Here is a 230,686-nt window from a genome sequence, read left to right on the forward strand (position 1 = left end):
CTCGCGTCGACACCGGGGCAGTTGCTGCGCCGGCTCGTCGCGCAGGGCGGCGGTCCGGTCCGGCCCGCGCTCCGTCCCGTCCCGGAGGCCCTGCGTCCCGCCAGGATCCCGCTCTCCTACGCCCAGCGCCGGCTGTGGTTCATGAACCGCCTGGAGGGTTCCTCGGCGGCGTACAACGCGCCGGTCGTCCTCCGGCTCGCCGGGCGTCCGGTCGCCTCGGTGGTCGAGGCGGCGCTGCGGGACGTGGTGGAGCGGCACGAGGTGCTGCGGACGGTGTATCCGGCCGTGGACGGGGAGCCGTACCAGGAGATCACGGCGGATCCGGTGGTGCCGGTGGAGGTCGTCGCCCTCGCGGCGGAGGACATCGATACCCGGGTGACCGAGTTCGCGCGGATCCCGATCGACATCACCCGCGAACTCCCCTTGCGTGTACGTCTCTTCGAGAGCACGGATGAGAGCACGGATGAGAGCACCGACGGGAGCCGCGACGGGAGCCCCGACGGTAGTGCCGGCGTCGAAGGGATCGGCGGCACCGTCCTCGTGCTCTCCGTCCACCACATCGCCACCGACGGCTGGTCCATCGCCGGCCTCCTCGGCGACCTCGACACCGCGTACACCGCCCGTGCCGAGGGCCGGGCGCCGCGGTGGGAGCCGCTGCCGGTGCAGTACACCGACTACACCCTCTGGCAGCGCGAACTGCTCGACGGCGAACACGGCCTCAAGGCAGCGCAGTTGACGCACTGGCGCAAGGCGCTGGACGGCATCCCCGGCGAGACCCGGCTCCCCGCCGACCGGCCCAGGCCCACCGAGCCGAGCAACCAGGGCGCCGTCGTCACGGGCGAGCTGGACGCCACCGTCCACCGGGCTCTGGCCGGTGTCGCGAAGGAGCAGCGGGCCACCTTCTTCATGGTCGTCCGGGCCGCGCTGGCGCTCGCGCTGCGGGCCGCCGGTGCCGGATCCGACCTCGTCGTCGGCACGCCCGTCGCCGGGCGGTCGGAGGAGGCGCTCCACGACCTCGTCGGCTTCTTCGTCAACACGCTCGCCCTGCGCACCGACCTGTCCGGCGACCCCAGCCTCGCCGAGCTGGTCCGTCGGGTCCGGGACGCCGACCTCGCCGCCTTCGCCCACGACGACCTGCCCTTCGACGTCCTGGTCGAGGACCTCAACCCCGAGCGCACGCTCGGCCGTCACCCCGTCTTCCAGGTCATGGTCAGCGCCCAGGACGCCGAGGGCGACAGCGCGGTCACCCTCGGCCCGATCCAGGGCACGCTCGACGGCGCCGACCTCGGCAGTGCCAAGTTCGACCTCGCCTTCCACTGCGCCGGCACCCAGGGCGCCGACGGCGAAGCCGGACCGCTGCTCATCGGGCTCCAGTACGCCACCGACCTCTACGACGAGACCACCGCCCGGCTCCTGCTCGGGCTCTTCCACCGAGCCCTCGCCGCCCTCGCCCGGGAGGACGGTGACACGCCGCTGAGCGTGGTGCCGTGGGCGACCGACGAGGAGCACCGGGCTCTCGAAGCCCGCCACGAGGCACTCGCCCGTACGGCGGCCACCGCGCCCCCGGCGGGCGACCGGCAGCGGGGGAGCGGCGCCGGTACGGCGTCCGCCGACCCCCGGGAGGAGATCCTGCGTGGTCTGTTCGCCGAGGTCCTGGGGCGGGACGAGGTCCTGGAGGGGGACAACTTCTTCAAGCTGGGCGGACATTCGCTGCTCGCGGGGAAGCTGACCAACCGGATCCGGGGTGCCCTCGGGCTCCAGGCCGCGATCAAGGACGTGTTCCTCGCGCCGTCGCCGGGGCAGTTGCTGCGCCGGCTGGACGCGCAGGGCGGCGGTCCCGTCCGGCCCGCGCTCCGTCCCGTCCCGGACGCCCTGCGCCCCGCCAGGATCCCGCTCTCCTACGCCCAGCGCCGTCTGTGGTTCGTCAACCGGCTCGAAGGGCCCTCCGCCACCTACAACATTCCCGTCGTCACCCGCCTGCGGCGCCCCGTCGAGCCCGCCCGACTCGCCGCCGCCCTCGCCGACGTCGCCGCGCGCCACGAGGTGCTCCGCACCGTCTACCGGGCGGCCGACGGCGAGCCGTACCAGCTGGTGCTCGACGACGCCCGTCCCGTACTCGACCGGATCCTGGCCACCGGAGAAGCGGAGGTGCAGTCGGCCGTCGACACCGCCGTCGGGCACGTCTTCGACCTCGCCGCCGAACTCCCCTTCCGCGCCACGCTCGTCACCGGCGACGACGGGCAGCAGACCCTGGTGCTGCTGACCCATCACATCGCCGGGGACGGCTGGTCCACGCCCTGCCTGCTCGCCGACCTCGACACCGCCTACCACGCCCGCGCCGAGGGCCGTGCCCCCGAGTGGGAGCCGCTGCCCGTCCAGTACACCGACTACACGCTCTGGCAACGCGACCTCCTCGACGGCGCACACGGCCTCGCCGAGACCCAGCTCGCCCACTGGCGCACCGCCCTCGCCGGGCTGCCGCCGCTCATCGCGCTCCCCACCGACCGGCCCCGCCCCCTGGAGAGCGACGGCTCCGGCGCCCTCACCGGCTTCGAGGTCTCCGCCGCCACCCACCGGGCCCTGCTCCGCTGCGCCCGCGCCCAGGGCGCCACCCTCTTCATGGTGGTCCAGGCCGCCCTCGCCGCGTTCCTCGGCCGCCACGGCGCCGGGACCGACGTGGCCCTCGGCACCACCGTCGCCGGACGCGCCGACGACGCCCTCCACCCGCTCGTCGGCTTCTTCGTCAACACGCTGGTGCTGCGCACCGACACCTCCGGCGATCCCGCCTTCGCCGAGCTGGTCCGGCGGGTCCGCGAGGCCGGGCTCGCCGCGTACAGCAACCAGGACCTGCCCTTCGACCGGCTCGTCGAGGACCTGAGCCCGCAGCGGTCCGCCGCGCACGCGCCGCTGGTGCAGGTCATGCTCCAGGTCCACGCCGCCGCCCTCCCGGCGGGTCCGGCCAGTTCGTCCGGGGCGTCGGGTGCGTCCCGCCCGTCGGCCCTGGAAGGCGAGCCGGTCGGCTTCCGGGGGACCGGCGCCAAGAGCGACCTCACCTTCGCGCTGACCGAGCGCGCCGACGCCGACGGCACACCCGCCGGACTCGCCGGCGCCCTGGAGTACGCCACCGCCCTCTACGACGAGGAGACCGCCCGGCTCCTGGCCCGGCGACTCGTCGAGACGCTCGACGCCTTCGCCGCCGACCCCGGACTCGCGCTCTCCGCGCCGGAGTACGACGCGCCGGAGCACGACAGGCCGGAGCACGGCACGCCCGCCCCGCTCGGGGCCGGGACCGTCCTCGACGAGCGGGGCCGCCGGGCGCCGGTGCGGGTGCCGGGGGAGGTGTACGAGCCGAACCCCGGCGGGGGGCTGCGGGCCACCGGCCGGAGGGCGTACGCCACCGCCGACGGCTCTCTCCGTACGGTCGCGACCCTCACCGTCGCCGGCTACCCGGTCGAGCCCGGCCGCGTGGAGGACGTCCTCCTCGGCCACCCGGCCGTGGCCGGCGCCGTCGTGGAGGTCCGCGACGACCGCCTGTACGCCACCGTCACCCGGGCCGCCGGTGCGCGCGCCGCCGGGGAGGAGCTGCGCGACTGGGCCGCCGAGCGGCTGCCCGAGTACCTCGCACCGGCCCGGATCGAGATCGCCGGCCACCCGTCCGCCGGCCACCCGTCCGCCGGCCACCCGGCCTCCGAGCGCCCTGGATCCGGCGCCGGGGGCCCGGCAGCTGCCGCACCGGAGGCGGCCCCCGACGCGGATGCCGCCGCCGACGGGCGGGAGGAGACGCTGCTCGGGCTCTTCCGGGACGTGCTCGGCGGGCGGCCGCTCGGCAGGCACGACAACTTCTTCAAGAACGGAGGGCACTCGCTCCTCGCGGTCCGCCTCCTCAACCGCATCCGCGGCGAGTTCGGGCAGGACCTCACCCTCAGGGACGTCTTCCGCAACCCCACGGCCGCCTCCCTCGCCCGCCGCCTCGCCGCCACCGCGACCGACGCGACCCCGTCCCGCCCGGACCCGAAGGACCCCACGTCCCCGAAGCCCCCCGTACCGACCCCGGGCCGTCCGGTCCCGGCCGCCCCCGCCCTCAAGCGCCGCACCCGAGCCGGCAGCCGCCAGGCCCGCTGACCCCACGGCCCACAAGGCCCGTCGTCCACCCCCGGCCGCACCAGGCCACCCACCCGTCCTGGACCCACAAGGCCCGGCGACACCGGGGCCCATGAGGCCCGCCGTCCACCCCCGGCCGCACCAGGCCGCTCACCGGTCCCGGGCCCACAAGGCCCGGCGACACAGGGGCCCACAAGGCCCGCCGTCCACCCCCAGCCGTACGAGGCACTCACTGGTCCCGGACCCACAAGGCCCGCTGCCCCCCGGCCCACGAGGCCCGTCGTCCACCCCCGGCCGCACCAGGCCACCCACCCGTCCTGGACCCACAAGGCCCGGCGACACCCGGGTCCACCCACCTGTGGCATCCCCGCGCACCGGCAGCTCCGGGCGGCACTTCTGCCGCCCGGAGCTGCCGCGTCTACTGCCCCGGGGCCGCCCGGGGCGCACCTAGCGTGGACGGCACGGAGGCGAGAGGAACCGTTCGCCCCGGTCTCTCGGCCCCAGTCACCGGAGGAAGCCAGCATGGCCCCCAGCAGAGCGGAAGACCTGCTCGACGGCGGACCCTCTCCCGCCCCCGCCCCGCCCGTGATCGACCTGATCGCCCGGCAGGAGCGGACCCGCCCCGAAGCGGTCGCCCTCGTCCACGCCGACGCGCGGCTGACGTACGCCGAGCTCGGCGCCGCCGTCCGCGAGCGGGCCGCCCTGCTCGCCGCCGACGGGGCCGAGCCCGGCCGGCTCGTCGCCCTGCACCGGCCGCGCGGCATCGACGCGATCGTCGGCCTGCTCGCCGTCCTCGCCACCGGCGCCGCCTACCTGCCGCTCGACGTCCAGGCGCCCGACGCCCGCAACGCGGCCATCCTCGACGACGCCTGCGGCGCGGCCGCGCCCGCCCCGTCCGAGGTGGCCCGCCACGGCGAACTGGTCCTCGGCGGACCCGGCACCGACGCCGGCGCCGCGTACGTCATCTACACGTCCGGCTCCACCGGTGTCCCCAACGGCGTCGTCGTCGCCCATGACTCCCTCGCCCACTTCATCGCCGGCGCCACCCCCGCCTACGGCATCGACGCCGACTCGGTCGTCCTCCAGTTCAGTCCGCTGCACTTCGACGCCAGTGTCCAGGAGGTCTTCGCGACCCTCGGCGCGGGCGGCACCCTCGTCCTGCGTACCGACGACATGCTCGACGTCGCCGAGCTCCTCGCCGGATGCGCCCGGCACGGCGTCACCCTGCTCGACCTGCCCGCCGCCTACTGGCACGAGCTGGTCTACGTCCTCACCACCGGTTCCGTCCGCCTCCCGGACTGCCTGCGGACCGTGATCATCTACGGCGAGGCCGCCCTGCCCGAGCGGATCGGCCAGTGGCGCGGCATCGTCGGTGACTCCGTACGGCTGCTCAACGCGTACGGGCCGACCGAGACGACCGTCGTCGCCACCGTCGCCGACCTCACCCGGCACGAGGCAGGACCGGTGCCGATCGGGCGCCCGCTGCCCGGCGTGCGGGCCGCGATCGTCGGCGGCGAGCTGTGGCTCCTCGGCGGCGGCCTCACCCGGGGCTATCTGCACCGGCCCGAGCTGAACGCCCGCCGCTTCACCGAGCTCGACGGTGAACGCGCCTACCGCACCGGCGACCTCGTCACCCTCGGCGAGGACCGGCAGATCCTCTACCACGGGCGCCTCGACGACGAGGTGAAGATCGGCGGCCAGCGCATCGACCCCGCCGCCGTCGACTCCGTCCTCGCCGGACACCCCGCCGTCCGGGAGGCCGCGGTCGTCGCCCAGCAGGACGCCGACGGCGTCAAGCGGCTCGTCGCCTTCGTCGTCACCGACGGCGGCACCGGCGCCGAGGAACTGCGCACCCACGTGCGGGAGCGGATGCCCGCCGCGGCCGTCCCCACCGTCTCCGTCGTCGTCGCCCTGCCCCGCACCAGCTCCGGCAAGATCAACCGCAAGGTGCTGCGGACCACCGACCCCCGGCTGCCCGTCGTCCACGAGGAGCCGCTGCCCGCCGAGGACCGGGTCCCGCTCTCGCACGCCCAGCGACGCCTGTGGCTGCTCGACCAGTTCGACGGGCCGTCCGGCGCCTACAACATGCCGATCGTCCTGCATCTGGACACGGCTCCCGACCGGGCCGCGCTCGCCGCCGCCGTCGCGGACCTCACCGAACGGCACGAGGTGCTCCGTACCGTCTTCCTCGCCCCCGAGGACGAGCCGTACCAGCACATCCTCGCCCCTGCCGCCGTCAGGCTCCGCACGGTCGACGCCCCCTCGGCGGAACTCCCGGGCCTGATCGCCCGGTTCACCGCCGAGACCTTCGACCTCTCCCGCGAACTGCCGCTGCGCGTCGCTTTGTTCCTCCCCGAGGACGGAACCGGCGGGGCCGTTCTCGCGGTGCTGCTCCACCACGTGGCCGGGGACGGCTGGTCGCTCACCCCACTGATGACCGACCTCGCCCGCGCCTATACGGCCCGCGCCGAGGGCCGTGCCCCCGAGTGGGAACCGCTGCCCGTCCAGTACGCCGACTACACCCTCTGGCAGCACGACGTCCTCGGTGACGCCGACGACCCGGACTCCGTCCTCGCCCAGGGCCTCGCCCACTGGCGCGTCGCCCTCGCCGGACAGCCCGCCGTCACCGCCCTGCCGCTCGACCGGCCCCGGCCCGCCGTCCGCGACCACGCGGGCGCCATGCTGGAGACCGCCCTCGACGCGGACGTCCACGCCCGCCTCGTCCACCTCGCCGAAGAGCACGACGCCAGCCTCCTCATGGTCCTCCAGGCCGCCCTCGGACTGGCCCTGCGCGCCACCGGAGCGGGCGACGCCGTCGCCCTCGGCACCCCCGTCGCCGGCCGGGACGACGAGGCCCTCGACGAGCTCGTCGGCTTCTTCGTCAACACCCTCGTCCTGCCCACGGACACCTCGGGCGACCCCGCCTTCACCACGCTCCTCGACCGCGTCCGCGACACCGACCTGGGAGCCTTCGCCCACCAGCGGATGCCCTTCGACCTGCTCGTCGAACACCTCAACCCGCCCCGGCACCCCGGCGTCCACCCCCTCTTCCAGGTGATGCTCACCCTGCGCGCCACCGGACCCGACCAGGGCGCCTTCCCGTTCGGCCCGGTCACCGGCCGGTTCGCCGAGGAGGACGGCCCAGCCACCACCAAGTTCGACCTCACCGCCGCCTGCGTCGACACCCGCGACGCCGACGGAGCCCCCGCCGGACTCCGGCTCGGCCTGGAGTACGCCCGGGACGTCTTCGCCGACGAGCAGGTGCCCCGGATCCTGCTCACCGCCCTCGAACGCGCCCTGCGCACCGCCGCCGACGACGCCGGCACCGCGGTACGGGACGAGGCCCTCGTTCCCGCCGACGACCGCCGCGCCCTCGACGAGCGCCGCGCCCGCTCGGCCGACACCGAGACACCCGCCGAGACCGCCGAGACCGGCGAGGACGTCGACAGCGAGCTCGTCGACACCCTGTGCGCGATGTTCGCCGAGGTCCTCGGGCTCGACCAGGTCGGCCCGCGCGAGGGCTTCTTCACCATCGGCGGGCACTCCATGAGCGGCGTCCGCCTCGCCAACCGCCTCCGCGCCCGCCTCGGCGCGGACATCCAGGTCCGCGACCTGCTCCTCGCCCCCACCCCCGAGGCCCTGGCCCGCCGCATCGCCGCCGCCACCGCCGACGGCGCCCCGGCCGCCCCCGCCAGGCCCCGGCCCGCCCCGCGCGCCGACCGGCCCGACCGCGTCCCCCTCTCCTACGCCCAGCGCAGGCTCTGGTTCATCGACACCCTCGAAGGCCCCAGCGCCTCCTACAACATCCCGCTCGTCCTGCACCCCGCCGAGCCCCTCGACCCCACCGTGCTCGCCGACGCCCTCGCCGACGTGTCCGACCGGCACGAGGTGCTCCGCACCCGCTACCGCGCCGTCGACGGCGAACCCCACCAGGAGATCCTGACCGGCGTCCGACCCGCCCTCGACCACCGCACCGTCCCCGCCGACCGGCTCGCCGACGCCGTCGCCGAGGCCGCGGGACACGTCTTCGACCTCGCCGAGGAGACCCCGCTGCGGGCCGCGCTCCTCAGCCCCGGGGACGGTGCCGCCGAGGGGCACGGGCAGGTACTCGTCCTGCTCGTCCACCACATCGCCGCCGACGGCTGGTCCACCGGACCGCTCCTCGCCGACCTGGCCGGCGCCTACCGGGCCCGCGCCGAGGACCACGCCCCCGGCTGGGAGCCGCTGCCCGTCCAGTACGCCGACTACACCCTCTGGCAGCACGACCTCCTCGAAGGCCCCGGGGCCGACGCCCACCGCGACCACTGGCGCACCACCCTCGCCGGAGCCCCCTCCGCCCTCGAACTGCCCGCCGCCCGCCCCCGGCCCGCCGAGGCGAGCCACCGGGGCGACCGCGCCCCCGTCACCGTCGACGCCGCCACCCACGAGGCGCTGGAGAACCTCGCCCGCGACAGCGGCGCCACCCTCTTCATGGTTCTCCAGGCCGCCCTCGCCGCCGTCCTCACCCGGCACGGAGCGGGCACCGACCTGCCGCTCGCCACCATGACCGCCGGCCGCGACGACGAACTCCTCGGCGGACTCGTCGGCTTCTTCGTCAACACCCTCGTGCTGCGCACCGACACCTCCGGCGATCCCGCCTTCACCGAGCTGCTCGACCGCGTCCGGCGCACCGACCTGGCCGCCTACGCCCACCAGGAACTCCCCTTCGACCGGGTCGTCGAGGACCTCAACCCGGTCCGCACCACCGCCCACCACCCGCTCGCGCAGATCGTCGTCCAGCTCCACCACGACTACACGCGGGGCGTCCCCGGCGCGGACACCGCCGCGCGCCTCTTCCGCGAGGACGGGCCCGGTCTCCTCACCACCGTCACCACCAAGTTCGACCTCACCTTCGCCCTCGACGAGCGGCGCGACGCGGACGGCCGGCCCGCCGGTCTCGTCGGCGGACTGGAGTACGCCACCGACCTGTTCGACGCGTCCACCGCCGCCCTGCTCGCCGCCCACCTGGAGCGGGCCCTGCGCTCCGCCGCCGCCGACCCCGGCGTACGGATCGGGGAACTGCCCCTGCTCACCGACGCCGACCGCTTCCGGCTCGTCGCCGACTACAACGACACGGCCACCGTCCTGCCCGAAACCGGCACCGTCCACGGGCTGATCGCCCGCCGTGCCGCCCGCACCCCTGACGCGCCCGCCCTCCTCACCGACGACGAGACCCTCACCTACGCCGGTCTCGACGCCCGCGCCGACGCGCTCGCCGCCCGGCTGGGCGCCGCCGGAGTCCGGCGCGGCGACACCGTCGGCGTCCTGCTGGCCCGGGGCGTCCCGCTGGTGGTGACCGCCCTCGCGGCCCTCAAGTCCGGCGCCGCCTACCTGCCGCTCGACCCCCGGCTGCCCGAGGCGCGGATCCGGCTGATGCTGGAGGACGCCGGGGCCCGCCTCGTCGCCACCGACGGCGACCACACCCCGCCGGAGGGCACGCCCGTGCTGCGCGTCGACGCGGCGGGCGGGGAGAGCGTCCCGGAGGGTGGCGCGGACACCGCGGACACCGCGGACACCGCGGACACCGCGACCTCCGAGGCCTCCGAGGCCTCCGAGGCCTCCGAGGCCTCCGAGGACGACCTCATGTACGTGATGTTCACCTCCGGGTCCACCGGCCGGCCCAAGGGCGTCGGCGTCACCCACCGCAACGTCGTCGAACTCGCCGCCGACCGCGACCTCTCCCTCGGCCAGGACCGGCGCATGCTCGTCCACTCCGCGACCGGCTTCGACGCCTCCGTCTTCGAGATCTGGGCCCCGCTCCTCGGCGGTGGCAGCCTCGTCCTGCTGACCGGCGACGGCACCGACCTCGACGAGACCGCCCGCGCCGTCCGCCGCCACGGCGTCACCACCGCCTACTTCACCGTCGGCCTCTTCCACGTCATGGCCGACGAGGGACTCGACACCCTCCGCCTGCTGCGCGAGGTGTGGACCGGTGGCGACGTGGCCTCCCCGGCCGCCGTCCAGCGGGTCCTCACGCACTGCCCGGACACCGTCCTCGTGCACTCCTACGGCCCCACCGAGACCACCTTCGCCTCCCACAACCAGTGGTTCACCACGAAGCCCGGCGAGCGACGCGTCCTGCGCGGGGCCGGACTCCACCTCGGGCGGCCCATGGACAACACCCGCAGCCACGTCCTCGACGAGCACCTCCGCCCCGTCCCGCCCGGCGTCCCCGGCGAGCTGTACATCGCGGGCGGACACGTCGCGCGGGGCTACGTCGGCCGCTCCGGCCTCACCGCCGAACGGTTCGTCCCCGACCCCTTCGAGGGCGACGGCAGCCGCATGTACCGCACTGGCGACCGCGTGCTGTGGACCCCCGAAGGCGAACTCCGCTTCCTCGGACGGGCCGACGGACAGATCAAGCTCCGGGGCGTGCGCATCGAGCCCGGCGAGGTCGAGCGGGTGCTCGCCGCCCACCCGGCGGTCGGCCAGGTCCTCGCCGTCGTCCGCGAGGACCGGCCCGGCGACAAGAGCCTCGTCGGATACGTGGTCCCCCGCGCGGGCGACGCCGTCACCGAGGCCGAACTCCTCGCCGAGGCCCGCGCCCTGCTCCCCGAACACCTGGTGCCGTCGGCGGTCGTCGTCCTCGACTCCCTGCCGCTCACCGTCAACGGCAAGCCCGACCGGGCCGCCCTGCCCGCCCCGCACCGGCCCGCCGCCGACCCCGGCGGCCGCGCCCCGCGCAACGCCCGCGAGGAGGTCCTCTGCGCGCTCTTCGCCGAGATCCTCGACGTCCCCGAAGTCGGCATCGACGACAACTTCTTCACCCTCGGCGGGCACTCCCTGCTCGGCGTCCGCCTCGTCAACCGGATGCGCGGCGTCCTCGGCGTCGAGCGCTCGGTCCGCGACCTCTTCCGTTCGCCCACCCCTGCCGGGCTCCTCGGCTCGCACGAGGACTCGGTCGCGGGTGGCGGCGACGCCTCCGCCCTCGGGGTGCTGCTCCCGCTCAGCACCCGGGGCACCCGCCGCCCGCTCTTCTGTGTCCACCCCGGCACCGGCGTCGGCTGGGCCTACGCCGGCCTCGCCCGGCACCTCGGCGACGACCAGCCGCTCTACGCCCTCCAGGCCCGCTCGCTCAGCGACCCCGGCCACCGGCCCGGCAGCGTCGAGGAGATGGCCGACGCCTACCTGGAGCGGATCCGCCGCATCCAGCCCTGGGGCCCCTACCGCCTGCTCGGCTGGTCCTTCGGCGGGATCGTCGCGCACACCGTCGCCGTACGGCTCCGGGAGGCGGGGGAGCGGGTCGAACTCCTCGCGCTCATGGACGTCCACCAGACCGGACCCGGCAGCGTCTCCGTGCTGCCGCCCGAGGAGCGCGCCGCCGCCGAGCCGTCCGCCGGCCTCGCCGAGGCGATGGAGCGGATCCGCCGCGAGGACCCCGTCCTCGCCGGCTTCACCGCCTCCGAACTCCGCGCCGTGCTCCGCGCCTCCGAGACCCACGCCGGTCTCATGGCCCGGCACGTCCCCGGCGTCGCCGACACCGACCTCCTGTTCCTCACCGCCCGCAGGCCGGCCGAGCCGGAAGGCGCCCTCGCCGCCACCTGGATTCCCTTCACCGAAGGAATCATCGAGAACCACACCATCGAATGCGGACATCTCCAGATGGCCGAACCGGAACCACTCGCACACATCGGAAGCATTCTTGCGGAGAAGCTCTCCGCCCTCCAGAAGAAGGAAATGAGGACTCAGTCATGAGCGATTCCATCAACCCGTTCGACAACGCCGAGGGCAGCTTCCACGTCGTCGTCAACGACGAGGGCCAGCACTCCCTGTGGCCGTCCTTCGCCGCCCTTCCGGCCGGCTGGACCAGCGTCTGGGGCCCTGGCGAGCGGGGCGAAGCGCTGGAGTTCATCACGGTGAGCTGGACCGACATCCGCCCGCGCAGCCTCGTCGCCCAGTACGCCTGACCCCACCCGAGCACGCCCCGAAGGCGCCGCGCCCCGCATCCACAGCGGGGCGCGGCGCCTTTTCCATGCCTTTCCGTCGTGCCTTGCCGTTCCTTTCCGTTCCTTTCCCGAAGGGAAAGTGCCGGTCGTTGCTGCCGCTCGGACTTCCCCTTCCGGAGCTGCCGGAAAATTACTCTTCAGACATGAAGATTCTCTTGAGCGGAACCGCCTCGGATTCCCATACGTGGAATCTCGTGTACCTCCGGCTCTTCCTGGAGGAGCACGGCCACGAGGTCGTCGGTCTCGGCCCCTGCGTCGACGCCGAACTGCTCGCCGAGGCCTGCCTGCGGCACGCCCCCGACGCGGTGGTGCTCAGCAGCGTCAACGGGCACGGCTACCGCGACGGCCTGGACGCCGTCCGCGCGCTCCGCGCCGAACCCGCCCTCGTCGCACTGCCCGTGGTGCTCGGCGGCAAGCTCGGTGTCGTCGGTGGCCGCCAGGACGAGGAGGTCCGGCGCCTCCTGGACGCCGGCTGCGACGCCGTCCTCGGCGACGACCTCGACGCCCTGCGCACGTTCCTCGCCGCCAGAGCCCGCAGGGAGGTCCCGGCGTGACCGCCGCCACCGGCCCCTCCGACGCGGGCTTCGGGGCCTTCGTCGCCGCCGCTGCCTCCGCCGGCCGGCTCGTCGTCCAGCCCCGCATGGGCTTCGGCGACCCGGACCTCATGCGGACCGGCCTCGCCCGCACCCGCGCGGCCACCGCCCACACCGTCGGCACCCTCACCGTCGACAGCTACACCCGCGTCGGCGCCCTCGCGGCCGCCCGCGCCGCCGTCGCCGACGGCACCCGCCTCAACGGCTACCCCATCGCCGCCCACTCCCCGGACACCACCGGCGCCGTCCTCGCCGGACTGCGCGGACCCGACTTCCCCGTCCAGGTCCGGCACGGCTCCGCCCGCCCCGAGGCCATCGTCCGCGCCCTCACCGCCGTCGGCCTCGACGCCACCGAGGGCGGCCCCGTCTCGTACTGCCTGCCCTACGGCCGTACCCCGCTACGGGAGTCCGTCGCCGCCTGGGTCCGCGCCTGCGAACTCCTCGCCGAACGCAGCACGGCCACCCCGCACCTGGAGAGTTTCGGCGGCTGCCTCCTCGGCCAGCTCTGCCCGCCCGGCCTGCTCGTCGCCATGAGCGTCCTGGAGTGCCTCTTCTTCGTCCAGCACGGGCTGCGCAGCGTCTCCCTCAGCTACGCCCAGCAGACCGACGCCACCCAGGACGAGGAGGCGCTGCGGGCCCTGCACCGGCTCGCCGCCGAGTTCCTCCCCGCCGGCGTCGAGCACCACGTCGTCCTCTACACGTACATGGGCGTCTACCCCCGCACCGAGAGCGGAGCCCTCCGGCTCCTTGAGGCGTCCGCCCGCCTCGCCGTCCGCTCCGGAGCCGCGCGCCTCATCGTCAAGACCGCCGCCGAGGCCCACCGGATCCCCACCGTCGACGAGAACGTCCGCGCCCTGGAGATCGCGGCCGCCGCCGCCGCGCTCGCGGGCGGCCCGTCCTCGGGCATCGCGCCCGAGGACGGCGAGATCTACCAGGAGGCCCGCACCCTCGTCGAGACCGTCCTCGGCCTCCACCCCGACCTCGCCCGCGCCCTGCCCGCCGCCTTCGCCCGGGGCCTGCTCGACGTGCCCTTCTGCCTCCACCCCGACAACGCCGGACGCTCCCTCGGCTTCATCGACCCCTCGGGGCGCCTCCGCTGGGCCCGCACCGGCGCCATGCCCCTGCGCCCCGACACCGGCGCGGACGCGAGCCCGTTCACCTCGGCCGGACTGCTCACCGCGCTCCATGACGTCGCCGACCGGTACGACCACGACCCCGCCGACCGCTGCGACGGCCCGGCCGCGACCCCGCTGACCGTCTGACCCGCCTCGACTCCGCCCGATCGTCCGACTCGCCTCGACTCCGCCCGATCGTCCGACCCGCCTCGACTCCGCCCGACCGTGTGGCCCGACCGCCCGCACCCCGCCCCTCCCGTACGAGATCAGGAGCCCCGCCATGGACCAGCCCGCACCCTCCTCCGCCGCCGCCCCGGCCACCCCGCCCCCGCTCGGCGAGCACCTGCGCTCGCCCGAGCTGCGGGCCGCCATGCTCGTCCAGCAGGAGGCCCTCCAGGGCGCCCGCGACTACCTGCGCGGCCAGGGCTTCACCGAGCTGCTCCCGCCGCTCGTCGGACCCGTCACCGACCCGGGCGGCCGCGGCGCCAAGGCCCTGGACGTCGACTACTACGGGCACCCGTACAAGCTCATGACCAGCGCCATCCTCTACAAGCAGGCGTCCTTGCGCGGCTTCCCCCGGCTCTTCTACATCGCCCCCAACGTCCGCGTGGAGCCCGAGGAGACCGCCACCACCGGCCGACACCTGGTCGAGTTCCACCAGATCGACGTCGAGATCGCCGACGCGGGCCGTGAGGAGGCCCAGGAGATCGCCGCCGGGCTCCTCACCCACGTCACCGAGCACGTCTGGTCCACCGTCCCCGAGATCCTCACCGGACTCGGCCGTATGGAGGCCGACTTCGCGGACATCCGTGCCGGGAAGTACGACGTGCGCACGCACGAGGAGGCCGTGGCCCGGCTGTTGTCCCTCGGTCACCCGCAGAACCCCGACGGCGAGATCGACTGGGCCGGCGAGCGCATCCTCTCCCTGGAGAGCGACCGCCCCTTCTTCGTCGACGACTACCCCAAGGGCTCGCGCGGCTTCTACGACCGCGAGGACCCGGAACGCCCCGGCGTGCTCCGCAACTTCGACCTGATCGCCCCGCACGGTTACGGCGAGCTGGTCTCCGGCAGCGAGCGCGAGGCCGACTACGCCACCCTCGTCACCCGGATGCGGGAGAGCGGCGAGAACCCCGCCAAGTACGCCTGGTACCTGAAGGAGGCCCGCGAGGGCATCCCGTCCAGCGCCGGCTTCGGCATGGGCCTCCAGCGCCTGGTCCGCTTCCTCACCGGCTTCGACGCCCTCTGGCAGGTCAGCGCCTACCCGAAGCTCCCCGGTGTGGTGACCCCGTGACGATGACCATCCCCGCCGCCCCCGCGGAGCCGATGAACGGCTCCGCCTCGTCCGCCCCGCTCGTCCCGTCCGTCCCGCTCACGGCCTCGATCCCTTCCACCCCTTCCGCTCCTTCCGCTCCGTCCGTCCCGTCCGGGCTCTCCGCCCCCGGCTTCCCCGAGGAGCAGGTGCGGGCCCGGGCCAGGACCGGATCCGCCGCTGTCTTCCCGGACCCCGCCACCTACGGCGCCCGGCTCTTCGGCCCGGCCGCCGCCCACGGCGGGGACGCCCTGGACCGCACGCGGATCGTCCCGCCCGTCTTCATGCCGGAGCGCCTGGAGAAGCTCATCGACCTCGCCCGGGAGCCCGAGTTCGGCGACGTCGACCTCACCGCCCGAGTCGGAGGATTCACCGCCCGGCTGCCCCTCTACCTCTCCGCCTTCGGCTCCACCCGGGCCGGCAGCGGCGACCTCGCCGTCCACGCGAGCCGCCAGGCCGCCCGCCTCGGCATCCCGATGGTCATCGGCGAGAACATGGTCCCCGTCCACGGCTACCGCAAGGCCGGCGACGCGACCCGCTCCGCCCTGCGCGCCCGCGTCGAGGCCTACCTGGAGGCCGCGCCCGACGGGGCCGGCGGCATCGTCGTCCAGCAGTCCACCGAGGACGCCGACTCCGAGGTGTGGAACCTCCTCTACAGCGACCCCGCCTTCCGCCCCCTCCTGGAGACCGGCCGCCTCGCCTTCGAGCTGAAGACCGGCCAGGGCGCCAAGCCCGGCCTCGGCGGCATGACCGTCGTCGGCCGCGCCGAGGCCGAGCAGCTCGCCCGCCGCTTCACGGTCCGTGAGGTCTTCGGCGAGGACGCCCCGCAGCTGCTCCGTTGCGCGACCCCCGGCACCTTCACCGAGGAGATCCTCCGCCAGCAGCTCCGGTTCATGCGCAACAACTTCCCCAAGGCCCGCACCTGGGTGAAGTTCCACCCCGGCCGCGACATCGCGCGGGCCGCCCGCACCGCCTGGGCCGCCGGAGCCGACGCCGTCACCGTCGACGGCGCCGAGGGCGGTACCGGCTGGGCACCTGGAGTCTTCCTGGACCAGGTCGGACTGCCCCTCGCCGAGTGCCTGCGCCGGATCGGCCCCTCCGAGGGCTGCCTCCTCGCCACCGGCGGCGTCTGGGAGGGCGGCCGGGCCGTCCGGGCCCTCGCCCTCGGGGCCACCGCCGTCGGCCTCGGCCGCGCAGCCCTCGTCGCCGTCGACGAGGACCCCGAGCACGGCCTGGAGCGCCTCGTCGAGGCCCTCGCCCTCGAACTCCGGCTGCTCATCAGCGCTCTCGGCAAGTACGCGCCCGCCGCCCTGGCCCCGGACGACCTCTGGGACCCGGCCCAGGGAGGGGTCCCGTGTTGAGGCCGCCCCGGCGCGGAGCGTCCCGCACCGTGCACGCACGCTTCTCGGTGCGGGAGGCCCCCGGCGTCACCGTCGGCGCCCCCGGCCCGCTCCCGTACGGCGTCGACGACGTCGCCCGCCGCACCGCGCAGCGCGCCCTCAGCGAGGCCGGCCGCGGCTACCTCGGCGGCCACGTCGAACTCCGCGCCCCCCAGGGCCTGGCCCCCCGCGACCTGCGCAGGGCCACCGACCGCGCCGTGGCCCTCGCGGTGGCCGCCACCCTCGACGGCACGCCCCCGACCGCCCGTATCCGCGTCCGTACGTGATCCGTCCCGCGCTCGACGGCACGCCCCCGACCGCCCCGTATCGCCTCCGCACCTGACCCGCCCCGCGCTCCACGGCACGCCCCCGACCGCCCGCATCCGCGTCCGCACCTGACTGACCCGCCTCACCCGTCACGACAGCGACCCCGCCCAGCCGAAGACAGCAGCCCTCCCCGCCCACAGAAAGCCGACCCCATGGCCACGCCCCTCGCCGATCCGCCCGCCCCCACCGTCGACTGGCGCCGCATCAGCAGCCTCGTCGTCGGCCAGGCCGCCGTCCAGGCGGGCAGTTTCGCGCTCCTCATCGCCATGAGCTGGACCGCCGTCCAACTCGGCGGCCGAGGCGCCGTCACCGCGGTGACCCTCGCCGCCACCCTGCCCCGCGCACTGCTGCTCCTCTTCGGCGGCGCCCTGACCGACATCCTCGGCCCGCGCGCCCTCCTGCTGCGTGCCACCAGCGTCCGCGTCCTCGTCCTGGTCGCGGGCACCGTCGTCGTCGCCACCACCCACACCCTGTGGCCGCTGATCGTCATCGCCCTCGTCGACGGCGTCCTGCTCGGCCTCACCGGCCCGGCCTCCGGCGTCCTCCTGCCCCAGCTGGCACCCCAGGAGCACCTCGGCCGTGCCAACTCCCTCTTCTCCATGGTGCTGCGCCTCGCCCCCATCGCGGGCGCCCCGCTCGGCGCCTGGCTCGTGGTGGTCGGCGGCCTGCCCGTCGCGATGACGGCCGCGGCCATCGGCTGCGCCCTCTGGCTCGGCTGCGCCGCGCACGTCACGCACGGCATGAAGCGGCCCGAGGCCGTCACGCAGGGCGGCCCGTCGCTGCTGCGCCGCTCGGGTGACGGCTTCCGTCTGCTCGCCGTGCACCCGCGCCTGCGCTGGATGTTCGTGGCCTGCTTCGCGATGGACCTGGCCTTCCTGTGGCCGGCCGAGGTCGCACTGCCGCTGCGCGCCGCCGACCAGGGCTGGGGGGTGGGCGCGGTCGCGTTCGTCCTCGCTGCCTTCAGCGTGGGGGCGCTCGCCTCCGCCGCGCTCGGCGCCGCACTCGCCCACCGCATCCCGACCCACCTCAAGCTCGTGGTGACGGGTACCGGCCTGGCCCTCGGCATGGGCGCGATGGCCCTCGTCCCCTCGCCCGGGCTGCTGGCCGGGGCGGCCGCCGCCGTCGGCCTGCTGTCGGGCCTCAACGGCCCGGCGCTGGTCACGGCCTATCAGCAGGCGGTGCCCGAAGGCCGGATGGGCACCGCGATGTCGACCTTCGCCCTGTCCGGGATCGGCGCGGCGCCGCTCTCGCTCGCCGTCTTCACCCCGGTCTCGCTGCACCTCGGGGTGACCGGAACCTGGCTGCTGTGCGCCGGCCTCGCCCTGGTGTCCCCGATCGCCGCCGCCATCGCGCTGCGCGCCGGTGCCACGGAGAAGGCCACCGAGCGGCGCACCGAGGACCGCATCCGTACCGCACCGGAGACCACCGCCACGTCCGTGTGAGGGAGACATGACCCCGCAGACCCCAGCACCCCCGCCCACCCTGTACGCACCCGGGCCGGACCTCTACGTCCCTCCGCCCGACCTCCGTGCCCCCCGGCCCGTCCTCCCCGTCTCTCCGCCCGACCCGTCCGTTCCCTTCCCCGACCCGTCCGTCCCTGCGGCCGAGCCGCCCCTCCGGCCCGGTGCCGTCCTCCTCCGCCCGTCCCCGCTCCCGCCACTGCCCTCGGCGCCCGTGCTGCCGCCCGGCCCTCGGGAGGCCCGCCCGCAGCTCTGGCTGGTCGCCACCGAGGTGCACGAGGACAGCGCCGCCCGGTACGCCTCCCTCGTCCTCGACGCGGAGGAGCTGGCACGGGCCGGGGAGTTCCGGCGGCCGGGCGACCGCGCCACGTACCTGTGCGCGCACGTCGGCCTGCGCCGGCTGCTCGGCGCCCACCTCGGCGTCGCGCCGCGCGGCGTCACGATGGAGCGGGCGCCCTGCCCCTGCTGCGGCGAGCCGCACGGGCGGCCGGTGCTCCCGGACGGGAGGCTGCACTTCTCGCTCTCCCACTGCGAGGGGATGAGCCTGATCGCCGTCGCGACCACCCCGGTGGGCGTGGACATCGAGCGGATCCCGGCCCCGCACCTCGTCGCCGAGCTCGCCGAGGTGCTCCACCCCGCCGAGTCCGCCGAACTGGCGGCGCTCGCCCGGGACCGGCGCCCGGCGGCCTTCGCCCGGGTGTGGACGCGCAAGGAGGCGTACCTGAAGGGGACCGGGGTCGGGCTCGGCGCCGACCCCTCGGCCGAGTACGTCGGCTCGGGCCCCGTCCCGACGGCCCCGCCCGGCTGGCTCCTGGCCGACGTGGCCGTGCCGTCCGGCCACCAGGCGGCGGTGGCGGTCCGCCGCTGACGCCCCCCGCCCCGCCCACCGGCCCCGTCCCGCCCATCGGCGGGGCGGGGCCGGTCGCGGTTCCGGTCATGCGGCTACTGGAGCCGACGCGGAGGGGCCTGACGGCCCAGGGGCACGGCCGTGGCCCAACAGGCGTGCTGCACAGCGACATTCCGAGTGCAATGGCTTGCTGAAAATTGCAGAGAGAGTAGTCACGCTAGGAGGAGGGTCGGGTGCAGGTCAAGGGGCCCGACGTGTCCCGTCGCTTCCCCGCGCCCAGTTCTGTCAGATCTCTTTACGGGCGGGTCCCGCAGAGGTAACTTCCCGGCGACGCAAGAAGTTTCTGAAAGTTTCCGACGGTGTTTCCAGAGGACGTCGTGCCCAGAGCCCGGGAGCGAGGTTCACCGGTGACGCGGTCCCTCCCTGGAGATTCAGATGACACGCACCCGCAGAAGGCTGCCGGCCCGCCCGGTCGCCGCGCTGGCGGCCGCCGCCGGCATCCTCGGTCTGGTGGTCGCCACGCCGCCCGGCGAGACCTCCCCGCGCACTGCCCCGGTCGCGGCCGCCGCCGACAACACGGCCACGGTCTTCTACTGGACCAAGACCAAGAACTGGTCCGCGTACAAGCTGCATTACGCGCCCGACGGCGGTTCCTGGACCACCGTCCCCGGCGTGGCCATGGAGGCCGCCTGTACGGACTGGGTCAAGAAGACCGTCACCCTCGGCACGGCCACCGGCCTGCAGGCGACCTTCAACAACGGCACCGGTACCTGGGACAACAACGGCGGTAAGAACTACGCCCTGGGTACCGGCGCGATCACCGTCAAGGACGGGGTCGTCGCCCACTCCGACCCCTGCGCCGCGACCGAGCCGAACCCGACGCCCACGCCGTCCGGTACCTCCAAGGCCACGGTGTACTACTCCACCGAGGCGCTCGGCTGGTCCACCGCCAACATCCACTACCAGCCGGCCGGCGGCGCCTGGACGGCCGTCCCCGGCGTCGGCATGCAGGCCGCGTGCACCGGCTGGTGGAAGCGGGAGGTCGACCTCGGGACGGCCGCCTCCCTCAAGGCCGCCTTCAACAACGGCAACGGCACCTGGGACAACAACGGGGGATCGGACTACGCCCTCGGATCGGGCGTCTCCACGGTCCGGAACAACGTGGTGACGGCGAACGCGGCCGACCCGTGCGCCGCCGCGGTGCCCGACACCCAGGCCCCGACGGCCCCCGCGCGGGTCACCGCCGCCGCCGACGGCGTCTCGGTCCTGCTCACCTGGGACCCCGCCACCGACGACCGCGGTGTGACGAAGTACCAGGTCACCCGTACCGGCGGCACCGCCGGCACGGTCGTGACCGACGTCGGCTCCACCGTGTTCTCCGACACGAACCTGGCCGAGCGGACCGCGTACAGCTACACGGTGAAGGCCGTGGACGCCGCCGGGAACGTCTCCGCCGCCTCGGCCGCCGCGACCGCCACCACCGGCGACAAGCCGGCGACCCCGGCGACCGGGAAGCCGCTGGGCACCGACCCGCGCAAGGACCCGATCTACTTCGTCCTGACCGCCCGCTTCAACGACGGCGACCCCTCGAACAACCGCGGCGGCAGCCAGCACACCAAGTCCGGCAACGCGGCCAACGACGACCCCATGTTCCGGGGCGACTTCAAGGGCCTCGTCCAGAAGCTGGACTACGTCAAGGGCCTCGGGTTCTCGGCGATATGGGTCACCCCGGTGGTCCTCAACCGCTCGGACTACGACTACCACGGCTACCACGGCTACGACTTCTACAAGGTCGACCCGCGCCTGGAGTCCGCCGGCGCCTCCTACCAGGACCTCATCGACGCCGCCCACGCCAAGGGCATGAAGATCTACCAGGACGTCGTCTACAACCACTCCTCCCGCTGGGGCGCCAAGGGCCTGTTCACGCCCACCGTGTACGGCGTGCGGGACACCCAGTGGAGCTGGTACTACGACGAGAAGCAGCCCGGCTTCGAGTACGACGGCCTGACCATCGACTCCAAGACCGGCAAGTCGTACTACAACGGCGACCTGTGGTCGACGGCCGAGCCGGTCGGCAACACCTGCGTCAACTGGGGCAAGCCGACCCAGTACACCTCTCCCGAGGGCTACCGCATCTACAACTGCCAGTGGCCGAGCCCCACCTCGGGCATGTTCCCCAAGGAGCTCTTCCACCAGTGCTGGATCGGCAACTGGGAGGGTGAGGACTCGCGTTCCTGCTGGCTGCACGACGACCTCGCCGACCTCAACACCGAGAACCCCACTGTTCAGAACCACCTGATCGGCGCCTACAACAAGTACATCGACATGGGAGTCGACGGCTTCCGCGTCGACACCGCCGTGCACATCCCCCGCACCACCTGGAACCGCCGCTTCCTCCCCGCCATCCAGGAGCGCGTGACGCAGCGCCACGGCGCCGAGGCCGCGAAGAACTTCTTCGTCTTCGGCGAGGTCGCCGCCTTCGTCAACGACAAGTGGAACCGCGGCTCGGTCAACCACTCCGCGCAGTTCTACACCTGGAAGGAGCGCAAGGAGTACGACATCGACGACACCAAGGCCGCTCTGGAGATGTACGACTACGAGCAGCAGCAGGGCACCGGCAGCCAGCCCACCTCCACCAACGCCTTCCTGAACGGCAACAGCTACCACACGCCCGACCACAGCCGCTTCTCCGGCATGAACGTCATCGACATGCGCATGCACATGAACTTCGGTGACGCCCCCAACGCCTTCCACAACGGCAAGGACTCGGACGACAGTTACAACGACGCCACCTACAACGTCGTCTACGTCGACAGCCACGACTACGGTCCCAACAAGTCCAGCGAGCGGTACGCGGGCGGCACCGACGCCTGGGCCGAGAACATGTCCCTGATGTGGACCTTCCGCGGCATCCCGACGCTGTACTACGGCTCCGAGATCGAGTTCCAGAAGGGCAAGAAGATCGACTGCGGGCCCACCTGCCCGCTCGCCACCACCGGCCGCGCGTACTTCGGCGACCACGTCGCCGGCTCCGTGACGGCCTCCGACTTCTCCCAGGTCTCCGCCGCCTCCGGCGCCGTCGCCACCACCCTCCAGCAGCCCCTGGTCAAGCACGTCCAGCGGCTCAACCAGATCCGCCGCGCCATCCCGGCGCTCCAGATGGGCCAGTACTCCACCGAGGGCATCTCGGGCGACATGGCCTTCAAGCGCCGCTACACCAGCGGTACGACGGACAGCTTCGCCCTCGTCGCCGTCTCGGGCGGCGCCACCTACACGGGCATCCCGAACGGCACGTACACGGACGCCGTCACGGGTGACGTGAAGACCGTCACCAACGGCACCCTCACGGTCGCCGCGCCCGGCAAGGGCAACCTGCGGGTGTACGTCCTCAACGGCACCGGCAGGATCGGCGCCGCGGGCCCGTACCTGAAGTAGGCGGGCAGCCCCTCGTGTGCGGGGTGCGGGGACGGTTCACCGTCCCGGCACCCCGCACTCCTGTGTCACCGGATGGCAGCCGTCGCGTGTCAATCAAGGTTGACAGGCGTCCGGTGTCAACGTAGGTTGACGGTATGACCGATGCAACCGATCTCGCCGCGCGAGCGGGCGACCGTGATCCCCGGGTCGGGCTGCGGGCCGTCTCCGCCCTGCGGCGGCTGCTGGAACAGCTGGAAGCCGTCCAGGTGCGCAGTGCGCGAAACCAGGGCTGGTCGTGGCAGGAGATCGCGACCGAACTGGGAGTCAGCCGGCAGGCCGTCCACAAGAAGTACGGGAGGCAGTGATGTTCGAACGGTTCACGAAGGCCGCACGTGCCGTGGTGAGAGGGGCGGTCGAGCACGCGGAGAGAGGCGGCGCGACGGTCGTCACCGAGGAGCATCTGCTGCTCGGGCTGCTCGACCGGGAGGACACCCGGGCGGCTGCCGCCCTGCGGACGCTGTGCCCGCCGGACAGCCGCCCGTCCCTGATGGCCGCTCTGGCGGACGCCCGCCGCCGGGCGGGGCTTTCCCGGGCCGACGCGAAGGCTCTGGCGGATCTCGGTATCGACGTCGGTGCGATCGTGGCGCGGGTGGAGGAGACCCACGGCGCAGGCGCGCTGGCCGTCGACCGCAAGGACTCCGGATGGCGGTCGGGCCGCCCGTCCTTCTCGCGTGAGGCCAAGACCGTCCTGGAGAAGTCCCTCCGGGTGACCTTGGCCCGCAAGGACCGGGAGATAGGCGACGAGCACATCCTCCTCGCGCTGACCCTGACCGGCGGGGTCGTCGCGGAGGCCCTGGCCGACCACGGAGTCACCTACGACTCCGTCGACACCGCCGTCTCCCACCCGGCAGCCCCCTGAGCCCCGCGGGGCACCGAGGGGTTACGGCGTGGCAAGGGCGCCGGCCTGTGACTCGTCGGGGCCCGAACCCTGGACCGGGACGGACTCCTGGACCGGGTCCGACTCCTGGACCGGGCCCGACTCCTGGACCGGGCCCGACTCCTGGACCGGGCCCGGTTCCTGGTCGGGGTCCGTGAGCTGCTCGCGCAGGTAGTTCCAGATCACCGCGATCAGCGCGGCCACCGGGACGGCGAGCAGGCTGCCCACGATGCCGGCCATGCTGCCGCCGAGTGTCACCGCCAGCAGGATGACCGCCGCGTGAAGGCCCAGGCCGCGGCTCTGGAGCATGGGCTGGAAGACGTTGCCTTCCAACTGCTGGACCACCACGATGATCGCCAGCACGATCAGCGCGTCCGTCGGGCCGTTCGACACCAGGGCGATGAGGACCGCGACCAGGCCCGCGAACAGGGCGCCGATGATCGGCACGAACGCGGAGACGAACGTCAGGATGGCCAGCGGAAGCACCAGGGGAACGTCGAGGATCCACAGGCCCAGGCCGATGAGCACGCCGTCGATCAGGCCCACGAACGCCTGGGAGCGTACGAACGAGCCCAGCGTCTCCCAGGAGCGCGCGGCCACGACCGGGATGTCGGTGGCGAGCCGGCCGGGGAGCTGCCGGGTGAGCCACGGCAGGAAACGCGGCCCGTCCTTGAGGAAGAAGAACATCAGGAAGAGCGCGAGGAAGGCGGTGACCACACCGTTGAAGACGGTGCCGACCCCCGACGCGACCGCGGTGACCATGCTGCCGATGCTCTCCTGGAGGCGGGCGACGGCGCTGTCGAGGGCGCCGGTGATCTCACTGTCGCCGATGTTCAGGGGCGGTCCGGCCGCCCACTCGCGCAGCCACTGGATCCCGTCGACCACGCCGTCGGCGAGTTCGCCGGACTGGGACGTCATCGGTACGGCGATCAGCGCGACGATGCCCGTGACGAGCAGGAGGAAGAGGACGGTCACGGTCGCCGCGGCCAGGGCGGGGGGCCAGCCGTGCCGCCGCAGGAACCGGGTCGGCGGCCAGGTCAGGGTAGTGAGGAGCAGGGCCGCGATCAGCGGCCACACAATGGACCACATGCGGCCCACGAGCCACAGGGTCACCGCGGCCATCAGCAGCACCAGCAGTGATTCGGCCGAGACACGTGCGGCTGTCCTGAGCGCGGCTGCGGATTTCGTGGAACTCACCATGGGGGACATCCAAGCATTCCGGGGAAACGGCACGGCACTCCCCCCGGAGGAGACCGTGGGGGAGTGCCGTGCCGGCACGCACGTGTGGTGGGCGGTCGGCTCACCGCCCACCACCGCCCGCCGCCGGGTTACCGGACGGCGGCCGGGACGTCGACGTCCGCATGCGACTCCTCCGCGGACTTCGCCACCGGGTGCGCCTTGGTGAGGGTGCAGACGCCGTCCGCGCACCGGCGCTCCAGGCGGCCGCGCGAGACGGTCTGCGCGAGGCCGACCATCCAGCAGGTGGGGCACCCGCGGAAGGCGATCAGGGCCAACGGGGCCGCCAGCAGCGTGGCCGGGCCGGCGACGGGCACCAGGGCGATCGAGCCGACGATCAGCCCGAAGCCGACGGCGCCGCGCGCCAGGTGGCGCGGGACGGACTTACTGGCGAAGTTCATCGCGGGTGCCTCGGACCCGGCGGTGGCCGGGGCCTTCGCGCCCTGCGCGGGCTTCACGGTGTTCATGATCGTGACTCTCCTCCGACTGGTCGGTCGATGGCTTGATCAGGCTGCTTCGGACGTTCGGCCAGTCGTCTCCAGCGCGTCCCGCAATGCCGCCCGCGCCCTGTGCAGCCGCGACTTCATCGCGGCGGTGCTGAGACCGAGCGCATGCGCGACGGTCCTGCCGGGCAGGCCCTGAACGTCCCGCATGATCAGGACCTGCCGCTGGTCACGGGGAAGGGCGCCGACCGCGGCAGCGATCCGCTCCACCTCCAGCCGGTGCAGCACCGCCTCCTCGGCGGACGGTTCCGCGGACGCCCCGGGCTCGGCCGTCGCCTCGTCGCTCCGCGAGACGAGCAGCCGTACCTGCCGGAGGCATTCGTTGCGCACGATCCGGAACATCCATGAGGCAAGCGCGCCGGTGGCCCGCAAGGTGCCGATCTTCCGGTAGAGGATGATCAGCGCCTCCTGTGCCGCGTCCTCCGCGTCCTGCGGTGAGGCGCACAGCGACAGGGCGAACTTGCGCACGTGAGGCTGCGATTCCATGACGACGGTGGTGAGCGACGTGACGTCGCCGTCCTGAGCGGCCCTGATGAGCCGTTCGTCAGGCCACGGGAAACGTTGGTTCATGTGTGACTCATACCTGGCAGGTGCCCCGCTCGCGGCCCCGGTCAGCCTCGGCTCCTGTAGCGCCGCGTCAGGTGCCAGCTGCACGCGCCCACGAGCAGGGCTCCGATCACTACGAGGCTCGTGACCATCATCGGTGTTTCCTCCCGGTTCCGCCGGCCCGTTCGGCCGGTACACACATAAGAGACGGGGAGGTCCGGAAAGGATTCACCTCCGGCGGAGATTTTCCCGGAACCGCGCACCGCGCCCTCGAAGGGGCCTGGGGGGGGTGTCAGCCGAGGGTGTGGGGTGGGGAGATGCCGGTCAGGCCGTCCCGGGCCATGGCGTACTCCCGGGGGTGGTCGCCGGCTCCCGGGAGGGAGAGCGCGGTACGGAACTCCTGCCGCGCCTCGGTGTGCCGGCCCGCCGCCGCGTACGTGCTTCCGAGGCGGATACGGACGCCCATCTCCAGCCACGTGCTCGTGTGCCGGGTCAGCGTGGACAGCGCCTCGTGGTGCGTGTCGACGGCCGAACGCAGATCTCCTCGTTCGTGCTCCACCGACGCGAGCCGCGACAGACCGGCCGCCCGCAGCGGGAGGTCCTCGGCCTCGCGGGCCAGTTCCGCCGCCCGCCGCAGCAGGCTCGTGGCCTCCACGTGGCGCCCGAGGGCCAGTTGGGCGTCGGCGGCGAAACACAGGGTGCTGCTGATCGTCCGGGGACGGCCGTTCTTCTCGGCGAGGGCGAGGGCCGTCGCGTAATGGTCCAGCGCCTGCTCGTGCCGTCCCTGCCCCGAGTGGATCGCGCCGAGGTTGCAGTTCGCCATCCCGGTCAGCCAGTCGTCGCCGAGACCGTCCGCCAGCTCCAGGGCCTCCGTCAGGTGGGTCAGCGCCTCCTTGGTACCGCCCAGTGGCCACGTCGCCGCGCCCAGTCCCGCGATCGCCCGGGCCTGGTCCCGCGGATCGCCCTGGCAGCGGGCGTACCGCAGCGCTTCCGTGAACCAGGTCCGCGCCTGGCGGAACCGCCCCTGGTAGACGTCGACGATGCCCATGCAGACACGGAGCGAGGAGGGCATCCGCCGGTCGGTGGCCGTGTCCGCGCAGGCCAGCGCATGGTCCAGCGCGGTACGGCACTCGTGGAAGTGGCCCTGGCGGACCAGGTGGTCCACCAGGGCCTCGGCGATCCAGCAGGCGTGGTCGAACTCGCCCGCGGCGGCCGCGTAGGCCACCACGTCCACCAGGTCACCGCCCGCCGCGTCCAGCCACGCAGAGGCCTCCGCCCAGCCCGCGAAGGGCGAGCCGGTCACGTCCTCGCCGGTCGGGAAGGCCTCGGGCCCCCAGTCGCCGGCGATACGGCCGGCCGCCGCGTAGAGGCGCAGCACCGCGGCACGGTCCGCGCCGGCCTGCTCGGGCGTCTCCGCCGCCAGACGCCGCGCGTGTGCCCGTACGAGATCGTGCAGCCGGTAGCGACCGGGGTGCGGCTCCGCCAACAGGCTCGCGTCGACCAGGTCCTCCAGGACGTCCTCGGCCTCCTCCCGTGACCGGCCCAGCATGGCGGCGAGGGCCAGCCCGTCGAAACGGGCGGTCGGAGCCATACCCAACGCGCGGAACCCGCGCCGCAGTTCCGGGGCGAGTTGGTCGTACGACATCCTGAACGCGGCCTCCACGCTGCGGTCCTCGGCCCGCAGCTCGCCGAGGCTGCGCACGTCGTCGGACATCCGGTCGGCCAGGAACGCCAGGGTCCAGGAAGGGCGGTTCTGCAGTCGCGCGCTCGCGATGCGCAGGGCGAGCGGGAGGCCGCCGCAGCGCCGGGCGAGCTCCCGGGCGGCCTCGGGCTCACGGTCCGCCCGCGACTCCCCGAGGAGCTCGCGGAACAAGCCGACCGCGTCGCCGGGACCCAGCGGCTCCACGGTCAGCCGGAGATCGGCGTCGAGGCCCGAAAGCCGCTGCCGGCCCGCCACCAGGACCCGGCTTCCCGGTCCGGCGGGCAGCAGCGGACGCACCTGCTCGGCGCTCCGGGCGTTGTCCACGACCAGGAGCAGCCGCAGCCCGCTCGTGGCCGCCCGCCAGGCCGTGACGAGGTCCCCGACGTCGTCCGGGTCGTCCGGGTCGTCCACGTCGGATACGGCACCGAGGGGCTCGTCGCCGCCCGGACCGCGGACCGCGCGCAGCATCCGGCGGAGCGCCCGCTGCGGGCCGACGCTCTCGTGGGCGGCGCCGTACGCGTGGAGGTCCACGAACAGGCAACCGTCCGGGTAGGCATCGCCCAACGCCCAGGCGGCACGCACCACCAGGGCCGTCTTGCCGACGCCCGCCGTTCCGTCGATCGTCAGCACGGACACCGCGCCCGGCGGTACGGGGGCGGTGAGCAGGGCGAGTTCCGCCTCACGACCGACCAGGCAGGCGGTGTCGCCGGGGAGTTCGTTCCGGCGCAGTCCGCTTCCGCCCGACCCGTCGCCACGGCGCTGGACGGGGAGCGAGTCCCGGCGCCGCGTTCCCCCGCCCGCGGAGGCGGTGTCCTCGCGCGGCCCCGCCGCACGGCCGAGCAGCAGCCTGCCGTCCCGGCGGAGGACGGCCTGGTGGACGCGGCGCAGGTCCTCGCCGGGCTCCACCCCCAGCTCGTCGAGGAGCCGGTGCCGTGTCTCCCGGTAGACGGTCAATGCTTCGGCCTGCCTCCCGATGCCGTACAGGGCGCGCATCCGCAGGGCCGCCAGCGGCTCGTCGTGCGGGTGGGCGAGCGAGGTCACCACGAGGTCGTCCAGCGCGTCCCCGTACCGCCCGAGCAGCACCAGGCACTCGGCCCGGTCCTGGCGCACCACGCGGTGCTGCGCGGCGAGGCGGTGCCGCTCGGAGTCGGCGAGCGGCCCCGGCAGTCCCGTCAGGGGCTCGCCGTGGAACAACTCCAGGGCGCGGTCCCCATGGTCGAGTGCGGCGTCGAGGTCACCGGCGGCCTTCGCCCGCTGGGCGAGGGCGGCCTGCTCGGCGAGGTCGGCGAGATCGGTCCTGACGTCACCGGACAGGATGCGGTAGCCGCCGGGCCCGCCCTGGAGCACCGAACGCGCCGGCCCGGCGTCCGCCGCGTCCAGCGTCTTCCGCAGCGCGTACACGTAACTCGGCAGTACCCGGTGGCCGGTTCCGGGGGGTTCGGTTCCCCACACGTCGTCGAGGAGCTGTCCGTACGTCACGAGGGCCGGTGCGCGCAGGACCAGCGCGGCGAGCACCGCCTGCCGCCGGACGGGGCCGAGGGCGAGCGGTACGTCGCCGCGACGGGCCCGGACGGGGCCGAGCAGCTCGATCCGCAGGGATCGCCCCCTCGTCCCGCCCGCCGAACCCGCGCCCGAACGCGAACCGGAACCGGAACCGGATCCCGAACCGGATCCCGAACCGGATCCCGAACCGGATCCCGAACCTGATCCCGAACCTGGACCTGATCCCGAACCTGGACCTGATCCCGAGCCCGGACCTGATCCCGAACCCTCCGCATCCACTCCCACTTCGAAGCCCCATGTCCCCGTGTTCCCCGTGCCCGCGCAGTATCCCAAGTCTCCTGCATCAGCGGGATTTCATCGGTACTGCAGAGCGTCACGCGAGTGTGGGACTCGTCATGTGGCAGTCGGCCCATCGTCGAGAGAGGACACATCGCCATGTCTCACGCCAGTGGCACGCCCGGCGCGCGGCCCACCCGCCGCGCCGGCCGATGGGAGCGCTACCGGGTCACCCACCCGTTCTCCGTCCAGGACCAGGCGGGCCTGTGGGGAGCGATCGTGGGTGTCGTGGCCCTGGCCGTCCTCCTCGGCTGGGCGCTCGACATGAAGGGCGGTGTCGTCATCGTGGCGGCGCTCCCCTTCATCGTGTCCTGGTTCGAGAACCGCCGTACGGCCTTCCAGTTCGACGCGTCGGGCGCCCGGTTCGGGACCGTGCCGGTGCCGTGGGCCGACGTCACCCAGTTCGTCGTGGCCACACCCGCGGACGGTTCGCAGACGCTGATCGGCGCACGGCTGCGCCCCGGCGCGAACCTGCCGGCGGGCGCCGTCGCCCCGCCGCCGCACCCAGCCATGCCCGCACCCGTCCACGTCGCCGTTCCCACGAACAGGTTCGATCTCGCCAAGATGGTCCACAAGGCGCGCGCATACGCCCCCTCGCACGTTCAGATCGTGATCGCCGAGCCGTCCGGCGAACGCGTCGCCTCCTGAACGACCGCGGGCAGGAGAGGTAACAACGATGCAGCACCCGCCACAGCCCTGGTACCGGCCGCACACGCCGCAGCAGCCGGTCCCGGTCAATCCCTACGCCCCGGAGGGCTACACCCCGCAGGGCCCGCCGCCCCGCCACGGACGGCGCTTCGGCAAGGGCCCGGTGATCGCCACGGTCGTCGTGCTGCTGCTCCTCGTGGCGGGCGGCGGGGTGTACGCCGTCACCGACGGCCGCTGGGGCCGGGCGGCCGCTCCCGTTGCCTCCGGGACGCCCCACCCCTCGGGGACGCCCGACCCTTCCGGGACGCCGGCCCCGTCCCGTACCCCTGCCGTCCGCACGCCGGAGCCGAAGCGGATCCCGACGACGGATGAGCTCAACGCCGGGCGCGGGGCGGGAGACGCCACCGCGTGGATCGTCGACGACCGGACCGATCTGCCCCGGCGCACCATCAAGCTCTACGACCCGTGGATCGTCGGCGACACGGTCGTCCAGGCCGCGTACAGGAAGGTCACCGCCCGCCGCCTGTCGGACGGCGAGGAGGTGTGGAGCGTGCAGCTGCCCGCCTCCGTCTGCGAGGCGCCGGCCAACCCGGCCCCCGACGGCAGGATCGTCGTGGTCTACAAGAGCAGCCTGGCCGCGAACGGGAACCGCTGCAACCAGCTCCAGATGATCGACCTCCGTACCGGGAAAGCGGGTTGGCGCAAGAAGCTCACCGAGACCGGTTCCATGGACGACACGATCATGGTGAACAGCGCCGTCAGCGGCGGCACCCTCGCGATCGTCCAGAGCATGAGGGCCGCCGCGTACCGGATCGCCGACGGCGCCAAGCTGTACGACATCCCCATGGAGAACCCGGGGAAGTGCTACCCCGACAACCTCGCGGGCGGCCCCCGGCTCGTGGTGAGCTCCCTCTGCGCGATCGGCGTCGACCGGATGAAGACCTACAGCCAGCTCCGCGAGATCGACCCGCGCACCGGCAAGGTGCTCTGGCGCTACCGCACCCAGCCGGGCTGGAAGGCCGGGAAGATGCTGTCCGTCGCCCCGGTCGTCTTCACCACGTTCCACGCCGAGGAGTACACCGACAACTGGCGCGTCATGGCCCTGGGGCCCGGCGGGAAGCTCCGTGCCACCATCGACGCCCGGCCGAAGGGGTTCACGTACTGCGCCGGCGCGGGGGACTCGGGCGGGAACATGCAGCGGTGCCCGGGCACGGCCGTCGGCGGTGACACCGTCTTCCTCGGCGGCATCGACCGGGTCGGCGGCTACAGCCTCGCCACCGGGAAGTTCCTCTGGGGCGTGAAGTCCTCGGACAGCACCCTGCATCCGCTGCGATCGGACGGCGGCTCGTTCGCGCTCGTCTACGAGGCGGCCTCGGTGAAACGGCCGGGCGGGATCATCCGGTTCGGTCCGGGCGGCGTGGACACGAAGAAGGAGGTGCTCCGGCATCCCGCGACGGCGCGGTCCACGGAGTTCGCCATGCACGCCGGACACCTGGCCTACGTGAAGGGCCGGATCGTCATCACGCCGTCGGGCGTGTACGGCAACGACGACCAGCACGAGGCCCGCATGCTGTCCTTCGCACCCGAGGCGCCGTGAGGGTGGCCGGTCCGGGTGCCGGGCCGGCCACCGGACAGAGGGCGTAGGGCTCCGCTCGCTCGCTAGGGGCGCGGCCCACGCTCGGAATCCGACGGATCCGCCGGGTCGGCCGGGTCGGCCGGGTCGGCATCGGCGAGAGGCCGGGCCAGGACGGGGTGGGACGGTTCCTGGTGGCCGCCCGTGGCGAGGACGCGGATCTCGCCCCGGTCGCTGATCTCCGCCCGGATGATGCCGGTCGGATCGGCGTAGACCGGGTGACCCCCGGGGCCCTTGGAGGCGGTGCGCTCCACCGTCACGACGTCCCGCGCCGAGCCGGCGCCGTCGGAGAACACGAGCTCGTATCTGCGTGTGTCCACCCCACCCACTTTACGCCGCGTCCGCCGAGGCCACCGGGTCGCCCCCGCCCGCTCCGCCACGAACCCGCTGGTTAGAGTGGTGATCGGTTGCGCCGCCGCACCAGGCTCAGGCGCACGACCGGGCCGACTGTCGACCACAGAGTCCCGTACGACCGTCACCCGACTCCTGCCCCCGGAAACGCCGCATCACATGAGCACCGACGCCGCCCTGCGTCCCGAAGCCGACCCGACCGCCGCCACCGGCACCACGGCGGCGCCCGCCCCTCCGGGCCCCCGCCGGCCGAGGATGACCGGCCGGGCTCCGGCGCGGCCCGCGCCCGCGGCCGCATTCCACAACGTCACCGCCGCGACGGCGGCCCTGATGGGACTCGTCGCGATCGGCGCGGTCCTCCACGAGCCGGTCCTGATACCGCCCCTGGCCGCCAGCGCCGCGCTGGTGCACTGCGCCCCCGGGCTTCCCCTGTCCCAGCCGCGCAGTGTCGTCGTCGGCCACCTGCTCGGGGCGGCCGCCGGATACGCGGTGGCGGCCGCGGCGGGCGGCAGCGCCTGGGCCGCGGCCGTCGCCGCCGGTGCCGCGCTGGCGCTGACGACCCTGGCCCGGACCCCGCACTCCCCGGCCTGCGCGACCGCCGTCGTCATCGTGCTCCAGGGCCCCGCACCCGGCCGGTTCGTGCCCCTGCTGTTCGGGGCCACGATCCTGCTCGTCCTGACCGCGTTCACCGCGTCCCGCATCCGCCGCGGCGCACCGAGGTACCCCGCCTACTGGTGGTGAGCCGGGCCTCGGCTCGCAGGGCGCCGCCACCGTCCCGGCTCGTTGTCAGTGGGCGCCGATAGGTTCGTTCCTGTCGCGCCGCACTGGCGTGGACATCCCCTTTGACGTGCATGGGAGTGGTGTCTTGACGGTCCGGGAGACGTCGAGCCTGACGCGGGTGGTTCCGCCCGCACGGCCGCGGAAGCTTGCCAAGGTGCCGTTCGTCGAGCTGGCCGACGGGCGGTTGCAGGGTGTCGTGTCCAGCGGGTCCGACATAGGGCGCGTGTACGTGTCGTCGATCGCGACCGGGACGTACGCGTTCGCGTGCAGCACCAACAACAACCGCCCCTGCGGCGGCGCGCGCGGCGGGTTCTGCAACCACATCCGGGCGCTCGTCGGCGAGGCCGTCCTGCAGTACGGCGCCGAGCGCGTCGCCCGGTACCTGAAGGCCGACGTGCCCGGCGAGGAGCCGGACGCCCACGCGTTGGTCTCGGTGATGACGGCGGTGCGCCCCGAACAGGGCGACAGCTCGGCAGCCGCCCCGGTGTTCAGCCGGTTCCTGCGGCACCTGGCCTACCTCGAACGGGAGCCGGTGACCGTGCCGTTGCCCGAGATGCAGTGGTTCCCGCCGACGAGGGCGGTGGCCTGATGCGTACGGATCTCCTCTCCGACCCCGTCGACGGACTCGACGAGGCCCTCGCGGCCGTCGACGCCTTCGACCGGGTGCTCGTCGCCGGACTGCTCCGCCCCCAGCCCGCCCAGACCGAGGGCCTGGCCGCGATCACCGACGCCGTCGCCGGGACCCCGCTGGCGTCGCGGGTCGCCGAGGCCGCCGAGAAGACGGCGGCCGGCGCCGCGGGCGAGGACCACTTCGTCGCCCTCGCCGCCGCCCGCACCGCCCTCATGGGGTCCGTGCACGACGCCCTCACGGCCCGCGTCGGTGAGGTCACCGGACGGCCGCCCGGGGACGGGACCGCCCCGGCCGCCGCGGGGGAGGCGGGTCCCGCGGCGAACGTGCTCGCCGCGGCCCGCGCCTGGCTGTGCGACCTCGCCCGGGCCGGCTGGCAGGGCATCGACCACGAACTGGTCGCGGGGGCCGCGCCCGTGGTGTCCGCGATGCTGCCGGACCCGCTGCTGCGCCGACAGGCCACCCTGCTCGACGGCTTCGCGGCCGAACTCGCCGCCTCCTGCCCGGGAGCCGCCCTGGAGCACGTCCCGGTCCGCCGCTGGGCCGACCTCTGGTCGCGCGCGCTGCTGCTGACGCTGCCGGGTGCCACCCGCACCCCCGCGGCGGCCACCGCGACGGGCCGCCTGCTGCCGCTCGGCGTCGACGTCCAGGAGCACGCGACCGCCGTACAGGCCCAGATCCACGCGGTGTTCGAGCCCGCCGACGGTACGGCACCGCGCCTGGTGCGGGCCGCGGTCTCCGCACCGAAGCCGGATACGGTCGTCGGCGCCGGACTCTGGCAGCTGCTGCGGCCGCGGATGGCGCTGCTCGCCGCCGTGAGCGAGGGCCGCTCCATGGAGCTCGAGGCCATGCCCGTCACCGGCGAGGGCGACCTCGTCTGGGACGACGAGCGGGCCCGTACGGGCGAGCCCGCCGACCCCTTCGCCACGGCCCGGGTGATCCTGTCCACCGCTTCCGACCCGGTGACCGCCCCGCTGGACCGCCACCCGGTCCGGATCGCCGTACCCGTCCTCCTCGAGGGGTACGCGGTGGAGAGCGAGGCCGACGGGCCGACGGCCTTCACGGTCGCCGGGCACCGGTTGGCCGTCGACACCGACCGCGTACCGGCGGCGGGTCCGCTCACCCCGGAGACGGTCGCCGCGTCCGGCGCGTGCATCGGTCTGCTCCGCTGGGACGCCGGGGAGTTCGTCCTCCAGCCGCTCGCCGTCGAGACGACCGTCCGGAAGAAGACCGTCGCCGTGCACGCGGGCGCGTGGGCCGGAGGCACGACGGACAAGACCGGTGTCCGGGCGGAGAAGGCGGCCACGGACTCCGTCGCCGTCCTGCGCGAACGAGCGGGAAGGCTGCTGCGGAAATGACCGAGGCCACTCCCTCTTCCGACGCCACGCCCGCATCCGACCTCACGCCCGCATCCGACGTCACTCCCTCAGCCGACCCCACTCCGTCAACCGATCTCACTCCCTCAGCCGACCCGGCACCCCCCTCCGCCGATCCCGACGACAACCGTCGGCAGGTCCTGTACTGGCGTCTCCTCGCCCGCCTCTTCGACTCCGAAGAGCAGGCCGCGCTGGAGTCCGCGAGCCTCGCCGTCGTCGAGGACATCGGTCTGCCGTCGGCGCTGCTCGACCCGGGCGCGTCCGTCGACTCCGTCGTCCAACGCCATCCCGAGCTGGCCGACGAGTTCGAGGGTCTGATGACCCCGGAACCCGAGCCGGACGGCGTCCGCGACCGGGCCGCCGAGGTGCGGCGCGCCGCGCTCACGTCGAAGGTGCTCCTCAACGTCTTCTCCACCGGTTCCGGCACGGTCTCCGCAGGTCAGCTGGCACGGTGGCAGACGGACGCCGGCTGGCTGGAGCGCGCGCTCGGCTGCCCGCCCGGCGGGCTGCGCGGCGGGCGGGCAGCCGGCGCGGGCCTCACCGGCGGCGGCCTCGGAGCCGGCCTCGGAGCCGAACTCGGCGCCGTCGAGGCCGACCTCGTCCGGCGCATGCACCTGCGCGAGGTGCTGGCCGACCCCGTGCTCGCCGCCAAGCTCACCCCGAGCATGTCCCTGATCGAGCAGCTCCTGCGCGACAAGGGCCATCTCTCCGGCGTCGCCCTGGCCAACGCCAAGGCCCTCATCCGGCGTTACGTCGACGAGGTCGCCGAGGTGCTCCGTACCCAGGTGGAGAAGGCCACCGTCGGCGAGCTGGACCGCTCGGTCCCGCCCAAGCGGATCTTCCGCAACCTCGACATCGACCGCACCATCTGGAAGAACCTCACCAACTGGAGCCCGGAGGAGGAGCGTCTCTACGTCGACCGCCTCTACTACCGGCACACCGTCCGCAGGACCACGCCCCAGCGCCTGATCGTCGTCGTCGACCAGTCCGGCTCCATGGTCGACTCGATGGTCAACTGCACCATCCTGGCCTCGATCTTCGCCGGGCTGCCGAAGGTGGACGTCCACCTCATCGCGTACGACACCCGGGCGATCGACCTCACGCCCTGGGTGCGGGACCCGTTCGACGTACTGCTGCGCACCAACCTCGGCGGCGGGAACGACGGCCCGGTCGCGATGGCCATGGCCAGACCGAAGATCGCCGAGCCCAAGAGCACGGCCATGGTGTGGATCTCCGACTTCTACGAGTTCGACCGCTCGCAGCCGCTCTTCGAGGGCATCGAGGCGGTCCACCGGTCCGGCGTGCGGTTCATCCCCGTCGGCTCGGTGACCAGCTCGGGTCGCCAGGAGGTCAATCCCTGGTTCCGCGAGCGGTTCAAGGCGCTCGGAACGCCGGTGATCTCCGGCCACATCGACAAGCTCGTGCACGAACTCAAGACCTTCCTCACCTGAGCCGCAGCGCTCACGACCCGACCGGAAAGGCCCTTCGCATGTCCGACCTGCTCCGCGCTCCCGCCGAGATCAAGTACGCCGAGGAACTCGACTGGCTGGAGTCGATCGACGACGGCCCCAAGCCGTTCTCCTGGCGACTCTCCCCGAAGATGGTCCGCCTGTTCGTCCTCGGCTCCGAGCGCGCCGACGGCCTGGACCGGGAGGTGGCGCAGAAGTGGTTCGGCGACCGCAGCCTGGTCGAGCGTTCCATCGTCACCCTCGCCTCCGACCGCGGCCTGCTGCTCATCGGCGACCCCGGCACCGGCAAGAGCTGGCTCGCCGAGCTCCTGGCGGCCGCGATCAGCCGGAACTCCACCCTCGTGGTGCAGGGCACCGCGGGCACGACCGAGGACCACATCAAGTACTCCTGGAACGTGTCCATGGTCATCGCCAAGGGCCAGTCGCGGGAGTCGATGATCCCTTCGCCGATCATGACCGCGATGGAGACCGGTGCCATCGGCCGCTTCGAGGAGCTGACCCGCTCCACCAGCGACGTCCAGGACGCCCTGATCTCGATCCTCTCCGAGAAGTACGTCTCCGTCCCCGAGCTGGAGAGCGACGGCGGCGGCGACAACATCGTCTTCGCCAAGCCCGGTTTCTCGATCATCGCCACCGCCAACAGCCGCGACCGGGGCGTCAACGACCTCTCCTCCGCGCTCAAGCGCCGCTTCAACTTCGTCCGTATCCCGGTCGTGACGAACAAGAAGAGCGAGGCCGAGATCGTCCGGTTCCGCACCGAGGAACTGCTGCGCCGCCACCAGATCGAACTGGACGTGCCGCCCACCCTCCTCGACGTGCTCCTCCAGAGCTTCGCCGACCTCCGCGCGTCCTCCGCCGCGGCCGGCAGCGACGACGAGAAGCTGGAGTCCGCGCTGTCCACCGCCGAGCAGATCGGTGTCCTGGAGGACGCCGTCCTGCACAGCAACTTCTTCGGCGAGCGCGCCCTCACCGCCCGTACCCTCGCCGCCTCGCTGGTCGGCTCCCTCGCCCGCCGCGAGCCCGAGGACCTGGCCATCCTCAACAAGTACCTGCACGGCGTCGTCGAGCCGCGCGGCAAGGAGGAGGGCGGCTCCTGGCCCGAGTTCCTGGAGGGCGGCCGCGACGCGATCGCCAAGCTGGCATGAGCGGGCCCACCGAGATCCGGAGGACCGCCGGAGCCCCCGCGGCCCCCGAGACTCCCTTCGCCGCCCTGCGAGGCCAACTGCACGAGGCCGCAGTCGAGTTCGCCGGAGGGGCGGACGCCCTGGAGGGCATCCTCCTCGGCATGGTCGACGACGTCGACCGGGCGGCGGCCGAACAGCTGGAGATCTTCCCCGTCTGCCACCACTCGCCCGCCTCGGCGCTCGCCATGGCCCGCAGGCTGCGCGAGAAGCAGCCGAAGGTCGTGTATCTGGAACTCTGCGAGGACATGGCGCCGCTCCTGACCGAGCTGCGCAACTGTCGACTCCCGGTCGCGGTCCAGGCGTTCGCGGGCGACATCGACGGCTTCCCGCTCGACTGGGCGCCGCTGTCCGTCGTCGCGCCGATCACCGAGGCCTCCGCCGAGTACCAGGCCATCGCCTACGCCCTCGACACCCCCGGCGTGGAACTGGTCCTGGTCGACCGCTCCTCCGACCACGTCTTCCAGTGGGACGCCCGGCACGAGCGGACCGACGCGGACACCGACCCCGGGACCGGGAAAGGCACCGGAACCGGGACCGGCTCCGGCACCGAGCCCGAGGCCGCGCTCCACGGTGAGGCCGTCGGCGTCGAGATCGGCGACCTGCGGCCCCGCTTCGCCGAACTGGAGGAGCACCTGCTCCGCCACGGCAGGGTCCGCCACTGGTCGGAGTGGTGGCACCAGTACGTCGAGGTACCGCTCGGCGACAGCGACCACGACACGTACCGCCAGGTCATGTTCCTCATCGGCAGCCTCTTCCGGCGGCTCGCCCCCGGCGACGGGGACCGCGTACGCGTCGACGAGGACCGCGAGCGGTACATGTGGACCCGGATGCGCGAGCACCTGGCCGCGACCGGCACCGACCCGGCGGACTGCCTGTACGTCTGCGGCGCCTTCCACGCGGCCAGCCGCGTCGACGAGTTCGGCGTGGACGGCACCACCGGCACCACCGGCACCACGGGCACCGGCGGCTTCACGATCTCCCCGCGTACCGCGACGACCTGGCAGTACGGTCTGATCCCCTCCAGCCACACGGCGATCGAGGCGCAGTTCGGCCTCGCCTCCGGCTCGGTGTCGATCGCGGCGACGCAGTGGGCGAAGAACCTCAAGCGCACCGGGGTGAAGCCGTACCGCCTGGAAGGCCAGGCCGGCACGAAGAAGCCGAAACAGGCGAAGAAGGCCGCGAAGGCCGCCGCCGCCCCCACCGTGCCCGTGGCCGCGGAGGACCGGCTCTCGGGCTTCCTGCGGCAACCGCCGGTCGTCGACACCCTGGACGAGGCCGAACTGCTCGGCTGGTCCGTGGACATCGTCCGCGCCGCCCGCCGCAGCGGCTACCTCTCCTCCACCGCCGACGCGATCGCCGTCTTCGAGACGTCGATCCTGCTGGCCGGTATGCGGGACCGGGCCAAGCCGACGCCGTACGATTTCCAGGACGCGGCCGTCACCTGCATCGAGAAGGACGCCGTGCCCGGGCGCCGGGACGTCCGCCGCCTCGTCGAGATCATGATGGGGGGCGACCGGATCGGCCAGGTCGGGTACGAGGCGCTGCCGCCCCTCGCACGCGACGTGTACGACCGGCTGGCACCGCTGGAGCTGAACCTCCAGCAGCGCGGGGTACGACGGGCCCTCCTCGACCTGGCGACCGAACCGGACCTGCGGGCCTGCTCCGACGTGCTGTGGATGCTGCGCCGCCTGATGCCGTCCGGCGCCGCCCGCCCCATCATGGGAGAGCGGCGGCTCGGCGAGCGGTCCATCCAGGAGTCGTGGGACCTGTCGCTCGGCACCCACCAGCGGTCGCTCATCGAGCTCGGATACGAGGGCGTGAGCCTCGAACAGGTCCTGGAGCAGCGACTGCGGCGCACCGCGTACGGGCCGAGGGCGACGGCAGCGGAGGTACTGGAGGCGGTCGAGGACGCGACGCTGTACCTCGGCGGCCGGCGCCTCGCCGCCGAGCTGGGCACCCGCGCCCTGGAGGTCCTGTCCGCCGAGCGCACGGTGGACGGGGCACCCGAGGTGCTCCGCCGGGTGCGCGGCCTCCTCGCGTACTACCGGACGAGCGAAGCGGTGCTGCCGCCGTGGATCGAGTCCTTCGTCAGAACCGGGTACGCGCACTACTGCACCCTGCTGCCGACCGCGTTCCGGGACGAGGAGGCGACGGTGGGGCAGGTGGCCGCGATGCTGGGCTTCCTGTTCAGCATGGAGAACCTGGCCCTTTCCCTGGGCTGCGACCGGACGCAGCTCGAACTGGCGGTCGCGCAGGCCCACCCGCAGGACCCGGCGAAGACCGCCCTGCTGTGGGCCGCGCAGGTACAGCTCGGCACCCTCTCGCGGGGCGAGCTGCGGGCACGCTGCGACGAACTCCTCGGCAACCCGCTGGTGGTGCCCTCCTACCCGCGCTACCTCAGCGGGTTCGTCCACGCGCTCGAACCGGTACCCGGCCTCGCGGACGTGGTCGTGGAGGCCGTGTCGAACGCCTTCGGACGCCTGCCGGACACCGTCCTGCTGCCGTGGCTGCCGGTGCTCATCACCACCCTGCGGAAGGACGCGGCGGAACTGGCCCCGCTCCTCGTCCGCGAGGCGGGACGCGTCTTCCCCGCCCGGCTCCCGGCGCTCGACGCCTGGATCCCGCCCTGGCGGCAGCAACCGGCCGGCCCCCCGGCCGCCCGCACCCGTCGGCACGGCGCGGCGCTGCTCCCCGCACACCCGGCGACCTGCGACGCGCTCGCGGAGCTCCTGGGCTGCGACGCCGCGTGGACGGCGCCCGCCGACCAGGGCCCGCAGGCCCTGACCCTGATGTCCCGGCATCCGGACACGGCCCAGGCGGTGGAGCTCCTCCTCGCGGGTTCATGACCCGCCCTCATCCGGACTCCCCAGGAGCTTCGTCATCCGCATGAGGGCGGGAGGGGTGGGGTACGGGGCGCAGCCGGTCCACCTGGGGGTCGTACGCACCTCCGGCCCCGTGGAGCCGTCGCGGCGCAGGAGCAGATGAACGTCGAGTGGTTCGGCGTGCCGGGGGGCGTCGGTCACGCTCCACCGCCGTGGGTGTCCCAGCCGAGTTCGGTGTACGAACGTCCGGCGCGGATGCCCTCGATCGCGGCCCGTGTGTAGCCGACCGTCGGCTCGGGGAGGTCCGTGGCGTCCCACCACTCCCAGGAGAGGCACTTGTCCGGCTCCCTGACCTCCGGCTCGCCCTCCCACCGCCGGGCGCGGAAGACCATCTGCATGCGTGGGTTCCTTCCGGGCCCGTCGACGAGGTGGACCGCGTGGACGAACTCGACGTCCCGCGGGTCGATCACCAGCCCCGCCTCCTCCATGGCCTCGCGCACGAGGCAGGTGATCGCGGACTCCTGCTCGCAGTGGCCGGCCAGGAAGTGGTGTTCCAGGGGCGCGTACGCCGAGTCCGGATGGCGCAGGCCGAGCAGCACCCGGCCGTCGCGCTCGAGATACAGGTGGGCGCCGATGATCACCTTGACGGCACCCGCACCGGAGACGGGCTTGCCGGCGGCGGGTTCTCGGGGGGTGGGAGAAGGGTGCACGGTGTCCTCCGTTGCTGGGGCGTCCGGGTTGTCGTCGGGTCCCATACGACTTCCCCGTACGAGGACGTCGTACGACCTTCTCCTACCGTCCTCCTGACGTACGTCAGCGGCCGGCGTCCCCGCCGCTGCCCGGGTCCTCGGCCCCGCCCCCTCCGGTCGCGCCCTCAGGCGCCCTGCCCAGGGCGCGGATCGCGGGGACGGAGAGCATCACCGCGATGCACACGACGCCCGTCACGGACGAGAACAGCAGCACGCGGTCGGCTCCGAAGGACTCGGCCGCCGGGCCGGCCAGGGCCCGGCCCACGGGGATCACCATGATGGAGCCGGCGATGTCGTAGGCCGAGACGCGGCTCAGGACGGCCAGCGGGATGTGGGACTGCACGCTCGTCGCCCACATGACGCCCCAGAAGGCGAAGCCGCAGCCCGCCACGACACCGGTGACCGCCGTGAGCGTGAAGGACCAGCCGAGGGCGGGCGCCAGGGGGTTGAGGGAGAAGAAGAACATCGCGAGGGCCCCCGCGACGAGCGGACGACGGGGCCGTACGCGCATGCCGAGCAGACCGCCGACGATCGTGCCGGCGCCGTCGGCGGAGGCGATCCAGCCGTAGCCGCTGGCCCCGTGCTGCTCGGTGAGCAGCGCCGCGCCGAGCGGCAGCGCCGGGCCGAAGACGAACAGGCCGTACACGGCCCAGACCGCGATGACGCCCCACAGCCAGGACCGGGACCGGAACTCGTGCCACCCCGTGGCCAGTCGCTCCCACAGCGGGGCGGCGCCGTCGTCGCCCGCGGTGCTCAGTTTCCGCAGCGGCGCCAGGCCCAGCGCACTGAGCGCGTACGCCGCCGCGATGACCAGGAAGGACCCGGCCACGTCCCAGTAGGCGACGAGGAGTCCGGCGAGGCCGGGGCCGAGGAGGGTGCAGATCGCCTCGGAGATCCGCAGCAGCGCGTTGGCCCGCTGGATGTCCTCGGCGACCTGGGGGACCATGCTCGCCAGCCCGGGCTGGAACATCGCGGTCGCGGCGCCGCTGACCGCGAGCAACGCCATGACGTGCCAGAGCCGTACGCCGTCGGTGGCCAGCAGCGCCGCGAGCGCGAGCATGGCGACCATGCGCACCACGTCGGCGCCGACCATCATCACCTGCGGGGTGAACCGGTCGGCGAGCACGCCGCCGACGAGCACCAGCAGGACGATCGGCGCCATCCACGCGGCCAGCGCGTACCCCACGCCGCCGGCCCCGTAGCCGGCACCGAGGACGGCGGTCGTGAGCGACACCATCAGCATGCCGTCGGCCAGCAGCGACGTGCTGCGGGCCGTGAAGAACAGCCGGAAGCGGTTCGACCGCCACGGGCTGGGAAGCGAGTCCGGCTTCGGCCGGACCGTCACGTCATCCATCGTCATGTCACATCCGCCGGTCCCGGCCGGTCCCTTCGAGGAGAATCTGCTGCCTGCCCCAGGCGCTGCTCCGGTCGGCCTCGGCCGGCGGGTCCTGGACGATCACGTACCGACGGGGCGCCAGCACGCCGGGCCGCCCGGGGAGGGCGTCCATCAGCGCGGCGTGCGCCCCCTCCGGGGTCAGCGGGGAGCCCCCGGAGGCGATGAACGCGGTGAGCCCGTGCTCGGCGTCCCCTTCCGCCGAACCCCCGGTACGCGGGGGATCCGACGTGACATGCACGGGAAGGCCGTCGAGGACCCGGCTCAGGGTCGCCGCGACGGCGGGCGGCGAGACCCAGCAGCCGTCCACCCGCTCCCAGTCCGCTCCGCGCTCGACCGGGCGGACCCCCGTCACCTCCGTGAGCGCGGCGAGCGGCACGTCCGCGACGGCGGCCGCCTCCAGAAGGCGGACGAGACCGGCGAGGAAGCCCTCCGCCTCGTCGCGGGGGAACAGCGCGGGATCGACCCATATACCGAGCCGGAGCAGGGGGTCGATCTCGTGGACGAAGGTCAGGACCCGGGCCGGCAGTACCTGGCCCGGTCCCCGGCTGATCTCCAGATCCGGCCGGGGGGCGTTCTCCCCCTGGGCCGCGGCGTCGAGCGTGGAAGGGAGGGAGGGCGGCAGCGAGCTGACGTCGTTGAAGACGACGTCGCGGGCGAAGTGGCTGCCGCGCTCGAAGGTGGCCCGGCCGATCATCTCCCACAGGGCCACCGCGTCGAACTGGCTGTGCCGGTACGAGTTGAGCGCCGCGCCCCATGCCGTGCGGAGCAGCGCGTCGAAGGTGGGGACCCGTACGTCGAGGGAGAGCAGAGCGTCCTGGGAGAGGGTGTTCACGGAGCGGACCAGCCGTGGCGTGTACCGGTTGGAGGTCGGTACGGCGGCGACGCAGGCGTCCTGGCCCGTGCGGTGGGCGAGCAGCGCGCACCAGGCCGTGAGGAGCACGGTGGCCGGGAGGCCGCCGGTACGTTCCGTCACCAGGGCCAGCGCCCGGGCGCCCCGCCGCGACCGGAGCGTGAGCTGCGGCGCGTGGACCTCGGCGCCCTCGGCACCGGGCTCGGCGAACATGGCCTGCGGTCCGGTGCGGATGATCCGCTCCCAATACCTCAACGAGGCACCGGACTTGCGGAGCCCGGCCGGGGTCGACTCCTCCGCGGCGAGGTCGAGCGGCGTGAGCGCCGACTGAGGGGGGAGCGTCTCGCCGGTCAGCAGCGCGAGCCATTCCTCCTTGAGGACGGCGAGCGCGCTGATGTCCGCGACGGCGTGGCTGGCCGCCAGGGCGACGAAGACCGGGGCACCGTCGACGGTGACGAGGGAGATGCGCAGGGGGAAGTCGCGGTCCAGGTGGAAGCGCTCGTCCCGGGCCCGGAGCGCCAACGACTCGGCGTACCGGGCGGGTTCCTCGGGGAGTTCGGTGTGGTCGAGGACGGTGACCATGAACTCGCCGGAAGCCGCGACGACTTGCTCGCCGGGCGCCGTCCCGGGGGCGTACGGGAAGGTGGTGCGCAGGCCCTCGTGCCGTACCGCGAGAGCGCGCAGGGCGTCGACCGCCGCGTCCAGCCGGATCCCGGGGGGCGCCGGCCACACGTCGTGGATGTTGATGTGGGCGGGCTCGTCGCGCAGGACGCAGCGGATCATGTTGGCCTGCCCCATGGTGACGGGGCCCCGGCGCTCCTGACCGCCCGCGTAGGCGACGGTGAGGGTGCGGGTGTCCACTTCCTTCGGCTGCGAGGAGTCTCGCTCGCTCACCATGTGATGCCTTTCGGGGACGTCGTGGAGCGGGTCAGCGGCGCCCAGGCGTCGATCAGGAGGGCGAAGTCCTCCATGTCGAGCCGGGCCTCGTCGAGGAGTTGCTCGCGTTCGGCCGCGAGGACGTCCGCGGCCTCGGCGTAGCGGCCGCCGAGCTTGCGGTAGGAGCGGTCGAGGACGTCGAACCGTTCGGCGTTCTCGACGGGGTCGAGGCGGGTGCTGTCGCGCACGAACCCGGCCACGGCGGACGCGCGGACGAGTCCCTCCGCGTCGAGCAGCTCGTCGCCGGCCGCGGCCATGCGGGCGTACACGGCGTTGAGGTGCGGCATCGACAGGAGGAACTTCGCGAGCCGCCGCTGGTAGGAGAGGAAGCCGCTGTCGGAACGGCGCTCGCCCGTGTGGAAGTTGACGATGTGACGGTTGTGCAGGACACCGGGCAGCCGGGCGTCGTGGACCACGTGGATGAGGAAGTAGTCGCTGCCGATGGTGTCGGTGGCGGGCGGCAGCGGCACCTGCCCGTACACCTCGCGGGCGAAGCCGATGTTGCACATGTCCACCCGCATGGGGCTGACGCTGGTGAGCGTGGTGCGGTCGCCGGTGAACGGGGCCGTCCCGGCGCCGCGGAACGATTCCTGGATCAGGTTCCGCCGCCAGATCTCCGGATAACCGTCGGGGACCGACAGGCCGATGACGTCCTCGTAGACGGCGGGGTCGAGCCGGTGGATCTCCTCGACGTCCACGGACATCTCGCCGACGAAGGACCCGCCGACCATGGCCACCGGCCGGTCCGCGCACGCGGGGTCGAGCCTGCGCCGGGACATCAGCCCCGCCACGTCGGCGGCCCGCCGCCCCAGGGACGTCAGCTCGTGGTGGAGCGGGAACACCGGCTCGCCGTCCAGGTACTGGTACCGGCTGTCGGAGTCCCGGCGGTGCACCGAAGCGCAGCCCAGGGCCTCCGCGAACAGGAAGGCGCGGTTGGTGCAGGCGCCGTAGGACACCCGGGACGGCAGCATCAGGTCGAGCATCCGGTCGGGCGAGGCGAGGCCGGCCCGGGCGATCGTCTCCCGCAGGAAGGTCCGCTGCTCGGCCTCGTCGAGGTGGTGGACGACGACACCGGGGGCCGGGGGCAGCGCGCGCACCGCCGCACGGTGCTCGGCGAGCACCGGGGCGTCGGAGGAGTCCAGGACGAGGAGGTGCACCTCGACGTCGAAACGGCGCGCTCCGTAGGCGGCTTCCTCGGCGACCGCCCTGATGGTGTCGGCGCAGGCCCGGTTGGTCGGGAGGGTCAGACAGACGCGGCGCACGACGGTTCTCCGCTCAGGCCCTCGGCGGCGGCGGTGTCGTGCCACGAGGTGAGGCCGAGGAGCCGGCTGCCCAGCTCGGTCAGCTCGGCCGTGGGGTAGCGCTTGGACTCGTGGAGCACCGGGTCGCCGACGAGGGTGCGGTTCCAGCGCGGGGTGCGCAGGTGCCGCCAGGACTCGACCCGGGACCGCCGCAGTCTCTCGTGCTCCTCAAGGGCCGGCATCATCGACAGGTACTGGACCGCCCGCACGCCGTTCTCCGAGACGTTGCGCGCCACGCCGTGGGCGAGGAGGCCGTTCCAGATCAGCAGGTCACCGGGGTGGAGTTCGGGGCGTACGACGGGGAACTCCGTCCGGTCCACGGCGGGGCGCAGCGGGTCCCGGTCGGCCGGCTGGCCGATCTTCCACTCCTCGAACTGCCGGAACAGCTCGGGGTCGCACTGGAAACCGCCGGTCTCCGGGCGGGTGTCGTTGAGCGCGATGATCCCCTGCACGCGCTGCGGCGGTACGCCGATCGTCGTGTCGATGTCCCAGTGCAGCTCGATGTCGAAGCCCCGGTCCGTGGGCTCGATCAGGGCGCGGTCGCGGTTCCCGACGTTGGGCGGGTTGAGGTTGAGCCGGTCCAGGGTGACCCACAGCTCCTCGCAGTCCCATACGTCGACGAAGGCGTCGTACACGCGCTGGGCCTGGCGGCTGTTCCAGAGGAGCTGGTGGTGGTACGCCTCGACGAATCCGTAGACGTGCAGCTGCTGGTCCAGCTCGGAGCGGAACGGCCGCTCCTCGTACCAGCTTTCCGGCCTGTCCGGGTCGAGCCCCTGGAAGTCCCAGGTGAAGTCGAGGAGCCGACGGGCCTCTTCGGCCGGGATCGCCTCGCGGACGATGACGTACCCGTACGTCTGCCAGTGCGCGAAGTCCTCCTCGGACAGCACCCGCAGGGGGCGTGACTTCTTCAACTCCCGCAGCGTGGTCTGCGCCAGATAGGCCTCGCCGTCGGCGCTGAAGTACGGCAGGTCCGACGCCGCTCGGTGCAGGTAGGGGCGGCGCGGGCGGCCGTGGGGAGCGGGGGTCGTCATGGGGTCCCTCCGAAGCGGGAGTCAGGGCCTGCCGGTTACCCAGCAGCAGCATTGGTTTAGACCATAGCCCCTGTCAAGTGACGCATCGATATGCCCAGTTGTTTCGCCTTCGTGGGTGAAAGGGCTTCCCATGACCCCTCGTCGGACCTCCCCGCACCCGGCGGCTTTGGTCTAGACAAGCTGTGAGCGACTGACCTAGGGTCCATGGGGCAGCCCCGGTCCCCATGGGCCCCGGCGGGCCCCGTGCGACCCCGTGGCCCCGATGGGTCGGCGGCCGGATTCGCCGCTGCGTCCGGTCAACGGCGACCGTTTTCCCGGGCGTTCGCACCTGTGTCATCACGCCGCGGCGACGCGTCCCGCCGACCCGGCCGACGCCCCCGACTGTTAGCCCACGCTGAGAGGGAGCGGTTTCCATGAGTACGTCACGTGTCACGGCCTTGCCGGACGGCGGTCTGAAGAACCCCGGTCCGGGTCTGCTCACCCTCGACCCGGTCCACACGGCCCTGCTGCACGGCCTGGACGACCTGCTGACCGGTCTCGCCGCCCGCCTCTCCGCCCCCGAGGTCGTCGGACCGCCGCTGCTGGCCGTGGAAGGCCTGGAGCGGCTGGACTACTTCCGCAACTTCCCCCATCTCGGCGTCTCCGCAGGGCGGTTCACCCCCGAGGCCCTCGACGGCCTGGCCGCCGGTGAACAGCCGGGCGAGCTGCCGCTGCGGCCGACCGGCCATCTCCTGCCCTCCGCCACCTGCTACGGCCTGCTGCTCTCCCTGGAAGGGCGGGACGTCGGCGAGGACGGGCTGCGGCTCTCCGCGACCGGCCGCTGCTTCCGTAACGAGACCCACTACGACGGACTGCGGCGCCTCTGGGGCTTCCACATGCGCGAGGTCCTCTATCTCGGCACCAAGGACGGCGCGGTCGAACACCTGCAGAGAGGCGGCGAGTTCGTCCAGGAGATCGCCGGACGCCTGGGCCTCGACCTCACCCGGGCCACGGCCGACGACCCGTTCTACGACCGGGGCGGCTCCCGGGCCCGCCTCATGGCGCTCGACCCCGTCAAGCACGAGTTCAGCGCCCCGGACGGCACCGCCATCGCCTCCGTGAACCGGCACCGCAACTTCTTCGGCGAGCGGCTGGACATCCGCGCGGGCTCCCAGGGACCCGCGTACAGCGCCTGCGTCGCCTTCGGCGTCGAGCGCTGGGTGCACGCGATGATCCTCGCCCACGGCACCCCCGAGCAGGCACTCGAACACCTCCGCGCCGCCTCCGCGGCCTGACGCCCGCGGCCCGAACCGCTCGATCCTCAGGACCACCCGTACCAGCAAGGAGTGACCCCGCACCATGGAACGTATCGCCGCGTGGCTCCACGAGAAGAACCCCGGCCTCGACGGCCCGATCGAGACCGACGAGGACCTCATCGAGGCCCGGCTCATCGACTCGATGGACTTCCTGGAGTTCATCGACCTCCTGGAGGAGATCTCCGGCGACAGCATCGACCTCCAGGACGTCACCATCGACGACTTCCGCACGCTCGACCGCGTACGGCAGCGCTTCCTGACGCCGCCCGGAACGGCGACGGCCTCCGGAACGGCCGTCCCGGCGGCCGCCGGATGACCCCTCGCCCGTGACCGGCGGCCCGCCGTCGGACGGAGACGGCCGTACGGCGCTGGCCGCCGCGGCGACCACCGGGGAGGTCCTCGCCCACCCGGAGCTCCACGAGGGACTGCTCGCACCGTGGGAGCTGCGACGGCTGGACGCGGTACGGGTGCCGAGCCGCCGCGACGACGTCCTGGCCGCGCGGCTGCTGCTGCGGCTGTGCGTCGCCCGGTACACCGGGCGGTCCCCGGCCGCGTCGGCCCCGGCCCAGTTCTGCGCCGCGTGCCGGCGCCCCGGCCACGGCCGCCCGTACCTCCCCGGCCGTCCCGGCGTGGGCATCAGCCTGAGCCACGCCGACGGGCTCGTCGCGGCGGCCGTCGGCCCCGGCGCGGTCGGCGTCGACGTGGAGCCCTCGACCCGCCGCCCCGGCCCCCTGGCGGTACTGCGGCGCGTCCTCCCCGAGGCCGAGGTACGGAAGGCCGCCGCGGAACCGGACCCCGGCGCCGCCCTGCTCCGCCTCTGGGTGCGGAGGGAAGCCCTGCTGAAAGCGGGTGAGGACGACGTCCGGCTGCTGGAGTGGACGGACCGGCACCGCTCCGCCGTGGTGGCGGTGGCCGCCACCGCCCCCGCCACGACCTTCTCCGTCGGACCGGGAAGCGCGGACCCCGGCCCCTTACGGGCGGCGTGCGGTCAGGCCGCCGAACCCCACGCGGTGGTCAGCCCGTCCAGCCACGCCGGCGGCAGTTCGGCGGCGTCCCACTCCTCGTGCAGCGCCGTCGGCGCGGCGATGAGCCGTTCCAGCACGGCGACGCTGGTGGCGGAGTGGACGAGGGAGTAGCGGCCGTGGATCGCGATGGCGCTGCCCGGCCCGTACTCCGCGTACAGCCGCTCCAGGCGGGCGTGATGGACCGAGGAGAACTCCGTCAGCCGCCCCGGGTACCCCGCCCGCTGCCGGGGGCTCATCGTCCCCAGGACCGCGGTGAGCACCTGTTCGGTGGCATCCGGGTCGAGGTCGGAGACGGCGGTGTACGAGAGGTAGAGCGGCGTGACCGCCACCTTCGCCCGCTCCATCTCGGCCCGCCCGACGGGCGAGCGGTCGTCGGCGGAGGTCACCGTCGGATCGAGCGTGATCGCCTCGCGGAGCGTGCGCTCGGCGATGTCGCCGAGCTCGTCGGCGACGGCCCGGGTGCCGGCGAGCCAGCCGGCCGCGTAGAGCTCGCCCTTCTCCTCCGGAGCGCTCCGCCCACGGCCGACCTCCGTCTGCGCGAGGGCCAGTGCGCCGGCCTCGACGAGCCCGATCAGCTCCTCGGCGTCGCCGGACCAGACCCCCGCACGCGCCAGGAGCTGGAGGAGCGTCCTCTTGGCGTTGAGGACGCTGTCCGCGTCCAGCGTCTGCCGTCCCTCGTCGGCGGCGCTCATGGGCTCCTCCTCGTGTCTTCCGCGTCTCGTCCGTGTCTCTCGAACGGCGCGGTTCCGGGGTGCCCCTCGTGCTTCGCCGTCTCCGGACACGCACCCCGCCACGGACACTAGCAGCGGCCGATCATCCCGATCGTGACGCCTGATCACCCGGAACGGCCCGCTGTGCTGGTCGGGCGAATGTCGGGCCGGCGGCGTGGGCCCGAGAGGCCCCGGTGGTACGTCGTCGGCATGCAGCCAGGCACAGCACCGCCGGTGACCCCGTTCCTCCGCACGGCCGCCGCCTACGCGTGGCGGCTCCTGATCGTGGGCCTGCTCGTCTACAGCCTGTTCGCCGTCCTCGGCCGCTTCCACGAGATCGGGGTGGCCGTCTTCCTCGGCCTGGTGATCACCGCGCTGCTGCGCCCCGTCGCCGACATCGTCGCCCGGGGCCTGCCGCGGCCGCTGGCGGTCACGCTCACCCTGCTCGGCGGCGTCGCGCTCGTCCTCGGCGTGCTCGCGCTGGTCGGCGAGGCCGTGGCGGGGGAGCGGACGACGCTGGTCCGCGAGTTCAGGGAGGGCGTCGGCCGGATCGAGGACTGGCTCGGCCGGCCGCCGTTCCGCCTGCACCAGGAGGCCCTGTCCGACCTCCAGGCCAGGATCGGCCAGTTCCTGTCCAGCCATCGATCGGCCCTGGTGAGCACGGCGCTGAGCGGCGCGGGGCACGTCGTGGCCGTCCTGACGACACTGGCGCTCGCGCTGTTCTCCGCGGTCTTCTTCATCAACGCGGGAGACCGGCAGTGGGCCTGGTTCCAGAACCAGCTGCCCGGATCCGTACAGGGCAGGGTGGGGATCGCGGGCCGCGCTGCCTGGCGCACCTTCACCGGCTACACGCGCGGGATCGTCCTGGTGGCCGCCGTCAACGCCGTGCTCGTCGGACTCGCGCTCTGGCTCCTCGGGGTCCCGCTGGCCGTCCCGCTCGCCCTGCTGGAGTTCGGCGCGGCCTTCGTCCCGCTGATCGGCTCGCCGATCGCCCTCGGGGTGGCCGCCGTGGTGGCGCTGGCGTCACAGGGCCCGCTGGTGGCGGCGATCGTGATCGCCCTGATCGTGGTCATGGGCCAGATCGAGGGACACCTGCTGCACCCGCTCGTCATGAGCCGGGCGGTCCGGCTGCACCCCCTGGTGGTGGCCGTCTCGGTCATCGCGGGCTCCATCGCGGCCGGCGTCGTGGGCGCCGTGGTGGCCGTGCCGCTGGTGTCGGTGGTGTGGTCGGTCCACACGGCACTGCGGAAGGCGCGGGCGGCAGAGGAGGCAGGGGAGGCGCGGGAGGCAGGGGGTGCGACGGGGGCGGAGGGTTAGGGTCGACCCGGGCCACCGGGACGCGGGCGGGCCGCCATCGATCCGACGGGGGACGACACGATGACGCACGACGCCAACGCGGACGACGCACCGGAGCACGCCCCTGACGCGGGCGACGTACCGGCGCACGCTCGGAACGCGGACGACGTACCGGCGCATGCCCCTGACGCGGACGGCGCGAAGCCCTTCGCCGCCGGGGTCCGGCAGCCGCTCCACCGGCGCGTGCTGCGGTTGGCGGCGCTGATCCCCTTCGCCGTCGGCGTCCTGCTGCTGTTCTCACACCTCCTCGGGTGGACCGCCGTCGTGGAGGTCACCCCCGGTCGGGCCGCCTTCTGGGTGGGTATCGCGGCGGCCACGGCCGTGCTGGAGCGGCGTCGGGGCGCGCCCGGTCTCGGCAAGGGGTGGCTCCTCGGGTTCGTCGTCGGCGTGCCGGCGTGGGCCGTCGCCGAGTGGCTGGCCGGCTCCGAGCCACTGTTCCGGATCCCCCTCTGGGGCTCGGTCCTGCTGACCCTGCCGGGGCTCGTCTGCCTCGTCGCCGAGCACCGGAGGGGCCCGTCCGACCCGGAAATCACCGGGGTCCCGCCCCAAAGAGACCTCCCGGCCATTCCGTGATACAGTAGTTATCAGTTGCAGTTGTGGTTCCCATAGACTTCAAGTGCTTAGGTGGGTTCATTCTCGCCAGAGCACTTTTTGTATTTTCGGTGCTTTTTCCGGACGGGGCAATCATCGCGGCGACGCCGGGATTCACGCAGTGTGAATTCCGGGTAATGCCTCGAAGGAGATATCGCATGGCTACCGGCACCGTTAAGTGGTTCAACTCGGAAAAGGGCTTCGGCTTCATCGAGCAGGAGGGTGGCGGCCCCGACGTCTTCGCCCACTACTCGAACATCGCGTCCTCCGGCTTCCGTGAGCTGCAGGAGGGCCAGAAGGTGAACTTCGACGTCACGCAGGGCCAGAAGGGCCCGCAGGCGGAGAACATCACCCCCGCCTAAGCTTGACGCGTTCGACGCAGCCGGTGCCCCCCACCCCCAGGGTGGGGGGCACCGGCCGTCGCCGTTTTACCGGGCCTGCAACCCGCCGCAGGCCGCTGCCCGGCGGGTCCCCCGGCATCCCGCGACACCGGATGCCCTCGCGTATCGCATCGCACCGCACGAATACGCCCGGATTCGTACAGGTGCAGTTCTCGGCCCGTTCCTGCATGTCCGACGGCTTGTTTCCGCCGTGGATTCCTTGATACGCGCCGCATCGCTCCCACGCAGATCGCCGTATCGAGGAAGGCCCCCCATGAACCGCTCGGACCGTAAGAACGAGACCCGCCGCCCCATCCCGGCCAAGGGCGAGTTCGCCCTGCCGGTCACCGTCACCCCTGGCCTGCCGCCGGCGGAGACCTTCGACGCGATGGAGCTGCCCGCCGAGGTGCTGCGGACGCTGACCGAGCTCGGCGTCACCACCCCGTTCCCGATCCAGTCCGCGACCCTGCCGAACGCCCTCGCGGGCCGTGACGTCCTGGGCCGCGGACGCACCGGCTCCGGTAAGACGCTCGCGTTCGGTCTCGCGCTCCTCACGCGCACGGCCGGCCGGCGCGCCGACGCCAAGAAGCCGCTGGCCATGATCCTCGTCCCCACGCGCGAGCTGGCCCAGCAGGTCACCGCCGCGCTGGAGCCGTACGCCGGCGCCCTCAAGCTGCGGATCGCCACCGTCTTCGGCGGCGTGTCGATCAACCGGCAGGTCGCCACGCTGCGGGAGGGCGTCGAGATCGTCGTCGCCACTCCCGGCCGCCTCATGGACCTCGTCGAGCGCCGCGACTGCCGCCTCGACCAGGTGCGGATCACCGTCCTCGACGAGGCCGACCAGATGACCGACCTGGGCTTCATGCCCCAGGTCACCGAGCTGCTCGACCAGGTGCCGCCCGGCGGACAGCACCTGCTCTTCTCGGCCACCCTCGACCACAACGTCGACCAGCTGGTCCGTTCCCACCTCAGCGACCCGGTGGTCCACTCGGTCGACCCGTCGGCCGGCGCCGTCACGACGATGGACCACCACGTGCTCCAGGTCCACGGCCCCGACAAGTACGCCACCGCCACGGAGATCGCCGCCCGCGACGGGCGGGTGCTGATGTTCCTCGACACCAAGCAGGCCGTCGACCGGTTCACCCGGCACCTCCTCGGCAGCGGCGTCCACGCGGCGGCGCTGCACGGCGGCAAGTCGCAGCCCCAGCGGATCCACACCCTGGAGCGCTTCAGGACCGGCGCCGTCAGCGTCCTCGTCGCGACGAACGTCGCGGCCCGCGGCATCCACATCGAGGACCTCGACCTCGTCGTCAACGTCGACCCGCCCGCCGACCACAAGGACTACCTGCACCGCGGTGGCCGTACGGCCCGCGCCGGCGAGTCCGGCAGTGTCGTCACCCTGGTCACGCAGGACCAGCGCAAGGACATGGCGCGGGTGATGACGGACGCCGGCATCCGGCCGCGGATCACCCAGGTCCGCTCGGGCGAGGCCGAGCTCAGCCGTATCACCGGAGCGAAGACCCCGTCGGGCGTTGCCATCGGGGGCAACGCACCCGTCGGCGCGGACCGCCCCCAGCGCGGCGGCGCGGCCTTCCGGGGCATGGGCACCGTTCCCGGGAAGCCCGGCCGGGCGAAGAACGAGTCGCGGCGCTCCGCCGAGGCCCGCAAGCAGGCCGAGGCCCGCCAGGCCGCCCGCATCCGGCGCGGAGCCTGATCGGGTCGCGCCGAGGAGGTGCGCCGGCGGAGCCCGTACGGGCCGGTCTTGCGTCCCTGCCGGTGCCGTGGTCGGATGGCACGTCTGTTTTATGATCATGACCACGGGGGGCGGCGCATGACCGGGACAAGGGACCGGTGATCCGTCACACGGGGGGAGGCGACGGTCGACGCCGTCGCGGCGCTCCCTTGATGTCCCGCCCCGTGACCACCCCGAACGCGGAGGGAACAGCATGATCGGCGAGCTCGTGCCCGGCTCGGTCGCCACGGCCTGGCGCCTCGACGACTCCGAACCCGTCACCCTCTTCCCCGAGGAAGCGGCGATCGTCGCGAGGTCCGTCGACCGGCGACGGCGGGAGTTCGCCACCGCCCGGCTCTGCGCGCGCCTGGCCCTGGGCCGGTTCGGGGTGCCCGAGGGCCCCCTGACACCCGGTCCGCGCGGCGAGCCCCGGTGGCCGGAGGGCATGGCCGGAAGCATGACCCACTGCGACGGCTACCGGGCCGCCGCGGTGGCCAGGACGACGGACGTCGTCTCGCTCGGCATAGACGCCGAGCCGGCCCTGCCCCTGCCGGAGGGGGTACTCGACGTGGTGTCGCTGCCCGAGGAGCGCCGTCACCTGGGCGACCTGGCGGCGCGGGCGCCGGAGGTCTCCTGGGAGCGGCTCCTGTTCAGCGCCAAGGAGAGCGTCTTCAAGACCTGGTACCCGCTGACCCGGCGCGAGCTGGGCTTCGACGAGGCGGTGCTCGATTTCGCCGTCGACGGCGATGCCGCCGCAGGCGTGAAGGCGGAGGGGGAAACACGCACCGGCACCTTCTCCGCCCGGCTTCTCGTGCCCGGGCCGGTCGTCGAGGGGACCCGCCACGAACACTTCACCGGACGCTGGCTGATCCGTGACGGGTTGCTGCTCACGGCGATCGTGCTGACGCGGTAGCACGCGAACCCGGGCCGCCGGGCCGGCTCTTCATCCGGAATTCACCGGCTTCGGGGATCGTCGTCCTTCGGATCCTTGCGGACGAGGGGGAGAGCGATGGCGCACGAGGAGACGTCGGGCACGGACAAGGGCACGGGAACGGCCGAGGCCGAGCGGGCCGTCGCCGCGCTGCGGCGCGCGGCAGCCGCCCGCCCCGCCCGCTACCTTCCCGAACTCGCCTACGCACTGCTGGAGTTCGGCTCGCTCCTGGCCGGTGACCCGGACCGCCACGAGGAGTCGATCGGAGTCCTGGGAGAGGCGGCCGGAATCTACCGGGGGCCGACCGGGGCGGACACCGATCTTCATCTCGTGGGCCTGGCCGTCGCGTTGCACCGGCAGGCCCTCAGCCTCGGCGTCGTGGGGCGACGTGAGGAGGCCCGGTCGGTGGCGCGCGAAGCCGTCGACCTCTGGCGGAGGATCGTGGAACGGGGCCTTGACGGCAGCCGGGGCGAACTCGCCGCCGCCCTGGTCAACTTCGGCAATCAGCTCGCCGAGACCGGTCACCACCACGAGGCCCTCGACCGGATCACCGAGGCAGTGGAGATACGGCGCTCCCTCGTCGACCCGGTGAGCGGAGCCGGCCGGGGCGAACTCGCCTCCGCCCTCGGGGATCTCGGCGTCAAGCTGGCGGAGATGGGCCGCCAGGTGGAGGCCCTCGACGCACTGCGCGCGGCGGTCGGCACGTACCGCGCGAGTGAGGCGGCCGGGGAGCGGGAAGTGGGGGAGCTGGGCGAGCACGCGGCGGTCGCCTTCGCCGCCGCCCGTACCCTCACCGGCCTCGGGCGGACCGAGGAGGCCGGCCCCTACTTCGCGGAAGTGGCGGCGCTCCGCGCGGAGATGCACGCACGCGAGCCGATGGCCATCGCGTTCCTGGACCGGATTCTCGACGGCCACGGCTACGGGGTCACCCGGGAGGGCCGGATCGCACGGGAAGAAGCCGATCCCGTCGACCGCGTCGAGCAGGTGAACGCGCGCGCTCTGGCCCTGGCGGATTCCGGCCGGGTGGAGCTCGCCGTCGAGACCCTGGACGAGGCCCTCGCCCTCGGCCGCGCGGCAGCCGCCGACCGCACCAGGAGAAGCGTCGTCGCTCTGGCGCGTACCCTGCACCACCTCGGTCTCGTACGGGCCTGGGCCGGCCGCCGCGCGGAGGCCCTCGACGCCGCCGACGAAGCCGTCCACCTCTGCCGCCGTCATCTCGTCGACGCGCCCGACACCTTCCGGCCCCTCCTCGCCGAGGCGGCGGACAGCCTCGGCAGCCGGCTCGCGGTCCTCGGGCGCCACCGCGACGCCGTCGCGCCGGCGACGGAGGCCGTGGCGCTCTACCGGCAGCTCGCGCACGCCGACCCGGCGACGTACGACGGCGAACTCGCCCGGGCGCTGAACAACCTCGGCATCCGGCTCACCGACAGCGACCGGCACGTCGAGGCGCTCGCCGTCACCGAGCAGGCCGTCGACCTCCACCGGAGCCTGCACCGGCGCGACCCCGCCCCCCAACTCTCCGGCCTCGTCCACGCCCTGGCCAACCTCGGCCTGCGGCTGGCCCGCCTCGACCGCCCCGACGAGGCCGTGCGCCCCACCGCGGAGGCCGTCCGGCTGCTGCGCTCCCCGGACCGGATCCATCCGAGCCACGACGTCGCCGCGCTCGCCGAGTCCCTGGCCTGGCTGGCCTGGTACCTGGGGAAGCAGGGTCACCGCTCAGCGGCCCGTGACACCGCGCGGGCGGCGGAGGACCTGCGGCGGCGCGCCCCGAAACCGGGAAGGTGACCGGGTTCGCCGGGTTCTGGCACCCGCAACAGACCCCTGACCCGGGGTACGGGCCGGGCATCTGACGGTCACTCGTCCGGGCCGTCGGCGACGGGGGTACGGTCGTGATCACGTACGGGCGCAGGCCGCCCCGCAGACGAGAAATGAGGAACCGCATGGCACAGGAACAGCGCACCCCGGTGACCGTCGTCGCGCACCCGGTGGGTCATGTCGTCGGCGGACGTGACGAGGTACGGGACGACGAGTGGGGCGACGTGGTGTCGGTCGTCCGGCTCGACGCGGAGGCCTTTGGCCCCGAGGCGCTGGCCGGTCTCGACGCCTTCTCGCACCTGGAGGTCGTCTACCACTTCGACCGGGTGCGGCCGGACGCCGTCGAGACCGGGGCCCGCCACCCGCGCGGCAACGCGGAGTGGCCGCTGGTGGGGATCTTCGCCCAGCGCGGCAAGAACCGTCCCAACCGCATCGGCGTCTCGCGCTGCAGGCTGCTCCGCACGGACGGCCTGGACCTCCATGTACAGGGCCTGGACGCGGTCGACGGCACACCGGTGCTCGACATCAAGCCGTACATGGCCGAGTTCGGTCCCCAGGGGCCGACCACCCAGCCCGCCTGGGCGGACGAGATCATGCGCCGCTACTACTGAGCGAGGGGGCGGCCCCCCACCGGCGGTGAACCGGCGTACGGAAGTCGAACTAGGGTTTCCTCCGTGCGTGTACTGCTGGTGGAAGACGACGAACCGATCGCCGAGTCCCTGCGGCGCGGCCTGCTGCGCTACGGGTTCGAGGTGGAGTGGGTGACCACGGGGGCCGCGGGGCTCGCCGTCACCACTCCGTACGACCTCGTCCTGCTCGATCTGGGCCTGCCCGACACCGACGGGCTCGACGTCTGCCGGGCGCTGCGGCGCCGCGGGGACGTGCCGATCATCGTGATCAGCGCGCGCAGCGACGAGACCGACCGGGTGGTCGGGCTCGAGATCGGGGCGGACGACTACGTCTCCAAGCCCTTCGGGGTGCGCGAGGTGATCGCCCGCATCCGGGCCGTGCTGCGGCGGGTCCGGCCCGAGGACCGGCCGTCGGGGCCGCAGCGTTACGGCGCGCGGCTGAGCGTGGACCGCAAGGCCGCGCGGGTGTGGTCGGACGGCGCGGAGGTGCCGCTGACGCCCAAGGAGTACGACCTGCTGGCCTTCCTCACGGAGGAGCCGGGCGCGTTGATGTCCCGCGAGCAGATCATGGAGGCCGTCTGGGACGCCAACTGGTTCGGGCCGACCAAGACGCTGGACGTCCACGTGGCCTCGCTGCGGCGGAAGTTGGCCGGGGCGGTGGTGATCGAGGCGGTGCGCGGGGTGGGGTTCAGGCTGGTCGTCGACCCGCAGGCGGACGCCGGAGGTCCGGATTCCGCGGCAGGTCCGGTGCCCACGGCAGGCCCGGCGGCCGCGGCAGGTCCGGTGTCCACGGCAGGTCCGGTGTCCACGGCAGGTCCGGTGTCCACGGCAGGTCCGGTGTCCACGGCAGGTCCGGCGACCGCGCCGGGTCCGGCGGACAGCGCGTGATCAAGCGGCTGATCGTCAGCTACGTGGCGCTCGTCGCCGTCGCGCTCGCCGCCTTCACCGTCCCGGTCGCCTTCACGCTCACCGCCCAACTGCGTGCGGACACCGAGGAGTCCGTACGTCGCGAGGCGACCACGATGGCGCTGCTGCTCGGGGACGGCGACGAGCCCGCCCGGCAGGCGCTCTCCCGGATGGCCGGGGCGTACGCGGACGAGACGCCCGGCACCGTGGAGGTGGTGGCCGCCGACGGCAGGGGCGCGGTGCCCCCGCTGCCGCTTCCGGAGCACCCGGGGGACGCGGCGTTCGCGGAGGCCCTGCGGCGGGGGGTGACCACCGTCGACTGGGGCTCCCGCCTCGTCTGGGGACCGGAGCTGGTGATCACCGTGCCCGTGTACGAGGGCCGGGACGCGGTCCGGGGGGCGGTGGGCGAGGAGCGGATCGTGGGCGCCGTACGCATCCGGTACGCGACCGCCGACCTGACGGACCGGCTCTGGCGGATCTGGGGGTTCCGGGCGATCCTCGCGGTCGGGGTGCTCGCCATCGCGGCCGGCCTCGGCGCCGTCGTGGCCCGGCTCCTGACGAAGCCGCTGCGCCAACTCAACGACATGGCGAGCAAGTTCGGGGACGGTGACCTGACGGCCCGGTCCCCCGTCACAGGACCCCAGGAGACGCGGACCCTGGCCCGGACGCTCAACCAGGGAGCCGAGCGCCTCGACACCCTCGTCGCCTCGCAGCGCATCTTCGTCGCCGACGCCTCGCACCAGTTGCGTACCCCGCTGACCGCGCTGCGGCTCGCGCTCGACAACATCGCGGACGGCGTCGACGACGCGTTCGTACGGGAGGACGTGGACCAGGCGACCGCCGAGGTGGTCCGCATGAGCCGGCTGGTCAGCGGGCTGCTGGTGCTCGCCCGTGCCGAGGCCAAGGTGTCCGCGCCCGAACCGCTGGCCCTGCGCGAGCTCGTCGAGGAGCGGCTGAACGTCTGGCGGCCCGCCGCCGACGAACGCGGGGTCACGATCGTCCTCACCGGGAACGCCGACGACGGGCCCCGGGTGCTCGCGGGCCCCGGCAGTCTCGACCAGGTCCTCGACAACGTCCTCTCCAACGCCCTGGAGGTCTCGCCGGACCGCGGGACGATCACCGTACGGGTCGAGACGGACGGCCCGGACGAGGCGGTCCTGGAGATCCTCGACCAGGGGCCCGGCATGTCCGCCGCCGAACAGGCCCGCGCCTTCGACCGGTTCTGGCGCGGCCAGGGCCTGACCGGCCGCACGGGCTCGGGCCTGGGCCTCGCCATCGTCAAGCAGCTGGTGACGGACGACGGCGGCGGGGTGGCCCTGCGGGACGCGCCCGGCGGCGGTCTGTGCGTGCGGATCGGCCTGCGGACGGCGGCCGACGTCCCGCGCCGGATCAGCCCTCGGCCGGCACCACCGAGGAGTGGTGGTTGACGATCAGCCACGTGCCGTCGCGCTTCTCGTACTCGTAGGTGTAGCGGGCGTCGACCGCCTTGGTGACACCGGTCTTCGGGTCGGTGAGGTGGAAGCGGTAGAGGCCGGCGTCGATCGCGGAGTTCCGGTCCAGGACGTGGATCACGGAGCGGACCTTCTCGCCCCTCGGCTTCTTCTGCAGGAAGTGCGCGAAGTAGTCCGCTATCTCGGCGTGGTTGGTACGGATCCGGGGCGAGGCGGTCGGCAGCAGGACGGCGTCCTCGGCGTACCGGTCGGTGACCTTCTCCGGGTCGCCGGTCAGCAGGGCCGCGTTCCACTGGTCGAAGAGCGCGGCGATCTCCCGCTCGGCGGCCTTGCCACGTTGTGCGCTCTTCTCTCCGTTCCTCTCCCCGCCCTTCTCGTCGGCGACGCCGACCCCTGCGGCGAAGGTGCCGAGTGCGGCCACGGCGAGCGAGGCGGCGAGGGCGGCGCGGACACGGGACTTACGCATCATCGGTGCTCCTGCTTCGAGTGAACGTCCCTCGAACGACGAGTGGTTCGAGTGCTGTCACTCTTGCGGCGGACGGTTTAACCGCCGTACAGCGGACGGCAAGAGCATGGACAAGACTCGGGAAAGACCGCCCCGCCGACGGCGTTCGGGCCGGGGGAGAGGTCGGCCGCAGGCCCGCGCCGAGGCGATGGGCCCGTGTCGGCTGCGGCGGTGCCGAGGACGTACGCGGCCGCCCGCGGGCCGGTTTCGCACCGGCGCGCGGGCGGTAGCCGGCAGGTCAGGCGTGGACCACCGGTTCTCCGCTGAGCGCGACGCCCGCCGCGCGCAGTTCGTCGAGGGCGACGCCGGTGGTGTCCGCGGCGACGCCGGCCGTGTAGTCGAGCAGGACGTGGACGTCGAAGCCCGCCCGGACGCCGTCCAGCGCGGTGGCCTTCACGCAGTGGTCCGTCGCGATGCCGACGACGTCGACGCCGCCGACCTCGCGGGCGCGGAGCCACTCCCCGAGCGGCGTTCCGTTCTCGGTCGCGCCCTCGAAGCCGCTCTTCGACGCGGAGTGCGCCCTTGAAGAAGACCTCGTCCACCGCGCCGGAGGTGACGACGGGCTCGAAGTCCGGGTGGAAGTCGCCCCCTTCGGTACCGACGACGCAGTGCACCGGGAACGAGTTCTCGAAGTCCGGCACGCGCCCGCCGTTCACCCGATAGGGATCATGAAACGGGACGGACGGGTGGGAAGGGGATCTCCGAGAGGAGCGGCAGCAGGGACTCCTCCTCGTACTCCAGGTGCGCCGTGAGCTCCGCCGACATCCGGGCCAGGTCGGAGCGGAACCGCTCGGGGTCGGCGCCCGCGATGTCGGCGAGCAGCGCGCCGAGTTCGCCCTGGAGGCGCGCTACCGTGCGGTGTTCCGTACGGAGCCGCTCGAAGACGTCGGCGAGGTGCGGATGACGGGCTTCGAGGCCGGGGAACAGGTGGGTGTCCTCGGCGACGTGGTGGAACTCCAGCGACTGGCAGAACGCCAGGCAGCGTTGCCGGATCCGGAACCCGAGCCCCGGCGCCGGCGGGGCGCCCGGTCCTCGGTGGGCCGCCCGCGCGGCGAAGTGGGCGTCGACCTCGTCGCGTACGTGTCCCAACTGGCCGCGGAGCCAGACGTGGACCTCCATGAGCTTGTCGGCGAGGTTCCGGACCTCGGCGGGGCTGTCCTCGGAGACCGCGGCGGGCTCCAGGACCACGACGGGCAGGGCGCGTGCGGTGTTCTCCTGGTACGTGCCGTAGCCGGGCTCGGCGCGCACCACGTGCGCGAACAGCCGATCCCGGCGCTCCCCTTCGGCGGGGACCGCGATCGCCTCGAACTCCTCGGCACCGAGCTCGACCCGGACCAGGGGGTGGGCCAGCAGGTTGTGGTACCAGTCGGGGTGCCGTTCGGACCCGAGGTTCGAGCCGACGACCATCAGCAGGCCGTCGTGGCGCACGTATCCGAGGGGCACGGTGCGCTCGGCGCCGGATCGCGCGCCGGTGGTGGTGAGCAGCAGCAGATCGCCGCCCTCGAAGGAGCCGCCGACCTGTCCCTGGTTGGCTCGGAACTCGTCGATGACGGACTGGTTGAACGATGTGGGCATGATGCTTCGTATCTCCGTGAAGGCCGCCGGGTCCGGCCGCGGGGGCGTGACGACGGCGGGGGGCGCCCGCGCGTGCGGGCAGAGCGGGACGGGGGCCCGTGAGGACGCGCCGCAGGCGGGCGGTCACGGGACGGGAACGCCCAGGTGCCTCACGCGGGAACGCCGCGCGCGAGTGCACCTGGAGCGTCGGATCAGGCGTGACCTGTACGGAACGGACTCATCCGAGGTCCTCCAGCGAACTGGTGGTCGCCCGACCGCCGGCCGGCCCACTGCTCTGTGGCCGGCGCCACGCGCCACAGATCCGATTAAACCACGGGCCCGACGAGCACCGGACGGAGACGGAGCCCCGAGCCGGCGGGGTGTCGTGAGGCTTGCGCCGGCTCGGGGGTGGCGTTATCGCACCAGCCTGGCGGCGGCCCAGTCGGCGTGGTCGCTGTTGATGCCGTCGCCGGCGTCCGTGACCTTGAGGGTCAGGGAGGTCACGCCGGTGATGTCGATGTCGAGGGTCCGGGTCGCGGTGGCCGGGATCATCGGGGTGGGGCTTTGGTAGAGCCTGGTTCCGTCGCCCCAGACCTCGAAGATGACCGTGGCGTTGGCGTTGACCTCGTCGTCGACGCCGATGTCGGACTGGAAGCGTGTGTACGTGCCGTTGAGGGCGTAGGTGATGGTGCCGTTGGCGTGGGTGCCGATGCCCTTGGCGTACGTGGTGCCGTTCAGTCTGAGGGGGTTGGCATCGACGCTCCTGTCCTTGCGGACGGTGCCGAAGTCGCTCCTTGCCTCGCTCCAGGCGAGATCGCTGAGGTCGGCCGTCTGTCCGCTTCCGCCGGCGGCGGTGGTGACGGCGACGCTGTCGCCGGCCGCGGAGACGTTGTCGGCGGCGTCCACCGCCTTCACCGTGAACGTGTACGGCGTCGAGGCCGACAAGCCCGTCGCGGTGAAGCGCGTACCCGTCGACGTACCGACGAGCGTGGTGCCGTTGTAGATCCGGTAGCCGGTCACGCCGACGTCGTCGGTCGATGCCGTCCACGTCAGGTCCACGCTGTTCGACGTCACGTTGCTCGACGTGAGGGCGGTCGGCGCGGTGGGGGGCGTGGTGTCGCCACCCGCGGCCCCGGTGGTCGCGGTCACGGATGTCCCCGCGGTCACCGGGACGGTCACGTAGGACACGGTCTTCCCGTACAGCGACTTGGTCTGCGGCGTCCGCGCCGTGCCGTTCACGGTGATCGTGGCGGGGGTTCCGTAGAACTGGGCTTCCCAGGTGACGGTGGAGCCCGAGTTGTTCGTCAACGTGGAACCCGTCGTACCGGTGTGCTTGAGCTTCAGATCGCTGGCGCCGACCTTGAGGTGGTCGATCTCCACCCACGGCGTCTCGGAGGTCAACCGCGAGACGGTGGCCACCTTGTCGTGCGGGGCGTCCGGCTGAACCCCCATCATGCCGTCGATCACGCTGCTGACCGCGAGGAACGAGACCTCCGGATAGGCGTTCTTGCCGGTCATGAGCTTCTTGAGCCAGGACCAGCCCTCCGAGGACCGGTTGTACTGGTAGTACATCTCCGGCAGATAGGAGGTCGCCTCGACGTTCAGGTCGTCGTCGTTGGCGGCGATGAAGTCCAGGTAGCCGCTGGTCCTGGGGCCGTGGTCGCCCAAGCCCGTGAGCATCATCAGGAAGCTGGCCTCGTGTCCCCAGCTGCTGTAACCCGTGCCGGCGGCGTCCTTGCCGCGGAGGTACCGGTTGTTCGTCGCGTCCCACCAGTTCGCCTCGAAGTGGTCGCGCACCCGCTGCGCGCGGCCCGCCCACTTCGCACTGGCGGTGTTGTCGCCCTTCGCCTTGAGGATCTCCGCGTAGGCCAGCATCGACTGGTACTGGTACCCGAGCGAATCGGCGGCGGAGACGAGGTTCTCGTTGGGGAACTCGAAGAACGTCGCCGTGTACTCCCCGGGCTGCTTCCTCGAAACCGGCTGTTCGCCGGACGGGTCGGCGTCGTTCCACCTCACCTCGTGGCTGTCCAGGAACGAACCCATCGTCGAGTCGTAATACGCGGAAAGGGTCGGATCGTTGATCCAGTCCGCGTTGCCCGTCCACTGGTACTGCTTGTACGCCTTGGTCATCAGGTTGAACGGCGACGGCAGTTCACGGAATCCGGTGCCGTCGATGTAGTACATGGCTCCGTAGGAGCTGTGCGCCCACAACGGCCAGCCGTTCTGGCCCGGATCGTCGGCATCCCCGGCGAACGTCCTCATCATGTTGTACGTCTCGGCGTCCAGGCCGAGCGCGTGCGCGCCGTCCGACTGGTGGGAGATGTCCCGGTTGTAGAAGGCCTCACGGTTCGTGTAGCTGCCCCAGTAGCCGGGAACCACCGTCGTGTGCGTGGAGTTCTTGAGGCGCCACCACTCGGGTTCGTGTCCCATCATGGGGTTCCCCGGGTGGAACGTCATGGCCAGGGCCCGGTTCTTGCCCCAGGTGAAGCCGTCGTTCAGCGTCGCGTTCGGCGAGTCGAGGGTCAGCGAGCTGGTCGGAGGCCCGACGTGTGCCTGGATCGTGATCCTGTCGACGCGCGGCACCTCGCCGGCGGACGTGGCGGTCAGCTCCAGGGTGTCACCGGCCTTGAGCGCGACCTTGCTCGACGTACGGGTGTCGATGTTCACCGGGTCGGTGTAGTCGCGGCCGTACCGCTGAGAGGTCGCCCAGGAATCCACGGGCGTGGAGTTCACGGAGATCTTGTACGTCACGCCGCTCGCGGTCTTGCCGTTGTAGCGCGTGATGATGTCGTACGTGCCGGCGATGCCGTCGAAGGTCGTGCGGGCGGTGCTGGTCTGTCCGGACGCACCGCGTGCGTAGGTCACGTGGTCGACCGACGTGCCGTTCCAGGTGTGGTTCACGGTGTCTGTCGCGAAGTTGGTCAGCGACATGTTCTCGACTTCGATCACATAGGGATCCGCCGTCGACTCCGCCGCCGCGGGTGCGACGGGTAAGGACATCGCGGTGCCGGTCGAGACGAGTACGGCGGAGAGTGCGCAGGCGAAGCGGCGCATGGGCGATCGATCCTTTCGCGTGGGGGTGTTCCTCGTGCCGAGGGCGGCCGGCCCGGAGAGCGGCCGGCCCGGAGAGCGGCCGGGCCGGAGAACGGCCGGGCCGGAGAACGGCCGGGCCGGAGAGCGGCCGGGCGGTGCGGGGCGACGTCGGAGCGCTGTCATCCGAGCCGTACCCGCCGTCGCCCAGGTCCGCCTGCCGCTGCGGTTTCGGCGCAGGCGTGAGGAGAGCCTGGGGGAGAGGTGCGCGGGCTCCTTCCCTCGCACAACGTGTTGGAAGTAGTTGAACTGTGTCGCCTATTGAGTGCTTCGCGGAGTGGGGGTGTCAAGAGGTGCGCGCGGTTCGGCCGCGTCGGCCGCGCCCGTGTGCGGGCTCGAGTGTCGCGGTCCCGGCGGACTGTTTCGAGGCAAGGGGCTCGGCGACGCCGGCCCGCACGACGCCGCGTATCTGCAGCTCAGCGCTGCGAAGCGGTCGGATGGCCGCTGCTGCGGCGAGGAGGCCGGGGCGGGGTGGCCGCTCGTGGAACGGCACGATCCGCGCGGGATTAACTGGCAGCTTGCAGCAGCAAATTGACGCAGGGTCGGAAAGTTTTCATTGATGTGTTGCATGTGGCGGCAGGCGTGAGTAGCGTCCTGGCCCGCAAGGCCATGTGCGGACTCGTCGGGAGAAGCCCGCTCAGGGGCGGACCGGGCCCCGGACGATGCCGCGGATGACGTTCAGGTCGAGGAGGTCCTGGGGGCGTAGGCGGAGTTGGTCGGCGGTGGTGGCGGATTCCTCCGGAGTGCGTTTGAGGATGGCCGCCGCGAGTTCGGGGGCGATGACGGAGAAGTAGCTGTCCGGGGTCGCCCAGGTGTTGTCGGGGGCGGCGAGCGCGAGCGCGCCGCCCGAGCCGCCTTCGCCGATGAGGAGCGACGTGAGCGGGGTGCGAGCGGTGGCGACGGCCTCGAAGAGGGCGGCGATGGCGGGGCCTGCTCCGTCCCGCTCGGCCTCCGGGTCGTTGGCGGCTCCCGGGGTGTCGACGAGGGTGAGCACCGGGATGCCGAGGCGGTCGGCGAGCCGGATCAGGCGAGCTGCCGTACGGAATCCGGCGGGGCGGGTGGCGGTACCGCACTGGGCGGCGTACGCGACGGTGCGGCCGTCGGGCCGTCGGCCGAAGCCGCAGGTCATGCCGGGGTCGGTGCCCCCGCAGCGGTCGCCGGAGATCTCGGCTCGGAGCGAGAAGAAGGCGTCGAGGTAGGCGGGTGCCCTGGGCCTGTCGGGGTGCCGGGCGCGCGTCACGGCCTCCTGCCCGGACAGGTGGGGCGACGTGTCCGTCGCGCCGAGCGCGGTCGGGGGCGGGACCGGGCCCTCGGCCGGACGTGTGAGGAGCGTGAGCCAGCGGCCGAGCGTGGCGCGCAGCTCTCCCGCTGTCAGGACGGCGTCGATGTGGCCGTGGGCGAGCTGTGCCTCCGCGGTGTACGCGGCGGGGTCGGCGTCCGGCGGGCGCACCCGGGAGCCCGCGAAGCCGACCTGCGCGCCGGTCAGCGCGAGTACGACGTCGGAGCCGGCTCCGAGCGTGGCCCAGCCGCCGCCGGTCGTCGGGTCCCGCAGCACCGCGATCTGTGCCAGACCGGCGGCCCGTGTGAGCGCCGACTCGCGTGCCAGGTACTGGAGTTGCAGGAGTGCCCGCATCCCCTCGTGCATCCGGCTCCCGCCGGTGGCCGGCAGCACGACCACGGGCAGCCGGCGGGCGCGGGCCAGCCGGTGGGCGGCGACGGCCCGCGCGCCGGTCCGCTCGCCGATCGAGCCGCCGAGGAAGCCGAACTCGAAGGAGAGCACCACCGTCGGTACCCCGCCGATCGTTCCGGTGCCGCAGACCACCGACTCGTCCTCGCCGGTCCGGGTCGCGGCGCGGCCGTGGGCTGCGGCGTAACCCGGCCACCCGATCGGTCCGTCACCGCTCAAAGGGGCTTCGGTGAAAGGGAGTTCGGTGAAGTCGTCGGCGACGAGGGCGATCGCCTCGCGTGCCGTCATCGTGTCGGTCATGCCCGCCTCGCCGCTCGTCGCCTGGGCCGCCCGTACGGGTGGTGGGGCGGTGGTGGTGCGTCGTGTCCACCGTACGTCGGGAGTGAGGTGGGGGAGCGGGCGAGTGGGCGAGTAAGGGGGGCGTGTGCGAGCTCAGGGGGTGCCGGGCCCCGGGGTGCGTGGTCCAGGGGCCCGGCAACAGTGCGTGTACGGGTGTGTCAGACGCCCGGCCGCGGTGCCGACGTGGCGCCGGCCGTCGCCGCCGTCCCGCTCCCGGCTTCCGTCCCCTGCCGTCGGCGCCGGAGCCAGGACCGGCGTCGGGGTCGGTCGGGCAGCCAGCCGAAGGCGAGCGAGCTGCCGACCAGTCCCAGCATCATGCCGATGACGAACCCGCCCAGGTTGGAGGTGACCCAGCTCCCCAGGGACGCCAGGACGCCGACGACCGAGTAGAAGAGCCGCTGGCGCGGGTTGAGGACGACGAGCAGCCCGCAGATCACCATGAGGACGGGCAGCACGTATCCCACCAGGCTGTCCGCCCCCGCCGTGAGGATCACGGTGATGCTCGCCCGCTGGGTCACCAGGATCTCGGCGCCGCCCAGGGCGAGCGTGAGGCCGGCGCCGAACGGACGGTGGTACCGCCAGAGCCGGAAGGTCCGCCGGAGGCGGCGGGGGTGGCCGGGCGCCATGCTCAGCAGCCCTTCGAGCTGAAGCGCATGTGCAGGTCGGGCAGGGTGAAGCGGACGGCGGTCGTGGCGTAGTTGGTCTGCCGCAGGTCGTTGATCCTGACGGTGTCGGCCTGCTGGCCGAACACGCCCAACGGGCCCTTGACCGGGGGTTTCTCGAAGGTGCTGGCGTCGCCGCCGATCTCGATGTTGTCGAAGTCGGCGACCTTGCCGGAGATCTCCGTGGAGTCGGTGGTGAGCCCGGAGGCCTTGACGGGAGTGCCCTTGCCGCCCGCCGTGATGTGCAGGAAGGTGCCGCCGAGCTCCACGCTCTGGCAGAGGTTGGTGAGCTCGGCCTCGCGGATCGCGGTGACGATGACCAGGATCTGACCGCCGGTGTCGCCCGCGTTGGGGCTCCCCTCGGCCATGTTGTCGAGGCCGCCGAACTGCCCGAAGCCCCTGCCCTCCAGGGAGTCGGCGGTCACCGTGAACGGCATGCCGGAGATGGCGAACTGGGCGGCGAGGGCTCCCTGCGCGGTCAGGACGACCAAGGTGGCTGCCGCGGCCAGGGCGGGCCCGCCCATCAGCGCGGCGCGTCGGAAGCGGACCCGGCCGCGTCTGTCGGAGCCGTCGTCGGGTAAGGGGGAGTGCGCGTTGTCCTGGGTGGTGTCGGACTGTGCCATGAGGTGCTCCTGACATGAGTGAGGAAACAGACCTGCGCGGCGGCGTCCTGGCGCGGACCGTTCCCCGAGCTGCCCGGGTCTTCCTCGCGTGGTGCGGAGGCAGACGTGCCGCAGGGAACCTTTCGGACCGTAAGGCTTGCGGTTACCCGGGGTCAACTAGCGTGCGGAGACGGCCTGTCGGCAGCCCGACGATCGATCATTCGCGGGTGAAGGGAGCCACGACGACATGCACCAGACTGTCGAGCAGGAGAGGGAGATCGGTGATCCGTCCCTCGTCGACCGCGCGATGAACCGCCGCGTGGACGGCTCCCACCACGATGTCCACCAGCTCGCCCCGCGCCACCCATGGTGGCCCCGGCGGCGCGTCCGCGAAGAACCGTCGAAAACTGGCCAGAAGTTCGGCACGGGCGCGGCGCCCCGCGGGCCCCACCGACTCGATCTCGACCACCATGGTGGCGAAGGCGGGGGTCTGCGTGAGCTGGGTCAGGAGCACCCTTAGCCCGGCCCGTACGGAGGCCGGCCAGTCCGCCGCGCCGCCCCCCTCGTCGTACGCCCGCTGCATGGCGCGCACCACGATCTGGGTGCCGCCCCGGTAGGCGGCGATGACGGCGTCCTCCTTGCCGGAGAACAGCTCGTAGAACACCGGGCGGGTCACTCCGGCCGCCCGGCAGATGTCGCTGATGCGCGCGCCGGCGTAGCCGTTCTCCGCGACCGTCCGGGCCACTCCGTCGAGCAGCCGTTCCCGCTGTCGGGAGGCCACTTGTTCGGGGGTCAGCCGGCGCGGCCCGGGGCGCAGGGAGCGCTCCGGTTCGCGGCCCGAACGGGCCCCCGGCAGGACGAGCCCCTCCTCGGCCTCGCGAGCACTCGTCATCGGCCACATCCTTCCGGGCTTGTTGACGTCGCATACTCGGCAGGATTACAACCCTCGTGGGTTTTCCTCTCGGTGCGCCGAGTGTCATCGGGTGTTCTCACGTGTTCGGTGGAGCCGCTCCCCGAGGGACGGGACGCGTCCCCACCGTGCACCGCACCGAGTATCACGCTCGCGCACCTCTCACGAACACCGCTGCCGGAGATCCGTGGCGCCGGATCGCTCCGGCGGCGGTCGTACGCCGCTCATGCCCATGCCCATCCTCATGCCCGTGCGGCACCCCCCACCCCCTGGGCTCCCCACGCCCATGGGCGCCGCAGAGCACCGCCGGCACCGCAGAGCACCGCCAGCACCGCCGATCTCCGCACCCCCACCTCCGTACGGAAGGAAGCACCCCCATGCGCAAGCGCGCTCTCCTCGCGACCACCCTCCTCGCCGTCTCCGCCACACTGGCCGCGACCACGCAGGCCGGGGCCACCGGCTCCACCGCCGGCGAGGTCCTGACCACCGGCAGCGCCGGCGGCACCGCCGTCGCGATCGGCGACGTCCTCTCCGCCTCGCTCCCCACCGGGACCAAGGCCAGGATCGCCACCACGCAGGGCGGCTCCACCGGCATCACCTGCAGCACCTCGGCGTTCACCGCCACCGTCACCGGCAACCCGGCCGCACCCGGCACCGCCACCGAGTCCGTCACGGCCCACACGCTCAGCAGCTGCACGACCAACATCATCGGCGCGACGGGCGTGCAGAGCATCACGGTGAACAACCTGCCGTTCAGCACCGCCGTCGTCTCCGGCGGGGCGCTCACCGTCACCGCGGGCGCCGCGGGCCCGATCCAGACCACCCTGAAGATCAACAGCATCCTCGGCCTGATGACCTGCGTCTACCGGGCCGGCAGCCTGACCGCCACGCCCTCCAACACCGACAACTCGCTCACCTTCACCGACCAGCTGTTCACCAAGGTCAGCGGCCCCGGCATGTGTCCGGCCAACGGCTACTTCTCGGCGAAGTACGGACCCGTCCTGGACACCAGCCAGGCCGGCAGCCCCGCCGTCTTCGTGAACTGAACCCCGTCGTGGCCCCGCCCTCCCCGTGCGTACGGGGGAGGTCGGGGTTCACGCGAAGATCCCGCTCCCGTGGGGGGCGTACAGGTCGAGGAGCCGGACCCGGGTCACGTTCAGGCGGTGGGCCAGGATCGACCCCACCCAGAACGTGACCGAGGCGCCGAACTCCGCGTCCGTGTGGCACATCGACCGGACGGCCGGGGCGTCGAACTCGTACGCCCTCACCGGCGTCATCGCCTCGGCCCCCGACTGGCACAGATACGGGGGGAACAGCCAGGAGAGACCGACCAGCTCGCCGTGGCGCAGGGTCTCGATCACCGGCGACCCGCGGCCCGGCACCCTGGCGTCGAGCGTCACCGCACCCGTCTTCACGATCCAGAACCGGTCGGCGTGCTGCTGCTCCTCGAACAGCCGGTGACCGGAATCGAAGTGCACGTCCTCGGCGAACGCCATCAGCCGCTCCCGGTGCTCCGGCGGCAACGTGCTGACCTTGGGCGCGGCATTGGTCATGGCGGACCCTCCTCGGACGCTCGGCTCCCACCCCCAGTGTCCGCCCGCCCGTCCCCGCGCGCAGGGACGGGCGGGCGGACAGGCGCGAAGGAGGTCGGGCGAACGGCGGTCGGGCGAACGGCGGAGACGGACATGCGGGGCGAGCGCCGCGCACGTAGCGTGGCCGCGGGGAGACGGGGCGGGAGCAGGGGCGGGATCCATCCCTCACGCAGATCGGTTCGGAAACCCATGGCAGACAAGCCCACGATCGTCCTCGTGCACGGATTCTGGGGCGGCGCCGCCCACTGGTCGAAAGTCATCGTCGAGCTCCACCGGCGGGGCTACGACAAGCTGCACGCCGTCGAGAACCCGCTCACCGCGCTCGCCGACGACGCCGAGCGCACCCGGAAGATGATCAAGCAGGTCGACGGGCCCGTGGTCCTCGTCGGGCACTCCTACGGCGGCGCCGTCATCACCGAGGCCGGTGACCTGCCGAACGTGAAGGGTCTGGTCTACGTCGCGGCGTTCGCCCCGGACGCGGGGGAGAGCCCGGGACAGATCACCCAGGAGATGCCGCCGGCCGCCTTCGACAACATCGTCCCCGACTCGGACGGCTACCTCTGGATCAAGCAGGAGGCCTTCCACGACAGCTTCGCCCAGGACCTGACCCAGGAGGAAGCGCTGGTCATGGCCGTCACCCAGAAGGCACCGCTGGCCTCCACCTTCGGCGACACGGTCACCGCCCCGGCCTGGCGGGTCAAGCCGTGCTGGTACCAGGTCTCGACCCAGGACCGCATGATCCACCCCGACAACGAGCGCCGCATGGCGCAGCGCATGGAGCCGCGCAAGACCATCGAGCTGGACGCGAGCCACGCCTCGCTCGCCTCCCGGCCGGTCGAGGTCTGCGACCTCATCGAGCTCGCCGTACGGGAGACCGCCGGCTGACGTGCCCGAGCGGCACGGCCGCTCACCCGCGGCCCTTCACCTCGGGCCCCCGGCCCCCGGCCGTCGGCCCGCGGCTCTCCGCCCTCTCCCCGCCACCCCCCGCCCTCCGCCCGGCCCGGCGTGCGCGCGCCGGGTGGAGGGCGGAGCATGAACGTGAGGAGGGAGCGGCAAACGGGGGCGTGACCCTTGGAGGGTGCCATGCCCGTCCCGGCAGGCGGCGACGCGCTCGTCGTGCTGAGCGGCGTCGACAAGCACTTCGGCACCCTGCACGTCCTCCAGTCCATCGACCTGACGGTGCACCGCGGTGAGGTGGTCGTCGTCATCGGGCCGTCCGGCGGGGGAAAGTCGACGCTCTGCCGGGCGATCAACCGCCTGGAGACCGTCGACTCGGGTGAGATCGTCATCGACGGGCGTCCCCTCCCGGCCGAGGGCCGCGAACTCGCGGCCCTGCGGGCCGACGTCGGCATGGTCTTCCAGTCCTTCAACCTCTTCGCGCACAAGACCGTGCTCGACAACGTCACCCTGGGCCAGATCAAGGTCCGCAAGAAGGACAAGAAGGCCGCCGAGCAGCGCGCCCGCGCCCTGCTCGACCGGGTCGGGGTCGCCGAACAGGCGGACAAGTACCCGGCCCAGCTCTCCGGCGGCCAGCAGCAGCGCGTGGCGATCGCCCGCGCCCTCGCCATGGATCCGAAGGTGATGCTCTTCGACGAGCCGACCTCCGCGCTCGACCCCGAGATGATCAACGAGGTCCTGGAGGTCATGCAGCAACTCGCCCGGGACGGCATGACGATGGTGGTCGTCACCCATGAGATGGGCTTCGCCCGCTCCGCCGCCAACCGCGTGGTCTTCATGGCCGACGGACGCATCGTCGAGGAGACGACCCCGGACGAGTTCTTCAACAATCCGCGCAGCGACCGGGCCAAGGACTTCCTGTCCAAGATCCTTCACCACTGAGCCGCGGCCGTCGCCCGATCCCCGATCAGCAGCCCCCAGGGGTGATCCATATGAACCCGCTCAGGACCGGCAGGGCCACCGTCGCCGTCGCCGCGGCAGTCGTCCTCTCCTTCACCTCCGCAGGATTCGCCTCCGGCGCGTCCGGCGCGGCCGGGGACGTACCCCGCGACCACGGTGGCGACGAGATCACCGTCGGCATCAAGTACGACCAGCCCGGCATCGGCCTGAAGACCCCCGACGGCACGTACACGGGCTTCGACGTCGACGTGGCGACGTACATCGCCAAGGAGCTCGGCCACGACCCGTCCGACATCGTGTGGAAGGAGGCCAAGAGCGCCGACCGGGAGACGCTGCTCCAGCGCGGTGACGTGGACTTCATCGCGGCCTCGTACTCGATCAACGACAAGCGGTTGGAGAAGGTCGACTTCGCGGGTCCGTACCTCCTGGCCCACCAGGACGTCTTGATCCGGGCCGACGACGACTCGATCAAGCAGCCGTCCGACCTGAACAACAAGAAGCTCTGCTCGGTCACCGGCTCGACGTCCGCGCAGAACGTCAAGGACAAGATCGCCCCGGACGCCCAGCTCCAGGAGTACGGCGGCTACTCCGAGTGCCTGACCGGCCTGGAGAACGGTGTCATCGACGCCGTCACCACCGACGACTCGATCCTCGCGGGCTACGCCTCGCAGGCCGAGTTCAAGGACAAGTTCAAGCTCGGCGGCTTCAAGATGAGCAACGAGAACTACGGCATCGGCGTCCAGAAGGGCAGCGACCTCAAGGCCAAGATCAACACCGCCCTGGAGAAGATGGTCGCCGACGGCTCCTGGGACGCGGCGGTGGAGAAGAACTTCGGCCCCGCCGGCTACCAGAACGAACCCGCCCCGCAGATCGGCGTCATCGTGAAGTGAGCGGGCCGTCGTGTTCGACTTCCTCCAGGGGTACGACCTGCTCGGAGCCTTCTGGGTGACGGTGCAGCTCACCGTCTACTCCGCGATCGGCTCCCTCGTCTGGGGGACGCTGCTGGCCGCCATGCGCGTCAGCCCCGTCCCCCTCATGCGGGGCTTCGGCACCGCCTACGTCAACATCGTCCGCAACATCCCCCTCACCGTCATCATCGTCTTCACCTCCCTCGGGCTCTTCCAGACGCTCGGAGTCAGCCTCGGCGCCGACAGGTTCACCACGATCAACTTCCGGCTCGCCGTCCTCGGCCTCACGGCCTACACGAGCGCCTTCGTCTGCGAGGCGGTCCGCTCGGGCATCAACACCGTCCCCCTCGGACAGGTCGAGGCGGCCCGCGCCATCGGACTGAGCTTCCCGCAGGTGCTGCGCCTGATCGTGCTCCCCCAGGCCTTCCGCTCCGTCGTCGGCCCGCTCGCCAACGTCCTGATCGCCCTCACCAAGAACACCACCGTGGCCGCCGCGATCGGCGTCGCCGAAGCGGCCCTGCTGATGCGCGAGATGATCGAGAACGAGGCCCAACTCATCCTCATCTCCGCGATCTTCGCCGTCGGCTTCCTCTGCCTCACCCTGCCCACCGGGCTGTTCCTCGGCTGGGTGGCCAAGAAGGTGGCGGTGAAACGGTGAAGGACAGACCGACGGTCCTCTACGACGTCCCCGGGCCGCGCGCCCGGCGGCGCAACCTCCTCTGGACCCTGCTGTTCCTGGTCGCCCTCGCCGCCGTGGTGTGGTGGGTCGTCTCGAGCCTCGCCGAGAAGGGCCAGCTCGAATGGTCCAAATGGGCGCCCTTCTTCACCGACGCCCGCGTCTGGGAGACGTACCTCCTGCCCGCCCTCAAGAACACCGTGATCGCCGCCGCGCTCGCCATGGTGATCGCCCTGCCCCTCGGCGCCTTCCTCGGCATCTCCCGCCTCTCCGAACACCGCTGGCTGCGCGGCGCGGCCGGCAGCGTCGTCGAGTTCTTCCGGGCCATCCCCGTCCTGATCCTCATGCTCTTCGCCGACGCCGCGTACTCCGAGTTCACCGACATCAGCCCGGACGTCCGCCCCCTGTACGCGGTGGTCACCGGCCTCGTCCTCTACAACGCCTCCGTACTCGCCGAGGTCGTCCGCGCCGGAATCCTCTCCCTGCCCAGCGGCCAGACCGACGCGGCGAAGGCCATCGGCATGCGCAAGGGCCAGACCATGACGTACGTCCTGCTCCCGCAGGCGGTCACCGCCATGCTGCCGGCCCTCGTCAGCCAGCTCGTCGTCATCGTCAAGGACACCGCCCTCGGCGGCGCGATGCTGGGCTTCTCCGAACTCCTCGCCTCCGTCCGTCCGATGAGCGCCAACTACGGCGCGAACACGATCGCCTGCTTCACCGTCGTCGCCGTCATCTTCGTCGCCCTCAACTTCGCGCTCACCACCTTCGCCTCCTGGCTCGAAGGCCGGCTGCGGCGCGGCAAGAAGTCCACGGGCGCGGTCGTCGGTGCCGGGGCCGTCGAGGAGCTCGCGACCCCGGGCGAGCACCTGGAAGGCCCAGCGCCGCCGCCGGACACGCGGTAGGGCCTGTCCGGCCGATCACGGCGGCGCACCCCGGGTTCCGCCGCGCGGGTGAAGGCACCCATCCGAGGGGCCGGGCGTGCCGAAGTACTCACCATGAACGCCACCAGGACCGCGCGCGAACCCGCCTACGCGCCCACCCGCACCGACCGGCTGCTCGCCGCGGTCGGCGGTCTCGTCGCCGCGTACGTCTCCCTCGCCGTCGCCGACCTCGTCGCCTCCCGGGTACGGCCCGAGGCCGCCCCCGTCCCGGCCGTCGGCGGCGCCGTCGTCGACCGGACCCCGGCCGGCCTCAAGGAGTGGGCGATCCGCGCCTTCGGCGAGAGCGACAAGGCGGTCCTCCAGCTCGGCATCCTGCTCCTCCTCGGCCTGCCGGCCGCCGGGATCGGGCTGCTCGCGCTCCGCCACCGGGCGGCCGGCTCGGCGGCGGTCGGCGCCTTCGGCCTCCTCGGCGCGCTCGCCGCCGTCACCCGCCCCGACTCGGACTCGGCCCTGGACGCCGTCCCCTCCCTCGTCGGCGCCGCCGTCGGCGCGGCCCTGCTGTACGTCCTCATCGGGCGGCTCCTCGCCCCGAGGCCCGGTGCCGCCCAGGCCGACCGGCGCGGCTTCCTGATCGTCGCCGCGTCCGCCGGGCTCGCCGCGACCGGCGCCGCCGCTCTCGGCCGGGCCGTCGGCTCACCCGTGGAGGAGAACGCGACCGCCTCCCGGGCGGCACTCCGACTGCCCCGGCCGGTGTCCCCCGCCCCGCCCGTACCCGCCGGAGCCCAGCTCCGCGTTCCCGGCATCAGCCCCTTCCTCACCCCCAACCGCGACTTCTACCGCGTCGACACCGCGCTCGTGGTCCCCAAGGTCGACGCCGGCCGCTGGCGGCTGCGCCTCCACGGCAGCGGCGTGCGCGAGGAACGCACCTTCACCCTGCCGGAGTTGACGGCACGCAGGATCGTGGAGCGGGACATCACGCTCGCGTGCGTCTCCAACGAGGTCGGCGGCCCCTACGTCGGCAACGCCCGCTGGCTCGGCGTCCACCTCGCCGACCTGCTCCGCGAGGCCGGCGTCCGCCCGCCCTCCGAGGGCGGGCCCGCCGACCAGCTCGTCGCCCGCTCCGTCGACGGCATGACCATCGGCACCCCCGTCGAGGAGGTCATGGACGGCCGCGACGCCCTCCTCGCCTTCGGGATGAACGGGGAACCCCTGCCCTTCACCCACGGCTTCCCCGTCCGCATGATCGTTCCCGGTCTGTACGGATACGTCTCCGCCTGCAAGTGGATCGCCTCGATCGAGCTCACCACCTTCGACGCGTACGACGCCTACTGGGTCCCGCGCGGCTGGGCCGCCGAGGCCCCCGTCAAGACCCAGTCCCGCATCGACACCCCCCGCCCCCTCGCCCGGCCCGCCGCCGGCACCGTCATGATCGCCGGGGTGGCCTGGGCCCAGCACCGGGGCATCACCCGGGTCGAGGTACGGATCGACGACGGGACCTGGCGGGACGCCCGGCTCGCCGCCGAGGACAGCCGCGACACCTGGCGCCAGTGGACGTACCCCTGGGAGGCGACCCCGGGTCGGCACACCCTCACCGTCCGCGCCACCGACGGCACCGGCGCCACCCAGCCCGAACGGCGCACCGGCACGATGCCCGACGGGGCCCAGGGATGGCACTCGGTCGTCGTCACGGTGGCGTGACGAGAGGGCGACGGGAAGTGACGAAGCGTAACGAAGCGGCTCCGCAGGTCCGTTCGAGCCCTCTATGAGGGAGACTGCTCCCGTGCGTGGACATCTGCCGGACGAGAACCCCGGGTTCGTAGGGCGCCGCACGGAACTGGAGCGAATATCCGCCGCGTTGGCGGAGCACCGCCTCGTCACCGTGACCGGCGTCGGCGGCGTCGGCAAGACGCGGCTCGCGCTGCGCGCGGCGCACCGCGCCGCCGGCCGGTTCCCGGACGGCGCCTGGTGGACCGACCTGACCCCCCTCGACGGCGACCGGCTCCTCATCGCCCTCGTCGCCGACTCCGTCGACCTCGCCGACCACACCCCCGGCATGGCGAGCACCGCGCTCTGCCGCAGGCTCGCCGAGGACCGGCTGCTGCTCGTCCTCGACTCCTGCGAGCACCTCGCCGACCCCTGCGCCCGGCTCGTCGCCGAACTCCTCGCCGCCGCCCCCGGACTCACCGTCCTCGCCACCAGCCGCCGCCCCCTCGGCGTCGACGGGGAACGGACCATCGCCCTCGACCCGCTGCCACCCGCCGGCCGGGACGCCCTGGAGCTGCTCCGCAGGGCCGCCGGGGAGGACTTCCCCGCCGCAGGGCCCGCCGGAGAGGTCTGCGTACGCCTCGAAGGCATCCCGCTCGCCCTGGAACTGGCCGCCGCGCAGATCCGCATCCAGGGCGTCGAGGCCGTCCGCGACCAGCTCGGGACCCGCCTCGACACCCCGCCGGATGCCCGCTTCGCCCTGCTCGCCCACACCGAGCGGGTATGGCCGAGCCGCCACCAGACCCTCCGCGCGGCCATCGGCTGGAGCCACGAGCTGTGCACCCCGCTCGAACGGCTCCTCTGGGCCCGGCTCTCCGTCTTCCGCGGCCCCTTCGACCTCGCGTCGGCGACCGCCGTGTGCGCCGGCGGCCCGCTGACCCGCACGACCCTGCCGGAGGCCCTCGACGGACTCGTCCGGTCCTCGGTGGTCCGCCCGCCCGACGCCGCCGGCCGCCACCGGATGCTCGACACGATCCGCGCGTACGGAGCGACCTGGCTGGAGCGGACCGGCGAGACCGGGACGGTCGCCGACCGGCACGCCGGCCACTTCCGGAGCCTCGCCCGCCGGGCGGACACCGCATGGCTCGGCGCCCGCCAGCTGCGCTGGTACCGGAGCGTCGACGCCCACCACACCGACCTCCGCACCGCTCTCGACCGGCTGCTCCGCACCGACCCCGACGCGGCCCTCGACCTCGTCGGCTCCGTCGCCTTCGCCTGGTCCTGCCGCGGCCGGCTCCGCGAGGCCCGCGACGGCCTCGAACAGGCCCTCCTCCTCAGCGGCGCCCGGGGCCGCGCCCGGGCCCGCGCCCTGTGGGCGCTGGGCGTCACCCTCGTCCTCCAGGGCGAGTCCGGCCCGGCCCAGGAGGTCAGCGAGCGCTGCGCCCGCGAGGCCCGGTACACCGAGTACGAGGAAGCGCTGGAGGAGGGCTGCGCGGACGCCCCCGCGCCGGGGCCGTACCCCCGCACCGGGCGGCCCCGGCCCGGTGACCTCACCCTGGACGCGGCCGCCCTCGCGGGGCTCCTCGCGCTGACCACCGGTCGGCCCATGGCCGCGTACGTCGTCGTGGACCACGTCCTCGACGCCGTACCCGGTGGACCGGCCGACTCCGCCGCCCGTCTCCGCTGCGGACTCGTCCGTGTCTTCGCCCTCACCGGCCTCGGCCGGCTCGCCGAGGCCCGTGAGCGGGCGCTCGCCCTCCGCGCCCTGTGCGAGGAGCTCGACGAACACTGGACCCGCACCGCCCTGGAGTACCAGCTCGCCCTCACCGGACTCCTGGAGGGCGAACCGGCGGCCGCCGCGGGACACGCCCGCGCCATGCTCGAAGGCACCCGGCGGCTCGGCGCGAGCCTGGGCGTCGCCCTCGGCCTCGACGTCCTCGCCACGGCCCTCGCGGCCGCCGGGGACGGCGAGCGCGCGGCGGACGTCTCCGGCACCGGGGAGGCGTACTGGCGCTCCACGGGCCAGCCCCGGCGCGGCCTGCCCGGCCTGCGGGCGCTGCGCGAGAAGTACACCGACACGGCCCGGGCGACCATCGGCGAACCCGCGTACGAGGAGATCTTCCTGCGCGCCCTCACGGGCCTCCCGCAAGACGGCCTCGACCGCGCACTGCGCGGCTCCGTGCAGGCCTGAGGGGGCCGGCCGCTCGGCGGGGCGGGCGCGTGGCCCCGCTCCCCGCAGGCCCCAAGACCGGGCGCCGGGGGCCCCCACCCCGCCGACAGGACACCCCCGGCCGCCCGGCGCACCATGAGGACATGGACGGATCCCTGACCGGACTGGGGGACATCAGCGCACCGGGACGGCTCGCCGACCCGGACGAGGGCATCAGCGCGTACGAGCTCGCCCTCGCGGCCCGTAACCACGGGCTGCCGCTGGAGGCGCTGCGGTACGACGTCACACCACCCGGCCTCCACTACGTCCTCGTCCACTACGACATCCCCGCCACGGACGCCGCCGACTGGCGGCTCACCCTCGGCGGCCGGGTCCTCCGGCCGCTCGCCCTGGACCTCGACGGGCTGCGCGCCAGGCCCTCCGTCACCCGCCGCGTGACCCTGGAGTGCGCCGGGAACGGCCGCGCCCACCTCACGCCCCGCCCCGTCAGCCAGCCCTGGCTCGTCGAGGCCGTCGGCACCGCCGACTGGACGGGCGTCCCGCTCGCCGCGCTCCTGGCGGAGGCCGGGACCGCCGAGGACGCGGTCGAGGCTGTGTTCACCGGCGCCGACCACGGCCTGGAGCGAGGCGTCGAGCAGGACTACCGTCGAAGCCTGCCCCTGTCGGTCGCCGCGGACCCGGCCCGGGAGGTCCTCGTCGCGTACGAGATGAACGGGGCGCCCCTGCCCCCGCAGCACGGCTCCCCGCTCCGGCTCGTCGTCCCCGGCTGGTACGGCATGGCGCACGTGAAGTGGCTGCGTGACATCACGCTCACCGCCACCCCGTACACCGGATTCCAGCAGAGCGTGGCGTACCGCCTTCGAGGCCCGGCACCGGACGCCGCGGACGCGCCCGACGACCCCGGGGAGCCCGTCACCCTCATCGCGCCCCGGGCCCTGATGATCCCGCCCGGCTTCCCCGACTTCATGTCCCGCACGCGCGTCGTCCGCCCCGGTCCCGTCCCGCTCGCCGGCCGGGCCTGGTCCGGCCACGGACCCGTCACCCGCGTCGAGGTCAGCGAGGACGGCGGCGCGGCCTGGACCGACGCCGAGGTGGACCACGACCCCGCGCACCCCTGGGCCTGGGCCTCCTGGCACACCACCTGGACGGCGACCCCGGGGCTGCGGCGGCTCACCGTGCGGGCCACCGACGCCGAGGGTCACGTCCAGCCGCTCGCCGCCCCGTGGAACCGCGGCGGCTTCGCCAACAACCTCGTCCAACGGGTCGAGGTGCTCTGCACCCCGGAGCCGGCCACGCGCTAGGGGGCGTCTTGTCGATCAGGCCGGGCTCGCGGCCCTGATCCGGCCTGATCGACAAGACACCCCCTAGGGCGGCCGGGGCCGGGCGACACCCCGAGGCACCGGTGCGTAGAGTCGACCCCGGTACGCCGCTGCCCGACACGTCGAGCGGCGCGGCCCGCACACCGCAGCCCGACCCCGACGAGGAGACCCCCGTGACCGACCCGGCGTCCACCGCCCTCCAGCAGCAGATCGCCCGGGATCTCGAGGTGTCCGACACCTTCGACCCGGCCGTGGAGATCGAGCGCCGAGTGGCCTTCCTCGCCGAGCGCCTCACCTCCACCGGGCTGCGCTCCCTCGTCCTCGGCATCAGCGGCGGCGTCGACTCGACGACCGCCGGCCGGCTCTGCCAGCTCGCCGTCGAGCGGGTCCGCGCCGCGGGCCACGACGCCACCTTCCACGCCATGCGCCTGCCGTACGGCGTCCAGGCCGACGAGAGCGACGCGCAGACCGCCCTCGGCTTCATCCGCGCCGACCAGGTCCTCACCGTCGACGTGAAGGCGGCCAGCGACGCGGCCCTGGAGGCCTGCCTCGCGGGCGGTGTGACCTTCCGTGACGCCCACCACCAGGACTTCGTGCAGGGCAACATCAAGGCCCGCCAGCGGATGATCGCCCAGTACGCCGTCGCCGGCGCCCACGACGGTCTCGTCGTCGGCACCGACCACGCCGCCGAGGCGGTCTCCGGCTTCTTCACCAAGTTCGGCGACGGCGCCGCCGACGTCGTCCCGCTCACCGGTCTCACCAAGCGGCGCGTCCGCGCGGTCGCCGCCGAGCTCGGCGCCCCGGCCGAGCTGGTGTGGAAGACCCCGACGGCCGACCTGGAGACCCTGGACCCGGGCAAGCCCGACGAGGACGCGCTCGGTGTCACGTACGACGACATCGACGACTTCCTGGAGGGCAAGCCGGTCGCGGAGGCCGCCTTCGCCTCCATCGTCCGCCGCTACGAGCTCACCGAGCACAAGCGGCAGCTCCCGATCGCCCCCTGAGCGGTACGCGGCCCGTCGGCGGATCCTGGAAGGGGGCCTCGGAAGAGTCCCCCGGAAGGGAGTACGCCATGTTCGGCGAGACCACGGCGTTCAGCGGCTTCTCGGTCGACGACCTCGACGCCGCCCGGCGCTTCTACGGCGAGACCCTGGGCCTGAAGGTGGAGGAGAGCGGCGAGGGCGACATGCGCATGCTCTTCCTCACCCTGGCCGGCGGGAACCGGATCTTCGTCTACCCCAAGGAGAACCACACCCCCGCCACGTACACGATCCTCAACTTCCAGGTCGACGACGTCGACCGGGCCGTGGACGAGCTGGCGGCGCGCGGGGTGACCCTGGAGCGCTACCCGGGCTTCGACGCGGACGAGAAGGGCATCGTGCGGGGCGCCGGGGGAGACGGAGGCGCCGGAGGACCGTCCATCGCCTGGTTCACGGACCCGGCGGGGAACGTCCTCTCCGTCCTCCAGGACATGTGAGCCACGGGGCTTCCGCACCCGAACGGCCCGGCCCGGGTGCGGAGGGACCCCCGTACCGCCTGCAATGGGAGCGTGACCGCGCCGCCCGACGACTGCCTCGCCCGCAACGAGTGGATCTGTGGCGCCTACGTGTCCACACGGAGCGAGATCCTCACCGACGCCGTCGTCCAGCACCTCCAGCTGACCGCCGTCTCCGTCGCCCTCGGTCTCCTCCTGGCCCTTCCGCTCGCCGTCGTCGCCCGCCGCTGGCGCTGGTCGGCCGGCCCCGTCCTCGGGATCACCACGGTCCTGTACACGATCCCCTCGCTCGCGATGTTCTCGCTGCTCCTGCCCGTGTACGGACTCTCCGCCGCCCTGGTCGTGGCCGGCCTCGTCCTGTACTCGCTCACCCTCCTCGTACGGAACATCCTCGCCGGACTCCGGGCCGTCCCCGAGGAGACCCGCCAGGCCGCGCGCGGCCTCGGATACGGCCCCGTACGCCTGCTCCTCACCGTCGAACTGCCCCTCGCGCTGCCCGCCGCCATGGCCGGGCTGCGCATCGCCACCGTGTCCGCGGTCTCCCTCGTCACCATCGGCGCGATCGTCGGCCACGGCGGCCTCGGCAACCTCATCTACGCGGGCATGAACAGCTACTTCAAGGCCCAGGTCCTCACCGCCTCCGTCCTCTGCGTCCTCATCGCCGTCACCGCCGACCTGCTCCTCCTCGGTGCCGAACGGCTGCTCACCCCCTGGACCCGGAGGCAGGGCGCGTGACCACGCTGACCGACGCCTGGTCCTGGCTCACCACCGCCGCGCACTGGTCCGGAGAGAACGGCGTCGGGAACCGGCTCGGCGAGCACCTGTTCCTCACCGTCGTCTGCCTCGCCCTCAGCTGCCTCGTCGCCCTCCCCGTCGCCCTCGTCCTCGGCCACCTCGGCAAGGGCGGCGCGCTCGCCGTGAACCTCGCCAACGCCGGACGGGCCGTCCCGACCTTCGCCGTCCTCGTCCTGCTCCTCCTCAGCCCCGTCGGCCCGTACGGCGAGTGGCCGACGATCATCGCTCTCGTCCTCTTCGCCGTGCCCCCGCTGCTCACCAACGCGTACGTCGGGATGCGCGGCGTCGACGCCGACGTCGTACGGGCCGCCCGGGGCATGGGCATGACGGGCGGTCAGACGCTGGCCCGGGTCGAGCTGCCGCTCGCGCTGCCGATGGTCCTCACCGGCGTACGGATCGCCGCCGTCCAGCTCGTCGCCACCGCGACCGTGGCCGCGCTCGCGGGCGGGGGCGGACTCGGCCGGATCATCACCGCGGGGTTCAACCTCGCCTCGACTCCCCAGGTGGTCGCCGGGGCCGTCCTCGTCGCCGCCCTCGCGCTCGTCGTGGAGGCGGTCTTCGAGGGCGTCCAGCGTCTCGCGCCCGCCGGGGCGCGGGGGAGCGGCGCGTGACATCGCCCCGCGTATCCGCGGCCGCCCTCGTGCTGCTGCTCGCGGCCTCCGTCTCCGTCGCCGCCTGCGCCGAGGGCCCGAGCCTGGAGGAGCGCGGCGAGGTCACGGCCGCGCCCGGCGGCAGCCGCGACCTGACCGTCGGCTCGGCCGGATTCACCGAGAGCGACCTGCTGGCACAGATGTACGCGCTGCTGCTCCAGGAGGCCGGATACCGCACGAAGATCCTCTCCGTCACCAACCGCGAGCTGTACGAGCCCGCTCTGGAGAGCGGGCAGATCGACGTCGTCCCGGAGTACGCCGCCACCTTCGCCGACTGGCTGAACGCCAAGGTCAACGGGCCGGACGCGCCGACCGTCGGCTCGCCCGACCTGACCGCCACCATGACCGCCCTGCGCGCGCTCGCCACCCCGCGCGGGCTCACCGTGCTCGACCCCGGCCGGGCCGTCGACCAGAACGCCTTCGCCGTGACCGCCGCCTTCGCCGCCGAGCACCGCTTGAGGACCCTCAGCGACCTCGGGGCCACCGGGCTCCCCGTCCGGCTCGCGGCCGGCGACGAATGCGTCCAGCGGCCGTACTGCGCCCCCGGCCTGAAGAAGGTCTACGGGATCGACGTGACCGCCGTCGACCCCCAGGGCGTCGGCACGACCCAGGCGAAGCAGGCCGTCCAGAGCGGCCGGGACCAGCTGGTGCTCACGACCACGACCGACGCCACCCTCGACGACTTCGGGCTCGTCCTGCTCGACGACGACAGGCAGCTGCAGAACGCCGACCACATCGTCCCCGTCGTCAACCGCGCCCGCGCCGGGAGCGCGGCCGTCACCGAGACCCTCGGCCTGCTCAACACCGTTCTGACCACCGCCGATCTGGCCGAGCTCAACGAACAGGTGGACAGCTGGCGCCGTCTCCCCGAGGACGTGGCGAGGAACTACCTCACCGGGAAGGGCCTCCTTCCGGACTGACCCCCCGGCATGTGATCCACTGTCCTGGCGGGGGCGTACCGAACAGGAGCAGGAGCAGCGTGACCACCTACCGCCAGCCGGGCCTCGTCCTCACCGACCACCGCTTCCCCGTCCCCCTCGACCACTCCCGCCCCGACGGCGAGCGGATCGAGGTCTACGGCCGTGAGCTCGTCGCGAGCGGCCGGGCAGGCAAGGACCGGGAACAGCTCCCCTGGCTGGTCTACCTGGAGGGCGGGCCGGGCTTCGGCGCCCGCCGTTTCGTCGGGCCGCAGGCCTGGCTGGGACGGGCCGTACGGGAGTACCGCGTCCTCCTCCTCGACCAGCGCGGCACCGGCCGCTCCACCCCCGCCAACCGCCAGACCCTGCCGCTGCGCGGCACCCCGCGCGAGCAGGCCGACTACCTCGCCCACTTCCGCGCCGACTCCATCGTCAAGGACTGCGAGACCATCCGGCGGCGGCTCACCGGCGGTGCCCCGTGGACCGTCCTCGGCCAGAGCTTCGGCGGCTTCTGCGCCACCCACTACCTCTCCACCGCCCCCGAGGGCCTGGAGACCGTCCTCGTGACCGGCGGCCTGCCCTCCCTGGACGCCACGGCCGACGAGGTCTACCGCGCCGCCTACCCCCGCATCCGGCGCAAGAACGAGGCCCACTTCGCCCGCTACCCGCAGGACGCCGAACGGGCCCGGGCGATCGCCGCCCACCTCCTCGACCGCGAGGTCACCCTCCCCGGCGGCGGGCTCCTCACCGTCGAGGCCTTCCAGTCCCTCGGCATCCTCCTCGGCTCCGGCGACGGCACCCACCAGCTCCATCTGCTCCTGGAGCACGCGTTCGTGCCGACCCCGGGCGGCCCCGCGCTCGCCGACGCCTTCCTCGAGCAGGTCCAGGCCCACCTGTCGTACGCGGGACACCCGCTCTACGCCGTGCTCCACGAGGCGATCTACGCCCAGGGGGAAGGGCCCACGGACTGGGCCGCCGAGCGTGTCCGCGGCGAGTTCCCCGAGTTCGACGCGGCCTCGGCGCTCGCCGGAGGCGGGCCGTTCCTCTTCACCGGCGAGACCGTCCACCCCTGGCACTTCACCACCGACCCGGCCCTGCGGCCGCTTCGCGAGACCGCCTCGATCCTCGCCGAGCGAGAGGACTGGGACCGGCTCTACGACCCCGAGCGGCTCGCCGCCAACGAGGTCCCGGTCGCCGCCGCCGTCTACCACGACGACATGTACGTGGACACCGACCACTCCCTCGAAACGGCGAGCGCGGTACGCGGCCTGCGGACCTGGGTGACCGACGAGTTCGAGCACGACGGGGTACGGGCAGGGGGCCCGCGCGTCCTGGACCGGCTGCTCTCCCTCGCCAGGGACGAGGCCTGACGGTTCGCTGCCGCTGCCGCTGCCGCTGCCGCTGCCGCTGCCGCTGCCGCTGCCGCTGCCGCTGCCGCTGCCGCTGCCGCTGCCGCTGCCGACCGCCCGCTGCCGGTGCCGACCGCCGGGCATAGGATTCGGCGCGCAATCGACCAGCAATGGCACCGCGCTCGGCGCGGCGGCGAGCGTGAGGGGGCCCGGGATGGCGGGACGTGAGACTCCGGCGTCCGGCCGGGAGCTGAAGTTCCGGGCCCTCATGGCCGAGCTGCGGCGCGGCATCCTGGACGGCACGTGGCCGCCCGGCAGCAAACTCCCCACCGAACGGGCCCTCGCCACCGAGACGGGCCTGTCCGTGACCACCGTCCGCCGGGCGTACGAGGACCTCGTCGCCCTCGGTCTCGTCGAGCGCCGCCAGGGCGCGGGCACCTTCGCCGCCCACCGCCCCGAGCGGGACCGGACCGGCCGGCGGATCGTCGGCGTCCTCGTCCCCGACACCACGTTCTACTACCCGCGCGTCCTCCAGGGGATCGAGAAGGAGCTCGCGGCGGACGGTGCCCGGCTCGTCCTCGCCTGCTCGCACTACGACCCCGACGAGGAGGACGCCGCCGTCGAACGCCTCCTCTCCGCGGGCGTCCACGGACTCCTCCTCGTCCCGAGCCTGCACACCGCCACCGATCCCGGCCGGCGCGCCGAGGAACTCCTCGCCCTGCCCGTGCCCGCCGTCCTCGTCGAGCGCCGGCTCGCCGCCCAAGGCCCCGGCGACGCCACCGAGCACGTCTGCACCGACCACGAGGGCGGCGCCTACGACGCCGTACGCCATCTCCACGCCCTCGGCCACGAGCGCCTCGGTCTCGTCATCCGCACCGACGCGCCCACCACCGCGCCCATCGAGTCCGGCTTCACCCGGGCGCTCCACGACCTCGGACTGCCCGAAGCCCCGCCGTACGAGCGTGACGTGATGGCCCGCTGGGACCCGGACCGCGCGGACCTGGCCCTCGCCGCCCTGCGCGCCGCCGGCGTCACGGCCGCGCTCTGCTTCGGCGACCGGGAGGCGGCCCTGATGCTCGGGGCGGCCCGCCGCGCCGGGCTCCGGGTGCCCGAGGACCTCGCCCTGATCAGCTACGACAACGAGTTCGCCGACGTCGCGGAGACCCCGCTGACGGCCGTGTCGCCGCCCAAGTACCAGCTCGGCCGGCTCGCCGCGCAGATCCTCCTCCGACGCCTCGCCGAGGGGGACGCGGCCCCGCTCCACCAGGTGCAGCTGCGGCCCCGGCTCGTGGTCCGCGCCTCCTGCGGGGGAGTACGGGGAGCGGGAGGCGAGCAAAAGTCCAAGCGGTGAGTTCCCATTGCTCATGGTGTGCTCTTGACCGCTGCCGGTAGAACTCGATCCGGACCCCACGGGGGAGTCCGCGAGGAGAGGACCCGGACCATGAGCACCCATGTCATCGCGGAGATCGCCAGCCAGCCCGACTGCTGGCGCCGAGCCGCCGAGACCGCCGACCGTCACGCCGCCCGGCTGCCCCGCCGGGGCGAACGCGTCGCGGTCGTCGGCTGCGGCACCTCGTACTTCATCGCCCGCGCCTACGCGGCGCTGCGCGAGTCCCTCGGCGCGGGCGAGACCGACGCCTTCCCCGCCTCCGACCGGACCCCGCTCGGCCGCGGCTACGACCGGATCGTGGCCCTCACCCGCTCCGGTACGACCACGGAGGTCGTGGACCTGCTCACGGGCGCCGCCGGCCGCATCCCGACGCTCGTGCTCACCGGTGTGCCCGACAGCCCCGCCGGACAGCTCGCCGACGAGACCGTCGACCTCGGCTTCGCCGACGAACGCTCCGTGGTCCAGACCCGGTTCGCGACCACCGCTCTCCAACTCCTGCGCGCGGGGCTCGGGGTGGACCTCGGGCCCGCGATCGCCGACGCGGAGCTCGTGCTCTACGAGCGGTTCCCCGCCGTCTGGGAGCGGCGCGCCCAGTTCACCTTCCTCGGCACCGGCTGGACCGTGGGGCTTGCCGACGAGGCGGCGCTCAAGCTCCGTGAGGTGGCCCGCGCCTGGACGGAGTCGTACGCGGCGATGGAGTACCGGCACGGCCCGATCAGCATCAGTGACCGGACCAGCCTGGTCTGCTGCCTCGGCCCCGCGCCCTCGGGTCTCCGGGACGAAGTGGAGTCCACGGGAGCCCTGTTCGCCGCCGACGCGATCGACCCGGTCGCCGCGCTCGTCCGCGCGCAGCGGCTCGCGGTCGCCCTCGCGGACCGCCGCGGCCTCAACCCCGACCGTCCGCGCCACGTTTCGCGCTCGGTGATCCTCGCCGGAGCGTTCCGCCCCACCGCCGCGGACGCGGCCCGTATCCTGCGTTCATGATCGAGAACGACGTCAAGGACCTCCTGGACATGCCCGGCGACTGGCAGCGAGCCCTCGCCGTCGTCGCCCACCCCGACGATCTGGAGTACGGCTGCGCCGCCGCCGTCGCCGACTGGACGGACGCCGGGAAGGAGGTCGTCTACGTCCTGGCCAGCCGTGGCGAGGCCGGCATCGACACCCTCGCCCCGGACGTCTGCGGCCCGCTGCGCGAGCAGGAGCAGCGGGACAGCGCCGCCGTCGTCGGCGTCGACACCGTCGAGTTCCTCGACCACCGCGACGGCGTGATCGAGTACGGGCTCGGGCTGCGCCGCGACATCGCGGCGGCGATCCGGCGCCACCGCCCCGAACTCGTCGTCACCCTCAACCATCGCGACACCTGGGGCGGCGGCCCCGGCGCCCCCTGGAACACCCCGGACCACCTGGCCGTCGGCCGCGCCACGCTCGACGCGGCGGCCGACGCGGGGAACCGCTGGATCTTCCCCGAGCTCACCGAGCAGGGCCTGGAGCCCTGGAACGGCGTGCGCTGGGTGGCGGTCGCGGCCTCCAGCACCCCGACGCACGCGGTCGACGCGGCCCCGGGCCTGGACCGCGCGATCCGCTCGCTGCTCTGTCACCGCGCCTACATCGAGGCCCTGACGGACGAGGACCCGGAGGAGTACGTCCGGTCCTTCCTCACCGCGACGACGGCCCGCGCGGCCGACCGCTTCGGCGGCCGCCAGGCGGTGACCTTCGAACTCTTCGCCCGCTGACACCCGGCTCCGGCCCGGACTCATGCCTTCGGCGCCGCCCTCGACTCAGGGTCCGGCGCCGACCTTGGCTCACGGTTCAGCCGACCCCGGCTCACGGTTCCGCCGCCGCCCCCGGGTCACGGGTCCGGAGCCGCCCCCGGGTCACGCGTCCGGAGCCGGCTCACCCCATCGGCGCGGGCTTCAGTACCGCGAAGGGGGCGCCGAAGGGGTCGGCGAGCCAGGCGATCCGGCCGACGTCCGGGATGTCGGCCGCCGGCATGAGGACCGAGCCGCCGTTGCCCTGTGCCGAGCGGGCGATCGCGTCGGCGTCCTCGACCGCGAAGTACGGGATCCAGTGGGGCGTCTCCCCCTGGAGCTCGGCGACTCCGCCGAACGAGGCGTCCTCCTGATCGCCCTCGGCGGTCGAGATCACCCGGTACGTCATGCCGGGCGCGTCCATCGACGCCCACCGCCAGCCGAACAGCGTCCGGTAGAAGGCGAGGACGGACTCCGGGTCGGCGACGTGGAGCTCCGCCCAGACGAGGGTGTTGGTCGAGGAGGTCCGCTCCAGCCCCTGGACGCTCCCCGGCTGCCAGACGGCGAACTCCGCGCCGCCCGGGTCCGTGAGGGCGGCCATGCGGCCCGCGTCCATGACGTCGAACGCCGGGAGGCGCACGGTGCCGCCCGCCGACTCGGCGGCCTTCTGCGTGGCGTCCGCGTCCGGCGTCCGGAAGTACACCGTCCAGGCGCTGCTCGCGCCCTCCTCGGTCAGCGGGCCGAGCGCGGCGACCGTGCGGCCGTCCTGCTGGAAGAAGCCGTAGCCGCCGGCGTCCGGTCCCGCCGAGCGGAACTCCCAGCCGAAGACGGCGCCGTAGAACGCGGCGGCGGCCTCGGTGTCGGGGCTGCCGAGGTCGATCCAGCTGGGGGAACCCGTGGTGAACTGCGTACCGAGCATGGGAGGTGTCCCGTCCTTCCGTCGTCCGTGAGTGCCGGGGCCGTGCCGCCGGTCCCACCGGCTTCCGGCCACCATGACCGATCCTCACCCCTGCGTCGCGGCGGCGCAGCCGCAGCACCACCGGTTCATCCGCGCGGCCGACCGGCCACCACGTCCTCCAGGTCGCCGAGCAGCAGCTCGCTGTTGATCGCCACTCCGGCCCGGTAGCCCTGGCCGACCGCGTTGACGACCTGCTCCTGCGGGCCCGTCACGTTCCCGGCGGCCCAGACGCCGGGAACGCTCGTCCGGCCCGTCTCGTCCACCGTCACGAACTCGCCGAACGGCGTCTCCCGCAGCGCGGCCCCCAGCTGCCGCAGGACACCGTCCCGGGCCGCGAGGCGGTCGGCGCCGACGAAGACCACCGAGCGGGCGACCACCCGGCCGTCGGCGAGCCGGACCCCGGTCAGCCGGTCGTCCTCGACCACGAGCCCCGTCACCTCGCCCGTCACGACCTCGACCCCGGCCGCGTCGAGCAGCGCCGCGTCGTGGGCGGTGAGCTCGTCGGCCGTGTGCACGAAGAGGGTCACGTCCTCGGACCAGTTCGAGACCATCAGCGCCTGGTGCGCCGGCATCCTCGGGTGCGCGATCACACCGAAGGCCCGGTCGCGGACCTCCCAGCCGTGGCAGTACGGGCAGTGCAGCACGTCCCGCCCCCACCGCTCGGCCACGCCGTCGACCTCCGGGAGCTCGTCGACGAGCCCGGTCGTGACGACGAGCCGCCGCGCCCCGACGGCCGTACCGTCCGCGAGGGACACGGTGAACCCGCCGCGCCCGTCCGGCTCCGCGCCGGCCACCCGTCCGGCCCGCCGCTCCACCCCGTACGCGGCGATCTCGCGCCGTCCTGCCTCCAGGTACGCGGCGGGGCTCATCCCGTCCCTGGACAGCACGCCGTGCATGTGGGCGGCGGGTGCGTTGCGGGGCTCGCCCGCGTCGACCACCAGGGTGCGCCGCCGCGACCGGCCCAGGATCAGCGCGGCGCTGAGCCCCGCCGCACCGCCGCCGACCACCACGACGTCGTACCGCTCCTTCGTCAGGGTCATGTCCGTACTCCTCAGCTTCGTGCTCATGACGCGAGCGTCGCCCGCGACCCGATCGAACGGCAACTGTTCTTGCTGTTTCTGCAACACTGGAGGCATGACCGAAGACGACCGCATCGACGCCGTGCTGAACGAGGTGGGACCCCGGCTCCGCCGGGTCCGCCGTGACCGAGGGGTGACCCTGGCCGAGCTCTCCGCCGCCACCGGCATCTCCGTCAGCACCCTCTCCCGGCTGGAGTCCGGACAGCGCAAGCCCAGTCTGGAGCTGCTCCTGCCGCTCGCCCGCGCCCATCAGGTGCCCCTCGACGAGCTGGTCGGCGCCCCCGCCGTCGGCGACCCCCGGGTCAAGGCGCGGCCGATCGTCCGCCACGGCCGCACGATGTACCCGCTGACCCGGCAGCCCGGCGGGCTCCAGGCGTACAAGGTGATCCAGGAGAAGTCGAACGAGGCCCCGGAGCCGCGCGTCCACGAGGGGTACGAGTGGCTGTACGTGCTCTCCGGGAAGCTGCGCCTGGTCCTCGGTGAGCACGACGTCGTCCTCGCCGCCGGGGAGGCGGCCGAGTTCGACACGCGCGTCCCGCACTGGTTCGGGCCCGCCGGGGACGGCCCGGTGGAGTTCCTCAGCCTCTTCGGCCCGCAGGGGGAGCGCATGCACGTCAGGGCGCGACCGAAGAAGGAGGGCTGACCGTTCGAAGAGGGACGGCCGGCCTGACCGAAGAAGTCCGGCCGACCCGGTCGAAGAAGTCCGGCCGACCCGTTCCCCATCAGGCAAGCGACCGCTTAGTATGCCACCGACCACCCGGTACGGAGGAGGCTCGCGGATGCAGGCATGGCGTGTGTACGAGAACGGCGAACCCGGTGCGGTGATGCGCCGCGAGGAGGTGGAGCCGCCCACGCCCGCCGACGGGCAGGTCCTCCTCAGGGTCCGCGCCGCGAACGTCAACTTCCCGGACGCGCTGCTCTGCCGCGGCCACTACCAGGTGCGGCCCCCGCTGCCCTTCACACCCGGTGTGGAGCTCTGCGGCGAGACCGAGGACGGGCGCCGGGTCATCACCACGGCCGCCCTCCCGCACGGCGGCTTCGCCACGTACGCCCTCGCCGACGCCGCCGGGCTGCTCCCCGCCCCGGACAGCCTCGACGACGCCGAGGCCGCGGCCCTGCACATCGGCTACCAGACCGGCTGGTTCGGCCTGCACCGACGGGCCGCCCTCCAGGAGGGCGAGACCCTCCTCGTCCATGCCGCGGCCGGTGGCGTCGGCAGCGCCGCCGTCCAGCTCGGCAAGGCGGCCGGCGCCACCGTGATCGGCGTCGTCGGCGGCCCCGAGAAGGCGGCCGTCGCCCGCGCGCTCGGCTGCGACCTCGTCGTCGACCGCCGCTCCGAGGACGTCGTCGCCGCCGTCAAGGCCGCGACCGGCGGCCGGGGCGCCGACGTGATCTACGACCCCGTCGGCGGCGAGGCCTACCAGCAGTCCGCCAAGTGCGTCGCCTTCGAGGGCCGGATCGTGATCGTCGGCTTCGCGAGCGGCACCGTCCCCGCCCCCGCCCTCAACCACGCCCTCGTGAAGAACTACGCGGTCCTCGGGCTCCACTGGGGCCTGTACGCGGCGAAGGACCCGGCCTCCATCGCCCGCTGCCACGAGACCCTCACCGCCTACGCCGCCAAGGGCCTCATCAAGCCCCTCATCGGCGACCGCGTCCCCTTCGCCGGCGCGGCGGACGCCGTCCAGCGCGTCGCCGACGGCACCACCACCGGCCGCCTGGTCGTCCTCCCGGAAGGAGCCCGCGCGTGACCGACGCACAAGAACTCATCGCCCTCACTCGGCAGTTGCTCGCCGACCACCCGCCCGCCACCACCGACCGCACCGACTTCCTGCGCGCCCGCTTCGACGCCGGACTCGCCTGGGTGCACTACCCCGTGGGCCTCGGTGGACTCGACGCGCCCCGCGCCCTCCAGGCCGTCGTCGACACCGAACTCGCCGCCGCGGGAGCCCCCGACAACGACCCGCGCCGCATCGGCATCGGCCTCGGCATGGCGGCCCCCACCCTCCTCGCGTACGGCTCCGACGAGGTCAAGCGCCGCTTCCTCCGCCCGCTGTGGGTGGGGGAGGAGGTCTGGTGCCAGCTCTTCAGCGAGCCCGGCGCCGGCTCCGACCTCGCCGCGCTCGGCACCCGGGCCGTCCGGGACGGTGGGGGAGACTGGGTGATCGACGGGCAGAAGGTGTGGACGTCCAGCGCCCACGTCGCCCGCTGGGCCATCCTCATCGCCCGTACCGACCCGGACGTCCCCAAGCACCGGGGCATCACCTACTTCGTCTGCGACATGACCGACCCCGGCGTGGAGGTCCGGCCGCTGCGCCAGATCACCGGCGAGGCCGAGTTCAACGAGGTCTTCCTCACCGGCGTACGGATCCCCGACGCGCACCGCCTCGGCGGGATCGGCGACGGCTGGCGGGTCGCGCAGACCACCCTCATGAACGAGCGGGTCTCCATCGGTGGCGCCCGCATCCCGCGTGAGGGCGGCATGATCGGCAAGGCCGCCACGACCTGGCGCGAGCGCCCGGAGCTCCGCACCCACGACCTGCACCGGCGCCTCCTCGACCTCTGGGTCGACGCCGAGGTGGCCAGGCTCACCGGCGAACGGCTCCGCCAGCAGCTCGTCGCGGGCCAGCCCGGCCCCGAGGGCAGCGCGATGAAGCTCGGCTTCGCCCGGCTCAACCAGGCCATCAGCGGCCTGGAGGTGGAACTCCTCGGTGAGGAAGGGCTGCTGTACGGCGAGTGGGAGATGCGCCGGCCCGATCTCGTCGACTTCACCGGCCGCGACGCCGGCTACCGCTACCTGCGCTCCAAGGGCAACTCGATCGAGGGCGGCACGACCGAGGTGCTGCTCAACATCGTCGCCGAACGGGTCCTCGGCCTTCCCTCCGAGCCCCGCAACGACAAGGACGTCGCCTGGAAGGACCTGAGCCGATGAGCGACCTGCTCTACTCCGAGACCGAGGACGACCTGCGGGCCGCCGTCCGCTCCCTGCTCACCGACCGGGCCGGCCACCAGGAGCTGCTCGGCCGGGTCGAGACGGACAGCCCGTACGTCCCCGGCCTCTGGAAGGCGCTCGCGGGGGACATGGGCGCCGCCGGGCTCTTCGTACCCGAGAAGCTCGGAGGCCAGGGCGCGAGCCACCGCGAGGCCGCCGTCGTCCTGGAGGAACTGGGCCGCGCGGTGACCCCGGCGCCGTACCTGACGAGCGCGGTCGTGGCCACCGAGACGCTGCTCGCCCTCGCGGGGGAGAGCGCGCCGGCTGCCGAGCTCCTCGTGGGCCTGGCGGGTGGCCGCACGGTCGCGGTACTCGCCGTCCCCCTCACCGCGACCCCGTACGCGGAGCCGTCCGTCGCCTCCACCGTCACCGGCGTCGCGGACGCCGTCGCCGCCGACGTCCTCCTCGTCCCCCGCGCCGACGGGCTGTACGCCGTGCCGGCCACCGAGGCGACCGTCGAGCCGCAGACCCCGCTCGACCTCACCCGCCCGCTCGCCACGGTGACCACGGAGGCCGCGAGCGGCACCCGGATCGCGGGGCCGGAGGAGGCCGCCGCCGCGGTCCGCCGCGGGCTGCTCGCGGGCGCCGGCCTTCTCGCCTCCGAGCAGCTCGGGCTCGCCGAGTGGTGTCTGGAGGAGACCGTCCGCCACACGCGCGAGCGCCACCAGTTCAACCGGCCGGTCGGCTCCTTCCAGGCGCTCAAGCACCGCATGGCCCAGCTCTGGCTGGACGTCGTCGGGGCCAGGGCGGCGGCTCGCGCCGCCGCCGACGCCCTCGCCACCGGCAGCCCGGACGCCCCGCTCACGGTGGCGGTCGCCCAGGCCTACTGCTCCAAGGTCGCCGTCCGCGCCGCCGAGGAGTGCGTCCAGCTCCACGGCGGGATCGGGATGACCTGGGAGCACCCCGCGCACCTGGCGCTGAAGCGGGCCAAGTCCGATCAGCTCGCGCTGGGTTCGGCGGGCCGCCATCAGGACGCGATCGCCGGACTGGTGGGCCTGCCCGCTCCCGCGTAAGGCCTCATCGGGTTCCCGGTAAGGGGCCACTGTGTCAGCACCCCTTTACATACTGTTTAATTGCGAGTCGTTCGCAATAACAGTTGATCTCCAAAAGGGGTGTGGACACGATGACCGCCCGATCCATCCGCGGCACGGCCGCCGCGATCCTCGCGGGGGCCCTGGCCCTCGCGGCGGCGGCCTGCACGAACCCCGGCTCCACGGCCGGGGCCTCCGGCGGCCCCAAGGATTCCGCGGTCGTCGGCATCGCCTACGAGCCCGAGACGCTCAGCCCGCTCCTCGGCTACGGCAAGGACGGCAACTCCAAGATCTTCGACGGGCTCCTCGCCTTCGACGCCGACATGAAGCTGAAGCCGGCCCTCGCCGTGAAGCTCCCGCACGTCAGCGCCGACGGGCTCACCTACACGTACACGCTCCGCGAGGACGTGACCTTCAGCGACGGAGCCCCCTTCACCGCGAAGGACGTCGTCTACACCTACAGGACGATCCTCGACCCGAAGACGAACAACGCCTCCCGCACCGAGCTCGACGCGGTGAAGAAGGTCGAGGCCGTCGGAGACGACACCGTCGTCTTCACCCTGAAGTACCCCTACGCGCCCTTCGCCGAGCGCACCGTCCACGCGATAGCCCCCGAGCACGTCGCCGCGAAGCAGGACGTCAACACCGGCGCCTTCACCACGAAGCCGATCGGCACCGGCCCGTACGTCCTCACCGGCTGGTCCAAGGGCGAGAAGCTCAGCTTCAAGGCCAACCCCACCTACTGGGACGGCGCGCCCGCGGTGAAGAAGTTCACCATGGCCGTCGTCAAGGACGACGACGTCCGCGCGACCCGCCTGCGCGCGGGCGACCTCGACGGCGCCATCCTGCCGCCCAACCTCGCCGCCGGCTTCAAGGACGACAAGGGCAGGAAGACGTACGCGGCGAAGACCTACGACTACCGCACCGTCACCCTCCCCACCCACCACCCGGTCACCGGCGACACCGCCGTCCGCCGCGCCCTCGACATCGCCGTCGACCGGCAGGCCATGGTCGACAAGATCCTCGAAGGCGCCGGAAAGCCCGCCTACGGGCCGGTCCCCACCGACAGCCCCTGGTTCGCCAAGGGCACCGAGCGCCGCCACGACCTCGCCGGCGCGCAGAAGATCCTCGACGAGGCCGGCTGGAAGCCCGGCCCCGACGGCATCCGCGTCAAGAACGGCGTCCGCGCCGAGTTCCCGCTCTGGTACCTCTCCGGCGACAAGCTCCGCCAGGACCACGCCCTCGCCTACGCCTCCGACGCCAAGAAGGCCGGCGTCGACATCAGGACCCAGGCCGGCACCTGGGAGGTCATCGAGCCCCGCATGAAGACCGACGCCGTCCTCGCCGGCGGCGGCTCGCCCGGCGACCCCGACTTCGACCAGTACCTGCTCCTGAAGTCCACCCTCGCGGGCGACGGCTTCAACAACATGGCCTGGTACGACAACACGACCGTCGACCGCGCCCTGGAGGACGGCCGCCGGACGAACGAACCCGCCGAGCGCCGCGCCGCGTACGACACCGTCCAGCGCGAACTGGCCAAGAACCCCGGCTACACCTTCCTCACCCACATCGACCACCTGTACGTCGTCGACGACAGCTGGGGCGGACTGAGCACCCAGACCGAGCCGCACGACCACGGCCTCGCCTCCGGCCCCTGGTGGAACGTCGAGGCCTGGAAGCCGACGAGCACCGGAGCGGCGCAGAAGTGAAGCGCCGCCTCCCCTGGGGGGCCATGGCGCGGATGACGGGACGGCGCGCCCTGGCCGCCGTCCCCGTCCTCCTCGCCGTCACCTTCGCGGTGTTCGCCGTCGCCGCGGCCTCCCCCTTCGACCCCGTCAAGGCCTACGCCGGCACCGCCGGACTCACCGCCTCGCAGGAGAACCTCGACCAGCTCCGCGCCAACCTCGGCGCCGACCAGCCCCTCCTCACCCGCTGGTGGGAGTGGCTCACCTCAGCCGTCACCGGCGACCTCGGCGACTCCTCGGTCATGCGCCGCCCCGTCGCCGAGGTCATCACCGAACGCCTCGGCTGGTCCGTCCTCCTCGCCGTCACCGCCTTCCTGATCGCCATCGTCCTCGGCACCCTCCTCGGGGTCCTCGCCGGCCGCCGCCGCGGCGGCCTCCTCGACCGGGCCGTCAGCTCCGCCGCGTACACCCTGGAAGCCGCCCCCGCCTTCTGGCTCGGCCTCCTCGCGATCTGGTTCTTCGCCCTGGAACTCGGCGTCCTGCCGGCCGGTGGACTCACCGACACCGCCAGCGACACCGTCACCGCCGGCCAGGTCGCCCGCCACCTCGTCCTGCCCGCGTTCGTCCTCGGGATCTCCCAGCTGCCCTGGTTCTTCCTGTACGTCCGCCAGGGCGTCGGCGACGCACTCGACGAGGACCCGGTGCGCGGCGCCCGCGCCCGCGGCCTGCGCGAACGCACCGTCCTCACCGGCCACGCCCTGCGCTCCGGGATGCTGCCGATGCTCACCCTCGTGGGCTCCCGCGTCCCCGAGCTCATCACCGGCGCCCTCCTCGTGGAGACCGTCTTCAGCTGGCCCGGCATCGCCGCCGCGACCGTGCAGGCGGCGACCTCCGTCGACTTCCCGCTGCTCGCCGCGCTCACCGTGCTCGCCACCGCCGCGGTACTCCTCGGCAACCTCGTCTCCGACCTGCTGTACGGACTCGCCGACCCGAGGGTGGGCTTCGATGGCTGACCCGCGCACCCACCGCCTGCGGCTGTGGAGCTCCGCCGTGACCGTCGGCGTCATCCTCCTCGCCGTCCTCCTCGTGCCCCCGCTCGTCCAGCTCGACGAACAGGCCGTCGACCTCTCGCGGAAGCTCCTCCCGCCGTCCTGGGACCACCCCTTCGGCACCGACGACCTCGGCCGCGACCTGCTCCTGCGGTGCATCTACGGGCTGCGGATCTCGCTCCTCGTCGGGCTCGTCGCCGCACTCGTCGCCACCGTCGTCGGCACGGCCGTGGGAGCCGCCGCCGGAGCGCTCGGCGGCTGGACCGACCGCTGCCTCATGCGGATCGTCGACACCTTCTCCTCCGTGCCGCACCTGCTCCTCGGCATCTTCGTCGTCGCGCTCTTCCGGCCCGGTGTGTGGCCCGTCATCGCCTCCGTCGCCGTCACCCACTGGCTCTCCACCGCCCGGATCGTCCGCTCCGAGGTCCTCTCGCTGCGGACCCGGCCCTTCGTGGACGCCGCCGTGTCCGGCGGCGCCTCCCGATGGCGCGTCGCCGCCCGGCACCTGCTCCCCGCCGTCCTGCCGCAGGCCGGACTCGCCGCCGTCCTCATGGTCCCGCACGCCATGTGGCACGAGTCGGCGCTCTCCTTCCTCGGCCTCGGCCTCCCCAGCCACCAGGCGAGCCTCGGCAACCTCGTGCAGAACGCCCGCTCCTCGCTCCTCGCCGGGGACTGGTGGCCGACCCTCTTCCCCGGCCTCCTCCTGATCCTGCCGACCCTGGCCATCGCCGGACTCGCGGGCGTCTGGCGGGACCGGCTCAACCCGCGCCGCCGATCGGAGCTGATGCTGTGAACGCCGCCGACCGCACGGTCCTGCGCGCCCTGGAGGCCGTCACCGCCGAGCGGGCCGAGGACGCCGTCCTCAGCGTCCGCGACCTCACCGTCCGCTTCCGGCTCCGTGGCGGCCGGACCGTCGCCGCCGTCAGCGACGCCGCCTTCGACCTCGCGGCGGGGGAGTGCCTCGCCCTCGTCGGCGAGAGCGGCTGCGGCAAGTCCGTCCTCGCCTCCGCCCTCCTCGGCCTGCTCCCCGGCAACGCCGAGACCTCCGGCACGGCCCTGCTGGAGGGCGCCGGCGGCGCCGGGCCCACGGACCTCCTGGCCGCCGACGAGAAGACCCTGGCCCGCACGGTACGAGGCCGGCGCGTCGGACTCGTACCCCAGAGCCCCGCCGCCCACCTCACCCCCGTCCGCACCGTACGGTCCCAGCTGGAGGAGACCGTCCGGGCGCTCACCGGCACCGCCCGCCGCGCCCGGCGGAAGACCGCCGAGGACGCCGCCGCACGGGCCGCCTTCCCGGCCGACCACCTCGACCGCTACCCCCACGAACTCTCCGGCGGCCTCGCCCAGCGTGCCGCCACGGCCCTCGCCCTCATCGGCGACGCCCGCCTCCTCCTCGCCGACGAACCGACCACGGGCCTCGACCGGGACCTCGTCGACCGCACCGTCGACGAACTGCGCCGGCACGTCGACGAGGGCCGCGGCCTGCTCCTCATCACCCACGACCTCGCCGCCGCCGCGCGCATCGCCGACCGCGTCGCCGTCATGTACGCCGGCCGGATCGTCGAACTCGCCCCCGCACACCGCTTCTTCGGCTCCACCGGACCCCGCCACCCCTATGCCCGCGGGCTCCTCGACGCCCTCCCCGACCGGGCGTTCACCCCCATCCCCGGTATGCCCCCGGAGCTCTCCGCGTTGCCCGACGGCTGCGCCTTCGCCCCCCGATGCCCCCGGGCCACCGACCTCTGCGCCACCCGGCCCGAGCCGCGCGCCGGGCTGGCCTGCCACCACCCGGAGCCGTCCCGTGCTTGAACTCGACTCCATCACCGCCGGATACGAGCGCCGCGCCCCCGTCTTCCGGGGCGCCTCGCTCACCGTCGCCCCCGGCGAGTCCGTCGGCCTCCTCGGCCCCAGCGGCTGCGGCAAGTCCACCCTCGCCAGGGTCGCCGCCCTCCTCCACCGCCCCGACGCGGGCCGCCTCGTCCTCGACGGCGTCGAGGTCCGCGCCTGGCGCCACCGTGCCCCGCGCGAACTGCGCACCGCCGTCGGCGTCGTCTTCCAGCAGCCCCGCACCGCCGCCGACCCCCGGCTCACCCTCGCCGAGATCATCGCCGAGCCCCTCCGCGCCACCGGCCGCCGTGCCGAGGCCGAGAGCCGGGTCGCCGCACTCGCCCCGGCCGTCGGCCTCACCCCCGACCTGCTCACCCGCCGCCCCCACGAGGTCAGCGACGGCCAGCTCCAACGCGCCTGCCTGGCCCGCGCCCTGACCCTGCGCCCCCGCTGGCTGATCTGCGACGAGATGACCGCCATGCTCGACGCCTCCACCACGGCCGCGCTCGTCGCCGCCGTCGAGAGCTACCGCGCGGACACCGGCGCCGGCCTCCTCGCCGTGGGCCACGACCGCGTCCTGCTGAACCGCTGGTGCGACCGTACGGTGGAGTGGAAGGACTGCCTGCCGCCCGAGGAGAGCCCGTGACCGGTCCCTGGACGCCGCTGCCCGCCGAGGACCCGCTCGGCGGGATGCGCGCCCTCCTGGCGGAGGAGAGCGCGCTCCTCGGGTACGAGCCGCAGGACGGCTACGAGGACCGCTGCTGGGTGCTGCACACGCTGTACGAGGACGGGCGGCCGGTCCGCTGGAGCGAGCTGTTCGCCCGGTCGGGCCACCGGATCGAGGAGTGGCGGTGGACCCTGTCGTACCTGATGTTCGAGGACGTCGACCTGCCGGACGAGTGGGACGGCCCCTCCGGCGGGGAGATCGACCGGGACTGCCTGGCCCGGCTCGTCGAGCTCCTCGCCCGGCACAGCAGCCGCGGCGCGGACGAGCCCGTCCGCGCCGCGCACGCGCCCATCGAGTCCCCGTCCCACCCGCTGCGGGCGTGGCGGGGCCGGCTCGGTGACGCCGTGGCCCACTTCGACGCCCGCCGGGAGACCGATACCGGTGAGAACTTTCCCGCCAACTGGTGGGCGGAGGAAGGTTCCTGGTTCGTCCTCACCGACTGGGACCTCAGCGCCACCGAGGTCTTCGGCGGTGCCGCACTCGTCGCCGCGCTCCTCGCCGACCCCGGCCTCGAAGCCGTACGGCATCCGCCCGTCTCCGCGCTGCCGTCGGGCACCCCGCGGTGGCCGCGGAGCTGACCCGGGGCGGCGACCGGGGCCCGACCGGGGGGAATCTCACCCGTATGGCCGCCCCGCCATACGCCCGGACGGACCGGGCGTTCCGCCACACTGTCCGCCGAACGCCGCAATTCCGGTGCGGCGACGGAGGGACGTGAAGGCGATGGCCGTTTCCATTTCTGTCGTGGTGCTCCTGCTGGTACTGGCCGTGATCTTCCTGCGCAGCGGCGGGCTCAAGGTCACCCACGCGCTCGTCTGCGCCCTGCTCGGCTTCTTCCTCGCCGGCACCAGCGTGGCGCCCACGATCCACAACGGTGTCGCCGCCACCGCCAACGTGGTCTCCAGCCTCAAGCCGTGATCATTGCTCGATCGTGAACTGCCCGTGAAGCGAGGGGCAGTTGCATGTACTTCTCCCGGGCCCGGGCCTAGCGTCGGCCGTCGGCGCGACAGCCGTTCAGGAACCCGAGGAGCCGCATTGACCACCCACCCGCCCCGAAGACGAGCGCGCGCGCTCGCGCTGATCGCCGCGCTGAGCGCGACCCTCCTCGCGGGTGCCGCCCCCGTCGCGCACGCCGAGGAGATCCCCCTCGCCATCGGCCACCGCCTCGTCGACCACTACGACGGCGCACCCGCGACCGCCCGGCCCGTGCCCGGCACCGCCCCCGCCCAGCACCCCTACCTCGCGCCCAACGGGCGCAGCGGTATGCACGCCGACGGCGCCGGCAGCGGCACCCACCCGTACTCCGGGCCGCTCGGACGCGACCCGAAGGTCGACAGCGAGCAGATCGCCCCCGTCGGCGGCGAGTGCGCCACCGTCACCTTCGACTCCGGCGGCCGCCTCGTCACCGTCTGCGGCACCTTCAACGGCTTCCTGCTGAAGCTCCTCGACCCGCGGACCCTGGACACCCTCGCCGAGTACAAGCTGCCGCAGCGCTCCTCCACCGTCGAGGCCATCACCCGCCTCGACTTCGAGAAGATCTTCAAGGACACCTCGGGCGGCGCCTACTTCTACCTCGACGACCGGGACCGGGTCGTCCTCGCCGACTCCCGCCAGCACGTCCTGCGCATCGCCCACCGCCAGAAGGCCGACGGTGCCTGGGAGTTCGTCGTCGAGAACGACTGGGACCTCACCTCCCTCGTCCCGCACGACTGCGTCTCCTGGACCAACCTCTTCCCCAGCGGCGTCTGCGACCCCGTCACCTCCGTCATGCCCGACTGGGACGGCCGCATCTGGTGGGTGACCCGGCTCGGCCGGGTCGGCACCGTCGACCCCGCGACGGGCGCGCTCCGTGTGATCAGGCTCGACGGGGAGGAGATCCAGAACTCCTTCTCCGTCGCCGAGGACGGTGTCTCCATCGTCACCGACCACGCCCTGTACGGCTTCCGCGCCGATGCCGACGGCACCCCGCGCGTGCAGTGGCGCGAAGTCTACGACCGGGGGACCGGGACCAAGCCCGGCTCGGTGAACCAGGGTTCGGGCACCACGCCCGACCTCTTCGGCGCCGGGGGCGAGTACGTCGCCATCACCGACAACGCCGACGACCGGATGAACGTCCTCGTCTACCGGCGCGGCGCCGACGTCCCCGCCGCCGACCGACTCGTCTGCAAGGTGCCGGTCTTCCGGTCCGGGGCCTCCACCACCGACAACTCCCTGATCAGCTGGGGCAACAGCCTCGTCGTCGAGAACAACTACGGCTACGAGAACCCCAGTACGCTCTCCCTCGGCCGCAGCGTCGTCGGCGGCGCCACCCGGATCGACGTCCGCGCCGACGGCAGCGGCTGCGACACCGTGTGGGAGAGCGACGTCCGTTCGCCCTCCACCGTCCCGAAGCTCTCCACCGCCAACGGGCTGCTCTACTTCTACGAGAAGCGGCCCAACGCCCTCGGCATCGACGCCTGGTACCTCACGGCCGTCGACTTCCGCACCGGACAGCGGGTGTTCTCACGCTTCACCGGCACCGGCCTCGCCTACGACAACAACTGGGCGCCGATCACCATCGGACCCGACGGCACCGCGTACGTGGGCGTCTTCAACGGCATCGTCGCCGTCCGCGACAGCGTCTGACCGGACGCACGGGACCGCCCCGCGACCACACGGGTCGCGGGGCGGTCCCCGTACCGGTCAGACCATCTCGGGCATGTCGCCCACGGTCGTCCTCGTGTCGATCACCGCGAACGTGGCACCCTGCGGATCCAGGATCGCCGCGAACCGGCCGAACGGGCTGTCCATCGGGCCGAAGAGCTTCCGTCCGCCGAGCCGCTCGGCCGCCTCGACGGCCTTGTCGCAGTTGTCGACGGCGAAGTAGACCTGGATGTAGGGCGGGAACTCCGGCGGGAAGTCCTCCGCCGTCATCACCATCCGCCCCAGGACGGGCATCTCTCCTCCCAGGTCGAAGACCCGGTAGTCCATGTGCTCGTCCTTCACCTTCTTCGAGTGGTAGCCGAAGACGGCGGTGAAGAAGGCGTCGGCCTTGGCCGGCGCCCGCGTGAAGACCTCGGCCCAGACGTACGAGCCGGCCTCGCCCTCGAGCTCGAAGCCCTCGTGGGCGCCGGGCTGCCAGATGCCGAAGGTCACGCCCGTCGGGTCCTGCGCGATGCACATCGACCCGAAGTCGCCGACCTGCATCGGCTCCATGAGGACGGTGCCGCCCGCCGACCGGATCTTCTCCGCCGTGGCGCCGACGTCCGGCGAGGAGAAGTACAGACACCAGGCCGACTGTGGCGAGGTGTCCTGCCCGGGCATCGGCGGGACGACGGCGGCGACCGCCTTCCCGTTCTTGTACGCCTGCGTGTAGTTGCCGAATTCCGTAGAGGCCTCGCCGAAGGTCCAGCCGAGCACGTCGCCGTAGAACGTCTTGGCGACCTCGGCATCGGTGAACATCGCGTCGGTCCAGACCGGCGTGCCTTCAGGTCGTGCGGCCATGTCGGTGACTCTCTTCCGATCGATGACGTCTTCCTGTGGCCACGCTAGTCAGGCCCGCCGCACCCCGCTCGGTGACGCACCGTGACGACGCCCGGCGGTGGGCGTCAGCCGGGCAGACGGCCCATCGCGTAACGGTGGAACGGGCCGTCGGGTACGGGGAGTCCGGGGCGCCACACCTTCAGGACCTGGGCGGACGGCAGGAAGAGTGCCGCCGGCAGGCGGTCCGGATCCGTCCACTCCCAGCGTTCGATCTTGTCCGGCTCCGCGACGGCGGGCTCACCCCGGAAGACGCGCACCACCGTGGCCACGGTCATTCGGGTGAGCTCCGTGGACGTGACCGAGTCCAGGATCAGGCCCAGGACCTCCACGTCGGCGGCGTCCGCGACGAGCGTGGTCTCCTCGGCCAGCTCGCGCACCGCGGCGCTCTCGACGGACTCGCCCGGCTCCACCCCGCCGCCCGGCAGCTCCCACACCCCGGACCGGTCGAGCCCGAGGAGGATCCGGCCGGACTCGTCGATCACCACGATCCCGGCGCCGAGGGCGGCCTGGGGGGAGGGCGGCCGGACGTTTCGCCGCGCTGTCGCGGCCTGCTCTGTTGTGGACACGATCACCCTTCCTACCAGCGCCTTTGCGGCATGACAACGGCCGGCCAAGAAAAAGCCCATAACCTCTTGAATCGGCTGAAAAAAGGAGGAAACTCTTGTCTTACACCGGACAACCGGAAAGAGCCGCACCCGCCGACGGAGACGTCCGAAGGCCCGCGTGACCCTTGACTCGGCTCTGGCCAGGCCCCCGGCGGGGCCGGTCGGGCACGGAGCCGTCGGCGACGGCCGACGACCGCGCGAACCGACCCGGACCGCCGGGGACTGTCATGTCTCCCCGGCGACGGCACCGGGCCCCTCGGACGACGGCCCTGGGACGGCCTCGAAGGTGGCCCTCAGACGGCGTCAGCCGTGGGCGGGACCACCGCGACCGGGCAGTGGGCGTGGTGCAGCACCGCGTGGGCGACCGAACCGATCAGCAGCGAACCGAGCCGGTGCCGGTGGTGCCGTCCCACGACCACCAGACCGGCATCCCGCGAGCCCTCCACCAGCCGGCCCGCCGCGTCCCCCGGCGCCACCGACGGGACCACCTCGACATCCGGCCACCGCGCGGCGAAGGGCCGCAGCCGCTCCTCCTGCTCCTGCTCGGCCCCTCGTACGAGCTCCACGGAGTCGTCGGCCTCCGGGAGCGGCGGCGGCACCTGGAGCGCCGGCGACGGGGCCGCGAGCAGCGCGCCGGGCTGCGGAGGCAGCCGGAACGCGGTCACGGCCTCCAGCGGGACGCCCCGGTGGTGCGCCGCCTCGAAGGCGAAGGCCACCACCTCGTCCGGGGTCTCCTCGGGGTGCAGGCCCAGGAGGATCCGCCCCTTGCCCTCGCCCGCGCCGCCCTCGGCCTGCTCGGACGCCCGTGCCTCGTGCGGGACGACCACCAGCGGGCACGGCGCCGTCATCGCGAGCGTGCGGCTGGTCGAGCCGAGCAGCAGCGTCACGAATCCGCCGTGCCCCCGGGAGCCCGTCACCAGGAGCCGCCCGCCCCGCGCGGCCGCCGGCAGCGCGTCGGCGACGGTCCCGTCGAGCGAGACGTACCGCACCGGAACACGGTGCCCGCGCTCCTCGACGACCGTCCGTACGGCGCCCAGAACGGTGTCGGGCAGCTCCGGCGCCTTGCCGAGGGAGGCGATCCGCGCGGCGCCCAGCTGGAGCGCGTCGGAGCGGACGTGTGCCACCACGACGGGCGAGCCGAGGCTCTCGGCGGCGCCCAGGGCCCATTCCAGGGCCCGCAGGCTGTGCGCGGATCCGTCCACGCCCACGACGACCGGCGGCTCGGAGGCGGTGCTCGTGTCACTCATGAGGGAATGACTCCCGCACCCGCCCGGACGCCACACCGGCCCGTACCGAGATGAATCGGTACGGGCCGGTGTGGAGGGAAGAGGTGTCAGGCGCTCTGGTCGCGGCGCGCCGCGTCGCGCTCCTTGATGCGGACGGTCTCCGCGCGGACCTCCGACTGGGTGGCGCGCTCCTTCCGCAGCCAGGCGGGGAGCTCCTGCTTGATCGCTTCGATCTGCTCCGTGGTGAGCGGCTCGGTGATCCCGCCGCGCGCGAGGCCGGCGATGGAGATGCCGAGCTTGTTGGCGACGACCGGGCGGGGGTGCGGGCCGTTCGTGCGCAGCTCCTGGAGCCAGGCCGGCGGGTTGGCCTGGAGCTCGGTCAGCTCGGCGCGCGAGACGACCCCCTCCTGGAACTCGGCGGGGGTGGCTTCGAGGTACACACCCAGCTTCTTCGCCGCGGTCGCGGGCTTCATCGTCTGGGAGTTCTGGTGCGACGTCATGGTGCCAAGGGTATCGAGCATGCGGGCGACCTCCGACCACGTTCGCCAGCCGGTAGCCTTGCGGGGTGACAGGCTCGGACGTTTCCCCCGCGGGTTCCCCTTCGGATTCCCCCACCGCTTCCTCCGCTTCCCCCTCCTTCCGGCTGGCGTACGTCCCCGGAGTGACGCCCTCGAAGTGGGTGCGGATCTGGAACGAGCGCCTGCCCGACGTCCCCTTGGCGCTGCTCGCCGTGGACCCGGCGGAGGCCTTCGGCGCACTCCGGGAGGGCGCCGCCGACGCGGGTCTCGTCCGGCTGCCCGTCGACCGGGACGACCTCAGCGCCATTCCGCTCTACACGGAGACCACGGTCGTCGTCGTCCCCAAGGACCACGTGTTCGCGGCGGTCGAGGAGGTGTCGGCGTCGGACCTCGCCGACGAGCTGGTGCTGCACCCGCTCGACGACACCCTCGGCTGGGAGCAGCCGCCGGGCCGCCCGGCGATGGAGCGCCCCGCGACGACCGCCGACGCGATCGAGCTCGTCGCCGCCGGTGTCGGCCTGCTGGCCCTTCCGCAGTCCCTCGCCCGGCTCCACCACCGCAAGGACCTCACGTACCGGACGCTCAACGACGTCCCGCAGTCGCGCGTGGGCCTGTCGTGGCCGGCCGCCGACGAGGCCCCCGACCTGGTGGAGGAGTTCATCGGGATCGTGCGCGGCCGGACGGTCAACAGCACCCGCGGCCGCCGCGCCGAGGAGCTCAAGGGCCAGAAGCAGCCGCGGAAGGACCAGAAGTCCGGCAAGCCCGCCCGGTCCGCGAAGCCGGGAGCCGGCTCCCGTACCGGCGGCAGGCCGGCGGCGGGCCGCAAGGGCGGCGCGTCCGGCGGCGCCGGGGGCTCCGGCCGCGGCAAGAGCGGAAAGCCCCGCCGCAGGTCCTGACCGGGCCCTTCGGGGCGCCCGTGTCCGCACGGCGGACGGCCCCCACCGGGGCGGGGGCGCCTCGGCATACTGACCCCTCCTGATCATCGAGATCACACAGGAGGAGCTTTGGCCGCCAGTTTCAGGACCGTCGTCGAGGTCGGACCGGACCATCTCGACCAGGCCCGGTCCATCGACCGGGTGTTCCAGGAGGCGATCGCGCCCGCGACCGTCAACTTCGATTTCGAGGCGATACGGGAGGCGGCCGCGGCCGTTCCCGACAGCACCGTCGTGCGGATGGTCCGGGGCTGGGGCCTGCAGGAGCACGCCCCCGTCCTGGTCATGGTGCTCTCGCTCAAGGAGGCCGTCCGCCAGGCCCTGCCCCCGGAGTACACGGACGCGGGCTTCTGGGAGACCGTCGAACGGGAGCTCGTCCAGGCCTTCACCGGCCTCGCCGCGCAGGAGGGGCAGCCCGGACTCTCCTTCTACGAGGAGTCCGAGCACCGCACCCGCTTCTACCGGGACCTGTTCTTCGCCCTCCAGGACGAGGGGACCGGGGACGACATCTACGCCCTGGCCTTCTGCGTCGACGTGACCATCGAGCTGCCGAAGGCCCAGGCCACCGCACTGGAGCTGACGGACGTCGTCCCGTTCGGCGTCCGGCTCAACGCGATCGTGCTCCGCCAGGCCGTGGGTGTCGCCACCGGCGCCTGACTCCGCGCCTGTTTCCGCACCTGATTCCGCGTCCTGATCGGGTTCCCGAGTCCGGCCCCTGAGTCGGAGGCCGACCCCGGGTCCTGGATCCGGGCCCGCGCCCGCGTCGCACCGGCCCGCCGTCCCGGGCCGGAGACCTCACACGTCACGCCTGCCTGAACCACCGCCCGCCCCGTGCCGCCGCGACGAGTTCCGGAACCGTCGCCAGCTTGACCCGGGGGCGGCCCGCGTCCCGGCCCCGTGCCCGTTCGGCACGGTCGATGGCGGCGAGGCCGCGCGCGTCGACGAGGCCCCGGCTGTGCCTCCGTACCAGCTTCTGGAAGGCCTGCGGCGTCCCCGTGGGCGGGGGCAGCGTCCCCGCGACCGCGTCCGCGAGCAGGGTCCCGACCGTCTCCTCCGCGCAGGCACGGTTGGCCCCGATGCCCCCGGAGGGTCCCCTCTTGACCCAGCCGACGACATAGCCGCCGGGCAGCCCCTTCACGCGTCCGCCCTCGTGGGGGACGGTGCCGGTGGCCTCGTCGAAGGGCAGCCCCGTGAGCCGCACGCCCCGGTAGCCGATCGCCCGGACGAGCAGCCCCGCCGCGATCTCCGGCCCGCTTTCCGCCACGGTCTCCGGCCCGTTCTCCGTACCTGTGGCCGAGCTTCCCTCCGTCACCCGGACCGCCTCGACCCGCTCCGTACCGCGTGCCTCGACCGGGGCGGAGTGGAAGCGCAGCACGATCCGGCGCCGGTCCCGCGCGGGATCCGCCGTCCAGTCCACCGGCTCGCGGGTCACGTCCCGCAGCAGCGCGGCCTTGTCGCCGGGCGCCGCCGCGTCGATGGCCTCGCCGGTGCGCGGGTCCCGGTCGTCGACGACGAGGTCGACCCCCGGGAGGTGCTTCAGGGCGAGCAGTTCGGACGCCGTGTACGCGGCGTGCTCGGGGCCCCGGCGGCCGAGGAGCACCACCTCGCGCACCCGGGCGCCGCGCAGGGCGGCGAGGGCGTGGTCGGCGATGTCGGTGGCGGCGAGGGTGTCGGGGTCCGTGACGAGGATCCGGGCGACGTCGAGGGCGACGTTGCCGTTGCCGACGACCACGACCCGCCCGGCGGACAGGTCGACCGCGTCCGCGCCGGTCTCCGGGTGCGCGTTGTACCAGGACACGACGGTCGTCGCGGGGACACTGCCGGGCAGCTCCTCGCCCGGGATGCCGAGCCGCCGGTCGGCGGGCGCGCCCACCGCGTAGATCACCGCGTCGTGGTGGGCGGCGAGCTCCTCGGCGGTGACGTCCCTGCCGACCTCCACGCCCAGCCGCAGCCGGACGCGCGGGTGGGCGTGGAAGCGGGCGAAGGTCTCGCCTGCGCCCTTGGTGGCCGGGTGGTCCGGTGCCACGCCGTACCGTACGAGCCCGCCGGCGACCGGCAGCCGGTCGATGAGGGTCACCTCGGCGTTGGTGTGCAGGAGGAGGTCCTCGGCGGCGTACATGCCCGCGGGGCCGGTGCCGACGACCGCGATCCTCAACGGGGCGAAGTCGGCGGGCAGCGAGCGGGAGAAGGCGGGCTCGCCCCAGGGATGGAACATGGGCGAGGCGAGGGCCGGTTCGGGCGCGCGGTCCGCGTAGTACGCGGCGTTGATCGCCTCGTACTCCCGCAGACGGCCGGTGAGACGGTCCGCCGGGAAGATCGCGTCGACCGGGCAGGCGTCGGCGCAGGCGCCGCAGTCGATGCAGCTCTTCGGGTCAATGTAGAGCATGTCCGTCGTGCCGAAGTCCGGCTCGTCCGGCGTCGGGTGGATGCAGTTGACCGGGCAGACGGCGATGCAGGTCGCGTCGTTGCAGCAGGTCTGGGTGATGGCGTAGGTCATGGCGTCGACTCGACTCTGGTCCGGGAGACGGGGCGGGGGTCAGATGAGGTGCGCGCGCTGGTAGAAGAAGAGCGCGGGCCGGGTCAGCATCCCGACGTCGGCCAGGAACTCCATGAGCCCGGAGCAACTGGCGCGCAGCCGTGCCTTGTAGTGCTCGTTGGCGGCCGCCTCACGGCGGGCTCGCGCGGGGTCGAGTCCGGCCCGTACGTACACCTCGGGGTTCACCAGGCTGGTGATGATGTAGTACGCGGCGATGGCGACCACGAGGGCCTGGAAGTGACGGCGCGGCCTGCTCGCGCGTGCGAGGTGGCGGCGCGTCTCGTCCCGGGCGAACTTCATGTGCCGGGATTCCTCGACGACATGGATGTTGTTGATGGTGCGGACGAAGGGGACGACCCGCTCGTCGCGCATCCAGTCGCGCTGCATGACGTCGAGGACCTCCTCGGCGACGAGGATGCCGGCGTACGCGGCTTCGCCGAAGCCGACGGTCTTCATGAAGCGTCCGAGCTCCAGCACGGCCCGCTTGGGGCGGTACGCGGGCGCGCCGAGCTTCTGGGAGCCCCGGGCGAACATGATCGAGTGCCGGCACTCGTCGGCGATCTCGGTGAGGGCCCACTGGAACCGGGGATCGGTGTGGTCCATGAGGTAGATGTCGCGGAGCACCATCTGCTGGAGGATCATCTCGAACCAGATGCCGGTGCTGGCGACCGAGGCGGACTCCTGCCGGGTCAGCTCCTTGCGCTGCTCCTCGGTCATCTCGTTCCAGTACGCGGTGCCGTAGAGGGAGTTCCACTCGGGGCTCTGCCCGTGGAAGTCCTTGTCGAGGGGGGTGTCCCAGTCCACCTCGACGGCGGGGTCGTACGACAGCTTCGCAGCCGACCGGAGCAACCGCTCGGCGACGTCCGAGTCGGTGACGTCCGATGCGGTGGCGGCCTGGTCGTCCGGGCGAACGGTGCTGCTTGCCATGGTGCGGCTCCTTGGATCGCGCGATCGGCTCGGGAGCTTGTTAGACGCAGTGTCTAGCAAGCTTGTTAGACGGAACGTATAGCAAGGGGGCCGTACGGGCCTACCCCTCGGTACGGACTTTCTTTCCCGGCACGCGCGAACGGGGCCGGAGCCGTGGCGGCTCCGGCCCCGTCATGGGGTCGCGTGGTGCGAACGGTGGTCCTAGAAGGTCAGGTTCCAGGCGTCGATCTTGCCCGTGTCCTGGTTCGCGTTGTCGTTCACGCGGAGCTTCCAGACGCCGTTGGCGACCTCGGCCGAGGCGTTGACCGTGAACGTCTGGGCGATGTTGTCCGTGCCGCTGCCGGTCCGGTTGTGCACCGTGTAGACGGTGCCGTCCGGGGCCACCAGGTCGACCTTGAGGTCACCGATGTACGTGTGCTTGATGTCCACGCCCACCTTGAGGGTCGCCGGGGCGTTGCCCGTCACCCCGCTGACGGTGATCGAGCTCTCGACCGTCGCGTTGTCGGCGATGGCGACGTCCGTCAGGTTCTCGAAGTACGCGCCGGGCGGCGGGGTCGTGCCACCGACGGCCTTCAGGGCGTCGACGGCGCCTTCGCCGAAGAAGCCGTTCTTGGTCGTGGTGCCCGTGCAGCGGGTGTCCGAGGGGCACGCCCGGTCCGTGGCCTGGACGCCGAGCTGGTCCCGGATCTGCGCCGGGGTGAACGTCGGGTTGACGCTCGCGATCAGCGCCGCGACGCCCGCTACGTGCGGGGAGGCCATCGAGGTGCCGTTCATGTTGCCGTACTTGCCGCCCGGGAGCGTCGAGTAGACACCGGAGGAGCCGTCGCCGCCGGGGGCGGCGATGTCGATGACGCCGTTGCCGAAGTTCGAGTACGAGGCCTTGGCGCCGCCGTTGCCCTGCGCGGCGACGGTCACGACGCCCGGGAGCTCCGTCGGGATGTCGATGCAGGCGTTGGTGAGGGTGCGGGTGACCGGCGTCGAGTCGTTGGGGGACTCGGAGTCGGTCGTCTTGTTCGCCAGGTCGTAGTTGGAGTTGCCGGCGGCGGCGACCTGGAGCGAACCCTTGCCCTCGGCGTACGCCTGGGCACGGCGGACACCCTCGATGATGGCGGCCTGGTCCACGTTGTCCGGGCAGTTGAACGCCCACGGGTCCGTGTAGTAGCTGTTGTTGGTGACCTTGAAACCGTGGTCACCGGCCCACACGAAGCCGCAGATCGTGTTCTCCGCGAAGAACAGGCTGCTGGTCGGCTCCGCGATGCGGACCGAGGAGATCTTCACGCCCGGCGCGACGCCGATGACGCCCTTGCCGTTCTTCGACGCCGCGATGGTGCCCGCGACGTGCGTGCCGTGGGTGCCGACGTCACGCCAGGCACCGGCGCGGGTGTCCGCCTTGCCGTACGCGCAGGACGCCGAGTCGGCGGCGTTGAAGTTGGGCGCGATGTCCTGGTGCTGGTCGTCCACGCCGGTGTCGAGGACGCCGACCTTCACCGTCGCCGAGCCGGTGGTGACGGCCCAGGCCTGGTCGGCCTTGATCTGCGTCATGTCCCAGCGGTTGGACTCCGTCAGCGTCGTCGCGGACTGCGCCGGGTTCGCCGGGAGCGCCGGGCTGTAGGCGTCGGCGGGGACGTCGGACGTCCGGGTCGCGCCGACCTGCTGGACGCCGCCGACCGTACGCATCGCCGAGGCGAAGGAGGTGGACGTCGAGTGCGCGACGATCACGCCGATCGCGTCGTATGTGGCGAAGACCGAACCGCCGTTGGTCGCCACGGCGCCGCTGACGGCCGAGGTGCCGCCCGGGGCGGTGATCACCAGGTACGCGCGGGTGCCGGCGGCCCAGGCCGCGGGTGCGGCGACGGTCGTGGTGGCGGTCGTGCCGGCGTCGCGGGTCGCCCCCGCCGAACCGACCGCGACGGGCGCGGTGTCCGACGGTGCTGCATGGGCGAATCCTGCGGGAGCGGCGAGCGCCGCGGTCGTGCCGAGGGCCGCGACGGCGATGGCCGACATTCTCAACCGGCTGGATATCTGGGAAAACAATGCGTCCTCCGATGACCCGGTGGCGCGGGTGGCGCCTGCCGGGCCCTGTGATGTGTGGGGTGGACGCAAGATCCCAGACTCGTGGAACGGAAGGAAGCATTCCGTCCGAGAAGCCTGTTCGTGTTACGCACTGTTGACCTATCAGCGCCGGGAAGGTGTACGAATCCGCCCTTCTATCCCCTTCGTTCCCGGAGGACGCACGGGCCGCCGGGAACGTGCGACGGAGGTCACCCCGGGCGATAATCGGCAACTGTGAGCGACGAAGGTGTGGACGCCGAGGCCGTCCGGGCCTGGGTGGCCTTTCACCCGCCGGCCGACGGGTGGCCGGACGACGACCGAGGGCCGGACGATGTGCGGGGGCCCGACGGCGTACGCGGGCCGGAGCGGACCCTCGAACTGCTGCGACGGGCAGGGCTCGACGCCCGCCCGCCCCGCCGCGAGCCCGCCGAAGGGCCCGGAGTGCTCTTCTTCGCGGCCGTCGACGACACCCTCGCGGCCCGCCTCGCGCGGCTCGGCGCCGAAGGCCGGAACCGGGTCCTCGCCGTCGCCCTCACCCGCTCGGCCCTCGACCGGGCCGGCCCCTGGCCCCTGCTGCGCGCCGGAGCCTCGGACGTCCTCGCCTGGGACGCCTCCGCGACCCCCGCCGACGACGTCGTACGGCGGCTGCGCCGCTGGGCGGCCGTCGACCGGGTCGTGGCCTCGCCGCTGGTCGCCGACAACCTCGTCGGCGCCGGTGCGGCCTGGCAGCTGCTGCTCCGGGAGATCATCGAGATGGCCGTGTTCAGCGACGCCTCCGTGCTGGTCACGGGGGAGAGCGGCACCGGAAAGGAGCTCGTCGCCCGGCTCGTGCACGCCCTCGACCCCCGGCGCGGCGGCGAACAGCTGGTCCTCCTCGACTGCACCACCATCGTGCCCTCGCTCGCGGGCAGCGAGTTCTTCGGGCACGAGAAGGGGGCGTTCACCGGCGCCCTCGCGTCCCGGGACGGCGCCTTCGCCCTCGCCGACCGGGGCACCCTCTTCCTCGACGAGGTCGGCGAACTCCCCCCGGACCTCCAGGCCGAGCTGCTCCGGGTCGTGCAGGAGGGCACGTACAAGAGGGTCGGCGGCAACACCTGGCGCGCCACAGGCTTCCGGCTGGTCTGCGCGACCAACCGCGACCTGCTCACCGAGGAGGGCGCCCGCCGGTTCCGGCCCGACCTCTACCACCGCATCGCCGCCTGGACCTGCCGGCTGCCGAGCCTGCGAGAGCGCCCCGAGGACGTCCTGCCCCTCGCCCGCCACTTCCTGCGCGAGACGCGGCAGGACGACGGGTCGGCCACGGCCGAGGACTTCGACCCCGCCGTGGAGCAGCTGCTGATCTCACGTCACTATCCAGGCAACGTACGGGAGTTGCGTCAGCTCGTCGGGCGGATGGCGCGCCGGCACGTCGGCTCGGGGCCGATCAGTGCCGGAGACGTACCACCGGAGGAACGCCCCGTCGAGGACGCCCTGAGCACGGACGCGCCGGCGGACGGTGCGGCGCCGGCCGATGGCTGGCCCGACGCCGGGTTCGAGCGGTCGATCCGCCGGGCCCTCGCCTCGGGGGTCTGCCTCAAGGAGATCGGCGTACGCGCCCGCGAGACCGCCGTCGACCTCGCCGTACAGGAGGCGGACGGCAACCTCCAGGACGCCGCCCGCGCCCTCGGCGTCACGGACCGGGCGCTGCAACTCCGCCGCCGCGCCTCCGGGACGGGGCCGGTGAACGGCGTCGTACGGGACGACTAGAGCCTGTCGGCGCGCCTGTGGCACGGCTCCGTAGCCCCTTCGCCCGGGGAGCCCCTCAGCGGACGCCCTCCCAGAGGAGCCGTTCCCGTGCGCGCGGGTCGGGGACGGCGGTGGGGGTGGTGGTGAAGGTCATCGTCGTGCGGGTCGTCTTGTCGTACGCCTCCCAGCCGGGGTCGCCCGTCGTGGCGAAGGAGATCCAGGCGCCGTGCATGGCGTCCGCGAGGGCCTGGGGTGGGCGGTCGCCGAGCAGGGGCGCGTACGACGGGTCGTGGAGGCGGTCGAAGACGAAGGGCAGTTCGAGGGCGTGGCAGGCGCCGAGGGTGCCGTCGAACAAGGGGGAGCGCCAGGCGAATTCGTAGAGGTGGGAGCCGGGTACGGCCTCGGCCAGGCGGATGGCGGGGATCCGGTAGAACCAGTCGGTCGCGACCGCGTCGAGGAGTTCGCCCGGGGTGGCATCGGGGCGTGCGTCCCGGTAGACGGGGAGGGCCTCGCCGGGGTCGAGGCCGTAGGCCGCGGTCATGGCGCGGAGCGAGGATTCCGGGAAGGCCTGGAGGCGCCGCGTCGGGACGAGGAAGAGGCGGTACTCCTCGCGGTTGCTGCCGATGAGGAGGTCGACGTCGCCATCCGGGCCGGGGAGGGTGAGGCCCGGCCGGACAGGCTCGAAGGGCATCATGTTGAGCACCGCTTCGCCCCACCGCGCCGGGTCGGGGTCGGCACTCACTTCGGTCCGCAACTCTGCCTGGACGTAGAGGAGTTCCGGCAGCGGAACGGCCTCGAATGCCGCCGGGGTCGGCTCGATCCCCAGTCTCTCCGCCAGGCGGGCCGCGATCAGCCGGGCCGATGCCGGACGCAGGTAGTGGTGGCAGGCTCCGCTCTGCAGGACGGCCCGCCGGAACAGGCCGCGGGCCGCTTCCGTGGTCAGCAGCGTGCCGATGCTCATCGCGCCCGCCGACTCGCCGAAGACGGTCACGCGGTCCGGGTCGCCGCCGAAGGAGGCGATGTTCTCGCGGATCCACCGGAGTGCGGCGATCTGGTCGAGCAGGCCCCGGTTGTCGGGGCGGCCGGGCAGGTGCAGGAAACCGTCGGAGCCCAGGCGGTAGTTGAGGTTGACGCAGACGACGCCGTCGCGTGCGAAGGCGCTCCCGTCGTACCCGGACGCCGAGCCGGAACCGTTGGTGAACGCGCCTCCGTGCATCCAGACCATCACGGGGAGGGCGGCGCCCGGCCCCGGGGCCGGGGTCCGGATGTCGAGGTTCAGGCAGTCCTCGCCCGGGATGTGGTTCTCCGGGATGAGGGCGTCGAAGGGCGGGGCGTAGGGGGCGTGCGGCGCCGTCGGCCCGTGGGCCGTGGCGTCGCGTACGCCGGTCCAGGGCTCGGGCGGGGCGGGCGCCCGGAACCGCAGGGCGCCGAAGGGCGGAGCGGCGTACGGGATGCCGAGGAAGGAGGTCACCCCGTAGGGGGAGGTCCGGCCGCGGACCTCCCCCTGCCGCGTACGGCAGACCGTCATGCCGACAGGACCTCCAGGAGTGCCGTGCCGAACTCCTCGGGACGTTCGAGGTGGACCGTGTGTCCGGCGTCGGCCACGGCGACCTCCCGCACCGCGCCGCCCGCCGCCGCGTAGCGGTCGAGGGCGTGACGCGTCTGCGCCACCATCGGCTGGGCCGGGGTGCCGTCCCAGCCGGGCACGGCGCCGACCGCGCCCAGGTGCGCCAGGTCGAACATCGAGGTGTCCGAGACGATGACGTCGTCCTCGCCCCGGATCCAGAGGACCGGCGGCTTCGGGTCGATCAGGTGCAGGTCGTCGACGCGGAAGTGGGTCGGGGCGAGGCAGTTGAGCACGCCTCGGGTGCCGGGCGCGATCCCGGGCCAGGCCGCGGACGTCGTGCTGTCACCCGGGTAGTGGTCGTCGCCGAGGCGGGTGGTGAGCATGGACTCGACGTACGCGTCCTCGTGCGCGAAGCGGAGCGGCGGCTTGACGTAGCAGGCCGCCAGGACGGAGCGCGGCGAGAGCGGCGAGTCCTCGCCGCGGTCTCCCTCGGCGAGCAGCCGGACGAAGTCCGGGTTGGCCGTGCCGCCGCCCGATCCCGCCCCGTCCTCGGAGTTGAGGGCGCCGTCCACTCCGTGCGTGCCGCCGAAGCCGTACGGGGAGACCGGGTTGACCAGGGTCAGGGAGCGCACCGCGGCCGGGTGGTCGCGCAGGAACTGCGTGACCACCCCGCCGCCCATGGACCAGCCGACCAGGTGGGCGCGGTCGATGCCGAGGGCGGTGAGCAGCTCGGCCAGGTCGTCGGCGTAGTCCCGCAGGCCGCGCGTGGCGTCGACGGGGAGCGGGTCGGTGCCGCCGAAGCCGCGCAGGTCGACGGCGATGGCGCGGTAGGAGTCCGGTAGCGCGGCCAGGGTGGGGTGCCAGAACGGGGAGGACGAGACGTTGCCGTGGACGAAGGCGACCGGCTCGCCCTCGGCCCGGGTCTCGGTGATCTGCTGGGTCAGTCTGCCGGTGGAGACACGGCGGGTGTGGAGCGTGGTCATGTGCGGGTCCTTCTCGCGGGTTCCGGTCGCCGGTCGTTCAGGAGAGCCAGGTGGCGACCTGGGCGGCGGCCGAGCTGTGCCAGCCGAGTTCGAGGTGGTTGGCGGTGGCGACGGTGGCCTTGCCGCCGACGGTGGGGATGCCCGTGGTGTCGAGCGCGCTGGAGATGAAGACGACGCCGTCGCTGGGTCCGCGGTTCTCGTTGAAGATGCCGACGATGTCGGCGGATCCGCCGGCCAGCAGGTAGGTGGTGACGGAGGCGGGCACCCCGGCGGCGTGCAGCGGGGCGATCAGGGATCCGGCGTCGATGGCGGCCTGGATGCCGCTGCCCGCGGTGGAGAAGCCCTGGCCGCCGTAGTAGGTCGTGTACCAGTCCTGGGCGGCGCCGTCGACTCCGTACGTCCCGTCCCAGCGGGCCAGCATCTGGCGCTGGCCGGGGTAGTTGTCCTGTCCGCCGGAGGGGGTCATCGAGAACTCGGGGTGTGCGGTGTACAGGCCGTAGCAGGTCATGTGGGAGTGCGGCGAGGGCGCGTTGACCTTGCCTCCGCATTCGGGCCAGATGGAGAAGTCGTGGGCCCAGCCGTGGGCGTACGGGTAGTCGTAGCCGCCGTTCGGGCCGCCGATGGTGACGAGCCGGCGCACGTCACCGGCGTACGCCCGTCCCCAGCTCGGCTTCAGCGACGACACGTACGCGCGGGTCGACATCTCGCCCTTGCTCCAGCCGACGAGGTCCACCTTGGCGACGCCCAGCTTCGCCTTGATGGCGGCGATCGCGTCGCCGACGATCTGCGCCTGCATCAGGTTGTCGCCCTGCTTGTGCGCGAAGCCGACGGCGAACACGCGGTGGCCGCGCTGGGAGAGGTACTGCATGAGTCCGGTGGACGGGCAGGAGGCAGCGCCGCAGCCGTACCCGCCCGATTCCCCGGGGTTGGCCCAGGCGCGGTCCGCGGTGTCGTTGGCGCCGTGCACGAGGAGCACGGGTGTGGTGACACTTCCGGTGTTCCAGCCGGGGGCCGAGTAGAGCAGGAACCGTCCCGAGGACGGCCGGGAGACTCCGCCGAAGTACGTGACGCGCTTGCCGTCCTGGTCGCCGCGGCCGTCCGCCGGGAAGCCCTCGGTGCGGAATCCGGTGGTCGTGTCGAGGTAGCGCTCGACGCGTTCCCAGCCGTTGGTGACGGTCCCTGTCCCGTAGCTCGCCTCGAGCGTGAGGTACGGGGGCGGAGTGGCGGCCGTCGCGCCGCTCGCGGCGGGTGGCGCCACCACGGCCGCCGCGACGACTCCCACCACAGTGATCACGCGGGCGGCGCGCAGCCGCCACCGGCTCCCAGTACTCCGTCTGTCGGCCATGTTCCGGCCTTTCCCGCTCGTGCGCTCATGGCGCGTCCACCTGATGGCCGTCCCGGCATCGGGTCCGCACACGGTAGGTGGACCCGCACCCACGAGAGCATGTGGTCGAGCCACACAAAGGGAACCGTCCAGGTGGTGCCAGGGACTCAGCAGTCGGGGATCGCGTTGCCGACGGCCGCGACCGCCTGGGACGCGGCGCCGCCGGAGAGCACCCAGCAGGAGGGTGCGGCCTGGGCCGGCGCGGCGGCCCCCGGAGCGAACAGGACGAGCGAGGCCGCCGCGCCCATCAGTGCGGCCACCCGCAGGATCGCGTGGGCCCCTCTCGGGAGCTGGCTTACGCGCGCGGGCACAAGACCCCGGAGCGGATCCTTTCCTTGCCGGATCCGCGGACGGGCGACGACGCCTATCGGCCGGCGCCGACAGGGCGCCTCCGCCGCTCGCCCCGTACCAGCGCGAGCAGGTTGCCCGAGAGCACCAACTCCTCCTCCGCCGCGCGGAGACCGAGGGCCCTGACCTTGGCCAGCTCAAGGCCCGGGTGCAGCCAGGGGCCGTCCGAGCCGAACAGGACCTTCTCCGCGCCCGCCCGCCGCACCGCCTCGGCCAGCAGGTCGAAACGGCGCACCCCCGAGGTGTCCGTGTGGATGTTGGGGTGCCGCGCGAGATGGTCGACGAGGGCGAGCTGCGCGTGCCAGTCGTCGGCGAAGCTCCCCAGATGCGGAAGGACGAACGACACGTCCGGGTAGTGCTCCGCGAGCAGCTCCGCCACCGCCACGTCGCCCATCGGGTCGTACACCACCGGCAGGCCGAAATGCCGAGCCACATCGCAGACTTCACGGGTGATCGGGGCATCGTGCCGATGCACCTTGATTCCGGTGAAGCCGTACTCCCGCACCGCCGTCCCGACGAGCCCGGCGATCCGCCCGGCGTCACGGTCGGCGTGCACGAACGCGAAGCCGAGGAAGCGGTCGGGGCGTGCCGCCACGATCCGTGCCACGGCCCGGTTGGCGGTGGCGTAGTCGCGGTGGAACGCCGGGAAGAGCACGGTCCGGTCGATGCCCGCGCGCTCCGCCCTCGCCAGGTAGCGCCCGAGTCCCGCGTCGTCCCACGGACCGGTCAGCCGGTCCCCGCGACCCGCGTGGCAGTGACAGTCGACGATCATCCGCCCTCCGCCTCCCGGTACCTCCGCACCGAGCTTCCTAGCGTCCCGCCGCCACCCGCGTGAACAGCGCCCGCAGCACCCGCTGGAGCTCGGCGCCCTTCAGCGAGGCCACCGGGACCCCGGAGAACGCGGCGAGTGCCCGGAGCGCGTCGGCGTCCGGATGCCCCGTGGGGGTGACCGGATGGCCGACGGCCCGCAACGCCTCCCGGGTGAAGCCGAGCCGCACCGTCGTCAGCGGGTTGCTGGCCTGACCTCGGTTGGTGTCGCAATGGAAGTGGTCGCGGTGGTCGTCGCGGTAGTAGTCGATCACCGTCGCGAAGGAGAGCCGCAGACAGGCGTCGATCCGGCGCAGCAGCACCCGCTGCCCCGGGTCGGTCCAGTTGTCCACGATGGTGTCGCGCACCGCGCTCGGCGGCCCGCCGACCTCCGGCCACCGCACCCCGGCGATGTCCAGCGCGTCCCCGTAGGAGTGGTTGCTCAGGATGTCCGGCTTCGCGGGATCGTCGCGCTCCACGCAGCGGCAGTAGTGCGAGCCCACCGTGAGGATGGCCTCGACGGGCATACCGAAGCCCCGCATGTTCCGCAGGAACGTGCTCAGCGTGTCCTGGAAGGGACCCGTGAAGCGCTGCTCGCGCCGCCACTGACGACGGGCGACGACGAGGAGCGGCCCGCTGCCGGGGACGGTCCGGACACACTCGGGGTAGTGGAACGGGACCCCGTCCACGGCCTCCGCGCACAGCAGCCCGGTGACGGCCGGGCACGCCATCGTCCCGGGCCGCTTGCAGTTCACCCGTGCCACCCCGCCCGGCGCCGCGCACGACCTCGTGGGGCGCGGGGTGAGGGGGGTGGCGGGCGGTGCGCCGGGAGCGCAGGGCTTGCGGCGGGACGGGCGGCCGGCGGGCGCCGGAGCCCGCCCGCCCCCGAGCAGGGGCCGCACCACCGTGTCCCGGATCGCCAGCCACTCCGCCGCGGCCCCGCGTTCGTCCCGCCGGATCACCGCCCCGGCGCGCTCCGGATGCCGCTGGTGGAAGAGGAGGCTCGTGAGCGCGTTCTCGTCCCGCGTGCCCTGGGCGACCGCGCTCACCACCCGGACCAGCTCCCAGGGGCTGAACCCGGTGCCGCGCTCGAACTCCCCGACGAGAGGACCGGCGGAGGAGCCGGCGGAGGAGAGCGTCTCGTACGACATGACGCACCCCGGCCGTTCAGTACGGCCGGCCCGAAGGCGGCGCCTGCCGCAGCCGGCGGCCCGCCATCCCGGCGACGGCACCGCTTCCGGCCCCGGCCCCGGCGCTTCGGCCGAGCGCCGCGCGCCCGCGCCCGGCCCGCGTGGCCTGCTGCGCGGTGCGCCGCCGCAGATGGACGGCCGGCATCGTGACGTCCAGCCGGTCCGAGGTGAGGTCGACGCCCGTCGCGGCGCGGTAGGCGTGGATGTAGCCCTGGATCTCCGCCCGCCAGTATCGGGCCCAGTTCGCGGCCTCGTCCCGCTCGATGACCGAGTTCCAGTCACCGAACCGGATGGAGAGCAGGATGCGTTCGCCGAAGGACGCGAGGTTGTGGAAGTGCAGCGTGGGCGTGTCCGTCCAGCCCTGCAGCCTCTTCATCACGTCCACCGTGCCCATCCACGGCTCCGGGTACGCCACCATCGCGCGCGCCGGCAGGAAGCTCCGCATCTCCGGCCTGGCCAGCAGCCACTGCTGCATGAGCATCTCCTGGCGGGCCGTCCACGGCAGATCGCCGTACTGGTTGTGCTGGCCCTCGGTGAGCAGCAGATGGACCTCCTTGAGCCCGTTCAGGACCGGGAATCCGTCGGGCGTGACGGTCATGTCGTCGGCCTGCGTGAAGAAGGTCGTGCACAGCTTCAGCAGGCTGTGGAACGCCTCCAGGAACTTGGACCGGCTGTCGGCCCCGCGCAGCCGCGGCACGGCCCTGCCGATCAGGGTGATCCCGTAGTGGTGGTCGTACTCGTACGCCCGGCGCGCGACCGACAGTCGGTGCTGGTCGTCCTGGATGTACCCCCACAGCAGGTTGGCGAGCGGCAGCAGCGGGGCGATCTCCAGATGGGCGAGCGGGTCGGGCTCCACCGCGCGCCGCATGTTCTGGAAGCGGCGGCTGATCTCGATCATCGACTGGACGAGGAGGCTCTCCTCCTCCCAGTAGTTCCACAGGAGTTCGATGAGGCAGGGGTGGGTGAGCTTGTACCGGAGGATCGCGTCGCACGGGAAGCCCAGCCTGTTCGCCCCGCGCACCTGCACGTCCCGCAGCCCGTCCAGGATCCGGGCGAAGTACGGCAGGGCGTAGAAGTTGGGGTCCTGCGGGATCGGCTCGATGAAGGCCTTCCACATGGCCTCGATCTCGTCCTGCGTCACCGGCCCGTCCTGGTAGCGGTGTTGCTCCTGCAGGAGGTCGAGGCCCTCGAAGGGCTCACCGGGCTGCCCCGGGTCGACGAGGATGCCGCAGCGCAGCCGCATGAAGGCCTCGGTCGCGGTCTTCAGGAGCCAGTACGCGTCCACGTCCGGGTACGGCAGGGCGCTGCCCTTGCGTACGGCCTTGAGCTCGGCGCGCCCCTCGGCCCGCAGCTGCCGGGTCTCCCGGTCGAGTCCCCGGGAGGACCGGCACAGCACCAGGTCGATGAAGTCCTGGTACTCGCCGAAGCCCAGGGAGTCGCTGCTGTTGCGGATCGCGGTCCACAGCGCCTGGCTGTTGGTCCTGGTCACCCCGGCGGGCTCCAGGTGCACGGAGAGCGAGGTGCGCTGCCCGTCGATCACGGGGATCCGGACGCGGACGTCGGCGATCTGCGTGCTGGTGCGTCCGTGGCGGTCGGTGACCGTCACCGTGGCGCTCTCCACGCCCGGTTCGGCTCCGCTCGTGTCCCAGACGACCACGGCGTCCTTGGCCGACCAGCGGGCGAGGGAGCCGCCCGAGACGTTCCAGGCGTAGGTCGCTCCCTTCTCCGTGGTGTCGGCCCGCAGCCGCACGCTCTCGCCCCGCGTCACCTCGTTCGGTGTGGCGGTGAGCGTGACCTGGAGCGGCGAGCGCGGTGTCAGCGGTGTGCCCATGACTCCTCCTCGGGCATGGTGCGAAGAAGACCGCCGCCCGCGGGGGCGGACTTCCAGGGGATGGCCGGCCGGACGGCCGGCGAGAACGGACGGGCGCAGGCCGCCGTCGTGGCGAGCGTGCTGCGCAGGGCCCAGCCCCGCAGCAGCCCCTCCATGCGGCGGCTCTCCGCCTCGGGGGAGACGAGCCCGGCCGCCCGGGCCTGGCCCAGGGCCGCGAGCGCGACGGTCGGAGCGGCCCGGTCGAGCAGCTCGGGCCGCCGCCGCGCGGCCTCGTACAGCGAGACGAGCCGGAGCGGCGAGCGCTCGGCCGGCCGGAAGAGCCGATCCGGCGTCAGGTCCCGCCGCCCGTAGGGACGATGGGTGACGAGCAGCTCGGCCAGGTCGGGCGCCGTCGACGTCAGCGAGCCGAGCAGCGCACGCCCCGCCGGGTCCAGCCCCTCGGTGGGGTACAGCGCGGACCACAGCGCGCCGAGCCGCCGCCACTGCGGGTCAGGATGGAGCAACTCGCCGATCGCGACGCCGAGATGGACCCTGATCCACGGGAACGGGTGAGTGTCGAAGGGGTCGACGCGGAAGACGAAGCGCCGGGGGAGGCTGATCACACCGATCAGTCCCAGCGTGGCCGTCACACCGAGCCTCCCGATCGCCCAGAGGTCGGCGACGATCTCCGGCATCCACCGGTGGAACAGCGCCCAGGGCAGCGGGAGTCGGCCGCCGGAGCCCGCCGCCCGCGCGCGGAGAGCGGCCTGCAGCGCGGGGACGAGCCCGAGGAGGGCCGCCCCCTGGTGGCCCACCTCGTGGCAGAGGGAGGCGCTGAGTCCGTACCCGCCGACCATCCGCTCACGCGGTACGCGCACGATCGCGACCGGGCTCGAACCGCCGCCCGGGAGACGGGTCTTGGCGCGGCGGATCGCCGCGCCGGGGCCCCGGTCCAGGTAGCAGACGACGGGCGGCGGGTCGAAGGGGCGGGCCGGTACGGCGAGCGCGTCGGCCGCCGCCACGTCCATCCCGGAGAGCCACAGTCCGATCTCGTGCTCGCTGCGCTGGGTGATCGTCTGCTGGAAGAGGTCGAACTGACCGAGGACGTCGTTGAACCGCCACCGCAGCGCGGTGAACCTGCGCTGCATCTCCGCCGGTGTCGCCTCCGCCCCCTCGCCGCCGAGCCAGGCGAGGTACGCGTGGATCCGGCCCCTGAGCTCACGCCGGCCGGCCACCAGGGTCCGCTCGATCCCGATCTGGGCGGCCGGGGAGAGCGCCGCGGCGGGCAGCATCGTCTCGCGCACGGCGAAGGGCTGGACCCGGTCGAGCCGGGTGAGCAGCGCCCGCGCCTCGCCGACGAGCAGCCGACGGGCGGTCGACGACGTCCCGTGCATGGTCAGGCCTCCAGGATCATGACCCGGTTGCCCCGGCGCACCCAGGTGCCGGTGCTCCGCCCGTGGGCGGTGGCCACCTCGGCGCCGGACGGCCCGCCGGACAGGGCCGCGGACGGTCCTCCGGACGGGGCTGCGGACGGTCCTCCGGACGGGGCTGCGGACGGGGTGGTGGAGGGGCCGGCGGACGGTTCGGTCGGGGGCGTGTCGGTCGGGGCGCCGGCCGTCGGCTCGTCGGCCGCCGGTTCCGCCGCGGTCGACGGCGACGAGGACGGTTCGGCCGGGTCACCGGCTGCCGGTTCCGGGGCGTACGGGGTGGGTTCGTACGGCGCGGGCGGGGTCGACGCCGGTGCGTACGGGTCCGGCTCCGGCTCCTGGAACGGCGGCCGGTACGCGGGGTACCGCTCGGGGGCGTACGGCGCCGGCGCGTACGGCGGGGGCGTGGGCCAGGCGTTGCTCGGGCGGCCGCGCCAGGGCCGTCGGACGGCCCTCACCGGCCGCGGCCAGTACCACGGTGCCGGGCGCGCGTACCGCGGGAACGAGCGGTACAGCCCGGGCGCGTGGCGCCGCGCGGCGGCGAAGACGGCGGCCCGGCCGACCGCGCGGTCACCCGCCCTGCCCCGGTACGGCCGGTAGTGGCGGTACCGGTCGCGCGGCGCCATCGCCGCGTTCCGCGCGGCCGCCGCCGAGAGCCGGACGAACCGGCGCGCGATCTCGAACTCGCCCTCCTGCGGGCCCAGGAGCTCGGTGTCCACCCCGAACAGCTCGCCCGCGGCCGGGTTCTCCAGGTACGGGCGCGGCCGGGGTTCCGTCCGGCCAGGGGAGCCCGAGGAGACCGAGGGGGCGGCGCCGGACCCCCGGTAGATCCAGTGCCAGGGCTCCTTGGCGTACGGCACGAAGCCGAACCGGTGCGCGTGGGTCGTCAACCAGCCGAAGAACCAGGTCGCGCGCCAGCGGGCCACCGCTCGCGCCCCGGTGCTGTTGGCGATCGCCTGGCCGCGCCCGCGCATCTGGAGGAAGTCGATGGCGATGCCGTTCTGGTGGTTGCTGTAGCCGGGGGCGGCGATCCGCGAGGGGATACCGAAGACGTCCAGCATGTACCGGACGGCCGCGTCGCCGTGCGGACCGCCCGGCAGCCCGGCGCGGGCATCGGCGCTCTGGCTGTAGTACCGCCTGAAGTAGCCGAGCCACAGGCGCTGTTGGTGGGCACGGCCCCGGTAGCCGCTGCCTCCCGTGAGCCGCACGGTCCGGGCGGCGTCCTCCTGCCCGGTGGTCTGGGCGGCGGCGAGCGCCCGGCGGGCCGCGGCGAGCAGCCGGCCGGCCGCCTCGGCGGCGTCGGACCGCATGGCGATCGAGGTGCCGGGGACGCTGGTCAGTTCTTCCGGCGCCAGGTCCCGGCCGGGCTTGCCCTTCCGAGCCCGCGTACGGGCCAGATGCGCGTCGAGGACCCGCTGCCGGAAGGCGAGTTGATCGGGCGTCCCGCTCCACCCGCCACCGCCACCGCCACCGCTGCCGGTCTCGGACTCCGGCTCGTCGGCCCCTTCCTCCGCCAGCTCCCGTACGGCGGGGGAGCGGCGCTTCCTCAGGGGGCGCGGGGGAGCCGGGGCCAGGGCCGCGCCCGGCAGGTCGGCGGCCACGTCGGTGAGCAGCGGCGGCCCGTACAGCCGGGGGATGTCCATGTGCGGTGCGGTCGTCCACTCCACACGGAAGCGGGGAGAGGCCGTGGACGCCAGGGCGGCGGCCACCTGCTCGCTGTGGCGCGCGGTCGGCTCGTACGGCCGGTAGAGCACGCGGAGCGCGCCCGTTCCCCGGGCGATCCGCTGTCGTGCCCAGGCGATGAGCGGCCCGGGGTCCCCGTACAACGCGTCGAAGGTGTGCACCTCGTCCGGGTCGGTCTCCTGTACGAGACGCATCAGCGAGGCGCCGCCGCCGGAGTGAGCCGTGAGGACGAGCCGGCCGAGCGGGGCGCGTACGCCCGTCGTGGCCGCGAACAGTGCCAGGGCCTGGTTCGCCAGCCGCCGTACGGCTCCGGGGCGCTCCAGCGCGGGGTGGGTGTAGCCGCGGCCCGACCGGCCGCCGAACCAGTGCCCGCGGGGCAGCACGAGGAGGGTGGGGGTGGTGCGGCCGGGCCGGCCGGTGGACGGGGGCCCGCCGAGGTCGAGCCCGCTGACCTTCGCCGTGTTCCCCGGCAGCCTCATGTGCCGTCCGCTCGGCGAGAATCCGTGGAGATGGACCACGACGTCGATCCGGGACGGCCGGTCCATCGCGTTCCAGCGGAGGAACAGATCGGGCGGGGTCCCCGCGTGGCGCCGGAGCATCGCCACCCGCTGCACGGTCCTCTCTCCCGGACCGGTCGCGCCGGTTCCCGTCCCCGGCCCCGCCCCCGGCGGAAGGAGCGGGAGCGCGGTCCTGGCGACGTTCTTGAGGACGCCGCCGAGGGTCTCACCGGCCGCGGAGCTGAGGAAGCCGCCGTCACGCCGTGCGATCGGGGCGAGGAATGAGCCGAGGAAGGCCTCCAGCTCCCGTTCGTCGGTGACGCCGAGCAGTTCCGTCGCGAGCGCGCGCTCCTCCGCCTCGCTCAGCGGGCTGCCGTACTCGTCGCCGAGCAGTCCCGTCTCCGCCGTGAACTCTCCCAGTTCGGCACCCGCACCGCCGGCGCGTCCCGGTTCCGCGGCGGGCCGGTGGTGTCCGCCGCCGCACTCGCACTCGTACGTGCTCATGGCCGCTCTCCCTTCGGGTGCCGGTTCAGAGGCCGATCAGGACGATCGTCCGGCCGCGCCTGACCCACCGGCCGCTGGCCCGGCGCCCGCCGTGGGCCGGGGGACCCGCCAGGCCGGGTACGGATCCGGCGGCGCCGGAGACGAGCGGGACGAGCCCGGGGGCGTACCGCTGGGCGGCACTCAGCACGGCGGCCCGCGCCGCACCGGCGTCCAGCTCGGCCTCGCCCTCGTACGCCTCCTCGCCCTCGCCCTCGTACTCGTACGCGTCCTCGTACTCGTCCGTGGAGGAGCCCTCGAAATCGCCCTCGAAATCGCCCTCGAAGTCGCCTTCGAAGTCGCCCTCCAAGGCGAACTCGGCGGCCCCGTCCCCGAACTCGCCCGCGAGCTCCGTCTCCGCCTCGTACGCGCCGCCGGGACCGGCCTCGAAGCCGCCTTCGTACGCGGCGCCGAACTCCGTCTCGTACGCGGCACCGGCCTCCCCCTCACCCTCGGACCCGGCGGCGCTCCGCGCGGCGTCGGCGGCGAAGCGGACGAACTGGCGGGCCGCCTCGAACTCCTGGTCCTCCCGGCTGAGCCCCTCGACCTCCAGACCGAGGAGGCTCCCCGCCTTGGAGGCCAGCTGCGCCCCGACCACGCCGCCGAGGCCGGGGACGAGGAGGTTGCCGGCGGCCGAGCCGAGCACCGGCAGGAACTGCCGGGCGGCTCCGCGCAGCAGGCCCTGGAGGGCCTTTCCGGGACCGCCCCGCAGGAGCGGCGCCGCGGCGCGGACGAGCTTGCCGAGGAACTGCTCCATCTCGGCCTCGTCGGTGACCTCCAGGAGTTCGCCGGCGAGCTCCATCTCCTGGATCTCGTCGAGGGAGCCCTCGGCCTCCGCACCGCCCCAGCCGACCTCCTCGCCGATCCCCTCGCCGGCGTACGCGGCCGCGTCCTCGAACTCCGGTGCGTACCCGCCGTACGCCTCGCCGGCCGTAACGCCGTCGGCCCCGTGGCCGAACTCGAGCTGTGTGCGATCCATGTCGTGCATAGCGGCCTCCTCGGTTCACTCCTCTCTCCTGCAAGTCGCGTGCCAGGGGGCGGAGGCCGCGGACACCGGGGAACCGGTACGGATGCCGAAGCTCCCTTCGTCGCGCGGGGCGGACGGCGACGAAGGGAGCTTCGGTGGGTGGTCCGCCGGGGCGGACGGGTATCAGGCGGCGCCCCGCGCGGCGGTCGCGTCGACGGCGGCTGCCCTGCGGGCGCGGGGGGCGATGCCCAGCCCCGTGCGGTACTTGGCGACGGTGCGCCGGGCGACGGGGAAGCCCCGTTCGGCGAGGAGGCCGGCGAGTTCGGCGTCGGAGAGCGGCAGCGACTCGTGCTCGACGAGGTCGCGCAGGACCGTCCGGACGCCGGTCGCCGGGGCGAAGAACCCGGCGAGCGGCATCGTCCGGCGGCAGGGCAGCAGCGCGACGCGTCCCGCGACCGCCCGGGAGACGGTCGACTCGTGCAGGCCGAGCGCCTCGGCGACCTCGCGCCGGCACAGCGGCCGCAGCTGCGCGGGGCCCTGGTCGAGGAAGGGCCGCTGCGTGTCGACGACGTACTCCGCGACCCGGTGCAGCGTGCTCCAGCGCCGGTCGAGCCGGGAGAGGAACTCGCGTGCGCGGGCTACCTGGAGCCGTGCCTGCCGCTCGCCGTCCCGGCCGTCACCGTGGGCCGGCGGAGGGGGGTCGGAGAGGCAGGCGAGGTAGGCGGGGCTGACGGTGAGCCGCAGTCGCAGGGGTTCGAGGAGGGTGACGGCGTAGCGGTCCGGGTCCTGCGGGTGCCGGGTGATCACCAGGTCGGGGGGCGTGCAGGCACCGGCCGGTGGTGGTGCCTGATCGAGGGCTGCGGAGGGGCGCAGCTCCGACCGTACGAACGTCCCCACCCGGCGGATCGCGTCCTCCGGCACCCCGAGCGCCGCCGCGGCCCCGGCGGAGTGCTCCTCGTCGGCCAGCGCGTCCAGGTGGTGGGCGAGCACGGCCCGGACGAGCGGCTCCCGGGTCCCGTGCACCTCCTCCCACCGGTCCAGTTGGAGCAGGAGGCACTCGCGCAGGTCCCGGGCGCCGGTACCGGGCGGCGCGGCCGCGCGCAGGGCGTCCAGGACCCGTCGGACCCGGCCGGGCTCGACGCCGAGGTCGGCGGCGATCTCCTCGACGGTCCCGTCCAGCCGTCCGCGCGGGCCGAGGCTGCCGACGAGATACCCGGCCAGGGGGGCGTCCGCGGCGGGCAGCGCGGCCCTGACGTCGGCGAGGAGCCAGGCGGCCCGGTCCTCGGCGCGCGGTTCGGGAGCCGGCCCGGTGCGGGGGCGCTCCGGTGCGGGGCCGCCCCACGTGAGACAGGGACAGGGGGCCGGGGCCGCGCCGCACAGGGGGCAGGGTGCCGGGTCCGGGTCCTCTTCGAGCGCGGGGTTCTCCGCGAGCTCCTGCGCGACCCGGGCGTCCAGGTCGAGGGACGGGAGCTGGAGGAAGGCGGCGAAGGCCACCAGTGCCGGGGAGGCGTGCAGAGCCATGGCCGGTGTCGGTGCGAACTCCATCCCGGCAGCCATCCGGCTCTCATCTCCCTCGCCCCGGGAGTACGACCACCCCTCAGTTCCCCGAGCCCCCTCCCGCATCCCACCGTCCGCCCGTGCCCAGGAGGTGTCAAACGGGCGTACGGCGTGCGTCCGTGTCAGGGACGGGGCCAGGGGCGGCCCTCCAGGCGCTCGATGTCCCGGTTGAAGCGTTCGAGCAGACCGGCGAAGCGGGTCACGTCCTCCGGTGCCCAGTGCTCCATGACCCGTTCCAGGCCCTCGATGTTCGAGGCGCGGTCGGCGTCGAGGCGGTGCTCGCCCTCCGCCGTGATGCGGAACTTGCGGGCGATGCCGCCGTCGGGGTCGGGGATGCGCTCGACGACCCCGGCGCGGAGCATCGCGGCGGTCTGCCGGTTGAGCGTGGAGGCGTCGAGGCCGAAGGCCTCGCTGAGCTGGCCGATGGACATCGGCCCGTGCATGCGGATGCGGCTCAGCAGGACGTACGCGCTGCGGTCGAGCTGGCCGCCGGCGGCCCGGGAGCGGGGCGCGTACAGGTGGGCGTGCCGGCCGAGCAGCATGGTCTCGAACTCGACCAGATGAGTGGGCTTGTCCACGGGCTTGTCCATGGGGGCATTCTCTCTCGCGGCATCGCTCCATGCATCATACACGGCTTGTGTATGGCGCAAGAGATGTGCATGATGCACAAGAATCACGGAACGACCGGAACCACCGGAACGACCGGAAAGACCTAGGAGAACTCGTGGACGGCTCCAAGCCCGACGCCCGCACCGGAGGCGTCGTCGGCGTCCTCGCCCTCGCGGGCATCGTGGCCGCACTCATGCAGACCCTGGTGGTGCCGCTCATCGGCGACCTGCCGAAGCTCCTCGACACCGCCCCGTCCAACGCCTCCTGGGTGATCACGGCCACCCTGCTCGCCGCCGCCGTCGCCACCCCCGTCGCCGGCCGCCTCGGCGACACCCTGGGCAAGCGCCGGGTCCTCCTCGCCTCCTTCGTTCCGCTGATCGCCGGATCCGTCGTCTGCGCGCTCGCCCCCTCCGTCGTTCCGATGATCGTCGGCCGCGGCCTCCAGGGCCTCGGCATGGGCGTCGTCCCCGTCGGCATCAGCCTCCTCCGGGACGTCCTGCCGCCCGAGAAGCTGGGCGCCTCCATCGCCCTGATGAGCGCCTCCATGGGCGTCGGCGGCGCCCTCGGCCTGCCCTTCTCCGCCGCCGTCGCCGAGAACGCGAGCTGGCGCGTGCTCTTCTGGGTCGCCGCCGCCCTCAGCGCCGTGGTCGGCCTCCTGATCTGGCGCGTCGTGCCCGCCGGAGCCCGCAACCCCGCCCCCGGCCGCTTCGACGTGCCGGGCGCCCTCGGCCTCGGCGTCGGCCTCGTCGCCCTGCTGCTCGCCGTGTCCAAGGGCGCGACCTGGGGCTGGGGCAGCGGCACCACCCTCGGGCTCCTCGCCGGCTCCGCCGTCGTCCTGCTCGGCTGGGGTGCCTGGGAACTGCGGACCCGCGACCCGCTCGTCGACCTGAGGGTCACCGCCCGCCCCGTCGTCCTCATGACGAACGCGGCCTCGATCCTCGTCGGCTTCGCCATGTACGCCCCGGCCCTGGTCATTCCGCAGCTGCTCCAGCTGCCCGAGGCCACCGGCTACGGCCTCGGCCAGTCGATGATGGCCATGGGCCTCTGGATGGCCCCCGCGGGCCTGATGATGATGGTCCTGGCCCCGCTCGGCGCCAAGCTGTCCGCCGCCCGCGGCCCCAAGGTCACGCTCTCCGTCGGCGCCCTCGTCATCGCCGCGGGACACGCCTCCTCCCTCGCGCTGATGGGCTCCACCTGGGGCCTGTTCGTCGTCACCCTCATCTGCAACACCGGCGTCGGGCTCGCCTACGGGGCGATGCCCTCGCTCATCATGGGCGCGGTGCCGCAGGAGGAGACCGCCTCCGCCAACAGCTTCAACACCTTGATGCGGTCCATCGGCACCTCCGTCTCGGCCGCCGTCATCGGCGTCGTCCTCGCCCAGATGACCACGACGCTCGGCGGGTACGTCCTGCCCTCCGAGGACGGCTTCCGTGCCGCGATGACGATCGGTGCCGGAGTCGGCCTCCTGGCCGCGGTCGTCGCCGCGCTCATCCCCGCGAAGGCCGCCGCGAGCGGCGCGGACGACACGTCCCGCACCGCGGCGGCGACCACCGCCGACGCCGACGACCAGGCCCGGGCCGCCTCCGCCTCCGAAGCCGCCTCCGACGTCGACGCCGGCCCGCGCGCCGCCCTGCGGTAGCCCGTACCGAAGCCGCGCGGCGAATCCACAGCAGTGGCGGCGACCTCCCGGTCGACACCGACTCCCGGTCTCGACACCGACCGGTCCGCCGTCCGAACCCGCCGTCCGACCCCGTCGCCAGGGCCCGACCGTCTCTCAGCCGAGACCGTCGGGCCCCTGGAGCGTGTCCTCGTCCGTCACCGTCTCCAGCGTGAACAGCGCGCCGTCCGGATCCCGTACGACCGTGCGATGCCGGTCGGCGCCGCCGGGAGCGCGCACCCCGCCCCACTCGCCGCCCGGCACGACCGAACCGCCGTGCTTCTCGACCGCCGCCGTCGCCTCCTGCAGATCCGGCACCCGGAACCGTACGAGCCAGCGCGGACGCAGCTGAGGCCGGGTCGAGGCGGACTCGACCGGGCCGCTGTTCAGGCGGGCGACGGCCTCGCCGTTCCAGCGCAGCACCACCTGCTCCTCCTCGTACGAGACCTCGCAGCACCCCGGGCTCCCGTCCGCCCAGCCGAGCACCCCGCCGTAGAACACGGCCGCGTCGAACGCGTCCCGCGTGTGCAGCTCCAGCCAGGCCGGCGCCGTCCGCTCGTCCATGCGCCAACGCGAGATCAACCGCCCCTCCCACACGGCGAACGCCGCGCCCTCCCGGTCCGTCGCGAGCGCCGCCCGCCCCCGGGGCGGGAAGGAGACCGGCCCCACGCCGACCGTGCCGCCACGCTCCCGGATCCGCGCCACCGCCGCGTCGGCGTCGTCCACGGCGAAGAACGGCGTCCAGGCCACCGGCACCGCCAACTCGGCGGCCACCGCCGCGATCCCGGCCACCGGCACCCCGTCCCGCTCACCCACCGCGTACTCGTCACCGAGGGCGCCCCGGCGGAACGTCCAGCCCAGCACCGCCCCGTAGAAACGCTCCGCCGCGTCGAGATCCCGCGCGGCCAGACTCAGCCAGCACGGCGCGCCCACTGCCTCCGCGCTCACCGCCACCCTCACCATCTCCTCGGTCCTCGATCCTGCGGCGGTTCGCCCGATGCCGCCACGCGCCCCTTCCCCGCCCGGCCGCCCACCATGCGCGCGTTCACCCATGTGCCGCCGATCACCACGCACCCGAGTGTGCGACCCGCCGATCGGCCGGTGCACAGGACGCCGACCGCTCCGCCCCTGACGCGGGGCGTTCCTCGGCTCAGTCGGTCCGCCCCGTGACCTGGGCCTGCAGGGCGACGGAGAGATGATGGTGGAGGGCGCCCAGGACCGGCTCGTCCGGGGCGAAGAGGCCGCCGGCGAGCTTCCAGTAGCGCTGGATCACGGGACCGCCGCTCCGGGCGAGCAGCCCGACCAGCCGCTGCCGGAAGGCGGGCGTGTCGGGTACCCCGCTCGCCTGGGCGTAGGCGGAGACGAAACAGTCCAGAGCCTCGCCGTCCCCGGGGGCCAGACCGGCCCGCTGCGCCGATGAGGCCGACGCGTAGGCCACTGCCAGCTCCTCGTACAGCACCTCGGGCCGGTACGTGCCTGCCGGCAGCGGCGGCGCCGACCGGAACTCCACGCGGTCGAGGCGCGGATCCGTGACCAGCGCGTGCAACCGGGCGAAGGCCAGTACCTGCCCGGGGCTCGGCTCCCGGGGAAGCCCCGGCACCACGGAGTCGAGGACCGTCGACACCACCCGGCCCGGCAGCCGCGCCGGCAGGATCCGCCGCCAGAACCGGACCAGGGCGGCCGTGTCGGGTGGCGCCGGCACGGCGCCGACGAGCCGCAGCCGCTCGGCGCGCTCCTCGGCGGAACAGTCCCGGAGCAGCGTCAGGGAGGCCTCGCGCCAGCGCAGCGCGGCCAGTTGGGAGCCCACCTTCCGCAACTGGCCGGTGACGACCTCCTCCAGGGCGTCGTCACGGTCGAGGGCCCGCTCCACCTCGGGTACGGGGAGGCCGAGCGTCCGCAGGGAGCGGATGAGACGCAGCCGGTCGAGCGCCTCGGGGCCGTACCGGCGGTGTCCGCCGGAGCTGCGACCGGCCTCGGGCAGCAGGCCCCGGTCGGAGTAGTGGCGCACGGTCTTCACGGTGGTGCCGGCGCGCTCGGCGAGCTCTCCGATGCTCAACAGTCCGTCGGACGACACGAGTCGAACCTCCCTCGGCGGATCCGCTCACCCTCGCACACGCCTTCGGGATCCCCGGTCGGTGCGGCCCGCGCGGCGGCCGACTTGAACCTCCCTCAGGGGGAGTTCCTAGCGTGGCCGCGGGACAACGCCCGGGCCATCGCCCGGGAAGCCGCCCGGGCCATCGCCCGGGAAGTCGCGAGGAGACGATCATGACGGCGTTCGTGCTGGTGTCGGGCCCCTTCACCGGGGGCTGGGTGTGGGAGGAGACGGCCACCCGGCTCCGGGCGGCGGGGGCGCAGGCGTACCCCGTGACGCTCACGGGGATGGGCGAGCGCCGCGACGGCAGCGGCGCGGAGGCCGGGGACGGCATCGACCTGGACACGCACATCGAGGACCTGGTGCGGCTGGTCGACGGGATCGCCGCGACCGAGGTCGTGCTCGTGGGCCATGGGTACGGCCTCCACCCGGTCCTCGGCGCGGCCGACCGGCGTCCGGGACGGACCGCCCGGATCGTCGCTCTGGACACGGCCCTCCCGGAAGACGGCGCGGCGGCCGTACGCGCCGTACCGGACCCGGAGGTCCGGGCCCGGCTGGAACCCGTGACCGGTCCGCCCGGCGCGGCCGAGGCGCCGATCCCGCCGCCGACGCGGGGGACCTGGCCGCGCTGGGGCAGTACCGAAGGCGTCCCCGCCGAGGCGCTGGCACGCCTGGAGCGGCTCTCCGCACCCCAGCCCCCGGGCACGCTCACCCAGCCGCTCCGCCTCACCGGCGCGGCCTCCGCACTGCCCGTCACCGGCGTCCTGTGCACCGCCGACGGATCGAGCGTCGACCTGGTCGAGATGCTGGTGGAATCGGGCCCGCCGCAGTTCCGGGCGCTCGCCGACGCGGGGGTGCGCTTCCTCGAACTGGCCACCGGGCACTGGCCGATGCTCTCCGACTCCGGGGAGCTGGCCGAGGTACTGCTCCGGGCTGCGGCCGGGGAGGGACACCGGGTGGCCCTGCCCGAGCGGGGGAGCGGGCGGGAGCGGGGGAGCGGACACGAGCAGGGGAGTGGACACGATCAGGGGAGCGGGCAAGAGCAGGGGAGCGGGCAAGAGCAGGGGAGCGAGGGGGCGCAGGGCAGCGGACGCGAGCAGGGCGGTCGGCACGAGCCGCCTCCGCACCTGCTGCCGTTCCTCCTGGACGTACCCGAGGTCACGCGCGAGCGGCACGGACGGATCGACCTCCACCTGCCGGAGGCCGACGGTCCGGCGGACCGGCCCCGGCCGGCCGTGGTCTTCGTCCACGGCGGCCCGATCGTCCCCGACCAGCGGCCCACTCCGCGGGACACGCCGTTCTTCCTCGGATACGGGCGGTACGTGGCGGGCCTCGGCGCGGTCGGGGTGACCCTGGACCACCGGCTGCACGGTCTCGCCGACTACCCGCGGGCGGCGGAGGACCTGGCCGAGGCCGTCGCGGCCGTACGGGCCGATCCGCGCGTGGACGGGGACCGGATCGCGCTCTGGTTCTTCTCCACGGGCGGGCTGCTGGCGGCGGACTGGCTCGCCGCGCCCCCGCCGTGGCTGCGGTGCGTGGCGGCGAACTACCCGGCCCTCGCGCCGCTGCCCGGCTGGGGCGCGGTGGAGTCCCGCTTCCGACCGGTGGACGCGGTGAGGGCGGCGGCCTCGACCTCGGCGGGCCGACCGCCGATCGTCCTCACCCGCGCCGGGCTCGAACATCCCGCCTTCACCGCGACGGTCCGGGAGTTCCTCGACGCCGCAGCGGAGAGCGGCGCCGAGGTGGAGATCGTCGACGTGCCGCTGGGCCACCACGCCTTCGAACTCGTCGACCCGACGGACGCGTCCCGCGCGGCGGTCGAACGGGCCGCGCGGTCGGTCCTCGGGCATCTCGGGGGCTGACCCGCACTGCCCCCGAGATCGTCAGTGTGCCGCCGGGAACCCCCCGCGCCGGGGCACCGAGTCCAGGAGGAGCCGGGTGTACGGGTGTTCCGGGGCGTCCAGGACCCGTGAGGTCGTGCCCGCTTCCACGACCTGGCCCGACTTGAGGACCATCACCTCGTCCGCGATGTGCCGGACGACGGCCAGGTCGTGGGTGACGAACAGGTAGCCGATGCCCGAGTCGCGGCGGATCGCGGCGAGGAGTTCGAGGATCTGTGCCTGGATCGACACGTCGAGCGCGGCGACGGCCTCGTCGAGGACGAGGACCCGGGGCTCCACGGCGAGGGCGCGGGCGATTGCCACGCGCTGCCGCTGTCCGCCGGAGAGACCGCGGGGGAGGGCCGAGGCCTCGCGGGTGCCGAGTCCGACCTGGTCGAGCAGTTCGGAGACCCGGGTGGCACGGGCGGTCGCGTCGAGACCGGTGTGGAGGCGGAGCACTTCGTCGAGGCAGCCCGACACGCTGATCCGGGGGTCGAGCGACAGGTACGGATCCTGGAAGACCATCTGGATCTCCCGGGCCCGCTCCAGCCGCTCCGCCCGGCCGCGGGGCCGCGTGGAGCGGTCCCGGCCGTTCAGGCGGACGGTGCCGCCGTCCGGGCGCTCCAGGCCGACGAGCATCCGGACCGTGGTGGTCTTGCCGCTGCCGGACTCCCCGACGATCGCGAGGGAGGCCCCGGGTGCCAGGGTGAAGGACACGCCGTCGACGGCCGTGTGGTCGCCGTACTGCTTCCGCAGACCCTCGACGACCAGGCCGTTCTCGACGACCAGGCCGTCCTTTGTCGACACGGTCACAGCATGATCCCTTCGTCGGCGCGGTGGCAGGCGGCGAGTCCGTCGCCGTACCGGGCGAGGGCCGGCTTCTCCTGGGAGCAGCGCGCCACCGCGTGGGCGCAGCGCGGGGCGAAGGCGCAGCCCGGCGGGGTCTCGGCCAGGGAGACGGGCCGTCCCGGGATGGGCCGGGGCGCGGGCGAGCCGGGCTCGATGCCCGGCGTGCAGGCGAGCAGCCCTGCCGTGTACGGGTGACGCGGACGGTCGAACAGCTCGTCGGTGCCGTGCGTCTCCACGATCCGGCCCGCGTACATCACGTACACCCGGTCGCAGACGGCGGCGGCCAGTTCGAGGTCGTGGGTCACGAAGAGCATGCCCGTGCCGCGCTCGGCCCGGAGGCGGGTGAGGATCCCGATGATCTCCGCCTGGGTCGTGACGTCCAGCGCGGTGGTCGGCTCGTCGGCGACGAGCAGCGCGGGTTCGGAGGCGAGCGCCGCGGCGATGACCACGCGCTGGAGCATGCCGCCGGAGAACTCGTGCGGACGGCGCCGCAGGGCGCCCTTCGGGTCGCGGATGCCGACCGCTTCGAGCAGTTCCAGGGCCCGCGCGGTGGCCGCGGCGGCCGGGGTCCCGCCCGCGCGCAGCCCCTCCGTGAGGAAGTCGCCGACGCGGCGCAGCGGGTTCACGGAGGCACGCGGGTCCTGGAAGACCATCGAGACCTGGCGGGCGCGCAGCGCGGCCAGCTCCGTGCGGTTCATGGTGAGCACGTCCCGGCCGGCGACCCGGACCTCACCGGTGGTGCGGGCGCCCCCGGGCAGCAGCCCGAGGACGCTGCGGCAGGCCACCGACTTGCCGGAGCCGGACTCGCCGACCAGGCCGACGCTCTCCCCGGGCCGCACCCGGATGCTGACCCCGTCGAGGATCGGCCGGCCGGCGCGGCCCTCGGGGAGCCGGACGTCGAGCCCGTCGATCTCCAGGACGGGAGTCGTGTCCCTCTGTTCCTTCATGCCGTTCACCGCTCACGCTTCGCGATCCGGTCGGCGAGTCCCTCGCCGACGATGCCGAACGCCACCACGGCGAGCACGATGCACGCGGAGGGCGCGAGGGCGGGCAGCATCGCCCCCTGCTGCACGGCCGACTGGCCTTCGTTGATCATGGCGCCCCAGTCGGCGGTCGGCGGCTGCACGCCGAAGCCGAGGAAGGAGAGCGCGGCCAGGTCCATGAGGGCGTACCCGAAGTTCATCGCGGACTGGGCGAAGACCGTCGGGGCGATGTTCGGCAGGAGGTGGCGCACGGAGACGGTCCAGCCGGACCAGCCCTGCACGCGGTACGCCTCGATGTACGGGCGGGCCTTCTCCTGGCGGGCGATGCCGCGGACGAGACGACCGACGTACGGGGTGTACGCCACCGCCATGGCGATCACCGGCGCGGTCATCCCGGAGCCGACGACGGTCACGAGCAGGATCGCGAGGAGCAGACCGGGGATCGCGAAGACCATGTCCATCGAGCGGGACAGGAGCGTGTCGGCCCAGCCGCCGCGCCAGGCCGCCACGACACCGATCAGGGTGCCGAGGAGGGTGGAGACGGCGACGACGAGCAGCGGTCCCAGGAGTCCGGTGCGGGCGCCGTAGAGGAGCCGGGACAGGATGTCCCGCCCGGACTGGTCCGTGCCGAGGAGGTGGTCGGCGCTGGTGCCGACCAGGCTCGCCGAGAGGTCGACGGCCTCGGGGTCGTACGGCGCGAGGAGCGGCGCGAAGACGGCGACCAGGACGAGGGCGACGAGCACCCCGACCGAGACGGTGAAGAGGGGGCCCTGGCCGAGGACGCGCAGCCGGCGGAGGCCGGGCCTGCGGTACGGCACCGGGGTTGTGGTGGTGGTCATGAGGAGCCTTCCCCGTGGAGCGAGAGCCGGGGGTCGATGAGGGGCGCGAGCAGGTCGACCGCGAGGTTCACGAGGACGAAGGCGGCCACGCTGAGCAGGGTGATCGCCTGGACGACGGCGAAGTCCTGGGCCGTCACCGACGACACGAGCAGGGAGCCGAGCCCGGGCACGTCGAAGGCGGTCTCGACGATCGAGGTGCTGATGAGGAGGCCGGCGAGCATCGTGCCGCCGACGGTGACGACGGGACCGAGAGCGTTGCGCAGGACGTGCCGGCGGACCACGGTCCGTCCGGCGACGCCACGGGCGCGGGCCACCTCGACGTGCTCGCGACCGAGCTCGTCGAGCATCGCCGAGCGGGTGACCCGGGCGAGGAGTCCCGCGAAGGTCAGCGCCAGGGCGAAGGCCGGCAGGGTCAGGTGGTAGATCTGCTGGGAGAAGCCCACCGGGGTGCCGCCGGGGCCGGGGAACCAGCCCAGCTGCACCGAGAAGAGCGACACGAGCGCGATGGCGGTCACGAAGGACGGGGTCGCCGTGGCGACGCCGGTGCCGATGAGCACCGTCCGGTCCAGCGGACCGGGACGCAGCGCGGCGAGGATGCCGGACCCGACACCGATCAGGGTGACGAGCAGCGCCGCGTACGCGACGAGCAGCGCCGTGCTGGGCAGCCGGGAGGCGATGAGGTCGGTCACGTCCTGGTGGTACTGCGCGGAGGTCCCGAAGTCGCCTTGGAGGACGCCGCCGAGCCACTTCGCGTACTGGACGACCAGCGGGTCGTCCAGGTGGTACTGGGAGCGCAGGGCCGCCACGGCCTCGGGCGTCGCGGGGCGGCCGTGGAGCAGGAAGGTCACCGGGTCGCCGGGGGCCAGGTGGATGGCGCCGAAGACCACGAGAGAGGTCACGAACAGCACCGCCACCAGCCCGAGGAGCCGGCCGACGAGGTATCGGGTCATTACTTCGCGGCCCCGATCGTCGCGGCCCACGGGTAGTACAGCTGGGCGATGCCGGTGGGGGCACCGGTGATGCGCTTGCCGAGGAAGACCGAGTAGGGCGCCTCGTACACGGGGATGATCGGGAGCTCGCGCACCGCGATCTTCTGCAGCTCGGCGGTCTTCTCGGCGCGCTTGGCCGGGTCGGGCTCCGAGTTGGCGCGGTCGAAGGCGACGTCGTACTCGGCGTTCGACCAGTTGCCGTAGTTCCCGAAGTCCCCGGTGCGGAGGTACTGGTAGAACTCCAGCGGGTCGGGCGTGTTGTCGTACCCGTTGGTGATGACCAGGTCGAGTCCGGTGCGCGCGTTCGGGTCGACGAAGATGTTGCTGTACGCCTCGGGGGCGACCGACTTCAGCTCGATGGTGAGGCCGATCTGCCGTCCCGCGGCCTGGACGGCGTTGGCGACGACGCTGATCTCGGGTGCGAGGGTGCTGGTGACCAGGGTGATCGTGCGCCCGGAGACGCCGGCCTCCTGGACGAGCTTCTTGGCGGCCGCGATGTCGTACGCGGGCTCGGGCAGCGTGTCGTAGAGCGAGGCGGTCTTCTCGGGGGCCAGCGCCCAGGCACCGCGGGCGGCGGGGGCCTTCGCGGGGACGCCGACGCCACCGGCAGCGGCCTTGATGATGTTCTTCCGGTCCAGGGCCATGGAGAGGGCCTGGCGGACCTTGATGTTGCCGAGCGGGCCGTGGAAGTCGAGGACGGCGAGGTCCGCGGCGGCGGTGTTCGGGCCGAAGAGGAGCGTGCCCTTGCCGCTGGCCTTCAGCTGCTCGAACGAGGACGAGGGCACCAGGTAGCCGCCGTCGGCGGTACCGGACAGGAACGCGCTGGTGCGGGCCGCCGGGTCCTCGATGAAGGTGAACTTGACGGACTCGGACTTCGGGGCGAGCTTCGGGTCCCAGTAGGCCGCGTGCTTCTTGAGCGTGATGCCGGAGCCCTGGTCCCACTTGTCGAGGGAGAACGGGCCGGTGCAGTTCACGCCGCCCTTGGCGGTGCCGTAGTCCTTGCCGGCCTTGGCCAGGTAGGCGGCGCTCTCGATGGTGCCGGGGGAGGCGGCCATCAGCTCGTGCAGCAGGACGTCGGCCTTGCCGAGGCGGAGGGTCACCTCCAGCGGGCCGGTCTTCTCGATGGTGTCGACGTTCTTGAAGACCGAGCCCCAGGGGGAGCCGGTCTCCGGGTTCATCTGGCGCTTGAGGGAGGCCACGACGTCGTCGGCGGTCATGGTCGTGCCGTCGTGGAACTTCACCCCGGAGCGCAGGGTGTAGACCAGCGTGCGCGGATCGGGCTGCTTGTACGAGACGGCCAGACCGGGCTCGATCTTCATGTCGGGCGTGACGCGGAAGAGCTGCTCGCACACGTTGGCCAGCACCGTGTTCGGCGGGTAGTCGTACGCCAGGGCGTAGTCGAGCGTGTACGGCTCGGCGTACAGCGACCAGGTGAACGAGTCGAGGGTGCCCTTCGCCGGCGGTGAGGTCGGGGTGACCTGGTAGCCGGTGCCGCCGCTGGGCGTGGCGCCCGGCTTCGTGGCGCCGGAGCAGGCGGCGGTCGTGGCCGCGAGAGCGGCGGTACAGGTGAGGAGCGCGATGGTTCTCGACATGCGCATGCAGACCCACCCCTTTACGGGTGTAGTGACGGGCGCTGGGGGGATGGAGCGAGTATTGATGCGGGAACGTTCCCGCACAAGGTCTTGCGGGAACGGTTTTGCAAAGGTCAGGAGGGTGGCACCATCGCTCCATGACCTCTGGATCAAGGCACCGCGGGCAGCCCGCGTCGCCCACCCCGCGCGTCCGCCTCGTCGACGTCGCCCGCGAGGCGGGCCTGTCGAAGACGACCGTCTCGGCGGCTCTCAACGACACCGGAAGGCTCTCTCCCGCCGTACGGGAGAAGGCCCGCGAGACAGCTCGCAGAATGGGCTATCGGCCCAATGCCACCGCGCGCCAACTACGCGCGGGGCGAGCCAAGTTGATCGGATACGTGGTCGGGGAACTGTCCGACGCCCCCTGGGTCTTCCTGGAGTCGCCGTACTTCGCCAGGCTGACCGGGGCCACGGCGTCGACCGCGCTGCGACGCGGCTACGCCATGGTCCTGCTGCCCACCGGATCCCTGCAGAGCGAGTGGGCCGACCTGCCGCTCGACGCCGTGGTCGTCACCGACCCCGCCGCGGACGACCGGATCGTCGACGACCTGCTCGCCGCGGGGATCCCCGTGTTCAGCGACCGCTCCGTGGAGGGGCGGCCCGGGGCGTACTGGGTGGACGTCGACACGGACGCCGCCGTGCGCTCGGTCCTGGACCACTTCCTGGAGCAGGGGGCCCGGAGGCCCGTCCTCGTCGTGCCCGACAGCACCACCCTCTTCCACGCCGAGGTCTTCGCCGCCCACCGGGAGTGGTGCGCGGAGCACGGCCTTCCGGAGCGGGCCGTACGGGTCGGGGAACACGGCAACGGAGCGGTGATCCGCGCCGTCGAGACCGCCCTGGTGGAGGATCCGGCCGGTGGGGGCCGGCCGGACGCGCTCCTCGTCGTCGCCGAGGCGAGCCCGCCCCTCGTCCTGGAGGCGGCGCGCCGCCACGGCTACGACGTACCCGGCGATCTGCTCCTCGTCTGCGTGAGCGAGGACGCCACCGCCGAGCACACCGTGCCGCCCGTGACCACCCTGAGCCTGCGGCCCGAGGCGATCGCGGAGGCGGGCATCGACCACCTGGTGAACGTCCTGGAGCGCGGCAGTCGCGAACCGGCCGGGACGCTCGTCCCGACCCGCCTCGACGTCCGCGCGTCCTCGGTGAGGTCGCACGGCTAGGGCGTGTCCGGGGCCCCTGTCCGGTCAGACCGTGTGGACGAGCTTGCCGCCGACGTAGGTCCGCTCCACCTTCGCCTGGCCGATCTCCTCCGGCGGGGCCGTGAGGATGTCGCGGTCCAGGACCACGAGGTCGGCCAGGTTCCCGACGCGCAGGCTGCCCGCGTCGTCGAGCCCGTTCACATGGGCGGTGCCGGCGGTGTAGGCGGCCAGCGCGGTCGGGAGGTCGATGCACTGCTCGGGGAAGAAGGCCGGCGCGCCGGTGGACTCCGGGTCCCTGCGGTTCACGGCCACGTGGATGCCCGCGATCGGGTCGGGGCTGCTGACGGGCCAGTCGCTGCCGGCGACGAGCGTGGCGCCGGCGCGGACGAGGTCCCCGAAGGGGTACTGCCAGGCCGCGCGCTCCGCACCGAGGAACGGGATGGTCAGCTCGTCCATCTGCGGCTCGTGGGCCGCCCACAGCGGCTGGATGTTGGCGAGCGCGCCGAGCGCGGCGAAGCGGCCCAGGTCGTCGGGGTGGACCACCTGGAGGTGGGCGAGGTGGTGGCGGTTGCCGCGGCGTCCGTTGGCGGCGATCGCGGCCTCGATCGCGTCGAGCGCCTCCCGGACGGCCCGGTCGCCCAGGGCGTGGAAGTGGACCTGGAAGTCGAGGGCGTCGAGCTCGGTCACGTAGCCGCGCAGCGCGTCGGGGTCGACGAAGCTCAGGCCGGAGTTGGCGGTGGCGCAGCCACAGCCGTCCAGGTACGGGGTGGTCATCGCGGCGGTGAAGTTCTCCGCGACGCCGTCCTGCATGATCTTCACCGAGGTCGCCCGGAACCGGCCGGCCCTCAGCTTCTCGCGCCGCGCCACCAGCTCGGGGATCTGCTCGGCGCCCCGCTCGCGGTCCCACCAGAGCGCGCCGGTCACCCGGGCGGTGAGCGTGCCGTCGAGCGCGGCCGTCAGGTAGGCGTCGGAGGGGTCGGGCTGCCCGTGGAACTCACCGAGCATCGCGTCCTGCCAGCCGGTGATCCCGACGGAGTGCAGCAGCGCCTGGGCGCGGTAGAGCCCGGCGAGACGGTCGGCGAAGGTGCTCGGGGGCACCAGGTGGCCGACGAGGCCGGCGGCACCCTCCTGCAGCATGCCGCTGGGGGTGCCGTCCGGCTCCCGCTCGATGCGGCCGTCGGCGGGGTCCGGGGTGTCGGCGGTGAGGCCGGCCAGTTCGAGCGCCCGCGTGTTGGCCCAGGAGCCGTGGTGGTCACGGTTCGACAACAGGACCGGGCGGTCCGGGACGACCGAGTCCAGCAGCTGCCGGGTCGGCAGTCCGCCGTCGAAGCTCTCCATCGACCAGCCGCCGCCGGTGATCCACTCGCGGTCCGGGTTCGCGTCGGCGTAGGCGCGGACCAGACGCAGGTACTCGGCGACGTCGACCGTCTCCGACAGATCGCACTGGGCCAGCTCCCCCCCGGCGAACACCGGGTGGATGTGGGAGTCCTGGAAGCCCGGGACCAGCAGCTTCCCCGTGAGGTCGACGACCTCGGTGTCCGGGCCGATGAGCTCGCGCACCTCGTCGTGGCCGACGGCCGCGATCCGGTCGCCGACGACGGCGAGCGAGGTCGCCCGGGTACGGGCCGGGTCCACCGTGAAGACGGGACCGCGGGTGAAGACCAGATCGGCCTTGGCCATGCGAATGCTCCAGAACGAGAGGCGGCAGGTGGTTGGGCGCTATGGAAGCGGCAAGGCCGTTTACACGTCAATAGCGTTGACGTAAGGTCCCGGTCATGTCCGAACGTGTGGTTCCCGAAGGAAGCCGACAGCGCCGCCGCCCCACCAAGCAGGGCGCCATGCTCTCGGAGCAGCTGATCGTCGACACGGCGCTCCGTCTGGTCGCCCAGCACGGCGCCGAAGCGCTGTCGGTACGGCGCCTGGGCGCGGCCCTCGGCGCCGACCCCAGCGCCCTCTACCGCTACTTCCGCAACACCGACGCCCTCGTCCTCGCGCTCGCCGACGAGCTGATCGGCCGGGCCCAGGAGGGGTGGACGGCGACGGGGGACTGGCAGACGGACCTCCGCTCGATGGGCCTGCGGGTCCACTCCTGTTACCTTGCGTACCCACAGGCCGCCGTCCTCGCGGCGCACCGGACCACAGGGCGTCCGCACGAGACCCGCGCCGTGGAGCGGATCCTCGGCATCCTCCGCTCCGGAGGCTTCCCCGACCCCCTCGCCGTGCGGATCTACCACGCCTTCGTCGACCAGGCCCTCGCCTTCGCCGCCCAGGACGCCGCCGCGAAGGCCCTGCCGCCTGCCGCCCGGGACGGGGACGAGGAGGTCTGGCAGTCGGTCTACAGCCGACTGTCGGCGGACACCCATCCGAACATCGCCGCCACCTACCCCCTCCTCGCCGCCGACATGCGGGACAGCGGCTACCCCTTCGCCCTGGAGCTGATGCTCGTCGCGGTGGCGGCGCTCCGGCCTCGGGACACCCCCTGAGGGGGCGTCCCGAGGGATCGGGTACGTGCTCCGAGGCGGGAAGCCCGCCTTCTCGGTGGCCGGCCTCAGTAGCCGACGCGGACCCCCGTGACCACGTGACGGTCCGTCAGTCCGCCGGTGGCGCCGCCGAATCCGACCAGCACGTTCTGCGGCAGCGTCACCGCCACGTCGATGACCTGGACACCGTCGACGAGGACGAGGAGCCGCCCGGTGGCCGTCACGTTCACGTCGACCACATGGCTGCCCGTACGCAGCGCGGGGACGGCGGTCGAGGTCGCCACGTACCGCAGGGTGGACGCCGAACCGCTGGTGGCCACCCCCACGAAGTTCGACGACGGCTCCCCGGGATTGCGGTACGTGTCCAGGGTGACGGCCACCCCGGGCAGCCCGCTGTAGCCGAGGCCACCGCCCCCGAACCCCAGCGACTTCGGGGTGGCCCGGGCCGCGTCGAGGAGCATCAGGGCGAGCCCGTCGGCGCCCGTCCCTCCCGAGAGGGTCGCCGTGAACCGCGCCCGCAGCCGCGCCGAGGGCACCGCCGTGGCCTGGATCGCCGAGCCCTTGACGTACGTCTGCGCGGGATTGAGGACGAGACTCGTACCGGACGGGACGGCCGTGCCGTTGTACGTCCAGCCGTTCGGCCCGGGCGGCGGCAGCGCGTACGACGGGGAGGTGATCGCCGCGCCCCGCACGGCGTGGATGTCGGTCAGGCCCCCCGTCCCTCCGGTGAAGGCGAGGAGCGCGGCCGGGGGCAGCGAGGCCACCGTGGTCCGCAGCCGCTGGATGCCGTCCACGGAGACCGTGACCGTCTTGCCGGTGACCGCCACGGAGACCGTGTGCGTGCCCGCGCGCAGGTTCGGGACGCTCGACGTCGTCGCCGCGTACGTGAGGACCGAGCCGCTGCCGCCGGTGGCCACACCGACGAAGTTGGCCGACGGGTCCCCGGTGTTGCGGTACGTGTCGAAGGCGACGGCCACGCCCGGGAGACCGGCGTAGCCGAGGCCGCCGCCGACACCGCCGAGCGCGGTGGGAGTCGCCCTGGCCGGGTCGAGGAGGGCGAAGGTGAGCCCGTCGGCCCCGCTGCCGCCGCCGATCACCGTGGTGAACGAGGCCTTGAGACCGTCGGTGAGCACGGGCACGGGCCAGACCGCCGAACCCCGCTGGGACGCGCTCGCCTGGGTGAGCTGGAGGTCGTCGCCGGAGATCCCGGCCGAGCCGTTGAGCCGCCAGCCGCCCGCGCCGGGGGAGGGCACGGTGACCCCCGTGCCGGCCACCCCGGAACCGGTCAGCGTCTCGTTGCGCGGACCGCGCCCGTCGTCCGAGGTCAGCTCGTACGCGGCGGTGACCGCCCCGATCGAGGTGGGCGAGAACGTCACCGCCTGGTGGACCACGTCCTCCGGGCCGAGGACCTGGCCCTCGCTGATCGGGTTCGTCACGTGGAAGGGAGCCGCCGGCGGCTTCGCCTTGGTGATGGTGAGCGGGATGTTTCCGGTGTTGCTGATGTCGAAGGTCCTGGTCACCGACTGACCGACCTTCACCTGACCGAAGGCCGTCGAGGTGGGCGTGATCGTGAGCTCCGCGCGCCCGGTCACCGCCGTACCGGTCACGGCGACGGACGCCGTGCCGTTCGGGCCGGTGACGGAGACCGTCCCCGTGTGCTCCCCGGCGGCCGTCGGGGCGTACGCCACCTGCACGGTGACGGACTGCCGGGGCCGCACGACCGTGCCGACGGCCGGCGGATCCGAGGCGCCGAAGGGGGCGCCGGGGACGGAGACCGCCGAGATCGTCTCGTCGGCCGTGCCCGTGTTCGTGAACGTCACGCCCAGCGCCTTGCTGGTCGTGGTCGCCACCGTGCCGAAGTCGAGCGCGCCCGGCGAGGCGAGGAACCCGGGCCGGGTGCCGTAGCCGGTCAGTCCGAGCGCGCTGTCGCCGAGGTCGGTGGCGAAGGTCAGCGCCGAGGTGTCGGGGCCGGGCGCGGTGGGCGAGAACGTCACCTGGGCGGTGTGGGACTCGCCGGCCCGCAGCGTGCGCGGCAGCCCGGCGGAGGTCGCGGTGAACGGTCCGCCCGCCGGAGTGCTCACCCCGGTGAGCGTCACGTCCCGGGTCGCCGTGACCGTGGCCGTGACGGTCCCGGCCGCCCCGACCGCCACCTCGCCCGCGTCCACCGGCTCACCCGTCAGGGCGGTGTTCGCCGGACGCCCGAAGGCCAGCACGTGACCGTCCCTGGTGCCCACGTAGACACGCCCGCCGTCGGTGGCCGGCACGGCGAACTTCGACGCCACCCCGATCGGCGCCGACCAGCGCAGCCGCAGCGCCCCGTTCACCGGCACGGCGTCGTACGCGCGCAGCTGCCCGTTGGCGCCGCTCGCCCCGTCCGAGGCGATCGCCCACACGAGCGCCGACCCCGCGTTCGTACCCGTCGAGGTGACCACCGGGGAACCCGAGGTATAGCCGAACCGCTGGGCGCTGCTCCCCGTGTTGGTCAGGCCCGGCAGGCCCGAGCCGGTCAGCCCGTACGCGAAGGCCCGCAGCGGGCCGCCGCTGCCGATCGTGTAGACGTAGCCGCCCTGCCCGCCGTACACGGCGGGATGCCCCCAGACGCCCTCGTACGGGCCGAAGGCGCCGAGCACCTTGTCGGTGCCGCCCGGCCCCTGACTCCGGCCGCCGAGGTCGTCCCGGTCGAGCAGGAACAGCCGCCCGTCCTTGCCGATCTGGACGAGGAGCCGTGGATACCGGCTGGTGCCGAAGACCGGGCCGGGCAGGGCGACCGGACCGCCCGAGCCCAGGTCGGTGTCGTTCAGGTCGAGCTGGGAGGCGTTGGCGGGGCTGAAGAAGTCCTGTGCCGACATCGTGCCGTCGCTGTTCACGCCGAGCCGGACCACCGACTCCGCCAGCTGGCCGGGCGGCAGCCGGCCGGGACCGGGCGCGGGGGAGACCCCGTTGCCCGTCGAGAAGAGGATCCGGCCCGGGCCGTCGGAGACGAGACCGCCGCCGCTCATCCAGATCCCGGCCATGCCGTTGGCGGAGGAGTCCTCGGTGGCCCAGAGCGTGGTCCGGCGCGTCGCGGTGTCGACGCCCATGACGTACCCGACGTACGGGCCGCGGTCGCAGTGCGAGGCGAAGGCGGCGTAGACGGAGCCGCCCATCAGGAGCAGCCCCGGCCGCTGACCCGCCGTGTACGGGTTGAACGCCCGGCCCGGATCGTTCACCGGGGCGCCCGCCACCTTCACCGGCCAGCCCGCGCGCTCGGCGCCGGTCACCGGGTCGAGGGCGTGCAGGTACCAGTTGGGATGCTGGACGTCGGGCCCGTCGTTCACCTTGGACGTGAGGTACACGGCGTTCGTCGCCGGGTCGTAGACCGGCGTGGCGGTCACCCCGACGTTCGGTACCAGGTCCCCGCAGCTGATCGCCGAGGCGGGCCACGGGGCGCCGAGGTTCTTGGACCAGGTGATCCCCCCGCCGGCCGCGTCGATCCCGTACACCTTGTTGTTCTCGGTGGCCGCGACGAGCGTCCGCCCCACGACCAGCGGCTGCGCGTAGACCTGGCCGTCGACCGTGGTCGAGAACTGCAGGCCGAAGTCCGAGCTCGACACCTGGTCCGGCGCGAGTCCGGGCTCGTCCCGGTCCCAGCCGGTCCGCAGGTCGTCGTGGGAGATCGTGGTCTGGTCGGCGGGGAGCGTGCTCCGCACCACCGGAGGCCGTGGCGCCGCGGTGGAAGCCGGCGCGGCGGCGGCGCCCGCGCCCGCCACCAGGCACATCGTCAGCAGTCGGGCGATCGCCCTGCGTCGGCCGGCCATCTCTCCCCCTTCACCTGGTCGCGCGGGCGCGGAACCCGAAGCGCTCCGCCGAGGTCATCGTGAACCGGGCCCCAAGGGGAAGGAGGCCGCCGACCGGCCCCTCCCGCCGAGGTCCACCCGATCGGCCTCGGAAAGCGGTGCGTCGGCGGAACGGCGGCGATGTCGACGCACGTGGCCTCGTCGCTCGTGGCGAGTACCGAGCTCCCTCACTCTCCCGACAGTTCGCCGAGCAGCTTCCACGTACGGCGGCGGTCGGCCTCGCCGCCCAGGTCCGTCGCCGTGAACACCACCTCCGTCGCCCCCGCCTCGCGGTAGCGCCGCACCTCGGCGGCGACGGTCTCCTCGTCGCCGATCACCGCCAGGTCGGCGGCCCGCGTGCCGCCGGAGCGCTCGATGACACGCTGGTAGGACGGGATCCGTTCGTAGAGCGCGAGGGCCTCGGTCGCCTTCTCCCGTACGGCCCCGGCGTCCGCCGTGACCACACCGGGGACGAGGGCCACGATCCGCGGCGCGGGCCTGCCCGCCGCCTTCGCCGCGGCGGTGACGGTGGGGACGATGTCCTCGGCGAGCGCGCGCGGACCGGCCAGGAACGGCAGGATGCCGTCGGCGAGCCGGCCGCTGACCCGCAGGGCCTGCGGTCCCATGGCGGCGACGAGGAGCGGCACCGGCGGCTGGGCCCCGGGAACCGCCGCCGGCCACGGCGTCGTGGCCGTGAGGAGCTCGCCGTGGAAGTCCGCGGCGCCCGTCTCCACCAGCTGGCGCAGGGCCGTGAGGAACTCCCGGAGCAGCCCGACGGGCCGCTCGTACGGGATGCCGAACCCTTCCTCGGTGAGGTGCTTGGTGCCGAGGGCCAGCCCGAGGTGGTAGCGGCCGCCGGTGGCGGCCTGGGCGGTCTGGGCCTGGCTGGAGACGATCAGCGGATGGCGGCCGAAGACGGGTATCGCGGCGGTTCCGACCTGCAGTCCCGGCACCTCGCGCCCGACGATAGCGGCGAGCGACGGCGAGTCGTACGCGAAGGACTGGCCGAACCACGCGGAGTGCAGTCCGGCGTCGCGGGCCTCCCGCGCGAGTCGCACCGTGTCGTCGATCGGGAGCTGCCGGGAGGTCGAGCTGAGGATTACTCCGAGAGTCATGTCAGGGCCAACGGGCCTGTTCGCGAACGGCATTCCCGCTCCCGTACGACAGTCGTGTGTCGGCTCCGTGAACGTCGTGGGGGAGCGGGAGGCCGTGGCGGGCCGGGCCGGCTACAGGGTGACCGGCTTGCCGCCGAGGGTCACGGCGAGACGGCCGTCCGTGGCGTACGACCAGCTCAGCGCGCCGGAGTACGCGGCGCAGCGGGAGCCGTTCGTGCCGGACCAGAACTGGTTGGAGCCGTCGACGTCACCGATGGTGCGGTCGTTCGTGCCGCTGCCACTCCGGCACGAGGTGTTGTTCCGGAACACCGAAGTGCCCGCGTCGAACGAGTAGTTGCGCTGGGCGTTGTCGATGCTGAGGTTGTTCGACACGGCCATCGAGCCCGGGTTGCTGTTGTACGTGAAGCCGTGCTTGCCGTTGTGGTAGGCGATGCTGCGCCGGACCACGTGATCGACCGCGATGTCCTCGCCGCCCAGCTTGTAGCCGTTGCGGTCGCCGCTCGCGTTCTGGGTGCCGTCGGAGAGGGTGCCGTTGTCGTAGGCGAGGGAGTCCTCGATGGTGACCGTGCCGATGGGGCCGGTGTCGGTCTTCGTGTAGAGGTCCCAGCCGTCGTCGATGTTGTGGTGGGCCACGGCGTAGCGGAAGACGTTCCCCGGACCGACCGTGAGCTTGGCGGCGAAGCCGTCGGCGTCCTCGCCGTCGGAGTCGGCGTTGTCGTGCGACTCCGCGCTCAGGACGAGGTTGTTCGACGGCCACTGGCTCTGGGGCGTGGTGGAGGCGATACGGGAGAGCTGAAGGCCCGAGTCGCGGTTGAAGCGCGTCACCGTGCGCTCGATGACGTTGTTGCTGCCGCCGACGAAGATGCCGTTGTCACCGGCGCGTTCGACGACGATGCCGCTCACGTGCCAGTAGGAGCCGTTCACGGCGAGCCCGCGGTTCGCCGGGTCCTCGGTCATGGCCGAGAAGTTCAGTACCGGGTTCTCGCCGGGGTAGGCGGAGAGCTTCGTGCGGGCGGAGGCCGTGCCGTTGGTGCCGGCGGGGATGGTGATCGTCTGGGAGTGGTTGTACGTGCCGCCGCGGAGGTAGATCGTCCCTCCGGAGGTGACGCGGGCGATGGCCGAACTCAGCGTGGTGGGAGCCGAGACGGTTCCCGCGGCGGCGTCCGTTCCGTTCGGCGCCACGTACAGCGCGCCGCCCGTCGGCGGGGTGGTGGTGCCGGATGTCTCGACGTCGATCCGGTCGATGTTGGGCAGCCCGGCGGCGCTGGTGGGGTTGAACCGGACGGTGTTGGTGCCCGCGTTGACCGGCACGGTGTACGTCTTCGTCGCCCAGGTCGTCCAGGCGCCCGTCGCCTCGTAGGAGGACGACGCGACCGCCGATCCGTTGACGGTGAGGGCCGCGGGCCGCGCGGTGGTGGTGCCGTTGGCGAAGCGGACCGTGAGCGTGGCGGTGCCGGCGGCCGGGGCGTTCACGGTGAACTGCGCGTAGGCGCCCACCGCGTTGGTGCCGTTGCAGAATCCGGTGCCGGAGAAGCCGGCCCAGTCGGAGTCGATGGTGCCGGTGCAGACCGCGGGGGAGGTCTCGGCCTCGTAGGTGGTGGTCGCGGCCTGCGCCGTCGTGCCGGTCAGGGCGACGAGCGTGCCGGCCAGCAGGCTGACGCACGCGATGACGGGTCCCGTTCGCATCGTTGCTCTCCAAGGTGAGGGGCCATGGGGGCCCATGGGGGCTCATGGGGGATCAGAAAGCGCTTTCCGTGGGACGCTAGAGGCCTGCCGTGGACGCGTCAATAGACGTGTACGTGATTTCCGTTCGCGTATATGAACACCTGGCGAGGTCTCGGCGGTGCGGCTTCCGCCGACGCGTACGGTGAACGGATGATCAGGACACCCGAGGCGTTCGCGCGGACCACCATCGAGCGGGAGGGGGAGCCGGGGGTGGCGTGGCTCGCCGAACTGCCAGGAATCGTCGACGAGTTGCTCGACAGGTGGGGGTGCGTTCCGGACGGGGACGTCCTGCACGGCGGAGTCGGCGTCATCGTCCCCGTCCGGCGGAGCATCGGCGGGACCGCCGCGCTGAAGGTGTCCTTTCCGCACCCCGGCAACGTCCATGAGCCGGACGCCTTCGAGGCGTGGGACGGGCGCGGCGCCGTCCTGCTCCACGAGCGGGACGACGAACGCTTCGCGATGCTCCTCGAACGGGCCCGGACCGCGACCCTGGCCGACATCGCGGACGGCGACGAGGTCCTGGCCGTCGCCGGACGGCTCGGCCGCCGCCTGGCGATCCCTGCCCCGCCCGGCCTGCCCCGGCTGCGCGACCGGGCCGGGGAATGGGAGGAGCGGCTGCGCGAGGACGCCGCGGAGCTGCCTCACCCCCTGGCGCCCTCCGTCGTGGACGCCGCCGTGGCGACCGTCCGTGAACTCGGCGCCACGCAGCCGGACATCCTCATCCACGGCGATCTCCACCCCGGCAACATCCTGCGCGCCGAACGCGAGCCGTGGCTCGCCGTCGACCCCAAGGGGTACGTGGGCGACCCCGCCTACGACGGCGGCACGCTGCTCAAGTCCCGCGCGCTCGCGTTCCTCGAGGCGGACGACCTGCCCGCGGCCGTCCGTCGCGCGCTGGACGTCTTCGTCGACGCCGCCGAACTCGATCGCGAGCGCGTCCGACGCTGGGCACAACTCCACGCGGTCCAGGCCGCGTTCTGGGGGCGTCGGCACGGCTTCCGGCGTGCCCGTGGCGGATCGGGACTCGGTGGTCTCGTCGCCTTCGCCGACCATCTGGCGACCCTGCTCGCGGAGGGGAGCCGCTGATCCTCTCCCGGGCGCGTCCGGTGACATGTCGTTCCTGCCCGCCGCTGGTCTGGACCTATTGGCGGTGGGGCGGCAAGCTCTCGGTATGGACTTGGAGTTGAGGCACCTCAAGGCGATCCGGGCCATCGCGGACGCGGGCAGTCTCACGCGCGCCGCAACCGCGCTCGGTCTCGCGCAGCCCGCGCTCAGCGCCCAGCTCAAGCGGATCGAACGGGCCCTGGGTGGCACGCTGTTCGAGCGGGGGAGAGAGGGGGTGCGGACGACGGCCCTCGGCGACCTGGTCCTCGACCGCGCCCGGGTCGTGCTGCCCGCCGTGTGCGAACTGCAGGAGGAGGCGGTGCGGTTCGCCCGGGAGGGTGCGGGGGGCTACCGGCTCGGCGGCACGCACGGCCCGCTGCTCGGCGGCCTCGTCGACCGGCTCGCCAGGACCGAGCCGGGGTCGCCGGTGACCACGTACACCTCCTGGTCGGAGCGGGAGATCGCCCGTGGGGTCGCCGCCGGCCGGCTGGGCTTCGCCCTCGTCGGCGTCTGCGGCGAGAGCGCGCCGCCCGAGGCGGGGCGGCTCGCCTGGACGGAGATCGCCCGCGACCCGGTGTACGTGATGCTGGCCGCCGACCATCCCCTGGCCACCCGTACCGAACTCGACCTGGCCGAACTGGCGGTGGAGGCCTGGACCGACGTACCCGGCGACGGCTGCTTCGGCGACTGCTTCGCCGCCGCCTGCGTGCGCGCGGGCTTCACTCCGGCCTGCGTCTACGAGACGGACACCGCCTCCTGCGTGCACCTGGTCCAGGTGGGCCGGGCCGTCGGCCTCTGCCGGGCCACCTTCCCCGTGACACCGGGCATCGTGACCCGCCCCCTGGCCGGCGCCCCGCTGGTCTGGCGGCACCTCCTGGGTTGGCACCCCGAGGGGCGCGCGGCCGGACGGGCCGCCACGGTGCTGCACCACACCAGAGCGGCCCACGCGGAGGCGCTGGTGCAGAGCGCGGGGCGGATGCCGGGGGCGGGAGTGGCGCCGGGGGCGATGCCGATGCCGACATCCACGCCGGTGCCGGTGCCGGTGTCAACGGAGGCCGGTCTGGTCACGGTGGCCGTCCCGGTGCCGGGCGCCGACCCGGAGCCGTACCCGCGGCCCTCCCCGTACCCCGGGGCATAACGCCGTGGCAGGGGCCGGCTGACAACTCCCGCCGTCCCGTGCGGGATCCCTACGGTCTCGGTAGATCCCCCACCGAGAACCGAGGAGAATCTCAATGACGAAGTCAAGCCGCCTGCGTGACCGGTGGGGCGGAGGTGAACAGCCTCTTGTCGCGCAGCATGGCCCACAGGACGTCGACCCGGCGGCGGGCGAGTGCGAGAAGTGCCTGGGTGTGGATCAGCCCCTCGGCTCGCTTCTTGAGGTAGTAGTCCCGCGATGGGCCCGGCCGCATCATGGCGGACTGGGCGGACATGTAGAACAGCCAGCGCAGACGTCGGTTGTAGCGTTTGGGTCGGTGGTAGTTGCCGGTCCTGCGGCCGGAGTCTCGCGGAACCGGGGCGAGCCCGGCGTGCGAGGCCAGGCGGCCGGCGTCCCGGTAGCCGGACAGGTCGCCGACGATGGCGACGAACTCGGCGCCCAGGATGGGGCCCATGCCGGGCAGGGACTCGATGATCTCGGCGCGTTCGTCGGTGCGGAAGGTGTCGCGGATCTCCCGGTCGTTGTCCTTGATCCGCTCGTCCAGGGCCAGCAGCTGGTGGGCCAAGTCGCGTACCAGCTTCGCGGCCCGGTCCTCGCCGGGCAGGGCGGTCATCTGGGACTGGGCGGCCTCTACGGCCTTGGCCGCGATCTCGCCCGCCCCACGGGCCTTGCGGCGTTCCAGCCAGGTGGTCAGCCGTTTGACGCCGATCCGCCGCAGGGCGGAGGGGGTCTGGTACTCGGTCAGCATGAGGACCGGTCCCTTGGCCGCGGAGTAGTCGAAGGCTCGCTCCAGGGCGGGGCAGATGCCGACCAGCAGGTCGCGCAGCCTGTTGATCAGACGGACCCGGTCGGCGATCAGGTCGCGCCGGTAGCCGGTCAGCAGCTGGAGGGTGGAGACCAGCTCGGGCGGGGTCTCGATCGGGGTGAAGTCCCGGCGCATGCGGGCCTGGTCGGCGATGACCAGGGCGTCCTTGGCGTCGGTCTTGCCTTCACCGCGGTAGGCGCCGGTCATCCGGTTGACGGTCCTGCCGGGCACGTAGACGACCCGCTGGCCGCGGGCGATCAGAAGCGCCAGCAGCAAGGCGGAGGAACGGCCGGAGATGTCCACCGCCCACCGCACTTCGCCGGCCTTCTCCAGGGCCGTGTCGATGAGCGTGAGGATCTGCGACTCGTCGTTGATCACCTTCGTCGAGAACACCATCGTGCCGTCGGCGTCGACCGCCACGGCCCAGTGATGCCCCTTGCCGGCGTCGATACCGACCCATAACTGCTTGCCAGACGTACTCATCGTCGCTCCGTGTCCCTCGTGACCAGCACTTTCACGGCCCGAGGAACACTCCGCCGACAGGTCCTTAACCAGCGATGCCCGCAGTTCTCAATCAGCAGTCGGAGCGTCCCGGAGGATCGGGCGGCCATTCTCCTAGAGCCATTTGAGGCAAACACCCCATCAGCCACACCCGATCCTCCCGGACCGGGACCAATTCTTAAGGACACCCCATGCTCCGACGACACGCCCGTGCGGCGTGTACCGCGCTGGCCGCCGCCGGGATGGCGCTGGCCGGTATCCAGGCCGGTACCGCCACCGCGGCACCGGACCGGGCCCCGGTCCCGAAGACCGCCGCTCGGACCCTCGCCACCGCCGCCGCCCAGCCCGCACTCCTCGCCGCCATGGAGCGCGATCTGGGACTCACCCGCCCCCAGGCCCTGACCAGGCTCGCCAACGAGGCCGAGGCCGGTGCCACCGCCGCCCGGCTCCGCCAGGGTCTCGGCGGCGCCTTCGCCGGTGCCTGGGTGGACGGCTCCGAGTCCGGCACGCTGACCGTGGCTACCACCCGCGCCGCCGACGCGGCCGCGATACGCGCCACCGGCGCGGACGTCCGGCTCGTGTCCCACGGCCTGACCGTCCTGGAGCGGGCCAAGGAGGCCCTGGACCGGGCCGCCACCGCCGAGGCCCCCGTCCGCTACGTCGACGTCCGCGCCAACGTCCTGGTCGTGGAGGAGACCCGGCCCGGCGCGGGCGCCCGGCTCGTCGAGGTCACCGGCGTCCCGCGGGACCTGGTCCGTGTCGTGACGACCGCACAGGCCCCGCGCCCGCTCTACGACATCCGGGGCGGCGACGCGTACTACATGGGCGGCGGCGGCCGTTGTTCCGTCGGCTTCGCGGTGACCCGCGGCACCACCCAGGGCTTCGCCACCGCCGGACACTGCGGCCGCGCGGGCACCACGACGAGCGGCTTCAACCAGGTGGCCCAGGGCAGTTTCCAGGGCTCGATCTTCCCCGGCAACGACATGGCCTGGGTGGCCGCCAACACCAACTGGACGTCCACCCCGTACGTCAAGGGCTCCGGCGGCGCGAACGTGCAGGTGACCGGGTCGGTCCTGCAGCCCGTCGGCGCGTCCGTGTGCCGCTCCGGCTCGACCACCGGCTGGCACTGCGGCACGATCCAGCAGCACAACACCAGCGTCACCTACCCCGAGGGCACCATCTCCGGCGTGACCCGGACGACGGTCTGCGCCGAACCCGGCGACTCCGGAGGCTCGTACATCTCCGGCAGCCAGGCGCAGGGCGTGACCTCGGGCGGCTCGGGCAACTGCTCCAGCGGCGGCACGACCTTCTTCCAGCCGCTGAACCCGCTGCTGCAGAACTACGGCCTCACCCTGAAGACCACCGGCGTCGACCCGGGCCCCGGGCCCGGCGAACCGCAGCCGGGCGGCACGTGGGCGGCCGGCAAGGTCTACGCGGCCGGTGACACGGTCACGTACGGCGGAGCGAGCTACCGCTGCCTCCAGGGCCACCAGGCCCAGACCGGCTGGGAGCCGCCGAACGTCCCCGCCCTGTGGCAGCGACTGTGACGTGTCTCCGGCGGTGACCGACTGCCGGATCTGACCACCTGCCGGCGGTGACCGGGGGTGCCGCGGCTCCGAGGGGGTGCCACGGCACCCCCTCGGAGGTGTCTTGCCGATCAGTTTCCCGCGTCAGCCGTCGAGGCCGCCCCGGGCGATCACCTCCGCGTACCAGCGGGCGCTGTCCTTGAGCGTCCGGCGCTGCGTCGCGAAGTCCACGTGCACGATGCCGAACCGCTTGCTGTAGCCGTACGCCCACTCGAAGTTGTCCAGGAGCGACCACAGGAAGTAGCCCCGCACGTCCGCCCCGTCGGCGAGGGCCCGGTGCACCGCCGAAAGGTGGGCGTGCAGATACGCCACCCGCTCCGGGTCCTTCACGTTCCCCGACGGGTCGGCGTAGTCGTCGTACGCCGCCCCGTTCTCGGTCACCACCAGGGGTACGCCCGGCAGTTCGTCCCGCAACCGGATCAGGAGCTCGTGGAGGCCGCTCGCGTCCACCGGCCAGTCCATCGCGGTACGCGGCCCGGGGGCCGGCTCGAACCGTACGTGCCGCTCCGCGCCCGCCCACGGCGACGGCGACTCGGAACTGCCCGCCGCGACGACCGAGGGGCTGTAGTAGTTGATGCCCAGCGAGTCGATCGGCGCGGCCGCCGTGGCGAGATCGCCGTCCCCGACGAAGGACCAGTCCGTGATCCCGGCCGTGTCCCGGACGAGATCCTCGGGGAGCCGGCCGTGGAAGACCGGTTCGAGGAAGATCCGGTTGGCGACGGCGTCGATCCGGCGGGCCGCCTCCTTGTCCTCGGGCGCCTCCGAAAGAGGGCGTACCGCATGGAGGTTGAGGGTCAGGGACACCTCCGCCGACGCGGGCAGCGCCCCGCGCAGCTCGCGCGCGGCCAGTCCGTGGGCCAGGTTGAGGTGGTGCGCGGCGCGCAGGGAGGCGAGGGCGTCGGTCCTGCCGGGGGCGTGCACGCCGTTGCCGTAGCCGAGGAAGGCGGCGCACCAGGGCTCGTTGAGCGTGGTCCAGGTCGCGACCCGGTCGCCGAGCGCGTCCGCCATGACGCCCGCGTACTCCGCGAAACGGTACGCGGTCTCCCGCTGGGTCCAGCCTCCCTCGTCCTCCAACTCCTGGGGAAGGTCCCAGTGGTAGAGCGTCGCCACGGGGCGGATGCCGGCCGCGAGGAGGCCGTCGACGAGTCGCCGGTAGAAGTCGAGCCCCTTGGCGTTGACCGGGCCCCGGCCCGCGGGCAGCACTCGGGGCCAGGCGATCGAGAAGCGGTAGTCGGTGACGCCGAGCCGCCGCATCAGGGCGATGTCCTCGTCGAGCCGGTGGTAATGGTCGGCGGCGATGTCACCGGTGTCGCCGTTGCGCACCTTGCCCGGGGTGCGGCTGAAGGTGTCCCAGATGGACGGCGTGCGGCCGTCCTCCGTCGCCGCACCTTCGATCTGGTACGCCGCCGTGGCGGTGCCCCAGCGGAAGCCCTGCGGGAACCGGAGGAGGGCCGGGGCGTCGAGGCGAGCGTCGAGCGCAGTCATGAGGTGGTAACTCCCATAAGTGAGAGGACTGTTGGGGAGGTCTGTTGGGGGGTCTGACGGGGATCTGCTCGGGGGAGGTCCGTGGTCAGCCCTTGACGGCGCCCTGCATGATCCCGCCGACGATCTGCCGGCCGAGCAGGCCGAAGACCAGCAGCACCGGCAGGGTGCCGAGCAGGGTGCCGGCCATGATCACGGACTGGTCGTGGACGTAGCCGCCGCCGAGCTGGCGCAGGGCGACCTGGACGGTCGGCTCCGAGGAGGTCAGGGCGACGACGGGCCAGAAGAAGTCGTTCCACGCGGCCATGAAGGTCAGCAGCCCGAGCACCGCCATGCCGGGGCGGGCGATGGGCACGACGATCGACCAGAAGATCCGGGCGGTGGACGCGCCGTCGACCCGCGCCGCCTCGATCAGCTCGTCCGGCAGGGTCTGCACCAGGTACTGCCGCATGAAGAACACGCCGAACGCGGAGACCAGGCCGGGCAGGATCACCGACTGGAGCTGGTTCACCCACCCCAGCTCGGCGATCATCATGAACAGCGGGATCACGCCGAGCTGGGGCGGGATCATCATGGTGCCCACGGTGAGCGCGAGCAGTGCGCCCCGGCCCCGGAAGCGGAGCTTGGCGAAGGCGAAGCCGGCGAGCGTGCAGCACAGCACGGTGCCGAGGGTGATCGAGCCCGAGACGATCAGGGAGTTGAGCAACGCCTTCCCGATGTCCGCCTCTTCGAGCACGGCCTCGAAGTTGCGGATGAGGTGCGGTCCGGGGACCAGGGTCGGCGGGACCTGCGCCAGGTCGGCGTTGGAGCGGCTCGCCGCGACGAGGGTCCAGTAGAACGGGAAGGCGGAGACCAGCACGGCGATGATCAGGATCGCGTACGCGACGGGGCCCGCGTGCAGGGTGCGGCCCGCCCGGGAGGGGCGGCGGCCCCGGGGCGGGGCGGCCGGGGACGGCCGGTCGGGGCGCGGTGGACGGGGCGGTGCCTCGATGGTGCCCGGCGCGGTCATCGGCCGGCCTCCTTGCGGGAACGGCGGTGCGCGATCAGGGCGTTGACCCCGACGAGCACCACGATGAGCAGGAACATCACCCAGGCGATGGCGGCGGCCCGGCCCAGGTGGAAGAAGCCCCAGCCCTGCTCGTACATGTAGAGGCCGAGCGTCTGGTACTGGTGCGAGATGCCGCCCGAGATCTTGCCTTCGAGGAGCAGAGGCTCCCCGAACAACTGGGTCGCGCCGATCGTGGAGACGATGACGGTGAAGACGATGGTGGGCCGCAGCCCGGGCAGGGTGACGTGGAAGAACTGGCGCCAGCGCGAGGCGCCGTCCATCGCGGCCGCCTCGTACAGCTCGTCGGGGATCGACTGCATGCCGGCGAGGTAGATCAGCGCGTTGTAGCCGGTCCAGCGCCAGACGACGACGGCCGAGACCGCGATCTGCGAGGCGACCGTGCCGGTCTGCCAGTCGACGGGCTCGATACCGACCGTCCCGAGCAGGTAGTTGATCAGTCCGAAGTCCCGTCCGAAGAGCTGGGCGAAGACGAGGGTGGCGGCGGCGACGGAGGTCGCGTACGGCAGCAGCACGGCGGTCCGCAGGAACGTGCGGCCGCGCATCCGGTAGTTGAGCAGGTGCGCGAGACCGAGGGCCATGACCAGCTGCGGCACGGTGGAGAGCACGCCGATGGTGAACGTGTTGCGGAGCGAGATCCAGAAGAACTCGTCTTCGAGCAGGGCGGTGTAGTTGCCGAGCCCTCGCCACTCCATGTCGCCGGGCGTCTGGAGCTCCACGCGGTACAGCGAGACATAGGCCGTGTAGAGCAGCGGGAAGGCGCCGAAGGCGGCGAACAAGGTGAAGAACGGGGCGATGTAGGCGTACGGCGAGGCCTTCTGCCAGGTCCGCCGGACGGACGACCCCCGCCGGGACGCGGGGACGGACTTCGGCGGTGTCACGGGTGCGGTGAGGGTCACGGTGCGGCCCTTCGAGAGGAGGCGAGACGGGTGTGCGGCGGGGCGGGGCGGTGCCGGACGGGCGTACGCGGGGGAGCGGGCCGCCCGTCCGGCACCGGGATCAGCCGAGGGTGTTCGCGACGCCCTTCCTGGCGTTCTCCCAGGCCTTCTCCGGCGCGGTGCCCTTCCGCTCGACCTCGCTCAGCGCGTTCGTGATCTGCTGCGCGATGTTCTGGTCGTGCACGCCGAGGACCTGCACCGGGGCCGCCTTCGCCGCGTCGCCGAAGATCCTGCCGATCGGCGCGTTCGAGAAGTACGGGTCCTTGGCGGCGGCGACCTTCTCGATCGCGCCGGTGGAGGAGGGGAAGTTGCCCTGCTTCTCGAAGAGCCTCACCTGCTGCTCGGGCGCGGTGAGCCACGCGACCAGCTCGTACGCCTCCTTCTTGTGCTGCGCCGCCCTCGGTACGGCGAGGTAGGAGCCGCCCCAGTTGCCCGCGCCACCCGGGAGCGCGGCGACGTCCCACTTGCCCTTGCCGCTCTCGCCGGCCTGGCCCTTGATGTAGCCGAGCATCCAGGCGGGGCAGGGGATCGTGGCGAAGGAACCGGCGGCGAACGCCTGGTTCCACTGCGGCGACCACTGGTCGAGCTCGGCGCTCAGCCCGCTGTCGGACGCCGCGACGGAGTGGTCCCAGGCGGCGCGCAGGGCGGGGTTGTCCTCCCAGATCAGCTTCCCCGAGGCGTCGTAGTACCGCTCCTCCTCCTGCCCGATCATGATCGAGTAGAGGCTGCCGATGCTGTCGAGCCAGGCGCTCTTGGCGGGGGCCTTCGCCTTGTACTGCTTGCCCAGCTCCAGGTAGCCGTCCCAGGTGGCCCACCGCTTGGACAGCTCCTCGCGGTCCGTCGGCAGCCCCGCCTTCTCGAAGAGGTCCTTGCGGTAGCACATCGCCTCGGGGCCGACGTCCGTGCCGAGGCCGAGGACCTCGCCGTTCTTCCCGGTGGCGGCGGCCCACTTCGCCTCGGCGAACTGCCCCTTCAGGGTGTCCGCGCCGTACTTCTTCAGGTCCTCGAACTTGTCGGCCTGCAGCTGTGTGACGGAGGCGATCCGGCCCACCTCGATGCCCTGGACGTCGGCGAGGCCGCCGCCGCCGGCGAGCCGGGTCTGGAGGGACTTCCAGTAGTCGGCCTCGTCCTCGGTGTCCGTCTGCTTGATCGTGACGCCCGGGTGGAGCTTCTCGTACTCGGCGTAGAGCCCGGCCTCCTTGTACCCGAACGAGCCGAAGAGGTCCACGGTGATCGTGACCTCGCCGCCCGCGCCGTCCGTGGCGGCCCCGTCCGACGAGCTTCCGCAGGCGGCGAGCAGCGCCCCGCTCAGGACGACCGCCCCGAGGCGGACGGCGACGGTGGTGGGTCTGGCGGCTCGGGCGATGGGCATGGGGGCCTCCCTTGGCTTCGGGGCGAGCGAGAGAACTGCTTGAGAGCGCTCTCAAGAATGCGGTTGGAGCGTGCCCGCGCTCCGGGTGTCCCGTCAAGACTTGAAGGCGTAACGGCTTGGACTCGGGTCCGAACTCCCCTCCGTGTCCCCTCTCTTGACACCCAGGTTTCGAGAGTTTTACGTTTTCGGCCATCCGAAGCGCTTGAGAGCGCTCTCGAAACTCTCGGGAGCCTCGAAGGCCCTCGGAGGTCTCGAAGACCCTCGGAGCCCTCCGGGGCTCCCCACGCATGCCGCACCACCCCCATTCCCCGTCCGTGCTCGATCCGTCGTGACGACATGAGGTGCCGTTCATGCCAGCCCCCCGCACCCGACCAGCCCGCCACACCGGGCCCGCCCTCCGCACCCGGACCGCACCCCGCACCCGGCCCGCCGCCGTGCTGGCCCTGGTCTCCGCCCTCGCCGCCCTGGGACTCGGTCCCGCCGCCGCCCCCGCGGCGGCCGCCACCGTCCCCGTGGGCGCCGGAAGCTACTCCGACACCCGCCCCGCCGGTACCTCCGGCCCCACCACCAACACCGGCGCACCGGTCACCCCCAAGGTCACCGCCGCGGCCCAGGGCAAGCCGGTGCCCACCAACGACTGGTGGTCCTCCCTCGCCTTCCAGCGCTACGGGGACAACCCCTACTCCACCCCCATGTACGGCCACCCGCTCACCTACCAGGCCGTCGCCGGCGGCCTGGAGATCGGCTACCCGACCAGCCCCGCCGTCGTCGGCGAAGGCCGCCAGTACGAGTACGCCCACAAGCGCGACCTCACCCTCGGGCTGACCGGGCTCAACTCGCCCGACACCAAGGCCGACGCCTGGTCCGACTGGACCGTCACCCCGTACTGGTCCGACGGCGCGCGCACCCTGCGCACCACCATCGGCCACGGGATGCCCTTCGTGTACGCCAAGGGCACGGGCGGCGACGCCCGGATCACCACCGCCACCGCGCCCACCGTCTTCGCCGACCAGGGCAACGTCCTCGGCATCACCGTCGCGGGCCACCACTACGCCCTCTTCGCGCCCGGCGGCACCGACTGGAACATCTCGGGCTCGACCCTCACCGCCGGCCTCGGCGGCAAGGACTACTTCTCCGTCGCCGTCCTGCCCTCCACCGACGCGCTCGCGACCTACCGGAAGTACGCCTACAGCTTCGTCACCGGATCCACGGTGAACTGGAGCTACGACGCCGGCACGGTCCGCGCCACCTACGCCCTCACCACCGAGGCGAAGGAGGGCACCGAGCGCGGCACCCTCCAGGCGCTCTACCGGCACCAGTGGCTGCACACCACCGACCCGCTCACCCCGTACACGTACGTCTCGCCCCGCGGCACCATGAAGGTGCGGGAGGCGGCCTCCTTCACCACGACCCAGCGGGCCGCCGCCACCCTGCCCGGACTCCCGGGCGGCAGCGGCGTCGACGCGGCCCGGCTGCGCGGCTACCTGAACGAGGTCGCGAACTCCTCCGACCCGTTCTCCGGAGCCGTCGACACGTACTGGACCGGCAAGGCGCTCGGCAAGCTCGCCCAACTGGTGCCGCTCGCCGACCAGATCGGTGAGGGCGCGATCCGCGACAAGCTCCTCGGGCTCATCAAGGGCCGCCTCCAGGACTGGTTCACGGCGGGCGGAGCGAGCGAGTTCTCCTACGACCAGGCGTGGAAGACCCTCACGGGCTACCCGGCCTCGTACGGCAGCGACACCGAGCTCAACGACCACCACTTCCACTACGGCTACTACGTCTACGCGGCCGCGATCGTCGCCCAGTACGACCCGGCCTGGGCCGCCGACTCGGCCTGGGGCTCGATGGTGAAGACCCTGGTCCGCGACACCGCCAACCCCAGCCGCACCGACGGCGCCTATCCCTTCCTGCGCGGCTTCGACGTCTACGCCGGACACAGCTGGGCCAGCGGCCACCAGGGCTTCGCCGCCGGCAACAACCAGGAGTCGTCCTCGGAGTCGACCAACCTCAGTGCCGCGCTCGTCCTGTGGGGCTCGGCGACCGGCGACACCACACTGCGCGACCTCGGCACGTACCTCCTCACCACGGAGGGCGAGGCCATCGCCCAGTACTGGTTCGACGCCGACCAGCAGGTCTTCCCCGGAGGCTTCCAGCACGACACCGCCGGCATGGTGTGGGGCAGCGGCGCCGCCTACTCCACCTGGTGGACCGCCAACCCCGAGGAGATCCACGGCATCAACGTCCTTCCCGTGACCGGCGGTTCACTCCACCTCGGCGGACACAAGGACGCCGTCCGGCGCAACATCGCCGAACTGGAACGGGAGAACGGCGGACCCGCCGTCGAATGGCGGGACATCCTCTGGGAGTTCCAGTCCTTCGCCGACCCTGCCGCCGCGAAGGCGAAGTGGGACGCGGGCCACGCCGGTTACACCCCGGAGGCGGGGGAGTCGAAGGCCCACACCTACCACTGGCTCACCACCCTCGACGCACTCGGCGCCCCCGACGCCTCCGTCACCGGCTCCGTCCCCACCTCGGCGGTCTTCACCAAGGGCACCGCGCGGACGTACGTGGCCCACAACCACGGCGCGACCGCCCGTACCGTCACCTTCTCCGACGGCAAGTCCCTGACGGTTCCCGCGCGTTCCACGGCCACGGGCAACGGGACGGGCACCCCCGACCCGGACCCGGATCCGGAGCCGTCCACGGGGAACACCTTCCAGCTGCGCTCCGGCGGCACGCTCACCACGGCCGCCGGTGCCGCCGAGGTCACCGACACCATCCTCTCGGCGCAGGGCACCAACCACGACGGCACGCCCAGCAGGCCCCTGACGTACGAGATCAAGGGCGTCAACGGCACGCTCAGGCCGGGCGGGCTCACCGCCTTCCGCCTCCACGTCGACGCCGGCACCGCGGTCGGACTGGGCCAGCAGGCCCGGATCAGCTACGACCTCACCGGTGACGGCACCTTCGACCGGACGGAGACGTACCACTACTTCGCGACGGACCCGGTGACCGGCTGGGAGGAGTACGCCCAGACCCGCGGCCTGAAGTCGGCCACCGGCACCCTCGGCGACCTGCGCGGCGGCACGCTCCGCCTGGAGGTCTGGAGCGCGATCGGGAACGCGGACGCGCGCCTCCGGACGGGCACGGCCACGTCCGTGGTCGTCATCCCGTACGACTGACCGACACCCCCGACACAGGAGCGGCGGGCCCGGAGACACCTCCGGACCCGCCGCTCCGCCGTCCCCGTCAGGCCGAGTCGCGGCGTACCAGCGACGTCGGGGTGATCACGGAGGCCGGAGCCGCACCGCCGGGCCCGTCGAGCAGCCGCATCAGGAGCTTGACCATCAGCCGGCCCATGCCCTCGATGTCCTGGCGCACGGTCGTCAGCGCGGGGGAGGTCCGGTCGACCACCGAGGCCATGTCGTCGAAGCCGACGACCGCGACGTCCTCCGGGACCCGGATCCCGCGCTCCCGCAGGGTACGCAACGCACCCGTCGCCATCAGGTCGTTGGCGACGAACACGGCGTCCACGTCCGGCCTGCGGTCGAGGAGCTCGGCCATGGCGCGGGCGCCGCTCTCCTCGGTGAAGGCGCCCCGGCAGAGCAGAGCCGGATCGGCGTCGGGCAGGACGTCGTGGTAGCCGTGGAGCCGGTCGACGGCGGAGGTCTGGTCGTGCGGCCCGGCGATGTGGGCGACGGCCCGACGGCCCAGACCGACCAGATGGCCCACGGCCTCCCGGGCGCCGCCGCGGTTGTCGCAGTCGACGTACGGCACCGCGGGGTCGATGCCCGGCGCGGGGCGCCCGCCGAACACCACCGGGATGCGGGCCCGGTCGATCAGGGCGGGCAGCGCGTCGTCGCTGTGCAGGGAGAAGGCGAGCGCCCCGTCGACGTGGCCGCCGCCCAGATAGCGGGCGATCCGCTCGTGGTCACCGGGACCCTCCACCCACAGCAGCACCAGCTGGGAGTCGTGCGCCGTCAACTCCCGGCTGATACCGCGCACCTGCTGCTCGAAGAACGGGTCGGAGAAGATCCGGAACTCGGGCTCCTCGATGATCACGGCCACCGCGCCGTTGCGCCGGGTGACCAGGGTGCGCGCCGCGTGGTTGGGGACGTACCCGAGCTCCTCGACGGCCCGGTTCACCTTCTCGACCAGCGGAGCGCGTACCCCCGCACCGCCGTTGACGACCCGCGACGCCGTGGCACGGGACACACCGGCGCGTGCGGCGACGGCTTCCAGCGTGGGGCGCGAGCCCGTGGTCTGATCCGGCACGTCGGGCGCTCCTCGGCTGCGTCGACTGGGTGGGCGTACGGTCCTGCGCGGACCAGGATATCTGCACCCCGCACGCTCTGAGAGCGCTCCCAAGAAGGAGATGTCCGGCCCCGACGTCACCATGACCCGGCGCGCACCACGTCTCAGGCGAGGAACTCGCCGTCGCGGGCCACCACGACCCCGCCGTGCACGACCAGGTCCCGCTGGGGCATGTCCACGACGACCTGCGGCAGGCATTCGCCGCGTACGAGGACGAAGTCGGCCGGGGCACCGGGCGTGAGGTCGGCGTGCGCGAGGCCCATGACGTCCGCGCCGCCGTGGGCCGCGACGCGGTAGCAGTCCGTCAGCTCCTCGTCGAGGCGCACGTCCGTCACCCAGCCGAGGAGCTGCGCGCGGTGCAGCATGTCCGCGTTGCCGAACGGGCTCCACGAGTCGCGCACACCGTCGGAGCCGAGCCCGACCCGCACCCCGTGCTCGCGCAGCCGGGCGATCGGCAGCACCAGCGAGTCGGAGGGCGCCACCGTGGTGAGGGCGATGTCCTGGGCGCCCAGGTCGGCGGCGATCGCGCCGAGCTCGCGGTCCGACAGGCCCGGCAGGCAGAAGACGTGGCTGACGGTGACCTTGCCGGCGAGGGACAGGGCGCGCGTGCGGTCGATGATGCCGCGCATGGCCGTGATCCCCTTCTCGCCGCGGTCGTGCAGATGGATGTCCACACCGACGCCGTGCCGGTCCGCGATGCCGAAGACGAGGTCGAGCTGTGCGTCGAGGGCCTGGTCGAAGCCGATCGGGTCGATGCCGCCGATCATGTCGATCGTGCCCTCGCGCGCCGCCTCCTCGAGGAGCGCCGCCGTGCCCGGCGTACGGATGACGCCGTGCTGCGGGAAGGCCACGATCTGGACGTCGAGGGCGTGCCGCAACCGCTCGCGGGCCTCCGCGACGCCCTCCACCCCGGCGAGGCCGTAGGCGGGGGCCACGTCGGCGTGGGCGCGCATCGCCCGCGTACCCCGGGCGACGGCGTGGGACATCAGCCCGTACGCGCGCTCGGCGACGGGCCGGCTCTGGGCCCGGAACAGTTCGACGTCCTGGGCGACGTAGTCGGCGATGCCGTTCGCCGGGCGCCGCGACACCCAGGGGCCGCCCCAGGTCGTCTTGTCGGGGTGGATGTGGGCGTCCACGAGGGACGGGAGCGCGATCCGGCCGCCGCCCTCGACGACCTTCGCGCCCCGCGGCGCGGGGCCGTCCGCGACGCGGCCGTCGACGACCACGAGGTCGGTGGGCCGCGCCGCCCCGAACGGGCGGACGTTCCGGAAGACCACGGCCCTGTCGCGGCGCCCGCCGGCGGCGGACGCGCCGGGCGCGGAGACGGCTGCCTGGGTGTGGGCAGTGGCCTGAGTGTGGGCCGCGGCCTGGGCGGCAGGGGTCAGTGCCTGGGCCTGGGCAGGGGTCGCGATCGCGGCCGTCGTACCGGCCAGGGCGGCGGCGCCGGCCAGCATCGTGCGGCGGGAGAGGCTGCCGGGGGAGGGCGTGGTGGACGACTGCATGGGAGCTCCTTGAGGGGGAGGCCGACGGGCTCCTTCATTTTGTATACCAAGCGGAAGGCGCGGAACAAGGAGGTGATCACGAACCCATGAAATCCGCACGTCGAGACCTCGGAATCCACCGAAGGGGGATGCTGGAGGTGTGTCTGGTATACAAATATCCTCAGGCGTCGCCGAAGAGCGACCGCAGGGCGACGGCCCTGCTGTCCCGCACGTGCAGCAGCGTGCAGGCCGCCGCCGCCTCCGCGTCCCCGGCCGCGATGTGCCGGAACATCTCGGCGTGCTGCGCCCGCATGTGCGCGGGCTCCTCACGCAGCCCGAACAGCAGCCGGAGCTGCCAGCTCAGCTGTTCCATCGTGCGGGCGAGCAGGGGGTTGCCCGTCATGGCGACGACGCCCTCGTGGAACGCCGTGTGAGCGGCCACCTCACGCGTCCCCTCACCCGCCGCGGCCGCCGACTCGGCCTGCCGGAGGGTCGCCTCCAGCGCGGCGAGGCCCTCGGCGTCGCCCACTGCCAGGGCCCGCGCCGCGAGCCGCGACGCCTGGACCGCGAGCGGCTCCCACACCTCGTACAGATGCTCCACGTCGGCGCGTTCGAGCCGGCGCACGCGGACGCCGCTGTGCGGGAGCAGTTCCAGGAGTCCTTCGGTGACCAGCGCGCGCAGCGCCTCGCGCACGGGGACGCGGGACATGCCGAGCTCCTCGGCGACCTCCCGCTCGACGAGCCGGGCGCCCTGCGCGTACCGCCGGTCGACGATGCGCTGGAGGACGGCCTCGCGCGCGCGTGCGCTGAGCGAGGCCTCTCCGGTCCTGCCCGTCTCCGCCACCTGTCGTGTCCCTTCCCGTTCCGTGCGCGACGGCCCTACGGGGCCGCAGGGCCCGTCGACGCGCGGATGACCAGCTCCGGGTCGAAGAGGAGCTCGCCCGCGGGGACCTCACGGTTGCTGACCAGGGCCAGGACGCTCCGGCCCACCTCCAGGGCCAGCCGGTCCGCGGGCTGGCGGACCGTGGTGAGGGCCGGGTCGGTGAACTCCGTGACCGTGGAACCGTCGTAGCCCACCACCGAGACGTCGTCCGGGACGGACAGTCCCTGGCGGCGGATCCCGCGGATGGCCCCCAGGGCCATGAAGTCGCTGGCCGCGACGATCCCGGTGGCGCCGAGACCGATCAGGGAGGAGGCCGCGGCCTGACCGCCCTCCACGCTGTACGACTGGCGGACGACCCGGCGCTCCGCGTCGTCGATGCCGCGCCGGGCCATGGCGTCGACGAAGCCCCGCACCCGCCGGTCGGCGGGGCGGTTCCCCGCCGGGCCCGAGGCCATGCCGATGCGCCGGTGGCCGAGGCGGTGGAGGTGGTCCACGGCCAGTTCGGCGGCGAGCGCGTCGTCGGTGGAGAAGACCGGGGCCGGCACGCCGTCCGCGAACTCGCCGTTGATCCCCACGTACGGGACGCGGCGCTGGCGCAGCAGTTCGTAGCCGTCCGTGTCCGCGCCCTCGACCGTGTTGGACGCGGAGAGGAAGACGACGGCCGCGATCCCCTTGTCGACCAGCGAGGTGAGGAAGTCCAACTCCTGGACGCCGCCGGGGAAGACGGGACAGAGGACCGTCTTCAGACCGTGCGGGGCGAGCGCCGACTCGATCCGCTCGGCCACATCGGCGAAGAACGGGTTGGAGACGAACTCGGTGACGACGGCGACGAGTTGCCCCTGTGTGGGCCGCTCGTAGCCGAGCTCGGCCATCGCCTGCTCGACCGCCTCGCGGGTCTTCTTCGAGACGCCCTGCCGCCGGTTGATCACCCGGCTGACGGTGGCCTCGCTGACCTGTGCGTGGGCTGCGACGTCGGTGATCCCGACCTTCATCGCGGTCCTTCCGTGAGTACGAGCGACACCAGACCGCCACGCGGGACGGCCAGGGAACGGGGTCCCTCCGGCAGGAGCGTCAGCGGATCATTCATCATACGGCCGTCCGGCCCGTGGACCCGGGCGGCCACCGGACCGCCGCCGGTGACCTCCACCATCACCCGGTCCCGGTCCGAGCCGTTGACGAGATGGAAGCGGCGGTACGCGGCGAAGTCGAGCTCCACCACCCGGTCGCCGTGCACGCTCACCAGGCATTCGTCGCCACGGGCGGCCACCACCAGCGGATACAGCTCGTCCGGCCGCCCCGGCTCCGTCCGGCCGTCGAGCAGCAGCTCCCGGTGCAGGTGCCAGCGCCCGAGCCAGAACCGTACGGCCGCCAGGTGCTCCGGCGGCAGCTCGTCCAGGCGTACGGAGATCTGCGGGACCGCGTGGAGCGCCCCGATCAGCTGGCGGGCCACCGTCTCCACCGGCGCGGAGCGGGACCACATCACCATGTCGGAGTGGACGGCCCCGCCCACGGCGAGGAGCGTGGTGTCGAGGATCCGCACCCGGTTGGCGGTCGCGTCCGCCGGGCAGTCGAAGGAGCGCAGCATGTTCCCGAACGGCGCCATGCCGGGACCGACGTACGGCTGGCGCAGTTCGAGCAGCAGCCCGGGCCGTACGGCCTCCAGGGCCCCGCGGACCTCCGTGAGCAGCTCCGTCATCGCCCGCCCGACGTCCCCGGCGCCGTCGCCCGAGTACACCGCCGCCTCGTCGAGGAAGTCCAGCTTGAGGCCGTCGACGCCGTACTCGCGGACGAGCGAGACGCACAGCTCGACGACGTGCCGGCGTACGTCGGGGAGGCGCGGGTCCAGCACCCGTCCGCCGGGCACCGTGGCCGGGGCGGGCGCCGACGCCGCCCAGCGGTCGTGGCAGTCGGCCTCGGGGCCGAGCAGCAGCGGCGCCACCCAGAGCAGGTAGTGCAGCCCCAGGGCGCGGACCCGGGCCACGTGTCCGGCGAGGTCGGGGAACTTGGCGGGGTCCGGCTGCCAGTCGCCGCAGCCGGCGTAGCCCCGGCCGTTGCCGAACCGCTGCCAGCCGTCGTCCAGGATGAGGACCCCGCAGCCCAGTTCGGCGGCGGGACCCGCCTGCGCCTCGACGGCGTCGGCGGTGACGTCCTGGTTGAAGGCGTACCAGGTGGAGTACGCGGGGAGCCGGGCCGCGTCGGGCACCGGCATCGGCGGGTGGGCCGCGGCGAACCACGTGCGGAGCGGTCGTACGGCGGTGGCGACGGAGGGCGCGCGCGGCACGAGGAGCAGCCGGTGCGGCTCCGCGGAGGCCGGCAGGCTCAGGTGGACGACGTGGGTGTCGTTCTCCTCCGAGACCCCGAAGCGGACGGTGGCCTCGGGGACCGGGTCGGCGGCGGCGAAGGTGAGGAGGGTGGCGCCGGAGTGCTCGTACAGACAGCCGGCGGCGGGCCCGTCGACCAGACAGACCTGGCTGAGGCCCTCCCAGTCGGCCACCAGCGTGCGCCGCCAGCCGCCCTTCGGATGCCAGTAGCCGGCGGCGTCGGCGAGCGGCACGGAGAAGCGGATCTCCACGGGAACCCCTTCGGCCCGTACGGAGAGCATCCGCAGCCCGTCCGTGAGGGGGGCGAGCTCCCAGTGGGGGCGTACGCCGGGGTGACCGGGGGCGAGGACGGCGATCGACACGTCGTCGAGCAGCGGCTCGGCGGCGGCGGGTGCCGCGTGCGCGGTGGTCACCACCGCGGGCGCGTGGTCGGTCTTCTGCTCTTTCATCGGACTGCTCATTCCTTCACCGCGCCCGCGAGGAGGCCGGAGACGAAGTGGCGCTGGAGCGCGAGGAACACGACCGCCATGGGTACGGCGGCGATGGCGGTGCCGGCCAGGATGGCGCCGTAGTCGGTCTCGTCCAGGCCCTGGAGGGAGGCGAGCGCCACCGGGATGGTGAACGTGGCGGAGTCGCGCAGCACGATCAGAGGCCAGATGAAGTCGTTCCACTGGTACAGGAAGAGGAACAGGGCGAGGGCCGCGAGGGCCGGGCGCATCGGGGGCAGCGCGACCCGCAGGAACAGCCGGAACTCCCCGCAGCCGTCCATCCGGCCCGAGTCGAGGAGCTCCTGCGGGAGCGCCGCCATCGACTGGCGCATCAGGAAGATGCCGAAGGGCAGGGCCAGGTTGGGGGCGATGACGGCCTGGTAGGTGTTGAGCCAGTGCAGCTCGGCCATCAGCTTGAACAACGGGACCAGGGTGATCTGCGCGGGCACGACCAGGCCGAGCATGAGGAGCCCGAACAGGGCCTCGCGGCCACGGAACCGGTAGGTCGCGAAGCCGTACCCGGCGAGCGTGCACACCGCGCCCGCGAGCAGCGTGTAGACGGTGGCGATGCCCAGGGAGTTGAGCACCACCCGGCCGAAGTCGGCGGTCTCCCGCAGGCTGGCGAGGTTCTCCGCGAGGTGCCCGCCGGGCAGCAGGGGCGGCGGGCTGTCGAAGATCTCCTGCGAGCTGTGGGTGGCGCCGACGGCCAGCCAGTAGAAGGGGACCGCGACGGCGGCCAGGGCGATGGCGAGCCCGGAGGTGAGCATGATGCTCCGGCCGGGGTGGCGGGTGGTCACGACTTCTCCCCGAGGAGGCGGAACTGGATCAGGCCGAGCACGCCGACGAGGACGGTGAGCGCGTACGCGATGGCGGAGGCGTAGCCGAAGTCGAAGTACGTGAAGGCGTTCCGGTAGAGGTACACGCCGATGGTCAGGGTCGCGTTGTCCGGCCCGCCGCCGGTGAGGACGTACGGCTCGTCGAAGAGCTGGAGCGTACCGATGGTGGACAGGACCGTCGTGAGCAGCAGCGCGGGACGGAGCCCGGGCAGCGTGACGTGGCGGAAGGCGTTCAGTGCCCCCGCGCCGTCCACGGCGGCCGCGTCGTACAGCTCGGCCGGGATCGTCTGGAGCCTGGCGAGCAGGATCACGGCGTTGTAGCCGGTGTAGTGCCAGGTCAGGGCCAGGCCCAGGGAGATCCGTGCCCACATGCCCTCGGTCAGCCAGGGCACCGGGTCCACACCGACGAGGCCGAACAGCCAGTTGACGAGTCCGTACTCCTCGTTGAGGAGGACGGAGAAGACGATGCCGTACGCGACGAGGCCCGTGACCATCGGCAGGAAGAAGCCGAGCCGGAAGACGGGCCGGCCGCGCAGCAGGGTCGAGTCGAGGGCGACCGCGAGACCGGTGGCGAGCGCCAGCATCAGCGGCACCTGGACGGCGAGGATCACCCCCGTATTGCGCAGCGCGGTCCAGAACAGCGGGTCGTCGGCGAGGCGTACGTAGTTGTCGGCGCCCACGAAGGTCTCGGTGCCGCCCACCGTGCGGTGCAGGCCGAGCAGGAACGACCAGGCGATGGGGTAGAGCTTGAACGCGGCGAAGAGCAGCAGCGCGGGCAGCACGAAGAGGTACGGGGCCGACCGGCCCGCCCGCCGCCGGGGACGGGCGGGGGCGGGGGCCGGAGCGGGTGACGGGGCCGGGGTGGCGGCCGCACGGGAGCCGCCTCCGCCCCGGCCGTCCGTCGTGGTGGCGCCGGGTGTCATCGCACGTTCTTCCTGCCGGTCTGGCGGGCCAGCTCGCTCGCCGCCTCGGCGAGCACCTTCGCCGGGTCGGCGCCCTTGAGCAGCACCTTGGACTGGGCGTCGGTGACGAGCTTCAGGGCGCGCGCGTAGTCGGCGGTGTAGTTCACGGCGGGGCTGGGCGCCTTGAGGGCGTCGAGGAAGATCTCGCCCTTGCGCTGACCGCTGAAGAACGCGGACGGCTCGTGGAAGACGGAGTCGTCGTACGCCTTGAGGAGGGCGGGTGCGATGCCCTTGCCCCGGTAGATCCGCACCTGGGAGGCGGGGCGGGTCAGCGCGAACTCGACGAAGGACCAGGCGGCCGCCTGGTGCTTGCTGCTGCCGGCGACGGCGAGGTGGGTGGAGTTCACCGTGGCCGCGGTGGGGCCGCCGCGACGGACGGCCGGGGGAAGCCGGACCTTCCACTTGCCGGCCTCGCCGGGCACCTGCTCCTCGATGATCCCGCCGAACCAGGTGGGCCAGGGCAGCACGGCCGCGGTGCCCCGCTTCAGGGAGCTCATCAGGGCGTTCCAGCCGCCGGCCAGATTGCTGACCAGACCGGCGTCGTTCATGGTCTTGATGAGCGTCATGGCCCGGACGGCCTCGGGGGAGTCCAGGGTGATGCGGCCCTCCAGGTCGAAGTAGAAGGCGCCCTGGAGCTGGAGGAGCATCTGGAAGAAGTTGGCGGCGTCGGGCTGCGAGGCCGGCTTGTCGATGCCGAGGAGGTGGGCGCCCGTACGCGCCTTGAGCTGCTTGCCCGCCTCGATCGTCTCGTCCCAGGTCTGGAGCGCCCCGACGTCGACGCCCGCCTTCTCGAAGAGGTCGGCCCGGTAGTAGAACCCCGCCGAGTTCGCCTCCCAGGGAAGGGCGTTGACGCGCTTGCCGTCGGGGGAGACGGTCTGCCACAGACCGGCGGCGAAGGCGTCCTTGTGGGCGGTGGCGCCCAGCGGGGCGAGGTCGGCGAGACCGCCGGGGAAGCGCTCGACGTACCCCGGCAGGTAGTCGACGCCGATGTGCAGGACGTCGGCGAGGCCCTGGCCGCCGGCGGCGAGACCGGCTGTGATCTTGTCCCAGATCGCCGGGTTGCCGATGTCCTCGACGGTCACCTGGATGTCGGGGTACGTCTTGTTGAACTCCGGTATCAGAGCCTTCAGTTCGGTCGCCGGACCCTGCCAGGACCAGACCGTGATCCTCCCCTTGCGGGGATCCCCGGCGCTGCCGCCGGCGCCTGTGCCGCCGCTGCCGGAGCAGCCGGTGAGGGTGGCCAGGCCGGTGAGGCCGAGTCCGCCGAGTCCGGCCGCCGCGAGGGCGCCTCCTCCGCGCAGCACCTGCCGGCGCCCCGGCTGTCTTCCGCTCTGCTGGTCCGTCATGTCGGATCCCTTTCGCTCGCACCGTCGCGGACGTTGACGGGGCCGGACATTACAAGGGTGATCCGCAAACTTGCAATCGTTCGTTGAAAACTTTCAGTTCGATCAGTCATGAATCTCTGACGAGATCATTGCCATCCTTCCGGAGCTGTTGCTAGCGTGCCGCGCGCCCCGACCTGATCCGCTCCGACCCGATCCGCTCCGACCCGATCCGCTCCGACCTGACCCGCCCCGACCTGATCCGGGAGAGACCCCTCATGACGCGTTCCCGCTTGTCGCTGCTGTCCGCCGTCGCGCTGCTCGCCGCCGTCGCCCCGCTCGCCACGGGCGGTGCCCCGGCGGCGGCCTCCCCGGCACCCCCTGCCTCCCCGGCACCCCCTGCCTCCCCGGCAGCCCCGTCCGCCCCCGCCGTGCTGACCGTGACCGACCCCGGCTTCGAACAGGGCGGTTCCGGATGGGAGTTCACCTCCGGAACCGGCGTCGCGAGCAACTACCCGCACGCCGGGAGCCGGCTGGCCTACCTGGACGCCGGCAGCGGCATGAAGGTCTCCCAGACCGTCACGGCCACCGGTCACGGCGGCTACCTCGTCTCGGCGTGGATCGCCACCGGCGGCCCGGGCGGCCGTTACGTACTGCGGATCAACGGCGCCACCGTCGCCGAGCGGACGCTGCCGGCCGCCGCCAACTACCGACGCCACACGCTCGGCAGGATCGCGCTCGCTCCCGGGGACCGGCTGGAGATCGCCTTCGAGTCGGGGCAGGGTTGGGTCAACGTCGACGACGTGATGGTCTCCCCGGCCGCCCCCGCCGACCCGCGCGTCACGTCCAGCGACCCCGAGATCGTCGAGATGTTCGACTGGGCCAAGGGCAAGGCCAACAGCTGGGTCCACCTGCCCGGCACCGAGGGCCCGCTCGACGCCGACGAACGCCAGACCGGCGGCACGGGCACCGGCGTCTACGCCCCCTCCTACTGGGCCGGATACGCCAACCGCAGCGGCTACTACTCCCGCGACATGGCCCATCAGCTCGCCGGCGCCGGGGTGTTGGGCCTGCACGCAGAGAACAGGGAGATGCTCCGCTCCTTCGCGGCCTCCGCGACCGCCGAGCACGCCTACTACCCGGTGTGGGCCCTCAACTTCGACAACCGCTCCTACCTCTCCATCGACTACCGGAGCCCGAGCCTCTTCGTCCGGGAGGTGCCCGCCCCCTTCGAGCTGGTGCAGAAGGCGGAGGAGGCGTACCGGTGGAGCGGCGACGCCGCCTACCTCGACGACCCGGCGCTGTGGGAGTTCTACCGGCACGCCACCGACGAGTTCGTCACCCTTCACGACGGGCAGAAGGACAACGGCGACGTGAGCGTCGCCGAGGGGACCGGGCGGGGCATCTTCCGGGGCGTCGCGAGCTACAACGAGCAGAGCGACGAGCCGCTCGCCGAGGCCGGCGACGCCATCGGCTCCCAGTACCAGGCCTACCGGGCGATGGCCTCCCTCGCCCGCGACAAGGGCGAGCACGAGCTCGCGGCCCGCTTCGAGCGCAAGGCCCGCGACCTCAAGACGTACTTCAACGCGACCTGGAGCGGCACCGGTTCCGGCGCCGACATGGTGCGCGGCTACACCACCGACGGGCGCGCCCTGACCGGCTGGGGCAAGGAGAACAGCTGGTTCATGCCGATGAAGCAGATCGTCGCCCCCGGAGCCCGGCGCGAGGCGTACCTCGACTACATCGACGCCCAGGCCGAGGGTGAGGGCCGCCCCGACAACATCGAGGCCCTGACCTACCTCCCCGACACCTTCCTCACCAACAACCGCCCCGACACCGCCTGGAAGTGGATGCGTCACATCTACGCCCAGAAGGACGTCCAGCACGTCAACTCCCGCCAGGGGACGAACGGCGACTACCCGGAGGTCTCCTTCACCCTGGTCGGCCAGACCGTCCAGGGCCTGATGGGTGTCACCCCGAACGCCCCCGCCCGCACCCTCGCCACCCAGTCGCGGCTGCCCTCCGGCATGGAGTGGCTGAGCATCGAGGACCTGCGCGTCGGCGACTCCGCCTTCACCCTGCGGCACGACACGGACCGCCGCTCGACCCTCACCCATACCTCGGGCAGCGCCCCGTACACCTGGGAGGCGCGTTTCCCGGGCGCCCACGCCACGGTCGCCGTGGACGGGGTGGTCCGCCCCGGCCGTACTCAGGTGATCGACGGGGCGACCTACACCGTCGTCCGCGCGCGCGTGACCCCCGGTCGGACCGTCACCGTCGAGGTCCGGTGACCGTACGGGCCTGCGCTCCCTGCTGAGCCGCGGCTGAAGCGGCCCATGGAGGGCGCCGTGCTACGGCGGGCCGGGTGGATGTTCAGCGCCTGGCTCGCCGTCGGGCGGCCCGCCGCCGGTTGGAGATGATCAGCCCGAGGACGATGCCCACGAGGAGCGTGCCCGTGAGCACGACCCAGAGTGGCAGGGTGACGGTGGGAATCCACAACCGGATGCTGACCGAGCCGGTGTTGGCCGCGATGAACCAGATCGCGAGGCCCGCGAGCACGATGAATCCGAGGGTGCGGATCCGCATGTCCCGGCCCTTGACGGTCAGCGTCGAGGGGCCGGGTGGTGGAGGTGCGTTCTGTGCCATGCCTCCTATTCTCTGCCGATATGGACCGATACTCGACCGGAGGCCCGTCACGCGCGGTACACGCGCAACTCCGCCACCTCGTAGGACATCTCCGACGTCCCGGCGTCCGGTGCCGGGTGGTAGCGGCCGGCGCAGACCGAGAGGTTCACGATGAGGTGCGCCTGCCAGGAGCGGCCCACTCCGCGCCGGTCGTCGAAGACGCGCGCGCCGTTGACCCACCAGACCACGGAACGGGAGCCGAACTCGACCCGGAGGTCGACCCAGGCTCCGGGCCGGACGGCCGGATCCCGGAAGTAGTGGTGGCGCCCCCGGATGCGGTTGGAGAGCTCCAACAGGTCCGGATTGTCGGGGTGGTACTCGAAGACGTCGATCTCCTGCCCGCCGTCGAGCCAGGTCCAGATCGCCGGCCAGGCGCCCGTCTCCTCGGGCAGGCGGACCCGGGCCTCCAGGACGTCGCCGGCCCGTACCAGGAAGCCCTCGGGGCTGCCCTCCGTCGTGAGCAGGCCGGCATCCCAGTAGGCGTCCGGGCGCCGGGTCGCCCGGAAGACCCCCGTGCGGCTGTACGCGGGATCGTCCACCAGGTAATCGAGTTTGTTGTCGCCGGGATTGGTCGGTCCGCCGTTCGGATAGGCCCAGGAGCGGCCCGCGGTCCACTGCTCGGCGGAGGAGAAGTCCGCGTCCAGGACGAGGGTCCCCGGCGCGCGCGGTGGCCCGTGCGCACCCGCTCCCGCGCCGGAACCGGTGCGTCGGCGTAGCAGGCGGTCGAAGAGGTCGGACAGCACGCGGACTCCTTTCGCGCCGGCGTTCACCGGCCCATGGGCGATCTGCCCCACCTTGCGCCGATCATTCGCGGAAAGTGCCTGATTGGCGACAATCCGTCACCGGTGGAGCCCTCGGTCATGATTTCGGATACGCTGTATCCGTTAATGCTTGCGGGGTCGACGAGGGGCAAGGCGACGGATATGAACGAGGCACACGACAGCGCGGTCGACACGGCCGTCATCGTCGTCGGCGCGGGCCCGGTAGGGCTCGCCCTCACCCTCGACCTGGCCCGCCGCGGAGTCGCGGTACGGCTCCTGGAGCGCGCCGGGAACGCCTTCGAAGGCTCGCGCGCCAAGGGCATCCAGCCGCGCACCCTCGAAGTGCTCGACGACTTCGGCCTGGCCGGTGCGGCGCTCGCGGCGGGGAGCGCCTACCCTCCGATGGGCCTGCACCTCGGCCCGCTCACCAAGGCGTGGAGGATGCACGCCACCGCCCCGGCCGACGCGGGCACTCCGTACCCCGACGTCCTCCTGCTCCCTCAGTACGCCACCACCGCCCTCCTCCGCGAGGCCGTCGAACGCCTCGGCGTGCACGTCGACTTCGGCGTCAGCGCAACGGACATCACCCAGGACGCGGAGGGCTGCGCGGTACGTCTGGACGACGGCCGGCTCCTCTCCGCCCGGTACGTCGTCGGCGCCGACGGCGGTGCCAGTACCGTGCGGAAGGCCGCGGGCATCGCCTTCGAGGGCACCACCGACGAGGCCGACCGCATGATCCTCGTCGACGGCACCGTCGACGGCCTCTCCCGCGACCACTGGCACGTCTGGCCCCGTGCCCGGGGCCGCAGCGTCGCCGCCTGCCCGCTCCCCGGCGGCGGGAACCGCTTCCAGATCATGATCAGGACGCGCCCCGGCGACCCCGTGGACGCTCCCGAGGACCTCACCGAGACCGCCCTCGCCGCCCTCCTGCGCCGCCGGGCCGACCGCTCCCTCACCCTGCGCGACATCACCTGGACCTCGGTCTTCCGCCCCAACGTCCGGCTCGCCGAGCGCTACCGCAACGGCCGGCTCCTGCTCTGCGGGGACGCCGCCCACATCCACACACCGGCCGGCGCGCAGGGCCTCAACACCGGCGTCCAGGACGCCCACAACCTCGGCTGGAAGCTCCAGCAGGTCCTCGCGGGCGCCGAGGACGCGCTCCTCGACAGCTACGAGGCCGAGCGGCGGCCGGTCGCCGCCCAGGTCCTGGGCCGCTCCACCGAACTGTACGAAGGGCTGCGCGGCACCCGCCCCGGGAAGCTGACACGCGGCCAGGCCGAGCACCAGCTGGGCATCTCGTACGCCGGAGGCCCGCTCGCCCCCGCCGACGCGCCCCGCACCACGACCCTGCGCAGCGGCGACCGCGCCCCCGACGCGCCACTGCCCCACCCCGTCGGCGCGGCGGCGAGCCTCTTCGACCTGTACCGGGGCCCGCACTTCACGGCCCTCGCCTTCGGCGCCCGGGCCGCGGCCGCCGTGGACCGACTCGCGGGGCCGTCCGACGGAGCCCCGTTGCACCGACACGCCGTACTGGCGCACACCACACCTCGTACGGCACGAGAGGATGCCCTGCTCACCGCGTACGGCATCACCGGGGACACCCTCCTGCTCGTCCGCCCCGACGGCTACATCGGCCACATCGAGCACCTGGGCCGGAGTGGCGACGCGCCGGACGACGGCACCTTCGGGCCCCTCCCCGCGATCTACACGCCTCCGCGGCGCGGGCAGCGCACGACCGACGGGTACGGTGTTCCCCGCACTCCCCAGGAAGTGCACCGCACTCCCGAGGAAGTGCACCGCACTCCCGAGGAAGTGCACCGCACCCCCGAGGAAGTGCACCGCACCCCCTAGGAAGTGCACTGCACTCTGGGAAGCGCACCGCATCCCAGGAAGTGCACCGCACCCCAGGAAGTGCGTCACGCTCCCTAGGGAGTGCACCGCACCGCGCGAGAGAGAGCCCGGACCGCCATGGCCGCCACCCCGTCACTCCCCGGCAGCCCCGCCTGGTGGGCCTCGCGTCACGTCCCCGCTCCCGGCGTGGAACCCCGGCGCGGCCGCCCCTCGCTCGATACCGCGCGCATCGTCGGCACGGCCCTGCGCCTCGTCGACGAGCACGGCATCCAGGCGTTCTCCCTGCGGATGCTCGCCGACGCCCTGAACTCCGGCACGGCCACGCTCTACCGCCACTTCGACGGCAAGGACGAGATCCTCGCGTACGTCGTCGACCGCGTCCTGGGAGAGGCCGTCCTCGACGACCTCGCGGCCCGCGCCGACTGGCGGGAGGCGCTCACGGTCACCGCCCACCGGCTCCACGACATCCTGCGGGCCCACCCCCACACCCTGCCGCTCCTGACGGCCCAGGTGCCCGTCGGCCCCCACGGACTCGTCCAGCGCGAGCGCGTGCTGAGCGCCCTGCTGACGCACGGCCTGCCGGTGGACCTCGCCGCCCGCGCCTTCACCGCCGTCACTCACTACGTCATCGGCTTCGCCGCCCAGCAGTTCGGCCCGGCGGCCGCCCCCGACGACGGCCCCGGGCTCGCCGCCTTCTACCGGGCGCTCGACCCGGCCGCGTACCCCACCGTCCTCCGGGCCGCCGAGAGCCTCACCTCCGTCCCCGTCGACGAGGAGTTCGACTTCGGACTCGGCCTCCTCGTCCACGGCCTCGCGCACCACCATCCCGGCCCCTGACCCCGCCCCTGCCCCCGAGCAGGGCGGGGGTGGCGAAACGCCCGCCTCCCCGCCTCGTTGATCACGCCATGACGCAGCACACCATCCAGCGGAAGTTCCGTGTCCTGACCACCGCCGTCGCCACCCTGATGCTGGGGATCGCGGGGACCCAGAGCACGTACGCCGGCCCCGCCGGCGAACAGGACTGCCCGACGGCGGAGATCTTCGCCACCGACAACACCTCGATCATCACGGATCCCGAAGACCCGCGGCTCGACACCCGCCTGACCCGGTTCGGGCGCGAGGTCCGCGAGATCATCCGGGCCCACGGAGCCCGGCCCGGCGCCTCGCAGCTCCTCGACGGCGTCTTCTGGTCCGGCGACCTCCGGCAGGCCACCTACGAGCGCTCGCGCGAGTTCGACGTGAACCGGGTCGGACGCGACGGGCTCCACCACATCGCGGGCGTCATCGCCAAGGAGTACCACCAGGAGGCCGTGCTCACCTTCCGCTGCCTGCCGCGGACGTCGCCGGAGACCGACGCCGTGGAGATCGAGGTCCCGGGAGTCACCCCGAGCGGACTGCGCGACGCGCTGCTCGCGGACGCCGAGGCCCGCGAGAAGCTCGGCGGCGGCTCGGTCACCCTCGAAGGTCGGCTTCTCCTCATCGCCCCCGTCGCCGATCTGCCGCTGGCCCGGAGGTTCACGGCCGTGCTCGGAGCCGACTGGGACGAGGCCGAAGTGCGGTACGGCGACCGGGAGTTCGTGAGCTGATCCGGCACACGCCACCGCCCGCCGGGACCGGAGGCACCGGTCCCGGCGGGCGGCCGTGGACGGCGCCGCTATCCGGCGTACGTCTCGAACTCGGCGACCTGCGGCGTGGCCGTCGAGCCGGTGATCTCGAAGGTGACCTTGCTCAGGGTCGTCCGGGCGAAGGAGATGACGCCCGCGCCGCTGCCGGTGGAGAGGACGGCCCCGGTGTCGGCGTCGAGGACCCGCCAGGATCCGATCCGGCCCGCCGCACCGGCCGTCTCCTTGACGGCGATCCTGGACACGGTGGTGGGGGAGCCCCACTTGATCGAGACGGAGCCGGTCGAGCCGGCGGGCGACCAGTAGGTGCCCAGGTCACCGTCCCGTACGTTGCCGTAGCTCGTCCCGTCGGCCTTGCTCGAACCGTCGGAACCGGCGCCGATGCTGAGGTTGGTCCCGGTGGGCTGGGACGACGTCGCAGTCGGGGTCGGGGTCGGGGTCGGGGTCGCAGTCGGGGTCGTCGGCGCCGGTGTCGTCGGTGTCGGCGTCGTCGGTGTCGGCGTCTGCGGCGAGCAGGCGCCGTTCGACACCTGGAGGCCCTTGCCCGCGCCCGCCGTCTGGCTCACGACGGCCGGCACGCAGCTCGCCGCGTCCAGGCTGTAGGCGTACGGGACGGTGACCGTGGTGGTGGACTGCGGGTCCGGTCCCGCCGGGTTGTTCTCGGTTCCGGGGCTCGACCAGGTCACGTTGTCGAAGATGTTGCCGCTGACCTGCCAGTAGCCGGCGGCGTCGGTGTAGAAGGTGCCGAGGACGTCCTTGGAGTCCTCGAAGTAGTTGCTGTCGACCTTGGCGCGGGCCCCGGCACGGGAGTTGATGCCGGACTCGTTGAGGCTCACGTAGTGGTTGTTGTAGATGTGGGCCGTGCCGCCGCGCAGGAGGGGCGCGCGGGAGTCGATGTTCTCGTACAGGTTGTGGTGGTAGGTGATGAAGCTGTTGCCGAGGTCGCTCTCGCTGGACCCGACGAGTCCGCCGCGGCCGGAGTTGCGCAGGATGCTGTAGGACAGGGTCACGTACTGCGTGTTGTCCTTCATGTCGAAGAGGCCGTCGTACCCCTCCGATTCACCGCCCGACGCCTCCAGGGTCACGTGGTCGACCCAGACGTTGCGGACGTCGGTCTCCATGCCGATGGCGTCTCCGCCGTTGGACGTCGGCGAGCCGGACTTCTTGACGTTCCGTACGGTCACGTTCTGGATGACGATGTTGCTCGCCGAGCGGATGTGGATGCCCAGCTGGTCGAAGACCGCGCCCGCGCCGACCCCGACGATCGTGACGTTGCTGATCTGCTTGAGCTCGATCACGCCGGCGGCGGTGCTGCAACTGCCGCCCGACACCTGGCTGGTGTTGGCGTGGTTGATGGTCCCCTCCACCTGGATGGTGATCGGGGTGGAGCTGGTGGCCCGGCCGCACAGGGCCGCGTGGATCGCGGTGCCCGTGGTGGCACGCACCGTCTGTCCGCCGGCGCCGCCGGTGGTCCCGCCGTTCTGCGTCGCGTAGCCGGTGGTACCGCCGGTCGCCGCCGATGCCTCGGGTGCCGCCAGCACCGCACCGGTCGCGGCCGCGAGGGCCAATGTGGCCAGTGCCGCCTGGAGTCGCCGTGCGACTGGTCGCCTCATGATCGCCTTCCTCGTTCGTCGTCGAAGGACGGGAGCAGCGCGTCGGGGACGCCCTGCTCCCGTGATGCATGGAAAGCGCTTTCTGTCGGCGAGGATAGGGTCGCGTCACAGGGCTGGCAAGGCTTCACGCAGACGGAGGACGAACGGGTGACGAGACGTCAGTAGACGTCCCGGACATAGCGCTTGTCGGCGGCGAGCTGCTTGACGTACACGGCGGCCGACCCCTCGTCGTGGCCGCCGTGGGCGACGGCGATGTCGCGCAGCGCCCGGTCGACGTCCTTCGCCATGCGGGCGGCGTCGCCGCAGACGTAGAAGTGCGCACCGGCCTGGAGCCAGGACCACAGTTGCGGGCCGTGCTCCCGCATCCGGTCCTGGACGTAGACCTTGGCGCGCTGGTCGCGGGAGAAGGCGGTGTCGAGCCGGTCGAGGGTGCCGTCGGCGAGGAGGGCGGTGAGTTCGTCCTCGTAGGAGAAGTCGGTCGCGCGGTGCTGTTCGCCGAAGAAGAGCCAGTTCGGGGCCCGGTGGCCGAGCGCCCGGCGCTCGTCGAGGAAGCCGACGAAGGGGGCGACGCCCGTGCCGGGGCCGACCATGACCATCGGGACCGTGGGGTCGGCGGGGGGCCGGAAGTGCGGCGCGCGCTGGACGAAGACCGGGACGGGGGAGCCGGGTTCGGCGTCGGCGAGGAACGGCGAGCAGACACCCTTGCGGGGGCGGCCGCGCAGGCTCTCGTAGCGGACGACGGAGACGGTCAGCGAGACCCGGTGGGGGTCGGTGAGCGGGCTGGAGGAGATCGAGTACAGCCGGGGCCTCAGCCGGCCCAGGACGTCGGCCCACTCCTGCGCGGCGGCGCGGACGGGGTGCTCGGCGATGACGTCGACGGCCTGCCGGCCCCACGTCCACTGGGCGAGCCCGTCCTTGTTGTCGGGGCGGAGCAGCCTCTTCAGGTCCCGGTCACCGGTCCGCTCCGTGACGAAGCCGAGGAAGCCGGAGGTGGTGCGGGTGATGTCGAGGTGACGGTGGAGGGCCTCGCCGAAGGGGACGGCGCCGGGCCCGGGGAGCTCCACCGGGGTGTCGGCGTCGAGGCCGGTGACGGCCAGCCATTCGGCCACGAGGTCGGGACAGTTGACGGGCTGGACGCCGAGCGCGTCCCCCGTCTCGTACCCGAGGGGAGTGCCGTGCTCGCTCGTGTCGAAGGTGAAGCGCCGGACCTCCTTGCCGGCGCCCGGCAGGCTCAGGAGGCGGTTGCCGACGAGCCGCGCGGGCGACGTGGCGGGTCCCGGCCGGCGCGCGGGCGTCATCGCCGCCGCCGGACCCGGAGCCGGTGCGGCGGCGGGTGCCGCGACCGGTGCCTGCGGCCCGTCGGAGAGTCCGGCGAGGACCTGGTCCAGCCAGGCGTGGGCGGACGGTTCGAAGTCGGGCTCGCAGTCGGTACGCGGGGCGAGCCGGACGGCCCCGAGCTCGTCGAGGCGCTGGTCCAGGCGCCGCCCGTGCCCGCAGAAGTCACCGTACGAGGAGTCGCCGAAGGCGAGGACGGCGTAGCGGCGCCCGTCGAGGCGCGGGGAGTCGGGTGCGGCGAGCGCGTCCCAGAAGCCGGAGCCGTTGTCGGGCGCGTCGCCGTCCCCGAACGTGCTGGTGATCAGGAGCAGATCGGCGGCGGGCGGCAGCGCCCCGGGGTCGGTCGCGTCCATGCCCGTGAGCGCGGGACGGTGTCCGGCGGCGAGGAGCCGCTCGGCGGTCGCGGCCGCGAACTCCTCGGCGTTGCCGGTCTGCGAGGCCCACAGCACGACGACCTCGCGACCCGGCGCGCTCTCCGGAGCCCGGGAGTCCGATGGCGCCCCCGAGTCCTGCGGTGTACGGGAGTACAGGCCGGCGAGCACGCCGTTCACCCAGCGGGCGTGGTCCTCGCGGAAGGGCGCACCGGGCGGCAGGACCGGCACTCCCGGCGCACCGGTTTCCAGGCCCGCGAGGAAGCCGACGAGGTACTGCCGCTCCTCGGCGCTCAGGACGGGCGGCGGGGACGGCGCGAGCCCGAAGGCGGCGGCGGGCCCGGGCGACAGGACCCCGCTCGGGATCACCACGCGCGGGCCGACGGTCGACGACGGCGTTTCCGCGGCCGCGGCCGCGGCGGACGTCGACGGTGACGGTGACAGCGACGCCGACAGTGACAGCGACGCCGATTCCGCGGCCGACGGCGACGTCGTTCCGGCCGACGGCACCGTCAGCACGTCCACCCTCGTCAGCGCCACCGCGCACACCTTCAGCTCGGGCTGGAAGGAGAGCGGATCGACGGCGTCGTTGGTGACGGCGTTGACGCAGAGGTCCTCACCGAACAGGTCGTTCCAGTGGAACGGGGCGAAGCAGCAGCCCGGCCTGACCCGGTCGGTGACGACCGCCGGGAGCACGACCTTCCCGCGCCGCGAGGCGACCTCCACGGCGTCGCCCTCCGCGATGCCGAGCTCCCGGGCGTCCTCGGGGTGCACCTCCACGAAGGGGGCCGGGTTGAGCTTGTTGAGCTTGGCGACCTTCCCCGTCTTGGTGAGGGTGTGCCACTGGTGCTGGAGACGGCCGGTGTTGAGGACGAACGGGTGCGCGTCGTCGGGCATCTCGGCGGCGTCGATGTGCGGCCGCGCGTGGAAGACGGCCCGTCCGCTCGCCGTGGGGAAGACGGGCCCGGCGCCGTCGCCCGTCACGTAGCGGATCGGGTTGCGGTCCGGACCGCCGGCCGCGGCCGGCCACTGGACGGGTGTCTCACGCAGCCGCTCGTACGTCACGCCGCTCACGTCGTAGCCGGTCTTCGGGTTCGCGGCGCGCCGGATCTCCTCGAAGACCTCCTCGGCACTGTCATAGGCGAACGCCTTCTCGTACCCCATCGCCTGGGCCACACGGGCGATGATCCGCCAGTCGGCGAGGGCCTCGCCGGGCGGGTCGGCCGCCGGACGGGCGAGGGTGAGGGTCCGCTCGCTGTTGATCAGCACGCCCTCGGTCTCGGTCCACAGCGCGGCGGGCAGCACCACGTCGGCGTACGCGTTGGTCTCGGTGGCCGCGAACGCGTCCTGCGTGATGACGAGTTCGGCGGCCCGCAGCCCGGCGACGACGGTGGAGCGGTTGGCGACGGAGGCGACCGGGTTGGTGCAGATGATCCAGCACGCCTTGACCTCGCCCTCCGCCATCCGCCGGAAGAGGTCGACCGTGCCGGTCCCGGAGCCGTCCTCGCGGAGCGTGTCGGGCGGGAGCTCCCAGAGCTCCTCGGTGAAGGCCCGGTCCTCGGCGACCAGGACCGAGCGCTGCCCGGGGAGGCCGGGGCCCATGTAGCCCATCTCGCGTCCGCCCATGGCGTTGGGCTGGCCGGTCAGGGAGAAGGGGCCCGAGCCGGGGCGGCAGATCGCCCCGGTGGCCAGGTGCAGGTTGATCAGGGCGTTGGTGTTCCAGGTGCCGTGCGTGGACTGGTTGAGGCCCATGGTCCAGCAGCTGGTCCACTCCGCCGCCGTGCCGATCCACTCGGCGGCGGTACGGATGTCCTGCTCGGGTATGCCGGTGAGGTCGGCGACGGCGGCGGGCGGGTAGTCGGCGAGGAACGGGGTCATCGCCTCCCAGCCCTCGGTGTGCGCGGCGACGAAGGCGGTGTCGGTGTGGCCGTTCTCGTGGAGCAGGTGCAGCAGGCCGTTGAGGAGCGCCAGGTCCGTACCGGGTCTGATCTGCAGGAAGAGGTCGGCCTTGTCGGCGGTGGCGGTGCGCCGGGGGTCGACGACGATCAGCTTCGCCCCGGCCTTGACCCGGTCCATCATGCGGAGGAAGAGGATGGGGTGGCAGTCGGCCATGTTGGAGCCGATGACGAGGAAGACGTCGGCCTTCTCGAAGTCGTCGTAGGAGCCGGGCGGCCCGTCCGCGCCGAGGGAGAGCTTGTAGCCGGTGCCGGCGCTCGCCATGCAGAGCCGGGAGTTCGACTCGATCTGGTTCGTACCGATGAAGCCCTTGGTGAGCTTGTTGGCGAGGTACTGCGCCTCCAGGCTCATCTGGCCGGAGACGTAGAGCGCGACGGCGTCGGGCCCGTGCTCGTCGACGACGGCCCGCAGCCGGCGGGCCGTCTCGGCGATGGCGAGATCGGTGCCGGTGGGGACGGGGGCGGCGGACCGGTCCTCCCTGACGAGGGCGGTGGTCAGGCGGCCGGGTGCGGCGAGCATGTCGGCGGTGGTGGCGCCCTTGGTGCAGAGCCGGCCGCGGTTGGCGGGGTGCTCCTTGTCGCCCGACGCCTTGAGGACCGTACGGCGGCCGTCGGCCCCCAGGCCGATGTCGAGGAGCATGCCGCAGCCCACACCGCAGTACGAGCAGACGGTCCTCACCGGGGAGGCGCCGTCGGCCCGGGGGTCCTGCGTGTCGTGTGGGGTCACGGGGCGCCTCTCTGTGGAACCGTTCGAGCCCCGACCGTACGGAATGCCCGTTACGCCTGTGTCAACCGAGCCGATCATGGTCCGTAACACCGGTCACACAGCGGCGCGGGGAGCGGTGTGAGGACCCCGGGCGCCCGAGTCCTTCCCGGGCCCGTCCCCGGTCCCTTCCGGGTTCCTCCCCGGCGCCTTCCGGGTCCCTCCCGGTCCCTCCCGCGCCGTCGCTGGCGGGGCGGCACCGCCCGTGGGACGATTTTCGTAGGAAGCGACAACGAGTCCGCGTCGGGGCTCGGATTCCTCGGATGGGTCGGATGTCCCGGATTCCCCGGCTCCCGGCGAGCTCTCCCGTCGGACGAAGAGGGCATCATGCCTGCCATCAAGGAATCCATCGACATCTCCCGCAGCCCCGCGGAGGTCTTCTCCTACGTGACCGACCCGACCCATCTGCCCGAGTGGCAGGAGAGCGCGGTCTCGGTCCGCAAGCTGAACGACGCTCCCCTCGCGATCGGCTCGAAGGTCGCCGTCACGCGGCGGCTCGGGCGCCGGGAGTTCACTTCGACGATGCAGGTCATCGAGCTGGAGCCGCCGAGGCACTGGCACGTGCACGGCATCGACGGACCCGTACGCGGGGACGTCCAGGGCACCATCGAACCGCTGGACGACGGCGCCAGGTCGCGCCTGACGCTCTCCCTCGACTTCGAAGGGCACGGCATCGGCAAGGCCCTCGTCCCGCTCGTCGTCCGCCCGCACGTACGGAAGGAGATGCCGAGGGACGAGCGGACCCTCAAGGGCATCCTGGAGAGCCGCGCCGCCACCTGAGCAGACGTCACCTGACCGGCCGCCATCCGAACCAGGCGCCACCTGATCCGCCGCCACCTGTTCCGGCGACCCGGTACTCCCGGCCATCGGGTGGGCCGTGAAGGCCTGTTGGTCCACCGAGTCCGGCCTCGCCTGTGGTACTGCCTTACGGATACATCATCATGTTTTTCCGTAATGCCGTGAAAGGTGCCATCTGTGTCACAGGGAGACAAGAGGCCGGACGGCCGCCGAACGGGTGCCGAACGGGGAGGTCGGGGCGGGCTGCCGGTGACGGCGGACCTCCCCGGCCGCCCCGACCACCACCATCACGCCCGCACCGACCGGATCGTGTTCGGTGTCACCGCCGCCCTCACCCTGGCCTTCGTCGTCTGGGGAGCCACGGCCACGGACAGTCTGGAGAGCGTCTCCAGCTCGCTGCTCGACGGACTGATCCGCAACGGCGGCTGGGCGTTCATGCTGGCCGCGTCCGGCTTCGTCGTCTTCGCGCTGTGGCTCGCCATCAGCCGCTACGGCCGGATCACCCTCGGTCAGGAGGGCGAGCGCCCCGAGTTCCGGACCGTGTCGTGGGTCGCGATGATGTTCAGCGCGGGCATGGGCATCGGCCTGATGTTCTACGGCGTGAGCGAGCCGCTCGCCCACTACGGCACCCCGCCGCCCGGCACCCACCCCGTCGACTCGGCGGAGCGGATGCAGACCGCGATGGCCACCACGCTCTTCCACTGGACGCTCCACCCGTGGGCGATCTACGCCGTCGTCGGACTCGCGATCGCGTACTCCACCTTCCGCCGCAGGCGCCGCCAGACCATCAGCGCCGTCTTCGTCCCGCTGATGGGCGAACGGCGGGCGTACGGAGGGCCCGGCCGTTTCATCGACATCCTGGCCATCTTCGCCACCCTCTTCGGCTCCGCCGCCTCGCTCGGCCTCGGTGCGCTCCAGATCGGCAGCGGCATCGAGGAGCTGGGCTGGATGGAGAAGGCCGGCACCGGGCTGCTCGTCGGCATCATCGCCGTCCTCACCGTGGCCTTCGTCTTCTCCGCCGTCTCCGGCGTGGAGAAGGGCATCCAGTGGCTCTCCAACATCAACATGGTGCTCGCGGCGCTGCTCGTCGTCTTCGTCTTCGTGGCCGGTCCCACGATCATCGTGCTCGACCTGCTGCCCACCTCCGTCGCCGCCTACATCGACCAGCTGCCGCAGCTGGCCGGCCGCACCGAGGCGACCAGCGGGGCGAACATCCACGACTGGCTGGGCAGCTGGACCGTCTTCTACTGGGCCTGGTGGATCTCCTGGACGCCCTTCGTCGGCATGTTCATCGCCCGCATCAGCCGGGGCCGGACCATCCGCCAGTTCGTCGGCGGGGTCATCCTGGTGCCCAGCACCGTCAGCCTCGTCTGGTTCGCCGTCTTCGGCGGCACGGCCATGAAGCTCGCCGAGCAGGGCGAACTGGCGGGGGAGACCACGCCCGAGGGGCAGCTCTTCGGTGTGCTCCAGGAGTTCCCGATGGCCGGCGCGATGAGCCTGCTGGTGATGATCCTCGTCGGGATCTTCTTCGTGTCGGGCGCGGACGCCGCCTCGATCGTCATGGGCACGCTCTCCCAGCGCGGTGCCTTCGAACCCACCCGCCCCGTGGTGGTCTTCTGGGGCGTGGTCACCGGAGCGGTCGCGGCCGTCATGCTCCTCATCGGGGACGGCCAGGGCGACGCGCTGGCCGGCCTCCAGAACCTCACCATCCTGGTGGCGGCACCGTTCGTCCTCGTCATGATCGGCATGTGTGTGGCGCTCATGCGGGACCTGCGCGAGGACCCGCTCATCGTCCGGGGCGAGATGGGGGAGGAGGCCGTCGAGCTCGCCGTGATCGCGGGCCACGAGCAGTACGACGGCGACTTCGAACTGAGGATCGGCCCCGGTACGTCGGACCCGGGCGGACCCTGACCGGCGGGCGGACCCTGACCGGCAGGCGGGGCGCCCGGCGGTCGGGCGCTCAGTCGCCGCTGGTGTAGCGGAGGCGCACCCAGAGGGGCAGGGCGAACCAGCAGAGCAGGTACCAGACGAGGACCCCGGCGACGAGCCATGGCACGTACGAGTCGTCCATGGCCACGCGCAGGACCAGGAGCAGCGCCGAGGTGAGGGTCGCCAGGAGGAGCAGGATGCCCGTGAAGGTGAGCCGGGAGGCCCAGATCACGGCCCGGGGTTTGATCCGCCGCCCCGACACGATCCGGTGGAGGGCCACCGGGCCGATGAGCGCGCCGGTCGCGAGCGAGCCGAGGACGACCGTGACGACGTAGATCGTCTTGTCGGTCTGGCTCAGCCTCTGGAAGTGCGGGGTGAAGACCACGGTGAGGAGGAAGCCGAGAAGGATCTGGACGCCGGTCTGGACGACGCGGATCTCCTGGATGACCTCCTGCCAGCGCCGGTCGGCCCGCTCCGCCTCCGTCTCGTCCCGGCCGTCGTCGCGGCCCTTCCTCTGATCGGTGTCCATGATGGGCCGGCCCTCCGGGGTCAGGCCCGCCCCGCGGCCTTCTGGCTCCTGCGGGACAGGGAGTCGACGACCACCGCGGCCAGCAGCACCGAACCGGTGATCATGAACTGGACGGCGTTGCTGACGCCCATGATGTTCATGCCGGACTGGATGGACCCGATCACCAGCGCGCCCAGCAGGGCGGACCACACCGAGCCGCGCCCGCCGAACAGGCTGGTCCCGCCGATGACCGCCGCGGCGATGACGTTCATCAGCAGGTTGCCGCCGCCGGAGGTCTGGCTCGCGGACTGGATCTGCCCCGCCAGGAAGATGCCGCCGACGGCGGCCATGGTCCCGGAGATCGAGAACACGGACATCCGGACGAACGGCACGCTGATGCCGGCCCGGCGCGCGCCCTCGATGTTGCCGCCCACCGCGAAGATCCGCCGCCCGTACGTCGTACGCCGCAGGACGAAGTCCAGGATCACCAGCAGGATCAGGAAGACCAGCAGCGCCAGGGGGAGCCCTTGGTACTGGTTGAGGATGTACGCGGTGACGAACGCGATCGCGGCGAGCACGGCCGTACGCAGGACGATCTCGGCGATCGGCCGGGAGGGCACCCGAGCCGCCCGTCGGCGCCGCGCGTCCAGGAGCTGGGCCGCCAGGAACAACCCGACCCCCACCGCCGCGGTCAGATAGGCGGCGGCGGGGCTGTGGTAGATCGTCGAGTAGAGCTTGGAGACGACGCTCTCGCTGGGGATGTTGACCGTGCCGCTGGTGCCGAGCACCTGGAGCATCAGTCCGTTCCAGGCGAGGTTTCCGGCCAGCGTGACGACGAAGGCCGGGACGCCGACCTCGGCGAAGAAGAACCCCTGGATGAGCCCCACGGCCGCGCCGCCCACGATGGCGATCAGCAGCGCGAGCCACTCGTTCATGCCGTTCAGGACGTTGAGCACGGCGAAGATCGCGGCACACAGGCCGCTCACCGAGCCGACGGAGAGGTCGATCTCGCCGAGCAGCAGGACGAAGACGATGCCGACGGCGATCATGCCGGTGCCGACGATCTGCTGGCTGAGGTCGGACAGGTTCTGGGCCGAGAGGAACGTGCTGTCGAGACTGCCGAAGACCGTCCAGATGATGATCACGGCCAGAATGACGGGCAGGGACCCCAGCTCACCGCTGCGGAGCTTGCGCCGGAACTCCCCGACGTACCCCTTGATCCCCTCCTCGCGGACCAGCAGCCGGGTGTCCACGGCCGGCAGGGCGCCCTTCGCGGGTCCCTGGGTGCCGACGTCGTCGGGGCCGGGGGCTCCGGCACCGGCGCCTCCGGGGCCGTCGGTGCGGTCTCGGTCGGGGCTCATCGCTCCTCCTCCCGCTTCCGGGCCTGGCGGCGGGTGACGGCGCTGTCGGTGGCTCCGGTGATGGCGGAGATGATCTCCTCGGTGGTCGTGGACCGCTTGTCGAAGAAACCGTTGTTCCGGCCGAGCCGCATCACGGCGATCCGGTCCGCGACCGCCATCACGTCCACCATGTTGTGGCTGATCAGGATGGTCCCGAGGCCGCGCTCGCGGAGCCGCTCCACGAGGTCGAGGACCTCCGCGGTCTGCTCCACGCCCAGCGCGGCCGTGGGCTCGTCCAGGATGACGACCTTCGGCTCGCCGATCAGCGACCGGGCGATCGCCACCGTCTGCCGCTGCCCGCCGGAGAGGGAGGCGACGGGGATGCGGACGCTCGGGATGCGGATGGACAGGGTGTCCAGCAGTTCGCGCGAGCGCTGGTCCATACGGACCTCGTCGAGCACGCCGAACCGGCGCAGCTCGCGGCCGAGGAAGAGGTTGGCGACGACGTCGAGGTTGTCGCACAGTGCCAGGTCCTGGTAGACGGTGGCGATGCCGAGGTTCTGGGCGTCATGGGGCCGGTTGATCGAGACCGGGCGGCCCTCCCACTCGATGACGCCCTCGTCGGGCGGGTTCACCCCGGCGATCGCCTTCACGGCGGTGGACTTGCCGGCGCCGTTGTCGCCGACGAGGGCGACGACCTCACCGGAGTGGACTTCCAGGTCGAACCCCTTCAGCGCCTGGACCGCACCGAACCGTTTGGAGATCCCCCGCAGTGTGAGCACGGCTGATTCCGGCAAAGAAACCGCCTCCTCCGCTCGCCCGCTCGCACGGGCCGCTCCGCCCCGTCGGGATGCAACGCCTCGCGACTGCCGGAGGCGCTACTGGAGACCGGCCTCCTTGCAGGCCGCGGCGTAGGTCGGGGTGCAGATCTCCTCGACCGTGTACAGGCCGTCCTTGACGACGGTGTCCTTGATGTTGCTCTTGTCGACGACGACCGGGGTCAGCAGGTTGGCCGGGACCTTCTGGCCGCTTCCGCTGGTGACGGTCGTGGGGGTCAGCGAGTCCGGGAGTTCCTTGCCCTCGGCGAGGTCGACGGCCATCGTGGCGGCGATGTCGGCCTCCGGCTTGTACGGCTTCTCGACCGTGATGGTCTGGGTGCCGATGAGGATCCGCTGGATCGCGTCGAGCTGGGCGTCCTGACCGGTCAGCGGCACGTTGATGCCCGCTGCCTTGAGGGCGGTGGCGATGCCCGCGGCCAGTCCGTCGTTGGCCGAGTAGACGCCGACGATGTTGTCCTTGCCGAGGGCGCTGATGGCGCCGGACATCTGCTGGTTGGCGTTGTTCGGGTCCCAGTTCGGTGTGTCGTACTCCTTGCCGATCTTCACCTTGCCGTCGAGGACGGAGTGCGCACCGGCCTTGAACTCGGCCGCGTTCGGGTCGGTCGGCGACCCGTTGTGCATGACGATCTCGCCCGTCCCGGCCTTGTCGCCGAGCGCGTCGAGGAGTGCCTTGCCCTGGAGCTCGCCCACCTTGCGGTTGTCGTACGAGACGTAGGCGTCGACGGGACCCTGTGCCAGGCGGTCGTACGCCACGACCTTGACGCCCGCGTCACGGGCCTTCTGCACGGAGGACTGGATCGACTTGGCGTCCACGGCGTCCAGGATCAGCACCTTGTCGCCCTTGGCGAGCGCCGTGTTGACCTGCTGTTGCTGGGTGGTCGCGCTCTCGGCGGCGTTGTAGTAGTCGATCTGCGCATCGGGCGCCAGTTCCTTGATCTTGGCCTCGATGTAGGGGCGGTCGAACTTCTCGTACCGCGTGGTCTTGCTCTCCGGCAGCAGCAGGCCGATCTTCACGTCGCCCTGCGCCGCGCTCCCCGCGGCCGGCTGGGCCGCCCCACTCACGGACACCGCCCCCAGGGCAAGCGCCGCGGCTCCGGCGAGGGCTATCGCACTCCGCAATGTACGGGTCATGGAAGGCTCCTCTCGTACGTCCCCTCCCACGCCCAACCGGTGAGCGCGGGGATCGAGGATGCACTTTTGGCCTATATATCGACATTAGCGTCAAGCGGGGGACCGGCAAGCGGGTGAACCGACCGGCCGGTAACCTGGCCGCCGAGTGTCCGGCTCCCGTGCGAAGCGCGATTCAGCAGAAAGAGGTCGACGATGACCAACCTGGCCCTCAACCTGGTCCGTACCGCGGCGGAACAGCCGGACGGTGTCGTGATCCAGCTGGACGACCAGGCGCTGGACTACCGGTCCCTCGACGACCGCAGCGCCCGCGTCGCGGCCTGGCTGGCCGCCCAGGGGGTCGGGCCGGGCGACCGGGTCGCGATCCTGCTGCCGAACATCCCCCACTTCGCGGTCGCCTACTACGGCGTCCTGCGCGCCGGCGCCGTCGCGGTGCCGATGAACCCGCTGCTCAAGTCCGGCGAGATCGGGTACGGCGCCGGCGACTGCGAGGCCCGGCTGATCCTGGCCTGGGGCGCCGCGATGGCCGAGGCCGGGGCAGCGGCGGCGGAGCTGGGCATCGCGTGCGTCGACGTGACCGACCCGGCGTTCGGCGCCGCGCTGGCCGCCGTCGAGCCGGTCCACGAGGTCGTGGACCGGGACGTCGACGACCTGGCGGTACTGCTCTACACCTCCGGCACCACCGGCCGCCCCAAGGGGGCCAGGCTCACCCACGGGAACCTGGGCTCCAACACCGCCGCGGTGGCCCGCGTCCTCGGCCTGTCGGCGGCGGACACGGTCTTCGGCGGACTGCCCTTCTTCCACGTCTTCGGTCAGACCTGCGGCCTGAACGCGGCGGTCCTCACCGGCGCCCGGATCACCCTGCTGCCGCGCTTCGACGCCGCGAAGGCGCTGGAGATCCTCTCCCGGGACGGCGTCACGGTGATGGAGGGCGTGCCCACCATGTTCCTGGGCCTGCTCGCCGCCGCCGACGCGGCCGGGGCGACCGGACTGGCGGACGGCGCCGGTCTGCGGCTGTGCGTGACCGGCGGCTCGGCGATGCCGGTGGAGGTGCTGCACCGCTTCGAGGCCGTGTTCGGCTGCGCCGTCGTCGAGGGCTACGGCCTGTCCGAGACCTCCCCGGTCGTCACGTTCGGCTCGCTCGACGGTCCGCGCAAGCCCGGCTCGATCGGCACCCCCATCGAGGGCGTGCAGGTCCGGCTGATCGACGACGAGGGCAAGGACGTCCAGGACGGCGCCATCGGCGAGATCGCCGTGCAGGGACCCAACGTCATGCCCGGCTACTGGAACCGCCCCGAGGCCGACGCGGCCGCCTTCACCGAGGGCTGGTTCCGCACCGGCGACCTCGCGCGGCGCGACGAGGACGGCTTCTACTTCATCGTGGACCGCAAGAAGGACATGGTGATCCGCGGCGGCTACAACGTCTACCCGCGCGAGATCGAGGAGGTCCTCTACGAGCACCCGGCCGTGGCCGAGGCCGCCGTGGTCGGCGTCCCGCACGAGGTGCACGGCGAGGAGGTCGCGGCCGTCGTCACCCTGCGGCCCGGCGCCGAGGCCACGGCGGACGAACTCCGCGAGTTCGTGAAGGCCCGCGTGGCACCGTACAAGTACCCGCGGATCGTCCAGCTGGTGCCGGGCCTGCCCAAGGGACCCACGGGCAAGATCCTCAAGCGCGAGATCGCGATCGAGGACTGACACCGGCGCACGGGCACCGGGCGGTGAGGGCGCGGCGACGACGCCCTCCTCGCCCGGAGCTCACCGGCTGCCGCCGAGCCAGCCCCGCAGCAGCCGGCTGACCGCGGGCATCGCCGCGTACGTCATCAGGACGTTGAAGACGCACGCGATGACGGCGCTGCTGAGCACCAGGGGCAGCTCGGTGAGACGGGGCGTCAGGAAGTAGCCGCCCAGCAGGGAGATGGGATAGATGGCCAGCGTCGCGCTGATCGCCATCTTCCACCGGGGAGGCGCGGGCCGCGTCGAGCCCGGCTTGGCGAACCAGGTCTCCATCCCGGTCAGCCGGCGGCGCGCGACCTCGGTGTGGTGGTGGCCCCGGCAGTCGGCGAACCACGCGGCCCGCTCCGGGGACTCCTGCCAGGCCTGACACGCGGCCGCGTCCCGGAAGCGATGGACCAGGAACCAGGGGGCGTCGCCCCCGGAGGAGCGGAAGAACCCGTAGCCCAGGTGGCCGGGGAAACGGGCGGCGCTCTCCAGGATGCCCTTCGCCCACCGCTCGAAAGCGGCCTCGTGACCGGGCTCGACCCTCCGCGCTATCAGCAGGGTCACCTCGCCGGAGTCGGCGGGGACGTGCGTGTGCTCAAGGCTCACCGCGGTCATCGTTCTCCTCATGATCACAGCGCGCCCGCGCACACTCTACGCGGCGACTCCGGCGACTCCGGGGGCAGCGGGACCGCGGGTTCCCGCCGCCCGGGTCGTCACCAGCCGAAGCGGCGGTCGACCACGGCCGCGAACTCGTCGAACGTCAGGACCCTGTCGCCGTTCTGGTCGGCCGCGTCGAACAGGGCCGCCGACTCGTCGTCGCCTCCCACCCCCCAGACGGGGATGACCCCCTGGGCGGCGAGCGTCGGCCCCTTGGAACGGAGGGCGCTGATGACCTCGGCACGGGTGAGGGTGCCGTCGTGGTCGAGGTCGAGCGCGTCGAAGAGTATGCGGGCCTTGTCGCTCATCGCGTGTCCTGATTCCTGGTGCCGTGGCAGTGGGTGTCTTCGTACGGTGGGACGCGGGGCCCGCGCACCTGGTTGCCCCGCGCCCTGCGATACGGTGGCCTTCCATGGCAACAAGTACCGCGCTGTGGTCCTTCGCCCTCGTCGTAGGGCTTCTCACCCTCACTCCCGGTCTCGACACGGCCGTCATCCTCCGCACCGCCGCCCTCGGCCGGCGCACCCGTGCGTGGGGGGTCGTCCTCGGCATCCAGACCGGCACCCTCGTCTGGGGCACCCTCACCTCCCTCGGCGTCACCGCCCTCCTCGCAGCCTCCCACCTTGCGTACGAGATCCTGCGCTGGGCCGGTGCGGCGTACCTGCTGTGGATGGCGGTCCGCATGATCCACGACACCTTCCGGGGACGGGGCACGACCCCCGAGGGGGTGGAGCTCGGCGCCGCCGCCGACACGCTGTCCGGCGGCTGGCGCCAGGGAACCCTCACCAACCTCCTCAACCCCAAGGTGGGCGTCTTCTACGTCGCCGTCCTGCCCCAGTTCATCCCGGCCGACGCGCCCCACCTCGCCGCCGGCCTGTTGCTGACGAGCGTCCACATCACCTTCGGCGTGATCTGGTCCACGGTCCTCATCGTCTGCGCCACCGCGATGGGCAGCCGGCTGCGCGAGCCCCGCTCCCGCCGCGTCCTCGACCGGATCACCGGCACGGTCATCGGTGCCTTCGCCGTCCGCCTGGCGGTCAGCGACTGAGTCATCGGCCCCTGGAGGGTGAGGCGTTCGGCACGGTTCAGGACACGGTTCAGGACATGCTTCAGGACACGCGCACGGGTGACCAGCGGCTCACCGCGGCGAGGTCGGCGCTGATCCCGGCAGCCGTCGCCAGGAGGTGGGGGAGGAGCGTCTCCAGGCTCTCCTCCGCCGAGCGGCGCCCCGCGTGGAGCGCCACGTTCACGGCGGCGACCACCCGTCCGCCGCCGTCCGTGACCGGCGCCGCGAGCGAGCGCAGGCCCTCCTCCAGCTCCTGCTCCACCCACCCGTACCCGCGCCGCGTCGTGTCGGCCACGGCCTCGGCGAGCGCCTCGGGCGTCGTCACGGTGTGCGGCGTGAGCGCTTCGGGTGTCACCCCGGCGAAGACCGCCGCGCGTTCGCCCTCGGGCAGGGCGGCGAGCAGGACCCGGCCCATCGAGGTGGCGTAGGCGGGCAGGCGGGTACCCACCCTGATGTCGATGTGCATGATCCGGGAGCTCGCCACCCGGGCGACGTAGCGGATGTCCTGCCCGTCGAGCACCGCGAGGGACGCCGACTCGTGGACCCGGAGCACCAGGTCGGCCAGGTGCGGGGTGGCGATCTCGACGAGCGTGAGCCCCGAGACACGGGCATGGCCGAGCTCCAGGACGCGGGGGAGTACGCGGAAGCCGTCCTCGTCCTCCCGTACGTACCCGAGGTGGCGCAGGGTGATGAGCGACCGCCGTGCGGTGGCGCGGGGGAGTCCGGTCAGCCGGGCGAGCTCCGCGAGCCGGACCGGGCCGCGGACCGCCCCGAACGCGCACAGCACGTCCAGGCCCCGCGCGAGCGACTGCAGGAACCCGGCGCCCAACTCCTCCTTGAGCGCCGCCACGCCCGGACCGGTGGGCTCCGCCGTGACCTGGGCCGTCGTCGTCTCCACCGCCTCCACCGTCTTCGCGGCCGCGGGTGCCGCGAGGGCCGCCTCCATGGCGGCGACGGCCGCGCGGAGCGGCGGCAGCGCGAACCCGGCCAGGGAGCCGATGTCGTGACGGCTCGTGTGGCTGACCACGCTGACCGCGCAGACGACGGCGCCCGCCGGGTCGTGGACCGGCAGGGCGACGGCGATCAGGCCCGACTCGATGAGCTGGTCGTCCGCAGCCCACCCGTCCTCACGGCCCCGGCGCGTCCGTTCGCGGAAGTCGGCCTCCACGGCCTCCACGGCCTCCACGGCCTCCACGGCCTCCACGGCCTCCACGGCCTCCATGGCTTCCGATGGCGATGCGGATGCCGATGCCGAGAGAGATGCCGAAGGCGAGGACGTCCGCGGCGGTACCGAGGGGAAGCCGGTGTCCAGCGGGTCCTTCAGGTGCCGTGCCCGCCAGGCCTCCCACTCCGTGTCGCCCCAGTCCGCGGCGAACAGCGCGCCGGGCGCGCAGCGTTCGGCCGGCAGGACGTCCCCGGCGCGGAACGAGATCGCCATGGCCCGCCGTCGCGCGGCCTGCGCCACGAAGCGGACGCCGTCCCCGTCCGGGACCGCCACGGACACGGACTCGTCCAGCTCGTCGGCGAGCGCGACGGCGTGCGGACCGACGGCCTCGGGCAGCCCGGTCGAGGACAGGTAGGCGTTGCCCAGTTCCGCCGCGCGCGGGGCGAGCAGCAGGTCGCGCTCCTCGGCGCGTACGTACCCGAGACGCACGAGCGTCGTGGCGACCCGGTCGACCGTCGACCGCGCGAGCCCCGTGGTCCTGGCCAGGTCTCCGGGGCGGTGGCGGCCGCCATGTCCGGTGGCCATGGCGCGGAGTACGGCGAGTCCACGCTCCAGCGGCCCGACGAGCTCCTCGGGGGGCGCGCCCGGCTCGGTCTCATCGGTGCGCTGCGCCATCGTCTGGCCTCCTCCGGCTGGTCGCGGACCGCGGTCGCGGGTCGATCACGATGCGGAAACCGTACCCGGCGCCGTTGACACGGCCCGAAGCGCGGCGGACACTCACCCCGCGTTCATTGATGAACATAAGTTCACCAGGCGAACACATGCGCCGTCAATCCTCAGCGAAACGGGTCGGGACATGGACAAAGTGGTGACATCCGCCGCCGAAGCGGTGGCGGACATAGGAGACGGCGCCTCGCTCGCCGTCGGTGGCTTCGGCCTGAGCGGGGTGCCGGACGTACTGATCCGGGCCCTCCACGCCCAGGGCGCCGGCCGGCTGAGCGTCGTGTCGAACAACTGCGGCGTCGACGGCGGAGGCCTCGGCATCCTGCTCGCCGACGGCCGCATCGTCCGCGTGACGGGCTCCTACATCGGCGACAACAAGGAGTTCGCCCGCCGCTACCTCGGCGGCGAACTGGAGCTGGAGCTCACCCCGCAGGGCACCCTCGCCGAACGGCTCCGGGCCGGAGGCTGCGGCATCCCCGCCTTCTTCACCCCGGCCGGCGTCGGCACCCAGGCCGCCGACGGCGGACTGCCCTGGCGGTACGCCCCCGACGGCAGCGTGCTGGTCGCGTCCCCGCCCAAGGAGGTCCGTACGTACGACGGCCGTCCCCACGTCCTCGAACACGGCATCACCACGGACTTCGCCCTGGTCCGCGCCGCCCGCGGCGACCGCCACGGCAATCTCGTCTTCCGCCGCTCCGCCCGGAACTTCAACCCGCTCGCCGCCATGGCGGGGCGCGTCACGATCGCCGAGGTCGAGGAGCTCGTGGAGCCGGGCGAGCTCGACCCCGACGCGATCCACCTGCCCGGCGTGTTCGTGCAGCGGGTCGTGGCACTGACCCCCGAAGAGGCCGCCGCCAAGGGCATCGAGCGAAGGACGGTACGCACGCGATGAGCTGGACCAGGGACGAGATGGCGGCCCGCGCCGCCCGTGAGTTGACCGACGGTTCGTACGTCAACCTCGGGATCGGACTGCCGACCCGGGTGCCGGGCTTCCTCCCCGAGGACGTCGACGTCGTCCTCCAGTCGGAGAACGGCCTCCTCGGCGTCGGACCGTATCCGTACGAGGACGAGGTCGACCCCGACCTGATCAACGCCGGCAAGGAGACCGTCACGGTCCTTCCGGGCTCCGCCTTCTTCGACTCCGCGCTCTCCTTCGGCATGATCCGCGGCGGCCACATCGACACGGCGATCCTCGGCGCCATGCAGGTCTCCGCCGGCGGCGACCTCGCCAACTGGGCCGTACCCGGCCGCATGGTCAAGGGCATGGGCGGCGCGATGGACCTCGTCCACGGCGTCCGGCGGGTCGTCGTCCTCACCGAGCACACCGCCAAGGACGGCTCGCCGAAGATCGTGGACACCTGCACGCTGCCGCTCACCGGCCGCGCCTGCGTCCACCGGATCATCACCGACCTCGGCGTCCTCGACGTCACCGAGGACGGCCTCGTCCTCGTGGAGACCGCGCCCGGCGTGAGCGTGGACGAGCTCACGCGCCGGACCGGCGCCCCCGTCTCCGTACCCCCGGCCCTGAGCGCGGCCGCCACTCCTGCCGACCCCGCTGCCGACCCCGCGGCCGTCACTCCGGCCCTCACCGCGGCCGTCACCGTGGAGGAGACCCCGTGACCAAGGACGTCTACATCGTCGACGCCGTACGGACCCCGGTCGGCCGTTACGGCGGCGCGCTCGCGGGCGTCCGCCCGGACGACCTCGCCGCCCATGTCCTGCGCGCCCTGCTCGACCGTACGCCCGCGCTCGACCCCGCCCGGATCGACGACGTGTTCCTCGGCAACGCCAACGGCGCGGGCGAGGAGAACAGGGACGTCGCCAGGATGGCCGCGCTGCTCGCCGGAGTCCCGGTGACCGTCCCCGGCGTCACCGTGAACCGCCTCTGCGGCTCCGGAATGGAGGCCGTGATCCAGGCGTACCGCGCCGTCGCCGTCGGCGACGCCTCGGTCGTCCTCGCCGGTGGCGTCGAGTCGATGAGCCGCGCCCCCTGGGTGCTGCCCAAGCCCGACCGCGCCTACCCCGCCGGCCACCAGGAACTCCACTCCACCACCCTCGGCTGGCGCATGGTCAACCCGCGCATGCCCGCCGAGTGGACCGTGTCCCTCGGCGAGGGCGCCGAACTCGTCGCCGAGAAGCACGCCATCGGCCGCGAGGCACAGGACGCCTACGCCCTCGCCAGCCACGCCAAGGCCGCCGAGGCCTGGGCGACCGGAGCCTTCGACGCCGAGGTCGTCCCCGTCGCCGGCACCGGCCTCGACCGTGACGAGTCCGTCCGCGCGGACACCTCCCCCGCGGCCCTCGCCCGCCTCAAGCCGGTCTTCCGCGAGGACGGCACCGTCACCGCCGGCAACGCCTCCCCCCTCAACGACGGAGCCTCCGCCCTCCTGATCACCGACGAGGCCGGCCTGCGTGCCACCGGTCGCGAACCCCTGGCCCGGATCACCGCCTCGGCCGTCAGCGGCATCGAGCCGCAGTACTTCGGCCTCGGCCCCGTCGAGGCAGCGCGGCGCGCGCTGACCCGCGCGGACCGCACCTTCGCCGACCTCGCCGTCCTGGAGCTCAACGAGGCCTTCGCCGCGCAGGCCCTCGGCTGCCTCGCCGAGTGGCCGGAGCTCGACCCCGCCGTCGTCAACCCGCACGGCGGAGCCATCGCGCTCGGACACCCCCTCGGCTCCTCGGGGTCCCGGCTCGCCGGAACCGTGGCCCACCAGCTCGCCGCCCTCGGCTCCGGCACCGGCCTCGCCACGCTCTGCATCGGCGTCGGCCAGGGACTCGCCCTCGTACTGGAAAGGTGACAGGACGTCATGACACTGACGCAGCAGGACATCTCGCGCGAGATCGAAGGCGAGCGGAAGGACTACCTCGCCGCCGGAGAGACACGCCACCACCCCGCCCGGGACTACGCCCCCTACCGCAGCAGCGCACTGCGCCACCCCCTCCACCCGCCGGTCACCGTCCACGACCCCGAGGCCGTCGAGCTCTCCGGACCGGTCTTCGGCGTCACCGACGTCACCGAGACCGACGCCGACCTGACCCTGGCCCACGCGGGGGAGCCGCTCGGCGAGCGGATCACCGTCACCGGCCGCGTCCTCGACCGCGCCGGCCGCCCCGTACGGGGCCAGCTCGTCGAGCTGTGGCAGGCCAACGCCGCCGGGCGGTACGCCCACCTCCGCGACCAGCACCCCGCGCCGCTCGACCCGAACTTCACCGGCTTCGGCCGCTGCCTCACGGACGACCGGGGCGCGTACACGTTCACCACGATCAAGCCCGGGGCCTACCCCTGGCGCAACCACGACAACGCGTGGCGCCCCGCGCACATCCACTTCTCGCTCTTCGGCACCGCGTTCACCCAGCGGCTCGTCACCCAGATGTACTTCCCCGGCGACCCGCTCTTCGCGTACGACCCGATCCTCCAGTCCGTCACCGACGACGCCGCGCGCGAGCGGCTCGTCGCCGCCTACGACCACGACCTGTCCACCCCCGAGCGGTCGCTCGGCTACCGCTGGGACATCGTCCTCGACGGCCCCGCCGCGACCTGGATCGAGGAAGGCCGATGAGCCGCGAACCCCTGCCCCTCCTCCCCACGCCCTCGCAGACCGTGGGCCCCTTCTACGGGTACGCCCTGCCCTTCCCCGGCGGCCCCGACATCGCGCCGGCCGGGCACCCCGACGCCCTCACCGTCCACGGGTACGTCCACGACGGCGACGGCGCCCCGATCCCCGACGCGATCCTGGAGATCTGGCAGCCCGGCCCGGACGGCGACCGCTCCGGTGCCCCCGGCTCCCTGCGGCGCGACCCCGTCACCGGCGGCTACCTGGGTCGCGACGGCGTCACGTTCACCGGCTTCGGCCGGATCGCCACGGACGCCGACGGCCACTGGGCGGTGCGGACCCTGCGGCCCGGGGGTGTCCCGTACCTCTCCGTCTGCGTCTTCGCCCGCGGGCTGCTCCACCACCTCTACACCCGGATCTACCTGCCGGGCCCGGCGACCGACGCCGACCCGTTGCTCGCGGGGCTCGCGTCCGACCGGCGCGCGACCCTCCTCGCCACGGAGGAGAGGCCGGGCGTCCACCGCTTCGACGTCCGCCTCCAGGGGCCCGGAGAGACGGTGTTCCTTGACTTCCGCTGAGACCGTGGGGGGTGAGGCGTACGACACCGAGGCGTACGACACCGGGCTCCTCGCCCCCGTCAGCGCGGGCACCGCGGCCGAACGCGCCACCGGCGACCGGGCCTTCCTCCAGGCCATGCTCGACGCCGAGGCTGCCCTGACCAGGGCGCAGGCCGCCCTCGGTCACGCCCCGGAGCGGGCGGCCGAGGCCGTGACCGAGGCGGCCCGTGCCGACCGGTTCGACACGCGCGACCTCGCGCTGCGCGCCCGCGCGGGCGGCAACCCGGTCATCCCGCTCGTCGCCGCCCTCGCCGCCGCCGTCCCGGAGGACGACGCCCCGTACGTCCACCGGGGCGCGACGAGCCAGGACGTCCTGGACACCGCCACGATGCTCGTCGCGACCCGTACCGTCCCGCTGATCACCGCCGAACTGCACCGGGCCGCTGCGGCGTTCGGGCGGCTCGCCGCCGCCCACCGGGACACCCCCATGGCCGGCCGCACCCTCGGACAGCACGCCGTGCCCACCACCTTCGGGCTCAAGGCGGCCGGCTGGCGCCACCTCCTCCTCGACGCGGCCGACCGGCTCGCCGCGCTACGCCTCCCCGCCCAACTGGGCGGCGCGGCAGGTACGTTGGCGGCCTTCGAGTACCTGGCCGAGGCGCCCGGCAGCGGCCCGGCGCTGACCGAGCGGTACGCGGCCGAGCTCGGGCTCGCCGCGCCGCTCCTGCCCTGGCACACCCTCCGCACCCCGGTCGCGGACCTCGCGACGGCGCTCGCGTTCGCCACCGCGGCCCTCGGCAAGCCCGCCGCGGACGTCCTCCAGCTCGCCCGCACCGAGACCGCGGAACTCGCCGAGGGCAGCGGCGGCGGCTCCTCCGCCATGCCCCACAAGAGCAACCCCGTCCGCGCCACCCTCGTCGCCGCGGCCGCCCGCCGGGCCCCCGCGCTCGCCGCCGTACTCCTCGGCTCGCTCGCCGCCGAGGACGAGCGGCCCGCCGGCGCCTGGCACGCCGAATGGCAGCCGCTGCGCGAGCTGCTCCGGCTGGCCGGAGCGGCCGCCCACCACACCGCCGAACTCGCCGAAGGGCTCCGCGTCCGCCCCGACCGGATGCTGGAGAACCTGCACCGCACCCGCGGTCTCGTGGCGAGCGAACGCCTCGCCGCCGCCCTGGCGGGAGTCCTCGGCCGGGCCCAGGCCCGCGCCCTCCTCGACCGGGTGTCCCGACGGGCGGCGGAGGAGGACACGGAGCTCGTGGAGCTGCTCCTCGCCGCCCCCGAGCCGGCCGGCCGGATCACCCCCGAGCGGCTCCGCGCCCTCGCCGACCCGGCCGGCGCCACCGGCGCCGCCGCCCAGCTCGTCGACCACGCCCTGCGGAGGCAGCCCTCCGCCGACCCGGAAGGCCGCTCATGACCGGCGCTCTCCACCACCGGACCGACGGCCCCGCCGACGCGCCCGTCCTGATCCTCGGCCCGTCCCTCGGCACCTCGCTCGCCGTCTGGGACGCGCAGGTCCCCGCCCTCGCCCGCCGCCACCGGGTGATCCGCTTCGACCTGCCCGGCCACGGCGACACCCCCACCGGGACGCTCGGCGACGCGGCGCCCGGCGCCACCGCCATGGCCGACCTAGCGGGACTCGTCCTCGACCTCGCCGACGAGCTCGGCGTCGGGCAGTTCGGCTACGCCGGCATCTCCCTCGGCGGAGCCATCGGCGCCCACCTCGCCGTCCACCACCCCGAGCGGGTCACGAGCCTCGCCCTCGTCTGCTCCTCGGCGCGCTTCGGCGAGCCCGCCGGCTGGCGGGACCGGGCCGCCCTCGTCCGCGAGAAGGGCACGGACGCCGTCGCGCCGGCGGCCCTCGGACGCTGGTTCACCCCCGACTTCGCCGGTACGCACACCGCCGACCGACTCGTGGACGACCTGTGCGCCGCCGACGCCGCCGGATACGCGGCCTGCTGCGACGCCCTCGCCACGTACGACCTCCGCGGCGCACTGTCCCGGATCGCCGCGCCCACGCTGGTCATCGCCGGGCGCGCCGACACGGCCACACCCCCCGCCCACGCCCGCGAGCTCGCCGACGGCATCCCGGACGCGAGCCTGCTCGAACTCGCCGGCGCCGCCCACCTCGCCCCCGCCGAACGGCCCGAAGCGGTCCTCACCGCGCTCCTCGGCCACTTCGGCACCCCCGACTCCGACGACAACCGGTACGCCGAGGGGATGGCGGTCCGGCGGGCCGTCCTCGGCGACGCCCACGTCGACCGGGCCGTCGCCCGCACCACCGACTTCACCGCCGACTTCCAGGACTACATCACCCGCTGCGCCTGGGGTGAGATCTGGACCCGCCCCGGCCTCGACCGGCGCACCCGGAGCTTCCTCACCCTCACCGCCCTGATCGCCCACGGGCACCAGGAGGAGCTGGCGATGCACGTGCGGGCGGCGATCCGCAACGGGCTCAGCCCCGAGGACATCAAGGAGGTGCTGCTGCACTCCGCCGTCTACTGCGGGGTGCCCGCGGCCAACTCCGCCTTCGCCACCGCGCAGAGCGTCCTCGCCGAGGACGGCATCCCGCTCGCCCTCTGATCCCGTCGCCCCCCTTCCCACTCCACCACGCTCACGGAGACCACCCATGCCCCGCACCACCGTCGGCATCATCGGAGCCGGACCGGCCGGACTCCTCCTCTCGCACCTGCTGCACCGGCAGGGCATCGACAACGTCGTCCTCGAACTCCGCGACCAGGCGTACGTCGAGCGGCGCCAGCGCGCCGGGATCCTGGAACAGGACACCGTCGACGTCCTGCGCGCCTCCGGCGCCGGCGCCCGCATGGACCGGCAGGGCCTGGAGCACCACGGCATCGAGCTCCGCTTCGACCGGCGCTCCCACCGCGTCGACTTCCCGTCCCTCACCGGCGGACGGTCGGTCATGGTCTACGCGCAGACCGAGGTGGTCAAGGACCTCATCGCCCTGCGCAAAGAGGCCGGCGGCACGATCCTCTTCGAGGCGGAGGCCCTCTCCGTCGACGGCATCGACACCGACCGGCCCACCGTCCGCTACCGCCACGAGGGCGCCGAGCACACCCTCGACTGCGACTACGTCGTCGCCTGCGACGGCTTCCACGGCATAGGGCGCCGCTCCCTGCCCGAGGACGTCGTCCGCGTCACCGAGCGCACCTACCCCTTCTCCTGGCTCGGCATCCTCGCCGACGTCGAACCCTCCTGCGACGAGCTGATCTACGCCCACCACGAGCGCGGCTTCGCCCTGCACAGCATGCGCTCGCCGCAGGTCAGCCGGCTCTACCTCCAGGTCGACCCGGACGACTCCACGGACAACTGGCCGGACGAGCGGATCTGGGACGAGCTGGAGACCCGCTTCGCCGTCGACGGCGACTGGCAGCTCAAGCGCGGCCCCATCACCGAGAAGAGCATCACCCCGATGCGCAGCTTCGTCGCCGAGCCGCTGCGCCAGGGACGACTCTTCCTCGCGGGCGACGCGGCCCACATCGTCCCGCCCACCGGTGCCAAGGGCCTCAACCTCGCCGTCGCCGACGTCACCCTGCTCGCCAAGGCCCTCACCCGCCACCACGCCGAGCGGGACGAGACGCTGCTCGACGCCTACTCGGAGACGGCGCTGCGCCGCATCTGGCGCGCCGAGCACTTCTCGTACACGATGACGACCCTCCTCCACAGCAGCCCGGACGAGACCGCGTTCGACCGCGGGCTGCGCCTCTCCCATCTGCGCTACCTCGCGAACTCCGGCGCGGCCTCGGCCTCGCTCGCGGAGAACTACGTCGGCTTCAGCGACAACTGACACCTGCCGGGGAGACCGGAGAGGGGGCCGTCCGGGAGGGACGGCCCCCTCTCCGGCCTGCCGGTGGCCGTGCCGACGACGCCCCTGCCGGTGGCCGTGCCGACGACGCCCCTGCCGGTGGCCGGGCCGTCGACACCCCTGGTGGTGGCCGGGCCGACGGCACCGCTAGTGGTGGCCGGGCTGTCGACACTCCTGCCGATCGCCGGGCCGTCGACCCGGGGCTTATGTCAACACCCTTGACCTTGATGTCGTCGGAAGGTTCTCATGGCGGCACCTCGGAGGCCCGCACCTCACCTCCGCGAATACCAAGGAGCCCTCCGCCATGGACCCCCTCGCCTCGCTCCGGGACGCCGCCCCGACCCCGTTCTGGCTCGACAGTCCCGAGAAGCCGCAGCCCACCCCCGCGCTCGTCGGCGCGACCACCTGTGACCTCCTCGTGGTCGGCGGTGGCTACACCGGCCTCTGGACCGCCCTCGTCGCCAAGGAACGGGACCCCTCGCTCGACGTGGTCCTCGTCGAGGCCGACGAGGCGGGCGGCGCCGCCTCCGGACGCAACGGCGGATTCGTCGAGGCCAGCCTCACCCACGGCCTGCACAACGGCCTCTCCCGATGGCCCGAGGAGATCGGGCTCCTGGAACGACTGGGCCGGGAGAACCTCCAGGAGATGGAGGACACCCTCGTACGCCACGGCATCGACTGCGACTGGGAACGTACGGGCTCCATCACCGTGGCCACCGAGGCCTACCAGGTCGCGGACCTCCAGGAGGGGGCCGAGGCCGTCGCCCACCACGGCGGCAAGGCCGACTTCCTCGACGCCGACGCCGTACGCGCCGAGATCGACTCGCCGACCTTCCTCGCCGGCCTGTGGGACAAGGACGGGGTGGCGATGGTCAACCCGGCCCGTCTCGCCTGGGGCCTCAAGCGGGTCTGCCTCAAGCTCGGCGTCCGCGTCCACGAGCACACCCCCGCCCTGTCGCTCGACGAGCAGGGGCACACGATGGCCGTCCGCACCCCCTACGGGCGGATCACCGCCCACAAGGTCGCCCTCGCCACCAACGCGTACCCGTCACTGCTGCGCCGCCACCGCCCGTACACCGTCCCCGTCTACGACTACGCGCTCATGACGGAGCCGCTGAACGAGGAGCAGCTCGCCGCCGTCGGCTGGCGGAACCGGCAGGGCTTCGCGGACATGAACAACCAGTTCCACTACGTCCGGCTCTCCGCCGACAACCGCATCCTGTGGGGCGGTTACGACGCGATCTACCACTACAACGGGCGCGTGCGCCCCGAGCACGACCAGCGGCACGAGACCTTCGCGACGCTCGCCCGTCACTTCTTCACGACCTTCCCCCAGCTGGACGGGGTGCGCTTCAGTCACACGTGGGGCGGAGCCATCGACATGAGCACCCGGTTCTGCGTCTTCTTCGACACCAGCCACCGGGGCAAGGTCGCCTACGCCGCCGGCTTCACCGGGCTCGGCGTGGGAGCGACCCGCTTCGGCGCGGAGGTCATGCTCGACCTCCTCGACGGCGCCCGCACCGAACGCACCTCGCTCGAACTGGTCCGCCGCAAGCCGCTGCCGTTCCCGCCCGAGCCGATCCGCTCGGTGGGCGTCGGCATCACCAAGTGGTCGATGGCCCGCGCGGACCTCAACGAGGGCCGCCGCAATCTCTGGCTGCGGACGCTCGACCGCTTCGGCCTCGGCTTCGACAGCTGAACCTCTGACGCCGTACGGGCCCCGGGTGTGCCCGGGGCCCGCATCGCCATGCCCTGACCCGGTACGTACGGGGAGGGCCAGGGCGGGCGCCGCCGCGGACCTCAGGCCCGGGCGGGCGCCGCCGCGGACCTCGGGCCCGGGCGGGCGCCGCCCAGGAACTCAAGCCCCGGCGCGCGCCCGCTCCCGTACCGCGCGCGGCGACAGGCCGAACTCCGCCCGGAACACCCGGCTGAAGTGGCTCGCCTCGCCCAGCCCCGTGCGGGCCGCCAGGACGTACGCGGGCAGGTGGGCGAGCGCCGGATCCACCAGGTCGCGGCGGATCCGCTCCAGGCGCCGGCGCCGCACATGATCGCCCACCGTCACCCCCGACTCCCGGAACAGCGCGTGCAGATGGCGTACGGAGATGTGGTGCGCCGCCGCGATCGACCCGGGTGACAGCTCCTCCGCGAGACACTCGTCGATGTACGCGAGGATCCGGTCCAGGACCCCCGAGGCCGCCGGGCCGGACGCCGACTCCGAGCCGCCCGCCTCGCGCAGCAGCGTCCGCAGGATCGCCGACACGTGCTCGCCCATCTCCCGGCGCGCCAGCGGGCCGAAGCCGTGCGCCCGCTCGGCCAGTTCGCCGACCATCGCCGCGAGCACCCGCCCGCTCGGCGAGCGCGGCAGCGCGGCGTTGGCGGTCAACGCGCCGGCCGCCGTCGCCAGCTGCCCCGTCGACCCGGTGTCCAGGGACAGGACGAAGTACCGGTGACCGGACTCGAGTTCCAGCCGGAAGGGGCGCGCGCCCGTATAGAGGACGAAGTCCCCGGGCGAGAGCTCCGCCCGCCGCCCGTCCTGCTCCAGCTCGCCCCGCCCCGACACCAGCAGGCCGAGCAGATGGCCGGGCCGGGGCGCCTCGGGTGAGGGCCGGGGCATCACCCGGATCGCCTGGTCCCCGCTGATGTCGCAGCCGCTCAGCGCACCGAACCGGCTCGGCCGCATCTCCGCGGCGTACCCCTCGTCGCCCGTACGCGCCCGGACCAGCACCGTGTCCGAGGCCCCCGACAGATCCGCCGAAGCGGTGTCGAGATAGCCGAACACCAGGTTGCCGTCGTCGCGTCGCTCCACCGGCACGTCGTACTCCTCCCATCCCGCCCGCACCGGACGCACCCTTCGCGCCGTCCGGTCCGCGCACTGCGGGCACAGAACTCTGCGCTGCCGGACCAGTGCCCACCACGGGATTGCCAGATGCTCGCAGAGTCCCCGCTGCACCCGGAAGCACACAGGCGGTAACAGATGGATGTACTTCTGGCCATCGTTGGCCAGTTCGGCCTCTACGGCCTGCTCACGGTCGGCATCGCGGTGATCTTCGCGGCGACCCGGGTCGTCAACCTCGCCCAGGGAGACCTGGCCATGGTCGGCGCCTACGTCGCCGCGACCGCGACAACCGCCCCCTTCGGCGTCCGCACCCTGCTCGCCCTCGCCGTCGGCGCACCGCTGCTCCTGATCATCGAGCGGCTGCTGCTGCGCCGGCCCGGCTCCGACGGGCTGGCCGCGATGCTGGTCACCTGGGGCCTGGGCATGGCCCTGCGACAGGGCGCGGAACTCCTCTACACCGGGACCTCCCGCACCGTCGCCGTCCCCGTGGACGGCACGCTCGATGTCCTCGGCACGCCCTACCCGGCCTACCGGCTGGTCTGCGCGCTCACCGCGATCACCGTCATCGGTCTCGTCCTGCTCGCCGCCCACCGCACCGACTGGGGCCTGCGGTTGCGCGCCGTGGCCGACAACCCGGCCATGGCGGCGCTGCTCGGCACCGACCCGCGCCGGATGCGCGCCACCGCCTTCACGATCGGCGGCCTGCTCGCCGTCCTCGCCGGTGCCCTCTACAGCCCCGTCCTCGCCGTGAACCCCAGCATGGGGTTCGGCCTGCTGGTTCCCGTCTTCTTCGGCCTGCTGCTCAGCCGCCCCGGCGCCCTCGCCACCGCCGCCGGTGCCGCGCTGCTGATCTCCGCGCTGTCGGTCCTGCTGCGTACGTGGCTCTCCGACACCCTCGCCGAAGCCCTCTTCTACGCCGTCGTCGTCGCGATCGCCGCACTGCGCTCGCGCCCCTGGATCGGAAGGTTCTCCGCATGGTTCCGTCGTACCCCCGCGCCCGCGACCGCCGCGTGACGCCCGCAGCCCGCACCACCGCCCTCACGCTGGCGGCCACCCTCGCCGTCACCCTCACCGGCTGCCAGGGCGCGGCGCTCTCCGACGACGACGGCCCGGCCGCCGCCGGCGGACCGGTGAGGATCGGCGTGGTCGTCCCGCTCACCGGACCCGTCTCCCAGGTCGGCACCGCCCTGCGCAACGGCCTCGAACTGGCCGTCAAGAAGGTCAACGCCGAAGGCGGCGTCCACGGCCGCCCCGTGGAGTACGTCGTGGTGGACGACGCCGGGGACCCGGCCAACTCCACCCAGCTCGCCCGCCGCCTGGTCCGTCAGGACAAGGTGACCATGCTGTTCGGCACCATCACCGGCGACACCGCCGAAGCGGTCGGCAGGGTCGCCGACGAGGCCCACGTGCCCTTCGGCACCGCCATCCTCGGCGACACCGAGCACTGCTTCGCGTACCAGTGGGGCTTCGGCGAGTCGACCCGGCAGATGCTGACCCCGACCGTCCCCGGGCTCGTCGCGAAGTACGGCAAGAAGGTCGCCCTCGTCGGCTCCGACTACAACTACCCGCGCTTCTACGCCGGTGTCGCCAAGGAACTGGTGAAGCAGGCGGGCGGCACGGTGGTCGCCGAGGAGTACAGCCCCCTCGGCCAGACCGACTGGCAGCCCGTCATCGGCCGCCTCAAGTCCGCCGGACCCGACTCCGTCCTGTCCATGGTCGTCGGCGCGGACGCGGTCACCTTCAGCAAGCAGGCGCAGCAGTTCGGCCTCCTCACCCCGGAGCTCGGCTACGAGGGCGCCCCCCTCGACGCCGACTTCCAGCCGGCACTGGGCGCGCTCGTGGCGGGCCGCACGCACACCGTCCGCTGGAGCGACCAGGTGGACGACGCCGAGAGCCGCGCCTTCGCGAAGGACTACCGGGACGCCCACCAGTGGAAGGCCCCGATCCCCGAGGTCGCCGGAAACGCCTACTTCGGCGTCAAGTTCTTCCTGGCCGCCGCGGAGAAGGCCGGCTCCGGCGACCCCCAGGCCGTCAACAAGGCGATCGGCGGACTGACCCTGGACAGCCCGCTCGGCAAGGGCACCCGCTTCGAGCCGTCCAACCACGTGTTCCAGGCCGACATGAGGGAGGTCACCATCGGCCGCGACGGCGCCTACACCGTCACCCGCACCCACCCGATGGTCGCCGACACGACCCCGAAGAAGGGCTGCGCGTGACCGTCCCCGCCGCCTCGGACGCTCCCGTGGCACCCGGGGCTCCCCAGGCCCCCGGGGCCGCCGTCCCCGCAGCCACGGCCCCGCCCGCCGGCGGTCTCCGCCGGGCGCTGCGCATCGCCCTCCCCACGGTCACGGGCGTGGCCCTGCTCGCCGCGCCCTTCGGCCTCGACGCCTTCGCCGTCGCCACCCTCACCCTGGGTCTCTGCTACGGCCTGTTCGCCTACGGCCTCGACCTGAGCTGGGGCAGGGCCGGACTCCTGAGCGTCGGACACGCCGCGTTCTTCGGCCTCGGCGCCTACGCCGTCGCTCTCGGCCAGGAGCACGGCCTCCCCTGGACGCTGACGGTGGGCGCGGCCGTCGTCGCCGCCGTGGCGATCGCCCTGCCCGTCGTCCGCATCGGACTGGCCGCCCCGGTCCCCGACGCGCCGCTGATCCTCCTCACCATCGGCGTCGGACTGCTCCTGCAGCGCGCCGCCACCACCCTGACCCCCGTCACCGGCGGAACGAACGGCCTGTCCGTCTCCGGGCCCGACGTGGTGACCTCCTACTACGTCACCCTCGCCGCCGTCGCGGCCGTGGTCGCGGTCTGCGGAGTACTGGTCGTCCGGGGCCGCTTCGGCGCCCGCCTGGTCGCCGCGGCCCGCAACCCCGACCGGGCCGCCCAGAGCGGCATCGACGGCATTCGGGTGCGGTCCACCGCCTTCGCCGTGAGCGCGGCCGTCGCCGCCCTCGCCGGAGCGCTGTACGCCCCCGTGGCGGGGCTCGTGTCGCCGACGGTGTTCGGTCTCGGCCTGTCGACGTCCGTGCTGATCTGGCTGGCCCTCGGCGGACGCGAGTCCACCGTGGGGCCGTTCGTCGGAGCCGTCGCCGTCACCGTGGGCCAGCAGTTCCTCGGCTCGACCTGGCAGGGCTGGTACGTGCTCGCCCTCGCCGCCCTGTTCCTCCTGGTCGTCCAGGTGGCCCCGGCCGGACTGACCGCCGCCCCTCGCCGCTGGCTGGCCGGACCGGGACCCGCCGTACGGCTCCCGGCCATGGCCCGCCGCGCCCCGCGCCGTAAGGCCGAGGAGGTCCCCCGAGGAGAGGACGACTCCGTTCCGCTCGCCGTGACCGGCGTCCGGAAGGCCTTCGGCCCCGTCGAGGTGCTCGCCGGAGTGGACCTCACCGTCGAGGCCGGCCGCTGCGTCTGCCTCATCGGACCCAACGGCGCCGGGAAGAGCACCTTCCTGAACGTCGTCGCCGGACAGCTCGCCCCGGACGCCGGCACCCTGCGCCTCTTCGGCACCGACGCGACCGGCCTGCCGGTCCACCGCCGGGTCGGACTCGGCGTCGGCCGGATGTTCCAGATCCCCAGCGTCATCGCGGAACTCTCCCCGGCCGACAACCTCCGACTCGCCCGCGTCGAGGCGTCCGAACCCACCGATCCACCCGCCGAGTTCCGCGACCTCGTCGACGACGAACTCCGGCCGGCCGGCACCCTGCCGCTCGCCGACCGCCGCCGTCTGGAGCTGGCGATGGTGCTCGCCGCCGCACCCCGGCTGCTGCTCCTCGACGAACCGGCCGCCGGACTCGGTCCCGACGACGCCCGCCGCCTCACCCGCGAACTCCGCGAGGTCAACCGGCGCACCGGCTGCGCCCTGCTCGTGGTCGAGCACGACATGGACATCGTGCGGGAACTCGCCGACGAGGTCGTGGTCCTGGCCGAGGGCCGGGTCCTCGCCCGCGGCCCGCTCGACGCGGTGGCCGCCGACCCGGCCGTCCGCGCCGCCTACCTGGGAGTGCGCTGATGCTCGAACTGACGGGCCTCGCCGGCGGATACGGTCAGGCCGCCGTCGTCCGGCCGACCGACCTGACCGTGCGCGGCGGCGAGATCACCGCCCTCATCGGCCGCAACGGCGCCGGCAAGACGACCCTGCTGCGGACCGTCTTCGGTCTCGCCGACCGGCACGCCGGCGCCGTCGCCCTCGACGGCCGGACCCTGCCCCCGGGCCGACCCGAGCTCCTGGCCCGGGCCGGAGCCACGCTGATGCCCGAGGACCGGGGCGTCTTCCCCGCGCTCTCGGTCGCCGAGAACCTCCGCCTCGCCCGCCGCCGCGACGTCGTCCCCGCCGTCGACCCGTACACCGTCTTCCCGCTGCTCACGGACCGCGCCCGGCAGCAGGCCGGGACGCTCTCCGGCGGGCAGAAGCAGCAACTGGGCATCGCCCGCGCCATGCTGGCGGGCCGGACCCTGATCGCGGTCGACGAACTGACCCAGGGCCTCCAGCCCTCGGTGGTCGCCGACGTCCTGGAGGCCCTCGGCGCGATCGCCGCCGCCGGGGTGGCCGTCCTCCTCGTCGACCAGCACGCCGGCGCACTCCTCGACCACAGCCGGCACGTCGTGGTGATGGAGGCCGGACGCGTCGTCCTCGACGCGCCGAACGAACCCGGTCTGCGCGACCGCCTCGACGACATCCTCGCGGTCCGCTGACCGCCCCCTCCCTTCCCCTGGAGCCGTTCACCATGGACCCGTTCGCCTCAGCCACCGACCTCGCGGCGGCGATCCGCCGGCGCGACCTCAGCCCCGTCGAGGTCGCCGAGACCTACCTCCGGCGGATCGCGGAGCACGACGGCGAACTCGCCGCCTTCACCTGGCTCGACGAGGACGCCGTCCTCGCCGCCGCCCGCCGCGCCGAACAGGCCGTCGTCGACGGCGGCCCCCTCGCGCCCTTCCACGGAGTGCCCGTCCCCGTGAAGGAGTTGACCCAGGTCGAGGGCCAGCCCGCGACCTACGGCTCGTACGGGGTCGACGACCGCCCCCGTACCCTCACCGAGCCGGTGATCAGCCGACTGCTCGACGCCGGGTTCCTCCTCATGGGCCGCACCAACTCACCCGAGATGGGCCTCCTGTCGACCACCGACAACAGCCGCTTCGGCAGCACCCGCAACCCCTGGAGCCACGAGCACTCCTCCGGCGGCTCCAGCGGTGGCGCCGCCGCGGCCGTCGCCGCCGGCCTCGCGCCCGTCGCCCACGCCAACGACGGCGGCGGCTCGATCCGTATGCCGTCCTCCTCCTGCGGCCTGCTCGGCCTGAAGCCCAGCCGTGGCCGCGTCCCCCAGCAGGTGCCGGGCTGGGAGCACGCCACCGTCGAGGGCGCCATCACCCGTACGACCCGGGACGCCGCCGCGCTGCTCGACGCGATGTCCGTACCCGACCGGCTCGCCATGTACCAGGCACCCGCCCCCGAGCGCCCCTACCTCGACGAGGCCGGCCGCGACGGCGGACGCCTCAGGATCGGCCTCCTCACCGAGGCGCCCACCGGGCTCCCCGTCGACCCGCAGTGCGTCGAGGCGGTCGAGCACACCGCCCGGCTGCTCGTCTCCCTCGGCCACGACGTCGCCCCCGCCTCCCCCCGCTTCTTCAGCGAGAAGGCGATCGTCGGCTACGCGCAGACCGTCCTGGACGCAGCGCTCTGGGCCGCCCCCTACCAACAGCCGGAACTCGCGGAACCGCACCTTCGGTTCCGGATGGACCGGGCCGCCGGCCGGCATTCGGGCGAGTACACCCGGGCCGCGACCCTGCTCGCCGAGGAGGCCCGCGCGGTCCGCGCGCAGTGGGGCCAGGAGTTCGACCTCCTGCTCACTCCCACCATGGCCTGCCTGCCGCCGCCGGTGGACGCCCTGCTCAAGGAGGCCAACGCGGACCCCGGCGGCCCGCGCACCACCGAGACGCAGATGATCTCCTTCACCTCGATCTGCAACATCACCGGGCAGCCCGCCGTCAGCCTGCCCACCTTCACGTCGGCCGAGGGACTCCCCGTCGGCAGCCAGCTGATCGCCGGGCCCTGGGACGAGGCCGCCCTCCTCCGGGTCGCCGCCGAACTGGAGGAGCTCGACCGCTGGCAGCTCCGCCGCCCCGCGCGCTACCAGGGCTGATCCCCGAGCCCTCCGCGCGAGGCCCCTCCCCTCGTCGGCGGTGACACCGCGCCACCGCCGCAACCGGTTCCCCTCCCCAGGGAACCGGCCCCCCTTTGGAAGGAGCCGTACATGGCACGCACCGCACCGGCCCGTATGCTGCGCCGGATCGTCGCCGAACACGCCACCGCCGCCGAGATCGCCGCCGCCGGTCAGGCCGGGGCGCTCTCCCGCCGCTCCGTCCTCGGCGGACTCGCCGCCGGCGTGGGCCTGGCCGCCACCACCGGCGTCGCCACGGCCTCCACCGCCCATGCCTCCGCCGCCACCGCCACCCCGCCGGTGGTCGCGATCATCGGCGCCGGCATCGCCGGACTCTCCGCCGCCCTCCAACTGGCCGACCACGGCATCGCCTGCGCGGTGTACGAGGCCGACACCCGGGTCGGCGGCCGGATGTACTCCAACCCCGCCGGCGCCTACTGGGCCGACGGGCAGACCTCCGAGTGGGGCGGGGAGATGATCGACACCCCGCACGTCGTGATGCAGTCGCTCGCCTCCCGCTTCGGCCTGCCCCTCGACGACCTGCGCGCCGCCGAGCCCGCCGGTTCCACCGAGGTCTACCGCTTCGACGGCGCGTACTACACCTACGCCCAGGCGAGCGCCGACTTCAAGAAGCTGAAGCCGGTCCTCCAGCAGGACGAGGCCACCTTCAACTGGCCCGTCGCCTGGAACTCCGTCAACGGCCCCGGCGCGGTGACCCTGTCGAACATGACCATCCATGAATGGATCGCGACCCGCGTCCCGGGCGGGCACAGCTCTCCGTTCGGACAGCTCCTCGACGTCGCCTACACCACCGAGTTCGGCGTGGACACCAACGCCTCGTCGGCGCTCGGCATCGTCGGCCTGCTCGCCTACCAGCCCGTCCCCAACAGCTTCGCGCTGTTCGGGGAGAGCGACACCCGCTACCGCGTCCGCGGCGGCAACCAGCGCATCCCGCAGGCCATCGCCGCCGCCCTGCCCCCGGGGACCGTACGCCACGGCTGGCGGCTCACGAAGGTGGCGGCCGCGGCGGGCGGCCGCCAGTCGCTCACCTTCACCGTCGACGGCTGTCCGCAGACGGTGCTCGCCGACCACACGGTGCTGGCCCTGCCGGTCGGCGTGCTCCAGCAGCTGAACCTGTCCACCGCCGGCTTCGACAGCCGCAAGCGGGCCGGCATCGCCGCGATGACGATGGGCCAGAACTGCAAGCTGTCGATGCAGTTCGACACCCGCCACTGGAACGGCTCGGGCCCGTGGGGCATCGCCTCCGGCAGCACGATGAGCGACACCGGCTACCAGACCTCCTGGGACTCCAGCAGGGCCCAGCCCGGCGGAAAGGGCATCCTCACGGTCTACTCGGGCGGCAGCCACGCGGCGGACTTCACCCCGTCCACGCCGTTCCGCACGGCGGCCGACCCGCAGATCGCCGCCTACGCCCAGCAGGCCCTCGCCCAGCTCGAACCGGTCTTCCCGGGCCTGACCGCCCACTGGACCGGCAAGGCCACGCTCGCCGCCTGGCCGCTCAACCCGAACGCGGGCGGCTCGTACTCCGCCTGGCCCCCCGGGTACGCGCACCAGTACGCGGGCTACGAGGGCGTCCGCCAGGGCAACACCCACTTCGCGGGCGAGCACACCTCCGAAGTGGCCCAGGGCTACATGGAGGGCGGCGCCGAGTCGGGCCGCCGCGCGGCCGACGAGATCCTCACGGACCTCGGCGTGCTGTAGGCACGGCGCGCGGGCCCGCCGGAACGAATCCGGTGGGCCCCCGCGCGGGTCCGTGTACGGGTCCGTCGCCGCTCCGTCGCGGGCCCCGCCCTTGCCGTCGCGGGCACCCCCGACCGTCCCGTCGCGGGCACCCGCGCGGGCGGTCGCGGGCCCCGCACCCGCCGCGCACCTGCCCTGGCCCCGCCGGGCTCCGCCCCTGCGCCGGGGTAGAGTGGCCCGCGTGTGAGCGGTGCGCACCCGTCCTGCCGCACAGCCGGCCGGACGAGCTCCACGCCCGTCGCGCGCCGGTCCTCCCGCCCCGCATGCCGACCCGCGTGTCGCGGGGCCGTGCGCGGGGTGCCGACCCGGTTCCTCCGCGTCGTCCCGCACGCCCCGGCCTGTCGTACCGGGTGTGCCCGAGCACGACAGGTTCCCGTCTCCCGTGTCCTCCTCTGCCACCGCCCCGTCCCCGGTCGCGCGCCTGCGCGGCCTGAAGCCGGACTGGCTGCGTGATCCGAAGGTCTGGCGTACCGAGGTGCTCGGCGGCCTGGTGGTCGCGCTCGCGCTGATCCCCGAGGCGATCTCGTTCTCCGTCATCGCGGGAGTGGACCCGGCGATCGGCCTGTTCGCCTCCTTCACCATGGCCGTGGTGATCTCCGTCGTCGGAGGCCGGCGGGCCATGATCTCCGCGGCCACCGGCGCCGTCGCCCTCGTCATCGCGCCGCTCAACCGTGAGCACGGGCTCGGCTACCTCGTCGCCGCCGTCATCCTCGCCGGCGGCTTCCAGATCGTCCTCGGGGCGCTGGGGGTGGCGAAGCTCATGCGGTTCATCCCACGGTCGGTGATGGTCGGTTTCGTCAACTCCCTCGCGATCCTGGTCTTCATGGGCCAGATCCGGGAGATTCGGGACGTCCCCTGGGCCGTCTACCCGCTGGTCGTGGCGGGGCTCGCGCTGATGGTGTTCTTCCCGAAGGTCACCACGGTCGTCCCGGCCCCGCTGGTCTCGATCGTCATCCTCACCGTCATCACCGTGGCGGCCGGAATCGCGGTCCCGACCGTCGGCGACAAGGGCGCCCTGCCGTCCTCGCTGCCCGTGCCCGGCCTGCCGGACGTGCCCTTCACGCTCGACACCCTGACGCTGATCGCCCCGTACGCGCTCGCGATGGCACTGGTCGGCCTGATGGAGTCGCTGATGACGGCCAAGCTGGTCGACGAGATCACCGACACCCGCTCCAGCAAGACCCGGGAATCGATCGGTCAGGGCATCGCCAACATCGTGACCGGCCTCTTCGGCGGCATGGGCGGCTGCGCCATGATCGGCCAGACGATGATCAACGTGAAGGTCTCCGGCGCCCGCACGCGCCTGTCGACCTTCCTGTCCGGCGTGTTCCTCATGGTGCTGTGCATCGTCTTCGGCCCGGTCGTCTCCGAGATCCCGATGGCCGCCCTCGTCGCCGTCATGGTGATGGTCTGCTTCGCCACCTTCGACTGGCACTCCGTCGCCCCGAAGACCCTGCGGCGGATGCCCGCCGGGGAGATCGCCGTCATGACGATCACCGTCGTGGCCGTGGTGGCCACCCACAACCTCGCCGTCGGTGTCGTCGGCGGGTCGGTCACCGCCATGGTGATCTTCGCCCGGCGGGTCGCCCGCGTCGCCGACGTCACGGCCGTCACCGACCCCGACGGGTCCACGGCCGTCTACCGGGTCACCGGCGAGCTGTTCTTCGCCTCCGCCAACGACCTCGTCGGCCGCTTCGCGTACGCCACCGACCCCGACAGGGTCGTCGTCGACCTGTCCTCCGCCCATGTCTGGGACGCGTCCTCCGTCGCCGCCCTCGACGCCGTCACGGCGAGGTACGCCCAGCGCGGCAAGACCGTGGAGATCACCGGCCTCAACGCCCCCAGCGCCGCGCTCCACGACCGGCTCAGCGGCGAGCTCACCCCCGGGTGACGGCGCCGGACCACCGACCCGGTCCGACGCCGTCCCCCGTACCCGTCGGCGCCGTCAGCCCGTGTGGACCTTCAGCGCCGTCCGGACGGCGGATTCGAGGGCGCCCTCGATCCAGGCGGGCTTGATGGAGGTGTGGCACCCGGCGAAGTGGAGCGGCCCCTCGGAGGTGGGGACGTCGGGGAACAGCTCCGTGTGCTGGCCCGGGAAGAGCACGGACGCCTCCCCGTACGCGTAGTGGTCACGCATCCACGACTGTGTCTTGCACTTGTTGGTGAAGAACACCTCGCAGCGGCGGCCGAAGACGGCCTGCACTCCGGCGAGCGCCCGCAGGTACCGCTCCTCGTCGGCGAACGCGTCCCACTTGAGGGCGTCGTCGGCCCAGCTGTAGGAGGCGAGCATGACGCCGCCGTCGCTGCCCTCCATCGGGTGCGCGTGCTCGAAGTACATGAAGCGGTTGGCGTTGTCGCTGACCGTGCCGCCGCCCCGGACGTGAGAGGCCTCGGGATCGCGGCGCGCGGCCGGGCGGAAGACGGAGAAGTACTCCTTGAGGCCGTCGGGGATCGACACCCCCAGGTCCTTCACGGACCGGTGCGCGCCCAGGTAGGCGCCGTGCTCGACCGTACCCGCCCGGTACCGCTCGTAGAGCCGGTCGTCGATGGAGTTCAGCGCCTCCTTCCACTGCGCCTCGGTGAACTCCCACCAGCGACGGGAGAACTCCAGCAGCACCTTGGTCGCGGCGTCGTAGTGCAGCTCCGTGATCGCCCGGCGCTTGCCGTACCCGAGCGGAGGGTTGAAGGTCACGTGGCGCAGTCCGGAGAAGGGGACGGTGATGACGGCCTCGTCGCCCTCGAAGACCTCCGTGACCCCCTCCTCGCCTGCCTGGTGGTCCTCGGCGACGGTGTGCACCCTGACCTTGCCGCCGAGGCGGTCGATGCGTACGGCGCGCCTGTCGAGCCGCACCTTGCCCTTCACCGGCGCGTACAGCGCGTCGGCGAGCACGCCGGTGCCGCCCTTGAGCTCCCAGAACCTGGTCCTGGGGTCGATGAGCGCGGCGGACAGGAAGCTGTGCATGAACGAGAGGTGCAGCCGCGAGGTCAGGTTCTGGATGGTGCCGATGAGGTCGATGGTCCTCGTGTCGAGTCCGGCGACCTCGGTGAGGTACCGGTACATGGACCAGTGGCCGTACTCCCGGAGGATCTCGACCCAGCCGTCGACGAGAGCCGTCCCCTCCTTGTCGCGGATGAGCCGGCGCGCCGGTTCGAGGGCGTCCGCGAGGATGGCGGCGGCGGTCCGGGTGCGGTCGGCACCGGTGACCCCGAAGGTGTCGTTGATCTTCGCGGGGTTCTTCTCGTAGTCGGCCCGGCGCATGTGGACGCCATTGACGTGGATCCAGGTGCGGTTGGCCTGCTTCGTCGGGTTCTCGACCTCGACGTCCACCAGGTAGAACTCCTGGCGTGCGAGCGCGAACTTCTCGATCAGCGCCATGAGGAGAGGGTGGCTCTCGGGCAGCCGCATGGCCCCGGCCTCGGCGTACTGCAGGGGGTCGGCGAAGGGCTGCTCGCCGTTCTCGTGGCCGCCCTTGCGGAACGTCTTGATGCGGCCGCCGACGCGGTTGCCGTTGGCCTCGATCACGACGACGTCGTGGCCGGCCCGGTTGAGCAGGTCGGCGGCGAGCAGGCCGGCCGGTCCGGCGCCGATGACGAGGACCCGCTTCGTCGCCCTGGCGCGGCCGGCGGGCAGGCCGTTCTCGATGATCTTCAGGTAGCCGGGGACGAGGGGTCGGTCCCGCTCGTCGTAGACGGCGATGGCGCGGGCGACCGTGCGGTACGACCGGGGGTCGGTGCCGGGCGGCGCGGCGGCGGGCGCTAACGCGGTCGCGGGGGCGCCGGAGGCCGCCGAGAGCCCGGCGGCGAGCGCCGAGGCGCCGGTCGCGGTGACCACGGAACGCCGTGAGGGGGTACGGGTGCTCGGAATGCCGAGGTCCGGAGGGTTGATGTCCGGAGTGGGCGTGTCGTGTGTACTCATCGCGGCCCACACTCGGCGTCCCGGCGTCGCCGATCCAGCCCGTTCACACGGACGGGGACGCAAACCACTCGAACCGTTACTTGTCGTGCCCGGCGGCCTTGGTGAGGAGCGCGCCCATGGCGGCGAGCACGGACGGTTCGACGCGGTAGTACACCCAGGTGCCGCGCCGCTCGGAGGAGAGCAGCCCGGCCTCCCTGAGCTTCTTCAGGTGGTGGGAGACGGTCGGCTGGGAGACGCCGACGTCGGAGATGTCGCAGACGCAGGCCTCGCCGCCCTCGTGGGAGGCGACGGCGGAGAAGAGCCGGAGGCGGACCGGGTCGCCGAGCGCCTTGAACATCCTCGCGGTCCGCTCGGCCTCGTCCGCGGTGAGCGGCCGCTCCGTGAGGGGCGGACAGCAGGGGGTGACGTCGGGCTCGATCACCGACAGCGCGATGTTGTTCGACATGTGTCTATGTTGACACATGTCGAACCATCGGCGGCCGGTGCTGCGGCACAGGCCGGGAAGGCCTCGCCCTCGCCCTCGCCCTCGTCGGTGTCGGTGCCGGTGCCGGTGCCGGTGCCGGTGCCGGTGTCCGTGTCGCCGCCGACCGCCGACGTCAGGAACTCGTGAGGACGACGAGCTGCCGGGTCGCCCGGGTCATGGCGACGTACCGGGCGACCGCCCCTTCGATGCCCTCCCCGAACGTCTCCGGGGCGACGAGCACGACCAGGTCGAACTCGAGCCCCTTCGACAGCTGCGGGGTCAGCGAGCGGACGCGGGACGTCGCCGGGAACGTCGGATCGCCGATGACGCACGCGATGCCGTCGGCGTGCTCGGCGAGCCAGGTGTCGAGGACCGCGTCCAGCTCCGCGACGGATCCGTGGACCACGGGAACACCGCTGCTGCGGACCGAGGTCGGCACGTTGGCGTCGGGGAGCGCGGCGCGGATCACCGGCTCGGCCTCCGCCATGACCTCCTCCGGCGTCCGGTAGTTGACACTCAGCGAGGCCACCTCGACCCGGTCGAGTCCGACCCGCTCCAGCCGCTCCCGCCACGACTCGGTGAACCCCTGCCCGGCCTGGGCGCGGTCCCCGACGATGGTGAAGCTCCGCGACGGGCAGCGCAGCAGCAGCATCTGCCACTCCGCGTCGGTCAGCTCCTGCGCCTCGTCCACGACGATGTGCGCGAACGGGCCGGCCAGCGGGTCCACGTCGGCGCCGGGCAGCGCGGACTCGTCGATCAGGCTGTCCTGCAGGTCCCGCCCGCGCAGCATCGTCACCGCGCCCTCGCCGTCGGCGTCGGCCTCGACGATGTCGCTGATGACCCCCGCCATGCGCTCGCGCTCGGCGGCGACGGAGGCGTCGTGCCGACGCCTGCGTGCCGACGCCTTCGGGTCGCCGAGCCGCTGCCGGGCGGCGTCCAGGAGCGGCAGGTCGGACACCGTCCAGGCCTGCGGGTTCGCGCGCTGCAGCATCCGGACCTCGTCCCGGCCGAGCCAGGGGGCGCACATCCGGAGATAGGCGGGGACCGACCACAGGTCTCCGACGAGATCGGTCGGTTCGAGCAGCGGCCAGGCGCCGTGCAGGGTGTCGACGAGCTCCTTGTCGTGCAGCAGCGCCTGCCGGAACTGCTCGGGCGACACGGCGTCCTCCATGCCCTCGCCCTCGTACTTGTCCCACAGGATCGTGACCAGCTCGTCCCAGATCAGGTCCCGTGCCTCGTTGTGCGGGGTGCTCGGACCCGGCGCCTCGAACGCCTCGACCCACTCCTCGGCGCTCAGCCGGATGTCGCACCAGGGAGTGCTGACGGTCATGCCCTCGGTGGGCGGGTCCTCGTAGAACCGGACGCCCTTCTCGATGGCCCGGACCATGTCGGCGGACGACTTCAGCCGGGCCACCTCCGGGTCCGTCTCGCTCGGTGCGCCCGCTCCCTCGGGGACGAGGTGGCGCAGGGTGCACGTCTGCACGCCCTCCTCGCCGAGGCTGGGCAGGACGTCGGCCACGTAGGCCAGGTACGGGTCGTGCGGGCCGACGAAGAGGACTCCGCCGCGACGGTGACCCAGGCGGGGGTCGGAGTAGAGGAGGTACGCGGAGCGGTGCAGCGCGACGACGGTCTTGCCCGTACCGGGACCGCCGTCGACGACGAGCGCGCCGCGGGACCCGGCACGGATGATGGCGTCCTGGTCGGCCTGGATGGTGCCCAGGACGTCACGCATCCGGGCCGACCGGTTGGTGCCCAGGCTGGCGATGAAGGCGGACTGGTCGTCGAGCGCGGCGTGCCCGGCGAACCCGTCCGAGGCGAAGACCTCGTCCCAGTAGTCGCTGATCCGGCCGCGCGTCCAGCGGTACCGACGGCGGCTCGCCAGCCCCATCGGGTTGGCGTGGGTGGCGCCGAAGAACGGCTCGGCAGCGGGGGAGCGCCAGTCGACGAGCAGCCGGCGGCCCGAGCTGTCGGTGAGCCCGAGCCGTCCGACGTACAGGGGCTCGGAGCTGTCGGCGGTGACCATGTGCCCGAGGCACAGGTCGAGACCGAAGCGGCGCAGCGCGCGCAGGCGCGCGGTCAGCCGATGGACTTCCACGTCGCGCTCCATCGCCTCGCGGCCGATGCCGCCGGGAGCCCTGCGGACCGTGTCGAGTCGGTCGGACAGTTCGGCGATCACCTGCTCCAGGCTCTCCGCGATGTCCGCGAAGTGCTTCTCGTCGCCGGCGACGAGCGCCGGGTCGGCCTTGGCGGAGAGGCGGTCGGGAAGGTCGAACGTGCTGGTGGTCAACTTCGTGGTTCTCCCGTTGAGGCAGGTTCCTGGGTCAGGAGGGAGATTCTGCGGGACGACCGGGGCCTTGCCGCAAGCCCCCCAGTGCGCTATAAGGTAAAAGTGGCAAGGGGTGCGTACTCCCCCTTCGATGTCTCCACCCCCTCCCGTTCGCCTCGGACGGTCGAGATCAGTTTCCCGTCACCGCGCCCCTCGGGCATTCCGGCAGCACAGGCCGGTCCTTGGTGCGTACGGCCGGCAGCCAGGCCGCGGGAAGAGCGGAGCCATGCGGGAGACGGACGCGGAACCACTGCGTGGACTGCAGGTCCGCCTCGTCGACGATGGGCTGACCGTCCGTCACCCGGCAGTCGGCGGCGAGGACGTCGCCGTGCCACACCCGGGTCGGTACGACGTTGTCCGCGGTGTACGGACGCCGCGGATCGACCGCCAGGCCCAGACTGCACTGCGGATCCCGGTCGACCCGGTCCTGGCAGCCCCGCTCCGCGTTGAAGACCCGGACCGTGCCCCCCGTCGCGCCCGCGCGTCCGTACGCCACCGTCGAGCCCTCCCGTACCGCGTCCGACCACAACGTCGCCCCGGCCGTCCCGCAGAGCGCGGCGGCGAGGAGGACGGCGCGCGCCCGGGCCCGCAGCCGTCCCGGGCCCTTCCCCGGCGCCCCTTGGCCGGCGGTGATGCGGATCAGCAGGCTCTCGGCGGTGTGCGGGGCGCGCGCCGTGTGCGTCGGGGCGAGGCAGTCGGCGGCCAGCGCGCGCCAGAACGGCGGCACCGCATGGTCCATGCGCAGCGGTGCACGCCCCTCGCCGTACTCCTGGACGGCGGCGCCCCTCGCCATGGGCGTGGCGCCGGGGAACGGCGAGGCACCGGACGCGAACACCTCGTGGATGACGATGCCCAGCGCCCAGACGTCGACGCTCGGCCTGACCTGGACGCCGAGTTCCCCGAGGGGTGCCCGCCAGCGTTCGGGCGGGAGGTAGTCCAGGGTGCCCAGCGGAGGCGCGTACCCGTGCGTCCCCGTCAGCTCGGTGGCGATGCCGAAGTCCGAGAGCTTCACGGAACCGTCCGCGCCCAGCAGGATGTTCTCCGGCTTGAGATCGGCGTGGACCCAGCCCGACCGGTGGAGATGGGCGAGCCCCTCGCAGATTCCCGCGATCAGCCGGCCCCGGTCGGCCTCCGGCACCCCCGCGTCGAGGAGCTCCCGCAGACTGCCCGCGGCCCGCTCCATGACGAGCACGATCGCGCCGTCGAGGGCGGGCCGGTCCGGTGCGGAGAGGACGAAGGACTCCAGGAGACCGATCAGCCGGGGATGTCCGGCCCGGCGCCCGAGCTCGACCTCACGACGGGCGGAGTCCACGATCCTGCGCGCCTGGCGCGGCGCGAGTCCGGCGGTCGGCATGACCTTGAGCGCGACGTCGAGGGGGCCCGGCGAGCCTCCGGCGCGGTCGGGTCCGCCCTCGGCACGGCCGGGTCCGTCTCCGGCGCGGTCCGGGACGCCTTCGGCGAGGTCCGCCCCGTCGTCGGCGCGGCGCGCCGCGTAGACCGTGGACCAGCCGCCGGCCCCGATCAGCTCGGTGACCACCCAGCCCGCCACCCGGTATCCGGGCGGGAGCAACTCCGTACGATCGTCGGCTTCCCGGGCGTCGTCCAGGCCACCCGCCCCGCCCACACCGTGCGGCGCGGTCATCGCGCGGTCGGCCGCTCCCGCCCGCCCGCCCCCGTCAGGGGCGGCAGCAGCGCGAGGTGCTCCTCCCGCACGAGGCCGAACCGCAGCGCGAGCCCGACGATCTCCTCCCGCTTGCCGTTGCGGCGGTCGCCCTTCCCCGGTTCGTGGGAGCCCGGGAGGCACATGCGCAGCTTCTCCTCGGCGAGGTAGTCGATGTGCGAGCTGATCGCCCGCGCGGTCGGCGTACCGCCGGCGAGGTGTCCCGCCAGCCGCTCGACGATCTGCGGTGTCGTCGGGACCGCCACACGGGACTGGTCGCGCAGGCGGGGCTCGCAGAGCGCGACGAGGACGAGGAAGTACGTGGCCGTCTCGTCCAGGGAGTACGCGGTGACGGTACGGCTGCCCCAGGGGACGCCCATCGCGTCCGGGTCCAGATAGAGGTGGTCGGGCGCGAACACCTGGAAGGAGACGGGGACGTCGCCACGGGTGGGCAGCACGACGCGCGCGAACTCGAAGGGGACGGGCGCCCCCACCCGGCGCGGCGGAACCCGCAGGTACTCGCCGGCTCCCTCCGGGTTCTCCACCAGATAGCTGTGGGTGGAGCTGTGGTTCGTCAGCTGCCAGTGGTCGTCGGTCACGCGGATCTCCCCGGCGAGCCGGGAGATCGCCGCGTCCGCGAGCCGGAGCTCGACCGGGGTCGTCGCGGAGCCCCGTCCGAAACGGGCCACCTCGCCGGGGCCGAGCCGCAACGTCACCGCGTCACCGCACGGTTCACCGCCGTCGGCGCCACCGCTCCCCGGCGGCAGATGGACGACCACGCCGCTCATCGATCCCCCCGTCCACACGTTCCACCCGTCACCGTTGTCGGACGTGCGGAACGATACTCATCTCGTAGGGGAGTTCACCGGCGTACTTCGGCCACATCGGCGCCCGCGACGCGTGGACGCTCGGTGTCGCTCCCCGCGAGGGCGCTTCCCGGGAGCGGATCCTCAAGGATGACGTACTGGGGAGTAGGGGCGACGGCTCCGATGTCGCGGGCGGACGACACGTTCCGCGCCTCGGGCACGGTGGGCAAGGTGGGGAAGGTCACCGCATCCGGAGGGGGGTTGGGGACGGTCCGGGTGGTTCGTGGCGGGACCGGGCGTCCCGTTTCCCCCTCTCACGTGGCGAGATTCGCACCCCGCGCGCCTGAAAGCGGTACGCGCTACGCGGCACTCGACTCCTCGACTCCTCGTCCCTTCACTCCTCCGTTCCTCCACTCCTCCACTCCTCGGCCCCTCGGCCTCAGAGGGCGGGACTGCCCGACACGACCGGCGCGATCGTGCGAGCGCCGAACGAGGCCCATGGTCGCCAGCCGCCGCTCGGCTGGGCCTGGACCCGGGTCCGTATCCGCCCCTCGGCGGTGACGGCGAAGACGTGGTTCCGGCCGGTGGCGTCCAGCGCGACCGCCGGCGTGGCGGCCAGCCTGATGCCCGGCTCGCCGAACTCCCCACCGGCATCCCAGCTCCCGCCCGCGGCGACCTGCCAGCGGTGGCTGAGGCGGCCACCGCCCGGCGCGAGGGAGAAGGCCTCCAGTCGGCCGTCGGCGTTGGCGGTGAGCGACGGGGCGGCGGCGCTCCAGCCGAACAGGGGCCCCCACGCGTCCCAGCCGCCGCTCGCCACGGACTGCCGCCGGAGGAAGGTGCCCGCGCCGGACGGACCGATCGCGGTGACGGTGAGCCGGCCACTGCCGTCCCCGGCGACCCGCGGCGCGGCGCCGGCCGCCGTACCGAAGGGGTGCCACGCGGCGGTCCAGGCGCCGTTGGGGGCCTCCTGCCACCGGTGGCGGATCCCGGCACCGCCGGGCGAGAGGACGAACACCTCGAGACGGCCGTCCGCGTTGGCCGCGACCACCGGGGGCGCGCCCGAGGCCCCGCCGAAGCCGGGGTCCCAGGGGTCCCAGGCCGCCGAGCCGCGGGCCGTCTGCCGTCGCCGTGCGACGGAGGCGCCGCCGGGGCTCAGGGCGAAGACCTCAAGACGGCCGTCGGCGTTGCGCGCGACGGCGGGGGCGGCTCCGGCCGGGCCGCCGAACTCCTCCCAGTCGCCCCATCCGCCGTCCGGACGCTGCACCCGGTGGTGCAGGTTGACGCCGCCCGGCGCGAGCGAGAAGACCTCCAGCCTGCCGTCGGTGCCACGGCCCAGCGTGGGCACCGCACCCGCGGGCCCTCCGAAGGTCTCCCACTCCGACCAGGAGTCGGTGTACGGGTCGACCTGGACGCGCCGCAGCATCGAGCGGTCGGCGGCGTCGAGCGCGAACACCGTCAGCCGGCCGGCGACGTCGAGCCCGGCCACCGGGTTGTCCGGGCTCTGCCACGGCGGGGGAGTGTCCCGCCACTGCAGGGGGGCCACGTACAGCCCTTGCCGGAACCAGCCGGCGGCCGTGGCGTACCACGCCTCCCCGTCGGTGACCACCTCGACGGCGTGCCCGGCGACATGGCCCGCGTACCCGGAGAGCTCGAAGCGGAACGGGTCCCGCGACGCGAGGACGTCCGTGCCCTCGTAGCCGTTGCGCGGCCCGATGAACAGGTAGTACCAGCCGTCGCGTTCGACGACGAACGGCGACTCGGTGACCGAGACGGTGGTGTCCGTACTCGCGTCGGTGAAGGCGACGCCCGGCTCGCTCCAGTGCACGAGGTCGGCGGACCGCCGGTGGGCGACGACGTGGTGGCCGCCCGGGCCCGACAACTCGGTGTAGTACATGACCCATTCGCCGCCGACCCGCAGCACCATCGGGTCGCGCGCCGCGATCCCCCGGAAGAGCGGCCCGGACGGCTCGCGCGTCCAGGTGAACAGATCGGTCGACGTGGCGAGGCTGATCGCGGCGCCGTCCGCTCCGCCGCCGGCGTAGAACATCCAGAACCTGCCGCCCGCCTCGACGACGTGCGGCGCCCACAGGTGTTCCTCGCCGAAGTACGAGGGGTCGACGGTGAGCGCGTCGGCGTGGGCGGTCCACGGCCCGTGCGGGGTCGGAGCGGAGGCATGGGCGAAGGAGATCTCCGCCGCGCTGTCCGGGGCTTCGCCGCGCGGCGCGCTGTCCCCGACGATGCCGAACAGGTGCCAGCGGCCCTGGGACCTGATCAGCGTGTGGTCGTTGAGATAGCGCGGGCCGGAGAAGGTGGACGGGTCGTGGACGTACGCGAAGGATCCCGCGCCGACCCACCGAGGAGGCGGTACGGCCTCGGCCGATGCGGCCCGCGCCTCGGCCGGAGCCGCCCCCAGGAACGGGAGCGCGGTCGCCCCGGCGGCGCCCCGCAAGAGGTTCCGCCTGCTGATCGGAAGCATGATTCACTCCAGAAGGACCGCGCGGCCGGCCGTGCCCGCTGGGGACGACGGCCGACCGCGCGTCGGGTTCGGGCCGGACCGGTCAGTTGAGGGCGGGGCCCGCGGTGTTGTTGACCCAGCCCCAGTCGGACCAGCTGGTGAAACCGGTCTGCCATCGGTGGAAGGTGCCGGCCGGGTTGGTGCCGAAGACCTCGATGCGGCCGTCGGCGTTGGCGGCGGCGGTGACCTCGGTGCCGCCGGTGCCGAAGCCGGCCCATTCGCCGAAGGGGGCGTTGGCACCGGTCTGCCAGGTGTGCATCGCGGTGGTGCCGTTGATGGCGAAGACCTCGACGCGCCCGTCCGGTGTGCGCTCACTGGTGAGCTGCGAGTCCGCCGGGCCGCCGGTCGGCTCCCACGCCGACCAACTCGTCGGACCCGTCTGGTACTTGTGGAACACCCCCACCGGACCGGAGGCGAAGACCTCGAGGCGTCCGTCGGCGTTGTGGTCGGCGGTCAGGTCACGGCCGCCGCCACCGAAGGTGCCCCATGGCGACCAGCTCCCGTTCGGGGAAGTCTGGTACTGGTGCTGGAAACTGTCGCCGTTCAGGGCGAACACCTCCAGGCGGCCGTCGGGTGACTTCTCCATCTCGATACGGCCGTCGGCCGGGCCGCCGCCCGTGGGCTCCCAGTCCGACCAGCCGCCGTTCGGGGCGAGTTGGTACCGGTGGAAGAGCCCGACGGGTCCGGACGCGAAGACCTCGATGCGCCCGTCGGCGTTGACGCCGGCCGCGGTGTCGCGTCCACCGCCGCCGAAGGCCTCCCAGTTCGACCAGCCACCGGACGGGGAGAGCTGGTAGCGGTGCTGGAGGGTGCTGCCGTTGACGGCGAACACCTCGAGCCGGCCGTCGGCGTTGGGCGCGACGGCGAGTTCGGCGTTGCCGGGTCCGCCGAGGGACTCCCAGGGCGACCAGTCGCCGTTCGCCCGCTGCTGCCAGGCGTGATGGACACCGTCCGCCCCGGCGGCGAACACCTCGAGGCGTCCGTCCGCCGACCGTGCCGCCACCACCCGGCCCGACTCCGCGGGATACACCAACGGCCGGGGACGAGGACCGCTGCCCGGGGTGCAGGGCAGGACCACGCCTCCCTCCGCGAGGTACGGCTCGGGATCGATGCCGTACGAGGCGGAGGGATCGCCCCAGATCCGCAGGTGCAGGTGCGGACCGGTCGAGTTGCCCTCGGAGCCCATCAGGGCGATCTGCTGGCCGGCCACGACGTGGTCGCCGGCGGAGACGTCCCGCCGGTACATGTGCCCGTACTCGGAGATCCTCCCGTCCGGGTGCTGGATGCGGATCCACTGGCCGTAGTCGCCGGAGTACCCGGAGATGGTCACCTCGCCGTCGCCCACCGCGTGGATCGGCGTCCCGACGTCGGCGGCGATGTCGACGCCGTTGTGGCCGCTGTGGAAGTGCTGGGTCACGATGCCGGTGGCCGGGCACGCCGTCGCGGAACCGGCGGTCCCGGCCGCGGCGGGGGTGGTCGCCAGCAGTGCGGGAACGAGCGCAGCCGCCGCGAGGACACAGGTCAGTGCGCGTCTGGAGAGTCCGAGAAGCACGAGGCTCCTCCCCTTGGTCGTCTCGGGTCGAGCGGGACGGAGGTGCAGCCGGGCGCGGGGCGTGTCACGCCTTGCGCAGCCGGCCGATGATGCCGTCGATGTCGCGCTGCATCATGTCGTGCCGGATGAAGTGACCGCCGGGCATCTCGTGCCACTCGTGCGGGATCCCCGCGTTGCCGAGGAGACCGCGGAACTCCCGCTGACCCGCGAGGACCTGGTTCTCGTTGACCGTGTCGAACCAGCTGATCGGATCGGGACTGGTGCCGGCGACCAGGAAGACCCGCTTGTTGCGGTAGCTCTCGATCCGCTGCACGGGGTTGTCCGCGTTCACCCGGGCCTCGTCCCAGAGCGGAGCCCCGTAGATCGTGCCGCCGTTCAGGTCGAGGGCGGCGGCGGAGGCGTTGGCCCAGTGGGCCACCAGGCCGCCGTCCCGGCGCAGGCTGGCGGGGCCGGAGTGGGCGCTCACCGAGGCGAAGTGGCCGTAGTACTTGGCCGCGTACTTCAGCGCGCCGAACCCGCCCATGGAGAAGCCGGACACGGCACGGCCGTCGTACTCGGCGTACGTACGGAAGTTCGCGTCGATCCACGGGATCAGCTGCGCGATGTGGAAGTGCTCCCAGTTCCGCGGGCCGACGTTGGAGCTCACGGGGTTGGAGTACCAGCCCGCGTGGCCGCCGTCGGGCATCACGACGATGATCGGCTTGCCCGCGGTCCACTGCCGGATGCCTTCACGGTCGAACATGATGAAGTCCTGGTCGCCGCCCCCGTGGAAGAGGTAGAGCACGGGGTACCGGCGTCCGCTCCACTGGTAGTCGTCCGGGAGCAGCACGTTGACGGCCGGGTTCCAGCCGATCGCGCTGGTCTGGAACCGGTAGTACTTCATGCGGGGGTCGTTCTCGCCCCACCCCACGAGGTGCAGGCCGAAGCCGTCGCCGACGGCGGCGGCGGGCGACGCGGCGGCGAGGACGCCGCCGCCGCCGACGGCCATCGCGGCCGTGAGGCCGCCCGCGGTCCTGAGGATGTTCCTGCGGGAGGGGTTCTGCGCGCTCAACGTGACCTCCTGGTCGGGAGTGTGACGAGATGTCACGGCGCACCGGGAGAGACCCCGTCGCGCCGCTTCGGACCGTGCCGGCCCGTCGCGTCGGGTCGTACGAGCGGGCGGTCTGGAACGTAGCAACGGCACGGGGTCCGGGAGACCCCGGAAGGTTACGGACTGACAGGCGCGGGCCCGTCGGCTAGGCCCTTGTCCGGAGCCGCCGGCGACTGCAGGATCACACTGTGATCGACAAGGGTGGGGACACGAGGGGAAGGGT

General features: G+C 73.1%; 182 protein-coding genes and 1 pseudogene (1 of these 183 cut by a window edge). 98 read left to right on the plus strand and 85 right to left on the minus strand.

Going from position 1 to position 230,686, the window contains the following annotated elements; genetic code table 11:
* The 13 genes from OG580_RS32455 to OG580_RS32515 all read left to right on the plus strand — a co-directional run.
* A protein-coding gene (locus tag OG580_RS32455) for a condensation domain-containing protein (RefSeq protein ID WP_267047215.1) crosses the window boundary here: on the plus strand, positions 1-4,122 show its 3' portion. 1,710 nt of this gene lie to the left of the window's left edge; the window shows 4,122 of its 5,832 coding nt (coding positions 1,711-5,832); its start codon lies off the left edge, out of view; the stop codon is at positions 4,120-4,122.
* 501 nt (positions 4,123-4,623) lie between these two features.
* Complete coding sequence (locus OG580_RS32460; RefSeq protein WP_267047216.1) at positions 4,624-11,835, plus strand: non-ribosomal peptide synthetase; 7,212 nt, start codon at positions 4,624-4,626, stop codon at positions 11,833-11,835.
* On the plus strand, positions 11,832-12,047 hold the full coding sequence (locus OG580_RS32465) for an MbtH family protein (protein WP_267047217.1): 216 nt from the start codon (positions 11,832-11,834) through the stop codon (positions 12,045-12,047). The genes OG580_RS32460 and OG580_RS32465 overlap by 4 nt, the downstream gene beginning before the upstream one ends.
* 182 nt (positions 12,048-12,229) lie before the next feature.
* Entirely contained in the window at positions 12,230-12,640 is a 411-nt protein-coding gene (locus OG580_RS32470; RefSeq protein ID WP_267047218.1) for a cobalamin B12-binding domain-containing protein, read from the plus strand.
* Complete coding sequence (locus OG580_RS32475; RefSeq protein WP_267047219.1) at positions 12,637-13,941, plus strand: methylaspartate mutase; 1,305 nt, start codon at positions 12,637-12,639, stop codon at positions 13,939-13,941. Before OG580_RS32470 ends, OG580_RS32475 begins: the two co-directional genes overlap by 4 nt.
* 133 nt (positions 13,942-14,074) lie before the next feature.
* Entirely contained in the window at positions 14,075-15,085 is a 1,011-nt protein-coding gene (locus tag OG580_RS32480) for an asparagine synthetase A (protein ID WP_267047220.1), read from the plus strand.
* The gene (locus tag OG580_RS32485) at positions 15,082-16,464 is read left to right on the plus strand and encodes a glutamate synthase-related protein (RefSeq protein ID WP_267047221.1); all 1,383 of its coding nucleotides are present in this window, start codon (positions 15,082-15,084) and stop codon (positions 16,462-16,464) included. The genes OG580_RS32480 and OG580_RS32485 overlap by 4 nt, the downstream gene beginning before the upstream one ends.
* A 29-nt stretch (positions 16,465-16,493) precedes the next feature.
* Positions 16,494-16,769, plus strand: a complete 276-nt coding sequence (locus OG580_RS32490) for a hypothetical protein (RefSeq protein ID WP_267047222.1) — start codon at positions 16,494-16,496, stop codon at positions 16,767-16,769.
* Between the two features lie 192 nt (positions 16,770-16,961).
* Entirely contained in the window at positions 16,962-18,251 is a 1,290-nt protein-coding gene (locus OG580_RS32495; protein WP_267047223.1) for an MFS transporter, read from the plus strand.
* Positions 18,252-18,258: 7 nt separating this feature from the next.
* Complete coding sequence (locus OG580_RS32500) at positions 18,259-19,137, plus strand: 4'-phosphopantetheinyl transferase superfamily protein (RefSeq protein WP_267047224.1); 879 nt, start codon at positions 18,259-18,261, stop codon at positions 19,135-19,137.
* Positions 19,138-19,551: 414 nt separating this feature from the next.
* A complete protein-coding gene (locus OG580_RS32505) occupies positions 19,552-22,551 on the plus strand; it encodes a carbohydrate binding domain-containing protein (protein WP_267047225.1) in 3,000 nt (999 codons plus the stop codon).
* 134 nt (positions 22,552-22,685) lie between these two features.
* Positions 22,686-22,895, plus strand: a complete 210-nt coding sequence (locus tag OG580_RS32510; RefSeq protein ID WP_030315760.1) for an HTH domain-containing protein — start codon at positions 22,686-22,688, stop codon at positions 22,893-22,895.
* On the plus strand, positions 22,895-23,449 hold the full coding sequence (locus OG580_RS32515) for a Clp protease N-terminal domain-containing protein (RefSeq protein WP_267047226.1): 555 nt from the start codon (positions 22,895-22,897) through the stop codon (positions 23,447-23,449). The genes OG580_RS32510 and OG580_RS32515 overlap by 1 nt, the downstream gene beginning before the upstream one ends.
* 21 nt (positions 23,450-23,470) lie before the next feature.
* Here the strand turns inward: OG580_RS32515 and OG580_RS32520 are convergent, their stop codons facing one another.
* The 4 genes from OG580_RS32520 to OG580_RS32535 form a co-directional block, all read right to left on the minus strand.
* Complete coding sequence (locus OG580_RS32520; protein ID WP_267047227.1) at positions 23,471-24,676, minus strand: AI-2E family transporter; 1,206 nt, start codon at positions 24,674-24,676, stop codon at positions 23,471-23,473.
* A gap of 119 nt (positions 24,677-24,795) precedes the next feature.
* Positions 24,796-25,170: a hypothetical protein gene (locus tag OG580_RS32525; protein ID WP_267047228.1), complete on the minus strand. Its 375-nt coding sequence runs from the start codon at positions 25,168-25,170 to the stop codon at positions 24,796-24,798.
* A 39-nt stretch (positions 25,171-25,209) separates the two neighbouring features.
* Positions 25,210-25,674: an RNA polymerase sigma factor gene (locus OG580_RS32530; protein WP_323182693.1), complete on the minus strand. Its 465-nt coding sequence runs from the start codon at positions 25,672-25,674 to the stop codon at positions 25,210-25,212.
* A gap of 370 nt (positions 25,675-26,044) precedes the next feature.
* Complete coding sequence (locus OG580_RS32535) at positions 26,045-28,969, minus strand: BTAD domain-containing putative transcriptional regulator (RefSeq protein WP_267047230.1); 2,925 nt, start codon at positions 28,967-28,969, stop codon at positions 26,045-26,047.
* A 423-nt stretch (positions 28,970-29,392) separates the two neighbouring features.
* Here OG580_RS32535 and OG580_RS32540 point away from each other — a divergent pair, with 423 nt between their 5' ends.
* Together OG580_RS32540 and OG580_RS32545 are read left to right on the plus strand one after the other, a co-directional pair.
* Positions 29,393-29,941: a hypothetical protein gene (locus OG580_RS32540; RefSeq protein WP_267047231.1), complete on the plus strand. Its 549-nt coding sequence runs from the start codon at positions 29,393-29,395 to the stop codon at positions 29,939-29,941.
* Between the two features lie 28 nt (positions 29,942-29,969).
* A complete protein-coding gene (locus OG580_RS32545) occupies positions 29,970-31,538 on the plus strand; it encodes a PQQ-binding-like beta-propeller repeat protein (protein ID WP_267047232.1) in 1,569 nt (522 codons plus the stop codon).
* Between the two features lie 62 nt (positions 31,539-31,600).
* Here the strand turns inward: OG580_RS32545 and OG580_RS32550 are convergent, their stop codons facing one another.
* Positions 31,601-31,894: a DUF6296 family protein gene (locus OG580_RS32550; RefSeq protein ID WP_267047233.1), complete on the minus strand. Its 294-nt coding sequence runs from the start codon at positions 31,892-31,894 to the stop codon at positions 31,601-31,603.
* 190 nt (positions 31,895-32,084) lie between these two features.
* On the opposite strand from OG580_RS32550, the gene OG580_RS32555 reads away from it, so the two are divergent.
* From OG580_RS32555 to OG580_RS32580, 6 genes are all read left to right on the plus strand, one after another.
* Positions 32,085-32,666 carry an HPP family protein gene (locus OG580_RS32555; RefSeq protein WP_267047234.1) on the plus strand — a complete coding sequence of 194 codons (582 nt, stop codon included), beginning with the start codon at positions 32,085-32,087 and terminating at the stop codon, positions 32,664-32,666.
* 124 nt (positions 32,667-32,790) lie between these two features.
* Positions 32,791-33,294 carry a hypothetical protein gene (locus OG580_RS32560; RefSeq protein ID WP_267047235.1) on the plus strand — a complete coding sequence of 168 codons (504 nt, stop codon included), beginning with the start codon at positions 32,791-32,793 and terminating at the stop codon, positions 33,292-33,294.
* Entirely contained in the window at positions 33,294-34,691 is a 1,398-nt protein-coding gene (locus OG580_RS32565) for a hypothetical protein (RefSeq protein ID WP_267047236.1), read from the plus strand. Before OG580_RS32560 ends, OG580_RS32565 begins: the two co-directional genes overlap by 1 nt.
* Entirely contained in the window at positions 34,688-36,160 is a 1,473-nt protein-coding gene (locus OG580_RS32570; protein WP_267047237.1) for a VWA domain-containing protein, read from the plus strand. Before OG580_RS32565 ends, OG580_RS32570 begins: the two co-directional genes overlap by 4 nt.
* 38 nt (positions 36,161-36,198) lie before the next feature.
* Positions 36,199-37,323, plus strand: a complete 1,125-nt coding sequence (locus OG580_RS32575; protein ID WP_267047238.1) for an AAA family ATPase — start codon at positions 36,199-36,201, stop codon at positions 37,321-37,323.
* Positions 37,320-40,208, plus strand: a complete 2,889-nt coding sequence (locus OG580_RS32580) for a DUF5682 family protein (RefSeq protein ID WP_267047239.1) — start codon at positions 37,320-37,322, stop codon at positions 40,206-40,208. Before OG580_RS32575 ends, OG580_RS32580 begins: the two co-directional genes overlap by 4 nt.
* Before the next feature lie 173 nt (positions 40,209-40,381).
* Here OG580_RS32580 and OG580_RS32585 read toward each other — a convergent pair whose 3' ends face one another.
* Genes OG580_RS32585 through OG580_RS32605 form a run of 5 tightly spaced genes read right to left on the minus strand, consistent with a single transcriptional unit; the run spans position 40,382 to position 46,447 of the window.
* Positions 40,382-40,939 carry an NUDIX domain-containing protein gene (locus OG580_RS32585; RefSeq protein WP_267047240.1) on the minus strand — a complete coding sequence of 186 codons (558 nt, stop codon included), beginning with the start codon at positions 40,937-40,939 and terminating at the stop codon, positions 40,382-40,384.
* A 58-nt stretch (positions 40,940-40,997) separates the two neighbouring features.
* Positions 40,998-42,293, minus strand: a complete 1,296-nt coding sequence (locus OG580_RS32590) for an MFS transporter (protein WP_267047241.1) — start codon at positions 42,291-42,293, stop codon at positions 40,998-41,000.
* A gap of 1 nt (position 42,294) precedes the next feature.
* On the minus strand, positions 42,295-44,076 hold the full coding sequence (locus tag OG580_RS32595; protein ID WP_267047242.1) for a condensation domain-containing protein: 1,782 nt from the start codon (positions 44,074-44,076) through the stop codon (positions 42,295-42,297).
* Positions 44,070-45,377: a DUF6271 family protein gene (locus OG580_RS32600; protein ID WP_267047243.1), complete on the minus strand. Its 1,308-nt coding sequence runs from the start codon at positions 45,375-45,377 to the stop codon at positions 44,070-44,072. Before OG580_RS32600 ends, OG580_RS32595 begins: the two co-directional genes overlap by 7 nt.
* A complete protein-coding gene (locus OG580_RS32605) occupies positions 45,359-46,447 on the minus strand; it encodes a phytanoyl-CoA dioxygenase family protein (RefSeq protein ID WP_267047244.1) in 1,089 nt (362 codons plus the stop codon). Before OG580_RS32605 ends, OG580_RS32600 begins: the two co-directional genes overlap by 19 nt.
* A 413-nt stretch (positions 46,448-46,860) precedes the next feature.
* Here OG580_RS32605 and OG580_RS32610 point away from each other — a divergent pair, with 413 nt between their 5' ends.
* From OG580_RS32610 to OG580_RS32670, 12 genes are all read left to right on the plus strand, one after another.
* Positions 46,861-47,721: a hypothetical protein gene (locus OG580_RS32610; RefSeq protein WP_267047245.1), complete on the plus strand. Its 861-nt coding sequence runs from the start codon at positions 46,861-46,863 to the stop codon at positions 47,719-47,721.
* Between the two features lie 64 nt (positions 47,722-47,785).
* Positions 47,786-48,058: an acyl carrier protein gene (locus OG580_RS32615; RefSeq protein WP_267047246.1), complete on the plus strand. Its 273-nt coding sequence runs from the start codon at positions 47,786-47,788 to the stop codon at positions 48,056-48,058.
* Positions 48,059-48,068: 10 nt separating this feature from the next.
* Positions 48,069-48,878, plus strand: coding sequence for a 4'-phosphopantetheinyl transferase superfamily protein (locus OG580_RS32620; protein ID WP_323182644.1), 810 nt, complete (start codon positions 48,069-48,071; stop codon positions 48,876-48,878).
* An 809-nt stretch (positions 48,879-49,687) separates the two neighbouring features.
* Positions 49,688-50,794 carry an AI-2E family transporter gene (locus OG580_RS32630; protein WP_267047248.1) on the plus strand — a complete coding sequence of 369 codons (1,107 nt, stop codon included), beginning with the start codon at positions 49,688-49,690 and terminating at the stop codon, positions 50,792-50,794.
* 60 nt (positions 50,795-50,854) lie between these two features.
* Positions 50,855-51,406 carry a hypothetical protein gene (locus OG580_RS32635; RefSeq protein WP_267047249.1) on the plus strand — a complete coding sequence of 184 codons (552 nt, stop codon included), beginning with the start codon at positions 50,855-50,857 and terminating at the stop codon, positions 51,404-51,406.
* Between the two features lie 176 nt (positions 51,407-51,582).
* Positions 51,583-51,786 (plus strand): cold-shock protein, encoded by a 204-nt coding sequence (locus OG580_RS32640; protein ID WP_024760785.1) that lies wholly within the window; start codon positions 51,583-51,585, stop codon positions 51,784-51,786.
* 292 nt (positions 51,787-52,078) lie between these two features.
* Entirely contained in the window at positions 52,079-53,518 is a 1,440-nt protein-coding gene (locus OG580_RS32645) for a DEAD/DEAH box helicase (RefSeq protein WP_267047250.1), read from the plus strand.
* Positions 53,519-53,750: 232 nt separating this feature from the next.
* Positions 53,751-54,449, plus strand: a complete 699-nt coding sequence (locus tag OG580_RS32650) for a 4'-phosphopantetheinyl transferase (RefSeq protein ID WP_267047251.1) — start codon at positions 53,751-53,753, stop codon at positions 54,447-54,449.
* 96 nt (positions 54,450-54,545) lie between these two features.
* Positions 54,546-56,252 carry a tetratricopeptide repeat protein gene (locus OG580_RS32655; protein WP_267047252.1) on the plus strand — a complete coding sequence of 569 codons (1,707 nt, stop codon included), beginning with the start codon at positions 54,546-54,548 and terminating at the stop codon, positions 56,250-56,252.
* Between the two features lie 155 nt (positions 56,253-56,407).
* Entirely contained in the window at positions 56,408-56,893 is a 486-nt protein-coding gene (locus OG580_RS32660; RefSeq protein ID WP_267047253.1) for an SAM-dependent methyltransferase, read from the plus strand.
* A 63-nt stretch (positions 56,894-56,956) separates the two neighbouring features.
* Positions 56,957-57,799 carry a response regulator transcription factor gene (locus tag OG580_RS32665; RefSeq protein ID WP_267047254.1) on the plus strand — a complete coding sequence of 281 codons (843 nt, stop codon included), beginning with the start codon at positions 56,957-56,959 and terminating at the stop codon, positions 57,797-57,799.
* Positions 57,796-59,244, plus strand: coding sequence for a HAMP domain-containing sensor histidine kinase (locus OG580_RS32670; RefSeq protein ID WP_267047255.1), 1,449 nt, complete (start codon positions 57,796-57,798; stop codon positions 59,242-59,244). The genes OG580_RS32665 and OG580_RS32670 overlap by 4 nt, the downstream gene beginning before the upstream one ends.
* Here OG580_RS32670 and OG580_RS32675 read toward each other — a convergent pair.
* The 8 genes and pseudogenes from OG580_RS32675 to OG580_RS32710 form a co-directional block, all read right to left on the minus strand.
* A complete protein-coding gene (locus OG580_RS32675) occupies positions 59,207-59,737 on the minus strand; it encodes an SgcJ/EcaC family oxidoreductase (protein ID WP_267047256.1) in 531 nt (176 codons plus the stop codon). The two genes, OG580_RS32670 and OG580_RS32675, sit on opposite strands and share 38 nt — an antisense overlap.
* 274 nt (positions 59,738-60,011) lie before the next feature.
* Positions 60,012-60,411: pseudogene (locus OG580_RS32680) on the minus strand (isochorismatase family protein); the annotation flags it as partial.
* 28 nt (positions 60,412-60,439) lie between these two features.
* Entirely contained in the window at positions 60,440-61,348 is a 909-nt protein-coding gene (locus tag OG580_RS32685; protein ID WP_267047257.1) for a nitroreductase/quinone reductase family protein, read from the minus strand.
* Positions 61,349-61,741: 393 nt separating this feature from the next.
* Entirely contained in the window at positions 61,742-64,381 is a 2,640-nt protein-coding gene (locus tag OG580_RS32690) for an NPCBM/NEW2 domain-containing protein (protein WP_267047258.1), read from the minus strand.
* 673 nt (positions 64,382-65,054) lie between these two features.
* On the minus strand, positions 65,055-66,404 hold the full coding sequence (locus OG580_RS32695) for a carboxyl transferase domain-containing protein (protein ID WP_267047259.1): 1,350 nt from the start codon (positions 66,402-66,404) through the stop codon (positions 65,055-65,057).
* Positions 66,405-66,601: 197 nt separating this feature from the next.
* The gene (locus OG580_RS32700; RefSeq protein WP_267047260.1) at positions 66,602-67,069 is read right to left on the minus strand and encodes a DUF6114 domain-containing protein; all 468 of its coding nucleotides are present in this window, start codon (positions 67,067-67,069) and stop codon (positions 66,602-66,604) included.
* 2 nt (positions 67,070-67,071) lie between these two features.
* Complete coding sequence (locus OG580_RS32705) at positions 67,072-67,728, minus strand: DUF6230 family protein (RefSeq protein ID WP_267047261.1); 657 nt, start codon at positions 67,726-67,728, stop codon at positions 67,072-67,074.
* Positions 67,729-67,924: 196 nt separating this feature from the next.
* Positions 67,925-68,599 (minus strand): TetR/AcrR family transcriptional regulator, encoded by a 675-nt coding sequence (locus OG580_RS32710; RefSeq protein WP_267047262.1) that lies wholly within the window; start codon positions 68,597-68,599, stop codon positions 67,925-67,927.
* Between the two features lie 395 nt (positions 68,600-68,994).
* Here OG580_RS32710 and OG580_RS32715 point away from each other — a divergent pair, with 395 nt between their 5' ends.
* Positions 68,995-69,663 carry a Tat pathway signal sequence domain protein gene (locus tag OG580_RS32715; protein ID WP_267047263.1) on the plus strand — a complete coding sequence of 223 codons (669 nt, stop codon included), beginning with the start codon at positions 68,995-68,997 and terminating at the stop codon, positions 69,661-69,663.
* Positions 69,664-69,711: 48 nt separating this feature from the next.
* Here OG580_RS32715 and OG580_RS32720 read toward each other — a convergent pair whose 3' ends face one another.
* Positions 69,712-70,170 carry a Crp/Fnr family transcriptional regulator gene (locus OG580_RS32720; protein WP_267047264.1) on the minus strand — a complete coding sequence of 153 codons (459 nt, stop codon included), beginning with the start codon at positions 70,168-70,170 and terminating at the stop codon, positions 69,712-69,714.
* A 228-nt stretch (positions 70,171-70,398) separates the two neighbouring features.
* Here OG580_RS32720 and OG580_RS32725 point away from each other — a divergent pair, with 228 nt between their 5' ends.
* The 17 genes from OG580_RS32725 (at position 70,399) to OG580_RS32805 (ending at position 88,053) form a co-directional block, all read left to right on the plus strand.
* Positions 70,399-71,094, plus strand: coding sequence for an alpha/beta hydrolase (locus tag OG580_RS32725; RefSeq protein WP_267047265.1), 696 nt, complete (start codon positions 70,399-70,401; stop codon positions 71,092-71,094).
* A gap of 198 nt (positions 71,095-71,292) precedes the next feature.
* Entirely contained in the window at positions 71,293-72,048 is a 756-nt protein-coding gene (locus OG580_RS32730) for an amino acid ABC transporter ATP-binding protein (RefSeq protein ID WP_267047266.1), read from the plus strand.
* 50 nt (positions 72,049-72,098) lie between these two features.
* Positions 72,099-72,956, plus strand: a complete 858-nt coding sequence (locus OG580_RS32735; RefSeq protein ID WP_267047267.1) for a glutamate ABC transporter substrate-binding protein — start codon at positions 72,099-72,101, stop codon at positions 72,954-72,956.
* 10 nt (positions 72,957-72,966) lie between these two features.
* Positions 72,967-73,632, plus strand: coding sequence for an amino acid ABC transporter permease (locus tag OG580_RS32740; protein ID WP_267047268.1), 666 nt, complete (start codon positions 72,967-72,969; stop codon positions 73,630-73,632).
* A complete protein-coding gene (locus tag OG580_RS32745) occupies positions 73,629-74,552 on the plus strand; it encodes an amino acid ABC transporter permease (protein WP_267047269.1) in 924 nt (307 codons plus the stop codon). The genes OG580_RS32740 and OG580_RS32745 overlap by 4 nt, the downstream gene beginning before the upstream one ends.
* Before the next feature lie 93 nt (positions 74,553-74,645).
* A complete protein-coding gene (locus tag OG580_RS32750; RefSeq protein WP_267047270.1) occupies positions 74,646-76,229 on the plus strand; it encodes a molybdopterin-dependent oxidoreductase in 1,584 nt (527 codons plus the stop codon).
* An 82-nt stretch (positions 76,230-76,311) separates the two neighbouring features.
* Entirely contained in the window at positions 76,312-78,426 is a 2,115-nt protein-coding gene (locus OG580_RS32755) for a regulator (protein ID WP_267047271.1), read from the plus strand.
* Between the two features lie 122 nt (positions 78,427-78,548).
* Positions 78,549-79,706 (plus strand): sulfite oxidase, encoded by a 1,158-nt coding sequence (locus OG580_RS32760; RefSeq protein ID WP_267047272.1) that lies wholly within the window; start codon positions 78,549-78,551, stop codon positions 79,704-79,706.
* Positions 79,707-79,897: 191 nt separating this feature from the next.
* Complete coding sequence (nadE, locus tag OG580_RS32765; RefSeq protein WP_267048208.1) at positions 79,898-80,728, plus strand: ammonia-dependent NAD(+) synthetase; 831 nt, start codon at positions 79,898-79,900, stop codon at positions 80,726-80,728.
* Positions 80,729-80,796: 68 nt separating this feature from the next.
* Positions 80,797-81,201 carry a VOC family protein gene (locus OG580_RS32770; protein ID WP_267047273.1) on the plus strand — a complete coding sequence of 135 codons (405 nt, stop codon included), beginning with the start codon at positions 80,797-80,799 and terminating at the stop codon, positions 81,199-81,201.
* A gap of 72 nt (positions 81,202-81,273) precedes the next feature.
* On the plus strand, positions 81,274-81,954 hold the full coding sequence (locus tag OG580_RS32775; protein ID WP_267047274.1) for an ABC transporter permease: 681 nt from the start codon (positions 81,274-81,276) through the stop codon (positions 81,952-81,954).
* On the plus strand, positions 81,951-82,625 hold the full coding sequence (locus OG580_RS32780) for an ABC transporter permease (protein ID WP_267047275.1): 675 nt from the start codon (positions 81,951-81,953) through the stop codon (positions 82,623-82,625). Before OG580_RS32775 ends, OG580_RS32780 begins: the two co-directional genes overlap by 4 nt.
* Entirely contained in the window at positions 82,622-83,584 is a 963-nt protein-coding gene (locus OG580_RS32785; protein WP_267047276.1) for an ABC transporter substrate-binding protein, read from the plus strand. The genes OG580_RS32780 and OG580_RS32785 overlap by 4 nt, the downstream gene beginning before the upstream one ends.
* A 59-nt stretch (positions 83,585-83,643) precedes the next feature.
* Positions 83,644-84,951: an alpha/beta fold hydrolase gene (locus tag OG580_RS32790; RefSeq protein WP_267047277.1), complete on the plus strand. Its 1,308-nt coding sequence runs from the start codon at positions 83,644-83,646 to the stop codon at positions 84,949-84,951.
* 193 nt (positions 84,952-85,144) lie between these two features.
* A complete protein-coding gene (locus tag OG580_RS32795) occupies positions 85,145-86,281 on the plus strand; it encodes a substrate-binding domain-containing protein (RefSeq protein WP_267047278.1) in 1,137 nt (378 codons plus the stop codon).
* A gap of 90 nt (positions 86,282-86,371) precedes the next feature.
* The gene (locus OG580_RS32800; RefSeq protein WP_267047279.1) at positions 86,372-87,304 is read left to right on the plus strand and encodes an SIS domain-containing protein; all 933 of its coding nucleotides are present in this window, start codon (positions 86,372-86,374) and stop codon (positions 87,302-87,304) included.
* Positions 87,301-88,053, plus strand: coding sequence for a PIG-L deacetylase family protein (locus tag OG580_RS32805; RefSeq protein WP_267047280.1), 753 nt, complete (start codon positions 87,301-87,303; stop codon positions 88,051-88,053). The genes OG580_RS32800 and OG580_RS32805 overlap by 4 nt, the downstream gene beginning before the upstream one ends.
* 160 nt (positions 88,054-88,213) lie before the next feature.
* Here OG580_RS32805 and OG580_RS32810 read toward each other — a convergent pair whose 3' ends face one another.
* Both OG580_RS32810 and OG580_RS32815 read right to left on the minus strand, forming a co-directional pair.
* Complete coding sequence (locus OG580_RS32810; RefSeq protein WP_267047281.1) at positions 88,214-88,987, minus strand: VOC family protein; 774 nt, start codon at positions 88,985-88,987, stop codon at positions 88,214-88,216.
* A gap of 125 nt (positions 88,988-89,112) precedes the next feature.
* Complete coding sequence (locus tag OG580_RS32815) at positions 89,113-90,093, minus strand: NAD(P)/FAD-dependent oxidoreductase (protein WP_267047282.1); 981 nt, start codon at positions 90,091-90,093, stop codon at positions 89,113-89,115.
* 67 nt (positions 90,094-90,160) lie between these two features.
* On the opposite strand from OG580_RS32815, the gene OG580_RS32820 reads away from it, so the two are divergent.
* From OG580_RS32820 to OG580_RS32875, 12 genes are all read left to right on the plus strand, one after another.
* On the plus strand, positions 90,161-90,748 hold the full coding sequence (locus OG580_RS32820; RefSeq protein WP_267047283.1) for a helix-turn-helix domain-containing protein: 588 nt from the start codon (positions 90,161-90,163) through the stop codon (positions 90,746-90,748).
* A 136-nt stretch (positions 90,749-90,884) separates the two neighbouring features.
* Positions 90,885-91,853 carry an NADPH:quinone oxidoreductase family protein gene (locus OG580_RS32825; RefSeq protein ID WP_267047284.1) on the plus strand — a complete coding sequence of 323 codons (969 nt, stop codon included), beginning with the start codon at positions 90,885-90,887 and terminating at the stop codon, positions 91,851-91,853.
* Positions 91,850-93,034, plus strand: a complete 1,185-nt coding sequence (locus tag OG580_RS32830; protein WP_267047285.1) for an acyl-CoA dehydrogenase family protein — start codon at positions 91,850-91,852, stop codon at positions 93,032-93,034. Before OG580_RS32825 ends, OG580_RS32830 begins: the two co-directional genes overlap by 4 nt.
* Positions 93,031-94,107 carry an acyl-CoA dehydrogenase family protein gene (locus OG580_RS32835; protein ID WP_267047286.1) on the plus strand — a complete coding sequence of 359 codons (1,077 nt, stop codon included), beginning with the start codon at positions 93,031-93,033 and terminating at the stop codon, positions 94,105-94,107. Before OG580_RS32830 ends, OG580_RS32835 begins: the two co-directional genes overlap by 4 nt.
* Before the next feature lie 110 nt (positions 94,108-94,217).
* On the plus strand, positions 94,218-95,834 hold the full coding sequence (locus OG580_RS32840; RefSeq protein ID WP_267047287.1) for an ABC transporter substrate-binding protein: 1,617 nt from the start codon (positions 94,218-94,220) through the stop codon (positions 95,832-95,834).
* Positions 95,831-96,823 carry an ABC transporter permease gene (locus OG580_RS32845; protein ID WP_267047288.1) on the plus strand — a complete coding sequence of 331 codons (993 nt, stop codon included), beginning with the start codon at positions 95,831-95,833 and terminating at the stop codon, positions 96,821-96,823. The genes OG580_RS32840 and OG580_RS32845 overlap by 4 nt, the downstream gene beginning before the upstream one ends.
* Positions 96,816-97,652 carry an ABC transporter permease gene (locus tag OG580_RS32850; protein ID WP_267047289.1) on the plus strand — a complete coding sequence of 279 codons (837 nt, stop codon included), beginning with the start codon at positions 96,816-96,818 and terminating at the stop codon, positions 97,650-97,652. The genes OG580_RS32845 and OG580_RS32850 overlap by 8 nt, the downstream gene beginning before the upstream one ends.
* Positions 97,653-97,672: 20 nt before the next feature.
* Complete coding sequence (locus OG580_RS32855; RefSeq protein WP_267048209.1) at positions 97,673-98,668, plus strand: ABC transporter ATP-binding protein; 996 nt, start codon at positions 97,673-97,675, stop codon at positions 98,666-98,668.
* A complete protein-coding gene (locus tag OG580_RS32860) occupies positions 98,661-99,332 on the plus strand; it encodes an ABC transporter ATP-binding protein (RefSeq protein WP_267047290.1) in 672 nt (223 codons plus the stop codon). Before OG580_RS32855 ends, OG580_RS32860 begins: the two co-directional genes overlap by 8 nt.
* On the plus strand, positions 99,329-99,991 hold the full coding sequence (locus OG580_RS32865; RefSeq protein WP_267047291.1) for a hypothetical protein: 663 nt from the start codon (positions 99,329-99,331) through the stop codon (positions 99,989-99,991). Before OG580_RS32860 ends, OG580_RS32865 begins: the two co-directional genes overlap by 4 nt.
* 142 nt (positions 99,992-100,133) lie before the next feature.
* The gene (locus tag OG580_RS32870) at positions 100,134-100,328 is read left to right on the plus strand and encodes a hypothetical protein (RefSeq protein ID WP_024760730.1); all 195 of its coding nucleotides are present in this window, start codon (positions 100,134-100,136) and stop codon (positions 100,326-100,328) included.
* A 117-nt stretch (positions 100,329-100,445) separates the two neighbouring features.
* Positions 100,446-102,035, plus strand: coding sequence for a hypothetical protein (locus OG580_RS32875; protein ID WP_267047292.1), 1,590 nt, complete (start codon positions 100,446-100,448; stop codon positions 102,033-102,035).
* 57 nt (positions 102,036-102,092) lie between these two features.
* Here OG580_RS32875 and OG580_RS32880 read toward each other — a convergent pair whose 3' ends face one another.
* The 4 genes from OG580_RS32880 to OG580_RS32895 all read right to left on the minus strand — a co-directional run bounded on the left by OG580_RS32880 (position 102,093) and on the right by OG580_RS32895 (position 105,284).
* Positions 102,093-102,893, minus strand: coding sequence for a VOC family protein (locus OG580_RS32880; RefSeq protein ID WP_267047293.1), 801 nt, complete (start codon positions 102,891-102,893; stop codon positions 102,093-102,095).
* A 104-nt stretch (positions 102,894-102,997) separates the two neighbouring features.
* On the minus strand, positions 102,998-103,498 hold the full coding sequence (locus OG580_RS32885; protein WP_323182647.1) for an NUDIX hydrolase: 501 nt from the start codon (positions 103,496-103,498) through the stop codon (positions 102,998-103,000).
* A 332-nt stretch (positions 103,499-103,830) separates the two neighbouring features.
* Positions 103,831-104,784 (minus strand): universal stress protein, encoded by a 954-nt coding sequence (locus OG580_RS32890; protein WP_267047294.1) that lies wholly within the window; start codon positions 104,782-104,784, stop codon positions 103,831-103,833.
* Between the two features lie 86 nt (positions 104,785-104,870).
* A complete protein-coding gene (locus OG580_RS32895; protein ID WP_267047295.1) occupies positions 104,871-105,284 on the minus strand; it encodes a DUF5997 family protein in 414 nt (137 codons plus the stop codon).
* A 122-nt stretch (positions 105,285-105,406) separates the two neighbouring features.
* Here OG580_RS32895 and OG580_RS32900 point away from each other — a divergent pair, with 122 nt between their 5' ends.
* Both OG580_RS32900 and OG580_RS32905 read left to right on the plus strand, forming a co-directional pair.
* A complete protein-coding gene (locus OG580_RS32900; RefSeq protein ID WP_323182694.1) occupies positions 105,407-106,177 on the plus strand; it encodes a LysR family transcriptional regulator substrate-binding protein in 771 nt (256 codons plus the stop codon).
* A gap of 108 nt (positions 106,178-106,285) precedes the next feature.
* Positions 106,286-106,870 (plus strand): Type-2Aa cytolytic delta-endotoxin, encoded by a 585-nt coding sequence (locus tag OG580_RS32905; RefSeq protein WP_267047297.1) that lies wholly within the window; start codon positions 106,286-106,288, stop codon positions 106,868-106,870.
* A 145-nt stretch (positions 106,871-107,015) separates the two neighbouring features.
* On the opposite strand, the gene OG580_RS32910 is transcribed toward OG580_RS32905, so the two are convergent.
* The 3 genes from OG580_RS32910 to OG580_RS32920 all read right to left on the minus strand — a co-directional run bounded on the left by OG580_RS32910 (position 107,016) and on the right by OG580_RS32920 (position 111,680).
* Entirely contained in the window at positions 107,016-108,710 is a 1,695-nt protein-coding gene (locus tag OG580_RS32910; protein ID WP_267047298.1) for an FAD-dependent oxidoreductase, read from the minus strand.
* 39 nt (positions 108,711-108,749) lie between these two features.
* Positions 108,750-109,676 (minus strand): diiron oxygenase, encoded by a 927-nt coding sequence (locus tag OG580_RS32915; RefSeq protein WP_267047299.1) that lies wholly within the window; start codon positions 109,674-109,676, stop codon positions 108,750-108,752.
* Positions 109,677-109,877: 201 nt separating this feature from the next.
* Complete coding sequence (locus tag OG580_RS32920) at positions 109,878-111,680, minus strand: S8 family serine peptidase (RefSeq protein ID WP_267047300.1); 1,803 nt, start codon at positions 111,678-111,680, stop codon at positions 109,878-109,880.
* Between the two features lie 282 nt (positions 111,681-111,962).
* Between OG580_RS32920 and OG580_RS32925 the strand changes: the two genes are divergently transcribed.
* Positions 111,963-113,474, plus strand: coding sequence for a sigma 54-interacting transcriptional regulator (locus OG580_RS32925; RefSeq protein WP_267047301.1), 1,512 nt, complete (start codon positions 111,963-111,965; stop codon positions 113,472-113,474).
* A gap of 55 nt (positions 113,475-113,529) precedes the next feature.
* Here the strand turns inward: OG580_RS32925 and OG580_RS32930 are convergent, their stop codons facing one another.
* The 12 genes from OG580_RS32930 to OG580_RS32985 form a co-directional block, all read right to left on the minus strand.
* Positions 113,530-114,981, minus strand: a complete 1,452-nt coding sequence (locus OG580_RS32930; RefSeq protein ID WP_267047302.1) for a carboxylesterase/lipase family protein — start codon at positions 114,979-114,981, stop codon at positions 113,530-113,532.
* On the minus strand, positions 114,978-116,003 hold the full coding sequence (locus OG580_RS32935) for an alpha/beta hydrolase (RefSeq protein ID WP_267047303.1): 1,026 nt from the start codon (positions 116,001-116,003) through the stop codon (positions 114,978-114,980). Before OG580_RS32935 ends, OG580_RS32930 begins: the two co-directional genes overlap by 4 nt.
* Positions 116,004-116,040: 37 nt before the next feature.
* A complete protein-coding gene (locus tag OG580_RS32940) occupies positions 116,041-117,348 on the minus strand; it encodes a triacylglycerol lipase (protein ID WP_267047304.1) in 1,308 nt (435 codons plus the stop codon).
* A 146-nt stretch (positions 117,349-117,494) separates the two neighbouring features.
* Positions 117,495-117,647 carry a hypothetical protein gene (locus tag OG580_RS32945; RefSeq protein WP_267047305.1) on the minus strand — a complete coding sequence of 51 codons (153 nt, stop codon included), beginning with the start codon at positions 117,645-117,647 and terminating at the stop codon, positions 117,495-117,497.
* A 104-nt stretch (positions 117,648-117,751) separates the two neighbouring features.
* Positions 117,752-118,507, minus strand: coding sequence for an amidohydrolase family protein (locus tag OG580_RS32950; RefSeq protein ID WP_267047306.1), 756 nt, complete (start codon positions 118,505-118,507; stop codon positions 117,752-117,754).
* Positions 118,508-118,544: 37 nt separating this feature from the next.
* Positions 118,545-119,693, minus strand: a complete 1,149-nt coding sequence (locus OG580_RS32955) for an extensin family protein (RefSeq protein WP_267047307.1) — start codon at positions 119,691-119,693, stop codon at positions 118,545-118,547.
* 16 nt (positions 119,694-119,709) lie between these two features.
* Positions 119,710-121,563 (minus strand): hypothetical protein, encoded by a 1,854-nt coding sequence (locus OG580_RS32960; RefSeq protein WP_267047308.1) that lies wholly within the window; start codon positions 121,561-121,563, stop codon positions 119,710-119,712.
* On the minus strand, positions 121,548-122,936 hold the full coding sequence (locus OG580_RS32965; RefSeq protein ID WP_267047309.1) for a hypothetical protein: 1,389 nt from the start codon (positions 122,934-122,936) through the stop codon (positions 121,548-121,550). The genes OG580_RS32960 and OG580_RS32965 overlap by 16 nt, the downstream gene beginning before the upstream one ends.
* 2 nt (positions 122,937-122,938) lie before the next feature.
* Entirely contained in the window at positions 122,939-125,653 is a 2,715-nt protein-coding gene (locus tag OG580_RS32970) for a D-alanyl-D-alanine carboxypeptidase family protein (RefSeq protein ID WP_267047310.1), read from the minus strand.
* A 25-nt stretch (positions 125,654-125,678) separates the two neighbouring features.
* The gene (locus tag OG580_RS32975; RefSeq protein WP_267047311.1) at positions 125,679-126,677 is read right to left on the minus strand and encodes a hypothetical protein; all 999 of its coding nucleotides are present in this window, start codon (positions 126,675-126,677) and stop codon (positions 125,679-125,681) included.
* 162 nt (positions 126,678-126,839) lie between these two features.
* On the minus strand, positions 126,840-128,213 hold the full coding sequence (locus tag OG580_RS32980; RefSeq protein ID WP_267047312.1) for a hypothetical protein: 1,374 nt from the start codon (positions 128,211-128,213) through the stop codon (positions 126,840-126,842).
* A gap of 122 nt (positions 128,214-128,335) precedes the next feature.
* Positions 128,336-128,803 (minus strand): MarR family winged helix-turn-helix transcriptional regulator, encoded by a 468-nt coding sequence (locus OG580_RS32985; protein WP_267047313.1) that lies wholly within the window; start codon positions 128,801-128,803, stop codon positions 128,336-128,338.
* A gap of 134 nt (positions 128,804-128,937) precedes the next feature.
* Between OG580_RS32985 and OG580_RS32990 the strand changes: the two genes are divergently transcribed.
* Positions 128,938-130,461 (plus strand): MFS transporter, encoded by a 1,524-nt coding sequence (locus tag OG580_RS32990; RefSeq protein WP_267047314.1) that lies wholly within the window; start codon positions 128,938-128,940, stop codon positions 130,459-130,461.
* Positions 130,462-130,596: 135 nt separating this feature from the next.
* Here OG580_RS32990 and OG580_RS32995 read toward each other — a convergent pair whose 3' ends face one another.
* Entirely contained in the window at positions 130,597-131,442 is an 846-nt protein-coding gene (locus OG580_RS32995; RefSeq protein WP_267047315.1) for a VOC family protein, read from the minus strand.
* Between the two features lie 187 nt (positions 131,443-131,629).
* A complete protein-coding gene (locus OG580_RS33000) occupies positions 131,630-132,553 on the minus strand; it encodes a MerR family transcriptional regulator (RefSeq protein WP_267047316.1) in 924 nt (307 codons plus the stop codon).
* Positions 132,554-132,744: 191 nt separating this feature from the next.
* On the opposite strand from OG580_RS33000, the gene OG580_RS33005 reads away from it, so the two are divergent.
* Positions 132,745-134,433: a dienelactone hydrolase family protein gene (locus OG580_RS33005; protein WP_267047317.1), complete on the plus strand. Its 1,689-nt coding sequence runs from the start codon at positions 132,745-132,747 to the stop codon at positions 134,431-134,433.
* 21 nt (positions 134,434-134,454) lie between these two features.
* Here the strand turns inward: OG580_RS33005 and OG580_RS33010 are convergent, their stop codons facing one another.
* The 5 genes from OG580_RS33010 to OG580_RS33030 are packed head-to-tail and all read right to left on the minus strand — an operon-like array spanning position 134,455 to position 139,709.
* Positions 134,455-135,264, minus strand: a complete 810-nt coding sequence (locus tag OG580_RS33010; protein ID WP_267047318.1) for an ABC transporter ATP-binding protein — start codon at positions 135,262-135,264, stop codon at positions 134,455-134,457.
* Positions 135,261-136,247: an ABC transporter ATP-binding protein gene (locus OG580_RS33015; RefSeq protein WP_267047319.1), complete on the minus strand. Its 987-nt coding sequence runs from the start codon at positions 136,245-136,247 to the stop codon at positions 135,261-135,263. Before OG580_RS33015 ends, OG580_RS33010 begins: the two co-directional genes overlap by 4 nt.
* Before the next feature lie 5 nt (positions 136,248-136,252).
* Positions 136,253-137,122 carry an ABC transporter permease gene (locus OG580_RS33020; RefSeq protein ID WP_267047320.1) on the minus strand — a complete coding sequence of 290 codons (870 nt, stop codon included), beginning with the start codon at positions 137,120-137,122 and terminating at the stop codon, positions 136,253-136,255.
* Complete coding sequence (locus OG580_RS33025; protein WP_267047321.1) at positions 137,119-138,072, minus strand: ABC transporter permease; 954 nt, start codon at positions 138,070-138,072, stop codon at positions 137,119-137,121. The genes OG580_RS33020 and OG580_RS33025 overlap by 4 nt, the downstream gene beginning before the upstream one ends.
* The gene (locus OG580_RS33030; RefSeq protein ID WP_267047322.1) at positions 138,072-139,709 is read right to left on the minus strand and encodes an ABC transporter substrate-binding protein; all 1,638 of its coding nucleotides are present in this window, start codon (positions 139,707-139,709) and stop codon (positions 138,072-138,074) included. Before OG580_RS33030 ends, OG580_RS33025 begins: the two co-directional genes overlap by 1 nt.
* Before the next feature lie 131 nt (positions 139,710-139,840).
* Here OG580_RS33030 and OG580_RS33035 point away from each other — a divergent pair, with 131 nt between their 5' ends.
* Positions 139,841-140,902, plus strand: coding sequence for a LacI family DNA-binding transcriptional regulator (locus tag OG580_RS33035; protein ID WP_267047323.1), 1,062 nt, complete (start codon positions 139,841-139,843; stop codon positions 140,900-140,902).
* Between the two features lie 24 nt (positions 140,903-140,926).
* On the opposite strand, the gene OG580_RS33040 is transcribed toward OG580_RS33035, so the two are convergent.
* Positions 140,927-142,561 (minus strand): amidohydrolase, encoded by a 1,635-nt coding sequence (locus tag OG580_RS33040; RefSeq protein ID WP_267047324.1) that lies wholly within the window; start codon positions 142,559-142,561, stop codon positions 140,927-140,929.
* Between the two features lie 95 nt (positions 142,562-142,656).
* Between OG580_RS33040 and OG580_RS33045 the strand changes: the two genes are divergently transcribed.
* Complete coding sequence (locus tag OG580_RS33045) at positions 142,657-143,364, plus strand: TetR/AcrR family transcriptional regulator (protein ID WP_267047325.1); 708 nt, start codon at positions 142,657-142,659, stop codon at positions 143,362-143,364.
* 65 nt (positions 143,365-143,429) lie between these two features.
* Here the strand turns inward: OG580_RS33045 and OG580_RS33050 are convergent, their stop codons facing one another.
* The 3 genes from OG580_RS33050 to OG580_RS33060 form a co-directional block, all read right to left on the minus strand.
* Positions 143,430-147,158: a choice-of-anchor D domain-containing protein gene (locus OG580_RS33050; RefSeq protein WP_267047326.1), complete on the minus strand. Its 3,729-nt coding sequence runs from the start codon at positions 147,156-147,158 to the stop codon at positions 143,430-143,432.
* A 206-nt stretch (positions 147,159-147,364) separates the two neighbouring features.
* Positions 147,365-148,291, minus strand: coding sequence for an LLM class F420-dependent oxidoreductase (locus OG580_RS33055; protein WP_267047327.1), 927 nt, complete (start codon positions 148,289-148,291; stop codon positions 147,365-147,367).
* Positions 148,292-148,402: 111 nt separating this feature from the next.
* On the minus strand, positions 148,403-149,977 hold the full coding sequence (locus OG580_RS33060; RefSeq protein ID WP_267047328.1) for a carbohydrate-binding protein: 1,575 nt from the start codon (positions 149,975-149,977) through the stop codon (positions 148,403-148,405).
* A 189-nt stretch (positions 149,978-150,166) separates the two neighbouring features.
* On the opposite strand from OG580_RS33060, the gene OG580_RS33065 reads away from it, so the two are divergent.
* Both OG580_RS33065 and OG580_RS33070 read left to right on the plus strand, forming a co-directional pair.
* A complete protein-coding gene (locus tag OG580_RS33065) occupies positions 150,167-151,102 on the plus strand; it encodes an aminoglycoside phosphotransferase family protein (RefSeq protein ID WP_267047329.1) in 936 nt (311 codons plus the stop codon).
* Between the two features lie 85 nt (positions 151,103-151,187).
* Positions 151,188-152,258: a LysR family transcriptional regulator gene (locus tag OG580_RS33070; protein WP_267047330.1), complete on the plus strand. Its 1,071-nt coding sequence runs from the start codon at positions 151,188-151,190 to the stop codon at positions 152,256-152,258.
* A gap of 103 nt (positions 152,259-152,361) precedes the next feature.
* Here OG580_RS33070 and OG580_RS33075 read toward each other — a convergent pair whose 3' ends face one another.
* Positions 152,362-153,564 (minus strand): IS110 family transposase, encoded by a 1,203-nt coding sequence (locus OG580_RS33075; RefSeq protein WP_267047331.1) that lies wholly within the window; start codon positions 153,562-153,564, stop codon positions 152,362-152,364.
* Between the two features lie 209 nt (positions 153,565-153,773).
* On the opposite strand from OG580_RS33075, the gene OG580_RS33080 reads away from it, so the two are divergent.
* Positions 153,774-155,129: a carbohydrate-binding protein gene (locus tag OG580_RS33080; protein WP_267047332.1), complete on the plus strand. Its 1,356-nt coding sequence runs from the start codon at positions 153,774-153,776 to the stop codon at positions 155,127-155,129.
* A 123-nt stretch (positions 155,130-155,252) separates the two neighbouring features.
* Here OG580_RS33080 and OG580_RS33085 read toward each other — a convergent pair whose 3' ends face one another.
* The 4 genes from OG580_RS33085 to OG580_RS33100 all read right to left on the minus strand — a co-directional run bounded on the left by OG580_RS33085 (position 155,253) and on the right by OG580_RS33100 (position 160,026).
* Positions 155,253-156,653 carry a GH1 family beta-glucosidase gene (locus tag OG580_RS33085; protein ID WP_267047333.1) on the minus strand — a complete coding sequence of 467 codons (1,401 nt, stop codon included), beginning with the start codon at positions 156,651-156,653 and terminating at the stop codon, positions 155,253-155,255.
* 85 nt (positions 156,654-156,738) lie between these two features.
* Positions 156,739-157,659 carry a carbohydrate ABC transporter permease gene (locus OG580_RS33090; protein ID WP_267047334.1) on the minus strand — a complete coding sequence of 307 codons (921 nt, stop codon included), beginning with the start codon at positions 157,657-157,659 and terminating at the stop codon, positions 156,739-156,741.
* Positions 157,656-158,615, minus strand: coding sequence for a carbohydrate ABC transporter permease (locus tag OG580_RS33095; RefSeq protein WP_267047335.1), 960 nt, complete (start codon positions 158,613-158,615; stop codon positions 157,656-157,658). Before OG580_RS33095 ends, OG580_RS33090 begins: the two co-directional genes overlap by 4 nt.
* 100 nt (positions 158,616-158,715) lie before the next feature.
* On the minus strand, positions 158,716-160,026 hold the full coding sequence (locus OG580_RS33100) for an extracellular solute-binding protein (protein WP_267047336.1): 1,311 nt from the start codon (positions 160,024-160,026) through the stop codon (positions 158,716-158,718).
* A 350-nt stretch (positions 160,027-160,376) separates the two neighbouring features.
* Here OG580_RS33100 and OG580_RS33105 point away from each other — a divergent pair, with 350 nt between their 5' ends.
* Entirely contained in the window at positions 160,377-163,208 is a 2,832-nt protein-coding gene (locus OG580_RS33105) for a glycosyl hydrolase (protein ID WP_267047337.1), read from the plus strand.
* A 67-nt stretch (positions 163,209-163,275) separates the two neighbouring features.
* On the opposite strand, the gene OG580_RS33110 is transcribed toward OG580_RS33105, so the two are convergent.
* The 8 genes from OG580_RS33110 to OG580_RS33145 form a co-directional block, all read right to left on the minus strand.
* Positions 163,276-164,301, minus strand: coding sequence for a LacI family DNA-binding transcriptional regulator (locus OG580_RS33110; RefSeq protein ID WP_267047338.1), 1,026 nt, complete (start codon positions 164,299-164,301; stop codon positions 163,276-163,278).
* Positions 164,302-164,444: 143 nt separating this feature from the next.
* Positions 164,445-165,842 (minus strand): amidohydrolase family protein, encoded by a 1,398-nt coding sequence (locus tag OG580_RS33115; RefSeq protein ID WP_267047339.1) that lies wholly within the window; start codon positions 165,840-165,842, stop codon positions 164,445-164,447.
* Between the two features lie 160 nt (positions 165,843-166,002).
* A complete protein-coding gene (locus OG580_RS33120; RefSeq protein WP_267047340.1) occupies positions 166,003-166,665 on the minus strand; it encodes a GntR family transcriptional regulator in 663 nt (220 codons plus the stop codon).
* A gap of 35 nt (positions 166,666-166,700) precedes the next feature.
* The gene (locus tag OG580_RS33125; protein ID WP_267047341.1) at positions 166,701-167,696 is read right to left on the minus strand and encodes a LacI family DNA-binding transcriptional regulator; all 996 of its coding nucleotides are present in this window, start codon (positions 167,694-167,696) and stop codon (positions 166,701-166,703) included.
* Positions 167,693-169,474, minus strand: coding sequence for a glycoside hydrolase family 36 protein (locus OG580_RS33130; protein WP_267047342.1), 1,782 nt, complete (start codon positions 169,472-169,474; stop codon positions 167,693-167,695). Before OG580_RS33130 ends, OG580_RS33125 begins: the two co-directional genes overlap by 4 nt.
* Positions 169,475-169,482: 8 nt before the next feature.
* Positions 169,483-170,310: a carbohydrate ABC transporter permease gene (locus OG580_RS33135; protein ID WP_267047343.1), complete on the minus strand. Its 828-nt coding sequence runs from the start codon at positions 170,308-170,310 to the stop codon at positions 169,483-169,485.
* A complete protein-coding gene (locus tag OG580_RS33140) occupies positions 170,307-171,272 on the minus strand; it encodes a carbohydrate ABC transporter permease (RefSeq protein WP_267047344.1) in 966 nt (321 codons plus the stop codon). Before OG580_RS33140 ends, OG580_RS33135 begins: the two co-directional genes overlap by 4 nt.
* Positions 171,269-172,657 carry a sugar ABC transporter substrate-binding protein gene (locus OG580_RS33145; protein ID WP_267047345.1) on the minus strand — a complete coding sequence of 463 codons (1,389 nt, stop codon included), beginning with the start codon at positions 172,655-172,657 and terminating at the stop codon, positions 171,269-171,271. Before OG580_RS33145 ends, OG580_RS33140 begins: the two co-directional genes overlap by 4 nt.
* Positions 172,658-172,911: 254 nt before the next feature.
* Between OG580_RS33145 and OG580_RS33150 the strand changes: the two genes are divergently transcribed.
* Positions 172,912-174,924 carry a hypothetical protein gene (locus tag OG580_RS33150; protein ID WP_267047346.1) on the plus strand — a complete coding sequence of 671 codons (2,013 nt, stop codon included), beginning with the start codon at positions 172,912-172,914 and terminating at the stop codon, positions 174,922-174,924.
* An 82-nt stretch (positions 174,925-175,006) separates the two neighbouring features.
* Here the strand turns inward: OG580_RS33150 and OG580_RS33155 are convergent, their stop codons facing one another.
* On the minus strand, positions 175,007-175,279 hold the full coding sequence (locus OG580_RS33155) for a LapA family protein (RefSeq protein ID WP_267047347.1): 273 nt from the start codon (positions 175,277-175,279) through the stop codon (positions 175,007-175,009).
* A gap of 47 nt (positions 175,280-175,326) precedes the next feature.
* Positions 175,327-175,962 (minus strand): beta-glucanase, encoded by a 636-nt coding sequence (locus OG580_RS33160; RefSeq protein WP_267048211.1) that lies wholly within the window; start codon positions 175,960-175,962, stop codon positions 175,327-175,329.
* Between the two features lie 279 nt (positions 175,963-176,241).
* On the opposite strand from OG580_RS33160, the gene OG580_RS33165 reads away from it, so the two are divergent.
* The 3 genes from OG580_RS33165 to OG580_RS33175 all read left to right on the plus strand — a co-directional run bounded on the left by OG580_RS33165 (position 176,242) and on the right by OG580_RS33175 (position 179,516).
* Entirely contained in the window at positions 176,242-177,930 is a 1,689-nt protein-coding gene (locus OG580_RS33165) for an FAD-dependent monooxygenase (protein ID WP_267047348.1), read from the plus strand.
* Between the two features lie 117 nt (positions 177,931-178,047).
* Positions 178,048-178,767 (plus strand): TetR/AcrR family transcriptional regulator, encoded by a 720-nt coding sequence (locus tag OG580_RS33170; protein WP_267047349.1) that lies wholly within the window; start codon positions 178,048-178,050, stop codon positions 178,765-178,767.
* A gap of 68 nt (positions 178,768-178,835) precedes the next feature.
* On the plus strand, positions 178,836-179,516 hold the full coding sequence (locus tag OG580_RS33175; RefSeq protein WP_267047350.1) for a hypothetical protein: 681 nt from the start codon (positions 178,836-178,838) through the stop codon (positions 179,514-179,516).
* Positions 179,517-179,584: 68 nt separating this feature from the next.
* Here the strand turns inward: OG580_RS33175 and OG580_RS33180 are convergent, their stop codons facing one another.
* Together OG580_RS33180 and OG580_RS33185 are read right to left on the minus strand one after the other, a co-directional pair.
* A complete protein-coding gene (locus tag OG580_RS33180; RefSeq protein ID WP_267047351.1) occupies positions 179,585-181,165 on the minus strand; it encodes a polysaccharide lyase family 1 protein in 1,581 nt (526 codons plus the stop codon).
* 158 nt (positions 181,166-181,323) lie between these two features.
* Complete coding sequence (locus OG580_RS33185; RefSeq protein WP_267048212.1) at positions 181,324-185,505, minus strand: bifunctional nitrate reductase/sulfite reductase flavoprotein subunit alpha; 4,182 nt, start codon at positions 185,503-185,505, stop codon at positions 181,324-181,326.
* 411 nt (positions 185,506-185,916) lie between these two features.
* On the opposite strand from OG580_RS33185, the gene OG580_RS33190 reads away from it, so the two are divergent.
* Entirely contained in the window at positions 185,917-186,369 is a 453-nt protein-coding gene (locus OG580_RS33190) for an SRPBCC family protein (protein WP_267047352.1), read from the plus strand.
* A gap of 267 nt (positions 186,370-186,636) precedes the next feature.
* Positions 186,637-188,298: a BCCT family transporter gene (locus OG580_RS33195; RefSeq protein WP_267047353.1), complete on the plus strand. Its 1,662-nt coding sequence runs from the start codon at positions 186,637-186,639 to the stop codon at positions 188,296-188,298.
* Positions 188,299-188,347: 49 nt separating this feature from the next.
* Here OG580_RS33195 and OG580_RS33200 read toward each other — a convergent pair whose 3' ends face one another.
* From OG580_RS33200 to OG580_RS33215, 4 genes are all read right to left on the minus strand, one after another.
* Positions 188,348-188,845, minus strand: a complete 498-nt coding sequence (locus OG580_RS33200) for a DUF6328 family protein (protein ID WP_267047354.1) — start codon at positions 188,843-188,845, stop codon at positions 188,348-188,350.
* Between the two features lie 20 nt (positions 188,846-188,865).
* Positions 188,866-190,185, minus strand: coding sequence for a sugar ABC transporter permease (locus tag OG580_RS33205; RefSeq protein WP_267047355.1), 1,320 nt, complete (start codon positions 190,183-190,185; stop codon positions 188,866-188,868).
* Positions 190,182-190,961: an ATP-binding cassette domain-containing protein gene (locus tag OG580_RS33210; RefSeq protein WP_267047356.1), complete on the minus strand. Its 780-nt coding sequence runs from the start codon at positions 190,959-190,961 to the stop codon at positions 190,182-190,184. Before OG580_RS33210 ends, OG580_RS33205 begins: the two co-directional genes overlap by 4 nt.
* Positions 190,962-191,042: 81 nt before the next feature.
* Positions 191,043-192,134, minus strand: coding sequence for a sugar ABC transporter substrate-binding protein (locus OG580_RS33215; protein ID WP_267047357.1), 1,092 nt, complete (start codon positions 192,132-192,134; stop codon positions 191,043-191,045).
* Between the two features lie 192 nt (positions 192,135-192,326).
* Here OG580_RS33215 and OG580_RS33220 point away from each other — a divergent pair, with 192 nt between their 5' ends.
* Positions 192,327-193,826, plus strand: a complete 1,500-nt coding sequence (locus OG580_RS33220) for a long-chain fatty acid--CoA ligase (protein WP_267047358.1) — start codon at positions 192,327-192,329, stop codon at positions 193,824-193,826.
* A gap of 60 nt (positions 193,827-193,886) precedes the next feature.
* Here the strand turns inward: OG580_RS33220 and OG580_RS33225 are convergent, their stop codons facing one another.
* Complete coding sequence (locus OG580_RS33225; protein ID WP_267047359.1) at positions 193,887-194,465, minus strand: antibiotic biosynthesis monooxygenase; 579 nt, start codon at positions 194,463-194,465, stop codon at positions 193,887-193,889.
* 98 nt (positions 194,466-194,563) lie between these two features.
* Positions 194,564-194,815 (minus strand): EF-hand domain-containing protein, encoded by a 252-nt coding sequence (locus OG580_RS33230; RefSeq protein WP_267047360.1) that lies wholly within the window; start codon positions 194,813-194,815, stop codon positions 194,564-194,566.
* 104 nt (positions 194,816-194,919) lie between these two features.
* Here OG580_RS33230 and OG580_RS33235 point away from each other — a divergent pair, with 104 nt between their 5' ends.
* The gene (locus OG580_RS33235; protein WP_267047361.1) at positions 194,920-195,555 is read left to right on the plus strand and encodes a LysE family translocator; all 636 of its coding nucleotides are present in this window, start codon (positions 194,920-194,922) and stop codon (positions 195,553-195,555) included.
* A 61-nt stretch (positions 195,556-195,616) separates the two neighbouring features.
* Here OG580_RS33235 and OG580_RS33240 read toward each other — a convergent pair whose 3' ends face one another.
* Positions 195,617-197,413 carry an IclR family transcriptional regulator C-terminal domain-containing protein gene (locus tag OG580_RS33240; RefSeq protein WP_267047362.1) on the minus strand — a complete coding sequence of 599 codons (1,797 nt, stop codon included), beginning with the start codon at positions 197,411-197,413 and terminating at the stop codon, positions 195,617-195,619.
* 181 nt (positions 197,414-197,594) lie between these two features.
* Here OG580_RS33240 and OG580_RS33245 point away from each other — a divergent pair, with 181 nt between their 5' ends.
* The 9 genes from OG580_RS33245 (at position 197,595) to OG580_RS33285 (ending at position 207,091) form a co-directional block, all read left to right on the plus strand.
* Positions 197,595-198,353, plus strand: coding sequence for a CoA transferase subunit A (locus OG580_RS33245; RefSeq protein WP_267047363.1), 759 nt, complete (start codon positions 197,595-197,597; stop codon positions 198,351-198,353).
* On the plus strand, positions 198,350-199,081 hold the full coding sequence (locus OG580_RS33250) for a CoA transferase subunit B (protein ID WP_267047364.1): 732 nt from the start codon (positions 198,350-198,352) through the stop codon (positions 199,079-199,081). Before OG580_RS33245 ends, OG580_RS33250 begins: the two co-directional genes overlap by 4 nt.
* Positions 199,078-200,259 (plus strand): thiolase family protein, encoded by a 1,182-nt coding sequence (locus OG580_RS33255; RefSeq protein WP_267047365.1) that lies wholly within the window; start codon positions 199,078-199,080, stop codon positions 200,257-200,259. The genes OG580_RS33250 and OG580_RS33255 overlap by 4 nt, the downstream gene beginning before the upstream one ends.
* Before the next feature lie 9 nt (positions 200,260-200,268).
* The gene (gene pcaH, locus OG580_RS33260; protein WP_267047366.1) at positions 200,269-201,021 is read left to right on the plus strand and encodes a protocatechuate 3,4-dioxygenase subunit beta; all 753 of its coding nucleotides are present in this window, start codon (positions 200,269-200,271) and stop codon (positions 201,019-201,021) included.
* Positions 201,018-201,593 carry a protocatechuate 3,4-dioxygenase subunit alpha gene (gene pcaG, locus OG580_RS33265; RefSeq protein ID WP_267047367.1) on the plus strand — a complete coding sequence of 192 codons (576 nt, stop codon included), beginning with the start codon at positions 201,018-201,020 and terminating at the stop codon, positions 201,591-201,593. The genes pcaH and pcaG overlap by 4 nt, the downstream gene beginning before the upstream one ends.
* Positions 201,580-202,983, plus strand: a complete 1,404-nt coding sequence (pcaB, locus tag OG580_RS33270) for a 3-carboxy-cis,cis-muconate cycloisomerase (RefSeq protein WP_267047368.1) — start codon at positions 201,580-201,582, stop codon at positions 202,981-202,983. The genes pcaG and pcaB overlap by 14 nt, the downstream gene beginning before the upstream one ends.
* Positions 202,980-204,149 carry a 3-oxoadipate enol-lactonase gene (gene pcaD, locus OG580_RS33275; RefSeq protein ID WP_267047369.1) on the plus strand — a complete coding sequence of 390 codons (1,170 nt, stop codon included), beginning with the start codon at positions 202,980-202,982 and terminating at the stop codon, positions 204,147-204,149. The genes pcaB and pcaD overlap by 4 nt, the downstream gene beginning before the upstream one ends.
* 46 nt (positions 204,150-204,195) lie before the next feature.
* On the plus strand, positions 204,196-205,374 hold the full coding sequence (locus OG580_RS33280; RefSeq protein WP_267047370.1) for a 4-hydroxybenzoate 3-monooxygenase: 1,179 nt from the start codon (positions 204,196-204,198) through the stop codon (positions 205,372-205,374).
* A gap of 322 nt (positions 205,375-205,696) precedes the next feature.
* Positions 205,697-207,091, plus strand: a complete 1,395-nt coding sequence (locus OG580_RS33285; RefSeq protein WP_267047371.1) for an FAD-binding oxidoreductase — start codon at positions 205,697-205,699, stop codon at positions 207,089-207,091.
* A gap of 159 nt (positions 207,092-207,250) precedes the next feature.
* Here the strand turns inward: OG580_RS33285 and OG580_RS33290 are convergent, their stop codons facing one another.
* Positions 207,251-208,204 (minus strand): helix-turn-helix domain-containing protein, encoded by a 954-nt coding sequence (locus OG580_RS33290; protein WP_267047372.1) that lies wholly within the window; start codon positions 208,202-208,204, stop codon positions 207,251-207,253.
* 162 nt (positions 208,205-208,366) lie between these two features.
* Between OG580_RS33290 and OG580_RS33295 the strand changes: the two genes are divergently transcribed.
* The 7 genes from OG580_RS33295 to OG580_RS33325 all read left to right on the plus strand — a co-directional run bounded on the left by OG580_RS33295 (position 208,367) and on the right by OG580_RS33325 (position 218,026).
* Entirely contained in the window at positions 208,367-209,242 is an 876-nt protein-coding gene (locus tag OG580_RS33295) for a branched-chain amino acid ABC transporter permease (RefSeq protein WP_267047373.1), read from the plus strand.
* Complete coding sequence (locus tag OG580_RS33300; protein ID WP_267047374.1) at positions 209,203-210,444, plus strand: substrate-binding protein; 1,242 nt, start codon at positions 209,203-209,205, stop codon at positions 210,442-210,444. Before OG580_RS33295 ends, OG580_RS33300 begins: the two co-directional genes overlap by 40 nt.
* Entirely contained in the window at positions 210,441-212,228 is a 1,788-nt protein-coding gene (locus OG580_RS33305; RefSeq protein WP_267047375.1) for an ATP-binding cassette domain-containing protein, read from the plus strand. The genes OG580_RS33300 and OG580_RS33305 overlap by 4 nt, the downstream gene beginning before the upstream one ends.
* Positions 212,228-212,911 carry an ABC transporter ATP-binding protein gene (locus OG580_RS33310; protein WP_267047376.1) on the plus strand — a complete coding sequence of 228 codons (684 nt, stop codon included), beginning with the start codon at positions 212,228-212,230 and terminating at the stop codon, positions 212,909-212,911. Before OG580_RS33305 ends, OG580_RS33310 begins: the two co-directional genes overlap by 1 nt.
* A gap of 32 nt (positions 212,912-212,943) precedes the next feature.
* Positions 212,944-214,356 carry an amidase gene (locus OG580_RS33315; RefSeq protein WP_267047377.1) on the plus strand — a complete coding sequence of 471 codons (1,413 nt, stop codon included), beginning with the start codon at positions 212,944-212,946 and terminating at the stop codon, positions 214,354-214,356.
* A gap of 111 nt (positions 214,357-214,467) precedes the next feature.
* A complete protein-coding gene (locus OG580_RS33320) occupies positions 214,468-216,096 on the plus strand; it encodes an NAD(P)/FAD-dependent oxidoreductase (protein WP_267047378.1) in 1,629 nt (542 codons plus the stop codon).
* A 421-nt stretch (positions 216,097-216,517) separates the two neighbouring features.
* On the plus strand, positions 216,518-218,026 hold the full coding sequence (locus OG580_RS33325) for a SulP family inorganic anion transporter (RefSeq protein ID WP_267047379.1): 1,509 nt from the start codon (positions 216,518-216,520) through the stop codon (positions 218,024-218,026).
* A gap of 54 nt (positions 218,027-218,080) precedes the next feature.
* Here OG580_RS33325 and OG580_RS33330 read toward each other — a convergent pair whose 3' ends face one another.
* The 9 genes from OG580_RS33330 to OG580_RS33370 form a co-directional block, all read right to left on the minus strand.
* Positions 218,081-220,051 carry an FAD-dependent oxidoreductase gene (locus OG580_RS33330; protein ID WP_267047380.1) on the minus strand — a complete coding sequence of 657 codons (1,971 nt, stop codon included), beginning with the start codon at positions 220,049-220,051 and terminating at the stop codon, positions 218,081-218,083.
* A 76-nt stretch (positions 220,052-220,127) separates the two neighbouring features.
* Positions 220,128-220,496 (minus strand): helix-turn-helix transcriptional regulator, encoded by a 369-nt coding sequence (locus tag OG580_RS33335; RefSeq protein ID WP_267047381.1) that lies wholly within the window; start codon positions 220,494-220,496, stop codon positions 220,128-220,130.
* Positions 220,497-220,647: 151 nt separating this feature from the next.
* Positions 220,648-222,801 (minus strand): RNA polymerase recycling motor ATPase HelR, encoded by a 2,154-nt coding sequence (gene helR, locus OG580_RS33340; RefSeq protein ID WP_267047382.1) that lies wholly within the window; start codon positions 222,799-222,801, stop codon positions 220,648-220,650.
* A 169-nt stretch (positions 222,802-222,970) separates the two neighbouring features.
* A complete protein-coding gene (locus OG580_RS33345) occupies positions 222,971-224,482 on the minus strand; it encodes a serine/threonine-protein kinase (protein WP_267047383.1) in 1,512 nt (503 codons plus the stop codon).
* A complete protein-coding gene (locus tag OG580_RS33350; protein ID WP_267047384.1) occupies positions 224,479-225,288 on the minus strand; it encodes a serine/threonine protein kinase in 810 nt (269 codons plus the stop codon). The genes OG580_RS33345 and OG580_RS33350 overlap by 4 nt, the downstream gene beginning before the upstream one ends.
* 74 nt (positions 225,289-225,362) lie before the next feature.
* Positions 225,363-225,536: a hypothetical protein gene (locus tag OG580_RS33355; RefSeq protein WP_267047385.1), complete on the minus strand. Its 174-nt coding sequence runs from the start codon at positions 225,534-225,536 to the stop codon at positions 225,363-225,365.
* Positions 225,537-225,745: 209 nt separating this feature from the next.
* Positions 225,746-227,782, minus strand: a complete 2,037-nt coding sequence (locus OG580_RS33360; protein ID WP_267047386.1) for a family 43 glycosylhydrolase — start codon at positions 227,780-227,782, stop codon at positions 225,746-225,748.
* Between the two features lie 82 nt (positions 227,783-227,864).
* Positions 227,865-229,373, minus strand: coding sequence for a peptidoglycan DD-metalloendopeptidase family protein (locus OG580_RS33365; protein WP_267047387.1), 1,509 nt, complete (start codon positions 229,371-229,373; stop codon positions 227,865-227,867).
* Positions 229,374-229,437: 64 nt separating this feature from the next.
* A complete protein-coding gene (locus OG580_RS33370) occupies positions 229,438-230,424 on the minus strand; it encodes an esterase family protein (protein WP_323182650.1) in 987 nt (328 codons plus the stop codon).
* Positions 230,425-230,686: the final 262 nt, after the last annotated feature.

The organism is Streptomyces sp. NBC_00094 (assembly GCF_026343125.1).
Taxonomy (GTDB): Bacteria; Actinomycetota; Actinomycetes; order Streptomycetales; family Streptomycetaceae; genus Streptomyces.

Excerpts from the sequence above, each read along its gene's own strand:
- OG580_RS33075 (WP_267047331.1), bottom strand. The coding sequence starts at position 153,564 with ATGAGTACGTCTGGCAAGCAGTTATGGGTCGGTATCGACGCCGGCAAG.
- OG580_RS33150 (WP_267047346.1), top strand. The coding sequence starts at position 172,912 with ATGACGCGTTCCCGCTTGTCGCTGCTGTCCGCCGTCGCGCTGCTCGCC.
- OG580_RS33015 (WP_267047319.1), bottom strand. The coding sequence starts at position 136,247 with ATGAAGGAACAGAGGGACACGACTCCCGTCCTGGAGATCGACGGGCTC.
- OG580_RS33115 (WP_267047339.1), bottom strand. The coding sequence starts at position 165,842 with ATGCAGTCGTCCACCACGCCCTCCCCCGGCAGCCTCTCCCGCCGCACG.
- OG580_RS33215 (WP_267047357.1), bottom strand. The coding sequence starts at position 192,134 with ATGACCCGTACATTGCGGAGTGCGATAGCCCTCGCCGGAGCCGCGGCG.
- OG580_RS33335 (WP_267047381.1), bottom strand. The coding sequence starts at position 220,496 with ATGTCGAACAACATCGCGCTGTCGGTGATCGAGCCCGACGTCACCCCC.
- OG580_RS33045 (WP_267047325.1), top strand. The coding sequence starts at position 142,657 with ATGTCCGAACGTGTGGTTCCCGAAGGAAGCCGACAGCGCCGCCGCCCC.
- OG580_RS33345 (WP_267047383.1), bottom strand. The coding sequence starts at position 224,482 with ATGACCGCGCCGCACGGTGTGGGCGGGGCGGGTGGCCTGGACGACGCC.
- OG580_RS32980 (WP_267047312.1), bottom strand. The coding sequence starts at position 128,213 with ATGGCTGCCGGGATGGAGTTCGCACCGACACCGGCCATGGCTCTGCAC.
- OG580_RS32645 (WP_267047250.1), top strand. The coding sequence starts at position 52,079 with ATGAACCGCTCGGACCGTAAGAACGAGACCCGCCGCCCCATCCCGGCC.
- OG580_RS33300 (WP_267047374.1), top strand. The coding sequence starts at position 209,203 with ATGGTTCCGTCGTACCCCCGCGCCCGCGACCGCCGCGTGACGCCCGCA.
- OG580_RS32610 (WP_267047245.1), top strand. The coding sequence starts at position 46,861 with ATGAGTACGTCACGTGTCACGGCCTTGCCGGACGGCGGTCTGAAGAAC.
- OG580_RS33350 (WP_267047384.1), bottom strand. The coding sequence starts at position 225,288 with ATGAGCGGCGTGGTCGTCCATCTGCCGCCGGGGAGCGGTGGCGCCGAC.
- OG580_RS33025 (WP_267047321.1), bottom strand. The coding sequence starts at position 138,072 with ATGACCCGATACCTCGTCGGCCGGCTCCTCGGGCTGGTGGCGGTGCTG.
- OG580_RS32605 (WP_267047244.1), bottom strand. The coding sequence starts at position 46,447 with ATGACGACCCCCGCTCCCCACGGCCGCCCGCGCCGCCCCTACCTGCAC.
- OG580_RS32870 (WP_024760730.1), top strand. The coding sequence starts at position 100,134 with ATGGCCGTTTCCATTTCTGTCGTGGTGCTCCTGCTGGTACTGGCCGTG.
- OG580_RS32850 (WP_267047289.1), top strand. The coding sequence starts at position 96,816 with ATGGCTGACCCGCGCACCCACCGCCTGCGGCTGTGGAGCTCCGCCGTG.
- OG580_RS33200 (WP_267047354.1), bottom strand. The coding sequence starts at position 188,845 with ATGGACACCGATCAGAGGAAGGGCCGCGACGACGGCCGGGACGAGACG.
- OG580_RS32770 (WP_267047273.1), top strand. The coding sequence starts at position 80,797 with ATGTTCGGCGAGACCACGGCGTTCAGCGGCTTCTCGGTCGACGACCTC.
- OG580_RS33165 (WP_267047348.1), top strand. The coding sequence starts at position 176,242 with ATGAACGAGGCACACGACAGCGCGGTCGACACGGCCGTCATCGTCGTC.
- OG580_RS33145 (WP_267047345.1), bottom strand. The coding sequence starts at position 172,657 with ATGACGGACCAGCAGAGCGGAAGACAGCCGGGGCGCCGGCAGGTGCTG.
- OG580_RS32715 (WP_267047263.1), top strand. The coding sequence starts at position 68,995 with ATGCGCAAGCGCGCTCTCCTCGCGACCACCCTCCTCGCCGTCTCCGCC.
- OG580_RS32480 (WP_267047220.1), top strand. The coding sequence starts at position 14,075 with ATGGACCAGCCCGCACCCTCCTCCGCCGCCGCCCCGGCCACCCCGCCC.
- OG580_RS33080 (WP_267047332.1), top strand. The coding sequence starts at position 153,774 with ATGCTCCGACGACACGCCCGTGCGGCGTGTACCGCGCTGGCCGCCGCC.
- OG580_RS33190 (WP_267047352.1), top strand. The coding sequence starts at position 185,917 with ATGCCTGCCATCAAGGAATCCATCGACATCTCCCGCAGCCCCGCGGAG.
- OG580_RS32575 (WP_267047238.1), top strand. The coding sequence starts at position 36,199 with ATGTCCGACCTGCTCCGCGCTCCCGCCGAGATCAAGTACGCCGAGGAA.
- OG580_RS32895 (WP_267047295.1), bottom strand. The coding sequence starts at position 105,284 with ATGCTCGATACCCTTGGCACCATGACGTCGCACCAGAACTCCCAGACG.
- OG580_RS32585 (WP_267047240.1), bottom strand. The coding sequence starts at position 40,939 with ATGGGACCCGACGACAACCCGGACGCCCCAGCAACGGAGGACACCGTG.
- OG580_RS32500 (WP_267047224.1), top strand. The coding sequence starts at position 18,259 with ATGACCCCGCAGACCCCAGCACCCCCGCCCACCCTGTACGCACCCGGG.
- OG580_RS33230 (WP_267047360.1), bottom strand. The coding sequence starts at position 194,815 with ATGAGCGACAAGGCCCGCATACTCTTCGACGCGCTCGACCTCGACCAC.
- OG580_RS32965 (WP_267047309.1), bottom strand. The coding sequence starts at position 122,936 with ATGCACGGGACGTCGTCGACCGCCCGTCGGCTGCTCGTCGGCGAGGCG.
- OG580_RS33125 (WP_267047341.1), bottom strand. The coding sequence starts at position 167,696 with ATGAAGGTCGGGATCACCGACGTCGCAGCCCACGCACAGGTCAGCGAG.
- OG580_RS33130 (WP_267047342.1), bottom strand. The coding sequence starts at position 169,474 with ATGAAAGAGCAGAAGACCGACCACGCGCCCGCGGTGGTGACCACCGCG.
- OG580_RS32660 (WP_267047253.1), top strand. The coding sequence starts at position 56,408 with ATGGCACAGGAACAGCGCACCCCGGTGACCGTCGTCGCGCACCCGGTG.
- OG580_RS32655 (WP_267047252.1), top strand. The coding sequence starts at position 54,546 with ATGGCGCACGAGGAGACGTCGGGCACGGACAAGGGCACGGGAACGGCC.
- OG580_RS32540 (WP_267047231.1), top strand. The coding sequence starts at position 29,393 with ATGTCTCACGCCAGTGGCACGCCCGGCGCGCGGCCCACCCGCCGCGCC.
- OG580_RS33180 (WP_267047351.1), bottom strand. The coding sequence starts at position 181,165 with ATGAGGCGACCAGTCGCACGGCGACTCCAGGCGGCACTGGCCACATTG.
- OG580_RS32820 (WP_267047283.1), top strand. The coding sequence starts at position 90,161 with ATGACCGAAGACGACCGCATCGACGCCGTGCTGAACGAGGTGGGACCC.
- OG580_RS32940 (WP_267047304.1), bottom strand. The coding sequence starts at position 117,348 with ATGGCCGACAGACGGAGTACTGGGAGCCGGTGGCGGCTGCGCGCCGCC.
- OG580_RS32970 (WP_267047310.1), bottom strand. The coding sequence starts at position 125,653 with ATGAGCACGTACGAGTGCGAGTGCGGCGGCGGACACCACCGGCCCGCC.
- OG580_RS32635 (WP_267047249.1), top strand. The coding sequence starts at position 50,855 with ATGACGCACGACGCCAACGCGGACGACGCACCGGAGCACGCCCCTGAC.
- OG580_RS33170 (WP_267047349.1), top strand. The coding sequence starts at position 178,048 with ATGGCCGCCACCCCGTCACTCCCCGGCAGCCCCGCCTGGTGGGCCTCG.
- OG580_RS32630 (WP_267047248.1), top strand. The coding sequence starts at position 49,688 with ATGCAGCCAGGCACAGCACCGCCGGTGACCCCGTTCCTCCGCACGGCC.
- OG580_RS33020 (WP_267047320.1), bottom strand. The coding sequence starts at position 137,122 with ATGACCACCACCACAACCCCGGTGCCGTACCGCAGGCCCGGCCTCCGC.
- OG580_RS32810 (WP_267047281.1), bottom strand. The coding sequence starts at position 88,987 with ATGCTCGGTACGCAGTTCACCACGGGTTCCCCCAGCTGGATCGACCTC.
- OG580_RS33295 (WP_267047373.1), top strand. The coding sequence starts at position 208,367 with ATGGATGTACTTCTGGCCATCGTTGGCCAGTTCGGCCTCTACGGCCTG.
- OG580_RS32730 (WP_267047266.1), top strand. The coding sequence starts at position 71,293 with ATGCCCGTCCCGGCAGGCGGCGACGCGCTCGTCGTGCTGAGCGGCGTC.
- OG580_RS33225 (WP_267047359.1), bottom strand. The coding sequence starts at position 194,465 with ATGACCGCGGTGAGCCTTGAGCACACGCACGTCCCCGCCGACTCCGGC.
- OG580_RS32555 (WP_267047234.1), top strand. The coding sequence starts at position 32,085 with ATGAGCACCGACGCCGCCCTGCGTCCCGAAGCCGACCCGACCGCCGCC.
- OG580_RS33055 (WP_267047327.1), bottom strand. The coding sequence starts at position 148,291 with ATGACTCTCGGAGTAATCCTCAGCTCGACCTCCCGGCAGCTCCCGATC.
- OG580_RS32510 (WP_030315760.1), top strand. The coding sequence starts at position 22,686 with ATGACCGATGCAACCGATCTCGCCGCGCGAGCGGGCGACCGTGATCCC.
- OG580_RS32920 (WP_267047300.1), bottom strand. The coding sequence starts at position 111,680 with ATGTCGGCCATCGCCGTCGCGGCCCTCGGCACGACCGCGGCGCTCGCC.
- OG580_RS32570 (WP_267047237.1), top strand. The coding sequence starts at position 34,688 with ATGACCGAGGCCACTCCCTCTTCCGACGCCACGCCCGCATCCGACCTC.
- OG580_RS32880 (WP_267047293.1), bottom strand. The coding sequence starts at position 102,893 with ATGGCCGCACGACCTGAAGGCACGCCGGTCTGGACCGACGCGATGTTC.
- OG580_RS33250 (WP_267047364.1), top strand. The coding sequence starts at position 198,350 with ATGAGCTGGACCAGGGACGAGATGGCGGCCCGCGCCGCCCGTGAGTTG.
- OG580_RS32835 (WP_267047286.1), top strand. The coding sequence starts at position 93,031 with ATGAGCGACCTGCTCTACTCCGAGACCGAGGACGACCTGCGGGCCGCC.
- OG580_RS32760 (WP_267047272.1), top strand. The coding sequence starts at position 78,549 with ATGGACGGATCCCTGACCGGACTGGGGGACATCAGCGCACCGGGACGG.
- OG580_RS33105 (WP_267047337.1), top strand. The coding sequence starts at position 160,377 with ATGCCAGCCCCCCGCACCCGACCAGCCCGCCACACCGGGCCCGCCCTC.
- OG580_RS32825 (WP_267047284.1), top strand. The coding sequence starts at position 90,885 with ATGCAGGCATGGCGTGTGTACGAGAACGGCGAACCCGGTGCGGTGATG.
- OG580_RS32800 (WP_267047279.1), top strand. The coding sequence starts at position 86,372 with ATGAGCACCCATGTCATCGCGGAGATCGCCAGCCAGCCCGACTGCTGG.
- OG580_RS32890 (WP_267047294.1), bottom strand. The coding sequence starts at position 104,784 with ATGAGTGACACGAGCACCGCCTCCGAGCCGCCGGTCGTCGTGGGCGTG.
- OG580_RS32750 (WP_267047270.1), top strand. The coding sequence starts at position 74,646 with ATGAACGCCACCAGGACCGCGCGCGAACCCGCCTACGCGCCCACCCGC.
- OG580_RS33310 (WP_267047376.1), top strand. The coding sequence starts at position 212,228 with ATGCTCGAACTGACGGGCCTCGCCGGCGGATACGGTCAGGCCGCCGTC.
- OG580_RS33040 (WP_267047324.1), bottom strand. The coding sequence starts at position 142,561 with ATGGCCAAGGCCGATCTGGTCTTCACCCGCGGTCCCGTCTTCACGGTG.
- OG580_RS33070 (WP_267047330.1), top strand. The coding sequence starts at position 151,188 with ATGGACTTGGAGTTGAGGCACCTCAAGGCGATCCGGGCCATCGCGGAC.
- OG580_RS33205 (WP_267047355.1), bottom strand. The coding sequence starts at position 190,185 with ATGAGCCCCGACCGAGACCGCACCGACGGCCCCGGAGGCGCCGGTGCC.
- OG580_RS33140 (WP_267047344.1), bottom strand. The coding sequence starts at position 171,272 with ATGACACCCGGCGCCACCACGACGGACGGCCGGGGCGGAGGCGGCTCC.
- OG580_RS33240 (WP_267047362.1), bottom strand. The coding sequence starts at position 197,413 with ATGGCGCAGCGCACCGATGAGACCGAGCCGGGCGCGCCCCCCGAGGAG.
- OG580_RS32460 (WP_267047216.1), top strand. The coding sequence starts at position 4,624 with ATGGCCCCCAGCAGAGCGGAAGACCTGCTCGACGGCGGACCCTCTCCC.
- OG580_RS33065 (WP_267047329.1), top strand. The coding sequence starts at position 150,167 with ATGATCAGGACACCCGAGGCGTTCGCGCGGACCACCATCGAGCGGGAG.
- OG580_RS32650 (WP_267047251.1), top strand. The coding sequence starts at position 53,751 with ATGATCGGCGAGCTCGTGCCCGGCTCGGTCGCCACGGCCTGGCGCCTC.
- OG580_RS32470 (WP_267047218.1), top strand. The coding sequence starts at position 12,230 with ATGAAGATTCTCTTGAGCGGAACCGCCTCGGATTCCCATACGTGGAAT.
- OG580_RS32935 (WP_267047303.1), bottom strand. The coding sequence starts at position 116,003 with ATGACCACGCTCCACACCCGCCGTGTCTCCACCGGCAGACTGACCCAG.
- OG580_RS33085 (WP_267047333.1), bottom strand. The coding sequence starts at position 156,653 with ATGACTGCGCTCGACGCTCGCCTCGACGCCCCGGCCCTCCTCCGGTTC.
- OG580_RS32675 (WP_267047256.1), bottom strand. The coding sequence starts at position 59,737 with ATGATGCGTAAGTCCCGTGTCCGCGCCGCCCTCGCCGCCTCGCTCGCC.
- OG580_RS33005 (WP_267047317.1), top strand. The coding sequence starts at position 132,745 with ATGACGGCGTTCGTGCTGGTGTCGGGCCCCTTCACCGGGGGCTGGGTG.
- OG580_RS32930 (WP_267047302.1), bottom strand. The coding sequence starts at position 114,981 with ATGACGGTCTGCCGTACGCGGCAGGGGGAGGTCCGCGGCCGGACCTCC.
- OG580_RS32590 (WP_267047241.1), bottom strand. The coding sequence starts at position 42,293 with ATGACGATGGATGACGTGACGGTCCGGCCGAAGCCGGACTCGCTTCCC.
- OG580_RS32565 (WP_267047236.1), top strand. The coding sequence starts at position 33,294 with ATGCGTACGGATCTCCTCTCCGACCCCGTCGACGGACTCGACGAGGCC.
- OG580_RS33050 (WP_267047326.1), bottom strand. The coding sequence starts at position 147,158 with ATGGCCGGCCGACGCAGGGCGATCGCCCGACTGCTGACGATGTGCCTG.
- OG580_RS33060 (WP_267047328.1), bottom strand. The coding sequence starts at position 149,977 with ATGCGAACGGGACCCGTCATCGCGTGCGTCAGCCTGCTGGCCGGCACG.
- OG580_RS32520 (WP_267047227.1), bottom strand. The coding sequence starts at position 24,676 with ATGTCCCCCATGGTGAGTTCCACGAAATCCGCAGCCGCGCTCAGGACA.
- OG580_RS32910 (WP_267047298.1), bottom strand. The coding sequence starts at position 108,710 with ATGACCTACGCCATCACCCAGACCTGCTGCAACGACGCGACCTGCATC.
- OG580_RS32805 (WP_267047280.1), top strand. The coding sequence starts at position 87,301 with ATGATCGAGAACGACGTCAAGGACCTCCTGGACATGCCCGGCGACTGG.
- OG580_RS32515 (WP_267047226.1), top strand. The coding sequence starts at position 22,895 with ATGTTCGAACGGTTCACGAAGGCCGCACGTGCCGTGGTGAGAGGGGCG.
- OG580_RS33035 (WP_267047323.1), top strand. The coding sequence starts at position 139,841 with ATGACCTCTGGATCAAGGCACCGCGGGCAGCCCGCGTCGCCCACCCCG.
- OG580_RS33175 (WP_267047350.1), top strand. The coding sequence starts at position 178,836 with ATGACGCAGCACACCATCCAGCGGAAGTTCCGTGTCCTGACCACCGCC.
- OG580_RS32955 (WP_267047307.1), bottom strand. The coding sequence starts at position 119,693 with ATGTCGTACGAGACGCTCTCCTCCGCCGGCTCCTCCGCCGGTCCTCTC.
- OG580_RS32915 (WP_267047299.1), bottom strand. The coding sequence starts at position 109,676 with ATGGCAAGCAGCACCGTTCGCCCGGACGACCAGGCCGCCACCGCATCG.
- OG580_RS32975 (WP_267047311.1), bottom strand. The coding sequence starts at position 126,677 with ATGCACGACATGGATCGCACACAGCTCGAGTTCGGCCACGGGGCCGAC.
- OG580_RS32705 (WP_267047261.1), bottom strand. The coding sequence starts at position 67,728 with ATGGCACAGTCCGACACCACCCAGGACAACGCGCACTCCCCCTTACCC.
- OG580_RS32545 (WP_267047232.1), top strand. The coding sequence starts at position 29,970 with ATGCAGCACCCGCCACAGCCCTGGTACCGGCCGCACACGCCGCAGCAG.
- OG580_RS32615 (WP_267047246.1), top strand. The coding sequence starts at position 47,786 with ATGGAACGTATCGCCGCGTGGCTCCACGAGAAGAACCCCGGCCTCGAC.
- OG580_RS32985 (WP_267047313.1), bottom strand. The coding sequence starts at position 128,803 with ATGGACAAGCCCGTGGACAAGCCCACTCATCTGGTCGAGTTCGAGACC.
- OG580_RS32795 (WP_267047278.1), top strand. The coding sequence starts at position 85,145 with ATGGCGGGACGTGAGACTCCGGCGTCCGGCCGGGAGCTGAAGTTCCGG.
- OG580_RS33220 (WP_267047358.1), top strand. The coding sequence starts at position 192,327 with ATGACCAACCTGGCCCTCAACCTGGTCCGTACCGCGGCGGAACAGCCG.
- OG580_RS32505 (WP_267047225.1), top strand. The coding sequence starts at position 19,552 with ATGACACGCACCCGCAGAAGGCTGCCGGCCCGCCCGGTCGCCGCGCTG.
- OG580_RS33100 (WP_267047336.1), bottom strand. The coding sequence starts at position 160,026 with ATGCCCATCGCCCGAGCCGCCAGACCCACCACCGTCGCCGTCCGCCTC.
- OG580_RS32695 (WP_267047259.1), bottom strand. The coding sequence starts at position 66,404 with ATGACCGACACGATGACGGCACGCGAGGCGATCGCCCTCGTCGCCGAC.
- OG580_RS33235 (WP_267047361.1), top strand. The coding sequence starts at position 194,920 with ATGGCAACAAGTACCGCGCTGTGGTCCTTCGCCCTCGTCGTAGGGCTT.
- OG580_RS33285 (WP_267047371.1), top strand. The coding sequence starts at position 205,697 with ATGGACCCCCTCGCCTCGCTCCGGGACGCCGCCCCGACCCCGTTCTGG.
- OG580_RS32710 (WP_267047262.1), bottom strand. The coding sequence starts at position 68,599 with ATGACGAGTGCTCGCGAGGCCGAGGAGGGGCTCGTCCTGCCGGGGGCC.
- pcaG (WP_267047367.1), top strand. The coding sequence starts at position 201,018 with ATGAGCCGCGAACCCCTGCCCCTCCTCCCCACGCCCTCGCAGACCGTG.
- pcaH (WP_267047366.1), top strand. The coding sequence starts at position 200,269 with ATGACACTGACGCAGCAGGACATCTCGCGCGAGATCGAAGGCGAGCGG.
- OG580_RS32840 (WP_267047287.1), top strand. The coding sequence starts at position 94,218 with ATGACCGCCCGATCCATCCGCGGCACGGCCGCCGCGATCCTCGCGGGG.
- OG580_RS33330 (WP_267047380.1), bottom strand. The coding sequence starts at position 220,051 with ATGAGTACACACGACACGCCCACTCCGGACATCAACCCTCCGGACCTC.
- OG580_RS32595 (WP_267047242.1), bottom strand. The coding sequence starts at position 44,076 with ATGGTGAGCGAGCGAGACTCCTCGCAGCCGAAGGAAGTGGACACCCGC.
- OG580_RS33030 (WP_267047322.1), bottom strand. The coding sequence starts at position 139,709 with ATGCGCATGTCGAGAACCATCGCGCTCCTCACCTGTACCGCCGCTCTC.
- OG580_RS32640 (WP_024760785.1), top strand. The coding sequence starts at position 51,583 with ATGGCTACCGGCACCGTTAAGTGGTTCAACTCGGAAAAGGGCTTCGGC.
- OG580_RS32995 (WP_267047315.1), bottom strand. The coding sequence starts at position 131,442 with ATGGTGAGGGTGGCGGTGAGCGCGGAGGCAGTGGGCGCGCCGTGCTGG.
- OG580_RS32720 (WP_267047264.1), bottom strand. The coding sequence starts at position 70,170 with ATGACCAATGCCGCGCCCAAGGTCAGCACGTTGCCGCCGGAGCACCGG.
- OG580_RS32685 (WP_267047257.1), bottom strand. The coding sequence starts at position 61,348 with ATGCCCACATCGTTCAACCAGTCCGTCATCGACGAGTTCCGAGCCAAC.
- OG580_RS33090 (WP_267047334.1), bottom strand. The coding sequence starts at position 157,659 with ATGACCGCGCCGGGCACCATCGAGGCACCGCCCCGTCCACCGCGCCCC.
- OG580_RS33315 (WP_267047377.1), top strand. The coding sequence starts at position 212,944 with ATGGACCCGTTCGCCTCAGCCACCGACCTCGCGGCGGCGATCCGCCGG.
- OG580_RS32960 (WP_267047308.1), bottom strand. The coding sequence starts at position 121,563 with ATGGGCACACCGCTGACACCGCGCTCGCCGCTCCAGGTCACGCTCACC.
- OG580_RS32725 (WP_267047265.1), top strand. The coding sequence starts at position 70,399 with ATGGCAGACAAGCCCACGATCGTCCTCGTGCACGGATTCTGGGGCGGC.
- OG580_RS33360 (WP_267047386.1), bottom strand. The coding sequence starts at position 227,782 with ATGCTTCCGATCAGCAGGCGGAACCTCTTGCGGGGCGCCGCCGGGGCG.
- OG580_RS32465 (WP_267047217.1), top strand. The coding sequence starts at position 11,832 with ATGAGCGATTCCATCAACCCGTTCGACAACGCCGAGGGCAGCTTCCAC.
- OG580_RS33155 (WP_267047347.1), bottom strand. The coding sequence starts at position 175,279 with ATGGCACAGAACGCACCTCCACCACCCGGCCCCTCGACGCTGACCGTC.
- OG580_RS33280 (WP_267047370.1), top strand. The coding sequence starts at position 204,196 with ATGCCCCGCACCACCGTCGGCATCATCGGAGCCGGACCGGCCGGACTC.
- OG580_RS33320 (WP_267047378.1), top strand. The coding sequence starts at position 214,468 with ATGGCACGCACCGCACCGGCCCGTATGCTGCGCCGGATCGTCGCCGAA.
- OG580_RS32950 (WP_267047306.1), bottom strand. The coding sequence starts at position 118,507 with ATGATCGTCGACTGTCACTGCCACGCGGGTCGCGGGGACCGGCTGACC.
- OG580_RS32525 (WP_267047228.1), bottom strand. The coding sequence starts at position 25,170 with ATGAACACCGTGAAGCCCGCGCAGGGCGCGAAGGCCCCGGCCACCGCC.
- OG580_RS32580 (WP_267047239.1), top strand. The coding sequence starts at position 37,320 with ATGAGCGGGCCCACCGAGATCCGGAGGACCGCCGGAGCCCCCGCGGCC.
- OG580_RS32495 (WP_267047223.1), top strand. The coding sequence starts at position 16,962 with ATGGCCACGCCCCTCGCCGATCCGCCCGCCCCCACCGTCGACTGGCGC.
- OG580_RS32690 (WP_267047258.1), bottom strand. The coding sequence starts at position 64,381 with ATGCGCCGCTTCGCCTGCGCACTCTCCGCCGTACTCGTCTCGACCGGC.
- OG580_RS32735 (WP_267047267.1), top strand. The coding sequence starts at position 72,099 with ATGAACCCGCTCAGGACCGGCAGGGCCACCGTCGCCGTCGCCGCGGCA.
- pcaD (WP_267047369.1), top strand. The coding sequence starts at position 202,980 with ATGACCGGCGCTCTCCACCACCGGACCGACGGCCCCGCCGACGCGCCC.
- OG580_RS32815 (WP_267047282.1), bottom strand. The coding sequence starts at position 90,093 with ATGAGCACGAAGCTGAGGAGTACGGACATGACCCTGACGAAGGAGCGG.
- OG580_RS32700 (WP_267047260.1), bottom strand. The coding sequence starts at position 67,069 with ATGGCGCCCGGCCACCCCCGCCGCCTCCGGCGGACCTTCCGGCTCTGG.
- OG580_RS33245 (WP_267047363.1), top strand. The coding sequence starts at position 197,595 with ATGGACAAAGTGGTGACATCCGCCGCCGAAGCGGTGGCGGACATAGGA.